This window comes from Enterococcus sp. AZ126, from assembly GCF_051714545.1.
Taxonomy (GTDB): Bacteria; Bacillota; Bacilli; order Lactobacillales; family Enterococcaceae; genus Enterococcus_L.
Map to the genome: position 1 here is coordinate 230,685 of NZ_JBIOSB010000001.1, position 230,686 is coordinate 461,370.

220 protein-coding genes, 1 other RNA gene, 1 pseudogene and 1 riboswitch (2 of these 223 only partly in view) are annotated in these 230,686 nt (G+C 35.7%); of the genes and pseudogenes, 59 read left to right on the forward strand and 163 right to left on the reverse strand.

Annotated features, from left to right (window positions below; translation table 11 throughout):
* From IGI43_RS01110 to IGI43_RS01185, 16 genes are all read left to right on the forward strand, one after another.
* A protein-coding gene (locus IGI43_RS01110) for an SGNH/GDSL hydrolase family protein (RefSeq protein WP_438755972.1) crosses the window boundary here: on the forward strand, window positions 1-283 show its 3' portion. 614 nt of this gene lie to the left of the window's left edge; only the last 283 of its 897 coding nucleotides appear in the window; its start codon lies beyond the left edge, outside the window; its stop codon occupies window positions 281-283.
* Between the two features lie 5 nt (window positions 284-288).
* Window positions 289-975: a YpmS family protein gene (locus tag IGI43_RS01115; RefSeq protein WP_438755973.1), complete on the forward strand. Its 687-nt coding sequence runs from the start codon at window positions 289-291 to the stop codon at window positions 973-975.
* On the forward strand, window positions 972-1,481 hold the full coding sequence (msrA, locus tag IGI43_RS01120; protein WP_438755974.1) for a peptide-methionine (S)-S-oxide reductase MsrA: 510 nt from the start codon (window positions 972-974) through the stop codon (window positions 1,479-1,481). Before IGI43_RS01115 ends, msrA begins: the two co-directional genes overlap by 4 nt.
* Window positions 1,482-1,485: 4 nt before the next feature.
* The gene (locus IGI43_RS01125) at window positions 1,486-1,704 is read left to right on the forward strand and encodes a YozE family protein (protein WP_438755975.1); all 219 of its coding nucleotides are present in this window, start codon (window positions 1,486-1,488) and stop codon (window positions 1,702-1,704) included.
* A gap of 96 nt (window positions 1,705-1,800) precedes the next feature.
* A complete protein-coding gene (locus IGI43_RS01130) occupies window positions 1,801-3,246 on the forward strand; it encodes a S41 family peptidase (protein ID WP_438755976.1) in 1,446 nt (481 codons plus the stop codon).
* 185 nt (window positions 3,247-3,431) lie between these two features.
* Window positions 3,432-3,986 carry a signal peptidase I gene (gene lepB, locus IGI43_RS01135; RefSeq protein WP_438755977.1) on the forward strand — a complete coding sequence of 185 codons (555 nt, stop codon included), beginning with the start codon at window positions 3,432-3,434 and terminating at the stop codon, window positions 3,984-3,986.
* A gap of 8 nt (window positions 3,987-3,994) precedes the next feature.
* The gene (gene ylqF, locus IGI43_RS01140) at window positions 3,995-4,858 is read left to right on the forward strand and encodes a ribosome biogenesis GTPase YlqF (protein ID WP_438755979.1); all 864 of its coding nucleotides are present in this window, start codon (window positions 3,995-3,997) and stop codon (window positions 4,856-4,858) included.
* Window positions 4,848-5,618, forward strand: a complete 771-nt coding sequence (locus IGI43_RS01145) for a ribonuclease HII (RefSeq protein ID WP_438755980.1) — start codon at window positions 4,848-4,850, stop codon at window positions 5,616-5,618. Before ylqF ends, IGI43_RS01145 begins: the two co-directional genes overlap by 11 nt.
* A gap of 65 nt (window positions 5,619-5,683) precedes the next feature.
* Complete coding sequence (gene dprA / locus IGI43_RS01150) at window positions 5,684-6,565, forward strand: DNA-processing protein DprA (protein ID WP_438755981.1); 882 nt, start codon at window positions 5,684-5,686, stop codon at window positions 6,563-6,565.
* A gap of 120 nt (window positions 6,566-6,685) precedes the next feature.
* On the forward strand, window positions 6,686-8,764 hold the full coding sequence (gene topA / locus IGI43_RS01155) for a type I DNA topoisomerase (protein ID WP_438755982.1): 2,079 nt from the start codon (window positions 6,686-6,688) through the stop codon (window positions 8,762-8,764).
* Window positions 8,765-8,820: 56 nt separating this feature from the next.
* The gene (gene trmFO / locus IGI43_RS01160) at window positions 8,821-10,146 is read left to right on the forward strand and encodes an FADH(2)-oxidizing methylenetetrahydrofolate--tRNA-(uracil(54)-C(5))-methyltransferase TrmFO (RefSeq protein WP_438755983.1); all 1,326 of its coding nucleotides are present in this window, start codon (window positions 8,821-8,823) and stop codon (window positions 10,144-10,146) included.
* 232 nt (window positions 10,147-10,378) lie between these two features.
* On the forward strand, window positions 10,379-11,278 hold the full coding sequence (gene xerC / locus IGI43_RS01165; protein ID WP_438755984.1) for a tyrosine recombinase XerC: 900 nt from the start codon (window positions 10,379-10,381) through the stop codon (window positions 11,276-11,278).
* A 391-nt stretch (window positions 11,279-11,669) separates the two neighbouring features.
* Complete coding sequence (hslV, locus tag IGI43_RS01170) at window positions 11,670-12,218, forward strand: HslVU peptidase proteolytic subunit (RefSeq protein WP_438755985.1); 549 nt, start codon at window positions 11,670-11,672, stop codon at window positions 12,216-12,218.
* Between the two features lie 15 nt (window positions 12,219-12,233).
* On the forward strand, window positions 12,234-13,637 hold the full coding sequence (hslU, locus tag IGI43_RS01175; protein WP_438755986.1) for an ATP-dependent protease ATPase subunit HslU: 1,404 nt from the start codon (window positions 12,234-12,236) through the stop codon (window positions 13,635-13,637).
* 182 nt (window positions 13,638-13,819) lie between these two features.
* Window positions 13,820-14,611: a GTP-sensing pleiotropic transcriptional regulator CodY gene (gene codY / locus IGI43_RS01180; protein ID WP_438755987.1), complete on the forward strand. Its 792-nt coding sequence runs from the start codon at window positions 13,820-13,822 to the stop codon at window positions 14,609-14,611.
* A gap of 12 nt (window positions 14,612-14,623) precedes the next feature.
* The gene (locus tag IGI43_RS01185; RefSeq protein ID WP_438755988.1) at window positions 14,624-15,499 is read left to right on the forward strand and encodes an aldose 1-epimerase family protein; all 876 of its coding nucleotides are present in this window, start codon (window positions 14,624-14,626) and stop codon (window positions 15,497-15,499) included.
* A gap of 43 nt (window positions 15,500-15,542) precedes the next feature.
* Here IGI43_RS01185 and plsY read toward each other — a convergent pair whose 3' ends face one another.
* Window positions 15,543-16,169 (reverse strand): glycerol-3-phosphate 1-O-acyltransferase PlsY, encoded by a 627-nt coding sequence (plsY, locus tag IGI43_RS01190; protein ID WP_438755989.1) that lies wholly within the window; start codon window positions 16,167-16,169, stop codon window positions 15,543-15,545.
* Between the two features lie 116 nt (window positions 16,170-16,285).
* Between plsY and IGI43_RS01195 the strand changes: the two genes are divergently transcribed.
* From IGI43_RS01195 to IGI43_RS01225, 7 genes are all read left to right on the forward strand, one after another.
* A complete protein-coding gene (locus tag IGI43_RS01195; protein ID WP_438755990.1) occupies window positions 16,286-16,711 on the forward strand; it encodes a CoA-binding protein in 426 nt (141 codons plus the stop codon).
* Window positions 16,712-16,834: 123 nt separating this feature from the next.
* Entirely contained in the window at window positions 16,835-18,910 is a 2,076-nt protein-coding gene (parE, locus tag IGI43_RS01200; protein ID WP_438755991.1) for a DNA topoisomerase IV subunit B, read from the forward strand.
* Between the two features lie 12 nt (window positions 18,911-18,922).
* Window positions 18,923-21,394, forward strand: a complete 2,472-nt coding sequence (parC, locus tag IGI43_RS01205; RefSeq protein ID WP_438755992.1) for a DNA topoisomerase IV subunit A — start codon at window positions 18,923-18,925, stop codon at window positions 21,392-21,394.
* A 285-nt stretch (window positions 21,395-21,679) separates the two neighbouring features.
* On the forward strand, window positions 21,680-23,926 hold the full coding sequence (pflB, locus tag IGI43_RS01210) for a formate C-acetyltransferase (protein ID WP_438755993.1): 2,247 nt from the start codon (window positions 21,680-21,682) through the stop codon (window positions 23,924-23,926).
* A gap of 63 nt (window positions 23,927-23,989) precedes the next feature.
* A complete protein-coding gene (pflA, locus tag IGI43_RS01215; protein WP_438758791.1) occupies window positions 23,990-24,754 on the forward strand; it encodes a pyruvate formate-lyase-activating protein in 765 nt (254 codons plus the stop codon).
* A gap of 96 nt (window positions 24,755-24,850) precedes the next feature.
* A complete protein-coding gene (locus IGI43_RS01220) occupies window positions 24,851-25,777 on the forward strand; it encodes a manganese-dependent inorganic pyrophosphatase (protein WP_438755994.1) in 927 nt (308 codons plus the stop codon).
* A 102-nt stretch (window positions 25,778-25,879) separates the two neighbouring features.
* Window positions 25,880-26,827, forward strand: coding sequence for a DUF1803 domain-containing protein (locus IGI43_RS01225; protein ID WP_438755995.1), 948 nt, complete (start codon window positions 25,880-25,882; stop codon window positions 26,825-26,827).
* A 75-nt stretch (window positions 26,828-26,902) separates the two neighbouring features.
* Here IGI43_RS01225 and IGI43_RS01230 read toward each other — a convergent pair whose 3' ends face one another.
* Window positions 26,903-27,436, reverse strand: coding sequence for a DUF2179 domain-containing protein (locus IGI43_RS01230; RefSeq protein ID WP_438755996.1), 534 nt, complete (start codon window positions 27,434-27,436; stop codon window positions 26,903-26,905).
* A gap of 202 nt (window positions 27,437-27,638) precedes the next feature.
* Here IGI43_RS01230 and cls point away from each other — a divergent pair, with 202 nt between their 5' ends.
* A complete protein-coding gene (gene cls, locus IGI43_RS01235; RefSeq protein ID WP_438755997.1) occupies window positions 27,639-29,099 on the forward strand; it encodes a cardiolipin synthase in 1,461 nt (486 codons plus the stop codon).
* A 171-nt stretch (window positions 29,100-29,270) separates the two neighbouring features.
* On the opposite strand, the gene IGI43_RS01240 is transcribed toward cls, so the two are convergent.
* From IGI43_RS01240 to cysK, 12 genes are all read right to left on the reverse strand, one after another.
* A complete protein-coding gene (locus tag IGI43_RS01240; RefSeq protein ID WP_438755998.1) occupies window positions 29,271-31,793 on the reverse strand; it encodes a cation-translocating P-type ATPase in 2,523 nt (840 codons plus the stop codon).
* Between the two features lie 580 nt (window positions 31,794-32,373).
* Entirely contained in the window at window positions 32,374-32,820 is a 447-nt protein-coding gene (locus tag IGI43_RS01245; RefSeq protein ID WP_438755999.1) for a deaminase, read from the reverse strand.
* Window positions 32,821-32,859: 39 nt separating this feature from the next.
* On the reverse strand, window positions 32,860-33,333 hold the full coding sequence (locus IGI43_RS01250) for a GNAT family N-acetyltransferase (protein WP_438756000.1): 474 nt from the start codon (window positions 33,331-33,333) through the stop codon (window positions 32,860-32,862).
* 239 nt (window positions 33,334-33,572) lie between these two features.
* Window positions 33,573-34,916, reverse strand: a complete 1,344-nt coding sequence (locus tag IGI43_RS01255) for an FAD-dependent oxidoreductase (protein ID WP_438756001.1) — start codon at window positions 34,914-34,916, stop codon at window positions 33,573-33,575.
* Between the two features lie 258 nt (window positions 34,917-35,174).
* Window positions 35,175-36,398, reverse strand: a complete 1,224-nt coding sequence (locus IGI43_RS01260; RefSeq protein WP_438756002.1) for an amidohydrolase family protein — start codon at window positions 36,396-36,398, stop codon at window positions 35,175-35,177.
* Between the two features lie 23 nt (window positions 36,399-36,421).
* Window positions 36,422-37,777 (reverse strand): citrate transporter, encoded by a 1,356-nt coding sequence (locus tag IGI43_RS01265; RefSeq protein ID WP_438756003.1) that lies wholly within the window; start codon window positions 37,775-37,777, stop codon window positions 36,422-36,424.
* A 361-nt stretch (window positions 37,778-38,138) separates the two neighbouring features.
* Window positions 38,139-39,068 carry a homoserine O-acetyltransferase MetA gene (gene metA, locus IGI43_RS01270; RefSeq protein ID WP_438756004.1) on the reverse strand — a complete coding sequence of 310 codons (930 nt, stop codon included), beginning with the start codon at window positions 39,066-39,068 and terminating at the stop codon, window positions 38,139-38,141.
* 428 nt (window positions 39,069-39,496) lie between these two features.
* Window positions 39,497-40,147 carry a YczE/YyaS/YitT family protein gene (locus tag IGI43_RS01275; RefSeq protein WP_438756005.1) on the reverse strand — a complete coding sequence of 217 codons (651 nt, stop codon included), beginning with the start codon at window positions 40,145-40,147 and terminating at the stop codon, window positions 39,497-39,499.
* A gap of 126 nt (window positions 40,148-40,273) precedes the next feature.
* Window positions 40,274-41,623: an NADH oxidase gene (locus tag IGI43_RS01280; protein ID WP_438756006.1), complete on the reverse strand. Its 1,350-nt coding sequence runs from the start codon at window positions 41,621-41,623 to the stop codon at window positions 40,274-40,276.
* 254 nt (window positions 41,624-41,877) lie between these two features.
* Complete coding sequence (locus tag IGI43_RS01285; protein ID WP_438756007.1) at window positions 41,878-42,258, reverse strand: RidA family protein; 381 nt, start codon at window positions 42,256-42,258, stop codon at window positions 41,878-41,880.
* A gap of 13 nt (window positions 42,259-42,271) precedes the next feature.
* Window positions 42,272-42,709 (reverse strand): peroxide-responsive transcriptional repressor PerR, encoded by a 438-nt coding sequence (perR, locus tag IGI43_RS01290; protein ID WP_438756008.1) that lies wholly within the window; start codon window positions 42,707-42,709, stop codon window positions 42,272-42,274.
* A gap of 196 nt (window positions 42,710-42,905) precedes the next feature.
* Entirely contained in the window at window positions 42,906-43,835 is a 930-nt protein-coding gene (cysK, locus tag IGI43_RS01295; protein WP_438756009.1) for a cysteine synthase A, read from the reverse strand.
* Window positions 43,836-44,021: 186 nt separating this feature from the next.
* Between cysK and IGI43_RS01300 the strand changes: the two genes are divergently transcribed.
* Complete coding sequence (locus IGI43_RS01300; protein ID WP_438756010.1) at window positions 44,022-45,017, forward strand: 4-hydroxy-3-methylbut-2-enyl diphosphate reductase; 996 nt, start codon at window positions 44,022-44,024, stop codon at window positions 45,015-45,017.
* Window positions 45,018-45,073: 56 nt separating this feature from the next.
* Here the strand turns inward: IGI43_RS01300 and IGI43_RS01305 are convergent, their stop codons facing one another.
* The 3 genes from IGI43_RS01305 to IGI43_RS01315 all read right to left on the reverse strand — a co-directional run bounded on the left by IGI43_RS01305 (window position 45,074) and on the right by IGI43_RS01315 (window position 48,668).
* Window positions 45,074-45,928: a glucosaminidase domain-containing protein gene (locus tag IGI43_RS01305; protein ID WP_438756012.1), complete on the reverse strand. Its 855-nt coding sequence runs from the start codon at window positions 45,926-45,928 to the stop codon at window positions 45,074-45,076.
* A gap of 404 nt (window positions 45,929-46,332) precedes the next feature.
* Window positions 46,333-48,327: a transketolase gene (gene tkt, locus IGI43_RS01310; RefSeq protein ID WP_438756013.1), complete on the reverse strand. Its 1,995-nt coding sequence runs from the start codon at window positions 48,325-48,327 to the stop codon at window positions 46,333-46,335.
* A gap of 98 nt (window positions 48,328-48,425) precedes the next feature.
* Window positions 48,426-48,668 carry a DUF896 family protein gene (locus IGI43_RS01315; protein WP_438756014.1) on the reverse strand — a complete coding sequence of 81 codons (243 nt, stop codon included), beginning with the start codon at window positions 48,666-48,668 and terminating at the stop codon, window positions 48,426-48,428.
* Between the two features lie 267 nt (window positions 48,669-48,935).
* Here IGI43_RS01315 and lexA point away from each other — a divergent pair, with 267 nt between their 5' ends.
* Window positions 48,936-49,565 (forward strand): transcriptional repressor LexA, encoded by a 630-nt coding sequence (gene lexA, locus IGI43_RS01320; protein ID WP_438756015.1) that lies wholly within the window; start codon window positions 48,936-48,938, stop codon window positions 49,563-49,565.
* Between the two features lie 69 nt (window positions 49,566-49,634).
* Here lexA and IGI43_RS01325 read toward each other — a convergent pair whose 3' ends face one another.
* The 24 genes from IGI43_RS01325 to IGI43_RS01440 all read right to left on the reverse strand — a co-directional run bounded on the left by IGI43_RS01325 (window position 49,635) and on the right by IGI43_RS01440 (window position 71,978).
* Entirely contained in the window at window positions 49,635-50,138 is a 504-nt protein-coding gene (locus IGI43_RS01325) for a dihydrofolate reductase (RefSeq protein WP_438756016.1), read from the reverse strand.
* An 18-nt stretch (window positions 50,139-50,156) separates the two neighbouring features.
* Window positions 50,157-51,104 carry a thymidylate synthase gene (locus IGI43_RS01330; protein WP_438756017.1) on the reverse strand — a complete coding sequence of 316 codons (948 nt, stop codon included), beginning with the start codon at window positions 51,102-51,104 and terminating at the stop codon, window positions 50,157-50,159.
* 12 nt (window positions 51,105-51,116) lie between these two features.
* Window positions 51,117-53,003, reverse strand: coding sequence for an ABC-F family ATP-binding cassette domain-containing protein (locus tag IGI43_RS01335; RefSeq protein ID WP_438756018.1), 1,887 nt, complete (start codon window positions 53,001-53,003; stop codon window positions 51,117-51,119).
* Window positions 53,004-53,059: 56 nt separating this feature from the next.
* Complete coding sequence (locus IGI43_RS01340; protein WP_438756019.1) at window positions 53,060-55,123, reverse strand: cation:proton antiporter; 2,064 nt, start codon at window positions 55,121-55,123, stop codon at window positions 53,060-53,062.
* A gap of 19 nt (window positions 55,124-55,142) precedes the next feature.
* Entirely contained in the window at window positions 55,143-55,421 is a 279-nt protein-coding gene (locus tag IGI43_RS01345; protein ID WP_438756020.1) for a hypothetical protein, read from the reverse strand.
* Window positions 55,422-55,592: 171 nt separating this feature from the next.
* The gene (locus tag IGI43_RS01350) at window positions 55,593-56,075 is read right to left on the reverse strand and encodes a hypothetical protein (protein WP_438756021.1); all 483 of its coding nucleotides are present in this window, start codon (window positions 56,073-56,075) and stop codon (window positions 55,593-55,595) included.
* A gap of 29 nt (window positions 56,076-56,104) precedes the next feature.
* On the reverse strand, window positions 56,105-56,296 hold the full coding sequence (locus IGI43_RS01355; protein WP_069644689.1) for a hypothetical protein: 192 nt from the start codon (window positions 56,294-56,296) through the stop codon (window positions 56,105-56,107).
* A 263-nt stretch (window positions 56,297-56,559) separates the two neighbouring features.
* Entirely contained in the window at window positions 56,560-57,408 is an 849-nt protein-coding gene (locus IGI43_RS01360) for a DegV family protein (RefSeq protein ID WP_438756022.1), read from the reverse strand.
* A gap of 73 nt (window positions 57,409-57,481) precedes the next feature.
* Window positions 57,482-58,609: an LCP family protein gene (locus IGI43_RS01365; RefSeq protein WP_438756023.1), complete on the reverse strand. Its 1,128-nt coding sequence runs from the start codon at window positions 58,607-58,609 to the stop codon at window positions 57,482-57,484.
* A gap of 110 nt (window positions 58,610-58,719) precedes the next feature.
* Entirely contained in the window at window positions 58,720-59,568 is an 849-nt protein-coding gene (pheA, locus tag IGI43_RS01370) for a prephenate dehydratase (protein ID WP_438756024.1), read from the reverse strand.
* A 12-nt stretch (window positions 59,569-59,580) separates the two neighbouring features.
* Window positions 59,581-60,081, reverse strand: coding sequence for a shikimate kinase (locus IGI43_RS01375; RefSeq protein WP_438756025.1), 501 nt, complete (start codon window positions 60,079-60,081; stop codon window positions 59,581-59,583).
* A gap of 17 nt (window positions 60,082-60,098) precedes the next feature.
* Window positions 60,099-61,370 carry a 3-phosphoshikimate 1-carboxyvinyltransferase gene (gene aroA, locus IGI43_RS01380; RefSeq protein WP_438758792.1) on the reverse strand — a complete coding sequence of 424 codons (1,272 nt, stop codon included), beginning with the start codon at window positions 61,368-61,370 and terminating at the stop codon, window positions 60,099-60,101.
* Window positions 61,371-61,532: 162 nt separating this feature from the next.
* Window positions 61,533-62,630 carry a prephenate dehydrogenase gene (locus IGI43_RS01385; RefSeq protein WP_438756026.1) on the reverse strand — a complete coding sequence of 366 codons (1,098 nt, stop codon included), beginning with the start codon at window positions 62,628-62,630 and terminating at the stop codon, window positions 61,533-61,535.
* Between the two features lie 29 nt (window positions 62,631-62,659).
* Window positions 62,660-63,826: a chorismate synthase gene (aroC, locus tag IGI43_RS01390; protein WP_438756027.1), complete on the reverse strand. Its 1,167-nt coding sequence runs from the start codon at window positions 63,824-63,826 to the stop codon at window positions 62,660-62,662.
* A gap of 49 nt (window positions 63,827-63,875) precedes the next feature.
* Complete coding sequence (gene aroB / locus IGI43_RS01395) at window positions 63,876-64,937, reverse strand: 3-dehydroquinate synthase (RefSeq protein WP_438756028.1); 1,062 nt, start codon at window positions 64,935-64,937, stop codon at window positions 63,876-63,878.
* Between the two features lie 60 nt (window positions 64,938-64,997).
* Window positions 64,998-66,020 (reverse strand): 3-deoxy-7-phosphoheptulonate synthase, encoded by a 1,023-nt coding sequence (gene aroF / locus IGI43_RS01400; RefSeq protein WP_438756030.1) that lies wholly within the window; start codon window positions 66,018-66,020, stop codon window positions 64,998-65,000.
* A 29-nt stretch (window positions 66,021-66,049) separates the two neighbouring features.
* The gene (gene aroE / locus IGI43_RS01405) at window positions 66,050-66,919 is read right to left on the reverse strand and encodes a shikimate dehydrogenase (protein ID WP_438756032.1); all 870 of its coding nucleotides are present in this window, start codon (window positions 66,917-66,919) and stop codon (window positions 66,050-66,052) included.
* A gap of 414 nt (window positions 66,920-67,333) precedes the next feature.
* On the reverse strand, window positions 67,334-67,660 hold the full coding sequence (locus IGI43_RS01410; protein WP_438756033.1) for a nitrous oxide-stimulated promoter family protein: 327 nt from the start codon (window positions 67,658-67,660) through the stop codon (window positions 67,334-67,336).
* A 16-nt stretch (window positions 67,661-67,676) separates the two neighbouring features.
* The gene (locus IGI43_RS01415; protein ID WP_438756035.1) at window positions 67,677-68,657 is read right to left on the reverse strand and encodes an NAD(P)H-quinone oxidoreductase; all 981 of its coding nucleotides are present in this window, start codon (window positions 68,655-68,657) and stop codon (window positions 67,677-67,679) included.
* Between the two features lie 73 nt (window positions 68,658-68,730).
* Entirely contained in the window at window positions 68,731-69,183 is a 453-nt protein-coding gene (locus IGI43_RS01420; RefSeq protein ID WP_438756036.1) for a hypothetical protein, read from the reverse strand.
* Window positions 69,184-69,264: 81 nt separating this feature from the next.
* Window positions 69,265-69,636: a thioesterase family protein gene (locus tag IGI43_RS01425; RefSeq protein WP_438756037.1), complete on the reverse strand. Its 372-nt coding sequence runs from the start codon at window positions 69,634-69,636 to the stop codon at window positions 69,265-69,267.
* A gap of 5 nt (window positions 69,637-69,641) precedes the next feature.
* Window positions 69,642-70,853, reverse strand: a complete 1,212-nt coding sequence (locus IGI43_RS01430) for a CCA tRNA nucleotidyltransferase (RefSeq protein WP_438756038.1) — start codon at window positions 70,851-70,853, stop codon at window positions 69,642-69,644.
* Window positions 70,850-71,638 (reverse strand): 4-hydroxy-tetrahydrodipicolinate reductase, encoded by a 789-nt coding sequence (gene dapB, locus IGI43_RS01435; RefSeq protein ID WP_438756039.1) that lies wholly within the window; start codon window positions 71,636-71,638, stop codon window positions 70,850-70,852. The genes IGI43_RS01430 and dapB overlap by 4 nt, the downstream gene beginning before the upstream one ends.
* Window positions 71,631-71,978 (reverse strand): nucleotide pyrophosphohydrolase, encoded by a 348-nt coding sequence (locus tag IGI43_RS01440; protein WP_438756040.1) that lies wholly within the window; start codon window positions 71,976-71,978, stop codon window positions 71,631-71,633. The genes dapB and IGI43_RS01440 overlap by 8 nt, the downstream gene beginning before the upstream one ends.
* Before the next feature lie 165 nt (window positions 71,979-72,143).
* On the opposite strand from IGI43_RS01440, the gene IGI43_RS01445 reads away from it, so the two are divergent.
* The gene (locus IGI43_RS01445; RefSeq protein ID WP_438758793.1) at window positions 72,144-73,034 is read left to right on the forward strand and encodes a YitT family protein; all 891 of its coding nucleotides are present in this window, start codon (window positions 72,144-72,146) and stop codon (window positions 73,032-73,034) included.
* 55 nt (window positions 73,035-73,089) lie between these two features.
* Here the strand turns inward: IGI43_RS01445 and IGI43_RS01450 are convergent, their stop codons facing one another.
* The 10 genes from IGI43_RS01450 to IGI43_RS01495 all read right to left on the reverse strand — a co-directional run bounded on the left by IGI43_RS01450 (window position 73,090) and on the right by IGI43_RS01495 (window position 83,821).
* Window positions 73,090-73,626 carry a ReoY family proteolytic degradation factor gene (locus tag IGI43_RS01450; RefSeq protein ID WP_438756041.1) on the reverse strand — a complete coding sequence of 179 codons (537 nt, stop codon included), beginning with the start codon at window positions 73,624-73,626 and terminating at the stop codon, window positions 73,090-73,092.
* A gap of 8 nt (window positions 73,627-73,634) precedes the next feature.
* On the reverse strand, window positions 73,635-74,894 hold the full coding sequence (locus tag IGI43_RS01455) for a tetratricopeptide repeat protein (RefSeq protein WP_438756042.1): 1,260 nt from the start codon (window positions 74,892-74,894) through the stop codon (window positions 73,635-73,637).
* A 3-nt stretch (window positions 74,895-74,897) separates the two neighbouring features.
* Entirely contained in the window at window positions 74,898-75,944 is a 1,047-nt protein-coding gene (locus IGI43_RS01460; protein WP_438756044.1) for a hypothetical protein, read from the reverse strand.
* A gap of 460 nt (window positions 75,945-76,404) precedes the next feature.
* Window positions 76,405-76,680 carry an HU family DNA-binding protein gene (locus IGI43_RS01465; protein ID WP_010761417.1) on the reverse strand — a complete coding sequence of 92 codons (276 nt, stop codon included), beginning with the start codon at window positions 76,678-76,680 and terminating at the stop codon, window positions 76,405-76,407.
* Window positions 76,681-76,927: 247 nt separating this feature from the next.
* Window positions 76,928-78,238 carry a ribosome biogenesis GTPase Der gene (gene der, locus IGI43_RS01470; protein WP_438756045.1) on the reverse strand — a complete coding sequence of 437 codons (1,311 nt, stop codon included), beginning with the start codon at window positions 78,236-78,238 and terminating at the stop codon, window positions 76,928-76,930.
* Window positions 78,239-78,548: 310 nt separating this feature from the next.
* Window positions 78,549-79,760 carry a 30S ribosomal protein S1 gene (gene rpsA, locus IGI43_RS01475; protein WP_438756046.1) on the reverse strand — a complete coding sequence of 404 codons (1,212 nt, stop codon included), beginning with the start codon at window positions 79,758-79,760 and terminating at the stop codon, window positions 78,549-78,551.
* 202 nt (window positions 79,761-79,962) lie between these two features.
* Entirely contained in the window at window positions 79,963-80,631 is a 669-nt protein-coding gene (gene cmk, locus IGI43_RS01480) for a (d)CMP kinase (protein WP_438756047.1), read from the reverse strand.
* A 112-nt stretch (window positions 80,632-80,743) separates the two neighbouring features.
* The gene (locus IGI43_RS01485; RefSeq protein WP_438756048.1) at window positions 80,744-81,271 is read right to left on the reverse strand and encodes an SAG1386/EF1546 family surface-associated protein; all 528 of its coding nucleotides are present in this window, start codon (window positions 81,269-81,271) and stop codon (window positions 80,744-80,746) included.
* A 73-nt stretch (window positions 81,272-81,344) separates the two neighbouring features.
* Complete coding sequence (locus tag IGI43_RS01490; protein WP_438756049.1) at window positions 81,345-82,793, reverse strand: RecQ family ATP-dependent DNA helicase; 1,449 nt, start codon at window positions 82,791-82,793, stop codon at window positions 81,345-81,347.
* A complete protein-coding gene (locus IGI43_RS01495; protein WP_438756050.1) occupies window positions 82,790-83,821 on the reverse strand; it encodes a helix-turn-helix domain-containing protein in 1,032 nt (343 codons plus the stop codon). The genes IGI43_RS01490 and IGI43_RS01495 overlap by 4 nt, the downstream gene beginning before the upstream one ends.
* 39 nt (window positions 83,822-83,860) lie before the next feature.
* Between IGI43_RS01495 and IGI43_RS01500 the strand changes: the two genes are divergently transcribed.
* Window positions 83,861-84,073 (forward strand): ferredoxin, encoded by a 213-nt coding sequence (locus tag IGI43_RS01500; RefSeq protein ID WP_438756051.1) that lies wholly within the window; start codon window positions 83,861-83,863, stop codon window positions 84,071-84,073.
* A gap of 221 nt (window positions 84,074-84,294) precedes the next feature.
* Here the strand turns inward: IGI43_RS01500 and IGI43_RS01505 are convergent, their stop codons facing one another.
* The 10 genes from IGI43_RS01505 to IGI43_RS01550 all read right to left on the reverse strand — a co-directional run bounded on the left by IGI43_RS01505 (window position 84,295) and on the right by IGI43_RS01550 (window position 92,915).
* Complete coding sequence (locus IGI43_RS01505) at window positions 84,295-85,020, reverse strand: alpha/beta hydrolase (protein WP_438756053.1); 726 nt, start codon at window positions 85,018-85,020, stop codon at window positions 84,295-84,297.
* 149 nt (window positions 85,021-85,169) lie between these two features.
* Complete coding sequence (locus IGI43_RS01510) at window positions 85,170-85,778, reverse strand: ECF transporter S component (RefSeq protein WP_438756055.1); 609 nt, start codon at window positions 85,776-85,778, stop codon at window positions 85,170-85,172.
* 367 nt (window positions 85,779-86,145) lie between these two features.
* Window positions 86,146-86,270: riboswitch (FMN riboswitch) on the reverse strand.
* 151 nt (window positions 86,271-86,421) lie between these two features.
* Window positions 86,422-87,138, reverse strand: a complete 717-nt coding sequence (locus IGI43_RS01515; RefSeq protein ID WP_438756056.1) for a pseudouridine synthase — start codon at window positions 87,136-87,138, stop codon at window positions 86,422-86,424.
* Window positions 87,139-87,753 carry an SMC-Scp complex subunit ScpB gene (scpB, locus tag IGI43_RS01520; protein WP_438756057.1) on the reverse strand — a complete coding sequence of 205 codons (615 nt, stop codon included), beginning with the start codon at window positions 87,751-87,753 and terminating at the stop codon, window positions 87,139-87,141.
* Window positions 87,750-88,529, reverse strand: a complete 780-nt coding sequence (locus IGI43_RS01525; RefSeq protein WP_438758794.1) for a segregation/condensation protein A — start codon at window positions 88,527-88,529, stop codon at window positions 87,750-87,752. Before IGI43_RS01525 ends, scpB begins: the two co-directional genes overlap by 4 nt.
* A 44-nt stretch (window positions 88,530-88,573) precedes the next feature.
* Complete coding sequence (locus tag IGI43_RS01530; protein ID WP_438756058.1) at window positions 88,574-88,936, reverse strand: GNAT family N-acetyltransferase; 363 nt, start codon at window positions 88,934-88,936, stop codon at window positions 88,574-88,576.
* 27 nt (window positions 88,937-88,963) lie between these two features.
* Complete coding sequence (xerD, locus tag IGI43_RS01535; RefSeq protein WP_438756059.1) at window positions 88,964-89,854, reverse strand: site-specific tyrosine recombinase XerD; 891 nt, start codon at window positions 89,852-89,854, stop codon at window positions 88,964-88,966.
* Window positions 89,855-90,017: 163 nt separating this feature from the next.
* The gene (locus tag IGI43_RS01540) at window positions 90,018-90,950 is read right to left on the reverse strand and encodes an alpha/beta hydrolase (RefSeq protein ID WP_438756060.1); all 933 of its coding nucleotides are present in this window, start codon (window positions 90,948-90,950) and stop codon (window positions 90,018-90,020) included.
* Window positions 90,951-91,061: 111 nt separating this feature from the next.
* The gene (locus IGI43_RS01545; RefSeq protein ID WP_438756061.1) at window positions 91,062-91,691 is read right to left on the reverse strand and encodes an NUDIX hydrolase N-terminal domain-containing protein; all 630 of its coding nucleotides are present in this window, start codon (window positions 91,689-91,691) and stop codon (window positions 91,062-91,064) included.
* A 129-nt stretch (window positions 91,692-91,820) separates the two neighbouring features.
* Window positions 91,821-92,915 (reverse strand): DUF871 domain-containing protein, encoded by a 1,095-nt coding sequence (locus IGI43_RS01550; RefSeq protein WP_438756062.1) that lies wholly within the window; start codon window positions 92,913-92,915, stop codon window positions 91,821-91,823.
* A 176-nt stretch (window positions 92,916-93,091) separates the two neighbouring features.
* Here IGI43_RS01550 and IGI43_RS01555 point away from each other — a divergent pair, with 176 nt between their 5' ends.
* The 3 genes from IGI43_RS01555 to IGI43_RS01565 all read left to right on the forward strand — a co-directional run bounded on the left by IGI43_RS01555 (window position 93,092) and on the right by IGI43_RS01565 (window position 94,731).
* Window positions 93,092-93,847, forward strand: coding sequence for a peptidylprolyl isomerase (locus tag IGI43_RS01555; RefSeq protein ID WP_438756063.1), 756 nt, complete (start codon window positions 93,092-93,094; stop codon window positions 93,845-93,847).
* 60 nt (window positions 93,848-93,907) lie between these two features.
* Window positions 93,908-94,414 (forward strand): hypothetical protein, encoded by a 507-nt coding sequence (locus tag IGI43_RS01560; protein ID WP_438756064.1) that lies wholly within the window; start codon window positions 93,908-93,910, stop codon window positions 94,412-94,414.
* Between the two features lie 101 nt (window positions 94,415-94,515).
* A complete protein-coding gene (locus IGI43_RS01565) occupies window positions 94,516-94,731 on the forward strand; it encodes a hypothetical protein (protein ID WP_438756065.1) in 216 nt (71 codons plus the stop codon).
* 126 nt (window positions 94,732-94,857) lie between these two features.
* On the opposite strand, the gene IGI43_RS01570 is transcribed toward IGI43_RS01565, so the two are convergent.
* Together IGI43_RS01570 and IGI43_RS01575 are read right to left on the reverse strand one after the other, a co-directional pair.
* On the reverse strand, window positions 94,858-95,232 hold the full coding sequence (locus tag IGI43_RS01570; RefSeq protein ID WP_438756066.1) for a YxeA family protein: 375 nt from the start codon (window positions 95,230-95,232) through the stop codon (window positions 94,858-94,860).
* Window positions 95,233-95,446: 214 nt separating this feature from the next.
* Window positions 95,447-95,995, reverse strand: a complete 549-nt coding sequence (locus IGI43_RS01575; protein WP_438756067.1) for a TetR/AcrR family transcriptional regulator — start codon at window positions 95,993-95,995, stop codon at window positions 95,447-95,449.
* A 369-nt stretch (window positions 95,996-96,364) separates the two neighbouring features.
* Between IGI43_RS01575 and IGI43_RS01580 the strand changes: the two genes are divergently transcribed.
* Window positions 96,365-97,687 (forward strand): DUF1576 domain-containing protein, encoded by a 1,323-nt coding sequence (locus tag IGI43_RS01580; RefSeq protein ID WP_438756068.1) that lies wholly within the window; start codon window positions 96,365-96,367, stop codon window positions 97,685-97,687.
* The gene (locus IGI43_RS01585) at window positions 97,671-98,009 is read left to right on the forward strand and encodes a hypothetical protein (RefSeq protein ID WP_438756069.1); all 339 of its coding nucleotides are present in this window, start codon (window positions 97,671-97,673) and stop codon (window positions 98,007-98,009) included. The genes IGI43_RS01580 and IGI43_RS01585 overlap by 17 nt, the downstream gene beginning before the upstream one ends.
* Window positions 98,010-98,158: 149 nt before the next feature.
* Here the strand turns inward: IGI43_RS01585 and IGI43_RS01590 are convergent, their stop codons facing one another.
* From IGI43_RS01590 to IGI43_RS01625, 8 genes are all read right to left on the reverse strand, one after another.
* Complete coding sequence (locus tag IGI43_RS01590; RefSeq protein WP_010761444.1) at window positions 98,159-98,404, reverse strand: KH domain-containing protein; 246 nt, start codon at window positions 98,402-98,404, stop codon at window positions 98,159-98,161.
* Window positions 98,405-98,415: 11 nt separating this feature from the next.
* A complete protein-coding gene (rpsP, locus tag IGI43_RS01595) occupies window positions 98,416-98,691 on the reverse strand; it encodes a 30S ribosomal protein S16 (RefSeq protein WP_010761445.1) in 276 nt (91 codons plus the stop codon).
* A 239-nt stretch (window positions 98,692-98,930) separates the two neighbouring features.
* On the reverse strand, window positions 98,931-99,359 hold the full coding sequence (locus IGI43_RS01600; protein WP_438756070.1) for a GNAT family N-acetyltransferase: 429 nt from the start codon (window positions 99,357-99,359) through the stop codon (window positions 98,931-98,933).
* The gene (locus IGI43_RS01605) at window positions 99,356-99,760 is read right to left on the reverse strand and encodes a hypothetical protein (RefSeq protein WP_438756071.1); all 405 of its coding nucleotides are present in this window, start codon (window positions 99,758-99,760) and stop codon (window positions 99,356-99,358) included. Before IGI43_RS01605 ends, IGI43_RS01600 begins: the two co-directional genes overlap by 4 nt.
* 182 nt (window positions 99,761-99,942) lie before the next feature.
* On the reverse strand, window positions 99,943-100,506 hold the full coding sequence (locus IGI43_RS01610) for a DNA-3-methyladenine glycosylase I (RefSeq protein ID WP_438756072.1): 564 nt from the start codon (window positions 100,504-100,506) through the stop codon (window positions 99,943-99,945).
* A gap of 175 nt (window positions 100,507-100,681) precedes the next feature.
* The gene (gene ffh, locus IGI43_RS01615; RefSeq protein WP_438756073.1) at window positions 100,682-102,100 is read right to left on the reverse strand and encodes a signal recognition particle protein; all 1,419 of its coding nucleotides are present in this window, start codon (window positions 102,098-102,100) and stop codon (window positions 100,682-100,684) included.
* Window positions 102,101-102,104: 4 nt separating this feature from the next.
* Window positions 102,105-102,443, reverse strand: a complete 339-nt coding sequence (locus tag IGI43_RS01620; RefSeq protein WP_438756074.1) for a putative DNA-binding protein — start codon at window positions 102,441-102,443, stop codon at window positions 102,105-102,107.
* A gap of 366 nt (window positions 102,444-102,809) precedes the next feature.
* Window positions 102,810-103,277 carry a DUF523 domain-containing protein gene (locus IGI43_RS01625; RefSeq protein ID WP_438756075.1) on the reverse strand — a complete coding sequence of 156 codons (468 nt, stop codon included), beginning with the start codon at window positions 103,275-103,277 and terminating at the stop codon, window positions 102,810-102,812.
* Window positions 103,278-103,422: 145 nt separating this feature from the next.
* On the opposite strand from IGI43_RS01625, the gene IGI43_RS01630 reads away from it, so the two are divergent.
* Together IGI43_RS01630 and IGI43_RS01635 are read left to right on the forward strand one after the other, a co-directional pair.
* A complete protein-coding gene (locus tag IGI43_RS01630; protein ID WP_438756076.1) occupies window positions 103,423-104,136 on the forward strand; it encodes a response regulator transcription factor in 714 nt (237 codons plus the stop codon).
* Window positions 104,133-105,890 (forward strand): ATP-binding protein, encoded by a 1,758-nt coding sequence (locus IGI43_RS01635; protein ID WP_438756077.1) that lies wholly within the window; start codon window positions 104,133-104,135, stop codon window positions 105,888-105,890. Before IGI43_RS01630 ends, IGI43_RS01635 begins: the two co-directional genes overlap by 4 nt.
* A 66-nt stretch (window positions 105,891-105,956) precedes the next feature.
* On the opposite strand, the gene IGI43_RS01640 is transcribed toward IGI43_RS01635, so the two are convergent.
* Together IGI43_RS01640 and IGI43_RS01645 are read right to left on the reverse strand one after the other, a co-directional pair.
* Window positions 105,957-106,865, reverse strand: coding sequence for a phosphate ABC transporter substrate-binding protein PstS family protein (locus IGI43_RS01640; protein ID WP_438756078.1), 909 nt, complete (start codon window positions 106,863-106,865; stop codon window positions 105,957-105,959).
* Window positions 106,866-107,002: 137 nt separating this feature from the next.
* Complete coding sequence (locus IGI43_RS01645; RefSeq protein ID WP_438756079.1) at window positions 107,003-108,172, reverse strand: pyridoxal phosphate-dependent aminotransferase; 1,170 nt, start codon at window positions 108,170-108,172, stop codon at window positions 107,003-107,005.
* A gap of 248 nt (window positions 108,173-108,420) precedes the next feature.
* Between IGI43_RS01645 and hisC the strand changes: the two genes are divergently transcribed.
* Window positions 108,421-109,479 (forward strand): histidinol-phosphate transaminase, encoded by a 1,059-nt coding sequence (gene hisC, locus IGI43_RS01650; RefSeq protein WP_438756080.1) that lies wholly within the window; start codon window positions 108,421-108,423, stop codon window positions 109,477-109,479.
* A gap of 98 nt (window positions 109,480-109,577) precedes the next feature.
* Here the strand turns inward: hisC and IGI43_RS01655 are convergent, their stop codons facing one another.
* From IGI43_RS01655 to IGI43_RS01730, 16 genes are all read right to left on the reverse strand, one after another.
* A complete protein-coding gene (locus IGI43_RS01655; RefSeq protein WP_438756081.1) occupies window positions 109,578-110,468 on the reverse strand; it encodes a LysR family transcriptional regulator in 891 nt (296 codons plus the stop codon).
* Between the two features lie 14 nt (window positions 110,469-110,482).
* Entirely contained in the window at window positions 110,483-111,184 is a 702-nt protein-coding gene (locus tag IGI43_RS01660; protein WP_438756082.1) for a carbonic anhydrase, read from the reverse strand.
* Window positions 111,185-111,371: 187 nt separating this feature from the next.
* Window positions 111,372-112,007, reverse strand: coding sequence for an orotate phosphoribosyltransferase (gene pyrE, locus IGI43_RS01665; RefSeq protein WP_438756083.1), 636 nt, complete (start codon window positions 112,005-112,007; stop codon window positions 111,372-111,374).
* Window positions 112,007-112,723, reverse strand: coding sequence for an orotidine-5'-phosphate decarboxylase (pyrF, locus tag IGI43_RS01670; protein ID WP_438756084.1), 717 nt, complete (start codon window positions 112,721-112,723; stop codon window positions 112,007-112,009). The genes pyrE and pyrF overlap by 1 nt, the downstream gene beginning before the upstream one ends.
* Complete coding sequence (locus IGI43_RS01675; RefSeq protein WP_438756085.1) at window positions 112,720-113,649, reverse strand: dihydroorotate dehydrogenase; 930 nt, start codon at window positions 113,647-113,649, stop codon at window positions 112,720-112,722. The genes pyrF and IGI43_RS01675 overlap by 4 nt, the downstream gene beginning before the upstream one ends.
* The gene (locus IGI43_RS01680; RefSeq protein WP_438756086.1) at window positions 113,646-114,428 is read right to left on the reverse strand and encodes a dihydroorotate dehydrogenase electron transfer subunit; all 783 of its coding nucleotides are present in this window, start codon (window positions 114,426-114,428) and stop codon (window positions 113,646-113,648) included. Before IGI43_RS01680 ends, IGI43_RS01675 begins: the two co-directional genes overlap by 4 nt.
* Before the next feature lie 82 nt (window positions 114,429-114,510).
* Window positions 114,511-117,690 (reverse strand): carbamoyl-phosphate synthase large subunit, encoded by a 3,180-nt coding sequence (gene carB / locus IGI43_RS01685; RefSeq protein ID WP_438756087.1) that lies wholly within the window; start codon window positions 117,688-117,690, stop codon window positions 114,511-114,513.
* Window positions 117,690-118,769: a carbamoyl phosphate synthase small subunit gene (locus IGI43_RS01690; RefSeq protein WP_438756088.1), complete on the reverse strand. Its 1,080-nt coding sequence runs from the start codon at window positions 118,767-118,769 to the stop codon at window positions 117,690-117,692. The genes carB and IGI43_RS01690 overlap by 1 nt, the downstream gene beginning before the upstream one ends.
* A 2-nt stretch (window positions 118,770-118,771) precedes the next feature.
* A complete protein-coding gene (locus tag IGI43_RS01695) occupies window positions 118,772-120,055 on the reverse strand; it encodes a dihydroorotase (protein WP_438756089.1) in 1,284 nt (427 codons plus the stop codon).
* Window positions 120,056-120,064: 9 nt separating this feature from the next.
* A complete protein-coding gene (locus tag IGI43_RS01700) occupies window positions 120,065-120,991 on the reverse strand; it encodes an aspartate carbamoyltransferase catalytic subunit (RefSeq protein ID WP_438756090.1) in 927 nt (308 codons plus the stop codon).
* 93 nt (window positions 120,992-121,084) lie between these two features.
* A complete protein-coding gene (locus tag IGI43_RS01705) occupies window positions 121,085-122,362 on the reverse strand; it encodes a solute carrier family 23 protein (protein ID WP_438756091.1) in 1,278 nt (425 codons plus the stop codon).
* Between the two features lie 33 nt (window positions 122,363-122,395).
* Complete coding sequence (gene pyrR / locus IGI43_RS01710) at window positions 122,396-122,953, reverse strand: bifunctional pyr operon transcriptional regulator/uracil phosphoribosyltransferase PyrR (protein WP_438756092.1); 558 nt, start codon at window positions 122,951-122,953, stop codon at window positions 122,396-122,398.
* A gap of 317 nt (window positions 122,954-123,270) precedes the next feature.
* Window positions 123,271-124,176, reverse strand: coding sequence for an RluA family pseudouridine synthase (locus IGI43_RS01715; RefSeq protein WP_438756093.1), 906 nt, complete (start codon window positions 124,174-124,176; stop codon window positions 123,271-123,273).
* Window positions 124,163-124,639 carry a signal peptidase II gene (gene lspA, locus IGI43_RS01720; protein ID WP_438756094.1) on the reverse strand — a complete coding sequence of 159 codons (477 nt, stop codon included), beginning with the start codon at window positions 124,637-124,639 and terminating at the stop codon, window positions 124,163-124,165. Before lspA ends, IGI43_RS01715 begins: the two co-directional genes overlap by 14 nt.
* A 6-nt stretch (window positions 124,640-124,645) precedes the next feature.
* Complete coding sequence (locus IGI43_RS01725; protein ID WP_438756095.1) at window positions 124,646-125,347, reverse strand: CBS domain-containing protein; 702 nt, start codon at window positions 125,345-125,347, stop codon at window positions 124,646-124,648.
* Complete coding sequence (locus IGI43_RS01730) at window positions 125,347-125,730, reverse strand: hypothetical protein (protein ID WP_438756096.1); 384 nt, start codon at window positions 125,728-125,730, stop codon at window positions 125,347-125,349. The genes IGI43_RS01725 and IGI43_RS01730 overlap by 1 nt, the downstream gene beginning before the upstream one ends.
* A 455-nt stretch (window positions 125,731-126,185) precedes the next feature.
* On the opposite strand from IGI43_RS01730, the gene IGI43_RS01735 reads away from it, so the two are divergent.
* Complete coding sequence (locus IGI43_RS01735) at window positions 126,186-126,386, forward strand: cold-shock protein (RefSeq protein ID WP_025869040.1); 201 nt, start codon at window positions 126,186-126,188, stop codon at window positions 126,384-126,386.
* 127 nt (window positions 126,387-126,513) lie between these two features.
* On the opposite strand, the gene IGI43_RS01740 is transcribed toward IGI43_RS01735, so the two are convergent.
* Together IGI43_RS01740 and IGI43_RS01745 are read right to left on the reverse strand one after the other, a co-directional pair.
* Window positions 126,514-127,791, reverse strand: a complete 1,278-nt coding sequence (locus tag IGI43_RS01740) for an ISL3 family transposase (RefSeq protein WP_438756097.1) — start codon at window positions 127,789-127,791, stop codon at window positions 126,514-126,516.
* Window positions 127,792-127,936: 145 nt separating this feature from the next.
* A complete protein-coding gene (locus tag IGI43_RS01745) occupies window positions 127,937-128,380 on the reverse strand; it encodes an EbsA family protein (RefSeq protein WP_438756098.1) in 444 nt (147 codons plus the stop codon).
* An 83-nt stretch (window positions 128,381-128,463) separates the two neighbouring features.
* Here IGI43_RS01745 and IGI43_RS01750 point away from each other — a divergent pair, with 83 nt between their 5' ends.
* The gene (locus tag IGI43_RS01750; protein WP_438756099.1) at window positions 128,464-128,859 is read left to right on the forward strand and encodes a ribonuclease HI family protein; all 396 of its coding nucleotides are present in this window, start codon (window positions 128,464-128,466) and stop codon (window positions 128,857-128,859) included.
* A 4-nt stretch (window positions 128,860-128,863) separates the two neighbouring features.
* On the opposite strand, the gene ybaK is transcribed toward IGI43_RS01750, so the two are convergent.
* From ybaK to IGI43_RS01775, 5 genes are all read right to left on the reverse strand, one after another.
* Window positions 128,864-129,334, reverse strand: a complete 471-nt coding sequence (gene ybaK / locus IGI43_RS01755) for a Cys-tRNA(Pro) deacylase (protein ID WP_438758795.1) — start codon at window positions 129,332-129,334, stop codon at window positions 128,864-128,866.
* Window positions 129,335-129,503: 169 nt separating this feature from the next.
* Window positions 129,504-130,259 carry a type I 3-dehydroquinate dehydratase gene (gene aroD / locus IGI43_RS01760; protein WP_438756100.1) on the reverse strand — a complete coding sequence of 252 codons (756 nt, stop codon included), beginning with the start codon at window positions 130,257-130,259 and terminating at the stop codon, window positions 129,504-129,506.
* 14 nt (window positions 130,260-130,273) lie between these two features.
* On the reverse strand, window positions 130,274-131,476 hold the full coding sequence (locus IGI43_RS01765) for an MFS transporter (RefSeq protein ID WP_438756102.1): 1,203 nt from the start codon (window positions 131,474-131,476) through the stop codon (window positions 130,274-130,276).
* A gap of 16 nt (window positions 131,477-131,492) precedes the next feature.
* Window positions 131,493-132,371, reverse strand: a complete 879-nt coding sequence (locus tag IGI43_RS01770) for a shikimate dehydrogenase (protein ID WP_438756103.1) — start codon at window positions 132,369-132,371, stop codon at window positions 131,493-131,495.
* A 16-nt stretch (window positions 132,372-132,387) separates the two neighbouring features.
* Complete coding sequence (locus IGI43_RS01775) at window positions 132,388-134,445, reverse strand: FAD-dependent oxidoreductase (protein WP_438756104.1); 2,058 nt, start codon at window positions 134,443-134,445, stop codon at window positions 132,388-132,390.
* A gap of 334 nt (window positions 134,446-134,779) precedes the next feature.
* Between IGI43_RS01775 and IGI43_RS01780 the strand changes: the two genes are divergently transcribed.
* The gene (locus IGI43_RS01780) at window positions 134,780-135,676 is read left to right on the forward strand and encodes a LysR family transcriptional regulator (RefSeq protein WP_438756105.1); all 897 of its coding nucleotides are present in this window, start codon (window positions 134,780-134,782) and stop codon (window positions 135,674-135,676) included.
* A 48-nt stretch (window positions 135,677-135,724) separates the two neighbouring features.
* Here IGI43_RS01780 and IGI43_RS01785 read toward each other — a convergent pair whose 3' ends face one another.
* Both IGI43_RS01785 and IGI43_RS01790 read right to left on the reverse strand, forming a co-directional pair.
* Window positions 135,725-136,036 carry a hypothetical protein gene (locus IGI43_RS01785; protein WP_438756106.1) on the reverse strand — a complete coding sequence of 104 codons (312 nt, stop codon included), beginning with the start codon at window positions 136,034-136,036 and terminating at the stop codon, window positions 135,725-135,727.
* Between the two features lie 88 nt (window positions 136,037-136,124).
* Window positions 136,125-137,297, reverse strand: coding sequence for a class I SAM-dependent rRNA methyltransferase (locus IGI43_RS01790; protein WP_438756107.1), 1,173 nt, complete (start codon window positions 137,295-137,297; stop codon window positions 136,125-136,127).
* Between the two features lie 314 nt (window positions 137,298-137,611).
* On the opposite strand from IGI43_RS01790, the gene IGI43_RS01795 reads away from it, so the two are divergent.
* The 3 genes from IGI43_RS01795 (at window position 137,612) to IGI43_RS01805 (ending at window position 141,085) form a co-directional block, all read left to right on the forward strand.
* A complete protein-coding gene (locus IGI43_RS01795) occupies window positions 137,612-139,711 on the forward strand; it encodes an LTA synthase family protein (protein ID WP_438758796.1) in 2,100 nt (699 codons plus the stop codon).
* A gap of 107 nt (window positions 139,712-139,818) precedes the next feature.
* Entirely contained in the window at window positions 139,819-140,529 is a 711-nt protein-coding gene (locus IGI43_RS01800) for a hypothetical protein (protein ID WP_438756108.1), read from the forward strand.
* 4 nt (window positions 140,530-140,533) lie between these two features.
* The gene (locus tag IGI43_RS01805; protein WP_438756109.1) at window positions 140,534-141,085 is read left to right on the forward strand and encodes a hypothetical protein; all 552 of its coding nucleotides are present in this window, start codon (window positions 140,534-140,536) and stop codon (window positions 141,083-141,085) included.
* Window positions 141,086-141,122: 37 nt separating this feature from the next.
* On the opposite strand, the gene IGI43_RS01810 is transcribed toward IGI43_RS01805, so the two are convergent.
* Window positions 141,123-142,589, reverse strand: coding sequence for an ATP-binding protein (locus tag IGI43_RS01810; RefSeq protein WP_438756110.1), 1,467 nt, complete (start codon window positions 142,587-142,589; stop codon window positions 141,123-141,125).
* On the reverse strand, window positions 142,590-143,309 hold the full coding sequence (locus tag IGI43_RS01815) for a winged helix-turn-helix domain-containing protein (protein ID WP_438758797.1): 720 nt from the start codon (window positions 143,307-143,309) through the stop codon (window positions 142,590-142,592).
* 150 nt (window positions 143,310-143,459) lie between these two features.
* On the opposite strand from IGI43_RS01815, the gene IGI43_RS01820 reads away from it, so the two are divergent.
* On the forward strand, window positions 143,460-144,233 hold the full coding sequence (locus IGI43_RS01820; protein WP_438756111.1) for a Cof-type HAD-IIB family hydrolase: 774 nt from the start codon (window positions 143,460-143,462) through the stop codon (window positions 144,231-144,233).
* An 88-nt stretch (window positions 144,234-144,321) separates the two neighbouring features.
* Here the strand turns inward: IGI43_RS01820 and IGI43_RS01825 are convergent, their stop codons facing one another.
* Window positions 144,322-144,528, reverse strand: coding sequence for a hypothetical protein (locus IGI43_RS01825; RefSeq protein ID WP_438756112.1), 207 nt, complete (start codon window positions 144,526-144,528; stop codon window positions 144,322-144,324).
* Between the two features lie 250 nt (window positions 144,529-144,778).
* Here IGI43_RS01825 and IGI43_RS01830 point away from each other — a divergent pair, with 250 nt between their 5' ends.
* Both IGI43_RS01830 and IGI43_RS01835 read left to right on the forward strand, forming a co-directional pair.
* A complete protein-coding gene (locus IGI43_RS01830; RefSeq protein ID WP_438756113.1) occupies window positions 144,779-145,540 on the forward strand; it encodes a threonine/serine exporter family protein in 762 nt (253 codons plus the stop codon).
* Between the two features lie 12 nt (window positions 145,541-145,552).
* The gene (locus tag IGI43_RS01835) at window positions 145,553-146,023 is read left to right on the forward strand and encodes a threonine/serine exporter family protein (protein ID WP_438756114.1); all 471 of its coding nucleotides are present in this window, start codon (window positions 145,553-145,555) and stop codon (window positions 146,021-146,023) included.
* Window positions 146,024-146,048: 25 nt separating this feature from the next.
* Here IGI43_RS01835 and IGI43_RS01840 read toward each other — a convergent pair whose 3' ends face one another.
* The 5 genes from IGI43_RS01840 to IGI43_RS01860 all read right to left on the reverse strand — a co-directional run bounded on the left by IGI43_RS01840 (window position 146,049) and on the right by IGI43_RS01860 (window position 150,444).
* A complete protein-coding gene (locus tag IGI43_RS01840) occupies window positions 146,049-146,834 on the reverse strand; it encodes an ABC transporter ATP-binding protein (protein ID WP_438756115.1) in 786 nt (261 codons plus the stop codon).
* The gene (locus IGI43_RS01845) at window positions 146,831-147,718 is read right to left on the reverse strand and encodes an ABC transporter permease (RefSeq protein ID WP_438756116.1); all 888 of its coding nucleotides are present in this window, start codon (window positions 147,716-147,718) and stop codon (window positions 146,831-146,833) included. The genes IGI43_RS01840 and IGI43_RS01845 overlap by 4 nt, the downstream gene beginning before the upstream one ends.
* A gap of 18 nt (window positions 147,719-147,736) precedes the next feature.
* The gene (gene trpX, locus IGI43_RS01850; RefSeq protein WP_438756117.1) at window positions 147,737-148,726 is read right to left on the reverse strand and encodes a tryptophan ABC transporter substrate-binding protein; all 990 of its coding nucleotides are present in this window, start codon (window positions 148,724-148,726) and stop codon (window positions 147,737-147,739) included.
* Window positions 148,727-149,097: 371 nt separating this feature from the next.
* Window positions 149,098-149,667: a GNAT family N-acetyltransferase gene (locus IGI43_RS01855; protein ID WP_438756118.1), complete on the reverse strand. Its 570-nt coding sequence runs from the start codon at window positions 149,665-149,667 to the stop codon at window positions 149,098-149,100.
* A gap of 114 nt (window positions 149,668-149,781) precedes the next feature.
* Window positions 149,782-150,444, reverse strand: a complete 663-nt coding sequence (locus tag IGI43_RS01860; protein WP_438756119.1) for a hypothetical protein — start codon at window positions 150,442-150,444, stop codon at window positions 149,782-149,784.
* A 562-nt stretch (window positions 150,445-151,006) separates the two neighbouring features.
* Here IGI43_RS01860 and IGI43_RS01865 point away from each other — a divergent pair.
* Together IGI43_RS01865 and IGI43_RS01870 are read left to right on the forward strand one after the other, a co-directional pair.
* Window positions 151,007-152,662: pseudogene (locus tag IGI43_RS01865) on the forward strand (IS1182 family transposase); the annotation flags it as partial.
* 216 nt (window positions 152,663-152,878) lie between these two features.
* A complete protein-coding gene (locus IGI43_RS01870; protein WP_438756120.1) occupies window positions 152,879-154,000 on the forward strand; it encodes a 5-methyltetrahydropteroyltriglutamate--homocysteine S-methyltransferase in 1,122 nt (373 codons plus the stop codon).
* 44 nt (window positions 154,001-154,044) lie between these two features.
* On the opposite strand, the gene IGI43_RS01875 is transcribed toward IGI43_RS01870, so the two are convergent.
* The gene (locus tag IGI43_RS01875; protein ID WP_438756121.1) at window positions 154,045-154,989 is read right to left on the reverse strand and encodes a DUF7916 family protein; all 945 of its coding nucleotides are present in this window, start codon (window positions 154,987-154,989) and stop codon (window positions 154,045-154,047) included.
* A gap of 180 nt (window positions 154,990-155,169) precedes the next feature.
* Here IGI43_RS01875 and efbA point away from each other — a divergent pair, with 180 nt between their 5' ends.
* Entirely contained in the window at window positions 155,170-156,876 is a 1,707-nt protein-coding gene (efbA, locus tag IGI43_RS01880; protein WP_438756122.1) for a fibronectin-binding protein EfbA, read from the forward strand.
* A gap of 17 nt (window positions 156,877-156,893) precedes the next feature.
* On the opposite strand, the gene IGI43_RS01885 is transcribed toward efbA, so the two are convergent.
* The 25 genes from IGI43_RS01885 to IGI43_RS02005 all read right to left on the reverse strand — a co-directional run bounded on the left by IGI43_RS01885 (window position 156,894) and on the right by IGI43_RS02005 (window position 184,423).
* Window positions 156,894-158,705, reverse strand: coding sequence for a penicillin-binding transpeptidase domain-containing protein (locus IGI43_RS01885; RefSeq protein ID WP_438756123.1), 1,812 nt, complete (start codon window positions 158,703-158,705; stop codon window positions 156,894-156,896).
* Between the two features lie 257 nt (window positions 158,706-158,962).
* Window positions 158,963-160,411 (reverse strand): DEAD/DEAH box helicase, encoded by a 1,449-nt coding sequence (locus IGI43_RS01890; protein ID WP_438756124.1) that lies wholly within the window; start codon window positions 160,409-160,411, stop codon window positions 158,963-158,965.
* A gap of 515 nt (window positions 160,412-160,926) precedes the next feature.
* Window positions 160,927-161,832: a magnesium transporter CorA family protein gene (locus IGI43_RS01895; RefSeq protein WP_438756125.1), complete on the reverse strand. Its 906-nt coding sequence runs from the start codon at window positions 161,830-161,832 to the stop codon at window positions 160,927-160,929.
* 33 nt (window positions 161,833-161,865) lie between these two features.
* Window positions 161,866-162,294, reverse strand: a complete 429-nt coding sequence (locus IGI43_RS01900; RefSeq protein ID WP_438756126.1) for a MarR family winged helix-turn-helix transcriptional regulator — start codon at window positions 162,292-162,294, stop codon at window positions 161,866-161,868.
* Between the two features lie 151 nt (window positions 162,295-162,445).
* On the reverse strand, window positions 162,446-163,417 hold the full coding sequence (locus tag IGI43_RS01905; RefSeq protein ID WP_438756127.1) for a LacI family DNA-binding transcriptional regulator: 972 nt from the start codon (window positions 163,415-163,417) through the stop codon (window positions 162,446-162,448).
* Window positions 163,418-163,430: 13 nt separating this feature from the next.
* Complete coding sequence (locus IGI43_RS01910; RefSeq protein WP_438756128.1) at window positions 163,431-166,736, reverse strand: GH36-type glycosyl hydrolase domain-containing protein; 3,306 nt, start codon at window positions 166,734-166,736, stop codon at window positions 163,431-163,433.
* A gap of 14 nt (window positions 166,737-166,750) precedes the next feature.
* Entirely contained in the window at window positions 166,751-168,898 is a 2,148-nt protein-coding gene (gene bglX / locus IGI43_RS01915) for a beta-glucosidase BglX (RefSeq protein ID WP_438756130.1), read from the reverse strand.
* 52 nt (window positions 168,899-168,950) lie between these two features.
* Complete coding sequence (locus IGI43_RS01920) at window positions 168,951-169,781, reverse strand: carbohydrate ABC transporter permease (RefSeq protein WP_438756131.1); 831 nt, start codon at window positions 169,779-169,781, stop codon at window positions 168,951-168,953.
* A gap of 14 nt (window positions 169,782-169,795) precedes the next feature.
* Complete coding sequence (locus tag IGI43_RS01925; protein WP_438756132.1) at window positions 169,796-170,680, reverse strand: carbohydrate ABC transporter permease; 885 nt, start codon at window positions 170,678-170,680, stop codon at window positions 169,796-169,798.
* Window positions 170,681-170,797: 117 nt separating this feature from the next.
* Window positions 170,798-172,039, reverse strand: a complete 1,242-nt coding sequence (locus IGI43_RS01930) for a sugar ABC transporter substrate-binding protein (RefSeq protein ID WP_438756133.1) — start codon at window positions 172,037-172,039, stop codon at window positions 170,798-170,800.
* Window positions 172,040-172,320: 281 nt separating this feature from the next.
* On the reverse strand, window positions 172,321-173,007 hold the full coding sequence (locus tag IGI43_RS01935; protein ID WP_438756134.1) for an alpha/beta hydrolase: 687 nt from the start codon (window positions 173,005-173,007) through the stop codon (window positions 172,321-172,323).
* A gap of 296 nt (window positions 173,008-173,303) precedes the next feature.
* Window positions 173,304-174,038: an SDR family oxidoreductase gene (locus tag IGI43_RS01940; RefSeq protein WP_438756135.1), complete on the reverse strand. Its 735-nt coding sequence runs from the start codon at window positions 174,036-174,038 to the stop codon at window positions 173,304-173,306.
* Window positions 174,031-174,774 (reverse strand): dihydrofolate reductase family protein, encoded by a 744-nt coding sequence (locus IGI43_RS01945; protein ID WP_438756136.1) that lies wholly within the window; start codon window positions 174,772-174,774, stop codon window positions 174,031-174,033. Before IGI43_RS01945 ends, IGI43_RS01940 begins: the two co-directional genes overlap by 8 nt.
* A gap of 16 nt (window positions 174,775-174,790) precedes the next feature.
* Window positions 174,791-175,945: an MFS transporter gene (locus tag IGI43_RS01950; RefSeq protein WP_438756137.1), complete on the reverse strand. Its 1,155-nt coding sequence runs from the start codon at window positions 175,943-175,945 to the stop codon at window positions 174,791-174,793.
* A 38-nt stretch (window positions 175,946-175,983) separates the two neighbouring features.
* Window positions 175,984-176,298, reverse strand: coding sequence for a carboxymuconolactone decarboxylase family protein (locus IGI43_RS01955; protein WP_438756138.1), 315 nt, complete (start codon window positions 176,296-176,298; stop codon window positions 175,984-175,986).
* Window positions 176,299-176,327: 29 nt separating this feature from the next.
* On the reverse strand, window positions 176,328-176,735 hold the full coding sequence (locus tag IGI43_RS01960) for a cupin domain-containing protein (RefSeq protein ID WP_438756139.1): 408 nt from the start codon (window positions 176,733-176,735) through the stop codon (window positions 176,328-176,330).
* A gap of 16 nt (window positions 176,736-176,751) precedes the next feature.
* The gene (locus IGI43_RS01965; protein ID WP_438756140.1) at window positions 176,752-177,273 is read right to left on the reverse strand and encodes a flavodoxin; all 522 of its coding nucleotides are present in this window, start codon (window positions 177,271-177,273) and stop codon (window positions 176,752-176,754) included.
* 112 nt (window positions 177,274-177,385) lie between these two features.
* Entirely contained in the window at window positions 177,386-178,270 is an 885-nt protein-coding gene (locus IGI43_RS01970) for a LysR family transcriptional regulator (RefSeq protein WP_438756141.1), read from the reverse strand.
* Between the two features lie 77 nt (window positions 178,271-178,347).
* Complete coding sequence (locus IGI43_RS01975; RefSeq protein WP_438756142.1) at window positions 178,348-179,400, reverse strand: NAD(P)-dependent alcohol dehydrogenase; 1,053 nt, start codon at window positions 179,398-179,400, stop codon at window positions 178,348-178,350.
* 27 nt (window positions 179,401-179,427) lie between these two features.
* Window positions 179,428-179,763 carry a MerR family transcriptional regulator gene (locus IGI43_RS01980; RefSeq protein WP_438756143.1) on the reverse strand — a complete coding sequence of 112 codons (336 nt, stop codon included), beginning with the start codon at window positions 179,761-179,763 and terminating at the stop codon, window positions 179,428-179,430.
* A 14-nt stretch (window positions 179,764-179,777) separates the two neighbouring features.
* A complete protein-coding gene (locus IGI43_RS01985; RefSeq protein WP_438756144.1) occupies window positions 179,778-180,416 on the reverse strand; it encodes an NAD(P)H-binding protein in 639 nt (212 codons plus the stop codon).
* A gap of 33 nt (window positions 180,417-180,449) precedes the next feature.
* The gene (locus tag IGI43_RS01990; protein WP_438756146.1) at window positions 180,450-181,433 is read right to left on the reverse strand and encodes an aldo/keto reductase; all 984 of its coding nucleotides are present in this window, start codon (window positions 181,431-181,433) and stop codon (window positions 180,450-180,452) included.
* 18 nt (window positions 181,434-181,451) lie between these two features.
* Window positions 181,452-182,216, reverse strand: coding sequence for a carboxymuconolactone decarboxylase family protein (locus IGI43_RS01995; protein WP_438756148.1), 765 nt, complete (start codon window positions 182,214-182,216; stop codon window positions 181,452-181,454).
* Between the two features lie 203 nt (window positions 182,217-182,419).
* Complete coding sequence (locus IGI43_RS02000; protein ID WP_438756149.1) at window positions 182,420-182,812, reverse strand: MerR family transcriptional regulator; 393 nt, start codon at window positions 182,810-182,812, stop codon at window positions 182,420-182,422.
* Window positions 182,813-183,271: 459 nt separating this feature from the next.
* Window positions 183,272-184,423: a hydroxymethylglutaryl-CoA synthase gene (locus tag IGI43_RS02005; protein ID WP_438756150.1), complete on the reverse strand. Its 1,152-nt coding sequence runs from the start codon at window positions 184,421-184,423 to the stop codon at window positions 183,272-183,274.
* Between the two features lie 183 nt (window positions 184,424-184,606).
* On the opposite strand from IGI43_RS02005, the gene IGI43_RS02010 reads away from it, so the two are divergent.
* From IGI43_RS02010 to IGI43_RS02025, 4 genes are all read left to right on the forward strand, one after another.
* Complete coding sequence (locus tag IGI43_RS02010; RefSeq protein WP_438756151.1) at window positions 184,607-187,024, forward strand: hydroxymethylglutaryl-CoA reductase, degradative; 2,418 nt, start codon at window positions 184,607-184,609, stop codon at window positions 187,022-187,024.
* A gap of 545 nt (window positions 187,025-187,569) precedes the next feature.
* Window positions 187,570-189,333: a CocE/NonD family hydrolase gene (locus IGI43_RS02015; protein WP_438756152.1), complete on the forward strand. Its 1,764-nt coding sequence runs from the start codon at window positions 187,570-187,572 to the stop codon at window positions 189,331-189,333.
* Between the two features lie 74 nt (window positions 189,334-189,407).
* Window positions 189,408-190,037 carry a LysR family transcriptional regulator gene (locus tag IGI43_RS02020; protein WP_438756153.1) on the forward strand — a complete coding sequence of 210 codons (630 nt, stop codon included), beginning with the start codon at window positions 189,408-189,410 and terminating at the stop codon, window positions 190,035-190,037.
* A 47-nt stretch (window positions 190,038-190,084) separates the two neighbouring features.
* The gene (locus IGI43_RS02025; protein WP_438756155.1) at window positions 190,085-190,315 is read left to right on the forward strand and encodes a hypothetical protein; all 231 of its coding nucleotides are present in this window, start codon (window positions 190,085-190,087) and stop codon (window positions 190,313-190,315) included.
* A gap of 216 nt (window positions 190,316-190,531) precedes the next feature.
* Here IGI43_RS02025 and rplS read toward each other — a convergent pair whose 3' ends face one another.
* The 4 genes from rplS to IGI43_RS02045 form a co-directional block, all read right to left on the reverse strand.
* The gene (gene rplS, locus IGI43_RS02030; RefSeq protein ID WP_069644564.1) at window positions 190,532-190,879 is read right to left on the reverse strand and encodes a 50S ribosomal protein L19; all 348 of its coding nucleotides are present in this window, start codon (window positions 190,877-190,879) and stop codon (window positions 190,532-190,534) included.
* A gap of 143 nt (window positions 190,880-191,022) precedes the next feature.
* The gene (gene trmD, locus IGI43_RS02035; RefSeq protein WP_438756156.1) at window positions 191,023-191,772 is read right to left on the reverse strand and encodes a tRNA (guanosine(37)-N1)-methyltransferase TrmD; all 750 of its coding nucleotides are present in this window, start codon (window positions 191,770-191,772) and stop codon (window positions 191,023-191,025) included.
* Entirely contained in the window at window positions 191,762-192,286 is a 525-nt protein-coding gene (gene rimM, locus IGI43_RS02040; RefSeq protein ID WP_438756157.1) for a ribosome maturation factor RimM, read from the reverse strand. Before rimM ends, trmD begins: the two co-directional genes overlap by 11 nt.
* Window positions 192,287-192,404: 118 nt before the next feature.
* Window positions 192,405-193,772: an Nramp family divalent metal transporter gene (locus tag IGI43_RS02045; RefSeq protein ID WP_438756158.1), complete on the reverse strand. Its 1,368-nt coding sequence runs from the start codon at window positions 193,770-193,772 to the stop codon at window positions 192,405-192,407.
* A gap of 290 nt (window positions 193,773-194,062) precedes the next feature.
* Between IGI43_RS02045 and IGI43_RS02050 the strand changes: the two genes are divergently transcribed.
* Window positions 194,063-194,662, forward strand: coding sequence for a TVP38/TMEM64 family protein (locus IGI43_RS02050; RefSeq protein ID WP_438756159.1), 600 nt, complete (start codon window positions 194,063-194,065; stop codon window positions 194,660-194,662).
* A 92-nt stretch (window positions 194,663-194,754) separates the two neighbouring features.
* Window positions 194,755-196,557: a glycerophosphoryl diester phosphodiesterase membrane domain-containing protein gene (locus tag IGI43_RS02055; RefSeq protein WP_438756160.1), complete on the forward strand. Its 1,803-nt coding sequence runs from the start codon at window positions 194,755-194,757 to the stop codon at window positions 196,555-196,557.
* A 54-nt stretch (window positions 196,558-196,611) separates the two neighbouring features.
* Here IGI43_RS02055 and nth read toward each other — a convergent pair whose 3' ends face one another.
* The 7 genes from nth to IGI43_RS02090 form a co-directional block, all read right to left on the reverse strand.
* Window positions 196,612-197,259, reverse strand: coding sequence for an endonuclease III (gene nth, locus IGI43_RS02060; protein WP_438756161.1), 648 nt, complete (start codon window positions 197,257-197,259; stop codon window positions 196,612-196,614).
* 11 nt (window positions 197,260-197,270) lie between these two features.
* Window positions 197,271-197,987: a DnaD domain protein gene (locus tag IGI43_RS02065; RefSeq protein ID WP_438756163.1), complete on the reverse strand. Its 717-nt coding sequence runs from the start codon at window positions 197,985-197,987 to the stop codon at window positions 197,271-197,273.
* A 32-nt stretch (window positions 197,988-198,019) separates the two neighbouring features.
* Window positions 198,020-199,519 (reverse strand): carboxypeptidase M32, encoded by a 1,500-nt coding sequence (locus IGI43_RS02070; RefSeq protein ID WP_438756164.1) that lies wholly within the window; start codon window positions 199,517-199,519, stop codon window positions 198,020-198,022.
* Between the two features lie 10 nt (window positions 199,520-199,529).
* Complete coding sequence (locus IGI43_RS02075; RefSeq protein ID WP_438756165.1) at window positions 199,530-200,693, reverse strand: THUMP domain-containing class I SAM-dependent RNA methyltransferase; 1,164 nt, start codon at window positions 200,691-200,693, stop codon at window positions 199,530-199,532.
* 129 nt (window positions 200,694-200,822) lie between these two features.
* Window positions 200,823-201,237, reverse strand: an RNA gene (rnpB, locus tag IGI43_RS02080) — RNase P RNA component class B.
* A gap of 36 nt (window positions 201,238-201,273) precedes the next feature.
* Window positions 201,274-201,705, reverse strand: a complete 432-nt coding sequence (gene gpsB, locus IGI43_RS02085) for a cell division regulator GpsB (protein WP_438756166.1) — start codon at window positions 201,703-201,705, stop codon at window positions 201,274-201,276.
* A gap of 96 nt (window positions 201,706-201,801) precedes the next feature.
* A complete protein-coding gene (locus IGI43_RS02090) occupies window positions 201,802-202,341 on the reverse strand; it encodes a DUF1273 domain-containing protein (RefSeq protein WP_438756167.1) in 540 nt (179 codons plus the stop codon).
* A 61-nt stretch (window positions 202,342-202,402) separates the two neighbouring features.
* Between IGI43_RS02090 and recU the strand changes: the two genes are divergently transcribed.
* Window positions 202,403-203,044: a Holliday junction resolvase RecU gene (recU, locus tag IGI43_RS02095; protein ID WP_438756168.1), complete on the forward strand. Its 642-nt coding sequence runs from the start codon at window positions 202,403-202,405 to the stop codon at window positions 203,042-203,044.
* The gene (locus tag IGI43_RS02100; RefSeq protein ID WP_438756169.1) at window positions 203,034-205,358 is read left to right on the forward strand and encodes a PBP1A family penicillin-binding protein; all 2,325 of its coding nucleotides are present in this window, start codon (window positions 203,034-203,036) and stop codon (window positions 205,356-205,358) included. Before recU ends, IGI43_RS02100 begins: the two co-directional genes overlap by 11 nt.
* Window positions 205,359-205,418: 60 nt before the next feature.
* On the opposite strand, the gene IGI43_RS02105 is transcribed toward IGI43_RS02100, so the two are convergent.
* The 4 genes from IGI43_RS02105 to IGI43_RS02120 all read right to left on the reverse strand — a co-directional run bounded on the left by IGI43_RS02105 (window position 205,419) and on the right by IGI43_RS02120 (window position 211,409).
* A complete protein-coding gene (locus IGI43_RS02105) occupies window positions 205,419-207,020 on the reverse strand; it encodes a CTP synthase (RefSeq protein ID WP_438756170.1) in 1,602 nt (533 codons plus the stop codon).
* A gap of 236 nt (window positions 207,021-207,256) precedes the next feature.
* Complete coding sequence (locus tag IGI43_RS02110) at window positions 207,257-208,927, reverse strand: peptide ABC transporter substrate-binding protein (protein ID WP_438756171.1); 1,671 nt, start codon at window positions 208,925-208,927, stop codon at window positions 207,257-207,259.
* 32 nt (window positions 208,928-208,959) lie between these two features.
* Entirely contained in the window at window positions 208,960-210,330 is a 1,371-nt protein-coding gene (locus IGI43_RS02115) for a transglutaminase domain-containing protein (protein ID WP_438756172.1), read from the reverse strand.
* 14 nt (window positions 210,331-210,344) lie between these two features.
* Window positions 210,345-211,409: a dipeptide epimerase gene (locus IGI43_RS02120; RefSeq protein WP_438756173.1), complete on the reverse strand. Its 1,065-nt coding sequence runs from the start codon at window positions 211,407-211,409 to the stop codon at window positions 210,345-210,347.
* Window positions 211,410-211,691: 282 nt separating this feature from the next.
* On the opposite strand from IGI43_RS02120, the gene IGI43_RS02125 reads away from it, so the two are divergent.
* Entirely contained in the window at window positions 211,692-212,258 is a 567-nt protein-coding gene (locus IGI43_RS02125) for a helix-turn-helix domain-containing protein (protein WP_438756175.1), read from the forward strand.
* 188 nt (window positions 212,259-212,446) lie between these two features.
* Window positions 212,447-212,788: a metal-sulfur cluster assembly factor gene (locus tag IGI43_RS02130; RefSeq protein WP_438756176.1), complete on the forward strand. Its 342-nt coding sequence runs from the start codon at window positions 212,447-212,449 to the stop codon at window positions 212,786-212,788.
* A gap of 684 nt (window positions 212,789-213,472) precedes the next feature.
* On the opposite strand, the gene IGI43_RS02135 is transcribed toward IGI43_RS02130, so the two are convergent.
* From IGI43_RS02135 to IGI43_RS02165, 7 genes are all read right to left on the reverse strand, one after another.
* The gene (locus IGI43_RS02135) at window positions 213,473-213,820 is read right to left on the reverse strand and encodes an EamA family transporter (protein WP_438756177.1); all 348 of its coding nucleotides are present in this window, start codon (window positions 213,818-213,820) and stop codon (window positions 213,473-213,475) included.
* A complete protein-coding gene (locus IGI43_RS02140; RefSeq protein WP_438756178.1) occupies window positions 213,817-214,185 on the reverse strand; it encodes an EamA family transporter in 369 nt (122 codons plus the stop codon). The genes IGI43_RS02135 and IGI43_RS02140 overlap by 4 nt, the downstream gene beginning before the upstream one ends.
* A gap of 16 nt (window positions 214,186-214,201) precedes the next feature.
* Window positions 214,202-215,170, reverse strand: coding sequence for an alpha/beta hydrolase (locus tag IGI43_RS02145; protein WP_438756179.1), 969 nt, complete (start codon window positions 215,168-215,170; stop codon window positions 214,202-214,204).
* Window positions 215,171-215,362: 192 nt separating this feature from the next.
* On the reverse strand, window positions 215,363-216,664 hold the full coding sequence (gene lysA, locus IGI43_RS02150) for a diaminopimelate decarboxylase (protein WP_438756180.1): 1,302 nt from the start codon (window positions 216,662-216,664) through the stop codon (window positions 215,363-215,365).
* A gap of 90 nt (window positions 216,665-216,754) precedes the next feature.
* Window positions 216,755-217,861, reverse strand: a complete 1,107-nt coding sequence (locus IGI43_RS02155; protein ID WP_438756181.1) for a serine hydrolase domain-containing protein — start codon at window positions 217,859-217,861, stop codon at window positions 216,755-216,757.
* A 567-nt stretch (window positions 217,862-218,428) separates the two neighbouring features.
* On the reverse strand, window positions 218,429-219,088 hold the full coding sequence (locus tag IGI43_RS02160; RefSeq protein WP_438756182.1) for an ABC transporter ATP-binding protein: 660 nt from the start codon (window positions 219,086-219,088) through the stop codon (window positions 218,429-218,431).
* A gap of 15 nt (window positions 219,089-219,103) precedes the next feature.
* On the reverse strand, window positions 219,104-220,633 hold the full coding sequence (locus IGI43_RS02165) for an ABC transporter permease (protein WP_438756183.1): 1,530 nt from the start codon (window positions 220,631-220,633) through the stop codon (window positions 219,104-219,106).
* Between the two features lie 461 nt (window positions 220,634-221,094).
* Between IGI43_RS02165 and IGI43_RS02170 the strand changes: the two genes are divergently transcribed.
* Window positions 221,095-222,048 (forward strand): serine hydrolase, encoded by a 954-nt coding sequence (locus IGI43_RS02170; RefSeq protein ID WP_438756184.1) that lies wholly within the window; start codon window positions 221,095-221,097, stop codon window positions 222,046-222,048.
* A gap of 47 nt (window positions 222,049-222,095) precedes the next feature.
* On the opposite strand, the gene IGI43_RS02175 is transcribed toward IGI43_RS02170, so the two are convergent.
* The 9 genes from IGI43_RS02175 to IGI43_RS02215 all read right to left on the reverse strand — a co-directional run.
* A complete protein-coding gene (locus IGI43_RS02175) occupies window positions 222,096-222,731 on the reverse strand; it encodes a V-type ATP synthase subunit D (protein ID WP_438756185.1) in 636 nt (211 codons plus the stop codon).
* Window positions 222,732-222,737: 6 nt separating this feature from the next.
* A complete protein-coding gene (locus IGI43_RS02180) occupies window positions 222,738-224,114 on the reverse strand; it encodes a V-type ATP synthase subunit B (protein WP_438756186.1) in 1,377 nt (458 codons plus the stop codon).
* On the reverse strand, window positions 224,107-225,888 hold the full coding sequence (locus IGI43_RS02185) for a V-type ATP synthase subunit A (protein ID WP_438756187.1): 1,782 nt from the start codon (window positions 225,886-225,888) through the stop codon (window positions 224,107-224,109). The genes IGI43_RS02180 and IGI43_RS02185 overlap by 8 nt, the downstream gene beginning before the upstream one ends.
* 203 nt (window positions 225,889-226,091) lie before the next feature.
* Window positions 226,092-226,403, reverse strand: a complete 312-nt coding sequence (locus IGI43_RS02190; protein WP_438756188.1) for a V-type ATP synthase subunit F — start codon at window positions 226,401-226,403, stop codon at window positions 226,092-226,094.
* Window positions 226,393-227,394, reverse strand: a complete 1,002-nt coding sequence (locus IGI43_RS02195; protein WP_438756189.1) for a V-type ATPase subunit — start codon at window positions 227,392-227,394, stop codon at window positions 226,393-226,395. The genes IGI43_RS02190 and IGI43_RS02195 overlap by 11 nt, the downstream gene beginning before the upstream one ends.
* Before the next feature lie 86 nt (window positions 227,395-227,480).
* A complete protein-coding gene (locus tag IGI43_RS02200; RefSeq protein ID WP_438756190.1) occupies window positions 227,481-228,062 on the reverse strand; it encodes a hypothetical protein in 582 nt (193 codons plus the stop codon).
* Window positions 228,063-228,075: 13 nt separating this feature from the next.
* A complete protein-coding gene (locus IGI43_RS02205) occupies window positions 228,076-228,549 on the reverse strand; it encodes a V-type ATP synthase subunit K (protein WP_438756191.1) in 474 nt (157 codons plus the stop codon).
* A 15-nt stretch (window positions 228,550-228,564) separates the two neighbouring features.
* Window positions 228,565-230,568 (reverse strand): V-type ATP synthase subunit I, encoded by a 2,004-nt coding sequence (locus IGI43_RS02210; RefSeq protein ID WP_438756192.1) that lies wholly within the window; start codon window positions 230,566-230,568, stop codon window positions 228,565-228,567.
* Window positions 230,555-230,686, reverse strand: partial view of a hypothetical protein gene (locus IGI43_RS02215; protein WP_438756193.1) — the 3' portion only. It continues 195 nt past the right edge of the window; the window shows 132 of its 327 coding nt (coding positions 196-327); its start codon lies off the right edge, out of view; the stop codon is at window positions 230,555-230,557. The genes IGI43_RS02210 and IGI43_RS02215 overlap by 14 nt, the downstream gene beginning before the upstream one ends.

Sequence of the window (230,686 nt, forward strand, 5' to 3'; positions counted from 1 at the left end):
GAATAATGGTACACAAGAAATTGTCAACACAGAAAAAAATGCCTATTTTATTCCAATCAATGACTTACTTTACAAAGGAAAAGGGGACGAGGTAGGAATCGTTAGCAGTGAAGATATAGCTTCTGGGACTACTTCTAGTGAAGAAAAAGATATCAAAAATAATGCATTATACGAAGAAGATCACTTTCACCCCAATAATTTAGGCTATCAAATCATGGCAAGTGCAGTACGTAACGAAATGGTAAAAACACAAGATAAATGGCTTGAAAAAGGAAGTGAGTGAGATAAATGAAAAATGAATCAGAAAAAAAAGAAGAAGTTAAAAAAGTGACCAAACGAAAAAAAAATGTGCCAGAAGTGAAAAAATCGATTAATCATTGGAAAGTTGCTTTTATTGTTTTGATTGCGCTGATCATCGGAAGTCTAGCGTTTGTCTTTGTAAGAGTTACTCAAATCCGTGAACCAAACTATAAACCTGTTCCAGAACTAGTTGAAAAAGACGGAACGCCTGTGATTGCAATTCAATCTAAGAAAAAACAAATAAATGCACTAATTGATTTTTATCTCAGTGATTTCCAAAAAGGATCAGACATTACCTATGAATTCTATTTAGAAAATGAAGCGATGTTGAATGGTACCTTTAAAGTTCTGGGTCATCCAATTCAGTTCTATCTTTATTTTGATCCATACGTAATGGATGATGGGAATGTGCAACTAAAAGCCAAAAGTTTATCTATTGGTACCTTAGGATTACCGATGAAAGAGATTTTGAAATTTGTCAAAAGAGATTATAAATTACCAAATTGGGTAGAAGTAAATCCAGATGACAGCACTATTTTACTTCGTTTAGATCAATTTAGAATGCAAAACGGCTTGTTTATTCGTGCTGAAAAAATAAATTTAGTTGACGATGACATCCGCATGAATATTTACTTGCCAAAAGATAGCAATGACAAGAAGGAGGAGTCAAATTGAGCGAAAAAGCGATTTTTGCCGGCGGCTGTTTTTGGTGCATGATCCAACCATTTGACACACAGCCAGGTATCCACTCAGTAACGTCCGGTTACACAGGCGGACATGTTGTTGACCCAACGTACGAACAAGTGCTGAGTCATACGACAGGTCACACTGAAGCCGTTGAGATCGAATTTGATCCAGCAATCATGTCTTATGAGAAATTAGTTGAGATTTATTGGCATCAGACAGATCCAACTGATGCTTTAGGTCAGTTTGAAGATCGAGGGGATAACTATCGTCCAGTGATCTTTTATACAAGTGAGGAACAGAAAAAAATTGCAGAAAAAAGTCGACAAGCTTTACAAGAAAGTGGACGTTTCAGTGAGCCTATCGTTACAAAAATCGAACCTGCAGCTGTTTTTTATCCTGCAGAAGATTATCACCAAGATTTTTATCAAAAAGAACCTAAGCGCTATGAAGAGGCACATTCAACTCGGTCAAATTTTATAGAAAAGAATTGGTGAACGTATGAGAAGAAGTTTTTATCATTATTTAATGACATTGAGAGCACCTAAGAAAACTGAGGAAAGCCAATTTGCAAATGATGCTGCTAAAGATATCCAGTTTCCTAAACAGTCTGAAGATTACCATGAATTATCATCTTATCTAGAAATGAATGCTGATTACTTAACAAATATGCACATTTTTGATGACTTATGGGAAAAATACCTAGAAAACAATAAATAAAAGAAACAGGAAAGGCAAAGAAAGCTTTTCCTTCTTTTTTTTTCATGGTAAACTGAAAAATATGCAATGATAATTTTACAGAAAGAGATGACAAGTATGAAAAACAAAAAACAAGTACCTTTTCATCAATATATTATTTCGATTCTTTGTGTTGCTTTTCTAGCAGGAGGTAGCGGTTATATTTATTTCGACTATCAATACAAAAAACAACTAGCTAATAGCCCAGCTCAAACTAGTGAGCTAAAAGAGATCGATAATTTATATAATGAAATCGTTAATAATTACGTAGGTAAAGTAGATGAACAAAAATTAGTTGACGGGGCACTAAAAGGGATGACAGAAGCTTTAGACGATCCGTATTCAAGTTACCTCAATGAACCAGAAGCAGATGAATTAGATCAGAGTCTTACAGGTAGTTTCGAAGGAATCGGTGCAACAATGACCATGATAGACGACCTTCCAACTGTCGCTCAAGCGCCAATTGAAGGCTCTCCAGCAGCGAAAGCAGGGATCAAGGCCAATGATGTCTTTTTAAAAGTAGATGATGAAGAAACGAAAGGCAAGACCCTTTCTGAAGTTGTCAGCAAAATACGTGGAAAAAAAGGGACAGAAGTCCGTTTAACAATCAAACGAGGCGAAGAAACCTTTGAATTAAAACTTATCCGAGATACGATTCCAATTGAGACTGTAAAAGGTGAGTTAGACAAAAAAGACCCTTCAATCGGTTCTATCAAGATCACTTCTTTTAGCGGAAACACATACGAAGAATTGCAAGAAACAATCAAAAAATTAAGAAAAGAAGGGGCGAAATCTTTTGTGATCGATTTGCGCCAAAATCCTGGTGGATTACTTGATCAAGTTGAGAAGATGGCTAGTATGTTCCTAGAAGATGGAAAAACAATCGTCAAATTTGAGGACAAAAATGGTAATACAAGTGAAGATATCGCCTCTAGTGATTTAGATGGAGGTTTTAAAGTAACTGAGCCGACAGTTGTTCTAGTCGACGAGGGCAGTGCCAGCGCCTCTGAAATATTTGCGGCAGCTCTAAAAGAATCTGGCAATAAAAAAATCATTGGAACAAAAACATTTGGTAAAGGAACCGTTCAAACTGTCAAAAACTTGAATGATAAAAGTGAAATAAAATTAACCGTGCTTAAATGGCTAACACCCGATGGCAAATGGATCCATGAAAAAGGATTAGAACCAACAATCAAAGCTGACTATCCAGACTTTGCGTATTTATCACCAATTTCAAGGGACAAAACGCTAAAAATAGGAGATTCTTCGCCTGTTGTAAAAAATGTCAATGCCTTATTAAAAGCGCTAGGCTATGAAGTCAACGCTGACAGTAGTGATTTTACAGAACAAACGCAAGCAGCAGTCAGTACCATACAAACAGAAAATGATCTTCCAGCCACAGGAGAAGTAGACAATGAAACAGCTACTCAGATCGAAGTAGAGATCGGCAAAAAAATAAAAGATAATGATCATGCCTATGAAACAGGTATAAAAGAACTTCAGACAGAAAAAAATAAGAAATAAAAGTAATAGGCTAGAATAAACGTTGGGAGCAGAAGCAATTTCCTCTTATTTATCAGAGTCAAATGCTTCTGTCTCAACCTCTTTTATGTTTTGCTGACAAGATATTCATTTTTCCTTTAAATTAGTCGCTTTTTCTAGTGTCTTTCCTTTATAATAGAATCAGCATGAAAAAGGGAGCGAAAATAGTGGAAAAACGAAAATCTTATATTGGCTATTTTATTTTTTTCATAAAAATACTCGTTCCTTCCTTAGTGTTGTTATTTATACTAAGAGGTTTTATTTTAATTCCAGTTCCTGTCGATGGGAATTCAATGGAAAAAACACTTAGTCAAGGTGACATGATTGTGATGGAAAAATTTTCATCAGTCAAGCGCTTTGACGTAGTCGTTTTCAAATTACCAAATGGAGAAATTTATATTAAACGAGTGATCGGACTACCCGGAGAAGCTATTCGGTATGAAGATGATCAGCTGTATATAAATGAAAAACCAATAGAAGAACCTTTTTTAGAAAAAAATATAAAAAAAGATCACGAGACAGCTCCTTACACAACTAATTTTAATTTAAGTGATCTGACTACGAAAGATATCTTACCCAAAGACAGTTATTTTGTGTTGGGTGATAATCGACGAATGTCAAAAGATAGCCGTTCGTTTGGGGCTGTTGAAAGTAAGTATATTTTAGGAAAAGCACAATTTGTTTACTACCCAATAACGCACATGAAATTCATACCAAGATAGGTGATAAAATGACAATACAATGGTTTCCTGGACACATGGCCAAAGCTAGAAGAGAAGTATCTGAAAAAATCAAATATGTCGACATTGTTTTTGAATTGGTCGATGCAAGACTGCCCCTTTCATCTAGAAATCCAATGATGGATCAAATAGTTCAGCAAAAGCCTCGCTTGATCCTACTCAATAAAGGGGATTTAGCTGATAAAGAACAAAATCAGAAATGGCAGCATTATTTTCAGGAAAAAGGCTATCATACATTAATCATTAATGCACAGCAGAATAAAGGCATTAATAAAATCGTTCCTGAAGCGAAAAAAGCATTAAAAGAAAAACTTGATCGTGAACGCTCAAAAGGAGTGAAACCACGGGCTATCCGAGCGATGTGCATTGGTATTCCAAACGTTGGGAAATCTACATTGATGAATCGTTTAGTCGGAAAAAAAATCGCGCAAACAGGTAATAAACCTGGGGTGACAAAAGGCCAACAGTGGCTGCGTTCTGGATCTGATTTAGAGCTGTTGGATACACCTGGAATCTTATGGCCGAAATTTGAAGATCAAGAAATCGGGAAAAAATTAGCTTTGACTGGTGCAATAAAAGATCAACTTCTGCATTTAGATGACTTAGCGATTTATGGGTTAACATTTTTCTCTCGTTTTTATCCAGAACGTTTGGTTGAACGCTATAAATTAACGCAGGAAGAGACATTTTTGCCAGGTGCTGAACTATTAATGCTAATTAGTCAAAAACGTGGATTCCGTGATGATTATGATCGGGCAAGCGAAATGATCATCCAGGAAATCCGCAGCAGTAGATTGGGACCATATACTTTAGATCGTTGGGAAGAATTAGGAGTACCAAAAGATGAAAAGTGAATCAATTCAACAAATTAAAGCAGCTTTAAATACTATTGATAAAAGAGACGATAAAAGAATCCAGTTATGGAAAACAGACGAACGTAGCGGTGTTCAGCAAGCGTTGGCACAATGGGATAGAAGAATTCTGCGTCATGAAAAAGAGTTAGCGTTATTTGAAGAAATGCAGCAATTTGAAAATAATGCACGTCACAATGGGCATCGTTTCATCGTAGGCATCGATGAAGTCGGACGTGGTCCGCTGGCTGGTCCAGTTGTTGCTGCAGCAGTCATTCTCCCTGATGATTTTCAACTTCTCGGGGTGAATGATTCGAAAAAACTATCAGCAAAAAAAAGAAATGAACTTTACAACGAAATCCAAAATCAAGCCATCTCAATTGGGATTGGTATGGTAGATCACAACAAAATAGATGAAATTAATATTTATCAAGCATCAAAACTGGCGATGAGTATAGCGCTGGAAGATCTTTGCATTATGCCCGATTATTTATTAATTGATGCGATGAAGCTAGATGTTGAGATTCCTCAAGAGAGCATTATCAAAGGCGATGCACGTTCTATATCAATTGCGGCAGCAAGTATCATTGCCAAAGTTATTCGTGATCGTCTGATGGAAGACTACGCTAAAATGTATCCAGGATATGGATTTGAAAACAACGCCGGTTACGGTACAAAAGAACATTTACAAGGATTGAAACAACAAGGAATCTGTACAATTCATAGAAAAACGTTTGCTCCAATCAAAGATATGTGTTACTAAAAATAAAAAACACCTTTTTTTGCGAATACTTACTATAACAAGTATTAGTGAAAGAAGGTTTTTTTATGGCAAATAAACAACGAGATCTACTCTTTAAATTGACAGTTTGTAATGGGATCGGTAATTTAGGTATATTGAAAATCTTAGATTTTTCAATGAGATACAATGACAGTACCGACTTTTCAAAAGAAGAAATAATCCAAATTGCTGGAATTACAACATACCAAAAATTATTTTCTCAGTCATGGGATCACTGGACATGCGAATCAGAAAAATTAAAAGAATACCAAGAGCAACATACGTTTATCACAATTTTGGATCCTACTTATCCTTACTACTTAAAACAAATCTATAATTGTCCTACATTGTTGTTCTACAAAGGAAATATCAAACTTTTAGAAAAAAATTGCTTGTCTTTCATCGGAGCAAGAGCTGCTTCTGTTTATGGCATAAATATTGTTCGACAATTGATTCCAGAAATGATTCGTAATAATATTACTATTGTTAGTGGATTAGCTAAAGGGATCGATAGTGTTAGTCACCAAGTTACTATGCAAAATAACGGGAATACCATTGGTGTCATTGGAACCGGGCTTGATATTTGTTACCCTAAGGAGACTGCTCATATCCAACGAATGATGATGGAAGAACAACTCGTCATCAGTGAATATCCTAACGGTGTTGGCCCCAGAAAATACCATTTTCCAATGAGAAATCGAATTATTGCCGGAATAAGTTTAGGAACGTGCGTAATTGAAGCACGAAAAAGGAGTGGCTCATTGATCACAGCTCAAGCTGCATTAGAATATGGACGTGACGTTTTTGCAGTACCTGGCAATGTATTCGATGCCCAGTCTGATGGTTGTCATGGCCTTATTCAAGAGGGGGCAAAATGCACAATTTGCCCCCAAGATATCCTAGAAGAAATTCAACTTTTTTCGATTTAACTGTATCAATCCTTGACAAACTTGTGATGAATAGATATGATGAAGTACGATTTGTGCGTTCTCTACATTTTGATACATATAATAGAAGAAACACAAAAACCGAAAGGAGCCTCACGTTGAATGGCGTATAAATATCTAGTTATTGTAGAATCACCTGCTAAAGCCAAAACGATTGAAAAATATTTAGGAAAAAATTATAAGGTTGTTGCCAGCGTTGGGCATATTCGAGATTTACCCAAAAGTAAAATGGGTGTTGATACTGAAAATAATTATGAACCACACTATATCTCAATTCGAGGTAAAGGTGATGTAATCAAAAGTTTAAAAGCTGCAGCTAAAAAAGCTGAAAAAGTTTATCTAGCAGCCGATCCGGACCGAGAGGGAGAGGCCATTGCTTGGCATTTGTCTTTCCTTCTTGGCTTAGATTTGAAAGATAAGAATCGCGTTGTGTTTAATGAAATCACCAAAGAAGCCGTAAAATCAGCTTTTAAAGAACCGCGTACGATCAATTTAGACTTAGTTGATGCACAACAAGCACGTCGTATTTTAGACCGTTTAGTAGGCTATTCATTGAGCCCTATTCTATGGCGTAAAGTAAAAAAAGGATTGAGTGCTGGTCGCGTTCAATCTGTTGCGCTAAAAATCATCATCGATCGTGAAAATGATATTCGCAAATTTATTCCTGAAGAATATTGGAGTATAGATGGTAACTTCCAAAAAGCAAAGAAAAAATTTAAAGCCAACTTCTGGGGGCTAGACGGCAAAAAGAAAAAATTACCAAATGCTGAAGCCGTAAAAGAAGTCACGACACGGATCAAAGGGAAAGAATACGATGTAACAAAAGTTGAGAAGAAAGAACGCAAGAGAAATCCAGCATTGCCTTTTACAACAAGTAGCCTGCAACAAGAAGCCGCTAGAAAATTAAATTTTAGAACGAGAAAAACCATGATGGTTGCACAACAACTTTATGAAGGTATTGCATTGGGGAAACAAGGAACTGTGGGCTTGATTACCTACATGCGTACTGACTCTACCAGAATAGCTGATTCAGCAAAAGCTGAAGTAGCTGAATATATTGAAAAAACGTATGGTAGTGAGTTCTCAGCACATGGCGGACGTAAAGTTAAAAATGCTCAAGGAGCCCAAGATGCTCACGAAGCGATCCGTCCTTCTAGTGTGATGCGTGCTCCAAACGAAATCAAACAGTATTTAGATAAAGACCAATTAAAACTTTATACCCTGATTTGGTCCCGTCTAGTTGCAAGTCAAATGACACCTGCTGTCTTGGATACAATGAAAGTAACTTTGGAACAAAATGGCGTGATTTTCATTGCGAATGGCGCGAAAGTGAAATTCAAAGGCTTTATGCAAGTATATGTCGAAGGTCGAGATGATGGAAAAGAAGATAAAGAAAATATCTTACCAGATTTAGCTGAAGGTGATAAAGTTAATGCGTTGGATATCGAACCAAAACAGCACTTCACTCAGCCACCAGCAAGATTTAGTGAAGCAACCTTGATTCGGGCTCTAGAAGAAAATGGCGTAGGACGTCCATCAACCTATGCGCCAACGTTAGAAACTATCCAAAGACGATATTATGTTAAACTAACCAATAAACGATTTGAACCAACTGAGTTGGGTGAAATTGTCAACTCATTGATCGTTGAATTCTTCCCACAAATTGTGGATGTTCATTTCACTGCTTCAATGGAAGGCGATTTGGATAAGATCGGTCTCGGTCAGGAAAAATGGGTAGAAGTTGTCGACCGTTTCTATCAACCATTTGAAAAAGAGCTGACAAATGCTGAAGAAAAAATCGAAAAAATCCAAATCAAAGATGAACCTGCGGGATTCGATTGTGATTTATGTGGTCATCCAATGGTAATCAAGCTAGGCCGTTACGGTAAGTTTTATGCTTGTAGTAATTTCCCCGAATGTCGCAATACCAAGGCAATCGTAAAAGAGATCGGTGTTACTTGTCCAGTCTGTAATGAAGGTCAAGTCATAGAGCGTAAATCTAAAAAGAATCGATTATTCTATGGTTGTAGCCGCTATCCAGATTGTGACTTTACATCTTGGGACAAACCAATCGGACGCCCATGTCCAAAATGTGGTCAATATCTTGTTGAGAAAAAAGTTAAAGGTGGAAAACAAGTCGTTTGTATTAATGGCGACTATGAAGAAAACGTTCAAAAATAAGAAATTTAAAGACCAGCGGGAAATCTCGTTGGTTTTTTGAAGAAAAGAGGAAATATATGACTACTTCTGTAACAGTTATAGGGGCAGGTTTAGCAGGTAGCGAGGCAGCTTGGCAAGTTGCACAAGCTGGCGTTCCAGTGACACTCTATGAAATGCGCCCTGTAAAAAATACACCAGCACATCAAACAGAAAATTTTGCTGAGTTAGTTTGTTCAAATTCATTAAGAGGAAACAATTTAACAAATGCTGTTGGTGTGTTAAAAGAAGAAATGCGTCGTTTAGATTCAATGATTATCCACAGCGCAGATAAAACTGCTGTACCAGCGGGAGGTGCTTTAGCTGTTGATCGTGATACATTTTCACAAGAAATCACAGATAAAATAAAAAATCATCCACTTATCACTGTAAAAAATGAAGAAATTACAGCAATCCCTGAAGGAATCGTGATTATCGCAACAGGACCACTAACTTCAGAATCATTGGCTGAACAAATCAAAGAGTTTAATGGCTCAGATGGTTTTTATTTCTATGATGCAGCAGCTCCCATCGTTGACAAAGCTACGATAGATATGGATAAAGTTTACTTGAAATCTCGCTACAACAAAGGCGAGGCGGCCTACTTAAATTGTCCAATGACTGAAGAAGAGTTCAACGCATTTTACGAAGCATTGATTTCAGCTGAAGTTGTTCCTTTAAAGACGTTTGAAAAAGAGAAATTCTTTGAAGGATGTATGCCAATCGAGGTAATGGCTAAACGCGGTATCAAAACGATGTTATTTGGTCCTTTAAAACCGGTTGGATTGGAAGATCCTAAGACGGGTAAACGTCCTTATGCGGTAATCCAATTACGTCAAGATAACGCGGCAGCTTCGTTGTACAACTTGGTCGGTTTCCAAACACATCTAAAATGGGGAGAACAAAAGCGTGTCTTCCAGATGATCCCAGGATTAGAAAATGCTGAATTTGTCCGTTATGGTGTGATGCATCGCAATAGTTTTATGAACTCCCCAGAATTATTGAAACCAACATACCAATCACAAAAAAGAGAGAATCTTTTTTTTGCAGGTCAAATGACCGGCGTTGAAGGCTATGTAGAAAGCGCTGCTAGTGGTTTGCTCGCTGGAATGAATGCTGCACGTTTGGCAAAAGGGGAAGAAATTATTGTTTTCCCAAGGGAAACTGCTTTAGGAAGTATGGCTTACTACATTACGCATGCAGAAGGCAAACATTTTCAACCAATGAATGCTAATTTTGGTTTATTCCCTGAGCTACCAGAGAGAATTAGAGACAAAAAAGAACGCTATGAAGCAATCGCTGACAGAGCGCTTACGACATTAGCAGAAGTAACACAAGAGTTTGATCTTGTAGAACAAAATAATTAAAGTAGCTCGATTTAAAGGATGAGAAAAACTATTTTTTTAGTTTTTCTCATTCTCTTTTGTTTTTTTAGGTTGGAATAATAGATTAAATTACGCTTATAATTTATGCGTATTTAAAGCTAAATATGAATAAATTGTTACCTAATTTGAAAATATTGATTAAATTCTGACAATTCATTTGTCTTTTCAAAATGGGTATGCTAAAGTTACTTTGTAATTTATTGGAGGAAGATCTATGCATGAGAAAAATTGGTCAGAGCTATTTTTAAACTATTTGATTGTTGAACGTGGCTATTCTATAAAAACCAAAATTGCTTATGAAGAAGATATGCATAATTTTTTTGATTTTTTAAAGGATTCAGGTGAAGCTAATTATTTAAGTGTTGACCATTTAGATATTCGTACCTACCTAAGTTTTCTCTATGATAAAGAATACAGTCGAAATTCTATTAGTAGAAAAATTGCTAGTTTACGATCGTTCTATCAATTCTTACTTAAAAATGAAGTAATCAAAGAAAATCCTTTTTCTTATGTCCACATGAAGAAAAAGCAGTTGAGACTTCCTCGTTTCTTTTATGAAAAGGAAATGGACGCTTTATTTGAAAGTGCTACAGGAACAAAACCTTTAGATTTCAGAAATCAAGCATTACTAGAAATCCTTTATGGCACCGGTATTCGGGTAAGTGAATGTACAAACCTAACAGTAGAGTCAATTGATTTTTCTACAAATGTATTATTGATTCATGGAAAAGGAAATAAAGATCGATATGTGCCTTTTGGTTCTTTTGCTTCAGATGCACTCAAAGAATATTTGGATAAAGGACGAGCTGTTTTAATGGAAAAATATCATCAAGAGCATACATTTGTTTTTGTTAATCATCATGGTGAACAGCTTACTCCAACAGGTGTTGAGTATATTTTGAATCAGCTTATCAAAAAAAGCACATTGAGTAGTGACATCCATCCTCACATGTTACGGCATACATTTGCAACACATTTACTAAATAACGGTGCAGATATGCGTACGGTTCAGGAATTATTGGGGCACTCTGACTTGTCTACCACACAGATTTACGCTCATGTAACAAAAGAAAGCTTGCAAAAAAATTATCGAACATTTCATCCTCGTGCATAACGTAGGAAATATTATCTAGCTTCACGGGCTAACTCTTTAGAAAAAAGATAAAATAGGATTGTGACAAAAAGCGCCACCCTCATATTTTCCTATTTTTCTAGCAGAGCTGAACGAGCCCGCTGTACTTTTAACATTATCTAGCTTCACGGGCTAACTCTTTAGAAAAAAGATAAAATAGGATTGTGACAAAAAGCGCCACCCTCATATTTTCCTATTTTTCTAGCAGAGCTGAACGAGCCCGCTGTACTTTTAACATTATCTAGCTTCACGGGCTAACTCTTTAGAAAAAAGATAAAATAGGATTGTGGCAAAAAGCGCCACCCTCATATTTTCCTATTTTTCTGGCAGAGCTGAACGAGCCCGCTACGCTTTTAAATCAGGAGGAATAACAATGGTTGAATCACAATTTCATTCAACAACAATCTGTGCTGTTGAAAAAGATGGGAAATTTGCAATGGCTGGTGACGGTCAAGTAACAATGGGAGAATCTGTTGTTATGAAAGGAACGGCTAAAAAAGTCCGTAGAATTTATAATGACGAAGTTGTTGTTGGGTTTGCGGGAAGTGTCGCAGATGCTTTTACATTGGAAGAAAAATTTGAAGGTAAACTAAATGAATACAATGGCAATCTAACAAGAGCAGCAGTTGAATTAGCACAAGAATGGCGAACGCAGCAATCTATGCAAAAACTAGAAGCTATGCTGATCGTGATGAATGACAAAGAAATGTTGCTAGTTTCTGGAACGGGTGAAGTAATCACTCCAGATGATGGCATTTTAGCAATTGGTTCAGGTGGTAACTTTGCCCTGTCTGCAGCTCGTGCGATGAAGCATTACGGAGACAAAGAAATGTCTGCTAAAGAAATCGCTAAAAATGCGTTGAGTATTGCTGCCGATATTTGTGTCTTTACAAATCACAATATTATTGTAGAAGAATTATAGATGGGGGATATGACCATGAACGAACTAAACAAAACACCAAGAGAAATCGTTAAAGAACTAGATGAATATATTATTGGACAAGAAACCGCAAAAAAATCTGTCGCAGTTGCCTTGAGAAATAGATACCGTCGTTTACAGCTTGAAGAAAAAATGCAGCAAGATGTCACACCCAAAAATATGTTAATGATTGGTCCTACCGGAGTAGGGAAGACAGAAATTGCTAGACGTTTGGCAAAAATCGTCAATGCTCCTTTTATTAAAGTAGAAGCGACTAAATTTACAGAAGTAGGATATGTTGGTCGCGATGTAGAATCAATGGTTCGTGATTTAGTAGAACAATCGATTCAAATCGTTGAAAAAAAACAATATAGTCGCGTTTACTCTCAAGCCCTGAAAAAAGCCAATAACCGTTTAGTAAAAGTGCTTGTACCAGGCATCAAAAAAGAACAAAAACAAACATCGAATAATCAGTTTGAGCAAATGATGCAAATGTTCAATAATGCCCAGCAGCCGCAAGAAACACAAGAAGATGTCACCGAAGAAATCAAAATTAATCGTAAAACGATTCTGGAGCAGCTAGAGAAAGGTCTTCTGGACAATCGTGAAGTAACGATCGAAATAGAAGAACCTAAAAAAACAATGCCTGCTATGAATAATGGCATGGAACAAATGGGTATCGATTTAAATGAAACATTAGGTGCATTATCACCTAAGAAAAAGGTTGAACGCACCGTTACAGTTAAAGAAGCTCAGGAACTATTAGTAAAAGAAGAATCTGCCAAAATCGTTAAAGAGGCAGATATTCATAGCGAAGCTATTCGTTTAGCTGAAAGCAGTGGAATCATTTTTATCGATGAATTTGATAAAATTACCTCAAAGAGTCAGCAAAATTCAGGTGAAGTTTCACGTGAAGGTGTACAACGTGATATTTTACCTATCGTTGAAGGCTCACAAGTCAATACAAAATACGGTTCGATTCAAACGGATCACATTTTATTTATCGCATCAGGTGCCTTTCATTTGTCTAAACCAAGTGACTTGATTCCTGAATTACAAGGTCGTTTCCCAATTCGCGTTGAGCTAGATGATTTAACTGCAGATGACTTCATAAGAATCTTAACTGAGCCAAATAATGCTTTGATCAAACAATACATTGCTTTGATTGGTACGGAAAATGTTACGGTGATTTTTACAAAAGAAGCCATCGAAAGAATTGCGAATATCGCCTTTAACGTGAACAGAGATACGGATAATATCGGAGCCCGTCGCCTGCATACTATTTTAGAGCGTTTACTGGAAGATTTATTATTTGAAGCGCCTGATATGCAGATGGGTGAAATTACGATCACAGAAGCGTATGTGAATGAAAAACTAAATAGTATTGTACAAAATGAAGATTTAAGTCGCTATATTCTCTAGGATCATCTAGAGCAAGATCGATGTAAAGCGGACTGTTCTTACCACGTATATCCAGCTTTAAGAGCTAGCCTTTTGGGAAAAAGATAAAAAATAAATGAGATAAACGACATCTCAGTTATTTTTCCTATTTTCCTCTCAAGGCTGAATGCGCTCTTTCAGCTTTTAAATTAGGAGGAGTAAAAATGACTACTTTATTAGAAAAAACACGTCAAATCAATAAGCTTTTGCAACAAAAAAACACATTTGATCAAAAAGCCGAATTGCCTTACGACAAGATGGCAGTGATTTTAGGTGATGTCTTAGATAGTAATGCTTATATTATCAGTAACGAAGGGGTTTTGTTAGGGTATAATGAAAAACTTGACGTTAATAATGCACGTGTAAAACATATGTTTGAAGAAAAGCGCTTTCCTCAAAGTTATACTGATGCTGCAGACAACTTGAATAAAACAGAAGCGAACATTTCAATCACTAGTGATTTGACTGCATTTCCTGTCGAACTACGTGAAAAATATCCCTTTGGTCTAACAACGATCGTGCCAATGTTCGGTGCTGGTGAACGTTTAGGAACGATTATTTTAGCAAGAGTTGAGCAATCATTTGATGATGAAGATTTGGTATTAGCGGAATACAGCGCCACTGTTGTTGGGATGCAGATTCTTTATCAACAATCAAGAAATATCGAAGCTAATGTTCGTAGTGCAACTGCCGTACAAATGGCAATCAATACTTTGTCCTACAGCGAATTGAAAGCGGTCCAGGCAATTTTTAAAGCATTAGATGGTGAAGAAGGTAGATTAACGGCTTCAAGTATTGCCGATGAAATCGGGATTACCCGCTCAGTAATCGTAAATGCATTAAGAAAATTAGAATCTGCCGGTATCATTGAATCTAGATCATTGGGAATGAAAGGGACGTATTTGAAAGTTTTGAACAAACAGTTTATTAAAGAATTAGAAAAAGATAACAAGTAGGGGGGAATAACGATGACTGTACAAATCGAAAATGAATTTCTGATTGCGACAATTGCTGAAGATGGCGCTGAACTTGTGAGCTTGAAATCAAAGGAAAATAATATTGAGTACATTTGGCAAGGAGACCCAGCATTTTGGGGACGACATGCTCCAGTGTTATTTCCGATTGTTGGTCGTTTAAAAGACGATCAATACACCTATGAAAATCAGACCTATCCAATGAGTCAACACGGATTTGCTAGAGATAGCCTTTTTGAAGTGATCGAACATGCTTCTGAACTAGTTTCGTTGTCACTAAAAAGTAATAAAGAGACGAAAAAAGTATATCCATTTGATTTTGAATTGATTCTCTCTTATGCATTAGAAGAAAATAATTTAGTCGTTCACTATCAAATTGAAAATACAGGTACGAGTGATATGTACTTTTCAATCGGTGGTCATCCTGCCTTTAATGTTCCATTAGAACCAGAATTGACATTTGATGATTACTATTTAAGTTTTTCACCAAAAAAATCGCGCACTCAGATCCCGTTAGTAGGGCCTTTAGCAGATTTTGAGCATAAAACACTAGGTCAAACGAATACTAGTCTTGCTATTCGCAGAGAATTATTCAAAGACGACGCAATTATTTTTGAAACGAAAGGTGTAAACGCCTTTACGATTGAAACGGATGAAGGACCTCACAGTATTAGTTTAAGTTATACGGATATGCCCTACGTTGGTATATGGTCTCCTTATCCACAAGAAGCACCATTCGTTTGCATCGAACCGTGGTGCGGCATTGCTGACGAAGTACATGCAACAGGAAATCTCGTTGACAAAAAAGGGATCAACAAATTAACAGCAGCAGATATTTTTAAAACACACTATACACTTACTACTAAATAAAAAAACTAGGATCCAAAGCTTATGCTGCTTCGGATCCTAGTTTTTATTTTTTAGCACCTAAACCAAATGGTACACGACTTTCAGTGCCATCTTTGATTCTTTTTATATTATCTTTGTGACGAATAAAAATAAAAACAGTCAAAGCTAAAGCAATTGTTGTTAATAACCAATCAAATTTAGGAAGAATAGCAGGGATAGAAAACGGTAAAATAACCGTTGAAAGCGTAATAAGTACAGCACTGATCATACTGGTCAAACTAACCATACTGGTAATGTATAATATAATAATAAAAATCAAGGCAGAATAAACAAAAAATTCTGGATTGTATGCCAATATCATCCCTGCACTTGTGGCAACAGCTTTTCCTCCTTTAAATTTGGCAAAGATCGGAAATGTATGACCCAAAACTGCGGCAACACCAAAAACTAAAGGATTAACATTCAAAGAAAACAACAGAGGTAAACAAGTTGCTAATGTTCCTTTTAAAATATCCATTAATAAAACAACTATACCCGCTCTTTTTCCTAAAACTCTAAACGTATTCGTTGTTCCTGTATTACCGCTACCAAATTGCCGAAGGTCTTTTTTAAAAAATAATTTTCCAACCCAAACGCCAGAAGGGATGGAACCAAGTAGATAAGCTATAATTAATAGCACCAAGAATTTCATTAAGTAACCTCTTTCTGTTCAAACTAGCATTTATTCTATCATGAATAGAAACAGCTAACAATAATTATCTATTCGTTGTATAATGAAATTAAGAGAAATAAGGAAGGATGAATAAAATGCCGATAGAAAACCCATCACAAGAACAAATAATTGATTACTTAAAACAAGCAAAACGAATCGCGGTCGTTGGACTAAGTGCCAAAGAAGACCGGACAAGCTATAAAATAGCTGAATTACTGCAAGAATATGGTTATGAAATCATTCCTGTAAATCCAACTTTAGTCGGGCAAGAAATTCTTGGTGAAAAAGTCTACGAAAAATTACAAGACATACCAGGACAAATCGACATCGTTGATATTTTCCGTAGAAGTGAATTTTTACCAGAAGTGGCAGATGAATTCTTAAAAACAAATGCAAAAGTTTTCTGGGCTCAACTAGGGTTAGAAAATCAAGAAGCTTACGATAAGTTGAAAAAGGCAGGAAGAAATGCTATTATAATGAATCGTTGCATTAAAATTGAATTAGCTAAAATGCCTAAATAGACGTAAAGTATCATAAGAAAAGAGTGGCCGTTTTGGAAAGCTCTTTTTTTTTGAGAGCTTTTAGAGTATTATTGTAATGATGTGGCCTTTGGCCCTATAATTCAAGTATAAGGAGTTTTTTCTTTGGCGAAAAAAGTAAACAATGAATACAATGACGCCTCCATCCAGGTTTTAGAAGGATTGGAAGCTGTACGAAAAAGACCAGGAATGTATATCGGCTCCACAGATAGCCGTGGATTACATCATTTAGTCTATGAAATCGTTGATAACGCAGTAGATGAAGCATTATCCGGTTACGGAAATGAAATCAGCGTAACGATTCAAAAAGACAATAGTATCAAAATCACCGACTCCGGTCGTGGAATGCCAGTTGGTATGCACGCATCTGGAATCCCAACTGTAGAAGTGATCTTCACTGTTCTTCATGCCGGCGGTAAATTTGGACAAGGCGGTTATAAAACTTCGGGTGGACTTCATGGTGTGGGCGCCAGTGTAGTAAATGCTTTATCCAGTTGGTTAGAAGTACGTATTGTCCGTGATGGCGTTGAATATATGGAACGTTTTGAAAATGGTGGAAAACCTGTCGGAACCTTAAAAAAAGTTGGTAAAACGAATAAAAAAAATGGAACTTCAGTTATTTTCCTTCCAGATGATACTATCTTTTCAACAATACATTTTTCATACGATACACTAGCAGAACGTTTAAGAGAATCAGCATTTCTGTTAAAAGGCGTAAAAATCTCCCTAACTGATCTTAGAGGTGACGAACTAAAAGAAGAAGTTTTTCATTATGATGAAGGGATCAAAGAATTCGTAGCCTATCTTAATGAAGAAAAAGACACCTTGACGCCCGTCGTCTATTTTTCAGGCGAAAAAGATGGTATCGAAGTTGAGCTTTCGTACCAATATAATGATGGCTATTCAGAAAATGTCCTTTCTTTCGTAAACAACGTGCGGACAAAAGATGGTGGTACTCATGAAGTGGGTATGAAATCATCTATGACGAAAGCTTACAATGAATATGCAAGAAAAGTCGGTTTGCTAAAAGAAAAAGATAAAAACCTCGAAGGTAGTGACTTCCGTGAAGGGTTAGCGGCAGTATTATCAATCCGTGTTCCAGAAAACCTATTGCAATTTGAAGGTCAAACTAAAGAAAAATTAGGGACACCAATGGCACGTAATGCTGTGGACAATGTTGTCGGAGAGCAAATGGGCTTTTATTTACAAGAAAATAGTGAAATGAGCCAACAATTGATTCGTAAGGCAATCAAAGCGCGAGAAGCCAGAGAAGCTGCACGCAAAGCGCGAGAAGAAAGCCGAAATGGTAAAAAACGGAAAAAAGGCGAATCTCTCTTATCTGGTAAATTAACACCAGCGCAATCACGAAATCCTAAAAGAAATGAATTATACTTAGTCGAAGGAGATTCTGCTGGCGGTTCAGCTAAACAGGGTCGAGACAGAAAATTCCAAGCGATTTTACCTTTGCGGGGAAAAGTGTTAAATACGGAAAAAGCTAAAATGCAGGATATTTTGAAAAATGAAGAGATCAATACAATGATCTATACAATTGGCGCAGGCGTTGGGCCAGAATTTTCAATTGAAGACTGTAATTACGATAAAGTCATTATCATGACCGATGCGGATACCGATGGTGCCCATATTCAAGTCTTACTTTTAACATTCTTTTACCGCTATATGAAACCATTGATCGAAGCAGGCAAAATCTATATCGCGTTACCGCCTCTTTATAAAGTATCAAAAGGAATTGGCAAAAAAGCTGTAACAGAATATGCCTGGACAGATGAAGAATTATCCAGCGTGACTGAACAAGTCGGCAAAGGATATATGCTTCAACGATACAAAGGTTTAGGTGAAATGAATGCAGATCAGCTGTGGGAGACTACAATGGACCCTGAGACACGTACATTGATTAGGGTTAGAATAGATGATGCGGCTCAAGCAGAACGCCGTGTAACGACGCTTATGGGCGATAAAGTAGAGCCTAGAAGAAAATGGATCGAACGACATGTGCAATTTACCTTGGAAGAAGATGGCAGCATCTTAGATAGAAAAGATGGCGAAATAGAAATTTCCCCATCTATTTCAAATGAAGTATTAGATGAAGAAAAAAAAGAAGAAACTGAACGTAAAAATGCTGAAGCAGAAGCTGCCGAGATCAGTTTATTCGATTTAGAGTAGGGAGTGACAAATTTGGAAAAACGCCAGGATATTCAAGAATTAACGCTTGAAGAAGTAATGGGCGATCGTTTTGGAAGATATTCCAAATATATCATTCAAGAACGGGCCCTACCTGATATTCGTGATGGATTAAAACCTGTACAACGTAGAATTTTATTTTCCATGAATAAAGATGGAAATACCTTTGAAAAAAGTTTTAGAAAGTCTGCAAAATCTGTCGGAAATATCATGGGTAATTATCATCCTCATGGTGACAGTAGTATTTATGAAGCAATGGTTCGGTTGAGTCAAGACTGGAAACTTCGAGAAGTCTTGATTGAAATGCACGGGAATAACGGAAGTATGGACGGTGACCCGCCTGCTGCAATGCGTTATACAGAAGCTCGTTTATCTGAACTAAGTGGTGAATTATTAAAAGATATCGAAAAAGAAACAGTTGATTTTGTTTGGAACTTTGATGATACCGAAAAAGAACCTACTGTTTTACCAGCGAAATATCCTAATCTACTTGTGAACGGTTCTACAGGAATCTCAGCAGGTTATGCAACTGAAATTCCTACCCATAACTTAGCTGAAATCATTGATGGTACGATTTATTTGATTGATCATCCTAATGCGACATTAGACAAACTAATGGAATTTATTCCAGGACCAGATTTCCCGACAGGTGGTATTTTACAAGGAAAAGAAGAAATCAAGAAAGCCTACGAAACGGGTCGTGGAAAAGTGATTCTGCGCTCAAAAACCAGAATCGAACCTCTAAAAGGTGGAAAACAACAAATTGTAGTTACTGAAATTCCTTATGAAGTCAACAAAGCGACATTAGTGAAAAAAATGGATGAGGTCCGTTTGAATAAAAAAATCGACGGTATCGCTGAAGTTCGTGATGAAAGTGATCGTACTGGTTTACAGATTGCGATTGAATTGAAAAAAGATACAAATGCTGAAGGTATTTTGAACTATCTTTTCAAAAATACGGAATTACAAATCAATTACAACTTTAATATGGTAGCAATCGACAATATGACACCGCAGCAGGTTGGACTAAAACGGATTTTAGATAGCTATATTGCTCACCGTAAACAAGTCATCACCAACCGAAGTCAATTTGAATTGAATAAAGCCAAAAGACGTCAACATATCGTTGCTGGTTTGATCAAAGCTTTATCGATCTTAGATAAAGTGATCGAAACGATCCGCGGAAGTAAAGATAAAAAAGATGCTAAGATGAATTTAGTAAAAGCCTACGCATTTACTGAAGAACAAGCAGAAGCAATCGTTACATTACAATTATACCGATTAACAAATACGGATATCACACAACTTGAAAAAGAAGCAGAGGAGTTGAATCAACTTGTAACAGAGTTGACGAAAATTCTAAGTGACGAAAAAGAATTATTCAATGTGATGAAAAAAGAATTACGTGAAGTAAAAAAACAATATGGAAATCCACGCTTAACCCAGATCGAAGACGAAATCCAAGAAATCAAGATCGATACGAAGGTTTTAGTTGCCCAAGAAGACGTTATTGTAACGGTTACGCATGAAGGCTATATCAAACGAAGCAGCCTACGCTCATACAGCGCATCTAAACCAGAAGAGGTAGGAATGAAAGAAGGGGACTTCTTGCTTTATACAGGGGAAGTTAATACCTTAGATCATATTTTACTGATTACAAATAAAGCAAATGTGATCTATCGTCCAATTCATGAACTTCCCGATTTAAGATGGAAAGAAATAGGAGAACATATTTCGCAAGCTATTTTAAATCTGTCAGTCGATGAATCGATCATTGCCGTTTATACTTACAAAGAACTTTCTCCAACGAAAACATTTGTTTTCATGACAAAAGAAGGTATGATCAAACAAAGTAAAATGACCGATTTTGAACCATGGAGAACGTATAAGAGTCGTCCGACAAATTGTATGAAATTAAAATCAGAAACTGATGAAATCGTTAATGTTTATTTAACAAATGAACAAAAGATCTTAGATGTATTTTTAGTTAGTCATAGAGGATTTGGTTTGCGCTATCCGTTAGAAGAAGTACCAGTCGTTGGTGCTAAAGCTGCTGGTGTTAAAGCAATGAACTTGAAAGATCAAGACTATGTAGTAAATGGTTTATTGGTCCAAGAAGATGGTGACACACCAATTGTACTGTTGACACAACGAGGAAGCATCAAACGAATGTTGGCTCAAGAATTGCCACAACTCGGACGTGCAAAACGTGGATTGATGGTTCTAAGAGAATTGAAAAAGAATCCTCATCGCGTAACATTTATGTCAGAAAGTAGTCCATTAGAATTATTAGTTACAACACAAAATGGACAACAATATACAATCGATTCTGAAAAATACCCAATCAATGATCGAACATCAAATGGCTCATTTATGCTTGATGAAAAACAAGATGGTGAGATTTTGGAAGTGCACGAAATGCATTCGGCAGAATTAGAAGCAAAAACGAATGAAGAGTCTAAATAACAGACTAACTGTTCTATAGAATTAGAAAAAACGAGCAACTGTACTAGTACAGTTGCTCGTTTTTTTATAACAGATTTCTTACTTCATAATAATGTAGCAAATAACTTAGTTACATGAATCACAAATATAAAACGCTTATATAAAGGCATTTGCTTAAATTTTTATTTAAAATATGAAGAATTAGCTCAGAATATAGTAAGTAAAGGCTTGCATAAAATTGATGATGTGTTATACTAATCACATAAAGCTGTTACAATAGATTTCAGCATACTAAGGAGGCCCACAATGGAGCAATGGACAGGCTTTAAAGGCGACAAATGGAAAACATCAGTAGACACACGTGACTTTATTCAAAGAAACTACACTGAATACACAGGTGACGATTCTTTCCTAGAGCCAATCGCGCCAAGCACAGACAAATTATGGACAAAATTACAGGAATTATTTGAAGTACAGCATGAAAAAAATGGTGTTTACGATATGGATACAAACATTCCTGCAACCGTAACTTCTCACGAACCAGGCTATTTGATCAAAGAAGAAGAAACAATCGTTGGTTTACAAACAGACGTACCATTAAAGCAAGCATTCATGCCATTTGGTGGTATCAACATGGCCAACAATTCTTTAACTTCAAATGGATACGAAGTTGACGCTGAAATGTCTAAAATATTCACAGAGTGGAGAAAAACACATAACCAAGGTGTTTTTGATGCATACACGCCAGAGATGAGATCAGCACGTAAAAATAAAATTATCACAGGTCTTCCAGATGCATATGGTCGTGGTCGTATTATCGGTGATTACCGTCGTATTGCTTTATATGGCATGGACTTCTTAATTGCTGAAAAGAAAAAAGATTTAAGCAACACTGGTAACAAAGTAATGACAGATGATGTTATTCGTTTAAGAGAAGAAATTTCAGAACAAATCAGAGCGATGGCTGACTTAAAAGAAATGGCTTCAACTTACGGATTCGATATCTCTAAACCAGCTGAAAATGCCAAAGAAGCAATTCAATGGTTATACTTTGGTTACTTAGGTGCTATCAAATCTCAAAACGGTGCAGCAATGTCTATTGGACGTATCTCTGCGTTCTTAGATATCTATATCCAACGTGATTTAGAAGCTGGACTTATCACTGAATTTGAAGCACAAGAAATGATCGATCATTTGATCATGAAATTACGTATGGTTAAATTTGCTCGTACGCCAGAATACAATCAATTATTCTCTGGTTACCCAATTTGGGCTACTTTATCAATCGCTGGTATGGGATTAGATGGACGTTCATTAGTGACTAAGAGTGATTTCCGTATCTTACACACATTAACAAATATGGGCCCATCTCCTGAGCCAAACTTAACTGTGTTATATTCTTCACATTTACCTGTTGGATTTAGAACATTTGCTTCTAAAATTGCAAAACAAAGTTCATCTATCCAATTTGAAAATGATGATTTATTACGCGCTAACTGGGGATCAGATGACTGTGCGATCGCATGTTGTGTTTCTGCGACAGTTATGGGTAAAGATATGCAATTCTTCGGTGCTCGTGCTAACTTGGCAAAAGCTGTTCTTTATGCAATCAACGGCGGAGTAGACGAAAAAACAAAAATGCAAGTAGCACCTAAATTCCGTCCAATGACAGGCGATACTTTAGACTACAATGAATTTATCGATCGTTACAAAGACATCATGGACTGGTTAGCTGAATTGTATGTAAATACATTAAACGTTATCCACTACATGCATGATAAATATTCTTACGAAGCTGCACAATTAGCCTTCATGGAAAGCAACTTACAACGTACGTTTGCAACTGGTATTGCAGGGATTTCACATGCTGCTGACTCAGTAATGGCAATCAAGCATGGTAATGTACAAGTGATCCGTGACGAAGATGGTCTAGCAATTGACTATGTTCCTCAAAATGAATTCCCAACTTATGGTAACGACAATGAAGAAGCAGATGCAACAGCAAACTGGATTCTTGAGTACTTCATGACTCAAATCAGACGTCAACATACGTACCGTAATGCCAAACCAACAACTTCATTATTAACAATCACTTCAAATGTTGTTTACGGTAAAGCAACGGGGAATACACCAGATGGACGTCGTGCTGGTAAACCATTAGCACCAGGTGCTAACCCAAGTTATCAAGACGGCAAATTCTTAGGTGAGAAAAATGGTCTTTTAGCATCACTTAACTCAACAGCTAGATTAGAATATACAAGTGCGTTAGATGGGATCTCTAATACACAAACAATCAATCCTAACGGTTTAGGTAAAGATGATGATACAAGAATCGACAACCTACGTAACGTAATGGATGGCTACTTTGACAAAGGCGGGTACCACTTGAACGTTAACGTGTTCACAAATGAATTATTATTAGATGCACAAGCGCATCCAGAAAAATACCCTAACTTAACAATTCGTGTATCTGGATATGCTGTGAAATTCCGTGACTTAACGCCTGAACAACAAGCAGACGTTATCTCTAGAACTTCTCACGATAGACTATAATAAACAAACAATTGAAGGGTTGACCTCGTGTCAGCCCTTTTTTTAAGAAATGAGGAACAAGGAATGACAACTCCTGTTATGGGTAGAATTCACTCTACAGAAAATTTTGGGACCGTTGACGGACCCGGTGTTCGATTCATCGTTTTCACACAAGGCTGTCGTATGCGTTGTCAGTTTTGTCATAACCCAGATACTTGGAAAATCGGTTCTGGTGGACGTGAAGTGACTACAGACGAAGTTTTAGATGAGGCAATCAAATATCGCTCTTATTGGGGTGAAAAGGGTGGCATCACGGTAAGTGGTGGTGAACCATTACTTCAATTAGAATTCTTAACTGACTTATTTAAAAAAGCCAAAGAAAAAGGAATACATACGACCATTGATACTTGTGGCAAACCTTTCACAAGAGAAGAACCATTTTTTAGCCAGTTTCAAGAATTAATGAACTATACTGATTTATTGTTGTTTGATATCAAGCACATTGACAATGAACAACATAAATTACTTACTTCACTAGGAAATGAGAATATTTTAGAAATGGCTCAATATCTTTCTAAAATTGGGAAACCAGTTTGGATTCGTCACGTTTTAGTACCTGAACGCAGTGACTACGATGAATACTTAATTCGCTTAGATACATTTATTAAAACGCTGAAAAATGTCGATAAAGTGGAAGTATTACCGTATCATACAATGGGAAAATACAAATGGGATGAATTAGGATTAGAGTATCCGCTAAACGGGATTGAACCACCTGAAGAGGATCGTGTAACGAATGCTAAAAAGTTGCTTCATGTCAATGATTATCAAGGTTATGCCTCAAGATAGTTTATAAAAATAGAAAAGAGCAGCAATTATTGTTGTTTCTTTTCTATTTTTTGTTATTATTAATAATGAAGAAAAAAGAAGGAGTGAACTATTTTTATGTCAAAAATTCTTGTTTTTGGACACCAAAATCCTGATACGGATGCAATTGGAGCGGCAATCAGCTTCGCATACTTACAAAAAGAACTAGGGAAAGATACAGAACCAGTTGCCTTAGGAACACCCAGTGAAGAAACACAATACGCTTTAGATTATTTTAATGTAGATGCACCTAGAGTAGTAGAGAGTGCCGCAGGGGAAACAAATCAAGTCATGTTAGTCGATCACAATGAATTCCAACAAAGTATTTCTGATATTGCGGAGTTGACGATTCTTGCAGTCGTTGACCACCATCGTATCGCTAACTTTGAGACAGCTGATCCGTTATACTATCGTGCTGAACCAGTTGGTTGTACAAGTACGATAGTCTTCAAGATGTTTAAAGAGAATAACATCACTATTCCTAAGCAAATTGCTGGAATGATGGCCTCAGCAATCATTTCTGATACGTTGTTATTCAAATCACCAACATCCACACAAGAAGATATCGATGCTGCAAATGAATTAGCAACTATCGCAGAAATCGATTTGAATGGTTATGGTTTAGACATGTTAAAAGCGGGTACCAATTTAAGTGACAAATCTGCTGAAACGTTATTAGGTTTAGATGCCAAAAGTTTCCCAATGGGCGATAAAAATGTTCGAATCGCTCAGGTCAATACAGTCGATCTAAATGAGGTTCTTGACCGTCAAGCTGAACTTAAAACAGCAATGAATGACGCGAACGCTACAAACAATTATGATTTATTTGTGTTGATCATCACAAATATTCTAGATAGCGATTCTGAGTTATTAGTAATCGGAGATTCCTTGGATAAAGTAGAATCAGCCTTTAATGTGAAGCTAGATAATAACCGAGCTTTCTTAAATGGCGTAGTTTCTCGAAAAAAACAAGTAGTTCCTCAATTAACTGAAGTATTTAGTTAATCAATTTTACAGTTGATTTAACAACTTAATAAACTACAGGTGGCGGTTAGCTTACTCCAGCTGTAGTTTTTATTTTTATTAAAGGGAAAGAGTGATTCTAGCATGGAAATGGGAGAAGTAACCTATTATTTTGCATCAAATGAAAATGAAGAAGAATTAAATAAAATCATCATAGATCCTTTGTTCAATAAAATAGTAGCTTACCTTTCAAATCGTAACGGACAAGAAGTGATCCTACGCCAAATAAAGGCAGCTATTCCAACAGATAGTAACCTAGAGTTATACTTAGATAAATTAATCAAACACAAGCTTCTTAAGCGGGAAAATCGACGATATACTTTAATTTTTCCTATCTATACCAATGAAAACTTGTTGAAACTGCCGGATTCAATAGAAAAAAGCTTTCGAAAAATAATGGAAGAACAAACAATGGCCAATGATTATTTCTTATTTGGAGAGTGGCTTTGGTCCTTATTTTTTGAAAAAGAACAAGGAACCTATTTCTTTGGTGTTAGCAATTCTATAGAAAACTTGTCATTTTTCTTAAAAAAAGAAGCAGGCAACGATTCGTTGCGTTTCGTCTCAATTTATCCTGACAACTTAATTCCACTAGACCTAGCAAATTATTTCAATTTACTTTCAAGAGGACAGGAATTGCCTCCAAAATTTGACTCGCTGCAGAATTTAATCGGGGATGTAGACATTCATTATTTTATTTCCCAAATTCAAAAAGTGATGCGATCTGTCAAACGAAATAATTACAGGGAGAGAAGGCAAACTATTTTTCAAGAAGCGCTGCTAGTTACAGGTGATTTGAAAAAGAACGAAGAAAATCAATTATACTTAGCGACTCCAACTATAGCAGGTAATGATTATTCTGATGAAATTCAGAATCGCTTAGATGAACTTAAAAAGGATTTGATTTCTCTATGGGAAACGATCGAAAATGAGAATCAACGTATGTTCTATAAACAACAATTATACAGTTTTCTATTCCAAAATTATTTACCTAATAAATATCATTCTATCAGCTATTTCAAGTTACTATAATTATATTATGTAAACTTTAATCTTCAAATTTAACACCGCCTCATTATTAATGAAAATAACGAAGCGGTGTTGATCTTACTTATTTCTTTTCCGAACTTTTTTCGTCCAAAAGCCTCCTGAAATAAATTTAGGTTCATATGAAATGATAAAGGCTCGAGGTTCTTTTTCGTTGATCAGTTTGTACAGACTCCGTTCATTTTTGCGTGGAGAAAGAATTTCTAAAATCATTCGTTCACCTTCGCGGCCAACACCAAAACTTTGAGTCACACCATATCCATGCTCTCTTAATATTTCTGGTAAATTTAATTGTTCTGTAGAGGAGGGGAGAATGACCGTTACCATAATATAGCCAAGTGCTAAATAATCTTCAATTTTGATTCCTACGCTGATCCCAACTGCATAACCAAGAGCATAAACAACTAAGTTTATCGGGTTATCTAATCGATTCAGCACCATACTAAGACCTAGTACATAAATCGTTATCTCGGCCATGCTAACTAAAGGAGCAATCAAGCGATAGCCTTTCATTGTCAGCATAAATCGAATCGTATTCAATGTGATATAAGAAAAATTGACCACAAAGATCGTCGCAAGCATTTTAATATCCATTATTAATAACTCCTTTTTTTTAATTAGATGCATCTGCACATTATAGTACAACATTATGAGAATTAAAATAGTGAAAAACAAATTATCTGCTTATAAGAATAATCAATCAAATATAACTATTCTACGACGTTATTCGTTGGATGAATCAATAGTTTTTGCTATAATCAATATACTACGTATTTTTAAGGGGAAATGAAATCAGATGAGAATTTTTATCATCATACTTTTTGGGTTGGTGTTATTAAATACAACAGCAGCAGTCATTACAGTTTTTAGAAAGCCACGAGGCATTTCAAGTGTTCTAGCTTGGATCATGACTTTAGTATTTTTACCGGGAATTGGTTTTATTATTTATCTTTTTTGTGGAAGAGGTATTGATGGGCAAAAGGTGTTTAATCTCACAGCTTATGATCAAGTAAAAATTACTGAAATTAAAAAAAAGGTTGACGAGGACAATCTAAAATCAGAAGGGAAATTAGATATCAATTTGCTAACTGATGCACGAGTATTGAATAAATATTTTAGAAATATGGATTCTTCGCCTTTAAGTAAACGAAACAGTTTGGAAATATATACAGATGGAATAGAGAAGTTTGAGGCTTTATTTGAAGATATTCGTCAGGCCAAGGAAACTGTTCATGTTGAGTATTATTCTTTTTTCAATGATCGTATTGGAAATAAGTTTTTAGATTTACTAGGAGAGAAAGTTAAAGAAGGGGTAGCCGTTCACTTGATTTATGATCCGTGGGGCTCTCCAGGAGCAAACAAAAAGTTCTTTGCGCATTTTGTGGCGCTAGGAGGAAAAGTCGCTCCTTTTATTACGTCAAAAAACATGATCAGTAAGACACGTTTGAATTATCATTTACATCGCAAAATAGTTGTGATTGACGGAAAAATAGGGTGGACAGGTGGATTTAACGTTGGAGATCAATATTTAGGAGAAAGTAAAAAATTCGGCTATTGGCGAGATACACATATCCGTTTAGTTGGAACATCTGTTTTCTCGTTGCAAGAAATTTTCATTATGGATTGGAATGCTTCTGTAGCACATGATTCCTATAAAATGGATTATCTAGAAAATTATTTCCAAATAGCTGAAGACAATGAGCTAGGAGATTTGGCTTTGCAGGTTGTTTCTGACGGGCCTGATTCTGAAGAAGAAATCTTAAAAAGTGGCTTTATCAAAATGATTCTATCCGCTGAAAAATCGGTTTGGATTCAAACACCCTATTTAATTCCTGATGATAGCATGATCAATGCGTTATTGATTGCTGTACGATCTGGTATTGATGTGCGTATTATGATTCCATGTATGCCGGATCATCCATTTATTTATCGTGCAACGCAATACTATGCAAATTATCTGCATATCAGAGGTGTCAAAATTTACATGTATCAAAATGGTTTCATCCACGCTAAAACAATGATCATTGATAATGAGATTTGTATGGTTGGAACAACCAATCAGGATATTAGAAGTTACGCGTTAAATTTTGAAGTAAGCACGTTTATCTACGATACGGGAATCGCATGGAAACTAACACAAATATTTGAGAACGATATGAATAACAGTATTTTATTAACAGACGAAATTATTCAGGATCAATCACATTGGTTACGATTCAAGCAAAATTTTTCTCGATTATTATCACCAATATTATAACGAAAAAAATAGACTAATTTAAATGAAAATCGAGCGAGGCGAGAGATTGCTACGTTCGATTTTTTTATTTTCTATTCTAGTTTACATAATATACATTATACAAAGTAGATAAAGAAGCTACATTAAGTACTAAGCTGTTATCAATGTAGCTTCTTTATCTAACGTTGCTTGTTACGATTTCTTGTAGGCTTTAAAAAGTTTTACAATGTCATACCAACATACAGATACCATACCTAATAAGAGACAAATCACTAATTGATACGCTGACAATGGTGCTAAATCTAAAAATGCATTTATTGGAGAATAAATTAAAGCAAGTAAACTTATACTAGTCCCACCTAAAATTATCCAAGTTACTTTATCATGTCGTAATTTTAGAAATGTTTGGATACCTAATAGCTGATTTGAACTATTTACTTGAACAAGAAAAAGATTTGCTATGATGAGGACTGTCATCCCCATTGTTCTGGCAAGTTCATCGTTTGCTGGATTTTGCTGAAGTGTGAAATAATACGCTGAAAACGACGCAAAAAAGATAGCAACTCCTTGTAGAATGATTCGAATTAATAGTCTCCTTGATAATATAGTTGCAAATGGATCTCTCGGTGGACGTTTCATTATATCCGGTTCACTGGGCTGACGCTCTAAAACAACTGAACAAGTTGGATCGATCACGAGTTCAAGCAAAACGACATGTATAGGTAATAAGAATAATGCTTCTTGAGGAATTCCTAAAACAGGCCCTAAAAATGCTGTCAGTGCAATCGGAATGTGAATGACAAAAATATACCCAATCGCTTTTTTAATATTATCATATATTCTTCTTCCATCTCTTACTGTATTCACAATTGTTGAAAAATTATCATCTAATAAAATGATATCTGCAGCTTCTCTAGAAACTTCCGAACCACGTTTGCCCATGGCGATACCAATATCAGCATACTTAAGTGCTGGTGCATCATTTACACCGTCACCTGTCATAGCAACGACTTCCCCATTGTCTTTGAAAGCCTTGATGATTCGCATTTTATGCTCTGGTGTCACTCTTGAAAAAACATTTACAGACGCTACTTTTTTTGCTAGCATCTTATCGTCCATTTGGTCTAATTCAAAACCCGTTAAAAAGTTTTCGGCATTACGAATTCCAACTTTTTTTGCAATAGAAGTTGCTGTAATGCCGTTGTCTCCAGTAATCATAACCACGTTGATCCCCGCTTCTATACAGTCTTCTATATCTTGTTCAATCCCCCTTCTTGGTGGATCAGCTAGTCCAACCAGCCCAAGAAATTTTAGTGAACACTGTTCAATAGTTTCAGGAATTTCATTTGCTGTATTAACGATTTCTTCACCCACAGCAATGACTCTCAATCCTTCATTTGCAAAAATATCGATTTTAGTCTGAATAATTTTTTTCATTTCTGTCGATAAATCTGAGATACGCAAGACACTTTCTGGAGAACCTTTTACAGTAACTTCTATCTGATTATTTCGTTGCCAAACATGCCCCATCATCTTAAGTTCATCCGTAAATGGATACTCTGTAATAAGTGGGCTGTTGAATAGCGTATCTTTATTCCAACCTTGTTGTTCGTTGTATTCCAAAATAGCTATTTCCATAGGATCATATGGATCGATTTCACTTGCTAGGCCCATTACTTCATTTAAGCGATTTTCCTTATTAGAATCGTAAGCCCAAACGTTTGTTACCGTCATTTTATTTTCAGTAATCGTCCCAGTCTTATCAACGGCTAAAATAGATATCGCACCCATCGTTTCAACTGCTGGAAGTTTACGAACCAAAGATTGTTTCTTCGCCAATCGCCATGCACCCATAGATAAAAATACAGTCAAAACAACAGGGAATTCTTCTGGAATCATAGCCATAGCAATCGTTATACCTGATAGGATACTTTGTATAATGCGATTGCTCAATTCTAAGTTTGTACTACTGAAAAATGTACTCATAGCGACTATACAAAGTAAAAAAAAGGCAATAATCGCACATACTTTGACTAAAGTACCAATTTGCTTATCTAGTGGAGAATGTTCATTTTCCGCTGTAACAAGATGCTTTCCAATTTTACCATATTCAGTATTCGTTCCAGTAGTATTCACTAAAATAGTAGCACTCCCTGTAGTGACTAAAGTGCCTGTATAGACATAATCGTTGCGCCAATAATCTTCTGTTCGAGACTTTTTAGATTCAGCAATCGTTTTCCATACAGCTTCATTTTCACCAGTTAAAGAAGATTCATTCACTCTAAGATCATTTGCTTTGATCACAAATCCATCTGCAGGTACTTTGTTTCCTTCTTCTATTAACATAAGATCCCCAGGGACAACTTCCTCACTCAAAATCTCAATCGTTTCATTGTTTCTAATCACTTTGATTTTTGGTGCGGAAAGATCTTTTAACGCATTTAGTGTTTGATCAGTTTTCCATTCTTGAATGACTTCGATAGCAATGATAACAACGACAAAAGTAAGCATCACTGCACCATCTATAGGATCACCTAGAAAAAAATAAATAAGGGCAGCCACGATAAGTAGCAAAAACATAGGTTCCAAAATAATCTTAAAGACTTTTGAGTAAAATGGTTCTTGTTTTTTTTGCTCTAATTGATTTACTCCAAACTCATTTTGACGTTCCTCTACTTCCTGTTGTGTCAATCCTTGCCAATTAATAAAATCCATCGCAATAATCTCCTTTGCATTCTCATAAAAGAGAAGATTTACTCATAATACAGCGTAAAAACGGTTATTACGAGCAAAAAGAGAGATTATTAGCGAATTTTTAGTGTTTAGCGACCGCTCGAAAATAGTGTCATATTCTCCTAAAAAACTAAATAAGGGTATCCCTAAAATACAGATAAGTATCGTTTAAAAGTAATTTAGTTTACCCGTTTTTTTATATTTCAGAATGTCTGTAGCGCCCATGGCATCGTCAAATTCAGCTGGAGTAATCAAACTACCCCAAGCAACCGTTTCCTCGAAAAGACTCTTTTAAAAATCTGATGAATAGCCCGTGTTTTGAAAAGTCTTTTGAAAAACGTGATCGCCAACGAAAAGTCTCGAATGGATTTCTTTAAAACTTTTTTCATGCTCTTTTTTTGTACCATTAACTGCTGCTTTTTTGTACGTTTCAAAAAGAGTCTTTTTTTTAATCTTAAAAAAGATCGAATTTTTGTGTCTTTTCGGTAATTTTCTTTGTTCAGGAATAGCTTTAACAACTTGTGCACATTAGGTAAATATAGTTTGAATAGTTTTTTTATCTCTAGTGTCTAATGAAGTAGTCTTTGATCTCTTCCAACATGAAATTCTCAATCAATTCTACTGTATGAATAGAAGCGCCTTGTTTCAAAATATCTTTACATTTAATGAAAGACCAGTCAGGTAATGAGCCTCTATATCTAGAATCATTTGCATAGACTACCCCATCGAGACCGCTCCAGATAACAGCTGATGAACATAGTGAACAAGGTTCAAAAGTTGAATATAGCCAATAACCTGCTGGTAAAATATCTTTCTTTAAAAGTGTGCAAGCTACTTTGATTGCATTGATCTCAGCATGAGCTGTTGGATCATTTGTTTCTTTAACGGTCGTTTTACCTATAGCGATAATATCCATTTTTTCATTCACTACGGCAGCATAAATAGAGTGCTCGGTCCATTGTTTTTGAATTAGTTCCGTCATGATTTTTCTACTGGGATGATGATTCATTTTGATCCTCATTTCAGGTGTAGATTTTTAAAAGACGTTTCATTTTATCTGTTTTGACATACTAATATCTGTTGCTACAAAACCAGTTTGCTCATATAAATGAATCGCACCTTTATTATGAGCAAACACATGCAAGTCAATCTGTGATACATGCATTTCCTTCGCTTTTTCATCTAAACAAGTCAAAGTTTGTTTACCGTATCCTAGATTTCTAAATGCCTCAAATATGATAAAATCATAAATAAATAATTTTGAAGCATAAGGTGTTCTATTCAAATGAACCCATAAAAAGCCGATTTTCGTGTCCAGTGAATTTTCAATTGAATAAAGATAATCATTTTTAGTATCTTTACCTTCTGGAAGAAGCTCGTTAAAACTTTTCGTTGCTAAGCAGATTGCTTCTTCTTCATTCCAAGTTCCTGCCGTGACTTTATCTTTAGCATAATCTTCAATTGCAAAAGAGAGATATTTTTCATAATCAGAAACATCCATTTCTTTTAATACTATTTTCATCTATTTTCCCACCAATTCTTATTATTTACTCGAATCATATCATTTTTACTGCATAAAAAAAAGAGGCTAGGGTATAACTCGTAGAGTTATACCCTAGCCTTAATAAATCCGAATAAACGGTGGGAGCAGAAGCAACTCCTTCAGAAATAAGTTGAAATTCATAAAAATTTGAAGAGCAATTTTCGTGAGTTTCCTCTTATTTCTCGGAGCTAAACACTTCTGTCCCAACCTCCATAGGATTATTGTTCGTTTTTCATTGCTGCTAAAGCCGCAGTATTAATAATATTCCAAGGTTTGTCAAATGACGGTTGGAAGAAGAAGTCTGCATACGCTAAATCTTCGATTGTCATTTTAGCTTTGATTGCTAATGAAATCGCATTGATATTAGCTGTTAAATCAGCTTTTGACATTAATTGTGCACCCAAAATTTGAGTTGTTTCAGGATCATATACTAATTTAAACCAAGCTTTTTGCTTGTCAGGATTGAAATCCATTAAATAGTCTTCAACTACTAGGGCCGATTTTGTTTTCTTATTGAGTTTTTTAGCCATTTCTTCATTGATTCCTGTAGAAGCAAATTTATAGTCGAAAACAGCTAAACCTGAAGAACCTTGGATTCCTGGAAATGGTTTTACAGGTCCATTTAAGTTTTTTACAGCAAATCGTCCTTGTTTTCTAGCATTTGTTGCTAAGGCAATATTAACGTCTGTTTCACCTGGATTGTATTTGATTAATGTTGCATCACCTACCGCAAAAACATCAGGCGCACTTGTTTGCATGTATTCATCTGTTTTGATTAAACCATTAGGATGAAGAGCTAATGTCTCTTTCAACCAAGCAGTATTAGGACGAACACCCACTGCTACAACTACAAGGTCAGCATCATATTCAGCTTTGTCTGTGACAACTTTTTGAACATGGCCTTCTCCTTTATAACTTTGAACGGTTTCATTCGTTACGACATTTATATTGTTTGCTTCCATTTCTTCTGTCAAAACGTCCGTAAATTCTTTATCTAAATAGACACCTAAAGGTCGATCTAAAATATCGATAACAGTTACTTTTTTACCCGCTTTAGCAAAAGATTCAGCTGCTTCAATTCCAATATATCCGCTGCCAATCACAACAACATTATTTACATTGGGATCAACTGTTTTTGCTTTTAATTTGATAGCCCATTTTCTACCGCGCATCAAATAGACATTTTCTAATTCTTTACCAGGTACATTTAGCTCAAAGGGAACTGCTCCCGGGCTGATAATTAGTTTGTCATATGCTTCAACACGTTCTTCTCCTGATACTAAATCTTTCACTACAACTTGGTGATCTTCAGGTTTGATTTCAGTAATCTCTGTATTTGAAAAAACATTGACTCCTCTGCTTTCCATTTTTTCACCAGTCATATAGCGAACGGAATTAACGTCTTTTACTTTTCCTTCCAAATATAGTTGCATACCGCAAGATAGAAAAGAAATAAAATCACCTTTTTCGTACCATTGAATTTCTGCATCTGGATGTAAATTTAATAATTCCTCTACTGCTTCGTAGCCTCCATGCGATGAACCTAAAACAATAACTTTCATTCCTTATACCTCCAATATTCTTTATTATATAATAAAGAGTATCATATAAATGAATGGAATAACAAGCGTTTCGACTTTTAATTCTCAATTGCTTATTTTAATTGAGAATTAAAACATTTTATAGTTACTTTATTTCCAACATAATGTATTTCATCATTTATTAGTTTACATAATATATTTATGTTAAACTAATAAAGTATCCATTTAAAAAAAGCCAGTTATAGACTTTATACTGGTCCTTCACTGGCTTTTGTGGATTTATTTAAAAATAGTTACTTCTTTTTTTACTTCAACTGTAATCTTTCCATTTTTAATAACATAATTTCTCTCTGGAATATCAATTATTGCGTCTGCTTTTACTTTGGTATCAAGCAAGATCAAATCAGCTTTATTGCCAACCTGAATTCCATAATTTTCTATGTTCAACGCTTTAGCAGGATTATCTGTGATCATGGGTAAGACAGTTGGCAGATCATCCGCTCCACCTAAATGACCTACAGGGATTGCTAACATAGCGATTTGCATTAAGTCACCATTTCCATATGGTGTAAATGCATTACGAATGTTATTTGTTGCTAGACATACATTCACACCTGCATCACGAAGTTTTCTAATTGGCGTCACAGCTCTTCTTACATTATGATCGTCGTTTCTAGCTCCCAAATGTAGATCAGTTGCGGGTAATGCCATTACACTAATTTGAGCTTCAGACATTAATGTTAAAATTTCACCTAATCGATCTGGTTCTAGTGCATGAAGAGCTGTTAAATGTCCCACAGAAACTCTCCCATGATAGTTTTCTGCAATCGTTTTTTTACATAAATATTCGATTGAAATATCTGTCGCTTCATCGCTAAAATCTTGATGTAAATCAATGTCTTTGTCATATTTTTTTGCGATTTCAAAAACTAAGTCGATATGTTTATCTGCTGGAGCATCATTATAAGGAATACCGCCAACAACATCAGCGCCCATTTCCATGGCTTCGTACATCATTTTTTCTGTGCCGGGCGCTTTAAAAATCCCTTCTTGAGGAAATGCGACAATTTGCATATCAATCAAATCTTTATATTCTTCTTTTAATTTCATGATTGTTTTGAACCCTGAAAAACCTTGTGCTGGATCAAATTCTGCATGGGTCCTAACGGCCGTTACGCCATGAGAAATAATCATTTCCAACGCTCTTTTTGCTCGTTTATAAATATCCTCTTCTGTGAATGTTGGTTTCAATTCAGCAGTAACACTGATTGCTTCTTGTAAAGTTCCTGATTTATTTGGTTTTCTGTCAGCGATCAACGCCTTGTCTAGATGAATATGACTTTCGACTAAACCAGGGATTAACACACGACCATTTGCTTCAATTACAGTTACCGCATTATCAGTTAAATTTTCTGAAATAGCTACAATTTTTCCATCTTTAATTCCTACATCCTGCAACGCTTCTCCATCACTTACTCTTGCTTGCTTAATTAAAATATCCATTTTATACACCCTTTCTATCTAATTTAAATAAAGAATCCAATCCCGATCAACAGGACAGAAGCAATACTGATCCATTTAACATTTCCTTTTACAACTTCTAATATTGGAATTTGGAATCCTGAAGATAAAGCTTGCATCGTGATATTCACGAAACTCATTTGACTACCTAAGCCGACCCCGACCGCAACTAAACCAAGTTCTATAGAAGAAAAGCCTAAAGACACAGCCACAGGTAAAACAAGAGTCAAAACTGAACCGACATACGCGCCTGCTGGCACCCCAATTAGAATGCCTGTCAAAATCGCAACGGGAACCATGATCAGAGTCGGTGCAGCGCTTGCAATACCTGCAATAACCGCAAACGTTCCTGTTTGAGCAATGATATTAATAAATGCCAGAAAGATTCCCACTTGGAATAATCGAGTCAAAATGTATGTTGAGCCATCGACCATTGCTTCCACTGATTGATTTAACGTGAAATCTGAACAAATAAAAATCAACGCAAGTGTTAGAATCATATAAACTAACGGTGTTAATATTGGAAATCCAACAAGGTCATTCACCACAGGACCAAAAATTACAGCAAACAGCAAAAAGATTGCTGGTAAAGTCAACTTAAATAACGCTTTATTACTCATGTTCGCATATTCATCATCACTATTTTCTTTAAAACCGATATTTCGACGTTTAGTTCCCCAAAAAGCTAAAATTATTGCTAAAGCACAAAAAAATAACCAAATTGGACGCATATCCGAAACATATTCAGCAACACTAAAGTCCCCCAATTTAGAAACAATACTAGATTCTAACGATGCTGGCGATGTTGTAAATGAAACTGCTGCAGCAAGCGACATCGCTGCAATTAATTCAGGAACTACACCAACTGCTACAAATGCCAATGGTGCAATCACCATTGCGCTGCCGCCGCCGATGCCGGACATATAGGTAGCTGCCGCAAGCAAAATAACGATAAATGCTGAAACATACTCGACTTTGCCTTTTGTGCCACGTTTTGCAAGAGTCAATGCTGCTGAGTAGCCACCAGACTTAAAAACAGCCATTGCAATCGCTGAATTGATGATCGGTACAGTAATACCAAGCATCATTGGGATCGTTTCCAATAATTGTTGGTTTGCTTGTTCTAATACTATTCCTCCAATAATCATTGCTAGAACACCACCAACAAAACCTGCGATGATCATATCCACTTTCATAAATAATAAGACCAATACTACAATTAATGGAATGATCACAATCACTGCTTTTATTCCCGTAGGCGCAGTAATTGCATCAATCTCTTGTGCAAAAGCTGGTATAAACGAAAAAAGAAAGAGTATTGAAAGGAGCAACCCACTCAAAAATTTTTTAGGTATTTTCATCATTTTTCCTCCAAATATAGTTAATTAAAGCATTTTCATTTTATACATACGCGCTAGGTGATGCCAAATAACTGCTTACTTTTATCGTAACTACAAAAATGGCATCTAAAAAAGAATTAAATAACTTTATTGTTTGTGAATACTATAAATTTTTAGTCATTCCCCTTTTTATTCCATTATCGTTTCAATTCGAAGTATCCTCCTTCCTTCTTTTTATAATACGTTTAATTTTAAAAAAAAGGAATAAGAATGCTTGAGTGAGTTGGCTGAGCAAACAAAATGTTGGCGTTCTCATTTCAACGTACTCATAAAAAGTTAAAATAAAAAGAGATCTCTTTTTATTTTAACTAGACTATCATTACTATTTTTCTTCATCAAGTAATGTAGATAAATCATAAGGAGTATTCTGATAAACTGCATAATTTAACCAATTAGAAAATAACAAAGACGCTGCCATATGCCATCGTAATTGGGGCATACTATCAATGTTATCATTTGGGAAATAGTTTGTAGGTAGCTCCGTTAAAATCCCTTTTAGCTTGTCGCGTTCAAATTCTTGCTGCAAAGTTTCACGATCATACTCTAAATGCCCCATTGCATAAAATGCTCGATTATTTTTATTACCAACCAAAAAAATTCCTGCTTCTTTTGATTCTGCTAAAATCTCCAACTCATTTGTTTTGTCTATGTCACTTTTTTTGACTTCCGTATAGCGGGAATGAGGGGCTAAGAATACATCATCAAATCCTTTTAAGATACTCCAAGTCGGTTTCAATACGTTATGAGTATAAATTCCTGCTAATTTTTGATCTAAGAGATGTTTATTGATTTTATAGTGCTGATAGAGTCCTGCCTGTGCCCCCCAGCAAATATGAAACGTCGAAAAAACATGTGAGGTACTCCATTTAAAAATTTTCTGCAGTTCTTTCCAATAATCAACTTCTTCAAAAGGAATTTGCTCAATTGGTGCGCCTGTGATGATCAATCCATCATAAAATTTTTCTTTGACATCTTTAAATTGATAATAAAAACGTTTTAAGTGCTCGCTAGAAGTATTTTTTGCTTCGTGACTACTCATATGCAAGAATTCTACATTTATTTGTAAAGGGGTATTGCTTAGAAGTCTCAAAAGTTGAACTTCAGTCTCGTCTTTTTTTGGCATTAAATTTAAAATCAGAATTTCCAAAGGGCGAATGTCTTGATGCATGGCACGATCTTCGTCCATTACAAAAATTTTCTCTTTTTCAAGTACTTTGATAGCTGGTAACTCTTTTGGAACACGAATCGGCATGTGTATATCCTCCCTTTCATTTTGTCTAATTTCATTTTACGATAAAATGCTATAGAAAGCTATTTTCCATGGCAACATCAGGTTTCAGAAAAAATATTATCTTCTAATATTCATGAGACAGGACACTCATATCATGTTGATTTTATCCCCTATTCATCTTCTTTTCTATTTTGTGTTTTAAGGTGAAAAAAGACAAAGTTTCTATTGATAAACCTCCCACTGCTCCCTAATTAAGAACTATTTCATGAAACACTTAGATTTTTTAGACCAGTTGGGTCACATTGATTCACTTCAATTTAAAGATACATTTTTGGCTAATCCATTAGACAGAATTGAATAAAATAAATAAGTTAATATTCTTAATTTTTAAGAATATTAACTTATTTATTGGCGCAAGGCACACTCTCTATTTGTTCAAATTTAATTTTTTAATTACTCATTTTCCTCTTTACACTTTTCTCAATTATCGGTTCACTGACTTTTCTATTCCAGAAATCAATTAAAGGTCCAGTAAAAAATGCATTGATCACAGTACCAATACCAACTGGTCCTCCAAATATAACTGCCAAAATAACAAAAGAAATATCTTGTATAACTCTCACTACACGATATTTTGCTTTAGTGCGTTCAACAATGATTGGCGCAATTGCATCATATGGTGCATTCCCTAGTTTGGCTGACATATAAAATGACGCTCCGAAAGTAAAAATTACGACACCTGAAATAAGTAATACTGTTTGAGATAATAGATTAATTTTAATTGTGAAAAAAGTAGTATAGATCCACGTATAAAAATCAATGAAAAAACCTGTAAGAACCATATTTATTACAGTTCCAATACCGATATAATTTCTTCCAAAAATAAAAACTAACCCTAAAATCAAAATGTTGATGATCAACTGGTATACACCTAACGAAAGACCTAATACACCACCAATACCAATATTTGCTGCCGTATATGGATCTAATCCTACTTGGCCTACACGTAATGTTGCCGCACCAAAAGCTAAAATTGCTACACCTATCAAAGCATATAAAGAACGGATTGCAATTTCTTTTATATTCCTATTTCCTGCCATTGTCTAACCCCTCAATCTTATCTACCACTTAAGTATCTCAAATAAATAGTGAAAAGGGCAAATATTAAGCTTTAATTAGAAAAAAAACTAGAGTAGAGTTTTCACTCAGCTCTAGTTTTTTGATTATTAATGTTTAGCAATATCTTTTAGTGCGGCTTGTGCTAACAAATTCAAATAGTTCCAAGGACGATCAAAATGTGGTTGGAAGAAGAAATCTGATAACGCAAGGTCTTCCACTGTCATTTCATTTTGAACCGCTAAAGACAACGTATTCGCTGATTGAGTAATATCATATTTAGACATCAATTGTCCACCAACGATGCGGTTTGTTCCTTTTTCGTAAACTAACTCCATCATAACATTTTCAGTAGTTGGCATAAATTCTGGGCGGTAGTTATCCTCAAATTGTGTTGCTTCAACGTCCAATCCGTTCAATTTTGCACTTTCTAAAGTGACACCCGTTGAACCAATTTTCCAGCCAAATAAATACAAACCAGAAGTTCCTTGTGTTCCACGATAAGCTAGTTTTTCATCCGATAAATTGTAACCCACTAACATCCCTTGACGAACCGCATTCGTTGCTAATGGAATATAATTCGTCGTATTACTTGGGTTATAGTGTACAACTGCACTATCTCCAGCTGCAAAAATATCGGCGTTACTTGATCTCATATACTTATCGACCACAATAGCACCATTAGGTAACATATCTACCTTGTCTTTAAGAAGTGTGGTATTTGGCGTAAATCCAACACACATGATGACCATATCCGCTTCAAATTCTTGGCTAGGCGTAATTACTTTATTCACATGTCCACTTGCATCAGCTTTGAATTCTTGAACATTCTCACCTAGAGCCAATGTTACACCACGCTCAACAAGTTCTTTTTCTAAAACATCTGTAAATGGTTTATCCAAATATTTATTCAAAATGCGGTCTAAGCCATCGATTAAAGTCACTTCCTTACCAGACTCCACAAATGCTTCAACTAATTCAATACCAATATATCCGCCACCGACAACAACAACTTTTTTCGCATCTTTTGCACGGTCAATAATCACATTGGCTTGATTAAAGTTTTTACATAATAAAATATTTTCAGCCTCTATCCCTTTGATCGGCGGAATAATCGGCCATGAACCAGTTGTCATAACTAATTTATCATATGAAACTGTCTCTTCAACTCCAGTAATTAAATTTTTTGCAGTGACTGTTTTATGATCAACATCGATTGTTTCGACTTCATGTTCCATTTTAACGGTAGCACCTAGTGACGCTAGTTCTTCAGGACTTGAATAAAATAAGCTAGCCGCCTCTTTTACTACGCCCCCAACATATAATGCGATACCACAAGATAAAAATGATACATTATCATTTCTTTCATAGACAGTTACCTCCGCATTTGGGTGATTTGTTAAAATACTTTTGACTGCAGCTGTTCCTGCATGCGTACATCCTACGACTACGACTTTCATTTTGTAAATCCCTTCTTTCAAGTTAAATTTTTCACCAATAAACTCATTAAAAACCTATTGGTCTATTAAAAATATAACAAAGTAGAAAGTCATTTTCGAGTTCTTTGCTTGTGAATCATAAAGTTATTTTTTCACAAACTTCTGAGTTTTCAATTCAATTCCCATAAAACTAATAAATCTATTCGTTTTAAATGTTGTTTTTAAAGCAAAAAAAGCTGAGAAAATAAAATTTCTCAGCTTGTGAAATCTATAAACTATTCAATTACTGCCGCAATAATTTCTATCTCTACAAGAACATCTTTAGGCAAGCGAGCCACTTCTACGGCTGAGCGAGCAGGTAATTGATTTGTAAACGCTCTCGCATAAACGTCATTAAAAGCAATAAAATCGTCCATGTTCTTTAAAAAGCATGTCGTTTTGACAACATGATCAAAGTCACTTCCTACTTCTTCTAAAATAGCTGCAATATTTTTAAGAACTTGTTCTGTTTGTTCTTGAATCGTAGTACCAACGACTTCGCCTGTATCTGGACTTAATGGAACTTGTCCTGAAGCAAATAATAAGCCGTTCACAATATTCCCTTGCACGTATGGTCCAATTGCTTTAGGAGCTTTATCTGTGTGAATTGATTTCATTGTATACCTCTTTTCAGTCTTCTTTTGTATTTTGACAATCGGGACATAGACCATACAATTCCAATCTATGTTCATTGATTTCAAAACCAGTCAATTTACTTGCTGCCATCTCTACATCTTCCAAACCAGGATAATGAAAATCGACAATCTTACCGCAATTTTGACAAATGGCGTGATAGTGTTTTTTCGAACTAAAATCAAAACGACTAGATGCATCGCCGTAATTCATTTCCTGAACAAAACCAATATCAGTAAACAAACGTAAATTATTATAAACCGTCGCAACACTCATATTGGGAAAACGAGCTTCTAAAGAACGATAAATTTCGTCTGCTGTTGGATGGCTATGGTTCTCAATTAGATATTCTAAAATTGCATATCTTTGAGGAGTAATACGAATATTGGCTTCTTTTAATTCTTCAAGCGCATTCTTTACCAATATATTGTCCATTTGGTTCCCCTCCCAGTCTTCTTTCTTAAATGATACTATTTCTAATCTAACTTGACAAGAATAATCACATAAATCGTGCAGGAAATAGGACAATTATCATGATTTTCTATGAATCAAAAAATATTACATACTTTTTGCCTAGTTAAATGTAATAAAAAAGGAAAGTCGTAAATTTACGCTCTCCTTTTATGATCAGTTATACAGAAAAACTATACAATGCTGTTGAAAGATACCGTTCACCATTATCTGGAATAACAGTCAAGACTTTCTTCCCAACACCCAATTCTTTTGCTACTTGAATGGCAGCTTCAACTGCAGCTCCAGCAGATATTCCGACTAATAGCCCTTCTTTAATAGCTAATTGTCGAGCTGTTTCCATAGCATCTTCACTAGATACAGCGATGATTTTTTCATAGATTTCTGTGTTTAAAACCTTAGGAATAAAACCAGCTCCGATTCCTTGAATCTTATGAGGACTTGGTGATCCTCCTTCTAAAACTGGTGACTCTGTTGGTTCAACAGCAATAATTGAAATGTTTGGATAAACTCGTTTTAATTCTTTTCCGACACCAGTTATAGTCCCACCAGTACCGACTCCAGAAACAAAAGCATCTAATCCGCCAGCGCCAAAAACATCCTGGATTTCTTTTCCTGTTGTTTTTTCATGTGCTTCTGGATTTGCTGGATTATCAAACTGCATAGGCATGAAATACCCATCTTTTTCCGATAGTTCAGAGGCTTTAGCAATTGCCCCTTTCATTCCCTCAGCACCAGGTGTTAATAGAAGTTCAGCTCCGTATGCCTGCATTAATTTTCTACGTTCGATACTCATTGTATCTGGCATGACAATAACAACTTTGTACCCTTTAGCCGCACCAACCATCGCTAAACCAATCCCAGTATTTCCACTAGTAGGTTCAACAATTGTATCTCCAGCTTTGAGTAGCCCATTTTTTTCAGCTTTTTCAACCATACTTAAGGCAATTCGATCTTTAACGCTTCCACCTGGATTAAAAAATTCAAGTTTCACAAAAACATCAGCAGCTCCATCTGGTACAATATGTCCTAGCCTAACAATAGGTGTTTTACCTATTAATTCGGTAACTGAATTAAAAATTTGAGTCATGATCCATTCCTCCATTCAATATTCGTATAAGCAATAAAGGTTCTTGTGTTTATAATAGCTTATATCTGTTTATCTGGCTATCATTTTGCTATTGTTGATCCATAGATAAATACTCTTTAAACAAATTTAACAAAAATATAGTATAGTAAATAGGAGCATAAAAATTAGTCAATAGGAGTTACTTTGATGAAAATTAAAAATATTAGTCCGCGGGGTTATTGTTATGGTGTTGTTGACGCAATGGTCATCGCAAGAAATGCATCGCTTGATGAAAATTTGCCACGTCCAATCTATATTTTAGGAATGATCGTTCATAATAAACATGTAACAGATGCTTTTGAAAGTATTGGAATCCATACATTGGACGGTGATACTCGTGAAGACATATTATCCAAAATCGATCACGGAACTGTTATTTTCACAGCGCACGGAACTTCACCTAAAGTAAAAGAACTAGCGGTCGAAAAAGGATTGACTGTTATCGATGCTACTTGTCCTGATGTGATGATTACGCATGAATTGATTGATGAAAAAGTTGCTGAAGGTTACGAAATCATTTATATTGGAAAAAAAAATCATCCTGAACCTGAAAGCGCACTGGGTGTTTCTCCTGAGCACGTTCATTTAGTTGCTAATCTTACTGATATCGATAAGTTGCATCTGATCACTGAAAATATTTTCGTAACCAATCAAACAACGATGAGTCAATGGGATGTTCGTGATTTAATGGATTCAATCAAGGAAAAATATCCTCAAGTACTTATTCATAAAGACATTTGCAAAGCAACTCAAGTACGACAAGAGGCAGTTGTTGAACAAGCTCAAGGATGCGATTTGATGATTGTAGTTGGTGATCCTAAAAGCAATAATACTAATCGCTTAGCACAAGTGTCTATCGAACAAGCTGGAGTTTTAGCTCATAGAATTTCAGATGTTTCACAAATTGACGTAAAATGGCTAGCCGGTGTCGAACAAGTAGGCGTAACGGCTGGTGCTTCGACTCCAACCCCAATTGTGCGAGAAGTAATCGACTATTTAGAACAGTTTGATATTAAAGACCCTGCAACCTATAAAAAAAGGTCATCCACAACCTCCGAAGCGATTCTACCTAGACCGAGAATGAAGGATTTGAGTAAAAATCGTATGCGACGTTTAGAAGAGCTGCGAGCTGGAAAACGATAAAATTAAAGCTGCCAATGAACGGTCATTTTACGTGACAGTTGATTGGCAGCTTTTCTTTATGCAATTTGTAATACTTGACCTACAGTTATCAACTCAGCAGTTATACCATTTGAAGCCATTAGTTGATCAACAGTGAGTCCGAATTTTTCAGAAATACCCCAAAGCGTATCTCCAGAAGCTACCGTATATGTTTGCCCAGCAATTGTGGCGCTACTTTGTCCGATAGCAGATTGATCCGTTACTGAACTTTCAGTGACTACAGTTGGCGCAGTATTTCCACTATCATAAGCAGTCAAGCCGTATGCTGAAATCAACCAGTTCAACTTGCTAGCATAATTGGGATCTGTTGCATAGCGTCCAGCTAAAGCCGCTGTTGCATCCGCATAGCTAGTCGTGTTACTTTTCCAAACGCCTGAGTAGTGGTAATCTCCGCTAGCCATTGTTGTTTTAAGTACGTTAGCATGATCTTGAAACGATTCTGCATACGATGGATAGCTTCTAAATGGTTCATTCAATGTTACCCATTCGCCATTTAAATATTCTGATGTAGGCATATAAACTGTTTGTCCGCCATAGCTTCCCTTTACACCAAATAAATTATAATTAGGAGCTGCTGCTAAACCTGAAGTACCATAACTACTTTCTAACAATGCTTGAGCGATCATAACTGATGCATAGAGATCATTAGCGTCAGCGACTGATGATGCAGAATAACCAATCGAATCAATAAATGCTTGTTGTGAGACTTCCCCTTGTGCTTCAACTTCTGTAGCTTTTACACTTAGAGGTAATAAATTCCCTGCGATTGGAAGAAATACTAATGAAGTTCCTATCACAGACGCAACTTTTCTTCGGTTCATTTTATATTCTTTTTTCTGGTGTCTACTACTTCTTGTTTTGATTTCGTTCATTCATTTGTTCCTCCTCAATAGAACATCTTATTACCATTCTACTTGGTGATATTTTTATAAACAATTATTTACTCTTGAAATTTGAAGTTTTAAAGCGAGCGTAATCCGAGTGAAATTTTTGTTTTATTATTCACTTCTTTTTTTGTTTCATTCGGTTTACAAAGTGTCTATTATTCGAACACGTTTATTACTATAAATACCTTTGTTCTCTGTTTATTGTTTTTTTTGATAAATGAAAATTAAATTACATTTATTACACCTATATTACAAAAAAGTAGGTTTGAAAATTATGGAAAAACTTTCGTATAACTTAGCGCGAAGTAAAATTTAAGTAAAATAAAAAAATAGTAGGAAACTCACATGGTATGAGTTTCCTACTATTTTTTAACTAAATCATTTCTATGCTATAAACCATTATATTTTGAAACAACGTTATCCACCGTAAAACCAAATTCTTTTAAGACTAAATCGCCAGGTGCAGATGCACCAAAGTGATTGATGGTTACAGTCGTGCCAGCAGTTCCGACATAACGCTCCCAGCCAAATGGCGAAGCAGCTTCGATTGCTACTCTTTTTGTTACATCCCTAGGTAAAACAGACTCTTTATACGCTGCTGCTTGTTTTTCGAATAAGTCAAAACTAGGCATTGAAACAACAGAGACATCTTTACCTTGTTCGAATAGAGCTTTTTGAGTTTCAATCGCTAGATTCACTTCTGAACCAGTCGCAATTAATATTCCTTCGGGTTTTTCACCTTTTTGTTTCGAAATCACATACGCACCTTTTTGAACAAGTTCATCTGCGTTTTCTTTTGTTCCTTCAATTACTGGCAAGTTTTGACGGCTTAAGACTAAAACAGTCGGAGCATCTTTTGTTGTCATCGCAATTTTCCATGCGGCAACTGTTTCGTTACCATCAGCAGGACGGATCACTTGTACACCTGGCATACAACGGATGCTTGCTAATTGTTCAACAGGTTCATGTGTAGGTCCATCTTCGCCAACTGCTACAGAGTCATGTGTCAGCACATAGGTTACAGGAGTATTTTGGATTGCTGCCAGACGTAATGCAGGGCGCAAATAATCTGTAAATACAAAGAATGTTCCGCCATAAACACGGCTTCCTCCATGTAATTGAATCCCATTCATGGCTGCAGCCATAGCGAATTCACGAACGCCAAACCAAATATTACGACCTTCATATTGACCAGGTTCAAAATCTTTTTCTACTGCAACCATAGTGTTATTAGAAGCTGATAAATCAGCAGAACCGCCCCAGAAACCTGGTACAGTTTTAGAGATTGCTTGAATCGTTTCTTTACTTGTAACACGACTAGCTGCACTTGAGCCTACTTCGTATGTTGGTAGTTCACTATCCCAATTTTCAGATAGTTCATCCGCGAATGCTTGTTTAAACTGTTCAGCTAATTCAGGATGTTCTCTTGTATAATTTTTAAACATGTTATTCCATTTATCTTCGGCTTTTAGACCTTCATCTATCATTGTTTCTTTAAAGCGGGCAGCGACTTCTTCTGGTACTGTGAAATCTGGATATTCCCAACCATAGACAGCTTTAGCAGCAGTAATGCCATCTGCTCCGATTGGCGCACCATGTACAGAAGAAGTTCCTTCTTTGGGAGCGCCATAACCGATGACCGTTTTAACTTCGATCAATGTTGGTTTATCTGATTCAGCTTTAGCCGCTTCGATTGCCTTAGAAATGGCTTCTAAATCATTGCCATCTTTTACTAAGATATGCTGCCAACCATATGCTTCATAACGAGCACCAACATTTTCTGTGAACGCTTTTGAAGTTGGGCCATCCAAAGAGATGTCATTTGAATCATATAACACGATCAGTTTGCCTAATTTCATATGTCCAGCCATGGAACTTGCTTCTTGAGAAACGCCTTCCATCAAGTCACCATCACCGCATAATGCATAGGTATAATGATCAATCACTGGAAAACTATCTCGATTATAGGTTGCGGCAGTATGAGCCTCGGCCATCGCCATACCAACAGCCATCGCAATTCCTTGACCTAAAGGCCCTGTCGTTGCTTCAACACCATCTGTGTGATGCACTTCTGGATGCCCAGGCGTTTTACTATCCCATTGACGGAAACTTTTTAGATCATCCATTGTTACACCGTAACCTGCTAAGTGAAGCAAGCTATAAAGCATTGCTGAACCGTGACCAGCAGAAAGAATGAAACGATCTCTATCTACCCAATTTGTTGACGTTTTTGGGTTTACTTTCAAATGCTTTGTCCAAAGTGCGTATGCCATGGGCGCTGCACCCATTGGCAATCCAGGATGTCCTGAGTTTGCTTTTTGAACTGCTTCGATACTTAAGGTACGAATTGTATTGACGCCTAACTGATCAGTGTTATCGAACAAAAAAATCATCTCCTATTTAGGTTTTTTTTACCTTTATTAACTACATTTTATCGTATTTCGTTTATGAAAGCAATTACTTTTAGTAAAAAAAACTAAAATTATTTTCTATCGTGTAATCCTTTTTCTTTTTGAATCTCTTTCAGTTTCTCTGGTGTCACATCATTTCCTTCAGGATCAACCACTTTCATTCCTTCGATATGGTGACGCATTCCACCGCGAAAAGCAGCTAGATACTCTTGACGAAGTACTTTTTGCTCTTCTTTTTCTTTCTCAGTCAATTCATTTTCTTTCGCTTTCTTAGCAAGTTCATTAATCCGACTCATTTTTTCTGATGATAACATCTATCTTTACCTCCTTATTTTAAGTGATAACACCTATAATTAAACAAGTTTGCTTTACATATCTATCTTATAAGATGAATACCAAAAATACAACTATATTCGCACTTAAAATACGAAACGAAGTCAGTTAATGTTAGAAAAATCAATTTCTGATCATGCTTCTTTTTGATCAAATTTTTTTAGATACTTGATCCTCTCAAAAAACACGAACGCTTGTTTGATTCCTACCTAAAACTATGGTACACTAAAAATATAAATCGAAAGAAGGTGCGGGTTGTGGTGAAACGTACAGACACAAGACAAATCGAAGTATTAAAATATATATATGAACAAGTTGAGCTAAAAGGCTATCCCCCTACTGTTAGAGAAATCGGAAAAGCAGTTGACCTCTCTTCAACATCGACTGTTCATGGACATCTAGCTCGTTTAGAAAAAAAAGGACTGATTTTACGTGATCCGACTAAGCCAAGAGCGATTGAATTGACTGCTGATGGCTTAGAAAGAATTGGTGTGAGGCCTACAGTCATTCCCATGCTTGGTGTCGTTACAGCGGGTGAACCTATCTTAGCTGTAGAAGAAGCATCTGATTTTTTCCCTCTGCCACCAGATCTAGTAGCAGAAGAAAATGCTTTGTTCATGCTGACTATCAGAGGTGAAAGTATGATCAATGCTGGTATTCTAGACGGTGATCAAGTTATTGTCCGTAAACAAAGCGCTGCATCAAATGGCGATATCGTTATTGCGATGACAGACGAAGATGAAGCGACATGTAAACGATTCTTTAAAGAGGCAGAACATATTCGTTTACAACCTGAAAATGATGCATTAGACCCAATTATCTTGAAAAACGTTAGTATTTTAGGTAAAGTTGTCGGATTATACCGCAATCATATTTAGATAAATAAAAAAACATACTGATGAGAGTATGTTTTTTTGTTCGTTCTTCGTTTAAATCAAACACGTTTATTAATCATCCACAACAACTTTGCGTTGGTATGTCTCAAACTGATAGGCATAGCTATTTTTTTCGTCTTGTTCTCCTGTGCTTAAATTGATCAGTGTCCAATCATCCCAATTCACAGAAGTAAATTTCGTATCACCTTCAAATGAATGATGGATAACTGTCCGATACAATACATCGCAAAAAGGTAAAAAATCTTCGTATACCGCTGAGCCACCTGCAATAAAGGTAATGCCTGAAAAAGTTTTGGCATAATCAAGAACCTCATCTACCGTATGGAATATAAGGACTCCCTCTGCATGAAATGCTTTGTCTCTAGTTAAGACAATCGTTTGACGATTTGGTAACGGTCGCCCCCCCATCCCCTCAAAGGTTTTTCGTCCCATAACGATGGTGTTGTCTTCAGTCATTTGTTTAAAAAATTTCAAATCATTTGGCAAATGCCAAGGTAATCGATTTTCTTTCCCGATCGTCCCTTGCTCATCTTGTGCCCATATGGCTGCTAACATTAAAGAGCTCCTTTCAAATTAAACGGCTATTGGCGCCTTGATTGCAGGATGCGGATCGTATCCCTCGATTACAATATCATCCATTTCAAAATCAAAAACTGATTTTTTATCTTGGTTCAATTTTAATGTAGGAAATGATCGACTCTCTCTTTCAAGTTGTTGATTCATTTGATCGATGTGATTTGTATATAAGTGAGCATCACCTAAAGTATGGACAAAATCTCCTACTTCTAAACCTGTTTCATGAGCAATCAAGTGAGTCAATAATGCATAGCTGGCAATATTGAATGGAACACCAAGGAAAACATCTCCACTACGCTGATACAACTGGCAACTTAATTTCCCATCATTTACATAAAATTGAAACATTGTGTGACAGGGCGGTAAAGCCATTGATGGAACATCTTCTGGATTCCAAGCAGATACGATCAGACGTCTGGAGTCTGGTGTTTTTTTGATCATTTCAATAACATTTTTAAGTTGATCGATAAACCCACCATCTTTTGTCTCCCAATGACGCCACTGAGCGCCATAAATATTTCCTAATTCGCCATACTTAGCTGCAAAACCATCATCCGATAAAATAGCATCGCAGAATTTTTGGTGCTCTTTTTCATAACTTTCTTTAAATGATTCATCACTAAGAACGCGACGTCCAAAATCCGTCATATCAGGCCCGTTGTAATCTTCGCTTTTGATGTAACGCTCAAAAGCCCATTCATCCCAGATATGATTATTGTGTTGAAGCAGATAGCGAATATTCGTATCACCATTTAAAAACCATAAAAGTTCGCTTTTAATCAAACCGAACGGTACTCGCTTCGTCGTTAATAAAGGGAAACCTTGTGACAAATCAAAACGCATTTGATGACCAAAAATACTTTTGGTACCTGTACCAGTACGATCTTCTTTGAAGTGACCTTCCTCTAAAATTTTACGACCCAATGATAAATATGCTTCTTCCATAGTTTCTGCCTCCTAATTTTCTGCAAATTCACTCAAATATTCCCAGCGTTCCATTTTTTCTTCAAGCTTTTGTTCTATTGTTAAAAGCTCAGTTTGAAGTTCTTGTAGCTTTGTAAAATCATCTACTTGATGATTCATTTCTTCACTCAATTGTGCTGTCTGTTCTTCAAGTTGTGCTATATCCGTCTCGATCGTTTCCCACTCTTTTTGTTCCATGTAGGTCAATTTGGTTTTTTCTTTCTTTTCTATTTCTTTTAGTGATGTTATTTCAGCCTTGATTACTTTTTTGGACTGTACTTTATTCACTGCTAAATATTCACTCATTGAACCGAAATAAGTGGTGATTTGACCTGCACCTTGAAAAACAAGTAATTTATCCATTGTTTTATCAAGAAAATATCGGTCATGCGAAACAGCGATCACAGCCCCCTTAAATGTTTGGATATAATCTTCTAAAATCGTTAGCGTATCGATATCCAGATCATTTGTTGGCTCGTCCAATAATAACACATTTGGCTGACCAATCAATAATTTCAATAAATACAGGCGCCGTTTTTCGCCACCAGAAAGTTTGCCGATCACGGTCCCATGCATAAAGCGAGGAAATAAAAATCGTTCCAACAATTCAGCAACACCAATGCTTGTTCCATCTGTCCGCTTCACTTGTTCGGCTGCTTCTTGCAAATAAGAAATCATGCGTTGGTTTTGATCCATCGCTTCATTTTGTTGTGTGTAGTATGCTAAGTTGACTGTTTCACCAATTGAGTATATTCCGCTTTCCAAATCTAAACGGCCAGCAAGAATATTCAGCAATGTTGATTTTCCTGCACCATTTTTTCCGGTAATCCCAATACGGTCTTTTGCCTGAATAAGCAAATCAAAATCTTTTAGAATTGTTTTATGCTCGATTTGATAGTTTCCATCTTTGATTTCTAAAACTTTTTTCCCTAATCTTTGTGTGGCTACATCAATTTCCAATTGACCTTTTTGATTGACTTGATGAAGATTTTCTTTAAGATCATGGAAGCGATCCTGTCTAGCTTGTTGTTTTGTTCCCCGTGCTTTTACGCCAGCTCGCATCCACTCTAGTTCTTGCTTGTAGAGTTGTTTCCTTTTTTCTTCTTGCTCTACACCGACGCGTTCACGTTCCGCTTTAGCGATGATGTATGCTTCATAGTTCCCTTTATATTCATACAATTTTCCAAAAGATAGTTCAAAAATTCGATTCGTTACTCGATCTAAAAAATAACGATCGTGGGTCACCATTAAAATAGCGCCGCGATAGCCGTTTAAAAAGCTTTCCAGCCAGCTGATTGCTTCGTAATCTAAATGGTTTGTTGGTTCATCCAGCAACAATAAATCTGGTGATTCAATCAATACTTGAGCTAAGCTAACACGTTTCTTTTGCCCTCCAGATAATTCACCAATTTTTTTATGCAAGGTTTCAATACCTAATTTTTGTAAAATGATTTTAGCATCAGTATCTGCCGTCCAGGCATCTTCTTTATTCATCCGCTCTTCTGCCTTGGCATATTGTTTTTGAGCGACTTCACTAAGTCCATCCTCTGCTAATGCAAGTAAGGCTAACTCATAATTTTTCACGGCTTGAATGATAGGCGTTTCTCCTTGAAAAACAGCTTCTACAACCGTTAATTCAGGATCAAACTCTTGATCTTGTGACAAATAGCCTATCTGATAGTCATTTGGTTGTTGGATCGCTGTAACATCTCCATCACCACTATCTTTTCCAGCTAAAATATTCAATAAACTCGTTTTTCCTGTTCCGTTTGTACCAATTAGTCCGATTCTGTCTTTATCGTGAATATGGAAAGAAATGTTATCAAATAACGTTTTCTCGCCATATGTTTTGGTCAACTCGTTTACTTTTAACTCATTCATATGCTCACGCCCTTTTCATCCTGCTTATTGTAACAAAAAAAAGTAAAAAAAAGAAGCTAGTTTGACCTGTCCGCTTCTTTTTTTAATTCTCTTGTTAATTTCTTTAATGGAATCATATCAGAAACATCATTAATCGAATAGGATTCTAAAAGATTAACATTTTTTCGATATTCATTTGCTTCATAAGAAGTAATTATTTCAGACAGTTCATATTCATCAATGACTTTCCGCTCTTCTTGGTAGCCAATCAAAAGTTCCTTAACATAAACGGATTGAGAACGAATGATAAATGAATCAATGAATGTGCCATCTTCCAACCTATGGGCGAGTTGCAAACGTCCTTCGATAAAGAACTGAATGATCTCATCATCATAAACCCCTTTTAGGTTATCCAAACTTTTCAAAATAACTTCAGTATTTTGTAAAAAAACTTGTCGAACGTTTTCTAATTCTTCTTTTTTAAATTCTCGCCGATTTTCTTCCCCTTTTTTCCCAATCAACAGGTTCGGGTGAACAAAAAACGCAATAATTTGGCGAACGAAAAGCAACCAAAAACCAATAATAGATAATAATTGTCTAGCGATAGAGCGTTCCATTCTAGAAATTAGACGTTCATATAGTCGGTAACCTTCGATCCCAATTTCCTTTTGACGAAAACTTTCTTCTAAACCATCACGCTCAATTGAAACAATCAATGCTCTTAATTCTTGAACTTCTTGTCGTTGATCAGACGGTAATTGTTCAGTATATAATTCTTTAACACGATCTTGATAGTTTTCAATCACCACGTTCATTTCAACTTGAGGATCGTTCTGATTGATCACTTTAAGCCGCTCAATAACATCCTGTAGCAAGATAATTCCTTGCACATTATTACTTTCTACGTCGTCAGATTCTGTTAAAAATGGCAGTACAACGATTCCACCTACTAATGTGACCAAAATCACACAGGCTGTAATAAACAACAGTAACGACCGTTCTGGAAATTCTTGACCATTTAACGTTATAGGTAAGATAAAAATTGTCGCCAAACTGACGGTTCCTTTGACTCCCCCGAACGTCAGAATCAGCATTTCATTCATAGACTCCCAAACATGTTTGAAGCTATTTTTCACACTGTAAATCAACAAAATGGCGAAAAAACGAGCTACAAATAATGTCACACTTAAAATTAAAATAACAAGCATCAAGAAGCTATTAGAGTATGTCTCGCTATTCCAAATCGGAGAAAAAACTTGTGATAATTCTATTCCTAAGAACAGAAAGACTAACGCGTTCAATGTGAATGTAATGGTTCCCCAAGTACTTTCTGAAACACTTGATAACTCTGCTTCAAATAATGAAATCTTTTTAAAGCTTGCTGCTTGCATTACTCCTGCGATAACGGCCGCGATAATTCCTGAAACATTAAAAAGTTCAGCAACCATATATGCCAAGAAAGGCAGTAGTAATTCTAATAAGAGATAACCAGTTACATCTCTTGCTGAAGCTTTTTCCAAAATCATTACGACTTGACGTTTGATCATGACTAAAACAGCACCTACAATAGCGCCACCTATACTAGAGACGATTAAAGTGATTCCAGCATCCGTAGCTGAAAAACTACCTGTTAATAAGGCTGCAAGTGCAAATTGAAAAGCAGTAACACCAGAAGCATCATTGATCAAGCCTTCACCTTCTAAAATATGCATCGCTTTAGGAGGTATTTGGATTTTTCCAGATAAAGAACCTACAGCTACTGCATCTGTAGGCCCAAGAGCTGCACCTAACGCAAAGCAAGCGGCGATCGGCAAAGCAGGAATAACCATATGTAAAGCCCAGCCCACACTAACAAGTGTGATCAGCACGCCGATAAACGCTAAAAACAAAATAACACTAAAATTTTTCATAGTTGCTGAAATATCGTTTCGTTCTCCTTCACGAAACAATAAAGGAGCAATGATCATCACTAAAAACATTTCCGGCTCAAAGGTAATTTCACGACCCATTTCCGTTAATCCAATGATAATCCCTACGATTATTTGAACAATTGGTAAAGGAATGATCGGAACGATGCGATTGAAGACATTGGAAAAGGTTATAGCAATAGCAAATACAATAATTAAATAAGCAAACTCCATCTCGTATCCCCCTTAATAATTATTGATTGAGTTGTTTTCCTAAACATCGTAATAACTTTTCTTTTTTATAGCTAATTTTTTTCTCTATCAATCCAAGCTCTTTTTCTTTGTCACATAGCTCTAATTGTGCTCGACGTGCTTCCAAACGAAGTAACTCAGACTTGATCAATTCAATTTTTTTATAATTTAAAAAATTTCTCTTTTTTATATGATGCTCCCACTCCGCTTTTTTTTCTGGTGGTAACTCCTTATATTTTTCGCGCAATTCAGCAATTCGTTGCTCTATCTCTTTGTTCACAACAATACTTCCTTTCAGAATTTCTCTGCACATTATAGCAAACTGTTAACGAAATACCTACTAAAATTTACTATTTTTCTAAAAAAACTTTTTGAATAGAATTTATAACCTTTAAATTGTAATAAAAAGAGAAAATAATGGTCATTTTCCCTTTTCGATCGTATTCGCTATCTAGTTGTCCTCATCTACTAAAATACTGATTTCAGCTTCTTCATTCAATCGTTCAGAAAGAAATGCGAGTAACTCTTCTAATGGTATAGTGAATTTCATCATCGGGCCTCGTCGACCATTTTTAAAATAATTTAATCGAATTTCTTTTTTCTTAAGTAATAGAGCCATTTTTTCTATATCCTGATACATGACCCCGTTCTTGTCAAATGGGCTTAAAATAAGCCGATCCTCTGAAAGTCCTTTTGAATCTAGTAAAAAACTTAAGACTAAAAAGATTGAGAGTACGCCACGAATTCTTTGATCGATCGTTTGTTCACTCACAAGGGTAAGTAACAAGATAAGCAAACTAATGCCAATCACTAAAATATAAATAAATTTTCTTTTAACACTTTTAATCAGAACACTTTTTCTTACTAAACTCAAATAAATATACATGATCACAACAAAAAATGCGAGTAGCACTGTAAACAAATCTATACTCAAAATAAGCTCCTTTTATAACTGAAAGATAGTTACTCTTTTTTATTTAATTCTGTCAATTGCTGATTGATTTTTTTTATCTTATCTTTACAAGCTAATATATCACGAATCATCTGATCTCTCTTATCACCAAGTGGTAAACGATTCACTACTTGATAATATGCAGCGAGTAGTTGAACTTGTTTCATTTTTTCTTTTTGTAATCGTTCTTCAGTTAAATTCATCCACTCGCCCTCCTTTTTTCTTTAAGTATACCCTACTTTTAAAGGAAAATGACTATTGAATCGTTATTTTTTATTGATTATCAATTAAAAAAGTATGATTTGATTGTTATTGTAACATACTATTTTTTTAAATTGAACTATACGAGTGTCTAGCCGACAGTAGTTCTCTACTTGTTCAAGATAAACAACAGTACTTAAAAGAATAGCCTGCTAAAAAACAAAGATGAAACTAAACTGAAAACAGCTTCGCTTCATCTCTAAATTTATTGAGCTGAAATACAAATTCCAATGGCTTTTTCACCTAAATGTGTCCCAATAACAGGACCAAAATGACCTATTTCAATAATTGCATCTGGATATTGTTCTTGAAGTTTTGCTTTTTCTTCTTTTGCAACGATTAAATTGTTTGCATGGATCACATACAACTTAACGGGGCGGTTGATTTCTTTGTCACGTTTGCCTATTATTTTTTCTGCACGCGCAAATGCTTTTTTCGTCGAACGAATTTTTTCGAATAAAATTATTTTACCTTCTTCAAATGTTAAAATCGGCTTGATTTTTAATAATCCAGCAATCAAAGCGGCACCGTTGGTTAAGCGTCCGCCACGCACAAGATTGTTTAAATCCTCTACGATCAAATACGCATATGTATTGTCGCGAATGATATCTAGTTTGGTAAATATCTCTTCTAAACTGGCATTTTCTTTAATTAAATCTAATGCAGCTTCTACCATATGTCCCATTGGTACACTTGTAATTTTAGAGTCATAAGGGTAAAGCGTAATATTTTCAATTGAATCTGTTAATGAAAATAATGTATTAACAAAGCCAGAAATACCAGATGAGAGATGAATACTAATGATCGTATCATATCCTTTAGCCGCAATTTCTTTATATAGTTCGATAACTTCACCTAACGCAGGTTGGGAAGTAGTCGGAAATTCATTACTATTATTTAACAAGCTATAATATTCATCCGCTTCAATATCGATTCCTTCGTTATATATTTTACCATCTAAAATAACAGGGATGGAAATAACAAATAAATTAGGTGCGTTTTTGATGCGCTCAGGTAAATAAGCTGTACTATCTGTCACAATAGCAATTTTCATTTTGTAACCTCGTTTCACTAATTTTACAGTATTATAAATATAGCATAAATCAGTCCATAATTAAATAAAATACTTATTGATCAAGAAAACTTTGAACAGCTGATTTATTCGTATCCAAATCAATTTGAAGAACACTTCCGGCGTAATCAACATCTAAGTTACTCCAAGATCCTTCAACAGGAATCGTTAAGCGCTCGATACCACTACCACCTTTTAAAAGTAGCGACGGGCCATTTTTTAGCATAAACGATGTGGGAACATCTGTGGACATATAGCCAACCAAACGACCTAAAGATTCTGGTGTACGAAGTAAGGCTAAAGGATTTTTTAATTGTCCCATAACAGCTGTCATCACTTGTTGTTGACGTCGAACGCGACCAAAATCACCCTCATCGTCTTTTCTAAAACGAGAATACTGCAATAGCGTATGACCGTCCATTTTCTGCTTTCCTTTGGCAATGTCAACGCCATCTAAATTCAAATCTTTTTCAGCATCGATTTTAACTCCGTTAGGGAACATCGAGTCGATGATTTTTTCAAAAGATTGAAAATCTACTTTGGCATAGTATCTAGTCTGTATATTGAAATTTTCAGCTAATGTCTGGCGAACTAAATCCGCTCCGCCTAATGCATAGGCTGCATTGATCTTGTTCTCATCATAACCTGGAATATCAACAAATGTATCACGCATAAATGAGATCAGTTTAGGTTTTTTAGAAGGACCATCTAATTGCAAAACCATAATGGTATCCGCTCGACCAGAATCTTCTCCTCTAGTATCACTACCTAAAATTAAAATGTTATTAGCACCATTCGCACTTTTTACGCCATTAAATGTTTCTATTGCCTCTTTTGGCAAAGAATTATCATGTTCAGCGTATGATTTTCCTTTGAAAAAGAATCCCACTGCCAAAACAATCAGCACAACAAAAAACAAGGCGATTCTTTTAGGCCAACTAAACCGTCTTTTTCTTCTTGGCTTTTTCGGTTTCTTTTCTTTTTTTGAAAAACCTTTTGGCTTTTCTGACGAACCTGCTTGTTCAGAGTTTTGTTGTGGTTCATTTAGGGGTTCTTGTTCTTGATAATAGCTATTTCTAGGTTCTTCAGTATAATTTTTTTCTTTTCTTGGATTAAAACCATTTTTTTCTTCTACTGGTTTTGATTTATCATGTATATGTTTATAACGATCTACACGGCTCATCATTTCCACCTCACTTCAATTAACAACAGCTATAATCATACCCTATTTTACTATAAATTCCTATTAGATAGACAAAATTTAACAAAAAAGAAAAAGACCTTTTCAGATCTTTATACTCCGTTGATTGGATGAATCGCATAATTTCCAAATATTTTTACCGATCCACCCATTAACCGTATTTCTTCTATGGCGTTATCTAATAATTGTTGTGGCTTTTGAACATTGATATCGATTAAAAAGAAATATTCACCCAATGTTGTTTTTAATGGTCTTGATTCGATTTTACTCAAATCGATTTCTCGCCAACTGAATGCTGATAATGCTTTATGTAAAGCTCCAGGCATGTTATTTGGCATAGTCAATGCGATCGTTAATTTTGTTTCAGTAGCATCAATTGGTAACTCGACTTTTTCAGAACCGATCACCCAAAAACGAGTCTGATTGATTGCTACGTCTTGGATATCTTTACCAACAATTTCAAGCTCATACTTCTCAGCAGAAAGTCTAGGTGCAATGGCTGCAATTTTTTGATCAGGATGGAGAGCGACAAAGTTTGCGGCATATGCCGTAGAAGGTGTTGCTTCAAGATCTGCCATTGGGAAAAAGGTACGTATAAATTCTTGCGATTGTGCTAAAGCTTGAGGATGAGATAATATTTTTGTTGTATCTTGCCATGATGCTTTGTTCTCTTTTGCTACCATCAATTGTTGATAGATCGGTAAAACGATTTCCGCTCCTACAGGAATCGTTGTTTGGTGAAATAGATAGTCTACGGTCGTGTTGACAGACCCTTCGATCGTATTTTCGATTGGGACAATCCCTAATTCAACTTCACCAAACTCAACGCCTTTAATACAAGCTGGAATCGAATGATATGAAATCAACTCTTCCTTAGGAAAAGCCGTTTTCGCTGCATTATGAGTAAAAGAAGCTTCTGGACCTAAAAATCCGACTTTCATTGGCTCACCTACTTATATATTCTCTAAAATTTCATGAACGATTTCTTCTGGTGTTCGTTCATCCGTATCAACGACTAAGCTGGCACTTTCCTCATAAAAAGGAATTCTTGGTTCAAAAACTTGTCTGATTTCTTCTGGAGATTTCGATACAACTAAAGGTCTGATCGTTGTATAATCGTGTTTCAAACGTGGGATAAAAACTTCTGGTTTGGTTTGTAGATATACAACAGGTGCCATTTGTTTTAATAGTTCTCGATTCTCCGGTCTCATGACGATCCCACCGCCAGTTGATACTACTTGATTATGATCTAGATAGCGTTTTAAGACATTCGTTTCTCTTTCTCTGAAGGCTTCTTCACCGTATAAATCGAAATATTCTTGAATGGTCATACCAATTTCTTCAACGATTTTATCATCAAAATCGATGTGCTCCATATCCGTCTTTTCTGAAAGAAGTTTTCCAACAGTCGTTTTTCCAGCTCCCATAAAACCAATTAAAATAATCCCCTTCATCTTTGTTCCTCCGTTTATCAATATAATTTAGTTAAATCCTCAAAAAATTTTGGATAAGAAACAGAAATTGCTTCTGCTTTATCTAATTCTACTGTGCCTTTTTTTACTAATAAAGCAGCTATTTGCAGCATCATGCCAATGCGATGATCACCATAACTAGTCACTTGTGCAGCATGTAGCGGTGTTTTTCCATGAATGATCAGACCGTCGTCAGTAGGTTCAATATTGGCGCCCATTTTAGTTAATTCAGTTGCAACGGCATCGATTCGATTCGTTTCTTTCACTTTTAGCTCTTCAGCGTCACGAATGATCGTCATCCCCTCAGCTTGAGTTGCCAGCAATGCGATGATCGGTAGTTCATCAATCAATCTTGGAATGATTTCCCCACTGATTTCGATTCCTTTCAAGTCACTTGTTTCAACTGTTAAAGTTCCAGCTTTATTTGCGGTACTTCCAGTTTCTTGAATCGTTAAGTTTCCACCCATTTGTTGAATCACGTCGATGATCCCTGTGCGTGTCGGATTTAATCCAACGTTATTCAGTGTAATCTTGCTATCGGAAATGATCAATCCTGCTGTAAGGAAAAATGCAGCTGAAGAAATATCTCCTGGTACGATGACTTCTTGCCCTAGTAACTTTTGAGGACCGCTGATACTGATTTCTTTTCCTGAAACGGTAATCTCTCCACCAAATTGACGAATCATATCTTCTGTATGATCACGTGTTCTTTCTTTTTCCAAAATAACTGATGTTCCGTGTGCTTGCAAAGCAGCAAAAAGAATCGCTGATTTTACTTGAGCACTCGCAACGGGCATTTGATAATGAATGGGCTGTAGATTTTCTGTTCCTTTCACCGTTAGGGGTGGAAATTCTGTTCCATCATGACCTGTACATTCAGCCCCCATTTGATTGATCGGCAACATTACTCGGTTCATTGGCCGTTTAGCAATCGAATGATCCCCAAATAATTCAGTGGTAAACGATGTTCCAGCTAAAATTCCCATGATCAGTCGAATCGTTGTTCCTGAATTTCCAACATCAATTGCGTTTTTTGCTTTTTTTAACCCTGAAAAACCAGTTCCATGAACCGTTATGACTTCACCATCGTCTTCGATTTCAACGCCTAAATCCTGAAATGCTTTTAAAGTACTTAAGCAATCGTCACCTCTTAAAAAGTTTTTAATCGTTGTTTTTCCATCTGCGATTGCACCGAACATAATACTTCTATGAGAAATCGATTTATCACTGGGAATATCAATTATTCCGTTTAAACCAATTTTATTGATCATTAAATCCAAAATATCCCTCCTAAAATTTAAAAGCCGAACGAATCACATGATCCTGTAGAAAATTAGGCAATTAGCTTTGAAACGTTCTATGTTTCAAAGTAAAAACCAGGCATAGACCTGCTATCCCGATCATCCAAAACACAATATCGAACTCAACAAAAATCATTTTTCATAACACAAATAATCCGTTTCTTTTTCAATAATCTCTTTCGCTTTTTCTGAATCTTCCTGCCGTTTAAAGCTTAATTGTAAAATACCATAGATATCTTCTCGCGTTTCAAGAATTTTCAAATTAATTAAAGATAACTGAGCTTTCGAAAGTAACGCTGTGACCTCGGCAATCACACCTGGAACATCTGGCACGTCCACGAATAAATCATGAAATGCCGGAATTGCTCCTTCTTTATGAACGGGCATTTGATTTCTCGTTTCTTTTGCTTCATAGAAAAATTGAAAAATAGCTTCTTTATTTCCATTTTCGATCCAAGTTGATACTTGCGCCATTTCAGATTGCCATGAACTCATCAGCTCTAATAACGCCTCTTTATTACTTAATAAAATATCTGTCCACATTTGTGGATCTGACGAAGCAATTCGCGTGATATCTCGAAAGCCGCCAGCAGCCAATTGTCTAGAACGCGGATGTTTTCCATTAAAGATTTTACTTTGATTGACCAAGCCTGCGGCAATAATATGTGGCAAATGACTGAGCATGCCTGTAATTTGATCATGCTCTTGCGCTGTAAGCACTACAAATTTTGCTCGAGTCCCTTGTAACAGTTTTTGCAGTGCTTCGATTTGAGGTTGTTTTTCTATTTCTGAGGAAGCTAAAATATAATAAGCATTTTCGAATAAATTTTCATCAGCTGCCGTCACACCAGATTTGTGTGATCCTGCCATTGGGTGTCCGCCAACAAATGTGTTTAAGCCGGCTTTTTTAGCTGCTTCAATAATTTCTACTTTTGTGCTGCCAACATCAGAAATGATAACTTCTTTTTTTAGAGGTAACTTTCCTAATACATTTAATTGATTCAGCATACTTTTAACTGGCGTACATAGAAAAATGACATCCGCTAATACCGCCGCATCTTCCATGGAAGTACCTCTTTGATCGATGATGTTTCGTTTTAAAGCAAATTCTTCCGAAGTTTTCTGATTATCTATCCCAATAATTGTTACAAGTGGATGTTCTTTTTTTATACATAATGCTAATGAGCTGCCAATCAATCCTAGACCGACAATCAAAACCTTTTGATTCATTCCGTGTCACTCTCCATTTTTAGTTTTCGTTAAAACGTTTGAGTATAACGGCGATAAGATTCAACTTCTTCTTTCATCTGTTCAAAAGCATCACTGCCAAATTTTTCCAGCATCGCTTTAGCAACTTCTGTTGCAACAACCGCTTCACAAACTACACTCGCAGCTGGAACCGCTGTACTGTCAGAGCGTTCTACACTTGCTTTATACGGTTCTTTTGTATCGATATTGACACTTTGCAATGGTTTATACAATGTTGGAATTGGCTTCATAACACCTCTAACAACGATTGGCATTCCATTTGTCATACCGCCTTCAAAACCACCTAGATTGTTGGAGGTTCTGGTATAACCAGTTGCTTTATCCCAAACAATTTCGTCCATGACTTGACTGCCTGGTTTAAAGCCCATTTCAAAGCCAATCCCAAATTCAACCCCTTTAAATGCATTGATACTTGTAACGGCTTGGGCAATTTTTGCATCTAGTTTACGATCCCATTGAACATAACTTCCTAGACCAATTGGTACACCACCAACAACGACTTCTACAACGCCGCCGATCGTGTCCCCGTTTTTCTTAGTTTTATCAATTAAATCACGAATTTCTTGCTCGACTGAAGGATCAAGTACACGTACATCTGAATTTTCTGAGCGTTCTTGAATTTCTTTAACCGTTAAGTTATCTGGAATTTCAGCTTTGATACCGCCTAATATTGCCACGTGTCCTGCAACTTCAATAGCTAATTCCTTTAATAACTTTTTAGCAACGGCTCCAATTGCAACGCGCATTGTTGTTTCACGCGCTGATGAACGTTCTAATACATTTCTGAGATCATCATGCTGATATTTGATCCCTCCGACAAGGTCTGCATGACCCGGACGTGGTTTATTTACGCGTCTGATTTTTTTCTCTTTCTCAGAAACTTCTTCGATCGACATGACAGAAGTCCAATTTTTCCAATCTTTATTTTCAACGACAAGCGTCACTGGTGATCCTAATGTTTTGCCATGACGAATGCCAGACGTGATCCTTACTTGATCCTTTTCAATCAACATTCTGCCGCCGCGTCCATATCCGCCTTGTCTTCTAGCTAACTCTAAATTAATATCTTCTGGAGATAATGGCATCCCCGCTGGTAAACCTTCTATAATTGCTGTTAATTCTGGTCCATGTGATTCTCCCGCTGTAATAAAACGCATATGATTTCCTCCTAATTTAAAAGCGTAGCCAGCTAGCCCGTGCAGCTCGCTAATCTAAATAACTCTTCATTTCTTCAATCGGAATCCGAACGATTTTGGCTTCACCTATCGATTCCAATAAAATAATATTGATTGTTCCGCCCCGTGCTTTCTTATCATGTGTCAATGCCGCATATAGTTTCTCTTGATCCCAATAATTTGAGCAAGTAGGTAAGTGAAACTTTTGAATCATTTGATTCAATTGTTCTGTTGTACCAAGTGGAGTCAACTTTTTACTTTCGGCAACTCTTGTGATTTGGCTCATCCCGATTGCAACGCCCTCACCATGAGTTAAATTACCGTAGCCGGCTGTATTTTCTAATGCATGACCGATTGTATGCCCAAAGTTGAGCAGTAAACGAACTCCGTTATCCAGTTCGTCTTCTTCTACAACTTTCCGTTTGATTTTACAACAAGCTGCGATAATTTCTGTCGCATGTGCTTTTAAATCAAACTCATCAGTTAATGTATCTAATTTTAGCCATAAGTTTTCGTCTGCAATAGCAGCAGATTTGATGATTTCAGCGATCCCTTCTTGAATTCGTCTTACTTCTAAAGTATCCAACGTATCAGGATCGATCAAAACACCATCAGGTTGAGCAAATGTCCCCACTAAATTTTTAGCTTTTTTTGTATTAACGGCCGTTTTTCCACCAATACTACTATCTACTTGAGCCAATAATGTCGTTGGAACTTGTAAGAAATGAAGACCACGCATGTACGTCGAAGCGACAAATCCTGCTAAATCACCAACAACTCCGCCACCCAAAGCGATAATACCATCGCTTCTAGTCATTCCTTCATCCGCCAAAAAATCATAAATTTCAGCGGCTACAGTCAAACTTTTACTTTGTTCTCCTGCATTGATCACAAAAGTTGCGGGCTCAAAGCCTGCTGCTTTCAATCTTTTTTCGACTTGCTCACCGTACAAAGGTTGAACATTTGTATCTGTTATGATGACAATTTTTTGTGGCGACCATAATTCTTGAACCCAAGAACCGATATCTTTCAGCAAACCGTTTTCAATGGTCAAATCATATGAATGATTTGGTAAAGTTACAGTGAGTTTCACTTAATTCAACTCCTATTTTTTAGTAAAGAGAAAATAATAACCTTCTATTTGACACCCTTTTTAATCTAAATCATTAATTTCTTTCATCGCTTTTTCCATAATGTGGACTTCTTTCATCATGCGCATGTATGTTTTTTCATTTAAAGATTGAGGTCCATCAGACCAAGCGTTGATTGGATCCGGGTGAATCTCAACGATCAGACCATCCGCACCTGCTGCAACACCTGCACGTGCCATTGAAGGAACAAGATCCCAAATCCCCACGCCATGACTTGGGTCAACGATGATTGGAAAATGGCTTAATTTTTTAATTAATGGAACAGCACTTAAATCAAGTGTATTACGCGTTGCTGTTTCGTAGGTACGAATACCACGTTCAATGAACAACACATTGAAATTTCCTTGGGCAGCAATATACTCAGCTGCATTTAGCCACTCATCAATTGTACCAGAAATTCCTCGTTTTAAGCCAATTGGTTTACCTGTTTTTCCAACAGCTTGTAACAATTTAAAGTTCTGCATATTTCGAGCACCAATTTGTAAAATATCACTGTACTCTGCAATCATATCGATGTGCGCTTCATCCATGACTTCTGTGATAACTTTCATGTCAAATTCATCTGCTGCTTGGCGAATATATTTTAGACCTTCTTCTTCTAATCCTTGAAAAGCGTATGGTGATGTTCTTGGTTTAAAGGCTCCACCACGTAAAATAGTTGCGCCACCTGCTTTGGCAATTCTGGCACATTCTCGAATTTGGTCTAAACTTTCGATTGAACATGGTCCTGCCATCATCGTCATACTACCATCACCAATTTTTACACCATCAACATCAACAATCGTGTTTTCTGGATGAAACTCACGACTGGTTAGTTTGTAAGTCAAAGATATTCTGACTGCATTTTCAACCCCATCGTAACTATTGAATGCTACATCTTGCATTTTTCTTGTGTCACCGACCAAGCCAATGATTGTTTGTTCTTTGCCTTCACTTAGATGAACTTCTAGTCCCTCTTTCTTTACTCGTTCGATCACTGTTTTGATTTGTGCTTTCGTTGCTTCTGTTTTCATAATGACGATCATTGTTATTCTCTCCTTCAATCAATTCAAATTTAGTTGTTTTCAATAATTGGTTTTACGATTTCTATCGGCATTTCTTTTCCTGTCCATTTTTCAAACGCTGCAGCACCTTGATAAAGCAGCATTCCTAAACCATTATTGGTTTTAGCCCCACGTAAACGAGCTTGTTTTAGAAATTCTGTTTCTCTAGGTGTATAGATAACATCACAGACTGCAAGATCTGGGCGAATGATGGAAAAGTCTTGAATCGGTGTTTTCTCTTCCAGTGGCTTCATTCCAACACCTGTTGCGTTTAATAGCAGTGCACTTTCTGCTACATCTTTCGCTAAACTATTTTCATCAGATAAATCATGTAAGCTAATCGTACAATCTGTATTCTCTGAAATGTAAGCTAGCTTTTCTTTGATTTTGTCATAGAAATCATCTTTTCGATTGTAAACCGTGATTTCTTTAACGCCATCTAGTGCTGCTTGAACAATAATGGCTGTAGCTGCCCCACCAGCTCCAATAATAGTGATTTTTTTACCAATAATGTCGACGTCGATATCTCGCAAGCTTCTCATAAAACCCGTACCGTCAGTGTTGTGTCCTGTTAATTTACCATGATCATTGGTGATGGTATTCACCGCACCAATCAAGCGTGCTGCTTTGCTTAATTCATCCATATAGTTGAACGCCAAAATTTTATTTGGCATCGATAAGTTTGCCCCCATCATTTCCAAAGTCTTGATTGAATCAATCGCTTGCTCTAGCCCATCTGTCCCCACTTCAAAAGCAAGATATACTGCATCGATCCCTAATGCTTGAAAAGCTGTATTGTGAATCATTGGTGAAACACTATGACGAATCGGTGTAGCGAATAATGCAGCTAATCTCGTATGTCCTGTGATCTTATTTTCCATCTTATTTCCTCCTCAAAAACGATTTTTCTCAAATAAAAAAGGTATTCACGTAAATTTTTAGAAAAATCTACAGTGAACACCTCACAAAAAATGGGTAATATAAAAGCCACTATAGATTTTCTCATCTACGCGGCTGAAAGTCATTTCAAAATCCCCTAGCCATCATAGATACAAACTTGCTAGTCTGCATCCACAATGTTCATGAATACAAACTCATCTAAAATAGCTAAAGTAATAATTATTCAGTTGTAATTGGTTATGCTTCATGATTGTCATATGAATCACTCCGTAACTGATTTATTTAAGAATTGTTCTTAGTATATACCTAGGCAAACCAAGTGTCAACCTATTTTATTTTCTATTCATTCATTTTTTGGGTTAATTCAAATAAAAACTAGTGATTACATATGTTCATCACGTTTTTATTTTTTTACTTTTATGTTCTTTCAACAGATGCCTTACTGCCAAAATTGGATGATAAACTAACATTCTTGGTCCTGAATATCTCATTATTTGTTTCATTTGCTCTTTGTAATCCGGACGATAACAATGTACAGGACACTGCTTACAAGTAGGTTTTTCTTCCCCAAAACGGCAAACATCCAACCGAAGTTGTGAATAAGATAGCATTTTTTGTTTATCGATCTGAGGTTCGTCATGTGTTTTGTAATAGAGTTCGATCATTGCACGAACAGTTCGTTTTTCTTCTTGTATTTTTGGTCCATTATTTTTTTTCACCATTTTTATCGCTCACTATTCACTCATTGATTTTTAAAATGATTTTTCCTTTGTTTTGGTTGCTTCTCATATATTGATGGGCTTTTGCCACTTCTTCAAGCGGAAAAACTCTATCTACAACTGGCTTTAGCTCCTGTTTTTCAAATAGTATCTTCGTTTTATCTGAAAATTCCTTAGTCAGCTTTGCCTTATAAGCGTCACTTCTTGGTGTAAGCAACGTTCCTTTGATGGTTATTCTTTTTTCTAGTAGATCCATTAAATTAACTTCTCTTATCAATGCGCCCCCTAAAATACCGATAAGAATCAGTCGACCATCGTAGGCAATACTCGCAATATTTTTCTCCCAATAGGATGCGCCGATAAAATCCAAAATAACATCCACGCCCTGGCCATTGCTTTCTTGTTGAATCTTCTCACTAAAATCTTCATCATGATAGTTAATCAAAACATCTGCTCCTAACGAGCGACATAATTCCAATTTTTCAGGAGAGCCTGCTGTGACAAAGATTTTGGCCGATGTTAAGTGTTTCGCCAACTGAATTGCAGCAGTTCCCACACCACTAGCACCAGCATGAATCAAAACAGATTGATGAGAACGCAGTTCGCCTAGCCAAAATAGTGTTTGATAAGCTGTTAAAAAGACTTCTGGAATTGCCGCTCCTTCTTCAAATGTTAATTGATCAGATAAAAGCATTGCATTCCCAACATTCATCACGGTGTATTCAGCGTATCCACCGCCATTCACAAGCCCCATCACGCGACTGCCACAAGGGAATAAATTTGATTCACTTTCGATTACTATACCTGAAACTTCTACACCTAAAATAGTGTTTCCTCTTGGTAATTTTCCAGTCTCTATTGCCATTAAATCGGTACGGTTGATCGCTGCTGCTTCGACTTTGATCAATAACTGATCAGCATTTCTTTTTGGCCGTCGTGCTTCTTTTGTCAATTCTAAAATTGATTGATTGTTCTTGGATCGTAACTCGATAGCTTTCATTTTTACACCTCACAATTTTAACAAAAAACCGCAGAATCTCCAAAAAGATATCTACGGTCAAATCAATTAGTTATTAAAGTTCTTTACCATATACATCATCAACCGTTTGTTTTGGATCGATTACGATATATAAGCTTTTTGTTTTTTCACTGACTTTAGTAGATTGATAGACATTGTCTAAACCTTCGTCAGTTTTATCTTTGTATGGGAAATAAACTAAATCTGGTGTTCCAGTTTTGTATAAAATTTCCATACGTTCAATATCTTCATATTTTAAAGCACGAGCAAACATTCCAAGTTCAAGTCCGCCAAGGTTGATATCATGTGTTTGAACGTGATCACCTTCTTGGAAGATTTCGATTTTAAAGCCTTCACATGGGTGGATTTCCATAAATTCGCTTCCATGAATACGACCAAAGCTAGTTGTAATTTGTTTGATCCATAAATCTCCGATAAAACGACGACCGATCGTCCAAGTTTCATCGTTTCTAAAATAAAATTTTAATCCTGTCATTTCTCTACTCATAATATAAGTCTCCTTATCTAAATAATTTCTACAAAGTTAAGTTTAGCATAACTTTCAGGTTAGGTCACACCATTCGCTTTCTCACTTAGAAAGAGCTAATTTGTCTAAAAAAACATCTGTTAAGATAACAGCTCTCTGATGGATACCTGTGGCAATGATTTGGCCATTGTCAAAAGCTTCAAAAGAAAAATTGATTTTTGTTTTTTCCTGTGCTTCGACACTGACCTTCACAATAATTTCTGCTCCAACCATTGAAGGTTTTAAATGTCTCGCTTCAATCAATGTTCCTACACTCGTTTCTTCTGACGCTAGTGCTTTGTGCAAATATTCTTTTGCAGCGTTCTCAACCATTGCAAGGACTGCTGGTGTGGCTAATACATCTAAATCCCCCGACCCGATTTCTTTTGCAGTGTCTTTTGACCCAACAACAAACTTTTTTGAGAATTCTTTCACGGCTATCACTCCTCATCGATCTTATTTTTCGCATATCCAATCAATCGTTCTTTGTTATTTACTATTTGACCTTTTACAACAGCGACCTCAAGTATCTCGATCATATCACCTAACCATTTTCCAGGTTTCTTGTCGAAATAATCCAACAAATCATTCCCTGTAACAGCAAGCTGCTTTCTGTCATGGATCGGCAAAGATAAATATCGTTCTTTTACTTCTTCAAGTTTACTCTTTTGCCCATAATAAAACAACAGTTTTTCAACGGACAATGCTGTATCTAAGCCTAAATCAAACAAATCCTTGTCGTGTAGCTCTTCTGAGAGACGTTTATTCAAGCCATAAATAAGGTTTTGCACCTCTTGAATCATATGGTTCGACTGTTTCCACGATTTCAAAAAAACGCGAATCTCGGTTTCTTTTAATCCTAGTGTGTTAATTAGTAAAGCCCAAGCTTGACTTTCTGATTCGATTTGTCTATTTGGAAGATCTGAAAAATTAAATAGAGCTTCACCGAATTTGTTTAAACCAGGACAATACAGGTAACACTCAGTCTCGATGAACGGCAATAACGCAGCTCGCCTATTTTTTCCTAATAAAAGTTTCATAAATTCCACAGCAATTCGCTCGACGGATATTTTATCTAATAACCGATGAAACGCTTCAATGGCAGATAAGGTATTTGCTTCAATCTTAAAATCTAATTGACTAGCAAAACGTAATCCTCTCATCATCCTCAAAGCATCTTCATGAAACCGTTCTTTAGGATTTCCAACAGCACGAATGATTTTTTGCTTCAAATCAGCCATACCATCAAATAAATCTATGATTTCTCCATCAACATCCATTGCCAAAGCGTTGATCGTAAAATCGCGTCGCTTCAAATCTTCTTTTAAGGAACGAACAAAAGTCACCGTATCTGGACGTCTAAAATCTTGGTATGTTGATTCTGTTCTAAACGTCGTAATTTCATACTGCTCATCCCCAACTAAAACAAGAACTGTTCCATGATCAATTCCCACATCGATCGTTCGGTGGAAAATTTGTTTAATCTCCTCTGGGTATGCACTAGTTGCAATGTCAACGTCATGAATGGATTGATTCAATAACGCATCACGAACACTTCCGCCAACAAAATAAGCTTCAAATCCATGAGCTTGAATTTCTTTCAGTACGCTAGTAGCTCGCGTGAACTCATCAGGTATGATCTCTAATTTCATAATAGATTTTCCAACCCATAGACTAATTTGTTTAAGTGAACAACTTTTTCACAGCCTAAAGCAACACCCGTCATAAATGAACTACGATCGTAAGAATCATGTCTGATCGTTAGGCCCTCGCCAATACCACCGAATTGAACTTGCTGATGGGCAATCATCCCAGGTAAACGAACACTATGGATTTTCATCCCATCAAAATCTGCTCCGCGAGCTCCTTCGATCAATTCTTTTTCTTCAGGATGACCTTGTTTTTTCTTTGCGCGAACGTCACTCATCATTTCTGCCGTTTTGATTGCCGTTCCACTTGGGGCATCTAATTTATTATCGTGATGTAGCTCAATAATTTCAACGTCTGGGAAATATTCTGCCGCTTTTTGAGCAAACTGCATCATTAAAACAGCACCTACAGCAAAATTAGGTGCAATCAACCCGCCGACTTCCAATGTCTTTGAACGGTCAGTCAACTCAGCTAATTGTTCTTCTGTTAAACCAGTTGTCCCTACAACCGGTGATATTTTATGTTCAATGGCAAAATGAGTGTTTTCATAAGCTACAGCTGGAATCGTAAAATCAATCCAAACATCTGGCTGAACAGAAAGAACGTCTTCTTTTGTTTTAAAAATCGGTACATTGATTGCCGGATATTCTGCTAATTCATTAAGATTGTTTTTCTCTTCAAATGGATCCAGCACCCCTACAAGTTCAAAACCGACATGATCTAAGACCATTTTTGTTGCTGTTGCCCCCATTTTCCCTTTAAAACCTGCGACTAAAATTTTAATCATTTATTTGCCCATCCTTTCGTTGAAAACGATATTTATCCCGTTGATTGAATTTTTCCATATTTTTTTGAAATGCCTCCGTTAAATCTATATCTAATGAATTCGCCATGATCATCGTGACAAATAATACGTCCCCTAGTTCTTCAGAAACCGTTTTTGGTTTTTCATCTGACTTTTTAGGTTTTTCACCATAATAATGATTGATTTCTCTAGCGAGTTCTCCCACTTCTTCTGTTAATCGTGCCATTTGGCTTAATGGAGAAAAATAACCTGTTTTAAATTGCTGGATGTAAGTATCCACTTCTTCTTGCATAGAATGCAGAGATTGATTTTCATCTTTCATTTTTACCCCAACCTTTCTACTACACATCTTATCAAAAACTGCGCCATCTGAAAAGGTTCTACTTGTTGTTTTATAATGAGAATGATAAAGTGAGTACTGGATAAAAGTTCTTGGATATGAAGAAAAACAGTATCAGTCCAATACGTTTTAGGAGTGAAGAGGATGATTGAAGAAAAAAAATTTTATGTTAAAGACGTATTATTAATTTTAGCCGGCACCTGTCTTTATGCATTTGGATTAGTAACATTTAATATTGCAAATGACTTAGCAGAAGGTGGCGTAACTGGGATTACATTGATTTTACGTGCGCTTTTTGACATCAATCCAGCTTATTCAACCTTGATCATCAATATTCCACTGATTTTGATCGGTGGCAAAGTTTTAGGCAAGCATTCATTTTATTATACAATTTTAGGAACAGTTTCTTTATCAGTCTTCTTATGGTTATGGCAACGATTCCCCATAGAGGTCAATCTGGACCACGACTTATTGATTGCCTCCTTGTTGGCCGGACTTGCTGCTGGTATTGGCAGTGGCTTGGTTTATCGTGTAGGCGGTACGACAGGTGGTACAGATGTGGTAGCTCGAATCTTAGAAAAAAATTACGGCATTAGTATGGGACGTTCACTTTTACTCTTTGATATTTTTGTTTTGATTCTTTCATTAAGTTATATTGATGTCAAAAGAATGATGTATACCTTGATTGTTTCATTTGTGTTCAGTAAAGTCGTTGATTCTGTCTTAGACGGTGCATACGCTGCTAAAGGAATTTTAGTTATTTCTGATCACTCTGAGGACATCGGAGAAGTAATTATGGCGCTACTAGAGCGAGGCGTCACCTATTTAGACGGACAAGGTGGCTATTCTCAAGTAGAGAAAAAAGTCCTTTATGTTGTTGTCAGTCCTAGTGAAATCATGGAAATCAAGCGAATCGTTCATGAATTAGATGAAAAAGCATTCATTTCTGTTATTAATGTCCATGAAGCGATCGGCGAAGGATTTACCTACTTAAAACCAGCAAAAATGCGTTTTAAAAGAAAAAAACAACTTAATTAATACACGTGAAAAAGGTAAAATAGACCGTCTTCTACCTAATCTATTTTACCTTTTTTTATTTGTTTAAGCGATTCAATTCATCTGTTAATTCTAAAAATGCTCCATAATCATTATCTTCTAGTGCTAAATCAATTTGACTACGTAACAGAGCTGCTTTTGCTTGCTTTTCTTCATGAGCAAAGAATGCGTTGATACTGTCGATGACATCTTCACTTACCTGCTCATTCCAACGGGCATACGGATTATCTTCTAAAATTGATAAGTATTGGCTATTTTGCCAAGAACCCTCAAATACACATTCCACATAAAGAGCTTCTTTCCAGTTCATACGAATTTCATGAAAAATCTGATCTGTATCTGTAAATTCTTTCCCTGATAAAAACAAACGGATTGGTTCATCGTCCATTTCTCTTGCCGTAACTTTTATCCCGCGAACTGTTTTATCCGCCTGCTCGATAAAATGCACATTATTCAAAATAGCTTCATGATTGATTAAATAATTCAAAATCCATAACACCTCTCTTTGACTAAACGAGATATTATTAACCAGCCAAATTAAAAATTCCTTTTTTTCTGCGACATTGACAAACATCGAATCACCTATCTTTCTTCAATATCATCTAATAGGGATTGTGCTTCAGTATCCCCTGGCTCGTGTTGAAGATAATGCTGTAATAATTCTTTTGCTTTTTCCATTTGTCCTTCTTCACGAAGAAAAACAGCATATTCTTTTAAAAATTCTGGTTCATGAGAAAGTTCTTGATACGCTTGTTCGAAATGCACTTTCGCTAAATCAAACTCTTCCAATTCATTATACGCATGAGCTAAATTCCATTCACCATAAGGATGTCCTTGCTCTTCCATTTGCTGTACAACTTCAATCACTTCATCAAAGCGATTTTCATTTAAATACAAATTGCTTAATGTAAGTCTTGTTTCATCTGTTTTTTCACCAAGCTCTAAGGCTTGTTTTAACAGAGATTCCGCTTTTTCAGTATCGTGTAATCGATAAGCATTCTCAGAAGCTAACTGATAAAGATCAACTTGGAAAGGATTTTCTTTGATTCCCTCTGCTAAAACTGTTTGCGCCTCATCCAATTGTTCTTCCTCTTGTAACGCTTCCCCTAATGATAAATACAACGATTGATAATGAGGATTCAACACTCTTAATTGCTGTAAAAGGGCAATTGCTTTTTGATTTTCATGGAGCTGCAAGTACGTAAAGGCTAATTGGAATAAACGGTCATCTGTTTGCCCTTCTTCTAAGGCTTTTTCTAAAAATGGGATCGCATCTTCAAAGTCGCCTGACATGCTGTGACTGCTTCCTAATCGCTCGTTGAGTGAGATACTAGAGATTTCTGTCACTTGTGCTTCAAGAAGTTCTTGATACGCAGCTGCTGCTTCCTGAAATTGACCATTTGAGAAGTACAATTCCCCTAATGCAAACAAAATCAACGGTTCATCAGGCATCAATCGTTGGGCTTCTTTCAATTTTGACTCGCTCACTTCTGGAATACCGATGACTTGATATAAGTCCGCTGTTACAAGCAAACTTTGAACGTAGCTCTCACTATCTTTCCCTACTTTTTCTAAATAAATAAACGCATCATCAATCAAATTATTTTCAATAGCAATTTCTGCTAGTGGGATATTAAGTCCATCTGCATCTGGAAAAATTGTCAATAAATGTTCAAAAACTAATTTTGCTTCTTCTAAAAATCCAAGTGACAATAATTCTTCGCCCAAATCAGCAAGTGTATCATCGTCATCTTTTCTAATTGCTTCAGCTAACATCAATTGTGCTTGAGCTAAATCTTCATTGTGTAATGCTTGGAGCATTTTTTCACTATACGTTGTCATTTTTTATCCTCTAATTTCTTTTAAAATAATTTTATATTGTTCTATTGTTGCCAGTAGGTCTTCTGTTGTAGGTTTTTGCAATTGATCAAGCACTCCAACTTCTTTTAATAAAGCAGCCTGCTCACCTCGTTCAACACATTTCAAAATACCTTCCACATACTCACTCACTAAAATTTGTTCAGGAAATTCAACAGGAAAACCTAATCGAATCAACCATATTATAAAATTTTTATAATGAAATGAAAACTGATTGACTTCTTGAGACCAAAGCAATTGCAATATACAGCCCAAAAAGCGTTTCATATAACCTGAGAGCAAATGGCCATTCTGTGTTTCTAAAAAACCCTGTTCAAACAATCGTCCGAATTGATCGATAGTTTCACCGTTGTTCTCATAATAGCGGATCATCTCATCTAGCATGCCATTAAATGACTGTTGATTCAACCGATTTGCATCACTGTAGTTTCTAAAAAGCATTCGCAAAAAATCATGGCTACAAACCAATCCACATCGAATAAATACAAGAAAATCGATTAATTTTCGATCCCCATGGTCTGTTGTTAGTGTACGATCATAGATGACTCTTCCTGCAAGAACTGGTCTTTGTAACACAGGATAGTTCTTTAATTCTATTTGGACTTCTGGAATTAGACTTTTACTTAATGATTGAATGGATAATGGCAAAAGCCAACAATCAGAATTCAGTACAGATGTTTCGTGTAAAAAGTTAGTTAATTGCACAACGCCTTCATTTCCTACACCCAAAAAAAGAAAGTCCTGCTGCTGATCAAAATCCGCTAAAAAGGCTAATACACTTTCCAATTCACTCATATTATTACAATGAGCATCATTCTTACAAATATACCAATCTAATTCCTGTTTGTCATCAAAAAACTGAATCAGTTTCTCCGAAAACAAATCATAATAGCGCTGATTGGTAATTAAAAAAAGATGTTTCGATTCAAATGAAGCTGATTTGATCTGGGAGGCAAAGGTCTCACCGTAAATAATGGTTGTCTGTAGCTGATTTTTCTTATAAACTAATTCCATCGACAACACTCCTCTTCTACATTTTACCATTAGTTGTGGTAAAACAGAAAGAGGGAGGATTTTTATTTTTGAAAAGCAAAGAACTTCAATCAATAATGCTTGTTCTTTTAATTCTCTTAAAGAACAGGCATTATTAATTCACTATTTTGTTCTAGATAGTCTAATTTACCTATGTAAAAAATTCTTAATTAGAGTTTATACTTAACTTGTTTCAAAGAATGACTAAGGTTTAGTGAAAAATAGCGCAGTTCATTAAACTTCAGTATGTTTGAGAAACAGAGTGATTCAGTCTGATTTGAATAATTAGCATTTTCCATTGTTCATAGTTAAACGATTTTTTTCAAACATAGCTAATTATTCTCTATCCTTTAAGCCAATCTGATCAGATTGGTTTTTATTCTGTCTTTTATTAGAATAAAAAGAAAGAACCCTTGAATAATCAAGGGTTCTAAGAACTGTCTTATTTAACAGCATCTTTCAACGCTTTACCTGGTTTGAACGCAGGTACTTTACTTGCAGCGATTTGAATTTCTTTACCAGTTTGTGGGTTACGTCCTTTGCGAGCCGCACGTTCACGTACTTCAAAGTTACCAAAACCGATTAATTGAACTTTTTCACCTTTAGCAAGAGATTCTTGGATTGTTGAAAATACAGCATCCACTGCTGCAGTTGCGTCTTTTTTAGTTAAACCAGTTGAAGATGCAACGTTTTCGATTAATTCTGCTTTATTTGCCATGGATTATTTCACCTCCTCCACAAGGGATAGGATATCTAAAAGATATCTAATTTACGTTTATTTTTGAGTGGTCCAAAAATGACGTATAAATATTGAATTGGATCAATATTCTGTTATCACGATATCATAGGAAGCTTGTAATAGCAAGGTTTTTGATATGTTTTAACCAGTTTTTTTCAAAAATATCATTTTTTTTGATAACTCAACGAATTTATTTGTACATTTGAAAAAAGTGTGGTAAAATGCGCTACTTCCGCCTTCTTGGGATGATTTTGATCGGTGTTCCTTCAAAAGTAAAAGCTTTGCGAATTTGATTTTCTAAGAATCTTGCATAAGAAAAATGCATTAATTCCTCTTCATTTACAAAAATAACAAAGGTCGGTGGTTTAATAGCTACTTGCGTTCCATAGAATACCTTCAAACGTTTGCCTTTATCCGTCGGTGTTGGATTAATGGCGATGGCATCCATCACTACATCATTTAACAACGCAGAAGGAATACGAAGATTTTGATTCATGCTGACAAGTTCAATTAATTCCGGTAATTTATTTAAGCGTTGTTTTGTTAATGCCGAAACAAAGATAATCGGTGCATAATCAAGATAGCGAAACTCTTCTCTGATTTCTTCTTCAAAGTCACGCATCGTATTTGTTTCTTTTTCGACAGTATCCCATTTGTTGACAACAATGATGATACCGCGTCCTGCTTCATGGGCATATCCGGCAACCTTCTTATCTTGTTCACGAATACCCTCTTCAGCGTTTAAGACCATCAAAACAATGTCTGAGCGCTCAATCGCACGCATTGCACGCATAACACTGTATTTTTCTGTCGATTCATATACTTTTCCTCGTTTACGCATACCCGCTGTGTCAATCATCAAGAACTTTTGACCATTTTCTGATTCAAAATGTGTATCGATTGCATCACGAGTCGTGCCTTCAATTTCTGAGACGATCACACGATCTTCACCTAATATCGCATTGATCAATGATGATTTGCCCACATTAGGACGTCCAATCAAACTAAATTTGATCGTATCTTCATCTTCTTCTTCGATTTCAGTTGAGAAATGCTTAACAGCTTCATCGAGTACATCTCCAATACCTAAACCGTGACTTCCAGAAATAGGGAATGGATCGCCTAAACCTAGCGAATAAAATTCATAAATATCATTTCTCATTTCAGGATTATCAACTTTATTTACAGCTAAAATCACTGGTTTATTACTACAGTATAAAATTCTTGCTACTAATTCATCTGCATCTGTAACACCCTCTCTGCCGCTTGCGACAAAAATGATGACATCTGCTTCTTCAATAGCGATTTCAGCTTGATGCTTGATTTGATCCATAAACGGTTCATCACTTAAATCGATACCACCTGTATCAATAATGCTGAACTCACGTCCTAGCCACTCTCCTGTGGCATAAATACGGTCTCTTGTTACACCTGGTGTATCTTCTACAATAGAAATTCTCTCACCAGCTATACGGTTAAAAATCGTCGATTTCCCTACATTGGGGCGCCCGACAATTGCAATTGTTGGATTTGCCATTCAAATTACCTCCTTGACAAGTTTTCAATCTTTACTAGTTTACCTAAAGCTTGTCTAAGATGCAAGAAAAACTGATAAAATAAGCAAATTAAACCAATATCCTATCATTGATCTCTACATATTTAAGTAAATTATTCAAAAAAGCAGGTCAATCTCTTCATCAGTTCCGCAAATAATATCAAGCACAATACTCATCTGCAAATTTAAACATCGTTTATATCTACTGAAAATCAAATTAAATGATTTTTATCACTATTTTACTTACAAAAAAAGAACGAAGGTTTCCCTCCGTTCCGATTTTTTACTAAAACTATTCTGAATCAGAATCTTGTGCTTTTAAAGCATCACCTAAGATATCACCCATTGTGAAACCAGTGTTTTCTTCTGGCAACTCATATTCTTGGACATCTTTAGGTTCTTCTTGAGATTCGGGTTTGGCTTCTAAAGCTTTGATACTTAATGCAATACGGTGTTCTTCTGAATTAATTTCTAATACTTTCACTTTAATTGCTTCACCTTCTTGTAAAACTTCGTGAGGTGTTGCAATATGTTTGTGTGAAATTTGAGAAATGTGAACTAAGCCTTCAACACCTGGAAATACTTCAACAAATGCACCAAAGCTTGTTAAACGTTTGACCGTTCCATCAAGAACTGAACCAACTGCTGCTTTGTTTTCAATATCTTCCCAAGGTCCAGCTAATGTTTCTTTGATTGATAGAGAAACACGTTCTTCGTCTGGATTTATTGAAAGGATCTTCACTTTCACATCGTCACCGACTGTCAACACATCACTTGGTTTAGCAACATGTTGGTGGGCGATTTCAGAAACGTGAACTAATCCATCAATACCGCCTAAATCAATAAACGCACCAAAATCAGTTAAACGAGCAACTTTACCTTCAACGATATCGCCATCATGAAGAGTTGCTAAAATATCTTTTTTCTTAGAATTTTTCTCAGCAGCCACTACCGCTTTATGAGATAAAATCAAGCGATTTTCTGAAGGTTCGATCTCAATGATTTTGAAAGTCAATGTTTGCCCTTTATATGCCGAAAAATCATCAACAAAATGGTCTTCTACCATTGATGCTGGTACAAATCCACGAACGCCAACATCAACCACTAAACCACCTTTAACCACATTGGTAACAGGTGCTTCGATGATTTTTCCTGCTTGGAAATCTTGCTCGATTTCTTCCCAAACTTTTTTAGCATCCAAACGACGTTTAGAAAGTAAATAGCTACCGTTTTCTTTATCCTTGCCGATTGACGTGATAACGACTAAATCTAGAGTGTCACCAACGTTCACTAATTCATTGATATCTTCTACTTGAGTTGTTGATAATTCTTTTGCTGGTACCACACCTTCAACGCCAGCGCCTTCAATACCAACAATTACTTGTTTGTCTTCAATAGCAAGAACTTCACCTTTAACGATGTCGCCAACACTCACTTCTTGAAAACTATTCATTGCATCTTCCATTGTTTCGTTGCTTATTTCCACTTTTTTCTCTTCTGTCATGAATACTTATCCTCCTATGCCACCAAAAAATTCGTAAAAACTGACCTACTCCTTTAATAGTACGGGATTTTGCTAAAAAAATAAAGCGATTTCTCTCATTTTCTTGTTTTTCTTGGTTATTAGAAGAAATTTTCTTTCTTTAAGACAAAGAAAGTATAACTTTTCTCAGTCATACTTCTTTACAATTATTATGATAGGTTTCTTAACTTTTCGTTAGGATGATCTCTTCTATCGCTTTAACGACTGCTTCTATGTTCATGCCAGTCGTATCAATTTTCACTGCATCTTCTGCTTGTTTTAATGGAGACACTTCTCTCGTTGTATCAAGATAATCTCGGTGTTCGATTTCTTTTTTTAAGGTATCGAAGTCGGTTTCTATGCCTTTTTGTTGATTTTCTTTAAAACGTCTTTCAGCACGTTCTTCTACACTAGCAACTAAAAATATCTTGACTTGTGCATCAGGCAAGACCGCAGTCCCAATATCTCGTCCATCCATCACAACACCACCAGCACGACCGATTTTTTGCTGAAGCTCTACCATTTTTTCCCGAACAGCTCTATGTTTTGCAACAATCGAAACAGCATTTGTTACATCTGGCTGCCTGATTTCCTCTGTAACTTCTATTCCATCAACGAAAACAAGTTGTTCTTTCTCTGTTTGCTTGAATGAAATCGTATGGTCCAAAGATAATTTGACCAATTCTTTTTCGTTCTCAAAATCGATCTTCTTTTTGATTGCTAAATAAGTCAGTGCGCGATACATTGCACCTGTATCACAATAAATATAATTTAATTTTTTTGCTAAAATTTTAGCTACTGTGCTTTTTCCAGAAGATGCTGGTCCATCGATAGCAATACTTATCTTTTTCATAATGAACTCCTTTGTTTATCGCATAGTAAAAGAGTCTGGTACAAAACAAGATTGTTTTGTTTCAGACCCTCAAAAGTAAAGGTTGGTTTATCTCTTTTGTTTACTCATTCAATTATTTAACGCGTAAAGACTGACCTGGTTGTAAAACAGAATCCAAACTTAAGCCGTTTAACTGCAATAGTTCTTCTGTTGTTATTCCATTTCTTGAAGCAACTTGATTTGGTCCTTCTCCATTCAACACTTCTGTATAAACAGCTGCTCCTTCTGCTTCACTTGTCGGTGTCGTTTCTTGCGGCACACTGCTTTCACCCGTTACGGCTTCTGAGGATGATGACGACTCTTGTGAAACGCTTGACGAAGTTGAACTGTCTTTTGTCGATGACTGAACAACTACAGATGATGACGGTTGACTCGCTTCTTTATTGTTAGGCTTATCTCTCATCACATAAAGATAGGTTCCAACAGGTAACGTAATGATCAATAATAATAGAATAACTAAAATTGTTAGAAAGACCGTATTGCCCTTTTTTTGTTGACGTTTTTCTGAGCGGGAGCCCCCAGCATTTTTATCTGTATCATAGATTGACTGCTCCCAAGGTTCACGTGCACCTGATGGTTTTTTATTATCTTTTTTACTCACGTATCGTTCCTCCTAAAATTCTCTCGTTTGCTATTATACCACAGCTTTTAAACAACTGCAGTTTAAAAAAAGATTATTTTGATTCTTTAAATAATCTTATTAAAATGTCCTCCCATTGTTCAGAGGTTTCGTTTTCTTCTGGTGATTGTACTATTTGACCTTTGTAATTGTCAAAGGATAAGCCACATCGATCACAACAATTTTCTTGTGTTATATCAGTCTTTTTTTCTGAAAAATACTGCTGAATGAATAGGCGGCGACAATTTTCTTCATTGATATAGCTTAACATAGTGTTCAACTGTTGTTGACGTTCTTTCTCTTTTCTTAATAATCTTTCTTCTAATTCTTCGATTGTATATTCATTTTCTAAATATCCTTGGAACCATTTTTGTTGAATTTCGTTTAACATCGTTAAAATCTGTTCTTGATTTTTTGATTGATATGAAACCAATTCATTTAAAAGACCTCGATCGAGTCTACTTTCAGACTGAAAATAATAATGAATGGATTCATCTCCTTTTCTATAAAGTAAAATTGCTACGCTAGCCTCACCATCACGACCAGCTCGTCCAATTTCTTGAACATAATTTTCTAAACTATCGGGACAATCATAATGAATGACGAAACGTACATCTGATTTATCGATCCCCATTCCAAAAGCATTTGTCGCACATAAAACATCTAATTGATTTGATACAAATTGCTGTTGTAGTAAGCTGCGTTCATTGGCTGTCAAACCACCGTGATAAAATGCTGACTTCAAATGGGTCTGTTCCGTAATTAGTTGGTTGACTTTTTCAGCTGTTTTTCTGGTTGCACAATAAATGATTCCCCTATTTTTTAATTGTATCAGGTAAGAAATCAAGGTGTCATTTTTTTCAGTAGTTTGATTGACAATCAATCCTATATTTGGTCGATTCACAGAAAAAATTACTTCGGAGATCACTTTGCGCTGGGAAAATACTTGCTTAATGATCTCTTTTTTTACGGCTGGAGTAGCTGTGGCAGTCAATGCTAAGGTCAATGGATAGCCACATTCTGCTTGGATCTTAGCTAATTTGGTATATTCGGGTCTAAAATCAACGCCCCATTGGGAAACACAATGGGCTTCGTCTACTACAAATAATCCAATAGTTAAACTTGCTATTTTTTTTCGTACTTCTTTTTGGGTCAAGGTTTCAGGACTGATCAAAATGAATTTATAGTCAATCAGATGATTTAGGACATATTGCTTTTCTGAAAAAGACAAGCTGCTGTTTAATGCGATAACACTCGTCTCTCCTTTTTTTTGAAGCTGAATCACTTGATCTTCCATTAATGACAATAATGGCGAAACGATAATTACTGTCCCATTAACTAACTGTCCAAATAGTTGGTAACACAAGGATTTTCCAGTTCCTGTAGGTAAAACAGCCAATGTGTCCTGCTTATTTAGCAACTGTTCGATGACTTCTTTTTGTCCTGGTTTGAATGTGCTAAACCCAAATTTATTTTGTAATACATGTTCTAAATTGATTGTCATTCGCTGGTTTCTCTTTCTGCTCTAATTTTTTGAATTTGATACAAACGAAATTCAAAATAGTCAAGTTCTGGATTGCTTTGTTTTGCTACACGATATTCCCAATCCTGATAGGGTTTTTTATAGTCTTTTAAATACTCACTAGTTTCGTTTGATATAAACTGTTCAAAGGGGAACTCTTCTGTTAAAGCGAATTCCATGAGATGATCTTTAATCGTACTTATTTTGACTCTTCTTTTCAGAGCCAATTCTTCAATTGAGAGTTGCATTTTTAGATAAAGGACCGTTTCATTCATGCTTTTATTTTCATTTTGTTTAAATAAAGGAAGAATCAGTTGTCTCAAAAAACTACTCTCTGGCATTAGATAAATTGTAGCTAATAAATGATGGAGTTTTTCTTTTTTGAGAAGATATCCCTTCAATGTTTTTTTTTGATCTCCGATTAATTGAAAAGAAGTTTTCCCGATTTTTTGGTATCCAGAGAATTGTTGCGCAAAATGACAAGCCTCTTCATTCGTTAATTGAGAAAAAATTTGAGTCCATTCTTTTTTTACGGTTTCGATCAACTGAGCTTTTGGCATCGATTTTATATACATTTTTACTTGTTTTTGAAACAATGGCGATTGCTCAAGTGGAACATACTGTTTGTTCGCGTAGGATAAATTTGAGACGACCTGCACCGTAAATTGTAATAACCGCCAAATTATTTCATCCGTTTTTCCAAAACGATAATTATTGATCCAAAAAAAATGATCCATCTCATGTTCTATTGTTTGTTTGCCTGATTCTGTTATCTGTACCTCACCATCTAAAGTTTGAAGTAACAATTTTTCTTTAACTAAACTAGCAAGTAGATCATTAAATTGTTTTTCGGTTATTTCTGGAAATAAGTGAAAAAAAGGTAAATTGTCATACAAAAAACCATACAACAAAACTGAACTTGTACGTTTGCCTTTTAAAAGATGATACAAAGTTGAAGTCCGCACCTTGTATCCATGCTGAAATAAAGCTAAAATAAAGGAAGGTTCCATATTTCCACCTCTTTCAATGATAGAATAGGATGTGCTCATATGTTATGTAAAATAATTCCTGAAAAATGTATTGCTTGCGGTTTATGTCAAGTCTATGCACCAGAAATTTTCGATTATAATGATGACGGGATCGTCATTTTGAAAAATGATCACCAAGCCCTTCATGAATTTGTTCCTGAAGCTGAACGAAATAATGCTTTAACAGCGTACCGCAAATGTCCTGTTCGTGCAATAGAGATCACAGAAAAATAATACAAACTGAATTTTTTTCTCAATAATAAAAAGAGAAGAGGCTAGGACATAACTCTACGAGTTATACCCTAGCCTTAATAAATCCGAATAAACGGTGTGAGCAGAAGCAACTCCTTCGGAAATAAGTTGAAATTCACAAAAATTTGAAGAGCAATTTTCGTGAGTTTCCTCTTATTTCTCGGAGCTAAACACTTCTGTCCCAACCTCCTCTCCTTTTATTTTTATTTGATTGTTTTTAGCCAATCAATTAGTTGATCAGCAATCTCTTCTTGTTGTTTATCATTATTAATCTGAGCCGGCTTATCTCCTTTTTGTTCACCGTAGCTTCCGAACCCGGCATGATTTCCGCCTTTGATTTCATGAAAAACTGTTTGTTTAGGCAAGTATTTTTTTGATTGATCATAAGCTTGCCAATTTAAAACCCCATCTTCAGAACCCGTCAAAGATAGAACTGGACCTTTGAAATTCGCTAGACTGCCTTTTTCATCAGGATAACTTGCTAAAAAAAACACGCCTTTCAATCCATCATGGCTCTTATTTTCAACAGCAAATCGACTAGCCATAACGCCTCCTAATGAATGCCCACCAATGACATAATTAGTTAAATGATTCGATTGAATGATTTTCTCTGCTTTATTTTGCCCTAAAACGGCTAAATTCAAAGGTTGTTTTACCAAATACACTGAAAATCCAGCATCTGCTACTTTTTCAGCCCAAATACTATAACTAGTATTTTCAACCAATGCCCCTTGATAAAAAATAAGTGCTGGTTTTTCTTGATCTCCTTTAAAGAATAGTATGCCATTTTCGTCAGTTGCTTCTTGTGATGCCTCCAATGCAGCTGTCGTTGGCGTATAGGTTATTGTTTTTATGTAGAATAAACCTACTAAAATCAATGTTACAAGTACTCCGACAAACCAAAGCAGTCGTTTTTGCCACTTTTTCATTATTATCTCTCCATTCTTAACTTTCTTATTTTACCAGAAATTAAATAGTAATTAGACAATTTTGTCTTGATGATCAAAAAAATAAAAAGAGTGGGTCAGAAAAAACTCCTTCTGACCCAACTTCTTTGTGTTTTTCACTATATATTTATTTACTTGATTGTTGTTTTTTTGTTCCCTAATTGATATTGTTTTCTAGAAAGCCATGGCAAAAGTTTTGCGTGTAGGACTAAGAAAACAGCACTCACAATCGCGCCTTTGATCAAATTGAATGGAATAATACCGATGGTAACATACTTTGCTAAAGACATTCCTAAAAATTGTCCTGCTGATACGCCGAATAATTTTAAATAAAGCGGCGTGATCACGAAGTAGTTTGCTACGCCCATAAAAACAGTTAAGGCAATTATTCCTGTAGAAATACCTAAAATCTTATTGGAAAGCTTGTCGCTTCCTCGTTTGAAAAAATAATACATCGGCAAGGTGAAGACTGTTGTTGCAAAGAAACTAGCCGCATCTCCTACTAAATTTTGTGGGGATGCCCCCGTCGTAAACAGATGCAATACAGATCGTATAAACGCTGTACTAATACCAGCTAACGGTCCGAATAAAAACATACTGATCATGACTGGTATATCGCTAAAATCGATTTTCAAAAAACTGAAAGCAGGCATGATTGGAAATGCCACAAATTGTAAAACGACACCTATTGCTGCTAACATTGCTACACTTACCATTTTTTGTACCTTGTTGTTTCGCATATGAAATCCTCCTGTTAAGGACCCATCTTCAAACGAACTTTTCTAAATTGAATTTCCCAGCGATTACTCTTGTGTTACTGCAAGTTCTTTCTTAATCGAATGATAAAATTTTTTTTAGCTATATAATGCTGATTTAATAGCCATTTTACTATTAATCATTGTTCAGTCATTAGGTGAATTATATTGTTTCGTCGTGAAAGTGATTCACTTATCGTTAGTTTTAGTACGAAAGTAATTACTATCACTTTGTTCGCCAATAACTGTCTTATTCTTCGATCAACTAAACTATTTCACAGCAAAAACTCTATTTTCCTGCAGGGAAAATAGAGTAGAGTTATCTTATCTGAAAAATGCCAATTCAAATAAGCCCTATCTTCTTTATCCAGACTTTACTGTCGGTATTGGAATTTCACCAATTCAGCCACCTCAAATGAAGTAGGTCGTGGACTATAACCACCGGTCGGGAATTTCACCCTGCCCCTGAAGACGAACCTTTATTTAATTTTTGTACACTTTCAGTATACAACTTTTATAGAAAAAAGCAATATTTTTGTTCAGTAAGTCACATATTAGATCTTCGTACGCGACTTTAAAAAAATGAACCAAAACTAAATATAGTCTTGACTCATCTACTTAAAAATACTTATTTAGATTGGTTCATTAAAACACTGATCTCTTTTTTATTTAAATTACGATATTCCCCTGGGCGTAACCCTTTCAACGTTAAATCACCATATTTTTCTCTTTTAAGTTTTTGCACTGGATAACCTACGGCCTGAAGCATTTTTTTCACTTGGTGATTACGACCTTCGTGTATGGTTAATTCTACTATACTCGTATTTGTTTTTAAATCGACAGAGATAATCTCAAAAGCGGCTGGCGCTGTCTTGTAGCCTTCGATTTTCATTCCTTTAGTCAGTGGAAGCAAATCATGTTTTTTTGCTAATCCTTTGACTTTTGCTACATAAACTTTATCAATTTCATGACTTGGGTGAGTCAATTTTTGAGAAAATTCCCCATCATTCGTCAGTAGTAATAAGCCTGATGTATCATAATCTAATCTACCAACAGGATAAATACGTTCTTTGATGTGGGAGAAAAAATCCGTTACGACTTTTCTTCCTTTATCATCTGAAACAGCTGAAATTACACCTTTAGGTTTATAGAAAAGATAGTATCCATATTCTTCCTTATAAATTGGGACGTCATCTACTTCAACTTTGTCATTTTTTCCTACTTGTGTTCCTAATTCTCTAATGATTTTTCCATTTACTTTGGCACGTCCATTGACGATATATTCTTCTGCTTTTCTGCGTGATGCAATTCCAGCGTGTGCGATTACTTTTTGAAGTCTTTCCATCTAGTTTTCTTCCTCCGATTCGTTTATGTCCGTTGTTGCTTCTTTATTCAATTCTTTGTAACGGTCGAAAAAGAGGTCTAATGGTAACTCTTCTGCGATTTCTTCTTCCATTTGATGGATATCCGGTAATTCTTCTAGAGATCTTAAACCAAAATAATCCATAAAATAAGCGGTCGTACCGTATAAAATAGCTCGACCAGGTCCGTCTACCCGTCCTTTTTCTTCGATCAATTGACGCGCAACTAATTTTTGCATTGAGCCTGCCGACTGGACTCCTCTGATTTCATCTACTTCTACTCTTGAAATTGGTTGCTTGTACGCAACGATCGATAGAGTCTCAAGGGCAGCTTGAGACAGAGAATTTGAGATAGGTGATTGTGCATATTTTTTTAGTAACGGCGCAAAGGCTTTCTTAGTGGACAATATAAAATGATTGCCTACTTCTAAAATATTTAAAGCTGCTTGTTTATCTGCTTCATAGCGTTCTTTTAAAGCGGTCAACGCTTCGTATGTTTTGGCGGTGGATAACTCTAGTAAATAAGATAATTCTTCTAATCCAATTCCTTCTTCACCGACTACAAATAGAATCGCTTCAATCTGACTAACTGTGGTCACGCTGTTTCCTCCGTACTTGATTTCATCTCTTCAGACGTATTATACAATAAAATCGTACTATAATTGTCCTCTTGTTCTACATGAACGACTCCTTTTTTCATTAATTCTAACAAAGCCATAAAAGTAGTCACAACTTCTTGTTTAGAATATGACGTGAAAAAAGATTCGAAATTTATCGGTGTATTCCGATCGATTTGACACATTTTTTGAGTGATCATCGTAATTTTTTCTTCAATCGATACATCGTCGCCCGTAACAGTCGTTTCGACTGGCTGACGGCTTTTCTTTTTCTCTAACATTGCATGAAAAGCAAGGAACAAATCAATCGTGTTCAATTGATTTGGTTGTAGTAAGGGATTATCTTCTTTATACTCATCAATATCCATTGGTTCTTTGGTATAATAAAGACTTCTTTCCGATTCTTTTTCATGCAAAAGACCTGCTGCATATTTAAATTTTCGATATTCTACTAATTGAGCAACCAAAGCATCTCGTGGATCTTCACCATCGAGAGTCTCATCATCTTCAGTCATTTCTAATTCTTGTTTTGGTAAAAGCATCTTACTTTTGATTGCCATCAAGGTTGCCGCCATCACTAAATATTCCCCAGCAATTTCTAACTCTAATGTTTTCATTGTATGAATATAATTCATGTACTGCTCTGTTACTGCAGCGATTGGAATATCATAAATATCAATTTCCAATTTTTGAATCAAATGTAAGAGAAGATCGAGAGGTCCTTCGAATACATCCAATTTCACATTAATTTCCTGCAAAATCATCCAACTTTCTTTTTCAACTCTTTAGTTTACCATAAAACTCACGCATTGTGTTCTTTCCACTTAGATAAATATGTCGATGTTGCTAATGTCCCATAAATTTTTGTCTCAGGATACAATTGTGCCACTTCGTTTAACAAATCAAATCCTAATTTTTCGCCTCTGAAAGAAGGATTGATCGATATATCATGTAAAATCATTGCCTCAGATGTTTCGATCTCAATTCCCACTATTCCTTGAATATTTTGTTCACCTTCTGGCGTCCAAAAAAGCAAATGTAAATCAGCATCCGTTTCATACATGTCTATTTCTTTTAGCAGTGAGTGATACTTCGTTAATTTTTGATGGAAACTTAATAAACCCATCGCAATTTTTCGTTGCTCTTTTCGATAATAGTTTAACATGATCTCACCTTCTTTCTTTTATTACAATTAGGCTCTAGGAAAATGCTGTTTATAGACATCTGCCATTCTTTGTTTGGTAATATGGGTATAAATCTGTGTCGTAGAAATATCCGCATGCCCTAAAAGTTCTTGAACAATTCTCAAATCAGCACCATTTTCCAATAAATGGGTGGCAAAACTATGCCGTAACGTATGAGGGGTAATATTTTTGTTGATACCAGCCTCTTGAACGATTTTGTTTAAATTTTTCCAAACCCCTTGACGTGATAGAGGCTTACCATGATGGTTGACAAATAATCGTGTTTCATTTTGATTTTTTTTGATCAATGTAGGACGCGCTTCTTCTAGATACTTTTCGATCCATTGAATCGCATAATCACCTAAAGGAATAATCCGTTCTTTATCTCCTTTACCGATTGTTTGTAATAACCCCATCGACAAATGTAAATCACCTATCTTCAAATCAACTAGTTCACTTACCCGTAAGCCAGTCGCATACATGACCTCTAAAATTGTTCGATTTCTTATGCCTAAAGGTTTTGTCGTATCAGGTGTTTCGATTAATTTAGTCACTTCTTCTACTGAAAGTGTATTTGGAAGTTTTTGTGCTTTTTTGGGCGAATCTATATGTTGCATAGGATCATGATCTGTGAATCCTTCTTGCCTTAAAAATTGATGAAAACCTCTTAAACTTGAAATCATTCGAATGATCGTTGCAGACGAATTGTGCTCATTATGCAAGGTTTGTAAATATTCCATAATTATGTAACGATCGATCAATTGCCATTGGTCTATTTTTTGTTCTTTTAAAAATAATAAATATTTATGTAGGTCTCTTTCATAGCTTTTCCTCGTATTAAGAGAAAGTCCTCGTTCTATTTGTAAGTAATACAGATAGTCAATGATTTGTTCTTCCATCTATTTTACCTCATTTCTTTTTATTATCATATCAAAGAATTCTAGCCTATGTATAGTAAAATCAGCAAGAATAGATTTTAAATGGCGTTTTATTCTAAACTAATAGAATTTTTCTATTTTAAAAAATCGTCATCAGCCTATCAAAGCTGGATGACGATAGTCGTTAGTTTACATATTTTGTTAAAAAGCCTTCAACTTTTTCTTTATATGCTTTAGGATCGATTGAATAAGATTTGGCGTGTTCGGCACCTTTTACCACAAATTTTTCTTTTGGTGCATTCGTTGCATCGTAGACTTCATCTAACATTTCAAATGGTACAAATTTGTCTGCATCACCGTGAATAAACAACATTGGTACGTCGTTTTTCTTCAACTGGGCAATTGAACTTGCTTCCCCAAAGAAATAACCTGCACGAATTTTAGTGATCAAACTGGTTACTGGAATTAATGGAAATGCAGGTAAATTGAACATATCTTTTAATTGGTATGCAAGCTCATCATTCACCGTCGAATAGCCACAATCTTCGACGATCGCCTTGACATTTTCTGGCAGCTTTTCACCACTAGTCATCATAACTGTAGCGCCACCCATACTAATACCAAATAAAGTGATTTGAGCATTTTTACCATTTTCAGCAATCACTTTATCAATCCATTGCAAATAATCTTTTCGCTCTGGCCATCCAAAACCAATATAATCTCCTTCACTTTCCCCATGTCCTCTGGCATCAGGTACTAAAACATTATATCCCCAGTCATGATACATTTTAGCAAAATCAGCCATTGTTTCAGCACTGCCCATATATCCATGAGCCATAATAACATTTTTATCTGTTTTTTCCTTCGCAGGTAAATAGATTGCCTTTAGCTCCAATCCATCTTTTGAAGTCAAATCCCAATAAGTACGATTATTTTTGTCTTTAAACCATTTTTCTTCGGGTGTCTTTTCTTTTACATCTGTTCCTGGTGTATCGCCAGCTAGAAAATCTTTTTGTGAAGGAACAACTGCATAATTATAGAAGTACATTCCAGCTCCAGTTAATACAATAACGACCAACACTACTATAGCGATCAAAATTTTTACCACACGATTCATTCCATTACTCCCCATTTTAAAAGTATCACTCACGCTTAACTTCTGAAAAAAATGATACTAATTTTTTCAAATCCTTAGATAGTATAATGTTTTATTGGAATTTTCGCAATATTAATCACATATAATGTTAGTATTTTCGGTTTGATAATCAGAAAAAATCATTTGAAAATTGTCAATGATGTTACGTTCTTCCGAAAGTGAAAGTGCTTGTATTTCTTGCAGTGAAAAGTAACCTACATCATTTGTTTCAATACCTGTCTCTATCTTTTCACTTTGCGCCTCACATCGTATAAAGAACTTATAGACATATGTTAATGCTGGCGGAAAATCATGTTTTGACTTATCCAAGATAGCTATCACTCGCTGGGCTTTAACCACTAGACCCGCTTCTTCCAACGTTTCTTTTTCGGCCACTTCTTTTGGTGAGTACCCAATATCAGCCCACCCGCCAGGTAAAGCCCAGCGATTATCACTTTTTTCTTTTACCAACAATAATTTTCCTTCTTGATTAAAAACAACTGCTCGGATGTCTACTTTTGGTGTAGCGTATCCTTCATCTTTTTCAACAAGAATAGTCAATGTTTGGTCTACTAAATCGGGATAAAGAATGCTCATTAACTCTTTTGTTAGTTTAGAAAGCTCTTCATATCGCTCTTGATCAAAAATATCTTTCCCATATTTTTTCCCTGTTTGTGCAATCCCTTGAAGTTTGGTTAATAAAATGCTTAATTCTTTTTCCATTGCGTTTCACTCCTTACCTCTATATTTTATCAAAATGAGCAATCAGTTCACCTTATTTTGGAAGAATCATAACAAAAAAAGAGCTCATACGAAAGTTTTCTGTTCCTTTCATTTGAACTCAATTGTATTTTATTTACTATTTTCAATTAATTTAAAACTAGACCAAGGTTTCAAGAAATCTAATAAGAACAATTCGTCGTCAGCTATACGACCAACAACATTTACCCGTCCATCATTTTTCATTTCTTTTAATGCGATTTGCGTCTCACCTTTATATTGACCATAGCCAACATTGTCGATCACAACATCTCCTTTTGTCATGTCTTTAGTGTTATGTGCTTCAAAGGCTCTGTCTTTAAAGTGAATACGAGTCATCGTTGAGCGCAGCATATATTCTGATCGGTCTCCACGATAGCTGTGAAGACTTGTAAACAAGACTTCTCTTTCATCTTCTGTAATATCATCTGCAACATCCACTTTTACAGATGGATATTCCGCATTGAATGCTTCAGCCATTGCTTTTAATTCGGTTTCAGATGCATAAGCATTACCAACTAAGATATCATCAACCAAACCAGTTAAAAGGAGGTGTTTTACTTGAGTGGCGATTTCTAAATCACGATGGTCTTCTAATGAGCATAAGCCATCTTGAGTCGGCCATGGCCCAAATGTCGCATCATGGGAATTTACAAATGCCATTGTATTTAAATTATATTTTATGAATTTTTCAGAACAAAAAACAAAATGATCATAACCTAAACCAGAATAACGATGTGGATAAAAATTGTGCGAACCTAATAAGTTATCTGTATTTGGTGAATAACTCATGATATTATCTACATAACTTGTCCCGGTACTCATATTGATTTCGATTTTGATACCATATGGATTGCGAGTCATTTTTGCTTCTTCAGCACCTGTAAATCCAATATCTAAACGCACACCATATGCGCCCATCTCGTCAAAAAACGATAAGTCATCATAAGAAATTTCTAATTGTTCAAACAAGGCTGGATTAATGTCAACCATAACTTCCATTCCAAGACTATTGGCATAATCAACGACTTTTTTAAATGCGGCTAATACTTTTTCTTTCTCTTCTGTAATTTGAAGTAAACTTGTAAAAACACGTTTAAATCCGTATTTATGTGCTAAGTCTAGATAGGCTTTGTCCTTTTCAAAGGTTGAACGTTCTGGATAAATAGAAATACCTAATTTTCCCATTATTAATGCCTCCTATGATTTGTATTGATTATAATGTATCCATTTTCATTATAGCAGATTAAAAAAAAGTGGTCTACACCTTTTATAAATCTTAAAAATTTCTATTTTGACTAGCAGTTCTAGAAAGGATTTGTTATTATAAAGTATAACGATTTTTGAAAGGAAGACTTAACTTTATGAAAACAAAAAAATTCATTGCTGCAATAGCTCTTTTAACTTCAGTATCATTATTTGTAGCATGTGGGCCTAAAAATGAGAAAAAATCAGCAGATTCTTCTGCAACATCTTCAACTGAGACGAAAACATCTGAATCTGTTGATGTAAATTCGGTTGAGTTACCTCAATTATCAGATGAAGTCAGCGAAGACGAAGATCTTGTTGAAATGGTCACGACAGAAGGAAATATTGAAATTAAATTGTTTCCTAAACAAGCACCAAAAACGGTAGAAAACTTTATGAAACACGCAAAAGATGGTTATTATGATAATGTTACTTTCCATCGTGTTATCAAGGATTTCATGATTCAAGGTGGCGATCCTAAAGGTGACGGCACTGGTGGTGAAAGTATTTGGGACAAACCTTTCGATGATGAAATTTCTAACCAATTATACAATCTTCGAGGCGCATTATCGATGGCAAATGCCGGGACAGATGAAAAAGGAAATGGCACTAACGGTAGTCAATTCTTTATTGTTCAAAACGATCAAGATGTTTCTGACGGCCTTTTAAAAGATGATTATCCAGAAAAAATCATCGAAGCTTATAAAAAAGGTGGAACACCTTTCTTAGACGGTAAGCATACTGTTTTTGGTCAAGTGACTAAAGGAATGGACGTTGTCGATAAAATCGCAGCAGCTGAAGTTGATGCGCAAGACAAACCGAAAAAAGAGATTAAAATCGAAAAAATCAATATATTGCAAGAAGCAAAATAATAAATAAAAAAGAATGGTGATCTACTGCCATTCTTTTTTTAATCGAATTGGAGATTAAATATGAATAAAATATTGATTACAGGTCCCGTTGGCAGTGGGAAAACAACATTTGCCAAACAACTATCTGCTCAAAAAAAAATTCCTTATTATGAATTAGATGACCTTATTTGGGACCGTCATCCTACAGGAGATAAACAACATCCTGTAGAAGAATCTGCTAAACAGTTACAGGCAATCTTAGCTAAAGAAACGTGGATCATTGAAGGAACCACGACAAGAGATTGGATCAAACCATCTATAGAGAGTGCAGAGATTATTCTTTTATTATTACCTCCCTATTATATCCGAGTATATCGTATTTTTAGTCGTTACATCAAACAAGTCACCAATCGAGAAAGCGCTCATTATAAACCTAGCATTCAGTTACTAAAAAAGATGTTTATCTGGAATCATCATTATGAAAACAAGAATATTTTTGAACTACAAAAGTTACTTTCCTTATCAAACAAAAAACTAATTATCTTGAAAAAAAGTAACGCTTATTCTGATTATGAAAACATTTGCTGAAAAATAAAGTGCGAAAAATTCTTTCCATATCCTCATATATCGACGCTTTACTATTCAATTTAGCAATAAAGTGTTACTGTTAATAAAAGAGGTGAAGACGAATGACGTTCAATCCACAAATCGAAACGCTTATACTTGAGGCTTCCAATCGGAAATCTCCTCATTTTGTAGCAAATGTAATCAATTTTCAGGAATTTGACCAAGAAGACGTAAAAGACACTGCACAAAAATTGATTGAAGATGGACAAATTCAAGCAACTATCCATTTTCATCACAATGATTTATGTACAATTGACTTTATACCTCAGGCTATTTGAACAAATTGATCACAAAAAGACTGCTCGAAAAGAATCTAAACTATTATTGAACAAAGGAAGACGTTTTTTAATATCTTCTCTTTTGTCCAACTTGCTTGTTTAGATTTTTTTACGATTGCAGTCTTTTTATTTATTCAGTTCCTCTAGTGCTTTTTCAGGAACATCCTCTTTAGAAACTTCTTCATAGGTTTCTACGTGAGCACCTTTGTTATAGATTTTTAAATAGCGATCCGTTATTAATTCGTGATCTGCTGTAAACGTTAGATTTTTTTTCTTACCGTCTTTGTCAAACGTTGGTTGCTTATAAGTCGTAATCCCGTAGCCATTAACGCTATCGGCCTTTTTTGTTTTAACATAGACTTCCCCTTTATCAACTAAAGGGTTTAATTGATCAATTGTGCCAGAAAGCTCATCTGATTGGTTTTGCGTATAAAGTTTAGCCCCAAAAAGAGCAGCTCCTGAAAGCACAGCTAGTACAACGATTGTTTTGATTATTTTCACGATTATTCCTCCAAATTTCATTTGATAAACTTATTTTATCAAGAAAACTACGAAAGAAAATCAGTCAAATATACGAAATCTATTTAGGTCTTTTGACATAGGAAGTTATCGGTCTATTTATATAGAAACTAGCTAAATCAGGACTTTTAACCTATACAATTATTATAAAAGCTGTATCAAAAACATCTCAAATCAATTTTATGCAATTCTATCCTTATGTTATTTCACTATTTTTTTCAATAGTTGTAAATACTTTGATTAATTGCTCTTCTGTTTGGTTTACTATTCCAGAGATACTCAACGATGCCATTCCAGTCGCAACAATCCATGCTTTCATATGAAGATTTTCAAGTTGTTCTTTTGAGGCATCTAGATACATTTCATCCGCTTGGATGGATTTTTGAAAAAAATCAAATGATAGTTGCTTCAATTCTTGACCATATGAATGCTGATCTACATACAATGATATGTACATCTTGCTGTTGGATTTAGCTAAATTGATAAAATTTAAACCGAAATTTGAAAGACTATGTGAGATTTGCTTTTTAGAAAAGAATTCATTTTCTAACCGTTCATGTGTTGTTTTTAACAAGGTCAATTTCAACTCTTCCATGTTTTTAAATTCAAGGTAAATAGGCTGCGTTGAAATACCCATGTGCTCTGCAACATTTCGTGCTGTTATAAAAGAAAAGCCTTCTTCTGTTAATAAATCTCTCGCTGCTGCCAAAATATGTTGTTTTTTGTAAACCTTTTTTCTAACCAAAATAACCCCTCCTTAATTTAAAAGCGTAACGGGCTCTTTCAGTCTCGACAAGAAAATAGGAAAAATCGACTGAGGGGCCCTTTCCCTCTTTCTATTTTTATCTTTTTCTCGAGAGACTAGCCCGTGAAGCTTGATAATGTATCACGTAATGATAGCTCGTAAAAACTATTTCATAATTTCCAATTTATAATTATTTACATTTTTATTATTTATTCTTTCATTTTACACTTTTTTATCCAATTGTTTTCTCAATAATTATCAATATATCTAAAAAATATGATAATTTGCTAGACTTTACCAAAATGTTATTGACCAATGAATGTTCTACAGGCTATAGTTAAATTATTGATAGATAACGGGGGTATTTTTATGGCTAAAAATAACAGCCAAACACTTTTTTTACATACTGACAAAAAAAATCAAAAAATAATTGATAAAAATAAAAATTATTATCTTCTCATTTTTTATTGCTTTATTTTGATTCTTATTGGTTTGCTTAGTGAACCTCTTACAGCACTTTGGGCGGGAATGTTTCGCATTTTAACCTCACCTAGCAACTTATTAACTGATTATATTGAACTTGGAACATTCGGTAGTGCTTTTGTAAATAGTGGATTACTCACATTGATCAGTGTTTTACTTGCTAAAAAAGAAAAAATTCCGATCAATGGTCCTATTATCGCAGCATTATTTACCGTATCAGGTTGTTCTTTTTTTGGAAAAAATTTGTATAATTCGATTCCAATCATTATTGGTGGACTTTGTTATGCAAGAATTGTAAAAAAACCTTTTTCTCAATTTATCGTTGTCAGCTTATTCGGTAGTGCTTTATCTCCAATTATTAGTTACCTCACTTTTGGTCTTTCGCTACCTTTGATGTTTTCGATTCCGTTAGGATGTTTAGTGGGTATTTTTATCGGCCTGATTTTACCGCCGTTAGCGTCTCATGTTCTTACTTTTCATCAAGGTTTTTCCTTGTATAACGTCGGTTTTACTTCTGGTTTGATTGCGATGCTATTTACAGGTATTTTAAGAATGTTTGGTTGGAAAATCGAAGGAAAAAATTTAGTTTCAACAGCTTATCATAGTAAACTGCTATTTTTTCTATTATTTTTATTTTTGGTCATGTTTTTTGTTGGATTTATAATCAATCATTTTTCGCTAAAAGGGTTAAAAGATATCAGTAAAACTTCTGGTAAATTGATCACTGATTTTATTTCTATCGCTGGTGTTGGTGCTACGATGATGAATATGGCGCTCATGGGATTATTACTTGTCGGCTATACTCAAGTTAGTCACTCCACTCTTAATGGTCCGATCATTGGAGCGATTTTATCTGCTGTTGGTTTTAGTGCATTTGGTAATCATCTCTTTAATAGTTTACCTTTATTAGTCAGCGTCTTTTTGACTGCGCAGTTATCTTCGGTTTTTGAAGTGAATCAAACAACTGTCGTTCTTGCGGGAATTTTTGGTACAGGTTTAGCACCTATTGCAGGATATTATGGTATTACCTTTGGTTTAATTGCCGGATTTTTGCATATGTCGTTAGTCACAAATGTCAGCTATCTTCATGGCGGACTAAATCTTTATAATAATGGATTTTCTACTGGTTTTGTAGCGGCCGTCATGGTACCATTACTTGATAATATTTTACAGATCAGAAAGGTGAATCAACATGCTAGAAAGAGATAAGGCAAAGAGAATTGTAGATGAATTATTAACTTACTTTTTTTCAAATGATATTGTAGAAATCCAAATTGATGTTGACTTTACTCCGAAAGGTTTTTCTATCAAAATTCGAGGAAAAACAGCAAAAGAGCCAGAAAATGTCTTGCATTTATTAGAGTTGTTAAATACACCTAGAGATCTAAGCATTGAAAGTTACTATGATGAATTACTTGGGATCACCCACCATGAAGAGGAAGATTATCATCTTCTGGGTCTGATGATCGATGAAGCAGAAATTAGTTTTGATTCACCTATTTTTGAAATCAAAGTATTCAGAAAAAAATAATCATTCAATAAAAAGGATGAAGAGATACCTGTGAATTGACTGGCTACTCTTCATCTTTTTATTGTATTTCTTTTCAGCATTACTAAATGTGTACCATGTATAGGTTGTGCATAAAAAAAGCACCCCAAAATGGGATGCTTTACTTTGTGCTATTTACCATCTACGATATTCAAACGAACTTTTTTTGGTCCATCTACTCGTACACTGTAAACAATTGTACGAATTGCTTTCGCAACACGTCCTTGCTTACCAATGATACGACCAATATCTTCCGGTGATACGGTCAAATTATACTCTAGAAAAACATCTGATTCTTCTATTTCTAACTTAACCAGCTCAGGCTGACTGACTAATGGGCGAACGATAGTTAAGACTAACTCTTTCACATCTGTCATCATCGGTCACCTTATTTCTTTTCAAGTTTAGCTTCGTGGTGTTTTTTCATAACGCCTTCTTTTGAAAGGATGTTACGAACAGTATCTGAAGGCTGAGCACCTTTAGACAACCAGTCTAAAACTAAATCTTCTTTTAAAACTACTTCTGCAGGATCTTTTAAAGGATTGTAAGTTCCAACAGTTTCGATGAAACGTCCATCACGAGGAGAACGAGAATCTGCGACTACAATACGGTAAAAAGGACTCTTTTTAGAACCCATGCGTTTTAAACGAATTTTTACTGACATTTTATATATTACACCTCCATTAACTTAATCACAAATGTTAGTTTACCAGATTTAAAGCACGCTGTAAAGAGTTTTTTCTTGACACCTTAAAAAAACCTTTAAACCGCTGATCTCTGGCACTTTTAGTTCGAGATATGTTATAATTATTTCACCTTGGCAGGGGCAAATCAACAATTGCTTAACAAAGATAAGCTGTGAATAGAAAAGAATTTTTCTTTTTTTCATAGCTTATTTTTTTATTATTCAAGTATTGGTTCACAAATATAATAGTCAAATAGTGTTTTTTCCTCAAATCCTATTGCTCTATATAAATGACAAGCCACTTCGTTTGTTGATTCAACCTCTAAATAAATTTCTTTTGCTTGTTTTTCCAACAATTGTTGAATGAGTTGACTGAGTATTTTTCTACCTAAGCCTTGGTTTCTTAAATCTGCTCTTATGACAAATCCATAGATCCCATATGAATCTTGTTCATTTTCTACCCTAATGCTTGCAATTACTTGCTCATTTTTTCTTAAGACAAGTGTTTTTTTCAAATCGTCCGTGTCTAGCGGTATGATTTCTTCTTCTTCTTCTAATCCAGCAATTATGTTAGCTTCTTCTATATTTGCAGGTTCTAAAGTAATATCGTAAGACTTAGAAATAAATTTGTCTACTGCTAAAATCATTGCGTATTCTGAAAACTGTATTTATATTTATTCATCCCTTTAAGATATTCATTTACAAAAGTATCGTTATGATCTGTAATCAAAAGCTTCTCTTTTATGTTTCGCTGTTGAGAAAATTCTAGTACTGCTTCATTCATTTTGGTAAAGATTTCACTGTCGGGTTTTGCAATCATCGTTATTTCTAGCTGTTTCGGATCAAAATTACTTAACGCTGCATAGCCGACTAATTCATCTCCATGCCAACAAAGTAAGTGATTAACTTTATTAGTAGTCATGTTGAAAAAGCTTAGATCTAGTTTGTATTCAATAGAATACAGCATTCGATTTTTTTCTTTCAAGTGTTTAATAGCAATGATTTCTTCAGGTTCAAGATGCATTTTAACTGTCTTTTTCAAAGTCATTGGTTCTCCTTTTTGTCGTAAATTACGTTGATTATATAGAATATATATCGGAAATACAGTATGGAATTGACTGCTTTTTCTCCAAAACAATCGTTGGTTCTTATCTTGCTTTTAAAAAAAGTGGTTAATTAAATTCAAATAGCCTAAGCAACAATCGAAAATTATTTCGGTTTAGACTATTTTTAATTTAGTTCTTCATATCGAAAACATACCGTTATGTGATCATTGATCATCCCAATAGACTCTAAAAAGGCGTAGATGATCGTACTGCCCACAAACTTAAACCCTCTTTTCTTCAAATCTTTCGCTATATTGTCAGATAATTCATTTGTTGCAGGAATCTCTACTTGATTTTGATAAGCGTTTTTCAAAACACTTTGAGCATTAAATCCCCATAAATAATTGGAAAAAGAGACAAATTCATTCTGAATCTCAATAATTTTTTGAGCATTATGGATAGTTGCCTCGATTTTTCTACGATTACGGATGATCCCTGGATCATTCAAAAGTTCTTGAATCTTATTTTCATCGTAAAGAGCGACTTTTTTTATATCGAAATCGTCGAAAGCAGCATCAAAATCGTTTTCTTTGTTCAAAATAGTTTGCCAACTTAAGCCAGCTTGGTTGATATCCAATATCAATTTTCTAAACAGGCGCTGATCATCATAGACTGGAACTCCCCAAATCGTATCATGATAGTGTTTCATTTTTTCATTACCTTCTGCCCAAGAACATCGTTTTTTCATCGTTGCCCCTCCAAGGATTTCATTTTTTGAACCATTCATTCTTTTAATGTTTACCCCTAAATATATTGGAAGCATAAAAATTATCGACACGGTCAAAAATAAATCTGCCTTGAATTATCGTTCATCAAAAAAAGCAGCCCAAATCTAATGACTATGGCCTGCTTTTTTTTCAACTCTATTTTTTCTTCTTTTTCTTTTTCTTGTTTTTCTTCACCATACGATTCATGGCCATTTTTCCGAGTTTACCTTTGATACCTCCACCAAGCATTTGATCCATACCTGGAATATCCATGTTGCCTTTAGACATTTGTTGCATCATTTTTTTAGATTCTTTGAATTGTTTGATCATTCGATTGACTTCAACGACATTATTTCCTGAACCGGCTGCAATTCTACGGCGGCGGCTTGGATTCAGCAAATCTGGATTTTCTCTTTCAGCTGGTGTCATTGAAAGCACCATTGCTTTTTTACGTGCTACATCTTTTGGATCCACTTTGACATTTTCTAGACCAGGCATATTATTCATTCCTGGAATCATTTTTAACAAGTCTTCGATTGGTCCCATACCCATTACTTGGTCTAATTGCTCAATAAAATCATTAAAGTCAAAGCTGTTTTCCTTCATTTTTACTGCAAGTTCTTCAGCTTTTTTCTCATCATAATCTTGTTGTGCTTTTTCAATCAGTGTCAGCATATCTCCCATACCTAAAATACGGCTGGACATACGATCCGGATGGAAAATTTCTAAATCAGTTAATTTTTCACCAGAACCGATAAATTTGATTGGTGCGCCAGTGACAGAGCGAATAGAAAGTGCGGCACCACCACGAGTATCACCATCAAGTTTTGTAATGACAACCCCCGTTATTCCTAATTGCTGATTGAAGCTTTCAGCAACATTTACTGCATCTTGACCTGTCATTGCATCTACTACAAGTAAAATATCGTCTGGTTGTGCTACTTCTTTGATTTGTTTTAACTCGTCCATCAATGTCTCATCAATATGCAGACGACCTGCCGTATCAATTAAGACGTAATCATTTTTCTTCTCTTTAGCCAATGCCATCCCTTGACGCACGATTTCGACTGGACTAGTCTCTGTTCCCATATCAAAAACCGGTACATCTAATTGTTGGCCTAAAACTTTCAATTGATCAATCGCTGCTGGACGATACACATCGGCTGCAATCATCAAAGGACGTGCGTTTTCAGTCTTGATCAAATGATTGGCTAATTTACCACCAAAGGTTGTTTTACCTGCACCTTGTAACCCGACCATCATAATCACAGTCGGAATGCGTTCTGATTTGTTTAAGCCAACTGTCTCGGTACCTAATGTTGCTGTTAATTCTTCATCAACGATTTTAACGATTTGTTGCGCTGGCGATAAGCTTTCAAGAACTTCTACACCAACTGCACGGTCACGAACCCGTTTTGTAAAATCTTTGACAACTTGTAAATTTACGTCGGCTTCCAATAAAGCCAAACGAATCTCTCTCATCATTTCTTTTACGTCAGCTTCAGATACTTTTCCTTTACGACGTAATTTGCTCATTGCCTGTTGTAGGCGATCTGTTAAACTTTCAAAAGCCATAATCTCATTCCTCTACTTCTTGTATTTGTTCTATATACTTTAGAATTGTTGTATCTTTCGGATATGTTTCGCTCACGTAGCTTTTAAGTGTCTCTAGCAACTCTCCACGGACGACATAATCAGAAAATAGATGAAGTTTTTTTTCATATTCTTCTAGGATTTTCTCTGTCCGTTTGATATTATCATAAACTGCTTGGCGGCTGATTTCATATTCTTCCGCAATTTCACCTAATGAAAAATCATCGGCATAGTACATCTCCATATAATTCATTTGTTTTTCTGTCAACAAAGTGGAGTAAAATTCAAATAACGCATTCATTCGATTGGTTTTTTCAATTTCCATAGTTGTTACCCCTATCTTCAATCCCTTTTAGGTTACCGATTTCAGAGTGATTAGTCAATAGTTCTTAGTTGATTTTCAAGAATTTTTTCAAAAGATTTTATCAATTGATTAGAATAACTTTGTATATTAGCGTAAAATTCCTTTTTAGAAAAACACTCTTCCATCATTATTTGGTGATTATAGCTAGTAAAAAACTTTGCACTTAGATCATTTTGATTCGGAAAAACTTTTTTGCGGATGAGTACTTTAAAAAGAAACAAACAGTTTATTTCTTTTATTGTATAAAAGCTGCAATGGAACGTCTCATGCCAAGACCTTTGAGAATATATTTACTGACGAGTTAAGTTTTCTACTTTCTGACATCTTTTACTCCTTGGGATCAGTCACCGTTTGCCACTCATTTTCTGAAATCACATTAAGTCCTTTAGAGATAAAATATGCTGTCGCAACCCCTGGACCAGTGCGATGATTACCGGAAAATGTACCATCATAAATTCCTTTACTTCCGCAAGATGGACTATTTTCTTTTAGAATAATCGATGTGATATTTTGTTCAACTAATTTTTGATACGCTGTGATTGCGCCTTGTTTGAACATATCTGTCATATCTTCTCCTCTTTTAGTGAGGACTTTCGCATCATCGTTCCAAACATCAAATCCATCACCGCCCCTAATTTCAGCAGGTTCACGAGGGATCGGTAAGCCCCCTAAAACTTCTGGACAAACAAGCATTGCTTGCCCGTTTTCAACTAATTTTTTTAAAGCGGTGATTTCCTTTGCTTGACCATCATAGCGACAGCAAACACCACCCAGACATGCGCTGATTCCAATCATTTGCTTCCCTCATTTCAATCTTTATTATTATACCATTTCTTTTCCTTTGAAAGTAGTTTTAGAAACATTCCATAAAGTTTTTGATACCAAGAGATTTGTGATAAAATGACGTTGTGTTTATTTCGTATTTAAAGGAGCCGAATAGATGAAGAAAGTATTGGTTGTTGATGACGAACCGTCGATTGTTACGTTGTTGACATTTAACTTAGAAAAAGACGGCTATGAAGTAATATCTGCAGAGGATGGCGCTGTTGGGTATGAATTAGCCCTATCCAATCAATTTGATTTTATCATTTTAGATGTGATGCTACCAAATATGGATGGTCTAGAAATCACAAAGTCATTGCGCAGAGAAAAAATTGACACTCCTATTTTGATTTTAACTGCTAAAGACGATCAAGTTGATAAGATCATTGGGTTGGAAATTGGTGCAGATGATTACCTGACAAAGCCTTTCAGTCCTAGAGAAGTTCTAGCGAGAATGAAAGCTATATTCCGACGTCTAAAACCTGTTTCTTCTAAATCAGAAGAAATTAGGGAAGAGGCTAAAGCGCCTTTAGTATTAGGAGAAATCAGCGTAGATGAACAAAATTATGAAGTAAATGTTCGTGGCGGAAAAATCGAGCTTACGCCAAAAGAATTTGAATTACTCGTCTACTTTATCAAGCGTAAAGACCGAGTGATTGATCGCGATACTTTACTTGATCGAATTTGGAACTATGATTTTGCAGGTCAAAGTCGTATCGTCGATGTTCATGTCAGCCATTTAAGAGACAAAATTGAAATTGATCCAAAGCGACCTGCCTATTTGGTTACAGTCAGAGGATTTGGTTACCGATTTCAGGAGCCTAAAAAATGAAAAAACGCCAACGTATTGAATATTGGTTAGTTGGAATCGTGATGATTGCTTTATTTTTGGGTAGTATTCTTTTGACAAACTATTTTTTTAAAAAAGAAATAGTCGCACAGCAAGAAGACTATTTACAGAAAAAAGGAACCTTGATTCTTGACCAACTCTCTCCTAATTTATTTTTAACACAACATTTTTCAAATCAAGAAAAAAAACTTATCGAGCACTATTCAACAGATAAAAATGAACGATTGACATTAATGGATGCCGACGGAGCTATTTTTTATGACAGTGTGGATTCAGATTTGCAGGAGTCTAGGAAAAATCGGCCTGAGGTCAAGGCAATTCTTTCAGGTGCTGATTTTGGCGCTGCATTAAGAAAAAGTGCGACTTTAAAGGAAGAATTACTCTATTTAGCATTGCCCGTTGATAAAGATGGAGAACTGATTGGAATCATTCGCATCTCAGAACAAACCGAACTTTTTTCTAATAGTATACAATCGTTCAAACGCTATATTCTGCTTACTTTGGGCCTTTTATTTTTGATCATTACCGCATTCATCTTTTTATTGCTTCATCAAAAAAATGAGCCTTTAGTGACTGTTTTACCTGTGCTGAAAAAAATAGTGAAATATCCAGATGAAGCGCGTTCGATCATTCAAGATTCACCTGAATGGAACGAATTGTATCAAACGGTCAATCTTTTAAGCCAACAAATGAGTCAAACGTATTTAGCTTATACGTCCACTGATGAACAATTTCACGCCTTACTGGACGAGTTGATGATCGGTGTCTTTATTATTGATGTTGAGGGGAAATTACAATTGACCAATCCTAAAATGATTGAGATTTTGAGAATTGAAGAAAATGATACAGCAAAAGATTATTTTGAAGTCATTAAAGAGCCTGCTCTGATTCATTTGATTCATCAAGTGATCACAGAGAAAAGCTCGGTACACCAAGAAATAAAGCTGACTGACTCGTTGTATGAAACAATTTTGGATATGTCTTTACGTTTTATAGAAGAAGATGGCAATAACTACCAAGTTTTGGGGATTGCTTATGATTTAACACGGGTTAGACAATTAGAGAAGATTCAAAAAGATTTTGTGAGTAATGTATCTCACGAATTAAAAACACCCGTCACTTCTTTATTGGGTTTTACTGAAACCTTATTGGATGGGGCAAAAGATGATCCTGAAACCTTATCACAATTTTTAGAAATCATGCAAAAAGATGCTTTACGTCTGCAGCAATTGATTCAGGAAATTTTACAGCTATCCCGTGATGGAAAAAATATATCCTACGATGATCAAGACATTGCTATACTTCCTTTTACAAAAGAAATTTTGCGCTCATATCGTAAAACAATCAAAGAAAAGCATCTAACGATTGACATTCTTGGAGATGAGGCAGTTACTTATACTACCAAGTATGAACTATTTTATCCAATCGTTAAAAATTTGATTGAAAATGCGATTCAGTACTCCCAAACTGACGGAACGATCAGAATTGATTTTGGTTTCGCTGAGACGTTCTTTTTCGTTGTGAAAGATTCAGGTATTGGTATTAGTTTAAAAGATCAAGAACGAGTATTTGAACGCTTTTATCGAGTAGATAAAGCAAGAAGCCGACATTCAGGTGGAACAGGTTTAGGTTTATCAATTGTGCATAATTATACTGAATTATTAGGTGGAGTGGTTACAATTGACAGTCACTTAGGCCTGGGTTCTACTTTTACAGTCGAGCTTCCGAAAAATTGAGTACATCAAAAAGAGGTGAACGCATTTCACGTTCAACCTCTTTTTGGTATTTTAGGGGAGAAAAATTTATTTTTTAGTGATTGTTCCTGAAACATCTCGTTCAACTTTCATGCCAGTCATTGGTAAGTAGCCTAACTCTTTAACAACACCTTCTTGAACATCATCTGTCAACATGAAATCTAAAAATGCTTTTACATCTTTATCAGGTTCACCATTGGTATACATGTGTTCATAAGACCAAATTTTCCAAGAATTATCTGCTACATTTTCTTCTGTTGGTTTTACATCATCAATACTTAAGGCAGCTGTCGATTCATCCATGTAAGAAAAAGCAAGGTAACTGATTGCACCTGGTGTTTGCGAAACAATTTGACGAACGGTCCCTGAGGAGTCTTGTTCTTGAGATTGAACAGCTTTTTCTCCATCCAGCCCCCATTTTTCAAAAGTTGCTCGCGTTCCACTCCCGCTTGGACGATTGATTACTGCAATTTCTTGATCTTTTCCGCCTAACTCTTTCCAATTTTTAGTTTTTCCAGTAAAAATATCGATCAATTCTTGTTTGCTAATATTTTTAACGCCAACTTCTTTATTGACCACAGGACCCATTCCGACAACAGCGACACGGTGATCAACTAGTTTTGAGGCATCTACACCAGATTTTTCTTCAGCAAATACATCAGAATTCCCAATTGTCACAGCGCCATCAGCGACTTGAGAAAGTCCTGTTCCGCTACCTCCGCCCTGAACTGAAATCGTATAATTAGCATGTTCAGAAACGAATTGATCTTTTGCTGCATCTACTAATGGTTGTAAAGCGGTTGAACCAACTGCTACGATTTTAACAGGTTGATTACTATTGCTTCCGCTATCTTTGGATTTATTACTACTCTCACTAGTCGCAGCTCCTTGATTGCCGCACCCTGCGATTAAAAGTCCTACACTTAAAACAATTGCTGATACTAAACGTTTTTTCATTTTTACACGTCCTTTTCAATTAGTTACAAGCTTAGTTTAACAGCGATGTGTTAATTCTGTTTCAACGTTGTGTAAATAATCGGTAAAGGAATGTAAAGGTTGTGTTGAGCTAAGAAAACAGCTAAACGATTGCTCGCTTAACTGTTCGTTTTGATATAATTTCCTATTCGTTTCATGGCTTCTTTTAATGTAGCTAAATCGGCTGCATAACTGATCCGAACATAGCCTTCCGCCTCTTTACCAAAAGCCACTCCTGGAATGATCGCGATTGCTTGTTGTTTTGCTAGATCCACACAAAATTTCATTGAATCTTGTTCATATCCAGCAGGAATTTTAGCAAAGATATAGAAAGCTCCATTAGGTCTAGCTACTTCAAAACCCAAAGAAGTCATTTGTTCGTAAACAAAATCTCGGCGCTCACGATATTCCTCTTTCATCACTGCAGCATCGTTCATACCCTCAACTAAAGCTCTAACTGCGGCTTTTTGAGAAATTGTAGAAGCTGCTGTGACTAAATACTGATGTACTTTTATAATTTCAGCTATCAAGTTCTCAGGACCAAAGATAAATCCGATCCGCCATCCAGTCATTGCATGCGACTTTGATAAACCATTGATCAAAATGGTTTGGTCTGGAATAAATTCCGCAATTGATACATGCTGATCTTCATAGGTCAATTCGCTGTAGATTTCATCACTAATGACGAAAATCGAATAATTTTTCAGCACTTCTGCAATAGCTTTTACTTCCTCACGATTGTATGTTACACCAGTTGGATTACTTGGATAATTTAGAATAATCGCTTTGACTTGATCCCCATGTTCTAACATTGCTGCTTCGATCATTTCTGGAGTCAATACAAAATCATTCGATGTAGTGTCAATATAGATCGGTTCTGCTTGAGCCAACGTGATCACCGGTTCATATCCTGGATAAATGGGCGCTGGCATCAAAACTTTATCACCTGGTTCTAAAATGGATAACAAACTTGCTGAAATCGCTTCGGTCGCTCCTACTGTTACCAAAACTTCAGATGCAGGTTGATAACTAACACCATATTTTTCTTTCATAAAAAAAGTGGCTGCTTCACGAACATCTGTCAACCCAGCCATGCCGGAGTAATGTGAAAAATTATTGTCAATTGCATCATGCGCCGCAGTTTTTACATGCTCTGGGGTATTAAAGTCTGGCTCTCCCAATGTTAACTTTATGATTCCTTTAATGTTTGTTACTTGTTCGTCAAATTGGCGAATTGTTGAAACAGCAATTTTATATACTTGCTTGTTAAATTTTTTTGTTAAATCCATGAAACCATCCCCTCATACCTCAGTGATTCGACCATTAAATCAAAATTCTCTACCATTTAGAGTTTACATCAATCGAAACACTTGATTACTATTCATATTTTTATTAATGGAATTATCATAGCATAATTTAACGTAAAATGAAATTTGAATTTCAAAAATCTTTTTTTTCTTTTCAAATTCACAGATTAAACTTGCGAAACACTTGTTGTTTCTTTATAGTTAAAAGAAACGAAGGGAGAGAAACGATAATGAAAGGGATCAGAAACATTACACCATACATTCCAGGAGAACAGCCAAATTATCCTGCGATGATTAAATTGAATACCAATGAGAACCCTTATCCGCCGTCGCCAAATGTTGCTAAGGTACTGAAACAATTCGAGACGGAACAATTAAAACGATACAGTTCCATTGATAATCTCTCTTTAAAAAAAGCATTGGGTATTAAACATGGCTTATCTCCTGACCATTTTTTAATTGGAAACGGCTCTGATGAAGTATTAGCCTTTTGTTTTCTCGCTTTTTTTAATAGTCAGGACCCAATTTTATTTCCAGACATCACTTATGGTTTTTATAAAGTTTGGGCGAATCTATTTAAAGTGCCATTTAAGGAATTACCACTAAACAATGATTTTGAAATAGCTTTAGACGATTATAAACAGATAAACGGTGGCATAATCATTGCCAATCCGAATGCACCTACTGGTTTATTCAAACCTCTAGCAGAAATTGAAGCATTATTGGAGGAAAATAAGGACGTAATCGTAATCATCGACGAAGCTTACATAGATTTTGCAGATCAGTCTGCTGTCGTACTACTGGAAACGTATCCTAATTTAGTTGTTATTCGAACTTTGTCAAAATCAAGTTCTTTAGCTGGTTTACGAGTGGGTTATGCTATCGGCAATCCAAAGTATATTCAAGTTGTGGAAAGTATAAAATCATCTTTTAATCCTTATTCAGTTGATATAATAGCTGAAAATCTGGCTATTGCTGCAGTCGAGGATGAAAAATATTATGCACAAATAACTAGAAACATTTGCAAAACGAGAGATTGGTTTGCAAAAAATATTGAGACCTTTGGCTTTTCTTCTCTGATTTCACAAACAAATTTCGTGTTGCTCACCCATCCTAATTTGACCATTGAGACGCTTTATCATTATTTAGAAGCCAAAGATGTTTTTGTTCGTTATTTTCCTAAAATTGAACGATTAACCAATTATTTAAGGGTTTCAATAGGAACACAAGAAGAAATGGAAAAAGTTTTACGATTAATGAGTGATTTTGTTGAAATCAATGAACAATAATTAAAAACAACTCCAAGAAATCAGAGTTAGTTCATCTGGTTTCTTGGAGTTGTTGCGTTATCATTTAATACGTTTAAACGATTGTTCTTTGAGTTAGTTCAAAAAAGCAGTTTCAATTCTTTTATAAAAAATTGACCAATCGTGCTGATTGTTTTGTTTTTTTGATAGAGGACACAAATTTTATTATCTGTACTTTCAGCTAAGGGAACTAAACAAATTTCTTTTTTAGTAAAACCCGTTACCACACCAGATCCAGATGCATAAGCATCTGTCTCTACCAATAAATTCATCAAAGTCCCTCGATCATTTGTATAAACTACTGTTTCTTGTTCCTGATTTTCAATCAAATCTTCTGAAAAGTATGCAAAGTTACTTCCTTCTTGGGTAAAACGCACTTGAGGAAAGCAACTTAATTGTTCTAACTCAATTTCTTTTTGTTGTGCTAAGGGATGATCTTTTCCTAGAAAGATATGCGTTTTAAAGCTCCCGACAATCTCGTATGTTAAATTTGCTTGTTCTAAATAACGCTTGATTCCGGATTGATTTTGACTATTTAAATATATAATACCAAGTTCACTATGATAACTTTTTACATCTTCGATGACTTTAAACGTCGTTGTTTCGAACACACGAAAATTTTTATACTGATCTTTAAATTGCTGAATGACTTTTCCCATCACTTCACCTAGAAAATCATAATGTTGAGACGAAATCGAGAAGCGTTCACTTTTCGTCACTTCTTGATAGCGATTTTCAATCATGTCCATTTGGGTTAAAATTTTTTCTGCGTGTTCTAAAAAGGTCAATCCTTCTTCAGTCAATGATGCACCTTTATTAGTACGAATAAATAATGTTACGCCAATCTCTTCTTCTAAGTCACGAATGCCATTAGACAGGCTTGGTTGCGTGATAAAAAGCTTTTTCGCAGCTTCACGAAAACTACCATTATTTGCAACAGCTACGACATATTTCATCTGTTGAATATTCATAAATATCCTCCATTTTATTCAGAAAAATAAATTTTACGTCCATTCAACCCTTGAACTGGGCGATTGTTAAACGGCAACATGCCTTCGTCAATTCGCTCAAAAAAATCTTGATCCATTTTTTGAATAGAATCAAACACAAACCAATGTACGGGTCCTTTTGTTGGAGGTGTCGTTAATGATCCTAAATAATGAAAATGTGATTTTTTTTCTGGTAAAAAAATCGACGGATCAAACCATTGTTGATGTGTCTCTGAGTTCCATTCAAGCGTTGTTTGCTTTTTTGAAAATTTATTATTATCTTTGGTAATCGTAAATAGACAGCCAACAACCAAGTTATCACCAGAATTATTCATGTGGACCAAATGAAATTCTAGTGGTGCATGTTCTCCATCAAAAGTATGCTCACTTGGTGTGTGGAAGTGAATATCGGTTAAATAATACTTTTCATCCTCAAAAATCACGTAACTTTCAGTATTTGGTGGAACAAAATGAAACGTATTCTTAAATTCTTTTTCAGTAAATTCTTCTGTTTTATAACAAAAATCAATCGCTCTACTAGTAGATATACCATTGATTAAGTTTTTTGATAAATTAACCGGCGATTGATAGGGATACTTAGCTCCAGTTGAAAACCAATCACATAGCGTATGCCAATGTTCTGGTCCAAGTTCACCTTCATAACCCCATTCCACGTCCATATTTCGAATATTTTTCATCAAACCCCACCTTCTAATTTTATCGTCTGAATAACTGTATACCATTTAGTAACAACAGTCAATTTTCAAAAACTATTTTTCTCTTCTTTTTGTATTCATGTTTGTAGTAAACTAAAAAATCAAATAATCAAGAAAAAAGTATAACCTTTGAACGTACGATCAAAAATTATACTTTTTATGAAACAAATTATTTATTTAACCAATTTTCTGGATCTTTTTTCCAATTTTTTAATAAAGCAACATCATTTTCTTCAATATAATTTGATTCCAATGCCGCATCGATCAAGGTTGAATAATTGGTTAATGTAATTAAATCCATCTTGTGTTCTGCAAATTTTTCTGTACCTTTAGGTAATTCATAGGTAAAGATTGCAGCAACACCTAACACATTTGCACCTTCACGCTTTGCTGCCTCAGCTGCTTCTAATACACTTCCGCCAGTAGAAATCAAATCTTCAATGACGACCATTTTTTGTCCTTTGAAAATTCTACCTTCAATTTGATTGCCTTTTCCATGTTCTTTGGCTTTACTACGGATATAAACCATCGGTAAATCTAAAATATCTGCTACCCAAGCTGCATGAGGAATTCCTGCTGTTGCAGTTCCAGCAATCACTTGTACATCAGGATATGTTTCCTTAATTTTTTTTGCAAGTCCTTTTGCAATTTCTTTACGAACAACTGGATAACTCATCGTGATTCGGTTATCACAATAAATCGGGCTCTTAATTCCACTCGCCCACGTAAAAGGCTCATTTGGACTTAAAAAAACAGCTTCGATTTCTAATAAATCTTTGGCAATCGTTTTGGCTAATTCTGTCATTATCTTTCTCCATTCCACTCATTTTTTATTGATTTATAGGCTTCATAAGGTATTTTCGCCTGTGTTATCGGTCGGCCAACTACAATATAGGTCGAACCAATCTTTCTTGCATCAGCTGGTGTCACCACACGTTGTTGATCTCCAACGTCACTACCTCTTGGACGAATCCCAGGAGTCAAACAGATAAAGCTTTCATTAGTCGCTTGGTGAATATCATTTGCTTCCAATGCCGAACAAACAACACCATCTAATCCGGCTTGTTTTGCACATTTTGCATAATGAATCACACTTTCTTTTAAAGAGACTTCAATCAATTGATCTTGCTGCATTTCCTCTTCACTTGTTGATGTAAGTTGTGTTACAGCGATCAAAATCGGCTCTTTCGCTCCAGTTTTCGTTCCCTTTTTTAATCCAGCTTTAGCGGCTTTCATCATCTTAATACCACCAGCTGCATGAACATTCGTAATATCGACACCCAGTTTAGCTAAACCTGTCATTGATTGTTCTACTGTATTTGGAATATCATGTAATTTTAGGTCTAGAAAAACTGAATGTCCTAACATTTTTAACCAACGGATAATCTCAGGTCCTTCTTGGTAAAACAGTTCCATTCCAACTTTAACAAATAATGATTCTGCTTCAGGAAAATTGGCTAAAAAAGACGCAACTTCTTTTTTTGAAGGGAAATCTAATGCGATGATCGGTCGTTGACTCATAGATTTTTTTCCTCTCTCACTTCTTTGATTAATTGCTCTAATGATTCGATGCCAAGCTCTGCCATTCTTATCGGTAAAGCATCGATTAGTTTCGGACAAATATAAGGATCAGTAAAATTAGCAGTTCCAACACCGACAGCACTTGCTCCAGCCATAAACATTTCTAAAACATCGTCTACAGTTTGAACACCACCCATACCAATAATTGGAAGACTAGAAATTTGTGAGACTTGATTGATCAGGCGAATAGCAACGGGTTTGATTGCAGGACCTGATAATCCTCCTGTTTGATTAGCTAAAATTGGACGACGAGTTTTCAAATCAATTCGCATTCCTAAAAGTGTATTGATCATTGAAAATCCATCTGCTCCACCAGCTTCAATCGCTTGTGCAACTGGCACAATATCTGTCACATTCGGAGAAAGTTTTACATAAATTGGTACTTTAGCCACTTTTTTTACAGCCTGTGTTAATTGAAACGCAACATCTGGATCTGTTCCAAAAGCTATACCTCCATGTTTTACATTCGGACATGAGATATTTAGCTCGATTGCGCTAACATTTGGTGCATCACCGATTTTGCTACAAACTTCAACATAATCTTCTTCACAAGCGCCAGCCACATTTGCAATAATTGGTAAATCATAGGATTCCAAAGCTGGCAATTTGGTATTCATCACAACATCTAAACCAGGATTTTGCAAACCGATCGCATTTAGCATTCCACTAGGCGTTTCTGCCACCCTCGGGGTTGCATTTCCAAAACGTGCTTGCGGTGTTGTTGCTTTGACCATAATCGATCCTAATTTGCCAAGATCGTAGTATTTAGCATATTCTTCTCCGAATCCAAAACAACCGCTCGCTGGAATGATAGGATTTTTTAATGTTAAACCTGGAATAGTTATAGCTAACGAATTTTTCGTCATAAAACCACCTCACTGGCCCTAAAAATCGGCCCTTCATCGCAAACTTTAACACTTTTTGTCCCAGTTTCATCATCTGGCACATGACATACGCAGGCATAGCAAGCCCCCATACCGCAAGCCATTCGTTGTTCTAATGAAAGAAAGACATTTGAATTATCAGAAAAAACTTGTGCAACCATTTTTAGCATTCCATTTGCACCACAGGCATAAACAGCATCCGGTTGCTCTTTTGTCAATGCATCCAGCAAAAGATTCCCGACATTTCCTTCAACTCCAAAAGATCCGTCATCTGTTGCGAATCTTGTATCCCCTAGTGCGATAAATTCGTTTTCGAAATAAACGACTTCTTTAGAGGCATAGCCTAAGAAGTGAAAGACTTCTATCTGTCTTTCAATCAATTGTTTTGATAATTCGTACATAGGCGGAATACCAATTCCACCGCCTATCACGAAAGCTTTTTGCCCAGCACTCAAACAATCGACATCAAAGCCATTTCCTAAAGGACCCATAACGTCTAATGTGTCTCCTTCAGTAAGTTCAGCGAACACTTTGGTGCCATCACCTTCTGTTCGATAGATGATCGTACACGTTTTTGCTTGTTTATCGATTTGATTGATACTGATAGGTCTTCTTAAGAGCATATCTTCTCGCGGTACTTTTATATGGAGAAACTGTCCGGGCTTTTCCATTTCATTAACTAGTTCACCTGTTAATGTCATTTGGAAAATTCTGGGAGCTAGTTGTTGCTGAGAGGTGATGGTCATTATTTCCTGCTTCATTTATTCTACTCCTTTACAACGCTATTCGATTTTAGAAGACGACGCACGATACTTTTTTCACTTTGTCTCATCCTCTTCAAACTTAAATTGGTTCAGTTGAAAATGCTCGAGATTCTAAAACTTTCAGGATTGCTTCCGCCGTATCTAGCGAAGTAAATAGCGGAACACCATGCTCAACTGCTTCTCTTCGGATCAAAAATCCGTCTTGTTTTAAATCGGAACGATTTTTATCCATCGTATTGACAACGACTTGTGCTTCACCGCTTCGAATCATATCAAGAACAGTTTCACTTCCTTGGTTTATTTTAAGAACTGATTTAACTAACAAGCCGTTATCTGATAAGAATTTTGCGGTTCCTTGAGTGGCGATCAAACTATAACCGATGTCATTAAAACGTTTCGCTAACGCTAATGCTTCTTCTTTCGTTTCATCCGCTATAGTAAACAACACCGCTCCAAAACTCGGCAAGTGCAATCCCGATGCTTCAAAAGCTTTATATAATGCTTTTTCTAAACTATAATCAGAACCCATTACTTCACCAGTGGATTTCATTTCAGGACCGAGATACGTATCTACTTTTTGAAGTTTAGTAAATGAGAAAACGGGTGCCTTGACATGTACTTGTTTGCCTTCTGGATATAATCCATCTTGATAGCCTAAGTCTGTTAGTTTTTCACCTAGAATTACTCTTGTCGCTACCTGAGCCATTGAAATTCCTGTAATTTTACTTAAAAATGGAACTGTTCGACTCGCTCTTGGATTGACTTCGATCACATATACTTTCTCGTCATGGAGAACAAATTGGATGTTCATCATACCGACACAATTTAATCCGATTGCCAGCTTTCTTGTGTAATCAGTGATCGTTTCCTGAATTTCTTTTGATAAGGTTTGTGGTGGATAAACAGCCATCGAATCTCCCGAATGAACACCAGCACGTTCAATATGTTCCATAATACCTGGGATCAAAACCGTCTGTCCATCGCAAATTGCGTCAACTTCACATTCTTTACCTAAGAGATAGCTATCCACTAATACTGGGTGTTCTGGAGAAGCTTTTACAGCATTTTGCATGTAATCCTCAAGATCTTTTTTATTTTCAACAATCTCCATCGCGCGACCGCCAAGTACATAACTAGGACGAACTAAAACTGGATAACCGATTTTATTTGCTATGACTACAGCTTCTTCAGCACTTGTTGCAGTATCGCCTGGAGGTTGAGGGATATCTAGTTCTCGTAACGCTTGTTCAAATAAGTCACGGTTTTCAGCTCTGTCCAAATCTTCGATTGAAGTTCCCAGAATCTTAACACCTTGTTTTACTAATGGCTCCGCTAAATTGATTGCTGTTTGACCACCAAACTGAACGATAACGCCCATTGGCTGCTCTAATTCGATCACATTCATCACATCTTCTAGCGTTAGTGGTTCAAAATAAAGTTTATCTGAAATCGAAAAGTCTGTTGAGACTGTTTCTGGATTACTATTCATAATGATTGCTTCAAATCCTGCTTCTTGAATTGCTTTTACAGAGTGAACTGTTGCATAATCAAACTCTACCCCTTGCCCGATTCTGATTGGGCCTGAACCCAGCACTAATACAGAAGGTTTATCGGAGCGAAGACTTTCGTTTTCAATTTCATATGTGCTGTAAAAATAAGGTGTTTGAGATTCAAATTCTGCCGCACAAGTATCGACCATTTTGTACACTGGTAGAATTTGTTGTGCATGACGATAGTCAGTAACATCTTGTTCTTTTAGCTGCCACAATTCGGCAATTTTCCGATCTGTAAAACCATTTTGCTTTGCCTCTTTTAACGTTTCAACATCCTTAACATTTTTTTTCAATCTATCTTCTATCTCAACGATATGAAGTAGCTTGTCAAGAAAGAATAAATCTATTTTGGTAAGCATAGCCAAATCTTCGATCGTAAACCCTCGACGAATTGCTTCAGATAGATAAAACAAACGATCATCTTGTGCTTTTACAATTTTTTCAGTCAATCGTTCGTCACTGACTTCATGGATTTCTTTTAGTTCGTTATGATAAGCACCGATTTCAAGTGAACGAACAGCTTTTAACAATGACTCTTCAATGTTACGGCCAATCGCCATGACCTCACCTGTCGCTTTCATTTGCGTGCCTAAACGACGTTCCCCTTTTTCAAATTTATCAAATGGCCAACGAGGAATTTTTGCTACGACATAATCTAAAGCTGGCTCAAACTCTGCATAAGTTGTTTCTGTGACAGGATTTTTCATTTCATCTAACGTGAGACCTACAGCAATTTTTGCAGCTAACTTAGCGATTGGGTATCCAGTAGCTTTACTGGCTAATGCCGATGAACGGGAAACACGTGGATTCACTTCGATCACATAATAATTAAAACTATGCGGATCTAGAGCTAACTGAACGTTACAGCCACCTTCTATTTTTAATGCTCTGATAATTTTAAGAGATGCGTCACGAAGCATTTGATATTCATGATCTGACAATGTTTGGCTTGGTGCAAAAACGATTGAGTCACCAGTGTGAATCCCAACTGGATCGAAATTTTCCATGTTACAGACAACAATCGCATTATCAGCAGAATCACGCATTACTTCGTACTCGATTTCTTTAAATCCTGCAATACTTTTTTCAATCAAACACTGAGTTGCTGGGGACAATTTCAAACCATTTTCAGCGGTGATTCGTAATTCCTCTTCGTTATCACACATCCCTCCGCCTGTACCGCCTAAGGTAAATGCAGGGCGTACGATGATTGGATAACCGATTAGATTGGCAAATTCGACCGCCTGTTCAACCGTATTGACGATTTCACTTTCTGGAATTGGTTGATCTAACTCTTCCATTAATTGTTTAAATAAATCACGATCTTCGGCTTGGTCAATGGCATTTAGTTTGGTGCCTAATAGTTCTACGTTTAATTCATCCAAAATACCTGAAGCTGCCAGTTCCATCGCCATGTTCAATCCTGTTTGACCGCCCAGTGTTGGCAATAATGCATCTGGACGTTCTTTTCTCAAAATCCGTGAAACGAATTCTAACGTGATTGGTTCAATATATACGTGATCTGCAATCTCTTTATCGGTCATAATCGTTGCTGGATTTGAATTGACCAAAACGACTTCGTAGCCTTCTTCTCTCAAAGCAAGACAAGCCTGAGTACCGGCATAATCAAATTCTGCCGCCTGACCAATAATAATTGGTCCTGAACCGATAACCATGATTTTTTTGATATCTGATCTTTTGGGCATTAGTCTTGCTCCTTCCAAGCATCCATTAGTTCCATAAATTCGTCGAATAAGTGAAGCCCATCATGAGGTCCTGGCGCTGCATCTGGATGATATTGAACTGTAAATGCTGGATACCGACGATGTCTAACGCCTTCAACAGAACCATCATTTACCTCCACATGGGTGACCAGCAATCGCTCAGAATCAACCGTTGCCTCATCTACTGCATATCCATGATTTTGTGAAGTAAAATCGATTCTTCCAGTCGCGATTTCTCTGACAGGATGATTTAATCCCCGATGACCAAATTTCATTTTGTAGGTATCCGCTCCATTTGCCAAAGCAAATAACTGATGGCCTAGACAAATCCCAAAAATCGGTACTTTGCCTTGAATCGTTTGAATCATTTCAATCGCTTCCGGTACATCTTTGGGATCTCCTGGTCCATTTGTCAGCATCACACCATCAGGTGAAAGTTCTAAAATTGTTTCAGCCGTCGTGTTATAAGGCAAAACAGTCAAGTTACAATGACGTTTTGATAGTTCACGTAATATGCTATGCTTTAAACCAAAATCAACTACTATTACATTTCGACCGATACCTGGACTTGGGTATGGCTTAGTTGTTGATACTTGAGCTACTTGATTCTTAGGTAAAACCGTTGCTTTCAACTGATCGAATTCATGAGTCAAATCATCATCTGCATCAATAAAGGCAGCTTTCAATGTTCCAACTGAGCGAAGTTTTCTCGTCAGCGCACGTGTATCGATTCCTGAAATGCCTGGAATCCCTTTTCTTTTTAAAAATTCGTCTAACGTCATTTGTGCACGCCAATTCGAGGCAAGTCGAGCCTGTTCTTTAACTACTACTCCTTTACAAGTTGGAGTAATTGATTCATAATCATCGCGATTGACACCATAGTTGCCGACCATTGGGTAGGTAAATGTAATGATTTGACCATTGAAACTTTGATCAGTGATCGTTTCTTGATAGCCTGTCATACTTGTTGTAAATACGATTTCTCCAACAACATTGACATCTGCACCAAACGCTTTTCCTTCAAAAATGGTTCCGTCTTCTAGTATCAATAGTCGCTTCAAATTTATGCATCTCCCTTTAACCAAACTAATTGTCCATCAACAAAAGTCATTAAGGTTGTTCCTTTGACTTTCCAACCAACGAAAGGTGTATTGACTCCCAGTGATTCAAAATCTTTGTCATCAATCATTTCTTCCAACTCTAAATCGAAAACAGCTATATCTGCTGGTGCTCCAATGGTCAGTGTTCCAGCGGTCAGACCAAAAATTTCTGCCGGTTTCGTTGCCATCCAATCAATTACTTGTTCAAGTGTAAATTTGCCTGTTTCAACAAAATGTGTGTAGATCAATTGGAAGGCTGTCTCGCTGCCTACTATTCCAAATGGCGCTTTTAGGAAAGTTTGGTTTTTCTCTTCTAATCCATGAGGTGCATGATCAGTTGCAATACAGTCAATTGTGCCATCAAGCAGGCCTTCAATCAGCGCATCGCGATCAGTTGTTGCTCTAAGGGGCGGATTCATTTTCCAAAAACCGTTGTCTTCCGGAATATCTTCGTCAATTAAAATCAAATGATGGGGAGCCACTTCTGCCGTTACATGAATTCCAGCTTTTTTTGCATCACGAATCACACGGACACTTTCTTTTGTTGACACGTGACAGACATGATAATGGACTCCAGTCTCACCAGCCAAAACAACATCTCGAGCAATTTGTGATGCCTCTGTGGAGTTTAAAATCCCCGGTAATCCTAGTTTCTTAGAAATTTTCCCTTCATGCATGACTCCACCAAAAAGGAGTGATTCGTCTTCGGTATGGGCTACGATCGCCATGCCAATTGCTGCGGCTTCTTTCATTGCAAGATACATTGTTCCAGCAGTTTGTACTCCTACACCATCGTTTGTAAATGCGAAAGCACCAACTTCTTTTAGTGCTTTTTGATCCGTTAATGTTTCACTTCGCAGCTCTTCTGTGATTGGTGCGTATTGTAACACTTTTACCACAGCATTTTTTTCAATGATCTCATAAACTTCTTTTAATTTCTCTGCAGTATCAGGTACTGGATTTAAATTTGGCATCGCACAAACAGTTGTATATCCACCTCTAGCAGCTGATTTACTTCCGGTCTCGATTGTTTCTTTGTAGGTAAATCCAGGTTCTCTTAGATGAACATGGACGTCGACTAATCCAGGTATGATCAATTGTCCTTTTGCATCGTAAACTTTTTCAAATGTGCTTGCTTCAAAACATTCACCAATTGCTCTGATTTTTCCATTTTCGATCCAAATTTCTGCTGGAATCAATTGATTGTCTTTTTTTATGATTTTTCCATTTTTGATAAGTGTTTTCATTTAGTTCACCTATGCCTTTCCTTGTAATACTGCTTCTAAAATTGACATTCTCATATAAACCCCATTGCTCATTTGTTGAATTATACGTGATTGGATTCCTTCTACAAGTGAATCCGCTAATTCCACATCTCGGTTAATAGGTGCTGGATGCATGATGATTGCTTGATTTGACAGTCGTTTAGCGCGCTCAACTGTTAAACCATAATCTCTATGATAATCCTCTTTTGAAAAAATTTCTGAACCGTCGTGGCGCTCATGTTGTACTCTCAACATCATCATCACATCCACTGTTTCAACCACTTCATCAAGGGGCATATAATGACCATATGCCTCAAATTGCTTGTCATACCATTCTTCTGGTCCAGAGAAATAAATTGTTGCTCCAAGTCGTTTTAGCATTTGCATATTGGATTTTGCTACTCGAGAATGAGTAATATCTCCAACGATTGCAACTTTTAATCCGCCAAAGTGACCAAATTCTTCATAAATCGTCATCAAATCTAGTAAGCACTGGCTAGGATGTTGCCCACTACCATCTCCACCATTGATAATAGCACACTGGATCGTTTTACTTTGGATCAATTCATCATAATAATTTTCTTCTCCGTGGCGAATAACTGCTACATCGACTCCGATTGCTGACATCGTCAACACTGTATCATAAAGGGTCTCACCTTTTTTGACCGAACTCATACTTTCTTCAAATTCAATCACTTCAATTCCAAGTTTTTTCTCTGCAACATCAAAGCTTTTATGGGTACGAGTACTATTTTCAAAAAATAAGTTTGTCGCAAAGTATTGTTTTTTTTCAGGCTGCCAAACGGCCCCTTGTTTAAACTCTTGTGCACGACGGATCAACCCCATAACTTCTTGATCACTTAAGGCTTCAACAGTCAAAAGATGTTTTAAACTGATACGTTCAGATGTGATGATCATGCATTCATTCCTCCTAAATTTAAAAGCGTAATAGGCTTCATCTCTGGCAAAAAAATGTGGAATTATAACTGAGATGTTTTTTTCCTAGATAAACTATTCTTCACTACGAGCCGTTTCAGGTAAAATTAGATTTAGAATAATTCCTAAAACTGTTGCTAATGCCATTGACGATAATTCAAAAGTATCTAGTTTAAAGACCAAGCCACCGATTCCAATGACTAAAATCACTGAGGCAATCAGCAAATTCTTTTTCTTGTCAAAGTTGATTTGATTATCGATCAAGATTTTTAATCCGCTAGCGGCAATTACACCGAATAAAACAAAGCTGATTCCAGAAATAACTGGATTTGGAACACTTAAAATAATTGCACTTAATTTTCCTACAAACCCAAGACCGACTGCAAAGACTGCAGCACCTACGATGACAAACACACTGTGTACTCGAGTAATGGCTAAAACACCAATATTTTCTCCGTAACTTGTGACAGGAGGTCCTCCGACTAAACCAGCTACAATCTGTGCTGCACCGTCACCCATCAATGTTTTTGATAAGCCTGGCTCTTGGAAGAAGTTTCGCTTAGTTAATTTATTTAAAACCATTAGATGTCCGATATGCTCGGTCATTGTAACAAAGGCGATTGGTGCCATTGTTGTGATTGCATTTAAATATAGCTTTGGCTGATACTGAACAAAAGGAATTTCAAAGTTCGGCATAGCAAACCAAGCTGCTTGTCTAATTGGCTCTACGTCTACAATACCGAATACTAATGCAACAAGATAGCCACTTACGATTCCAAGTAAAATTGGAATCAAACCTAAAAATCCTTTGAAAAACATATTGTAGAAGATTGTTAATCCTAATGTAATCAGAGCAACTGCAATGAATTTAAAATCATAGTTTCCACCATTGAACATCGCGTTATTTGCAGCATTTGAAGCTAGACCTAGTCCGATAACCATTACCACTGGTCCGACCACGATCGGCGGCAAAATTTTATCTAGCCAAGCCGAACCGATTTTACTAATAATAATTGAAACGATTAAGTAAACCAGTCCTGTTGTGATTGCTCCTTGAGCGATTGCTGGGTAGCCATTGCTTTTCATCAACATTTGCATGGCAGCTATAAAGGCGAAACTGCTTCCCAGATATGCTGGAATTTTTCCCTTTGTCACAAATAAATAGACGATCGTTCCAAGACCTGAACTGACCAATGCAATTCCTGGATCAATTCCAACTAATATTGGGACTAAAACTGTCGCGCCAAACATTGTGAATAGATGCTGTAAACTCAATCCGATCCAATGTATTGTCTTGGGTCTGTCGTGAATATCTAAAACTGCTTCATCATTACGAAATTCTTTTTCTGTCATGTCAACCTATCCTATCTTTACTAGTATATTTGTCTATTCCTCTGTGCTTGCGATCAAAATCCGATCGACGCCGTCTTTTTCTTCTACTTCAACGATGATTTCTTCTGTCATTGAAGTCGGAATGTTTTTGCCAACATAATCTGCTCGAATTGGAAGTTCTCTATGTCCTCTATCGACTAAAACGGCTAATGAAATTTTTCGTGGTCGTCCCAAATCCATCACGGCATCCATTGCAGCTCTGATCGTCCGCCCTGTAAACAGAACGTCATCAATTAAAATGACTTCTTTTCCTTCTAATGAAACTGGAATATCAGAAGAATGAAGTTCTGGTTCTCCTAATGAACGTTCTTTCATTGATTGACCATCCATATCGTCACGATATAATGTGATATCCAACTCACCAACAGGAACTTCGATGGTTTCTAATTGTTTTAATCGTTCTGCGATTCTTTGAGCGATGTAAATTCCGCGGGTTTTGATTCCTACTAATACGATATCTTGAACTCCTTTATTTCTTTCAATAATTTCATACGTAATTCTTGTCAGTGCTCGTTTCATTGTTACAGTATCAACGACTTCTTTTTCTTGCATTTTTTGCTCCTCCTAAAAATACGGATTTTTCAGTAACTAAGATGCCTTTGGAGCTTCCTGTTTCAGCATATCAGGCAGATATGCTTGCTCTTTTTCATGATTCACAGCAATTAACATCAAAAAAATCCTCCCACCCGTATTCGGATAGGAGGATTGAATTTATCTATGCAAAGATACTATTCATCTCACGCAGAGTTTTTCTAAGCGCACCTAGATAGTATTCTGCATGTTTCCTTCTTAGCCTCACGGGACTACTCTTAAAGGATTGCTTATTTAATTTTCTTTCTAAAACAGTTTACCTTTTCTTTAAAAATAAATCAATCATTATTTCTTAATTGGTCTAAAGTTTTTTCAAAAAGTTCTGGTAAAGGCGCTTCGAATACCATCATCTGGCCTGTTGTCGGATGTTTAAAACCTAACACTTCGGCGTGTAAAAATTGACCATTGCCTTTTAACGTTTTTCTTGGTCCGTATAAAGGATCACCAGCTACTGGATACCCGATATATTTCATGTGAACTCTAATTTGATGAGTACGTCCTGTTTCTAATTGTAGTTGCACTAAAGTAAATCCTTCAAATCGTTCTAAAACTTCAAAATGTGTTACTGCGGGTTTTCCGCCTTCGATCACGGCTTGCATTTTGCGATCATTTTTTGAACGACCGATAGGTGCATTGATTTCACCTTTATCATGGGCTATTTCACCATGAACTAAAGCAATATACTTTCTAATTGACGTTTTATCTTTTAATTGTTCTGCTAATGCAATATGGGCTTTATCGTTTTTTGCGACCATCAACAAACCAGAAGTATCTTTGTCAATACGATGAACGATTCCTGGACGGATGATACCATTGATTGATGATAAGTCTTTTATATGATATAACAACGCATTTACAAGTGTTCCATCTTGATGTCCTGCTGATGGATGAACGACCATGCCTTGAGGCTTATTGATGACTAATACATCGTCATCCTCATAAACAATTTCGATCGGAATATCTTCTGCCAAGACATCAAGTTCTACTGGTTCAGGTATATTGATACTAATCTCGTCATTTTCTTTTACTTTATAATTTGAACGAGTAATTTCACCATTGACCGTAATATTTTGGTCCTTTAGCCATTGCTGAATTTGTGAACGGGAATGATCTTTCAATAAGTCGCTTAAAACTTTATCAATTCGTCCTTTTTCTTGTTTTATTTTTACATTAATTTGGTCCATTTTTTCCATCCTTTGCTGCTTTTTCGTCTAAAATCAAATAAATAAAAATACATATCACGCCAATAACAAGCGCTGAGTCAGCAACATTGAATATAGGAAAGCGAATAAATTCTGTTTGAAACATATCAACAACAAAACCAAGACGTAAGCGATCAATAAAATTTCCGATAGCACCAGCTAGCACTAAACTCAAACCGACTGCAAACCATTTGCTTCCATTAACGTTTTTAACTAAGATATATAATACTACGGCTACCACGATCACCGTAATAATATAAAAGAACCACATTTTCCCTTCCAAAAGGCTCCATGCGGCACCTGTATTACGAAGGTACGTAAAAGACAAGAAGCCAGGAATAAATTCTTTTGTTTCACCTAATTGAATATTGGCAACGGTTAAATATTTGACCCACTGATCTAAACCGATCAACACTGCACTGATAATTAAATATATTGCTAACAACGGCTTTCATTCCTTCTCTAAATTATTATATAAATCCCTTGGACGAATGATACCAAGTAAACTGCCATTGGGATTACCATCTTTTGTAATCAGGATCGCTTCTAATTTGACTTGCGTCACAAACATTTTTTCAACTTGAAAGACTGTTGTCTCCTTGTCGACGAATTGATAGTTATTGCCTTTAAAATTACTAACTAAAAGTTCAGAAGCATTTCTTCCTTCTAATTGAATGTCCCCTTTAGAACTTTCTACTGCTAACCAAATCCCCAGACCACGTACCGTGATCAAACCTTTAAACACTCCATCATCATAAATTGGAAATTGTGAATAGCGCTTTCGAGCAACGATCGATAAAATTTCTTTGATTGAAATGTTTACATCGAATCCAGTGACCTTTTTTGAAAAACGAGGTAAAACTTTTTCAGGACTAATCAACGCTTTTTCAATTTCCAACATACGACGAACAGCCCACTCATTGGGTTCAGCTATCACAAAATCAGATGAAATCTGTTCGTGGACAATCGCATTCCTTAATTGAGCCATTTGCAATAAATCATCTTGAAACAGTGCTATTTGACTATCTTTTTTCCTGGATAAACGACGAACCATTTCACTAAAACCCATATTGGTTGGACTATTTAATTGTTCACGAAACCATTTTTCAACACGATTAAAACTACTTAAAAAAGCCTCAGCTCTCTCACCCATTACACTTTCTCCTTGATTATATATGCTTTATTTAACATTGAAAATACAAAAATAAAATAAATGACAAGTAAGAGTGAAATTCCTACTATATTTAAATGCAATACAGGAATCATGAGCATTCCAACGAATAGTATAACATAAACCAAAATGAGTGTAGGATTCATCATTATCTCTAAATCAATCAATTGTCCTTGATCCCTCACAAAAAAAGGAACACTTTTCAAAAAGAAAAACTTAGCTTGTATTGTGCAGACTGAGTCCTCTATTTCCATGTTCTTCGTTTGATTTTGGGTTAAATAAATCCATTTTTCACCATTTTTTCTGACCTCGATCGGACTACCCATTCCATAAAATCCGGTATTTCTAGTACAACGAATATTCATGCTGATTCCTCCTCGAGCTTTCGTTTAAAGTATATAACAAAAACTTGCAGACTGGAAGAAAGAAGTTGATTTGAGTAAAAATAAATTTTTCTTTGAAAAAACATAACGAAAACTCTTGAAGAAAAGAATATTGTTTTTAGTTCGTTCTAAACTTGAATTTTCTTTCTATTTTCTAAAAAATCTGTGTTCTGCTAATTGAAACCAGTGAATTCTTTTACTTTTTTGGCAGACAATCAATTTACCGACCTGAAAACTTTCGATATATGATCAGATAAAACAATGTTTTCCCGAACGATAACAGACGTTGTATGCATTTTTGTTAGGTTATTATTGATTAAAATGGCTATCATAAGACTTTCTTATCCCATAAATATCTTTTTTGTAAAAGTTTGACGGGTTCATTTTTTCACCTTATAATGATGCTAGACTTTAGAAAATAAAGGAGCGTGATTTGAATGGAAAAAGGGTTCGTCAAGTGGTTCGATAATAGAAAAGGTTACGGTTTTATTGGGTACAATGAAGATGAAGAAATCTTTGTTCATTTCACAGCGATTGAAGAAGATGGTTTTAAGTCATTGGAAGAAAATCAAGCCGTTGAATTTGAAGTAATGGAAGGTACACGCGGATTACAAGCCGCTCATGTGAAGAAAATATAAAAAAAACAGCATCCTGCCTGGCAGAATGCTGTTTTTTAATGGTTCTACGTCAAATTGTGTTGGTAAGCCAAATAACTGAATAGAAATCTAGGTCTGGTAAGGATAGAACATTCTTATCAGGCTTTTTTTATTGTTGTGAAAAAATAAGACCTTGAATAATATAAATACGTGAACGAAAATGATAAAAGTTTCGATAGCCATAGGCTACCCGTTTGATTACCTTAAGTTTATTGTTTAACCCTTCAGTGACACCATTAGAATAAGGGAAGCGAAAAGAATTTTTAATGCCTTCTTTATATTTGTTAAAGAAGAGTAATTTCTTTTTGAACCAGTGTGGTAGCTGATTATCTAGCTGTTGAAGATACTCAAAAAAGAGTGTATGTTCCCGATGAGAAAAAGCATATTTTAAGTATTGAACCGTATCATAGCCTGTCCGTAGGACAGCATCATAGTGCAACAGTTCATCGACAATATCCTGTTGACTTAATGGTCGTTTAAATAAGGGCTGGTATGCTCGACAGTTTATATCTAATTTATCGGAATCTTTCAATAGTAACTTCCAATAGCGTTTTAAGCGACGGTATTGTTTTGGTTTAGAACTTTTTAAGCGGTTCATCGTTTGAATTCGCAATTGGTTCAACGTACGATTCATTTGTTGGACGATATGAAAGCGATCCGTCACTAATTGAGCATTAGGAAAGACCGTTCGAAGAAGTTGATGGTAACTAGCGTTCATATCTGTTACGAGATACGCTACATGTAGCCGAGCTTCACGTGTAAAGCGCATGAAATGAGCGGTCAATTTGTGTAGTCGTCTATCTTCCAACACTTCTAACAACTGATTCCGTTGTCCATCCACACAAATAAAGCTCATACTTCCTTGGCAAGATTTCATGGATTTAAATTCATCAATACATAAAATTTTAGGGAGGAAGTTCCAGTTTGTTCGATAATTTTGTGATAGTCTATCCATCATTCTAAGGACTGTTATGTCTGAAACAAAGTGCTTTTGAGCAATCATTTTTCTTGAAACATTCTTTTTCAAGTCAAGCATAATTTGGTATTGAAGCTGTTTAGATAAGTGATGATGTTCTTCAATCAGCTCTGTATGAGCGTGAAAAGTAGTACCACATTCATGACAAAGAAAGCGTGTCCGTTTTAGCTCTAATAGAGTGAAACGTTCATTAAAAACAGGCAATTGAGCTGTTGTTGTATGACTGCCATTTTTGATGATTTGTCCATGATCGAGGCTTCCACATTTCTCGCAATGGGTAGGTGAATAGGTCAGCTTGGCTTTAATCACTTGAGCTTGCACTCCTTTTACTGTTCTTTGTTCCAACCAATTTTTTTCAAACCAGAGGTTTTTGTCTGTAAGTCCGAGCAATAATCTGGTATTCTTATCCATAGGGAACAACCTTTCTGATGATTTGTGGTTTTTGTCGATTTCATTTTATCAGTTAGTTGTTCCTTTTTTGTGTTTAAATGCTTAAAAAAGTGCTGGTAGAAAATCTTTTTTGATTTCCACCAACACAATATATTATAGAACCTTTTTAATAATGTTTACTAATAGTCAACCCAGGATCATCCATAATTTTTGCTTTAAATAACGGATGTTGCTTTAGGGACACTATAAATGCGTTTTTATTTTTTTTGGTCATAATAAACATTTGTGTCCCTTCTTTGAATTCAGATGTTTTTATTTCAATACACTTAGGACCAACACGAATTACTTCTATTTTTGATAATATTATTTTTTTGCGTCTCACTGGTAATAGTGCATGAACAATCAAATACTTATCGTCAATCATAAAATAACGATTAAACCCTAATAATGCAAAGAAAAAGAAAATTCCTAACACAATATTACTAATCAAATATGGACGCGTATGTTCCAACGTCAAAATCAAACTTAAAAATAAAATGCCAAATGTACAGGACCAATAAATTATCGCTGTTGATAATTCTGGTTGCCAATGATAGACTTTTTTCTTCATGTAGCGACCCCTTAATAAAAATTCAGTATGTTATAATAATAACATACTTCAACTTTTAACAAAAAGAAAATAAGGAGATTTTTATGTTACGAATATATGTCGATGCTGCAACAAAAGGAAATCCTGGACCAAGTGCTGGCGGTATCGTTATTGTAGGGGATGCACTTCACGATCAAATTCATGTCCCGCTTGGGGAATGCTCCAATCACGAAGCTGAGTTTAAAGTTTTTATTTACGCTCTACAATTAATCATTGAAAAAAAACTAAACGATCAAACTGTCCTGATTCATTCTGACAGTAAAATAGTTATCCAAACAATCGAAAAAAAACATGCCAAAAACCCTTTATTTCAACCTTATTTACAAAGCTTTTTACAACTAGAAAATCGTTTTCCTTTACTATTAGTAAAATGGCTGCCCGAAAGTAAAAATAAAGGCGCAGATACGTTAGCCAGACAAGCGTTACAAAAATTCCAGTAAGTCTTCATTCTTTGTTTTGTTCCTTCATGGTTAGATCAGCTATTTTTCCTTTTGTCACTTGAAGAATAGATAATGGTGATACTTCTATTTGCATCCCTCTTTTTCCAGCTGAGACAATGATCGTGTCAAATTGATCAGCTTCTTCGGCAATGAAAGTTGGAAATAATTTTTTCATTCCTATCGGGGAACATCCTCCTCTAATATAACCTGTCGTTTCTTCCAAGTCCTTCAAATGAAGCATATCAACTTTTTTATTGTCACTTGCTATCGCTAATTTTTTTAAATCCAATACTTTATTTCCTGGAATAACTGCAACGACAGGTCCGGTTTTATTTCCTACTGTCACTAAAGTTTTAAAAATCTTTCCTTCTTCGATCCCTATTTTTTCAGCAACATTATCTGCACTTAAATGATCTTCACTCCATTCAAATTCGTATTCTACATAAGTAATCTTGTGTTGTTCAATAATTCGCATTGCATTTGTTTTTTGTATCTTTTTTTTCTTAACCAAGTCTATTCACCTCACAATTAAGTTTATCAGAGAAATCGATGGATGCAAGCAAAATAAGGCTAAGACATGACTCTACGAGTTATATCCTAACCTTAAGAAATCCGAATAAACGCTTCTGTTCCAATCTAATTTTTTAAAGTGTTAATGTTTTGAGAATTTCACGCAATTCACTTACTGGTACTTGACCTGGTGCAGATGCCTTTTTAGCGGCACCAAATGTCATTGCTGAACCAAAGACTTCGCCACACATCCGGCTCACCATGCCTAATTGTCCCATTGACATGGTGACGATTGGTCGATCGGCATAAGTTGTTTTCATGTCATTTGTTGCTTCCAAAAGTGTTAATACATCATTTGAAGATTGCGGCATTACAGCAATTTTACAAATATCTGCGTTTTTTTCTTGCATGCTACATAATCTTGAAACAATTTCTTCTTTATTAGGTGTTTTATCGAAATCGTGATTGCACATCACAATTTTAACCCCTTTTTCATGTGCTGTTTTGATCGTTTGTTGGACAAGATCATCATCCATAAACAACTCAATATCTAGTAAATCAATTGCACCATTCTCAATAACTGCTTTATATAAGCCAAAATATTGTTCATCTGAAAATGCAATCTCTCCGCCTTCTTTTTTGGTGCGGAAGGTGAATAATAGAGGTTTATCTGACAAGATTTCTGCTATTTTTTTTGACATTTCTGCAGTCACCTGAAAATTTGCAACTTGTTCAAAAAAATCAACACGCCATTCAACCAAGTCACAATCGATCGTTAATAAATAGTTCGCTTCTTCTATTAATTCTACTTCATTTTTTCCTACTAGAGGAACAATAATTTTAGGACTCCCACTTCCGAGAGTCACATCTTTTACTGTCACTGTATTCATTTTTTGCCTCCTACTTATTTAGCAGTATCAATTGTTTGACGATAGCGAATGAAAATAATAACGGCCAAGATAAAACCGATTCCTGCAATAATCGTATCGAATAACATGATACCACGTACATTAGTTTTTGCGATTTGTGCTGCTGCAACTGGAATAACAAACGAAGCTATACTCCCAAATGTATAATAAATTCCTGTAATTGTTCCCTTACCTGCTGGGAACATTTCGCCCATAACAGTTAGTCCTAATTGTAACACGCCTCCTGCTGCAAAGAAACCGACTAAAGCTGCGCCAATCATACAAACAAGTGGTGTCGGGAACAACCACATTACAGCGATTGTCAAAAATGAAACAAAGGTATAGATAACAACTAGATAAACTGAACGAACTTTAGATGCCATAATTGCTGTAAATGCTACACATAATAATGACCCAATTGAATAATAAGAAACTAACACGCCTGCATCTGTTTGAGCCATACCAGCAACTTGTTCACCATATGTTCCAATAAATTGACTGATCAGATAAAACGTTGCTTGTGCGATAAAACCGTAAATGACAAATGCAACACCTTCGATTGCCATTTTGGGTTTTGATTTAAATTTAACTGCCGGTGCCTGCTCCACGATGTCTTCTGTTTCCTCAGCAAGTTTGGCATCCGCATCTGGAAATGGTTGTTTCCACAAGTAAATTGCATTGATACCAAGTAAAATTGCTGCGATCATAAATGACCAACCAAACCATAAGTGATTAGAAACTAAAAATTTAATGATCAAAGGTAAAGCAAATTGACCTGCTTGGATAAATGCTTTCAATAAAACGGTTGCTGTTCCAGCTGTTTTCGGAAATGACTCCATTAAAGCAGGATACGTACCTGAATCAAGGAATGAATTTGAAATTCCTGCAACTACTGCAAAAAACATTGCCAACTCAACACTTGGGCTATATAAAATTCCGAAGAAGTAAGCTGCATAAGTCACCATTCCCAGATAAATAAATGGCTTACGTCCAAATTTATCAGATAAACGACCTGATATCATGATCGCAATCAAACGACCTATCCCTAACATCGAAATAACTTTAGCAATCCCCATCAAATCCGTATCCCATTGAGTCATCAAAGAATTTTGGTTTTGTGAAATAATGATAACGCCCATCCCATGGACAATATAGTTGATATATAGACCTATGGCGGTCGGTGTGTATTTGTTTTTCATCGTTTTCTCCTAACTGTTAGTCCTTAAATAGTAATTCTTTAATGTAATCTACAGGCATATCTTCCCCAGTGAAATGCTTGAATGCTTCAGCTCCTTGATAAAGCATCATGCCTAGACCATTAATGGTTTTCTTTGCACCGTGTTCACGAGCAAATTTTAATAATTTTGTTTCTTTTGGACTGTAGACAACATCAAAAACAACCAAATCTGGACGAATGACTTCTGGGTCATTGATCAAGCTTTCTTCCTGTAATGGTTTCATGCCGACACCAGTCGCGTCGATATAAATGCTGCTTTGGCTAATGGACTTTTTGAATGCCACTTGATTGGATAATTCAGTCAATGTCGCTGTACACTCTGTATTATCATTGATTTTTTTCACTGTTTCTTCAGCATTTTTATAGTGTTGATCGTTGATATTAAAAATACGTAATTCTCTGACACCATCTAAAGCAGCTTGAATTGCGATTGCTGTTCCCGCACCTCCTGCACCTGTCATTGTAACGATTTGATCTTTGACATTAACGCCTTCTTCCATAAGTGCACGCATCGCACCAGTGCCGTCTGTCACGTGACCAACTAAATGACCTTTTCCACCTTTATTGGTTACGGTGTTCACTGCACCAACTAATTTTGCAGCCGGTGAAAGCTCGTCTAAATAAGGAATGATTGCCTGTTTGTTTGGCATAGAGACATTCGACCCACGAATCCCTAAAGCACGAATTCCTTGAACCGCATCTTTCAATTCTTCATTTCCTACTTCAAAAGCCATATAGGCATAATCTAATCCTAATTTAGCAAATGCTTCGTTATGCATCGTTGGTGATAAACTGTGACGGATCGGTGTTGCAATCAAACTAATCAATAATGTGTGTCCATCAATTCTTTCTGTCATAATAAATTCCCTCACTTTATTTAATTTGTGCTGCATGAAGACTTTTAGTTTGTTCAAACAACATTTTTTGTGTTCGAGTATTTTCTAAGACTTCGATTGTTTTTAAAATATCTCTTGCTTCTCTTGTCCCTTCCATGATTCGTCTAGCTACTTTACTATCTCCCATATTTAAAAGAACAGCGCCGTTACTTCTAGCGTAATTATCCAATTCACGAATCATCGGTGCTTCTGCACGCATTCCTAAACACACAAAACCTAAATCAAATGGTAATTCCATCATTTCTCCATTTTTTTCAACCAAGAAACTACTTTCTCTAACTTCAATCAACTTGGTTTCTACATGAACTTCCACACCGAATTTTTCGACAATTTCCTTCATCGCCAGCTTTGTGACCAAGTCTAAATCTTTCCCGATCTCACCTTGCATTTCCACGATGCTGACTTTTTTCGCTCCACGTTCAGCGTAATATTCTACAACATCAAGTCCAACTGCACCGCCGCCAATCACAACGATCTCTTTCCCTTCAAATTCTTGGAATTTCGTCATATCATCTAAAATATCAAAAATGGAAAAGATTTTTCTATTTGGATTGTCTAATTGTTCTTTTAAACCATTGATTGGTGGTAATAAAGGTTTGGCTCCAGTTGCATTAACTATGATATCTGGTCCAATTGCTTCAATGTCTGTCAAAGTTGCTGCATGATTCAAATGAATTGCTAAATTATCCAACTCTTTACAGCGATTGATTTCGTAAGTAATAAAATCATCGATTCTTTTTTTGTCTGGAAAACGAGCGATTTCATGTCCCAAGCCGCCAAGATACTCCTTTTGTTCAAAAAGTTCTACACTGACGCCAACTTCAGCTGCTGTGGCTGCCGCTTCAAGTCCTGTTGTTCCACCACCGATTACAACCATTTTTGTCGGATGTAAAACAGGCTTCATTTTATATTCGTCTTCATAATGAAGATCTGGATTGACTGTACAGCGCATCGGGCGAGCTTTGGCGATTCGATGATCCGCGCAACCAATATTACAAGAAATACATTTTCTTAATAGCTCTTCTTGTCCATTGGCAACTTTATTGACCCAATTAGGTTCGGCAATCAAGCCTCGACCCATCGCTAACAAATCAGCATCCCCTGATTCTAGAATTTCTGTTGCACGCTTAGGACTGCGAATATTCCCTGAAGTAACCGTTATTTTATCTGGAAAACGATCTTTGACCGCTTTTGACATATACGCACGCCAACCATCTGCTAAGTTCATCTTATCGATCTGATATTGCAAACTATCATTCAGGGCAGCAGATACATTCAAAATATCTACTTCCTCTGCGAAATAACTTAAGATGTCAATTGTATCTTCTAACGTATTACCACCTTCTAATAATTCATCCGCACTAAATCTAAGAGAAATCGGGAAAAACGGTCCAACTGCTTTTCTAACTGCTTCAACTACTAATTTAGTAAAACGAGCACGATTTTCAGGACTTCCTCCAAATTTATCTGTTCGTTTATTGTATAACGGAGACAAAAATTGACTTAAAAGGTAAGAATGACCTGCGTGAATTTCTACACAATCAAATCCAGCTCTTTGCGCTCTTAATGCACCATCAGCATATCGATCAACAATGCCGTAAATTTCTTCTTCAGTCAGAGGACGAGGAATCGGGTTTCCTTTTTTTGATGGAATGGTAGAAGCTGAAACTGGTTGTTCACCATCTAAACGTAACCCGTATGCCGAAGCACCTGCATGATTGATTTGCACAGAAGTACAAGCACCGTATGCATGCATTTTTTCGTTAAAGTGCCATAATCCTGAAATATACTGATCATTATCCATTCTTAATTGACGAGCACCATTGGTTCCCATCGGATAATCGATACAAACATTTTCTAACGTGATCAAACCTGTTCCACCCTTAGCTCGTTGTTCATAATATGAAACATGTTGCATGCTGAATGTACCATCCATATTGGCGAAATTGGTTCCCATCGGTGGCATAACAACACGATTTTTTAGCGTCATACGTTTTACTGTTAATGGTTCAAATATTGCTTGATAATTATTCATAATTACCTCCTGTTTTTAAAAGTGAACTAAATCGGTCAATTTTGTGAAAAATTTAGGAAAATCGATTTGCATCGCTTTATACCGCATTTAATTTTTCTATGATTTTCTGAAAAACGGATCAATATACTTGAAAAACTATATTGTTACTTTTTTCACAATTTTTATGATTTTATTTTAATTCAGAAAACTGATAAATTCAAATGAATGTTTTTCATCGTTTTCATAAATATAATTTATATATCGAAACAGACTATTTCCACTTTTTTGATGCATGTTTCCTCATTTATTGATAAACTGTGCTTATGAATCAATGACTGATAAGGAGTTTTCACCTATGAATTTGCGACAACTAGAATTTTTTAGAATGCTTGCTGATACCCAACATATGACCCATGCTGCAAAATTATTAAATACAACGCAACCAAATTTAAGTCATTCTATGTCTGAATTAGAAAAAGAATTGGATGCGCAATTATTCGAAAAAAAAGGGCGAAATATTCAACTGACTAAATACGGAAAATTCTTCTATACTTATGTTTCCACCGCCTTAGAAGAATTAGCTAAAGGAGAACGTGCGTTAAAAGAGTTAGTTAGTCCAGAAAAAGGATTGATTGATTTTGGCTTTATTTATACTGCTGGTTCTTTTTTAGCACCAATGTTGATGAAAGAATTTTCAACTTATCCTGGCAACGAACAAATTCGTTTCAATTTATTTCAAGGGAATTCTTCTGATATGACCGATTTACTTTTGAAAGAGGAAGTTGATATTGCCATAACATCTAAGCTCAAGGAAGACGAACAGCTAAACTATGAAATTTTAACAGAACAAGAAATTGTTTTAGTGGTCCCCATTGACCATCCTTTAGCTGTGTATGATCGCGTTTCGCTGAAAGAAACGAGTAAATATCCTTTTGTTTACTTTAATGAACGAAGTGGCTTACGTCCTTATCTTGATAAGCTGATGGCTGCCGCTTCAATCACACCAACTATTGTTTGTGAGGTAGAAGAAGATCACACGATGTTGGGATTTGTTGCACATGATTACGGGATTGCTTTGATGCCAAAAATTCCATCAATTTCGGCTTATAAGGTTAAAACGATCGCCCTTGAAGATAACTTTTTACCTCGTTATATCTATTTAGCAACAAAAAAAGAGCATTTTCTTTCACCAGCTGCGTTGCGTTTTAAAGAATTTATTGTTCCATTTGCGCAAAACCTATTTTATCAATAGAAAAATACAGAGAAAATTCATCTATAGATGCGTTTCCTCTGTATTTCTCTATTTCATTATTATATATAGTTTTTTATCTTTTTCGTATATATCATAGTAGTAATCTGTTAATTTCAATTCACTAGGGTCCTTATCGAATTTAGAAACATCAAATTGCTGGATCATGATCTCCATTCCAGTGTAAGTTCTAAATAAAATTTGATTAGGAAAGAATATGGCAGAGTTCGGTGGTACCATTTCCTGCAGAATAGGATAATTTTTCTTTGTATTATTGAAAATAGACGAATCTTTAAAAAGCGTTGTTGCATAAACTTCTTTTGTGCCGGTGGTGACAAGATCTTTTAATGTCATTGCCAGCATTACACTTTGCCGTTCAAACGCTTCTTGCTGGTGGTAAAGAGATGAAGCATAAATAAACGGAAATGTGTATTATACTTGAAGGAACCAATTATTTTTGTATCTCAATAAAAAATACTTTTAAGTAGTTGCCTTCTTCAAAATGTTTATTTGTTTTAAAATCGCTAGGTAGTTGAAAGGTTTCTTTAATTTGATAACGTACTTTTTTTTCTTCCAACGCTTGAACGATCATTTTTTTATATTTTTCTATAGAAATATTAGCCGCATTTGTCGAAGCAATCAACAAACCTTCTTTTTTTAGAATGTCAACGGAATCCTTTACTAGATCTCCATAATTTTTAGCAACCGAAAAAACTTTTTTCTTATTTCGAGCAAAACTTGGCGGATCAAGAATGATCACATCATAATTCAATTGCTTTCGTACAGCATATTTGAAGTAATCAAAGACATCCATCACTACGATTTTTTGATCTTCCACAGCTAAATGATTCACTTCAAATTGCTCTGTTGTCTTCGGTAAACTGCGTTTCGCCAAATCAACACTGGTGGTCATGTCTGAACCGCCCATCGCACTTGCAACTGAAAATGCCCCAGTATAACTAAACATGTTCAATACTGTTTTCCCTGCAACAATTCCTTCGATCAAGCGGCCACGAACTTCTTTTTGATCCAAAAATATTCCAGTCATTAGCCCATCATTTAAATAGGTAGCATAAGTTACGCCATTTTCAGACACTAAAAGAGGTTCAGCTGCATCTTCTCCAAATAATTTTTGAGATTCAGGTAACGAATGGTTAGAAAAACGAATTTTTTCATATGCCCCTTTGATTTCTGGCATGCTCGTTCTAAACGCTTGTAGGATTTCTTTCTTTTTTTTATACAACGTTTCGTTATACCAAGAAAATACGGCAAAATCATCATAACGATCAATAATCAAGCCCCCGAGTCCATCACCTTCTCCGTTAAATAGACGATATGCTGTTGTGAATTCATCTTGCTCGTATCTTACTCTATGATTTTTAGCCTTCAAAAATAAATTTTCTAAAAATAGCGAATCTACTTTTCCTTGCCAATTTACCAGCCATCCGATTCCTTTATTTTGTTCACCAAGATAACCTGTTGCGATAAAAGAGCCCTTATTATCAACAAAATTGACCCATTCAGCTAAAAATGATTTAGGGATATCGAGTAAATCTTCCTTTTGAATAAGCGGATATCTAGCTTTAAATTTTTTTTCTGATTTTTTTGTTACTATTATATTCATGAACTGTTACATCCTTTACCTCAATTTAATTTTATGACAAACAACCATACAGCTGTCTACTCCCTCATCATTTGTTAGTATATCAAAAAATAACTCTTCTGTCGTTAGCTATTCCTAATAGCTAACACGCTCATATCTTAAGAAAAGTAAAATTTTATTAACTTTTATACCGTTCGTTCCTAATTTAAATTGACATAAAATTGTAGAGAGAGTAAAATTGACAGAGTACATGAAAGTATTTGATACTTTTTCATTTGTTTTCTTTTAGATCTGACTTTAGAAAGGATACGTTTATTTTGAATATTATAAAAAAAATGCATATGCCTAAATTTTTAAACACTCGCTTAGGACTTTTCGGAGTTGTTGCAGTGCTGATATGGCTTAAAAACATTTTTGCTTACACCACTGATTTTAATTTAAGAATTGAGAATGCTTTTGAATATTTCATTCTCTTTATCAATCCAATTGCTTCCACTTTTTTCTTATTGGCGATTGCATTGTATGTTAGAAGAACGAAAGCTTCTTACATTACAATGATGGTGATTTATTTCTTAATGTCTTTACTGTTATTCTCTAATGTTGTTTATTACAGAGAATTCACTGATTTCATCACGGTCAATACCATGCTGGCGACTGGAAAAGTTGCAAGCGGTCTGGGTGAAAGTGCCCTAAGATTATTTAGACCTTATGACGTTTTGTATTGGCTTGACTTTATTATTGTGGCTATTTTATTGCTTACTAAAAAAATCAAAATGGATGAACGCCCAGTTCGAGCACGGGTTGCAGTTTCCATCAGCATGTTATCGGCTTTATTTTTTGTAGCAAACTTGACTTTAGCTGAGACAGCTCGTCCCCAATTATTAGGACGTCAATTTTCTCGTGATTATATCATTAAATTTTTAGGTTTGAATGCCTTCACCGTTTACGATGGTATTACGACTTATCAAACAAATCAAGTCCGAGCAGAAGCTAGTGAAAATGACATGGATACTGTTTCTGATTATGTTAAAGATCATTATGCTGCACCAAATCCTGATACATTTGGCATGGCTAAAGGGAAAAATGTCATTTATATTCACTTGGAAAGTTTCCAGCAATTTTTAATTGATTACAAATTAAAAGACGAAAACGGCACTGAACATGTTGTTACGCCTTTTATCAATAGTTTATATCATAGCAACAGTACCTATAGTTTTGACAACTTTTTCCATCAAGTAGGACAAGGAAAAACAAGTGATGCTGAGACGATGTTTGAAAATTCATTGTTTGGTTTAGATCAAGGATCACTTTTCACCCACGTTGGTGGTAAAAATACCTTTGAAGCAGCGCCTGCTATTTTAGGCCAAGAAGAGGGCTATACAAGTGCTGTCTTCCACGGAAATGCTGGAAACTTCTGGAATCGTAATGAGACATACAAACATTTAGGTTATAACTACTTCTTCGATGCTAATTATTACGATGTCAATGAAGATAATTCATTCCAGTATGGCTTGCATGATAAACCATTTTTCCAACAATCTGCACAATACTTGGAACACTTACAACAACCATTTTATTCTAAATTTATTGCTGTTTCTAATCACTATCCATATTCTCAATTTACAAATGATGAAGCTGGATTTCCAATAGCTCAAACTTCTGACGAGACAATCAATGGTTATTTTGCAACTGCTAACTACCTTGATAAATCTGTTGAAGAGTTCTTTAATTATTTAAAAGCTACTGGATTGTATGATAACTCAGTGATCGTGCTTTATGGTGACCATTATGGTATTTCAACTTCTAGAAATCAAAACTTAGCTGAATTACTTGGAAAAACAAAATCGACATGGAATGACTTTGATAACTCAACAATGCAAAGAGTACCTTATATGATCCACATTCCAGGCCAAACAAATGGCGGAATCAATCATACTTATGGTGGTCAAATTGATGCTTTACCTACCCTTTTACACTTAATGGGCGTTGATACGAAGAACTACATTCAAATGGGACAAGATTTATTTTCTAAAGAAAATTCGCAGTTGGTTGCTTTTAGAAATGGAAATTATGTTTCACCAAAATACACTATGCTTGGCTCAAGTATCTATGAAACTGCAACAGGTCGTTTAATCGAAACACCAACTGAACAAGAGCTGCAAGAGGCTAAGGCATTAAAAGAAAAAGCCAACTTGCAATTGCAAATGTCGGATCAAACTACAAATGGTGACTTACTTCGTTTCTATACCAATAGTGGTTTAACTCCAGTAAACCCAGATGACTATAATTACAAAGATCAGTTAAAACAATTGGAGAAGATCGAAGAGGACAAAGGCAATAAATCTACAAGTGTTTATAGTAAAAATAATGATACGTCAACTGTTGATAAATACCACACTGAAACTTACCAAGATTATTTAAAATCTGGAAAATAACACATAATAATCATAAAAGCTTGAGCAAATTGCTCAAGCTTTTTTATATCTTATTCATAGTTTATTCATATTCTTCTTTTATACTAATACTAGTGAGGTGATCCTAATTGAATAATATTCGTTACGCTTTTGCTAGTGTTTCTTACCATAAAAAATTTTCCTTTGCCGTTGGTATCAGTTCTGCTTTTTTTCTATTTTTATTAACGAGCATTTTAAATCTTAGAGATATAGAAAATTCTTTCTATAATCAAGTGAATACTATTATCAATAATAATGAGTATCATATGAACTATCAAAAAATCATGCAACTATACTCCTCTTTATATATCGTTACCTTTTTTATTTGGATCGTTTTAATTAGCACATTAATCTATCTTTCATTAAAAATGAAAAAACAAGATATGATGAAATGGCGTATTATGGGATTTTCAAATCGTTATGTCATCCAACAATCTATATTGGAAAGTATTATTCCACTTTTAATAGGAGTACTTATCACGGCAGTGTTTCTATTAATCTGTCAGCATACATATGAATATATTTTAATACAAATGAGACCGTTGCTTACAAATGCAATGGGTATTAAACGAGTAGCATTCTTCTCTCCCAACGTATTTGTAGAGAACACTCCAAATCAACTGATCAGTACACCTAGTGACACACATTTTTTAACTACAAGCATAAACAATCTACCTTTTGATACCATTTTAAAAGCTTTTATAAAAAATTGTCTTTTATTAGTAACTATTACAACCAGTATAACAATATTTTCAACTTATTTTCTTTCAAAAAAATCAAAAAAAGAATTTAGGATGTGAGTAAATGAATTTTTCTTTAGCAAAAAATTGGACAGAACAAAGCTTTAATGAATTGTTCCAGCAACAACACATGACAGTCATTTTAGAAGATCAGAGTAGTGTTCAAGCAGATTTCTACTTTCTTATTGATAAAACATTTGATATGAAGCAATCAATGGCCGTGGGCTTTATTTTATCTGAGAATATTTTTTTACCTTACCTGTCTATCAGAGATAACTTATTTGTAGGTTCTTCTATTAAAGAAAGAGAGAAAAAGAAATTTTTGAATAATTTATTCGACTATGTTGGTCTTACTACGAGTGTTTTAAATAAATCTGAAGAACAATTAAATACTTTTGAACAAATCAAACTTCAATTAGTCCAATTACTTCTCGTAGAAAAAGATATCATTATTATTGATGACATCTTCCAAGCACTTTCTATTGGTCAAAGACAAGAACTATTACCCCTTCTTCAAAAAATAGCAAAAGAAAAACAAAAAGCCATTCTCGTTTTGACCAACGATATCCAAATAGCTGAGAGTCCTTATATGGATAAGATCATCAAAACAGCTTAAAAAACCAGTTAAACATTTTTTGTTTAACTGGTTTTTTTTATAATTCATCTTGTATTTCGATATCAGGAAATGAAATGGTAAAGCTTGTTCCCTTACCTTCTTCACTTGTAACACTAATTTTTCCTTTGTGAAGTCTGACTAGCTGTTCAACAATGGATAAACCTAAGCCTGATTCACCATATTTTGTATTTTTTCTGGATGGGTCAACTTTGTAATAACGATCCCAAATATTTTGAACCTGCTCATCTGACATGCCGATACCGGTATCAGAAATGGTTATGATTGTTTCTAAATATCCTTTTTGCAGATAGATACGAATCTCACCATCTTGAGTAAATTGAATCGCATTTTGAATAATGTTCACCATTATCTGAACAAAACGATCATAATCAGCATAGACTTCGATTGCTTCTTCTGTTTCCAATATAAGCTTATCATTCGCAGAATCAGCTTTTCCTTCCAATTGAGTCAGAATGTTTTTTAAGGTTTCAGTTGCGTTGAATTTTTTTACAACGATACTGATTTGGTTGGTTCGAATTTTTTCGTAGTCCAAATTTTCATTCACTAATCGAATGAGACGAGAGGTCTCATTTTGCATCAATTTAATGGCATTCTCTCTTTGATCATCTGGGATCGCATTATATTGCAGTCCTTCTAGTAAGCCATTGATTGTAGTCAAAGGTGTTCTCATCTCATGAGAAGCATCGGCCATAAATTGACGTCTTCGATCCTCTTGCCGATCGATTTCTTCTCTGGATTCTTTCAGTGATTCGGCCATTTTATTAAAATCTTCTGCCAAATCATCGAATTCATCTTTATCATGACTCACAAGTTTGATATCAAAATTACCACTAGTGATCTCCTTTGTTGCTTTTCGCATACGATTGATTCGCTTCACTTGGAAACTGGCAAAGAAATAACTTAAAATCAACCCTACAATACTTGAGATAATAAACCCTTTGATCAAATTAGCAGTTATCGCATCCACACTATCAGAAACATTTTTAGCTGGCTGGGTAATGATCAATGCACCTATGATGATATTTTCATTTTGGTCATTTGTTGTACTGACTGGCATCATCACATATGATGACATGCGTTTGTTTCCGTATATATCTTTGTTGATTGTTGTATATTCTTGCTGCCCTTGCATCAGAGCGCTCCAATTTTCTTTGATCACAGAATCATCTATCTTTTTTTCAGTCTTCAAAGGATATTGTACATGCATAGTTTCATCATAAAAAACAAATTGAACATCTTGATTGCTTAAAAAACCTTCAAATAAACTAAACGATGTATTCCATAAATCCTGATCAGTCATTCCAGGAAATCTACTGATTGAATCTTTTGCTTTCCACGCTGATATAGCATATCCTCTAAGTTGCTCATAATTGTTATCTTGCATCGTTTTTTTCGTCAATTGCGTAAAAGAAGTCCCGACAATCAAAATAATAAGAATGATCACACCCCAAAAAGCCAGCAGTTGTTGATATAAATATTTCATCTAAGCTACTCCAGAATCGTCAAATTTATATCCTACGCCCCAAACTGTTTGAATGACTTGTGGTCCCACTTTTTCAATTTTTTGACGTAATTTTTTAATATGCGCATCTACCGTCCGTTCATCACCAAAATATTGATAATCCCAAACCATTTCAAGTAACTGTTCCCGAGAAAACACTTGTCTTGGTTTTTTGGCTAATGTATAAAGTAAATCGAATTCTTTTGGTGTTAAGCCATCGATCAATTTATTATCCAGATACGCTTCTCTTGTCTTTGTATTCATCTTAAAGTGATCTGTTTCCACATCAAATGTATCACTTAAACGATCCGTAGAGTCAGGCGCATGTTCACCGATCTCTGACCGACGATGTAATGCTTTGATCCGCGCGATCAACGTTAGAGGACTAAAGGGTTTTGTCACATAATCATCTGCTCCCATCTCTAAACCGATCACTTGATCGCTTTCGGAATCTCTTGCCGTCAGCATTATTATCGGAACGGTATTTGAAATTTTGCGAATTTCGCGACAGACTGACATTCCGTCCATCGTCGGCAAATTCAAATCTAATGTGATCATATCCCACTTTTCTGGATTTGCTAAAAATGTATCTAATCCTTCTTTACCATCATATTCAAACGTCGCTTCCCAGCCCTCATTTAAAAAAAACATTTGCATCATTTCTGATACAGATACACTATCTTCAATCATCAATACATTCATTTTCATTCGCCTCTTTCTCTTTAAATTTAACGTCATTTATATTATACTCTAAAAATAACCAAGCTCCAATAACTTCTCTCTTTCTTCAAAAAAGCTTTGTCTTTTGTTCAATTTTTGATAAGATTAGGTATGAAAGGACGTTGAAAATTCATGGAAAATATACAAGCAGTTGCTTTTTTTGATTTAGATGGAACCTTATTGAATCACAAGTCACAAATCACACCTGAGATAACAGAGGCTATTAGCCGCTTGAAAGCAAACAATGTCTTACCCCTAATCGCAACTGGACGAACCGTTGTAGAAATCGATCATTTCATGAAGGACAGTGGCATCGATTCAGCTATTGTTATGAATGGTCAGTTTATCCAAGTTGATGGAAAAAAAGTTTATTCAGATGAATTCACTTATGAAGAGTGCTTAAATATGTTTGAACACGTGAAAAGTTTGGGTCATGAGCTTTCCTTTTACAATGATCGTCAAATTTGGTGTTCTGGGCATAATGAGATAGTAACTAAAGCATATGATTTTATTCATTCTGATGCTCCTGTGATCGATCGATCTACCTTGAAAGATAAAACAGTCAATATGATGTTGATTTTGTCAGAAGACGGTGACGAGCATTATTTGAAACATTTCCCAGAAATGACCTTTTATCGTAATGGGCCCTTTTCTATTGACACTGTCAGAAAAGGTGTTTCTAAAGGATCAGGTGTAAAAAAACTATTTCAAAAACTAGAGTTGCCATCTGTTCCCACATTTGCCTTTGGCGACGGAATGAATGACATTGCTTTATTTGAAGCATGCGACAACAAAATTGCTATGGGCAATGCACGAAATGAGTTAAAAGAACGATCCAGTTTTATTACTAAGAAAAATACTGAAGGCGGAATCGTCCATGCCTTAAAGCATTTTGATTTGATTTAAGAATACGATTAAAAAAAGGCTAGGATATACTCTATGAGTCATACCCTAGCCTTAAAGAATCTGAATAAACGGTTGGAGCAGAAGCAACTTATTTCTCGGAGTTAAACGCTTCTGTCCCAACCTCTTCTTTTTTATGTCTTTTTTGATGAACACAGATAACGGTTCCTGTCACTTGAATTAGTAAGAGAAAGAGTAAAAATACGCTTAGTCCTATATGTCCTTGATCGAAGGTTATTTTTAACAATACAAGTAAAATCAGACTGCTTACTGAATAAAGTGACCATTGTTTACCCATAATATCTAGACCCCTTTGGTTTGTTACCTATAAGGATAGGACTTTTGATTAGAAAATGCAAGGATCTTTTGGGTATCTGTGAAGTTTCCTATGTTTTTTTAGTGTTTCTTTATAATTTTAAGGATAATCTAAACAAATAGGTTTTAAATTTATCTATTTCGACTGTTAAAATGGTCTATCCATTTAAAATGGTTAAGAAAAGTGATACACTAATTTTAGTGTAACGTTTACAGTAAGGAGTTTTGGATCTATGAAAGAAAAGAAACCATCAACGATACAGCTTATTTTAGATACATGTTTAATGGCTGGTAAAATAATGACTGAAAGTGGGTCTGAGGTTTATCGCGTTGAAGATACAATGAACCGAATTGCTGAAAATGCTGGTCAAAAAGAAAGTGTTAGCTATGTCACAGCAACAGGTCTTTTCATGGGCTTTCGTTCCAGTAATTATACCCAATTAGAAAACGTAACAGAGCGAAGTATCAACTTAGAAAAAGTAGCGATCGTGAACAACCTCTCACGAAAATTTGCGAATAAAGAAATCACTTTAGAAGAATTGAATCTAAAACTTTCAAATATCGATCATGAAGCGCCAACTTATTCTGTTTCATTACAAATTTTTGCAGCAGGACTGGTCAGTTGTACACTTATGTATATATTTGGTGGAACTTGGCAAGATTTTTTAGCGACTTTTGTCATTGGCATGGTCGGCTTTGGCGTTTCTTTTTTTGCCAAGAATTTACTGAATATTAAGTTTTTGGATGATTTTCTAGCTGCTTTTACAATTGGTTTATTCGCTTATTTAGCTGTCAGATTTCACTTAGCTGTAAATATTGATAACATTATTATCGGTGCTGTTATGCCCCTTGTACCTGGGGTTGCGATCACAAATTCATTCAGAGATATTCTAGCAGGTCATTTATTAAGTGGAACGGCGCGTGCAACCGAAGCAATATTTGTTGCTGGTTCGATTGGCATTGGCATTGCGATCGTATTTAAATTATTTATGTAAGGGGAAATGATAGTGGAAGTGGTTATTCATTGTTTATTCAGCTATTTAAGCACAGTTACTTTTGGAATTGTTACAAATGTTCCTAGAAAAGTGTTAAACGCTTGCGGTATAACTGGAGCTGTTGGGTGGATGATTTATTGGTCTACTAAAAATATGGACTCAGGAGACATTTTTGCTAATTTTCTTGGTGCGATGGGTATTGGTTTGTTAAGTATCTATTTTTCGCGCAGAAAAAAAATGCCAATGACGATTTTTAATATTCCTAGTCTTGTACCTTTAGTCCCAGGTGGACCTGCCTATCAAGCAGTTAGAAATATTGTTTTAGGTGATTATATTGGAGGAGCACATTCAATTATTAAAGTAATCATGACCGCAGGAGCAATTGCAGCTGGTTTTATGGTAACTGGAATTGTTGAACGTCTGTTAAAAAAAATAGTAGACAAAAATAAATCAGTACTAAAAAAAGGTGTGAAACAAAAGTAACTTTCACTTTTGTTTCACACCTTTTTTAGTCAAGAGCGATTTCTTCTGCTTCTTCTTCAAAGAACAATAGTAAATCTTGCAAGGTCAATTTTTCTTTTTCTACTTGATTCAAATCTTTGATGATTTGACCTTTTTGTAACACGATCAGTCTATTCCCATAACGTAAAGCATCTTCCATGCGATGAGTGATCATCAAACATGTTAATTGCCCTTCTTTGATTCGTTGGTCTGTCAACTGCATCAATTGTTTAGACGTTTTAGGATCTAATGCTGCTGTATGTTCATCTAAAAGCAGTAACTCAGGTTTCGTCAAAGTTGCCATCAATAGACTTAATGCTTGTCTCTGTCCTCCGGAAAGATTGCCTGTCGGAGTATCTAGATGATTTTCTAGTCCATTACCAACTTCACTGCAGATTTTAGTAAATAAAGTACGTTCTTCATTTATTTTACGCAAACGAAATCCACGTCTTTTTCCTCGATACTTAGCTAAGAGTAAATTCTCAGCAACAGTCATTCTTGGCGCAGTTCCCATTTTTGGATCCTGGAAGACACGAGCTAAGTATTTGGCTCTTTTTTCTTCTGAGTAGGTTGTAATATTCTGATCATTGATGAACAACTCACCTTCACTTAAAGCTAAGGTTCCAGCAATGCTATTAAATAGCGTACTCTTACCTGCACCATTTCCGCCAAGTACCGTGACGAATTCACCTTGAGCAATTTTTAAATTCACGTGATTTAAAATCGTTTTTGTTTCGTTCAGTCCATTATCAATACGCTTTGTTGCATTTCTAAGTTCTAAAACTGTACTCATTTTTCACCCTCCTTTTGCGGTAAAAAGTGTAAATTCAATGCTTTTTTCAATTGTGGAATCATTAAACATAGGGCTAAAATCACAGCTGAAAAGATTTTTAAGTAGGTTGTGTCAAATCCTAATTTGATGACGAGTAAAATAAGTAGTTGGTATATAATACTTCCAACAACAATTGCGACCAAGCGCTCTGCAAAGGTCAATTCCCCGAACAACACTTCACCTATGATGATCGATGCCAAACCGATAACGATCACACCTGTTCCTTTGTTGACATCCGCATAACCATCGTTTTGGGCTATCAACGCACCAGATAATGCAATCACACCATTAGATAACGTCAATCCTAATATTTTCATAGAATCTGTTTTAATTCCGATCGAACGTGCCATATGTTCATTATCACCTGTTGCGATATAGGCTTGTCCTAAATTCGTATTAAAGAAAAATAGCAATAAACTAATAATGATTGTTAAAAAGATGACCCCTAAAAAAATAATATCGTAATAATTAGGTAAATTTAGTTGTAAAAAGAAATCTTGGATTTTTGGTTTGTTTAATAAAGATAAATTTGGTGTCTGCATCACATAAAGAATAACAGAATTTAAACCTGACATAACCAAAATTCCTGCCAATATTACTGGAATTTTTCCCTTAGTAAATAGTAAACCCGTCACAAGACCGGCACACATCCCTGCTAAAACACCAAGCAAGGTAGCAAAAATCGGATGAATCCCCGATGTAATAGCTGTTACACAAACTGCTCCACCAAGTGGAAATGATCCTTCCGTTGTCATATCCGGAAAATTTAAAATACGATATGTCATGAAGATCCCTAATCCTAATATTGCCCATAACATTCCTTGTCCAATTGCTGAAACTATCATTTGATCCTCTCCTTGTGGTTATTCTATAATGGTTGCGTTTGATTTGATATTTTCAGGAATTGAAATTCCTAATTTTTCTGCTTGCTTTTGATTAATGATGATATCCCCTGTTTTAAATGTATAAATCGGTGTCGTTTCAGGTTTTGCTTTTCCAGATAAAACATCTGCTGCCATCTTTCCTGTTTGAACCCCTAACTCGAATTGATTGATTCCGACTGTAGCCAGTCCGCCTTGTTCAACCATTGTATCTACTGAAGGAATAATCGGGGTTTTTGTTTTATTGGCTTCGCTTACGACTGTTTGCATTGCATTAGCTATTGTATTATCAGTGGGAATATAAATGAAATCCACTTCACTCGTCATCACTTGAACTGTTTGCGCTATTTCATTACTGGAAGGAACAGCAAATGTTTTTACTGCTAACCCTTTCTCTTCAGCAACTTTTTTTGCTTCTTCAACTTGATATTTAGAATTTTCCTCAGATGAGGCATAAAGAATTCCAACTTTTTTACTTTTCGGCAAAATTTCCATCGCTAAATCAAACTGAGCATCAACTGGTGACTTATCACTTACACCAGTAATATTGCCTCCTGGTTTTTGATCATCGGCTACCAGGCCTGCACTGACCGGATCAGTGATTGCCCCAAGAATGATTGGTATTTCAGAAGTTGTATTAGCAAGCGCTTGAGCTGCCGGCGTTGCGATCCCAATCAAAACATCTGACTTTTTTTCTTGTATCAATTGTTGGCTCATCGTGGCTAGTTTGCTTTGATCCGCCTGTCCGTTTTGAAAAACAATTTGCATATTTTCGCCATCTTTATAGCCGTTTTCTTTCAAACCAGTTTGAATTCCTTTATAAATTTGATCTAAGGCTGGATGACTGACAAACTGTAAGACCCCAACTGTGGGAAGTTTTTGTTTTGCTGTTTCTTTTTTTTCTATAAAAAATGATCCAATCAAAAAAACAACAATCATTACTACCACAGCGAATAAACGATTTTTTCTCATATTTTTTCCTCTCTCTCTTATAATTTAACGATTTCAAACAAAAAACAACGACAAATCCTAAAAAGGAGCGGTCGTTGTTTTATAAACAAAAACCACATAGAACGATCCTCTATGCGGTCAAAAAATCATCTTTAATAAGCCGACATAGATACAAAATTTAGAATTTGTCTTCTAAAGTTGTATCTACGAGAGTATCATACATACAACTATCTACGCCAGTTTTGCCATGAATTATTCAATTCTTTGATTGGTTTTGATAGTCCGTTCATGTACTCACTCCTATAGTTTTTCTGTTAAAATCAGTTTACACTAAAAAGAATTTGTTCGTCAAGTCTAAAATTGATCTAAATAAAGATTATTTTGAACTTTATTTAGTTCTCACGATTTTTTAAGCGTCTACGATAACTCCAGCTATCTTTATTTTCTCTAAATGGATAAAAATCTAAATTTGTGAACATTTTTTGTGAGGCTTTATTCCAATTAAATATTTCACTGACTGTAATAAAATCTCTGCCTAATTTTTTTGACTTATAGATGAAATATTTTGTAACGATTCTCCCAATATGACGATTACGAAATGCTTGATCGATCACAATAGCGTAATCATCTTCTGCTAACCAGACATCACCGATTATTTGAGGTCGATCCCCTCCATTATATTCAATATAATAAAGTAGCCCATGCTCATTTTGCCATTCGTACATTTGTTGAATTTGCTCTTTGGTATAGATAATTTTTATTCCAACTATATTACGCATACTTTCTGGATCTTGATACCATTTTAAGGACTCTTTGCGAATTTTGTCAAAAGGAATCAAACGAACTTTTTCAGTTATCCGGACTTTTTTTGACGTATTACGATTGAAAGAGGACTCAGTTTTAGGCCAAGTCCTCTTTCTTACTAAATCTGTCGCCAAAGTCCGCCACTTAATTCTTGCCACATCGTTCACTTCTCACGTATACACGCTTTACTCTAGGTCTTATCATAAAAAGTCCCAATAAACTGAATAGAATAAATTCTCTCATATCAAGCCCTTCTTTCTACTAAATTGATTTTATTGTGCAGCTGAATCCGCTTCTGCAGAATTTTCTATCGATTGTTCTTCACTGCTTGCATTTTCAGCTGATGGTTGAGTTGACTCTGTTGTATTAGTCGTTTGCGCTGGTGGCTGCTGAATACTCTCTCCTAAACTAGACAATGGCAACTGATTCAAAGATGGAATAAGCATCGTTTTTGCATCAAAACTTTCATCCACGATAACTCGATTTTTTTCTTTTCCATTTTCAAAGAAAATAATTGTTACGTCGTTCTGTTTGATTTCGTAATTTTTTTCAATTTCTCCCACATTATAAACCATTGGGTAGATATAAATACTATGATTGAAATCGTTCATTTGTTCAGAACTTTTTAATACATCAATGACATTTTCATATGTTTTTCCACTAGGTACTGAGAATAAAACCGTCATTGCTGTTTTTTCTTTGATTTCTTCATCAGCAGTTTTAGTATTTAAATAATTGGCTTTTTTTGCCAGTTTTTCTTGGCTTACTAAAGACTTAATTTCAGAAGCACGAATATTCGCTTGCACTTTCGGTACTACTATGAATAAGCTTATAAAAAATAGCACGATCACGGCCAGCATGATTGCCGTAAGTTTTTTTTGTCTATTTAAATAAGCGACAAAATCATCTTTAACATCTACAAAATTCTTCTTCATTTCTTCTCTCCTCTACTACTTGTAACTCTATTATACTAGTACTTGATTCCTTTGCCTAGTATAACAAATAATACCAGCGTTATTTTTAATAAAAAAGGAGGTTTTTCACTTAAAATTATATAATTATAAAAAAAACAATGATAATAGAATCTGTCTTCATTGGTTGACAAACAGATCTCTCTAGCCTATACTTTTCAATATGATGAATACATTAAAATACGATGAAAAGAAGAGTACTGTTTTTAGAAAATTAATGAGAGCGTCTCGGTAGCTGAAAAGAGATAATTTGAGAAAACAGGAAGATGGCCTTTAAGTTTTTATTGGGAACGCCCATTACAGCGTTAAGGTATTGATTGCATCTGTGCCTAATTGAGAAAAATCTTGTGAGAGATTTTTGAATTAAAGGTGGTAACGCGTTCAATCGAGCTTGGGACGTAAGTACTAACGAAAAATCCAGATACCAGTCAAATTGATTGGCATCTGGATTGTTTTTTTGTACAAAAATAAGAACACCTTTGCTAAAATAAAAGTGACTAAACAAATAAGTCAGCGAGGTGTTCTTATGTTTAAAAATTATACCACAAATCAAGTCGTTCTTCCTCTAGATTTTAGTTTTCAGTTAGAAAAAAACGATATTGCGTTTGTCATTGATCAATTAGTTGAAAGTATTCCGGAGGAACGCTTTCTTCCTTTTCATCATCAAATGGGGCCTTCTTCTTATCATCCGAAAATGATGATGAAGATGATTTTATGTGCCTACACACAATCTGTATTTTCTGGTCGCAAGATTGAAGCCTTGACGAAAGACAGTATTCGCATGATGTGGCTTACTCAAAGTTATCAACCTAGTTATCGAACCATCAATCGTTTTCGAGTGAATCCTTTAGTGAATGCACTCCTTCGGGAGTGCTTCGTCCAGTTCCGTAGCCAATTAGTCAAGGAACAATTAATCGATGAAGAAGCCATTTTTATCGATGGTACAAAGATTGAAGCCAACGCCAATAAATACACCTTTGTTTGGAGAAAATCCATTGATAACTTTAATAAAAAGCTTACTGAAAAATCAAATTTTCTCTACGATGAATTGTTAAAGAATCAAATTATTCCTGAAATTGAGCGAGAGTCCTCAAAAGAATTATCTGTCACTGAATTAGGTAAGATTGAAGAAAATCTCGCGCATGTTGTCGAAAAGTTTACAGAAAAAATCGAACAAGCAGAGGATGGAATTACGCGCAAATCAATCCGTTCTAAACGAAAAATTCCTAAAAAATTAAGGACACTTTTCAAGGACTTTAAAGAGCGAAAACTCGCTTATCAAAAACATAGACAGATTTTAGGGCAACGAAACAGTTACTCTAGAACTGATCTAGATGCCACTTTTATGCGCATGAAAGACGATCATATGAAAAATGGTCAGTTGAAAGCAGGTTATAATCTTCAAATCGCCACGAACAGTCAGTATATTTTAGGCTATGATCTTTTCTCAAATCCAACAGATACACGAACATTGCGCCCTTTTTTAACCACTTTAAAAGAGCGTTTCTTTGATCTGCCAAACTATATTGTCGCAGATGCCGGCTATGGAGGAGAAGAAAACTATCAAGCGGTTTTAGAGGATCACGAGCGAACACCACTCATCACTTATGCCATGTACCATAAAGAACAGAAGAAAAAGTTTAAACAAAATCCGTTCCTTCCAGCAAACTGGTCGTATCAGGAATTAGATGATACGTTTCTTTGTCCAAACGGACGAAAAATGAATTTTCGAAACTATTCTATTCGTACAGATAAATATGGCTTTAAACGTTATTTAAAACGGTATGAATGTGAAGACTGCTCGAATTGTCCTCTTCGAAGCCAGTGTACAAAAGCGAAGAGTGACAAGAATCGTGAGATTCAAAAGAACATGAATTGGGAATACTTTAAAGCAAGAATTCAACAGCTGCTTTCAGAAGAAGAAACAGGTAAACTCTATCGTCAACGAAAAATTGACGTCGAACCAGCTTTCGGACATTTGAAGGCTTGTTTAGGGTTCACTCGGTTCTCTGTTCGAGGGAAACAACAGGCACACAATGAAATTGGATTCGCGTTAATCGCAGTAAATTTAAGGAAATATAGGCTAAGTAAGCTAGAAAACATGAAGGATTCTCCCAATAATCTAAAAAATAAAAGACTGAAAATCATTTTTTACGATTTTCGGTCTTTTATTTTAAGGTTTTTGGGACTTACGTCCCAAGCTCTTTTTTTATTTTCCAACAAAGCCTGTCAATTTGTACCTCTAAGTCAGGTTTGCTTATCTCCTCAATATGGTTTTGCATCGACACATGAAAGAAATCACTTGACGGAAAAAGATCAATGGAAGAAAATTAATTTTGTAAAAACAATTATAGAAAAGATTTGGCAAGACGCATACAACTAAAAAGGAGGCAACAACATGACAATTATTAAAGAGATTCCATTTCGATACGATCAAGTAGGTAGCTTTTTACGACCTACGACATTAAAAACTGCAAGAGAAAATTTTTTAAATCAAACAATTTCTGCTCAAGAACTAAAAACAATTGAAGATCAAGCCATCATTGAATTAATCAACCTACAAGTTAAAAACGGCTTAAAAGCCGTTACAGATGGTGAGTTCCGCCGAAGTTGGTGGCATCTAGACTTTCTTTGGGGATTAAACGGGGTAACACAAACAACACCTGAACATGGCTATCAATTTAATGAAGTTGAAACAAGAGCAGCTTCTTATGAAATTTCAGATAAAGTCTCCTTCAATCCGAATCATCCTTTTTTTGAGGCATTTACTTTTTTAAAGCAGCATACACCTGAAGGAATTAGTGCGAAAGCTACCATTCCCTCTCCAACGTTACTTTTCAATCGTAAGAGTGATACATTTACTTATGAAAGTTACAAAGATGAAAATGCCTTTATCGATGATTTGGCAAAAGCGTATCATCAAACGATTCTGAAATTTTATGATTTAGGCTGTCGTTATCTTCAACTCGATGATACTTCTTGGGGGATGTATACTGGGTTTATTGAAAATGCTAAGACGGAAGACGAAATCAAGCATTGGCAACAGCAATGTGAGGCTGGTGTTTCCGTTGTGAACAAATTACTGAAGGATTTACCCGATGACTTGACAATTACAATGCATGTTTGCCGCGGCAATTATAAATCTGATTGGGCAATTGCAGGAGCTTATGACCATGTTGCGACGTACTTAGCACAATTGGCTATTGATGGCTACTTCTTAGAATATGATGATGACCGCTCAGGTGGATTTGAACCATTAGCACAAATTTACAAAAATGATCCCACAAAAAAAGTGGTCCTTGGTTTAGTCACTTCTAAGTTTCCAGAATTAGAATCAAAAGAAAATTTAACTAAGCGAATTAAGGAAGCGACAACGTATATTCCCTTAGAAAATCTTTGTCTTTCTCCTCAGTGCGGCTTTGCTTCTACAGAAGAAGGAAATTATTTAACTGAGGACGAACAATGGGCAAAAGTAAGATTAGTTGTCGATACAGCAAAACAAATTTGGCCAGACGCCTAACAAAAAACAAGAAGCTTTGGATAAAACCAGCTTCTTGTTTTTTGTTATCGATTTACTGAACGAGCCATTCGATTGATCGTATGACGCATTCCGCGAATGGCAACAGACATCTCATAAATATTTTCAACTGGGGCAAGTCCACCATATCCGGCATCACCAATATGCTGAATATCGACCCCACAAATTTTATTGGTCAATGCAATTTGCCGAATTGTTTCTTTATTCGCGCTTTCTTGACTGGTTCCAATCGCAGACATTGTTAATAAATTATATTTTTTTGCAATAGCTACTGCCTCTTTCATATTTTCCTCTGCAAAACCTTGTACAGTTCCAACAGCTGGTAATAATAAGATATCCGCGCCAGCTTCTGCATATGCTTTTACGGCTTCCATAGAAACAACTGGCTCATCTGAGCCTGCGCTATGCATTTTTCCAGCAATGATCAATCCAGAGAAATTTTCTTTTGCTATTTTAACTGCTTTGGCAATTTCCAAATTAGTCACACCAGTCCCGGGATTTCCTGTCAAACAAATAAAATCAATGCCCATTTCTTCTGCTTTTTGAATCGTTTCTTTTGAGCTTGTGCGGCCAGAACTGATGGTTAATTTATCACTAAACATAGCCGATGACTCATCAACTGGTTCTAAATTTACTCCGATTGGACGTCCAACTAACTCTTTTAAAATAGGAATTGGATTGATTTTGTTTGACTCTGGGTTCTGCCAATAGCTCATGACCTCATCAAAAGACATACCTGGAATTCCTTGTACGATTGGATTGAAGCAATCAAAAACATTTAATAAAATTAAATCTGCTCCAAATGCAGCAGCGACTTCTGCATTACTGATATCTCCAGCTTGAGGAGATGTTATGACGACATTTTCTGACAAGATCGTCCGACCTTCGCTCGCTTTGATTGACTGCTTAAGCTCCTCCGCCGTCATTTTTGCGACTTCACTGTAACTAGCACTGATTAATCTTTTTACCATGATCTTTCCTCCCTGTACTAAATCTAGTTATATTATACTAAATATTACAGGAAAGCGCAGTCATTTGTTAAATCGATTCATCAAATTCACATTCTTGAGCTTTTATTTCTCACTTCCTTTCTAAATAAAAAGAACTCCGTTATAATAGTATTATTATGTATATAGAATTGAGGGATGTTTATGTCATTTGATGGCGTATTTACTCATGCAATGGTCTCAGAATTATCCGAGACCCTCGCCACAGGCCGAATTTCAAAAATTCACCAGCCTTATGAAAATGAAATTATTTTAATTATTCGTACTAAGGGAAAAAATCATAAATTACTTCTATCAGCTCACCCAAGTTATGCAAGGATCCAACTGACCGAAATCGCTTATGCCAATCCTGGTACACCACCAAACTTTGTCATGATGCTGCGTAAGTTTCTTGAAGGAGCTATTTTGGAAAGAATCCATCAAATTGATAACGATCGAGTGATTCATTTTACTTTCTCAAAAAGAGATGAACTAGGTGATTTACAAAATATCGTTTTAATCGTTGAATTGATGGGTAGACATAGTACAATTGTTTTGATAAATAAGGAAAACGACAAGATATTAGATGCCATCAAACATATTGGAAGCTCTCAAAATAGTTATCGTTCACTACTTCCTGGTGTTGAATACATTGATCCTCCCAAACAAAATTTAGAAAATCCTTTCTTATCGACTAAAGAAAAAGTTTTTGACATTCTTTCAAAAACAAGTGAAATTAATGGAAAATACCTACAAAGTCAATTTCAAGGATTAGGGAAAGACACAGCAGATGAGCTAGCGTTTCGTTTAAATGGGCAACCAAACGAGAAAATGCCTGTTTGGCAAACCTTTTGGTCGATGATTGAACATGAAATTGCACCAACATTAACAATTAGGGAAAATAAAGAATTCTTTACGCCGCTTCCTTTTGCATCTTTGGAAGGAAAACAAGAAAATTTTGTAAATCTTAGTAAACTGCTAGATGCATTTTATGGCGGTAAAGCTGAAAAAGACCGTGTAAAACAACAAGGCGGCGAATTGATTCATAAAATTGAAAATGAACTAAAACGAAATCAAAGTAAAGTTATAAAGCTTCAACAGACTTTGGCCGATACAGAACATGCTGAAAATTATCGACGTGACGGTGAACTTTTGACGACATTTATGACTCAAGTTCCAAAGGGCGCTGAATTCGTTGAATTACCTAATTATTACGAAGAAGATCATTTATTAAAAATAAAATTAAATCCAGCACTTACGCCAAATCAAAATGCTCAAAAATATTTTCAAAAATATCAAAAACTAAAAAATGCAGTCAAAGTAGTGCATGGACAAATTGAACAAACTACTCAAGAAATCAGCTATTTGGAGTCTGTTTTATCTCAATTAGAAATCGCTGGTCCAATGGATATCGAGATGATTCGGGAAGAATTGATTGAACAAGGCTATGTAAAAAAACGTGGCACAAAGAAACAGAAACAACCGAAGAAAAGCAAACCAGAAGAATTTTATTCAAGTGATGGTACGCTAATTCTTGTTGGTCGTAATAATCTGCAAAATGATCAGCTTACTCTTAGAACAGCGAGAAAAACAGATATTTGGCTCCACGCAAAAGACATTCCTGGATCTCATGTAATTATCAAGGATACAGATCCATCTGATGAAACACTATCAGAAGCTGCAAATCTTGCCGCTTATTATTCTAAATATCGCTTGTCTGCTCAAGTACCCGTTGATTATGTCCAAGTAAAACATGTGCATAAACCAAATGGCGCCAAACCGGGATATGTTATTTATGAAAATCAAAAAACAATCTTTGTTACACCAGATGAACAAGTTGTAGAAACATTAAAAACGAACACACCTCTTTAAGAGACGTGTTCGTTTTTTTAATTACGCGAAACGATAGCTCGTTTTACCAATTTATTCGATACTTCAGAGATAATGTCATTTGCTGAGATACCTTGCAGTACTGGTTTTTTAAGGGTCATATAAAAAATATACTCAGGGTTTTCAGTGGGTGTGATCGTAACGACAGAATGTAGATACTCTTGTTTTTGATAACTACCATTTTCAAAAAATTCTGCTGTACCTGTTTTTGCAGAAACATTTAGTCCGTCGATTGCATATTCTTTTCCCATTCCGTATTTAGGATCTACTGTAACATCCTGCATGTACGCCAACACTTTTCCAGCCGTCTCACTAGAAATTGGCGTTCCAACGTTTTCTGGCTGGATAGTTGTTTCTTCTCCAGTTGGGGAAACAACTTTGCTGATAATATTCGGTTTCATCATTTTTCCGCCATTGGCAATAGCAGTATAGGCTTGAAGCATTTGTAAATGGGTAACAGAAATACCTTGTCCATAAGAGGTCATTGCGCGATCGACTGTTGTCTTATTTTGGATTTCTCCAGCTGCTTCACCAGATAATCCAAAATTTGTACTTTGACCAAAACCAAATTTTTTAAGGTATTCTTGCCATAAATCTGGCATACGTTCCTGAAGTGTCACCATACCAACATTACTTGACCACGCTAACCCTTGTCTAAACGTCATATTCCCTTCGCCGACTCCATTATTCCAATCATTGATCGTTGCATCATCAACCTTAATACTGCCTGAGGTGAATTGCTCACTTTCATTGAATTTATTTTCTTCGATTGCACTTGCGACCATCATACTTTTCATTGTTGAACCCGGTTCGTAAACATCTTCTAAAAGAATATTTCTCCAACTATTCTCAGCCTCCCCCAATCCGTTTTTGGTATCCAGTTCAAACGAAGGTCTTTGAGAAGTAGCTAATATGTTGCCGGTTTTTGCTTCCATCAATGTGGCTGTAATATGCTCTGGCTGATACTTTTGCATTGTATTGTCCAATAACTCTTCTAGGTAAGATTGCAGATTACTATCTAATGTCGTATAAATATCACTTCCATCAACCTGCTTTGTTTCTTTTACACTACCTGGTTTTACATCACCTAAAGGAGAGTTCTTTTCAAAACTTCTAGAGCCATTTTTACCTGATAATTTATTGTTATAGGCTTCTTCAATCCCCATTACACCTTTTTCATTTCCCTTATCATCTTCTTGGGTGTAGCCAATAAAGTAAGACGCAAAATTTCCAGATTGATAGCTACGTTTTTTTTCTTCTCTAAAATAGATACCCGATATATTTTGCTGTTTTAATGCTTCTTCAATATTTCTTTTTGTTTCAAAATTTAGATTTCTGCCATTTGTTCCAAACTCAACTGTTGTAATAGGTTCTCCGTCTTCATTTACGTTAGGTTTTAATTGCTTTAGTGTCGTTGCTTTATCGATTTTCACATATTTTTCAAAAATTTCTGCGATCGCTGGCCAATCTTTTTCTTGAACGTATAATTTTTTGCCTTCTAAATCAGTATAGTTTTCATCTAAAATCGCATATAACGAAAATGCACTAGAATCTTCCACTAAGACATTACCATCTTTGTCAAAAATTGAGCCGCGTTTTGCTTCAAGTGTCTCGTGAACTTGGTAAAGCTCTTTGGTTTTTTCATCTAAAGAAACACCTGCAACTTTACCTGTTACTACAATATATGAAAGTCGTATCACAAATAATAAAAATAGAGCAATCGTTAAAAATAATACGATCACGCCAACTCGCTTACGATTTTTTAAGGTTGAAAGATTACGATTTTTAATTAATTCTTTTATTTTTTTCATTTTTTTCTCCAAATCATTCATCAACTTTTTTCTATCCGTGAAATAAATAGGTACTTATTAACTATAATTTATAAGTAGAATAATTGTCATTTACGATGGCTTTCTTAATGAAAAATTAGGGTTTATTCTTTTTTAAAATTTAGGTAGCTATTTAGATAAATAGTCGAGATAGTGAATCTTTATAGACAATTTACTCACTAATTATATACATAAAAAATAGACATAACTCAGTAAAATGGCGTTATGTCTATTTTTTATTATTTTTTTCTTGCTACGTGTACTTTCAATTGCTTGCCTTTGATTGTTCGATCTTTCATTGCTTGAATGACCAGTTGCCCTTTTCCATTTAAAATATCAACATAGGTCACATTTTCTTGAATAGTAATGATTCCAATATCTTCTGCAGTAATTCCTTCAATATTTGAGAGAGTTCCTACAAAATCTAATGCTCGTAATTTCTTTTTTTTGCCGCCATTAAAATAAACTTTGGTAATTTCTTCATTTACGCGTTTCGCTTTTTGATGCTTTGGTTTTTGCTTTGTGGTTATTTTTTTTTCGAAAGCAGCTTTACTTCTTGCTACAAGTTTAGCATTGGGTAAAGTGATTTTGGTCATTGTAAATGCGCCAAATGATTCGATTTCTTTTTTCAAAGCCATTTCTTTTGGTGTGACAAACGTTAATGCAAAGCCCTCTTTACCAGCACGACCAGTACGGCCAACACGATGGATATAACTTTCTTTTTCAAAAGGTACATCTAAGTTGATGACATGAGTGATATTTTCAATATCGATGCCTCGAGCCGCTACATCTGTTGCTATGAGGTAACGAAACTTGCCTTTTCTAAACGCATCCATTACTTCAAAACGGTCTTCCTGCATCATACCACCATGTAATTTTCCGACTGGATATCCTGCTTTGACCAAGAAATCATACGTGTCATTGACTTTCTCTTGTGTATTTCCAAAAATGATACATGTATCTGGATTTTCGACGATGGTCACGGCTTCTAATGCAGCTAATTTATTCTCATCTGTTGTCTCTAAAAAAGCATGTTGAATTTTTGGAATCGTTTTTTCTGTAGCTTCGATTTTCACAACGATTGGTTCATTCAGATACGAACGACTCATTTGTTCGATCGTTTGTGGCATTGTTGCAGAAAATAGCATTGTATTTTTTGCTTCTGGCAAGGCTTGGATGATCTCTTTTACTTGATCTATAAACCCCATATTCAACATTTCATCTGCCTCATCAATCACTAAGCAATTGATTTTCTCAAGAGGTAAGGAGCCTTTTTTTATATGATCAAGCACACGACCAGGCGTTCCTACAACGATATGGCTCTTTTGCTTTAATTCCGATTTTTGTTTAACATAGGATGCTTTTCCATAAACTGCTGTAGCTTTTATTCGTTTATAGCGACCGATATTGATCAAATCTTCTTGCACTTGCTGAGCTAATTCTCTAGTTGGTTCCAAAACAAGAACTTGAGGTTTGTTTTCGGTCCATTCTACTTTTTCACAAAGCGGGATACCAAAACTAGCTGTTTTACCGCTACCGGTCTGTGATTGGACTAAAACATCTTTTCCATTCAAGACTGCCGGGATCACAGCTTGTTGAACTGGCGTTGGTGTTTCATACCCCAAATCTGAAATTGCTCTTAGGAGTACCTCACTTATTGCATAGGTACTGAAATTTGTTTTGTCCATTGTTTCCCCATTCTTCTATGTTATTGATCAAATCATCCTACACATCATCTAATTTATTTCAGTGCGAACGTATTTTTAGGATTAATTATCTAAATCGTTTTAGCTTTTTAGACTCAGTTCCTTATTATCCCTGAAAAGTCATTGAACTGCAAGAGGCTAGATTATGTTTATAAAAAATGATTGATAGTTCCTAATGGATTATTATGCCCTTTACGATTAAAATGTATTATAGGTTGGGGAAACGATCCAACATCAGTCATTAAATAAGAACGGGGGAATACACATGGTAGATGCAGAATTAGCGTTCATGATTCCATGGGTCATAGGTTCACTCTTAGCGATCTTAGCAATCATAATTTTTATTAAACACTTAAGAAAAAAATAATCCAAGCATTTGTAAACTTCAAAAAAGCGTTGAACAAAAAAGTATTACTTCTTCCTAAGCCACCTATTCATATGTAGTGTGAGTAACTTATAGTGATCTCACTTTTGTTGCTCACCACATACTTGTTTCCTTATTTTAATATAAGACGTAAGACAAATGATAAACCGAACCAGCCAATCAAACTAATCCCGATAGCAATCATCCAACCTAGAATATTATGTTCCAAAGGCAATGGCATATTCATCCCGAAAAAACCGGTCACAATGGTTGGTATTGTTAATAAAATAGACAATACAGTCAAAATTTTCATTGTATCATTTAAATTATTATTTAAAATATTATTGTAAGTTCCTGATAATTGCTGAAGCACTTGTGACGTCAATTGTGCCATCTCTACTAATTGTCTTGCTTCAATCAACGTATCTTCCCATTGTTCTTTTTCTACATCATTCAATGATTGAAAAATGACGTTGGTTTTTATTTGTTCTAACAGCACAGTATTTTGTTTTGTAGCAGAAATAAAATAAGCAACACCTGTTTCTACATCTGAGAGTGATAATAAATTCTTTTTAGTTGTTTTTTCTTTTAGCATATCATTGATTTGATTTCGTTCGCTATTCATCTCTTCGATGACAGGAAAAAATTTATCTGTAATCAAGAATAAACTCGAAAATAAAAATTTATAAACAGAACTATCCGCATTGTTTTGTAAATATTTTTCCATATAATCGATAATATAGTCATTTCCACTATTTGTTATTGTCAATAATTGCTTATTTTTAATCAAAAATGTCATTGGGATTGCTTCATAATGGTGGTTATCCTTTTTCTTTTGCGGAACATTATAAATTAGGATAAATGTTTTTAATTCATTGTTGTATTCGATACGGGCCCGTTCATTTTTATCCAAAGCATAAGATATAATCTCATTGTCGATACCATATTGTTTATATAATTCTGAGTCACTTGCAATTTGATCGGAATCAATATTGATCCAAACATTGTCTCCATTACCAAATTTCTTTTCTGTGATCATACAACCATCTCCTTTTTATTGTAAAAAATCGAACTATTTTTCCTTAAAATTTTTTTCAGCTTTGGCTAGGATCGTTTTTAGCTGTTTTTGTTCTTCATTCGTTAAACCCTTTCGAAATTTTTCATCTAGCTTTTCAAAAAGTAGATGTACTTGGTCAACTACTTGTTTTCCTTCATTCGTAAGAAAGATATTTTTTTGTCTTTCATTGTCTTTTGGGATTTCACGATAAACAAGTTGCCGCTCCTCTAACCCTTTTAAAATATTTGTAATCGTAGCTTGTTTTTTACCTAAATAATCTGCTACATCACGTTGTATCGTTCCTGGGTGAATAGAAATATAACTTAGGCTACGCGCTTGTATGCTATTTAGTTGTAATGTCTTTAATTTTGATACTACATAATTTTGTTGCAAAATACTTAGAATATAAACAGTTTCAGCTAAACTATCTCGATCAGAAATCATGATTATCACCTCTTGATAAATAGTTTAAATCAAAATAGTTCATTTTACAACTGTTTAATATATAGTTAAGAGGGTACACCGAAATCAAGCATCTATTTCGGTGTACCCTCTTAAACTATTCTATTTAGTTCTCTCTAACCAAATAATATCTTTATTCATTCCTCGCAGGAAATGAAGCTCCTTCTATAAAACTCGTGTAAATATGATCATCTTCAGTTTCTTCTCCAGCAATCAATTGGATGATTTTTTCAGCTGCTAGCATTCCCCAACGGTGTTTAGAATATGAAATTGTTGCTAATCGTGGTTGAACAAACGCACTTATATCAATATTATCAAAGCCGAGCAAGCGAATTTCGTGGCCAATTTCGTAAGGTGTTTCCTTGAAATATTTGTAAATACCAATGGCCATCTCATCATTTAACGCAAAAATATCAACAGGAAATGTTGGATTTTTCTCCATGATTTCCTTAGCTGCCCGATATCCAGAAGATTCTGTAAAATCACCTGAGATAATCTCATAATCAATACCAAACCGCTCTAATTCTTTGATACTAGCACTTAATCGTTCTTGACCATCATAGCTTTTTTTAGGTCCAGAGACTAAAAACATTTTTTCTGTTTGGCTGGCAACAGCTTTTTCAATTGCTAATGTTGCACCGCCTTTATTATCTAGTAACACTTTACGTACATTTTCATGCGTGATCATACGATCTAAAATGACTAAGTAATGCCCTCGTCCTGCGTATTGTTCGATTTCTTTATTCTTAAACGTCCAGTCAAGAATGATTGCACCATCAATCATTCGCTCGGGAATAAACAAATGTGATTTATTCCCACTGCAAACGATCATTTCAAAGTTCTGTGCTTCCAGTCCTATTTTAATACCATCCAATAATTCACCATAAAAGCTTCCTCCATAATCAGCTAGATAAACACCGATTATATTGGTTTGCTGCCTTTTTAGAGTTCGAGCAGCCATGTTAGGAACATAGTCCAATTCCTCTGCAATCGCTTGGATTTTTGCTCGAGTTGCTTCAGTGACTTTTGGACTACCATTTAACGCATAAGAAACAGTTGAGATCGATACACCTGCTTTTTTTGCAATTTCTTTGATTCCTACCATGTACGCTCATCTCCTAACAATAAATATCTAGTTGATTTTCACTCTTGTCCAAGCAAGCATTGAGTTTTTCTAAAGAGACAATCAGTCCGCCTTGACGATACGGATTTTTTTCTCGTTTTACAGGTAGTTCTGTTCCATTTGCTACAACGGTTGCCTTTTGACTTTGTAAATGAAACACAACATTTACTTCTTTATTCGCTATTTGATAAATCATTGCCAATCCGTTTAACTCTTTTGGCAATACTGGATCAAAAATCACATTTTCACTATCTTCTCGTATCCCTAAGACGTTGCTTAATAGTTGATTCAGATAAATACCAGGTCCGCTAGAATAAATCCGCCAGCCGCCTTTGACACCAACACTACCTTCTTTTAGTTTACCAAAGTTTTCTTGCGCATCGTATCTAGTTTTAAAGTCTCCATCAGAACTACTGAAGTACACATTCGCTTGTCGTATTTCGGCATTTTTGACATGTTCTTTTAGTTGAATTGGATTAATTACATTCAAAGCCCGCCACGTTTCATCTGCTTCACCGAGCTTTGCCATCGCTTCTGTGAAACGAATATGCGCATGAACATACTGTAATCCAATTTCACGGCCAAAATTAGCTGATTGTTCTGCACGCTTAAAGTTGGTGCTTACGCCACCTTTATAAGTAGCTGGCCGATTCATCAAGCGGACACCATCAGGAAATTGCAAATGCTCCTTGATAATCGCATAATGATGTTTGGCTTGTTCAGCGGTTAATAATTCAGCGATCATACTCCGGGTCATTGGTAACAAACGGTATTGAATGCCAGTTTTCTTATCGATTGGATGAATCATAAATTCAACATGATTTGTATCTTCCATATAAACAAAACCTGGAATTGTTTGATCAGATAAAATATACGTTTCAAAGTCTTTTTTTATATTGACAGACAATTTCTCTAAATGTTCACCGTATACAGCATCAACTTCTGATAATAAGCTAGCCAATTTTTTTATAACTTGATACGTCAAGGCAACGGTCCAGCTACTTGCCATATATTTTTTCAACTTGTTATCATACGGTTGTAAGGTATCGTCCCAATCACCATCGCTATAACAAGATAAATACGTTCCTTGTAAAAAGTTGTCTTCAATGAATTGAATTTCTTTTTTTACATGATCAAACAAGGTATAGGTCTCTTTGGTTTTCAAGAACGTTTTACGATCTGTGTAAGGAATCATTTCATCTAAAATTCCGAAATCTTTTGTTTTAGCTAAATAATCAGCGACTATTTTCATTGGCCAAACGATCACATCTCCGTGACTTTCATCCGCTTTTTGTTTTTCATATCGATCAAACATAAACCACTGGGGCCAATTTCCATCATCTTCAAATTGATTGGCATAAACGTTTTTTATGATTGAACGCACGACTTCTGGACGATTGACTGCAAAGAAAAATTCTGTTGGTCCTTGTGAAACGTCCCGTGTTCCCCATGCTGCTCCTCCATACTGTTCTAATCCATGAGGAGAAAGATAATGCACCAGCATGTTATGTGTATACCAACGCGACAAGACATTCATCGACTCAACATCTTCTGTTTCGTGTGTTAATTGGAAGTTATTTAATAAGCCATTAATAAAGTTCAGGAATTGATCATTTTCCTTCTTATATGTGGTCTCTATTTTTTTGAATGCTTCTCCAGTTAAGCTACCTTGAATATGCATCGAAAATTCTTGTTGTTCTTCAATCACAAAAGTCGTTAAAATTTCTGCGGATCCATCAGATAAAAACAACCCTTCATCGGTCAATTCAAACGATTTATCTAAGGAAAAATAATACGTTAAATCAGGATACTCTTCATGGATCACTGAATTAGTCGAAGCTTTTACAGTCACCAATTCATTTACTTTGGTCACGTTGTATGCAGGTTCATCTTCATCAGCGTTCATTATCAATTGATTGGTCACAGCAAACGTATAGCTCAACCCTTGTTGACTTGTAACTTTTGTACGAACTTCTTTGGTATCACATAGCGTATAGGTTCTCACTTTAATTATATCATTCTCTAATTTATAATACCATGTGGCCGAGTTTAATCCCATTACAAACGCAGATGGCATTGTCAATATTCGCCAATTTTCGCCTTCTTTGATATAAATTCTTTGTCCAGACTGTTTTAGGAGGTTTAATGAATTTCGACTATTGCTCATTAATTTATTCATTGAAGTGTTTCCTAAAACGACTTGAGAATTAAATAGACCATACATATAAACGGTTGTGCTGAGTATTGGTCGCTCTACACTTAGTTCAGTCCCACTTAATAGAATATGTCCGTGTGCTCTTTCCATAGCGACTTCTTTTTCTTTCAAAACCACATGATGGTAACTTTCTGTAAAGAAAGAAGCCACGTTTCCATCTATTATTTCAACTAAGTTTTGATGTGGAAATAATTCATTACGCTCTTTATCCGTTAGTGTTTTACCTGTAATTGGTTTACCTAGTTTCTTTGAACTGGTTGTTCCTTGTTCCTCGATTACGCCAAATTTTAGTGTTTCATAGCTTTTTTTGATATCTGCTAAAGAAATCAGTGGTTTTTCAATTACTTGTGCTTGATTCTTTATTGGAGCGCCATAAAATACCAGCTTTGTTTGTTGTTCGGTTAGTTCATAGATTTCGGTTTGTAATGCAATATAAGCAAATTCATACTGATATACTTCATTTGATAAATACTCTTGCTTGAATGCTTTTGCTTGATTGGTTTCTTTATACTCACGACCGAAAAATTGATAACCATCCGTCGAAAAGCTCACCAACGGATTTAAACTTCCTTGCTCGATCACTGGAAAATGACCATCTTGCGGTTGGTTTTGTCTTGAAGAAATAGTAATTGTTCCATTCTCTTTTGTGACATGATGGTCTAAATATTGGGACATATAAGCCTCATTCGAGCGGACAGCACCTTTTGTTGCATTTCCAAGATCTTGTCCGTAAATGACCTCAACTTTTTGACCAGAACCTGACAAAGTTACTTGCCAAAACCAAATACCAGTTTCCGCTAGACGAAAATCTACTTGATAAGACACACCTAAAAACTGACCGATCCAAGTTGCTTGTTCGTTTCCAAATTGAAATTTACTCGCTGAATTCGAACCAACCATTGATGCTGTTTGAATACCGCTTTTTTCGTGAACTCGTAAATAAAGCTGATTACAACTACCATCTAATGCATTTCCATGTAGTTGATTGATCATGATATTTTCATGTAGTATTTCGTAAAGGTCACCAGTTTCTAAAAACGAAACTATTGTCTCACCATTTTTAATTGTTCGTTTGTGATACGTCATCTCACTCTTCCTATCTATTTCAATAATTTAAACGTTTTTGTTAAAGTATCTCTGCTGTTTGACCCAATCATGACATCAAACATGCCAGCATCACTAGCATAAGTTTGATCACCATGAACATAACGTAACAGTTCTTCACTAATTGTAAATTGAACGTTCTTTTTTTCATAAGGTTGCAACGTTACTTTTTCGAAGCCCTTTAATTCTTTCACTGGACGAACAACCTCCCCAACTTGATCCCGAATGTACAATTGAACCGTTTCTTGGCCTGTGATAGACGATTGATTTTCAACAGTAATAGAAACCGTAATTGTTTCTGTCGGAGTCATTTCATCTGAGCTTAATGTAAAATCAGTGTAGGCAAATTCACTATAACTTAAACCAAAACCAAAGGGATATTTAGCGAAATTCGACACATCCAAATATTTTGTTACGTATTTTTCGTCACCCGATTTGTAGGGTCTGCCCGTATTATCATAATTATAGTACACAGGCACTTGTCCAACTGTTTCTGGAAATGACATACTTAAACGGGCAGTTGGATTGTATTCTCCATATAAAATATCTGCTAAAGCTGAACCTCCCTCTGTTCCAGGAAACCAAGCTTCAACGATTGCTTTTGCTGAATCAATTCCTTGTAGATCTAACGGACGACCATTGTACAGGGTCACAATGATATTAGGATTTACTTCTTGGACTGCTTTAAATAAATCTAGTTGTGCTTGCGGTAAACGAATATCACTACGACTCGAAGCTTCCCCACTCATCCAATCTTGTTCTCCAAGTGCTAAGACAACTTTATCCGCTTCTTTGGCTAAAGTAACCGCCTCATTGATTGCCGCTTGACTTGGCTCGAAATAATCAAACACTTCTTTTCCAATCACATACTCTGCATCAAGTTGAGAAACTCCTTGCGCTAACGAAATCGCTTCTTCCTTTTTACCTTGCCAAGACCAAACCCCGATGACATCATCCGAGCTAGCTGCAGGACCTACAATAGCCACTTTTTCTTGTTTTGATAGTGGTAAAATAGTCTCATTTTTCAATAAGACAATTGATTTTCTTGCCACCTCTCTTGCAATGGCACGATGTTCTTTTGATAAAATAACTTCTTTTTCTAAGGTCACATCAGCTCCTCTATGAGGATTTTCGAATAAACCTAAATCGTTTTTCAATGTGAGGATTCGTAAAACAGCTTCATCTATCACTGCTTCATCTACTATTTTTTCTTCGACCAATTCTTGTAGACTTTCGATATAACAAGTCGTCATCATTTCAATATCAACACCGGCTTTAATGGCAAGTTCCGCTGCTTGTTTTTTATCTTGTGCTACACCATGAGGAATCAACTCAATCACTGCGCCCCAATCAGAAATCACAACACCGTCAAAGCCAAACTCTTTTCTCAAGACTTCTCTAAATAACCATTTATTCCCTGTCGCTGGAACCCCATCTACCGTGTTAAAAGACGTCATTACTAGCTTTGCACCTGCATCAAGTGCCGCTTTATAACCAGGTAAATAACTATCTCTCAACTGTCTTTCAGACATGTTCACTGTGTTATAATCGCGTCCACCGATTGCTGCACCATAGGCTGCAAAATGTTTGACACAAGCAGCCACTGTGAAAAAGTCATTTTTTAAATCATCGCCTTGGTACCCTTTAACAAACGCTTCCGCAAAACGACTGTTTAAAAAAGGATCCTCTCCTGTTGACTCCATCACACGCCCCCAACGCGGATCACGAACTAAATCGACCATTGGTGAAAATGTCACATGTAAACCTGATACAGCAGCTTCTTTCGCGGAAACTTCTGCAACTTTTTTAGCTGCTTCAATATCCCATGAACTGCCTAAACCAAGAGGAATTGGGAATATCGTACGGAAGCCATGAATGATATCAGCCATTAGAATCGTTGGGATTCCTAAGCGATTGTTTTCCATATACGCTTTTTGCACACGAATTGCTTCTTTTGCACCTGAAATTCCAAGTGTTGTTCCTGCATTATTGATATCTTCATGCGTCAAACCAAGATCCGTCATCGGTCCTGTTTTTTCCTCCGCTTTTTCAGAATAAAATTCTGCTGCTAATTGAAGTAATTGTCCTATTTTTTCTTCTAATGTCATTTGTTTCAGTAAATCGATCAATTGTTTTTGCTCCAAATTAGTTCACCTTTTCTTATATTATTTTGGGGAAGATTTTTATTTTTATTGTTTATTTTATTCCAGAGACATTAAACCCTTGTAAAATGTATTTTTGAAAAATGGAAAATACAATCAAAATCGGAATGACCATAAACGTCGCACCTGCCATTTGTAAGGCATAATTTGTCCCATGTTGTCCTTGTAATAATTGTAAACCAACGGATAATGTATAGTATTTTTCATCATTGGCAATGATCAACGGCCATAAGAAAGAATTCCAGCCTCCGATGAAAGTCAATATTCCTTGAACAGCTAAGATGGGACGACTTAAAGGTAAGATGATTTTGAAAAAGATGAACCATTCACTGGCTCCATCTAATCTTGCCGCTTCTAGCATTTCATTTGAAATAGTGTTCATAAACTGCCTGAACAGAAAGATTCCAAATGCACCAGCAAGTCCAGGTAATACAATTCCAATCAAAGTATTTGTCAAACCAACTGAGTTCAACAACAAATAAACGGGAATCATCGTGACTTGACCTGGAATCATCATTGTCGCTAACACCATTAGAAAAAGGCCATTTTTTCCTTTAAAATCAAATTTGGCAAAACCATAGCCTGCCATAGCATTCAATAATAAACCAATAAATGAACAGGCCGTTATAATCAACGTATTTTTAAGATAAGTCCCAAAGTTAAGTTTGATAAAAAGTTCCTTAAAATTATCAAGTGTTGCATTTTTTGGAAATAAACTAGGAACAATTTGATTGATTTCCGCATTAGTTTTAAATGAAGAAAAAATCATCCAAAGAAATGGGAAAAAGGTCATAATACCCAGAACGCCTAAGAGGATACCGATAAAAAGCTTAAAACTCATTTGCGCATTTTTATGTGAATTCATATCGTTCTCTCCTTTTACCCTTCATTTTCTTTTTGTTTTGTTTGAATTTTCATTTGGATACTGGTCACAATGATGATCGCGATAAATAAAATTACAGATCCTGCCGCTGCATATCCAAATTTATTGTATTGGAAGCCTCTTTGGTAAATAAACAGAGCAACGGATAACGTACTGTCTAGTGGTCCACCCTTAGTCATAACAAAGGGTTCATCAAAGAATTGGAACCAACCAATTAAAGTTGTCACCGTTACAAAGAAAATCGAAAATTTCAGCAATGGAACTGTGATTTTTAAAATTTGCTGCCATTTATTGGCACCATCGATTTCTGCTGCTTCATAATATTCTTTAGGTATCCCTTGAATCGCAGCTAAAAAGATTAACATATTCAATCCAATTGCTTTCCAAACAGCTATGATAATCAGTGAGATTTTCGATGTACTTGGATCTGTCAGCCACATTATTGGGCCAACATGTAAATACGATAAGAGATGATTTAATAATCCGATCGTTGGATTATATAAATACATCCAAACAACAGAAACTGCAACTGTATTCGTGATCGAAGGGCTGTAAAAAACTAAACGCATAAAAGAGAAAAATTTATTCTCACCAAAATTGATCATAATAGCTAAAGCTAATGATGAAATAATCACCAGCGGCACGCCGATAATCACATAATAGGCGGTATTGAACATTGCTTGAGCAAACACTTTGTCGTTAAAGATCGTTAAATAATTATCAAAGCCAACAAAATTGATTCTTGAAAAATCCGCTAAACCAGCCAAACTCATATCTGTAAAACTGATTGTTACCGCAATAAAAATTGGAATGATCGAAAAAACAAGTAATAATGCAACAGCTGGAGCAATAAAAAAATAAGGCGATTTTGATTTTTTCATGGTGCTTTTCCTCCTTGCTAAATCAATAAAAGGAACAAAAGATCTGTTTACATATATGATTCACTCGCCAAATGAATAATCATCTATTCAATCTCTTGTTCCAATTACTCCTTGAGACTATTTAATCAAGTTTTCTGTTTGTTCGTTTAATTCGTCCATTGCCTCTTGAAGATTTTTACCACTCACAACTACTTGTTCCCATTGCTTCATAAAGTTTTGAGAGATTTCATCCCATTGTTTCAATAATGGCATTGGTTGTGATTCATTTAGTTGCTTTCCAAAAACAGAAATCAATGGGTCGTTTTTAAATACATCTGAATTCCATGATTCTTTATTTGTTGGAAGTGAATTAGTACTTTCAAAGAATTTAGTTTGATTTTCAGGTTTTGAAAGATATTCGATCAATTTCATCGCATCCTCTTTTTTCTTAGAACTATCAAACACTGCTAAATTGGCTCCCCCTGTCACGGATAAATTATTCACAGGACCTTTCGGCAATTCAGCGACGCCCCATTTTCCATCAATATCAGGAGCAGAATCTTTAATACTATTAATCATCCACGGACCACTAATAAACATTGGTACAACACCTTCACCACCAAAACTTTGGCCGATTTCTAACCCTAAATCTGTTTTAGGAGAAGAACCATCTTGGACTAACTTGTCTAAAAATTTTAAGGCATCGACCATTTCAGGTTGATTAAATAGAGGTTCATCCTCTTTTCCAAATAGTTTCGATCCATTTTGACGTGCAAACATAAAACCAAAAGTAGGTTCTTTTAGTTCAACTCCAAAACCATATTTATTATCACCACGAGCTGCTAATTTTTTCGCTGCATCTGCTAACTCATCCCATGTTTTAGGCGCATTTTTAAAGCCTACACTTTCTAATAAATCTTTTCTATAATACAATCCACGAGTTTCTGTATACCAAGGTACAGCATATGTTTGACCGCTAAACTGAGTTGTCGCTACAGAGCCATCGAAGAAATTATCTGACTGCATAACATCACTTTTTTTCACATCTTCTGTTATATCCATCAAGGCCCCAGCATCAACAAATTCACTCATATAAGTAGTTCCCATTTGAACAACATCCGGTCCTTCTTTAGAGGCGACTGCCGTTAGTAATTTATCTCTTGAAGTAGACCACGGAATACTTTGGATTTTGACTTTGATTCCTGATCCCTTCGTAAATTCATTTATAATTGGTTTGATTCCTTCATCACCATCACCCATGTACCAAAATGTCAGCTCATCTGAAGCGCTTTCTTTATTTCCTGAAGAACATGCTGCCATAACACCTACAGTTGCAAATAAAGTTGTTCCTAATAAGCAAAGCTTTTTCCATGATTTCATACTTCCACTCCTCAATAATATTTGGTGAAACGTTTCTACAAAATTGATTATATTCTTTATTTATAAGAAAAGCAAGCGTTTTCTTATAAATAAAACTAGCATTCCAACCATAAATAACAGCTCTATTCAAAAACAAAATAAAAACGTTTCACTAACTCCTCTAAGTCAATACATTTTAATAAGATGAGAGCCATACTTATTAAATAAAAAAACAGAAAAAACCTCATTTTCGTCTTTGTCACTTCGTCGATGAGGTCTTTGATTATTCCACCATTAAACAATTATTGAAGGATAAATTCTTTAATATCCTTTACTGCCATTCTTCTATTTTCTCCTAAAAACAACTGATGTCTTCCTTTTTCATACATTCTCAAAGAAACGTTCGCATTACTGACTTTCGCCAAGTAATACGCACTCTTATAGTAAGTCGTTTCATCCTGTCTATTTTGTACAATAAGCATTTTTTTATTAGTTGTTCCAGAAGCTTCTTTTTTCAATTTACGCTTTGTTTTTTTAAGTAAAGATAAAAATTGAAGACACGAACGAATCGGTGTTGCTTGCGTTGAGCTAAAGTAATAATCTAATGTTTCTTGATTTTTATCAATAATTGACAGCACAATATCTTGCATAATGATGTTCGCATTATAAAGATAGATCGGTGTACTGCATAAAATAAGTTGATCCACTGACTCTCTATCTGATACTTGAATTGTTAATAAGCCACCCATTGAAAACCCAATACAGGTAATCTGCGTGTAATTTTGTTCAAGTTCATTTAATTTATTTTCAACATCGTTTATCCATTGGCTAGCTGTGGCTTTTGAAAGGTTTTTTTTATTTCCATCGTGTCCAGTTAATCGAATCCAAAATGAATCAAGATTGTTTTGCTCCAAGTATTCGTGTAAATACATGATTTCTTCCTCATTACCACCAAATCCATGTATGATCAATATCGCTCGTTTTCCCATTATGACCTACTTTCTTATAAATAATTTTGCTTATTAAAGAAATAATCGTTTTATAAAAAACCAGACGATCAAAATTTTTCATTTATTACATTATTTTACCTTGATTGACGCTAAATAATCTTCACTTCTTTACTAATATTAATAAAAATTTAGCATCCATTCATCACAAATGAAACAAAAAAAAGTGAAATGCTGGAAATTACCCACATTTCACTTTTCGTAAATTGAATTCATTCTATTTCACGATCTATTTTGATTCACTCTATTGATAGATTTGTGTTCTTCTCTTAATTTTTCTATGCTTGCCGTGTCGGTAAAATGGTCATTTCAGTAATTCCAACAGTATCAGGTTGAGAAATTGCAAACAAAACAGTTTCGGCCACAGCATCTGGTGTGATTGCAATTTGATAAAACTGTTCCATTCCGCTCTTGACTTCTGGAGTAGAAATAGTATCTAGTAATTCTGTCGCAATTGCTCCTGGATAAAGCGTTGTTGTACGGATATTGGTTCCTTCCATTGCAGATTCCATCCTAAAACCGTCCATAATAGCGCGCACTGCATGTTTAGTTCCAGTATAGACACTATTACCAGGGAAAACTTTCAATCCAGCAATTGAGCTTGTTGTAATCACATGACCTGATTTTTGCGTTGTGAATTCCGGTAAAACAGCTGCTAGTGAATTAAGCACTCCTTTTATATTACTATCCACCATGTCATTCCACTCTTCTATTTTCAATTCACTCATATTGGAAGCTGGCATGATTCCAGCATTTGCAAATAGAACATCAACCTTACCAAATTTTTCTTTAGCAACTTGAACAAGTGCTTTTACTTCTTTGAGATTACGAACATCTGTCACAGCATACGTACTATCGTCACCAAATTTTTTCACAAGTTCTTTCAAGCGCTCTTCTCTTCTCGCACCTAGAACGACTTTTGCGCCGTTTTCAATCAATAGCTGAGCAGTTGCTTCCCCTATTCCTGATGAGGCACCTGTAATAACTACGACTTTATCTTTTATATTATTCATACGTTTGACTCCTTTTTATATCTTTATTAACCACGTTATATCTCAACCACAAGGTATCTTCTTCAAAAATATCTACTGATTTCAATTTAAACCCAACTGATACAATTTCAGGTAAATGATTTGCTTTTTCAAAGATCGTATTTGTATCAGTTCGTCCATCTGTCGCGGGTGTCATGATAATACTCACTTCATCGACCAACCCTTCTTGTAAAAATGACCAATTGATGTAGCCACCTCCTGAAACCATTAATGTTTCGATTCCAAATAAAGCCAATAATTTTTCTGAAGCAAGTGTACAATCGATCAATTCTTTTCCTGCAAAAATATAAGAGATTTGTCGCTCTCTAAGATAAGTAACATACTCGTCACTGGCTTTATCAGTTAAAATTTCAATAATATGGGCTTCTGGACGATTTTCGTATTTCACAGTGTTTTCAGTCCAACCAACTTTACCAGAAGGATCCGCTGAGACAATATACATTTCGGCTTTTGCTTGTGCAACGTAATCTGTTCTAGGATAAGGTGTTTCTATTTCTTTTAACTCAGGTTTATGAAAATCAGTAAAATTCTGTTCCATCGTGACTCTACCACATAACCATGCTTGACTATGGTAGCTGTCGTTGGTTGTTTCATAGACTTCACTACCCGTAATGGCGTATTTTGAACTCATATAATCACCACTGATTTTTCCGTTGATAGACGTCAGCATATGGCAAATGATTTTTGGTCTATTCATTACTTTAGTCCCCCTCTTAGCTTTTAGCTGTTGCTTTTTTTCTTACAATACTGAATAGAGTACCCAAAGATAGTAGAATCATAATGCTCCCTTCTGCAATAAAAATATCAGTATTTTCATTCAAAGAGAGGATATTTCCTAATATAGAAATTGAGATGGGCGCAAAAGCTGCGCCAATATTAAAACCGATCAACAATAAAGAGGTACTTTTTTCTGAATTTCCTTTCGTATCTTGATTCACCTCATTAAATAAATAAGGGATAAATGTGCGGAAGGAAAAACCACATATTAGCACAGCAAATGAGATTGACACTAAATTTTGAGAAAAGGCAATCATAAACATCGATATCCCTAGGGTCAAAAAAGAAATCGGTAACGTCCATTGCTTAGTTATTGTAACGATCGTTCCAAATAACATCCCTGCAGTCATGGCACCTAATCCTACTAAAGCCATTAAATTACTACCATCTGTTGCATTTCCGAACCCTTTTTCAAGCAATAAAGACGTGATTTTGACTGTAACTGACATATAAATGGTTACAACTAGAATCAATAAAGCGATATAGCCATATGTTGAAGAGTTGACTTTTTGATTCTCTGGCTCGTTTCTATTTTCCTGCTTTTCAATTGAAACATCTGGAACAAACCATGTAAACAAAAGAAAAATCGGTAACGCAAATAGATACGCTAAAAAAGAACTTCGCCAATTCATTACCAATAATTGACCTACTGTAAATGTAATGATCATACCGCCAATTCCTTCAAATGCACTTTGAAAACCAATTACGGATGACAGTTCTTTTCCCTGATACAGCTTTCCTGCTAAAGAAAAAAGTAACGGGTTAAATAATCCAATTCCTATACCAAATACTATTCTACTGAAAAAAAGAAGCCAAAATGAAGGAATAAATGCAGGCATAATTCCCGCAATCAAAACAATTCCTATGCCGATCTGAACAGAATGTTTGTAGCCAAATTTTTTAGTAACCTTATAGCTAAAAGGAACAGTTAAAATAATAAATAAAGAAGGAATTGTAGTAATCAATTCAATCAAAGTAGGATCGATCGTAGGATAAGCCATCATGATCGCTGGAATGTTCGCAGCAATTGCTCCACCTGAAACGACAAGTAATGAAACAGATAATAATGAAAGTTTGGTTACTTTATTCACTGGGCTATCTCCTTTTAAGATACACAAAAGATATTTTTTTATTCACCAAAGATTTCTTTCGCTAGAGCAAAAGCTGACCATGCTTTTGGCCATCCTGTATAAAAAGCTAAATGAGTGATCAATTCCACCATTTCTTCTTTTGTTACACCATTTTGTTTTGCTATTTTCATATGTGCTTCTAATTGTGGTGCACCTTGAGTTAGTAAGCTTGAACATGTGATCATGCTACGATCACGTGGTGAAAGTTGTTCTTCTCTTGACCATACTTCACCAAATAACACATCATCATTTAGTTGTGCAAACTTTGGTGCAAATGCACCTAATTGATCTCTGCCAGCTGTTTGTTTTTTCATTAGGTAAGACTCCCATCTTTTATTCATTTTTATAATTGATTGTATAAGTCATCTGAAACAGGCTCTAACCATTCTGGCGTGCCCGCTGTAATTGCTAAATGTTCAAACCAGCTATCTTTTGCTGCACCATGCCAATGTTTCACACCGTCATGGGTAACGATCACATCTCCAGCAGTTAAAAATTGCGCAGCTTTTCCTTCTTCTTGATACCAACCTTCACCGCCAGTTACTAATAACAGTTGAAACCCATCATGATGAATATGCCAATTATTGCGGCAACCAGGTTCAAAGGTGACATTGCCTACCCCTACATTGATCTTGGGATCTGCAATTAAGTTTTTTAAGTAGCTTTGACCGATAAAATATTGCGCATAGGCCTCATTTTTTTCACCCACAGGGAAAATCACACCATTTTTTACTTCTTCAAATTTTGCCATTCGTTATTCCTCCAATTTATTTAATTTTTGACTGTTCATGTTGTAACCAGTTTTTGATTGCGATAGTTGATTTCTCAACTCTGGATCCACGGATAGGTAAGCCGATACGGATCATCGAATCAGGACATAATTTCTTTAGATCGTTGATGCTACTGCCCATTCCACTACCTTCATGTGTGCAGAAGGGATAAATAGTTTTTCCTGATAAATCATTTTCCTCTAGAAAAGTTGCAACAATCATTGGAAAAGTTCCCCACCAATTGGGATACCCTAGATAAATTGTCTGATGGTTTGCTAAGTCAAGCGAGAATGGTCGATATTTTGGTCGCTTGTTTGTTCCTTTTTCCTGTTCTGCTTGAGTAACCACTTCTTCGTAAGCTTCTGGATAAGCTATTTGTGGAAGAATTTCAAACATTTCAGTATTGAGTATTTTAGCAATTTTTTGTGCAACGATTTTCGTATTTCCTACCTGTAAATACTTTTTCTTTCCATCAATCAAATTTTCAAAAGGACGAGAAAAATAGACGATTGCCGTCATTAGATCACCTTCTTTTATCTTTTACTTATACAAAAACAGGCTGCATCATCTACTTACAAGTAAATGATACAACCTGTTTCTCTATACGTCTAATGCCTAAATCATCCAACAACTATGCCTTAAAAGCATCGTTAAATCGTTGGATAAATTCTTTTACTGCAGGTGTTTGAATTCGATTTTTCTTCCAAACAAGAACACAATTTGTTTTAACTTCAGGAGCTAACGGGACAAATGTCAATCCGTCATGTTTACCATTGGTTGTTGCTCCTTCGATCGTTAAAGCCGAACCAACACGATTTTCTACTAACGAAAAAACATTGAAAATCAAATTAAAAGTGCCGACTACATTTAAATCATTCAACGGTTTCTCCAACCAACTTTCAAGCATTGACTGAACCTCTGAACGATTTGAGCTTAGTAGTGGAATCCCTTTTAAATCTTCCGGCTGAATAACTGTTTTTTGTGCAAGAAAAGAATCATTGGATACTAATAATCCCCATTTTTCTTCCCTAGGTAAAATAATTTTTTCAAAGTTCATTGTAGCAATAGGTTCTAATAAAATGGCTAGATCCAAAATCCCCTTTTCCAATTTATCGCTAATATCATCGCTAGTCCCAGAGACAATATTGAAAGTAACTTGAGGATAATCACTCACCAATTCTTCTAACATCATCGCCATCGTGTCTGAATTATCCGCTTCAACACAGCCGATTGAAAAATGTCCACTTAAAAAGCCTTTGCTTTGCTCTTTAAATTCTCGCTCTGTTTGTTCAGTTAAAGTCAGAATTTCAGCTGCTCGTTCTTTTAGAAAATAGCCCTCTTCGGTTAAGGTCAATTGCTTATTTTCTCGGATAAAAAGCGGTGTCCCTAATTTCTCTTCAAATTCTTTGATTTGTCGGCTTAAAGTCGGTTGGGTAATGTGTAAAACTTTTGCAGCTTTTGAAAAATTTCTTTCTTCTGCAACGGTCCAAAAATAACGTAATTCTCTTAATTCCATAAGGGTTCTCCTTTTTAAGTTCACATACTTATTTTACAATAAAATAGAACGAATTTCTAAAAGAACCGTTTTATACTCTACAAGGTTTCCATATCGATCACAAAGCGATATTTGACATCGCTATTTAACACTCGTTCATAAGCTTCGAACACTTGATCCACCGTGATCATTTCGATTTTAGGCAATACATTGTTTTCAGCTGCAAAGTTGATCATTTCTTGGGTCATTGGGATCCCACCAACATTAGAAGCTGTGATTGTTGCTTGATTTCCGAATAAACTTCCTACATGAAATGTTTGGGCTTCTGTAGCTAAACCAACATAGACCATCGCTCCATTGACCGTTAATAAACTTAAATACAAATCAACATCTAAACTTACTGCAACTGTATTTAGAATAAAATCAAACTGTCCTTTTAATTTTTTGAACGTTTCTGGATCACTAGTTAGATAATAATTGTCAGCCCCAAATTGTTGTGCTTCGTTCTTTTTACTTGCAGAATGGCCTAAAACAGTTACCTCAGCCCCTAATGCATGGGCAAATTGAACAGCAATATGTCCTAAACCACCCATTCCGATGATGGCAACTTTTTTACCAGGTCCAACATTCCAACGTTTCATTGGTGCATAAGTCGTGATTCCAGCGCACAAAAGCGGACTTGCTTCTGCTAAATCAAGATTTTCAGGTACATGAATCACAAAGCGGTCTTTCACAACAATACTCTGACTATACCCGCCATACGTTAGGTTTCCATCATAATCTTTTGAGTTAAAAACAATGACCACACCTTGGGTACAAAATTGTTCTTCTCCTCTTAAGCAATAAGCACATTCGCCACAAGAATCGACAAAACAACCTACACCTACACGATCACCCACTTTAAATCCTGTCACCTGATCACCAATTGCTGAAACGATCCCTGTAATCTCATGACCTGGAACCATTGGATAAATACCAGAACCAAAATCATTGTCTACTTGATGAATATCTGAATGGCAAATACCACAATATTTAATATCGATTGCCACATCATCGGGTTTTAATACTCTTCTTTCAATAACTGCTCGTTCGAAAGAGGCATAGTTGCTATCTGTTGCTTGTAAGACTTTCGTTTGACATTTTTCACACATAATAAAACTCCTTTTATTTTTATAGATTTAGCTTGTTATCCGTCTTTGAAGCTCGTCTTTTGCTGTTTCTAAAAGATTGATTTGTTGTTGTAAGTCATTTGTTTGTTCAGTTAGCAGTTCTGTTCTAGCTGCAACTGATTTTTCTGGCTGATCAGATAATGCTACGTACTCAATCAAACTTTCGATAGAAAGATTGACCGCTCTCATTTGCTTGATAAAACGAATCCAATCAGCATCTACATCAGAAAACTCTCGCAGTCCATAATGATTTCTCTTTACCTGAGGAATCAAACCGATTCGTTCAAAGTAACGAATGGTATTGGTCGGCGTATTCGTTTGCTTACTCATTTCTTTAATATTCATATGCTGAACCTCCCTTAGTAAAAAGAGGGCTTTGCCCAATCAGTATCAGGCTCACTTACACCTAGACTAGTTTTAGCGTATTTAGCTGGATCATGAATAATCGTCATGATCAGTCTAGCAACCGCTTCTCTTGTTACTTGAGCACCGATAAATGATTCTCCTTTTTGAGTCAATACATAATTTTCATTGCCTTTTTGATTATATAACCAAGTCAATCTTAAAATAACATAATCTAACGAAGATTGTTCTAGCAGTTTCGCTGCTTTCAAATGTTTCTGTATAGCTGTCGAACCAACCATACTCGTGTTCCATTCACCAAAGAGGCCTGTAACTTCATTATAAATACCTAAGACATTTGCACCAATTAGATAGTGAACATCAGATTCTTCCATTGCTTCAACGATTGATTGCGTCGCAACTGGAGAGCTCATATCATTTAAATACACAATATCCACCCCAATCAAAGCTTGTCTCAATTTAACTTTATCATTAAAGTCCCCTTCAATGATGACTTCCCTTGCTGGATCATTCACAAAAATCCGACTAGAAAGATTGCGACCATACAAAACAAGGTCATTTTCTGTTTCAGCTAAAATCAAATCCGTGACCATTCTTGAAATTTGACCGGCTGCACCTAAAATTAGTATTTTCATGTTAAATCCTTCTTTCTCGTTTCGAATGAGCTCTTATTGATGACCAACAATGACATGAGGAATATAAGGTTCTTCTAAAAATTGCACTTCTTCATCCGTCAAAATCAAATCCAAAGCAGGAATGGCATTCGTCAAATGACTTTCTTTTGTAGCGCCTATGATCGGTGCCACAACGGGTCCTTTTTGAAGCAACCACGCTAGGGCAATTTGTACACGTTCCACCCCACGTTTTTCAGCAATTTCAGCTACTCTTTCAACGATGATACGGTCTTGATCAGCTGTTTTATCATATTTCGACATCGCTGTTTTATCTGTTTCAAAGCGCTTGGTTTGTGCGCTCCAATCACGTGTCAAACGACCTGAAGCTAATGGACTATAAGGTGTCACCGCAATTTTTTGATCTTCACATAAAGGAAGCATTTCTCTTTCTTCTTCACGGTATAACAAATTCAAATGATCTTGCATCGAAACGAATTTTGTCCAACCGTTTTTCTCAGCTACTGCTTGCGCTTTAGCAAACTGCCAAGCAAACATCGCAGAAGCACCGATATAACGGACTTTTCCAGATTTCGCAACATCATGTAAAGCTTCCATCGTCTCTTCGATTGGCGTATTGTAATCCCAACGATGAATAATATATAAATCAACATAATCCATCCCTAAACGCTCTAAACTAGCATCAATTTGATGAAAAATTTCTTTTCTTGAAAGCCCACCACTATTTGGAACATCTTTTTTCATGGTAGTAAACAATTTAGTTGCAACCACGATTTCATCACGATTCGCATATTCATTCAGCGCTTTTCCAAGAATCCGTTCACTGGCTCCATAGGAATAGACATTGGCTGTATCAAAAAAATTAATCCCTAAATCTAACGCCTTCTTGATCACTTTTTTGCTTTCCTCTTCTTCTAAGACCCACTCGTGAAACCCACTGTTGGGATCACCAAAACCCATTGCGCCCAAACAAATTCTTGAAACTTCCATTCCTGTATTGCCAAATTTTACATAGTTCATTGTAATTCCTCCTCAATTTTATTTTTCGTTTTCTTCTGGTAATACTTCATTGATACAATTTAATGCGGTTAATGTTCTTGGATAGCCAATAAATGGCAGTAAAACAGTGATTGTCTCGATCAATTGTTGCTTATCATTGCCAACACGCTGATTATTGTGAATATGCCCTTTCAACTGAGCATCCGCACCGCCCATTGAAGCCAACATCGTGAAAATCAGTAATTCGCGTTCTTTCGATGTTAATCCGTTTCTCGTAAAATAATCACCGAAACAATTATCTGCTAAAAATGTAGCAAAATGTTTTTGATTTTCTGGCATCGTTTTAAGCATCTGATCTACAGCATCTCCAGCAACTTCTCGTACAATTTCCAAGCCTTTTTCATAACGATTTTCACTTGTAGTTGTTCCTTGTTTGGCCAAAGGAATTGAAATACCTCTTTCAGCTAAAATCTCATTAGTAGCGTGCAAGAAATCGAATACTTTCCCTAAACCGACATAAGGCACAGCTTGATAGACAACTTCTTTTATCTCAATTGGTGAAACACCCACATTTAACGCAGCATTCATCATCGCTTTGTATTCATTGACACATTGCATTGCAATTAAAGAAGCTAGCGTTACTTTCATGCGTAACTTTACATCTAGGTTTGAATATTGAAGGACTTCATCAAAAGTAAAGTTGTCAAAAATCTCAATAAATTCTGGATCTGTATTGGCTAGGACTGACTCATGGTTTGGAAATAATTCATCATGGTTCTTCTGTGCAGTTTGACTGATTGACATGTTATTCCTCCTTAATTTAAACGTAGTATCATTATGTTACTAAATAAATGACCATTTTTTCTTACTAACAATAATAGTCTAGCTCTTGAAGTCCACTCCAAGTCAAGCGTTTTTTCAAAAAAAATAAAAAAAACCTCCAAATCAGACTTCCTCTAAAAAAATATTTAGAAGAAAGACAAGATTTAGAAGCAATTCATTTTCTATTATCTATTCATATTAAAATCTCGTAAGGCCTTTTCAGCAGGTATCATATGCTCGTCGTAATTGGCTAGCTTAAACTCTAACCGTTCAATAGCTGTATTTAATTCCGCTGCTTTTTCTTTTAGTTCCGAAATTTGGTCAGCAATAATTTCTTTACGAGCGGGAACTGTCTCATTCCCCACTTGAAATAAGGTTAAATATTCCACTAGCGATTCAATCGATAGACCCGCATTTCTCATTTGTCTACTAAAGACAATCCAACGCAAATCTTCCTCGTCAAAATTACGAATCCCATTATCACTGCGTTTCACAGGTGGAATCAAACCAATCCGTTCATAATATCTAATAGTATCTGAAGAAACACCGCTTAATTCACTTACTTTTTTTATATTCATGCCTTACTCCTCCTTTACGCATTCCCTAACAAGTTACTTTCTTTTTCATTATAAAACAATTTTATCCTCTTTTACAAATTTTCTTATTGGCATTTTAACACCATTTGATAAAGTAACAGTTTCCATGATCTTATTCCTCCTAGTAAAATAATAGTGTAAATCTAATTCCATATCTCACGTTGCATATTTCTATATGATTTTAAGTTATCACTTAGAGTTCACTTAGAGGTCACTTCAAGTCAAGCATTTTAAGCCACTATATATTGAAAAATAACCCTCAAAGAAATAAAACTATTCATCTGTTACAATCTATAACAAAAAGAGGCTAGGATATAACTCTACGAGTTATATCCTAGCCATAAAAAATCCGAATAAACGCTTCTGTCTAAACCTCTTGATTTAACAAAAATATATTGCTTTATAAATAATCTTTAAATAACTTCAAATTATTCTTACAGACTAGTTTTCCTTATATGCTCTAACTGTATTTGAAATAGAAGCGATACTATACGGAAGTTCATCTTCGTAGTCACTATTTACATCTGTATCCAAAATATCGTTAAATAGCTCTTCATACTCAGCAATTGATAATACTGTTCGATTGTCTAGTTGCGCTCGATGAAGATTTGTGAGCAATTGATTTTGGTAACCGTCAACAAGTCTGCCACTAAAGAATTCTGCTACAGTACCGGATCCATAGCTAAATAACCCGATCTGCTCTCCTGCATTCAATTGACCATTTTCTAGCAATGAAATCAGCCCTAAATATAGAGATCCAGTATATAAATTACCAACTTGTCTACTATACATAATACTTGCTTCATATTTAGTTAAAATGCGTTCCTGTTCTTCTGGAGATTCCTCTTCCAAAGCAGCTAACAATGCCTTTTTCCCCATTTTTGTATAAGGAATATGGAAAGCTAAAGCCTGGAAATCACTGATTGATTTTTTGTATCTACTCCGGTATTCTTCCCATACTTTTTGAAATGCTTGGATGTAAGTTTCATTAGATAGTTGCCCGTCCACCATTGGATAGTCATGTCCCACTGGTCGCCAAAAATCATAGATATCTTGGGTTAATGCCACACTATCATCATTCAATTGTAAAATTCTTGGATCAGCCGAAACTAGCATCGCAACAGCCCCGGCACCTTGAGTTGGTTCACCACCAGAAGCGAGTCCATATTTAGCAATATCAGACGCTACGACTAATACTTTACTTTCAGGATGATTTTTAATATGAGCTACCGCGTACTGCAACGCAGCAGTACCAGCATAGCACGCTTCCTTCACTTCAAAAGCACGAGCAAATGATTGAATCCCCATTAATCGATGCAAAACTACCGCTGACGCTTTTGACTCATCGATTCCAGACTCAGTTCCCACGATCACCATATTGATTAGAGCTTTATCTTCATCTGTTAAAATATTTTTTGTAGCATTGGCAGCAAACGTCACTATATCCTGTGTTTTTTTATTCACAGCCATTTTATCTTGACCAATACCAATATGAAATTTATTTGGATCTACCCCTCTTGCTAGCGCTAAATCCGTCATATCCACATAGTAAGGCGGAACAAAAAAACTAATTTTATCTATCCCAACATTCATCTTATGTCTCCTTTATCATTATTCTTCTCTGTACATAGTATAATTTATCATAACTTAAGTCAAAGTAGGTAGAAAAAAGAATCAATTAAAAATTGTTAAAGAATTTCAGAAGTTTTTCTATTATAGATTATAGAGTATTCTTTTTTCACAAACCATGGTATATTTCATATTGGAGGTGACGTCGTGGAAATCGTAATTATCGACGCTTTAAGAACGCCTATCGGCAAGTATAAAGGACAATTAAAGTCATTATCTGCAGTTGAATTAGGAACAGCTGTCACAAAAGAGTTACTTACAAGGAACGAAAAAGCCGCTGAACACATACAACAAGTCATTTTTGGAAATGTATTACAAGCGGGAAATGGACAAAATCCAGCAAGACAAATTGCAATCAACAGTGGACTAAGCTTTGAAGTACCCGCTTTTACTGTAAATGAAGTTTGTGGATCCGGCATGAAAGCAATACGTTTAGCCAAACAATCTATTCAATTGGGTGAAGCGGATGTTATTTTGGCCGGTGGAACAGAAAGTATGACAAAGGCTCCAGCTATCACATACAAACAAGAAGAAACCTATTCAAAACCTGCGCCAACTATGATGGTAGACGGTTTGACAGATGCATTCAGTGGCAAAGCGATGGGCTTAACTGCTGAAAATGTCGCTGAACAATTTAACGTGACAAGAGAAATGCAAGATACCTTTGCAGTCCAATCACAAATGAAAGCAGCCAAAGCACAAGCTAAAGGAAAATTTGTGAAAGAAATAGTTCCCCTAACGATCAATAGTGCTATTTTTGCTCAAGATGAAGGCGTTCGTAAAGATACAACTTTAGAGAAACTAAGTACATTAAAAACGGTTTTCAAAGAAAATGGTACTGTCACAGCAGGCAATGCATCAACAATCAACGATGCTGCTTCAGCCATGATACTCACATCTAAATCGTTCGCTGAAAGACATGATATTCCTTATATTGCGATTGTGAAAGATATAACTGAAATTGGGATTGATCCAAGCATAATGGGAATTTCACCTATCAAGGCGATTCACTCCTTATTAAAACGCAACAATCTGAGTGTTGAAGACATTGATCTGTTTGAAATTAATGAAGCATTTGCGGCATCTTCCATCGTCGTTCAAAATGAATTGAAGATTCCTGATGAAAAACTCAATATTTGGGGTGGCGGCATTAGCTTAGGGCATCCAATTGGTGCTTCTGGGACTCGCATCGTAGCGACTTTAGCCCATCAATTAGAAGACACAAACAGTCGATACGGAGTCGCTTCCCTTTGCGTCGGTGGAGGTCTTGGACTTGCCTTACTTATTGAACGCCCACAAAAAAAAACAACAGATAAAAAGTTTTATCAACTATCAAAAGAGGAACGCTTGACATTTTTACAAGAAAAAGAGAACCTTTCTATAGAGAACAGACAAGCGTTAGAAAATATGTCTTTAGATGAAGATATAGCGAATCATTTAATTGAAAATCAAATTAGTGAAATGGCTTTACCTATGGGTATTGTTCCTGATATTTTTGTAAATAATAAACAGTACTATGTGCCGATGGCAACCGAGGAACCTTCTGTCATTGCAGCATGTAGTAATGGAGCTAAGATGATACGAAATTCTGGCAGCATTCAAAGTGTGTTATCAGAAGGACTTTTACGAGGTCAGATTGTTTTTATGAATGTTACAGATCCCGCGCTAATCGAAGAAAAAATCAATCGATTTTCAGAAAAGATTTTTGTTCAAGCAGAAAAAAGTTATCCCTCTATCGTAAAACGTGGCGGTGGATTGAGAAGAATCCAAGTTCGTCATTTTCCAGAGTACGATAGCTACTTATCTGTAGATTTACTTGTTGATACAAAAGATGCGATGGGGGCCAATATTCTCAATTCTATCTTAGAAGGGGTTGCTGATTTATTCCGTCAATGGTTTGATGATGAAATTCTATTTAGTATCTTAAGTAATTACGCAACAGAATCTTTAGTGACGGCAACCTGTGAGGTTTCATTTACTAGCTTAAGTAAAACAGGTGATTTAGAGTCTGGAAGATTAGTTGCAGAAAAAATTGCTGCCGCCTCACAATTTGCTCAAATAGATCCTTATCGTGCTACTACACATAATAAAGGGATCATGAACGGAATTGAAGCTGTAGTTTTAGCGACTGGAAATGATACCCGTGCAGTCGCAGCAGCGGCTCATGCGTTTGCTGTCAAAGGATCTTATCGTGGATTAAGTCAGTGGTCACTTGTTGAAAATGGTCTGAAAGGCTCACTTGAAATCCCTTTAGCTCTTGGAACTGTTGGAGGCGCCATCAGTGTCTTACCTAAAGCGCAAGCAGCATTGGCAATCTTAAACGTAGCCAATGCAAAAGAGTTGGCAGAAGTCATTGCTGCTGTTGGTTTAGCGCAAAATTTAGCTGCATTACGCGCTTTAGTTACAGAAGGAATTCAGCAAGGTCATATGTCCATGCAAGCTCGCTCTTTAGCCCTGTCAATAGGTGCAAAAGGATCAGAAATCGAAATCATCGCAGATAAACTAAAGAATGGTATTATGAATCAAGAACAGGCCGCAACATTTTTACTGGAGTTAAGACAATAATACATGTTAGTCAAATAATCTAATCGAATCACAGAGAGTATAGAAAAAACAAATAAGTTGCCTATTAAAATTAATCAGCTGCTTATAGGATTTATTTCTATGCTCTCTTTACAATTTTTAAAATAGTATTCCGATTTATTGTTCTTCAAGTTTCGCTTAGTACTTTAATTTTTTCCATTTTTATTTTAACCTGTTAAAATTATTTTAGAGGTGAGGATCATGATTTTATCTATAATCTTCTTTGTTTTGGGTATTTTTTCATTATTTAAATACAGAGCAACTAGAGAAAAAACGTATTTGTATATCACTTTTTCTTACTTTGTTTTTTCACTTTTCATAGGCTTTATCTTACGTTCCCTATTTGGTTATTCATTTTAAAGCTGTAAAATACGACTTCTCTTGATTCCCCCGCTATTCATTTTATGCATAGCACAAATATTTTTGAGTCAAGTATCCAAAAATACAATTTTACTTCCAAAATATTGCCTTGTATAATTTGAATTGCTTAGTAAATCAATCTTATTATACAATTGGAGGGAATCTATATGACTACAAAAATTACAGAAAAAATGTGCTTTAGTCCATCTTTTGACTATATTGATAACGGTATCGAACATGGCGTGCTTAGCCCATTTGAAACAAAAGAAATCATCTTAGAAAAAGGACAACAACTTGCTGAAGGTTTTAAACCATTGACGAATGATATTAAACTATTAAAAGATGTTCCAGTAAAATTACGCGACGGCGTCACGATTTACACGGATATCTATTTACCCGTGACGGAAGCCAAAGTTCCTGTTCTCATTGCTTGGAGTCCTTATGGAAAAAGCGCTGGAACAGCCCCTCGTTATAAAAATCTTTTCAATATGCTTGGTATGGGCAATCACTGGAACTCAGGCTTAACCAAATTTGAGGCTCCTGATCCCGATTATTGGTGTGCGCATGGCTATGCTGTTTGTAATCCTGATATGCGAGGTATCGCTCATAGTGAAGGCAACACAACGATGATTGGTTCTCAAGAAGCGCAGGATGGTTATGATTTAATCGAATGGTTAGCTTCTCAAGCTTGGTCCAATGGTAAAACAGCACTTACAGGAACCTCTTATTTAGCCTTTTCACAGTGGTATATTGCAGCTGAAACACCTCCTCACTTAACGTGTATCAATCCTACTGAAGGACTTGCCGATGCTTACCGTGATCTTGCCTTTATTGGTGGCATCCCTGATGAAAATTTTATTGAACGCTTGCAAGTAAATCATGTCAGTGCAAAAAGTGTCAAACGGGAAGACTTACTAAAAGAAATGAGCGCATATCCTTTGGCTGATACAGCAATTTGGCAAGACAAAGTTGCTGATCCAAGCAAAATTACAGTACCCGCCTTTGTTATCGCAAGCTACTCGAATACGCTACACACGATGGGGACCTTCCGTTCTTGGCGCACATTAGGTTCATCAGAAAAATGGCTTCGTATCCACGATCGCCAAGAATGGCCTTATTATTATGATGAAAAGAATACGGAAGAGTTACGCAGATTCTTTGATTACTATTTACTTGAAAAAGACAACGGTTGGACAAATACGCCAGTTGTTCGCTATTCTCTGATTGATTTTCAAGGAGGCAATCAAACAGACATAGCCTCTGAATCTTTCCCACCTTTAGCTAGTGAAAACAAACGTTATTACATGAATGGGCTATTCCGTACTTTACAAGAAAATCCTGAATCAAACGATTTCCCAGTAAAATATTCTTCAGAAAGTTTACCAGGGCGCACCTCCTTTCAAATGACCTTCGATAAGGACACAGATTTTGTTGGTTATCCAAAAGCGAAGCTCTTCATGGAAGTTGATGGTTATGAGGATATGGATGTTTTTGTTTGGATTCAAAAATTAGACAAATTCGGGAATGTTTTAAGTGAATTTGTCATTCCAAATCACGGCGCTGCACTCCAAGATTTTACCCAAGAAGGTGCCTCAGCTTTACGGTATAAAGGCACTTGGGGACGTCTTCGAGCATTAATGCGTCATCTTGATAATAAGCTTACAACAGACGAAATCCCTGCGTATAGCTTTGACCGTGTTGAAAAACTATCACAAGGTGAAATTGTGGACCTTGATATCGTATTAAGTCCGCTCGGTCTATCATATAAAGCTGGTGAAACATTAAGAATAGTTGTAAGTAGCAAAGATGAACTCGGATCAGTGATGCCTGGCACACCAAGATGTACACCTGTTAACAAAGGAACCCATATTCTCCATACTGGTGGCGAGTATGCTTCCTATCTGCAATTACCAAAGATCAATAAACTATAGAAAAACTTGTTAAATGAATGCGTGAACTTTATACTAAAGCTACTATTAACTATATTTAATTGAATGGAGCTACAATGAAATTAACGACCTTACATTATTTTGTTGCAGTTGCTACTGAGGGTAGTTTTACAAAAGCGTCTGAAAAATTGTATATTTCCCAACCAACTCTGAGTAGACGAATACAAGAATTAGAAACTGAATTAGGCGTAGAATTATTTATTCGCCATAATCATGGACTTACACTATCAAGCGCTGGTGAACAGTTCTTGACAGAAGTTAGTGACGTTTTAAAACGTGTTGATCATTTAGCTCATCTGTTCGACCCGCAAATAAATTCTGATAAAACAACACAAATTTTAAAAATTGGATATTTACAGAATATCAATATGAGCAGAATGTATGAGCTATTTGAGCGTTTTAAAAGCAATCATCCTAATGTTCAATTTTTAATGAAGCAAGATACACCCATGAATTTAGCTGATGGGCTTTCTACTGATCAATATGATTTAGTCTTTAATTTATCAACTTATTTTCAAGCGAATCAAACTATTGAAAAAGCTGTATTCATGAAAAATCATTTACAAATTGCGGTCCCTTTTGATCATGTATTAAGTCATAAGCATGAGTTGGATTTTGCTGATTTAAGTCAAGAAACGTTCATCTTGCTTGAAAGACAACACTCCCTGTTATTGTCGATTACGTGATTAGTCAAGGGATCAAAAATGGCTTTAATTTGAAAGTGGATTTTTATGTGAAAGATCTTGATGAAGGGCTTTCTATGGTTTCTCTTGGTAAAGGATTGGCCTTTTTATATTCGGGGATGGATGATGGAACATTAGAAGATCGATATCGTATTAAAATTATCGATTTAAAAGATGAGAGTAAAAAGCAAAATATTGTCGTTGCTTTTGATACAAAAAACGAAAATTATCTCCTTCAAAAGTTATTTATGTTTGTACAGAATGATTTAATGGATTTTTAACTTAAACGATAAGAAAAATACTTTTTGATAAACTTAAACAAAGGACGTGAGTTATTTTTTGTGTATTGTTCCTTGTTTAAGTTATTTTTTTCAAAAAAGTTTTGAATTCTGTTTTAAACTATGAATATTCAAACCTCATACATTTATCATTTGTAAATAGACAAAAATAAAACCCCTTGACAATCAAGGGGTTCATTGTTAATTAATAACAAGTTTTTAACGACGGATTTCTTTAATACGAGCTGCTTTACCGTGTAATGCACGTAGGTAATAAAGTTTCGCACGACGAACTTTACCATAACGAACTACTTCGATTTGCGCAACACGTGGTGTGTGTAATGGGAATGTACGTTCCACACCAACACCGTTAGAAATTTTACGTACTGTATAAGTTTCGCTGATACCAGCACCGCGGCGTCCGATAACAACTCCTTCAAATAATTGGATACGTTCGCGTGTTCCTTCGACTACTTTCGCATGAACGCGAACAGTGTCTCCTGGACGAAATGCAGGGATATCCGTACGTAATTGATCTTGTGTTAATTCTTGAATTAATGGATTCATTCTTTTTTCTCCTCATTCCAAACATTCTTATGGACACTGCCACAGCGGAATATCGTAATAGTTGAGCGCTTTGCACTCACTGAAATAGTTTAACATAGGTATTCAATGCTGTAAAGGAATTTTCTTTAAAGATCCCTTATTTTCTATTCATTGACAGACTTTTCCTCTTCAATGATTTCAGCAAGGAATTTTTTCATTTCATCATCAAGTTCAAGTGTCTCCAACATATCTGGACGTCTTAAATAGGTTCTACGTAAGGATTCTTTCAATTGCCATTCAGCAATCAATTTATGATTGCCATTCGTTAAGACTTCTGGGACATTCATTCCATTAAATTCGGCTGGACGTGTATATTGCGGATGTTCCAATAATCCTGTTGAATGAGAATCTGCTTGAGCAGACAATTTATTTCCTAAAACATCAGGAAGCAGACGGACCGTTGCATCAATCATGACCATTGCTCCTAATTCTCCGCCAGTCAAGACATAATCGCCTAGAGAAACTTCATCTGTCACAAAAGAACGAATACGCTCATCATAGCCCTCATAATGACCGCAAATAAAGACTAGATGCTCTTCTTCGGAAAATTCTTCCGCCATACTTTGGTCAAATCGCTTCCCTGCCGGATCCAACAAAATCACACGTTTTTTAGTTTTCGGCGATGCTTCTTCAATCCTTCTTAAGTTATCATAAATCGGCTGAACTTTTAAGAGCATTCCTGCTCCACCACCATAAGGATAATCATCAACCGACTGGTGCTTATTATTCGAATGATCACGGAAATTAGAAACATTGATTTCTAGCAAATTTTTCTCTACAGCTTTTCCAATGATCGATTCTCCCATCGGGCCTTCAAACATTCTTGGAAAAAGCGTCAATACATCAATTCTCATCGTCGATCAAACCTTCTGGAATCTCTACACGAACGATCCCTTTTTCTAAATCAATCGACTGAACAACCGATTCGATATAAGGAATCAAGACATCTTTTTTCTTTGGTCTTTGAACAACCCAGACATCATTTGCACCTGGTGAAAGAATTTCTTTGATTTTACCAAGTTCTTTGTCATTTTCGTCGATGACAGTCAACCCGATGATTTCGTGATAATAAAATTCATCACCTGGTAAATCCTTTAACTCGTCTTTTGACACTCTTAAAATCCCATCTCGATATTTTTCAACATCATTGATTGAAAAATGATCTTCAAATGTGACAATATCAAAATTTTTATGTTTTCGATGTGTTTTGATCGTTAATTCGATTGGCGCTTTTTTTTCTTGAAATAATGTCAAAACTGATCCTTTTTTATAGCGTAGTTCTGGAAAATCCGTTTGAGAAATTATTCGTACTTCCCCTTTTAAGCCTTGAGTATTGACGATTTTTCCAACATTTAAATATTCAGTCACTTAAAACCCTCATTTCAAAATTTTAGTCTTTATCATTCTACCATTTCTGTAGACCGAATTCTATTATATATACGTAAAAAGAAAGCCATTCAACGAAGAATCGCTTTCCTTTTCTGTTTTAACTATTTACTCCTGTCAACGTTCCATAAATCAAGAATAGATTCAATGCTGTCAATACGATCGCAATGATCCAAGCCAAAACTTTCACCCACATTGGATTAGCAAATCGACCCATAATTTTTTTATTGCTTGTGTACATGGTCAAAGGAATGATTGAAATTGGTAACGCAATACTTAGAAATACTTGTGTATATAACAATAGATCTTCTACCGCTGATTCTCTACCACCATAAAGGATCACACAAATAATTACTGGTACAATGGCAATCAAACGTGTCACAACCCTACGCATCCACAGCGGCATTTTCAGGTGAATAAACCCTTCCATAACAATTTGACCTGAAAGTGTTCCGGTTATTGTAGAATTCTGCCCCGATGCAAGCAATGCTATTGCAAATAGAATACTTAAAACTGGACTTGCAATATTCCCGACGATATCAGGGTTTTTCAAAGCGTCAAACAAATCGACAAATTTACCCAGATCACTGTTCGTTCCATAAAACAAAGCGCCACCTAAAATCAGCAACAGACAATTAACGATAAAAGCAACAGTCAATTGAATATTCGAATCCCAAATCGTAAAACGAATGGCTTTCGCTTTTTCTTCATCATCATTACGATCAAATTTTCTTGCTTGAGCAATTGATGAATGCAAGTATAAATTATGAGGCATGACCGTTGCTCCAACGATTCCTAATGCCAAAAACAACATTGATTTGTCAGTTGCAATTTTCGTATCTGGAATAAATCCGCGCAACACTTCACCGATCGCTGGATCTGCAAGGGCGACTTCATATGCAAAAACAAAAAAGATCACAGCGATCAAACAACCAACGATCGCTTCTATTTTTCTAAAACCAAGTTTCATTAATAGTAATAACAATAAAACATCGAATGTTGTAATCAATACACCAATCAGTAACGGGAAGCCAAATAATAATTGTAATGCTACTGCACCACCAATCACCTCTGCAATATCCGTGGCCATGATGGCAAGTTCAGTTATGATCCATAAAACAAATCCTGTCTTTTTACTGGTATGTTCTCGCGTCGCTTGAGCCAAATCTCTTCCAGTCACAATTCCTAACTTAGCCGCCATACTTTGAAGCAGCATAGCAATCAAGCTGGATAATAAAATGACACTCAACAATGCATATTTGTATTCTGCACCACCAGCAATCGATGTAATCCAATTCCCAGGGTCCATATAACCAACTGCTACTAATGCACCAGGGCCGCTATATGCCATCAATGTTCGCAAAAAACTTCCATTTTTCGGCACATCAACCGTATTATTTATTTCTTCTAAGCTAGGGCCATTGGCATAGTTTAATAATTTTTCTGCTTCATTCTTCTTTTCTTTCATGTTACTCCTTCTTCCAACTATAAATCATCAGGTTTATATTATTATATTTTTAGGTGCGCCATAATCTTTAAGACAATTATAATCCTCTCATTCTACCTTGTAAATAGAAAATGCTCAGTTATTTATTTATTTTAGGGCTAAAGTATGATGTTTTATACGATAAATCTTTGTATAATGATCTTAACAAGTTCCTTCTTACAACTTTGTTCGTGAACTTACGTAAATAATAATGGTAAAATAATGATAAGACTTTTATACTAGAGATAGTTACTAACAAGGAGATGATAGATATGAGCATCGCACTTTCAAGGAAAATTATTAACGTTATTTCAATCGTAGGCATTATCGCAACAATTGCTGTGACGATTTATTTTGTACGATTAGGTGTTTTTAAAGATATTAATGCTTTGAGAGGATTAGTCGGTGACTCAGTGATCTTAGGACCCATTCTGTTTATGTTGATCCAGATCATTCAAGTCGTAATTCCAATCATTCCAGGTGGTATCAGTTGTGCTGCAGGCGTGCTAATATTTGGTCCTTTCGCAGGATTTATTTATAATTATGTTGGGATTGCGCTTGGTTCTGTAATTATTTTCGTTTTGGGACGTCAATATGGAAAACCGTTTATCTTAAGTTTAGTCAGTGATAAGACCTACAACAAATATATCGGTTGGCTTGACAATGAGAAACGCTTTGAACGTCTCTTTGCATTAGCGATTTTTTTTCCAGTCGCACCAGATGACGCTCTTTGCTTAATGGCTGGCTTGACAAAAATGTCTCTAAAGAAATTTACATTGATCATTATTTTAGCTAAACCTGTTTCAATCTTCTTATATAGTTTAGCCTTGATCTATGGTGGTACATTTTTAAACGGTTTACTAGGCTTTTAGTGTCTAAAAATATATAATAGAACTTATAGTGGGATAGGATGCAACAGTATCCTGTCTTCTTTTATTTTAGTTTTATAGGAGTGGAGTAATAAATGCGCTATTTAAAGAGTAGTTTTAAAAATATGATTGATTTTTTTGCGGGTACATCGGCATATTTCCGCGATGTTTTATTGATGCATGGCTTTATGCTTTTTGTACTTCTCCCGCTTTTAGCAAATTCAACGCGTTTCATTTTAAGACAAGGGAAAATTGATTATTTATCTTATGATACCATTCCGATCATCTTCTCAAAACATCCTGGTGTTTTGATTGCGCTGATCCTTGTCCTCTTAGCGATCGTAGTTGCTGTCTTTTTTGAATTTACCTTTTTACTTTTGAGTATTTTTTTTATAAAGAAAAAGGAAGTAATTTCTTTAACAAATTTACTTAAAGGAACATTTCTTCAACTTAAAAAAATTCGGTTTAGTACGATTCTTTTTTTCCTGTTCTATTTTTTCTTTGTTTTGCCACTTAGTGGTTTAGGTTTTAATTCAGATCTATTGGCAAAAATAAAAGTTCCAGCTTTTATTATGGACTTTATTTTCGCTAATCGTGTGACAATCATTGCCTTAGTGATTTTAGTCTATTTAGTATTCTTCTATTTATCTATTCGTTTGATTTTTGCATTACCTGAAATGATTTTAAGAGATGTTCCTTTCCGCCAAGCTGTTAAAGAAAGCTGGCGTTCAACTAAAAATCATTTTTTTAGAATTCTAGGGCAGTTTATTGTCATTGGTGGGAGTATCCTCTTAGTTTTCGTTATCAGTTATACAGTGATCCTAAGTGCCCAAGCAATTATTGAAACAGCTATTCCTAGTTATGCTTTGGTCAGTGCTGTAATTGCCATGACACTTTTACAATTTATTTTACTTCTTAATATTGTTTTTTCTACAGTAGGCGTTTTTTATATCACGATCGATTATATGGATGATGAAGGCTTTTTACCCGGATTGCCACAATGGTTTTTTGATCAGCCCAAAAAACCAAGAAAAGAATGGACGGCCTTTAAAATTGGATTATTTGCTTTTATCGCAGTAATCTTCGGCATTGGTGTTGGTACTTATAATACAAATTATTTAAGTAATCCATCTGTCACAGAACCTCTAACGATTTCTCACCGAGGTGTTGATGCATCAAATGGCGTTCAAAATACGTTGCCCGCTTTAGAAAAAACTAGTTTAGAACATCCTACTTATGTAGAAATGGATATACAAGAGACCAAAGACAAGCAGTTTGTTGTGATGCATGATTTTAATTTAAAAAAATTGACTGGTGTAAATAAAAGACCCAATCAGCTTAAATTGGATGAATTGACCCAATTGACAGCAAAAGAAAATGGTATGGAAGCTAAAGTATGCTCTTTTGATGAATACCTTGCAAAAGCACGCGAATTAAATCAAAAATTATTGATTGAAATCAAAACAACACCGCAAGATAGTCCCGATTTAGTTAAGCGATTTACGGAAAAATATCGAAAGGTTATTTTAACTGAAAAACATATTCTTCATACTTTGACTTTTGATACAGCGACTCAGTTAAAAGAACAAGAACCGGAATTTTATGTTGGGTATATTCTCCCGTTTAATATTGTTGGACCGCCTGTTATGAATGTAGATTTTTTTACCATGGAATATACAACCTTGAATCGGAATTTTATCAATGCTGCACACAATGACGGAAAGAAAGTTTATGCTTGGACTGTGAATGATGAAGATACTATGACACGCATGATGTTTTATGGTGTAGATGGTATTGTTACAGATGAATTAAAATTACTCAATGAGACGATCCGAACAGATTTAGATGAGCTCACCTATTCAGATAAACTCTTTCATTTCGTTATTGGGATTGGTTAAAATAACAAAAAAGAGTGTCATAAACAGTAAAACGTTTATACACTCTTTTTTTAATTATTTTGTGTTCATTCTTGTTTTACCTTCTTGGCACATATACAAAAGCGGACAAATATCGCATTTGGGATTTCGTGCTAAACAGTGATAACGACCAAAGAAGATCATCGTATGATGGGTTTTCACCCATAATTCTTTCGGAATTTTTCTCATTAACGTTTGTTCAACTTCCATAACACTTGCATCAAGTTTACAGATTCTTAATCGTTTTGACACTCGTTCAACATGGGTATCAACAGCAATCGCCGGTTCACCAAATGCATCACCCATCACAACATTAGCTGTTTTACGTCCCACACCGGGTAAAGAAACTAGTTCTTCACGAGTTTCAGGAACTTCCCCAGCAAACTGCTCCAGCAATTGAGCTGCACAAGCTTTAATATTTTTTGCTTTATTTCGATACAACCCAATCGTTTTGATTTTTTGAATGATCTCTTCAATAGGAGCTACTGCAAGAGCCTCAGGCGTTGGATAAGCTGCAAATAGCGCTGGTGTTGCTTTATTCACAGAAACATCCGTTGCTTGCGCACTTAAAATAACAGCGATCAATAATTGAAATGGACTTTTATGTGTCAGCTCACATGCTGCTTCTGGAAACATATCATACATTGTTTCGATTGCTTCCATCGTTTTTTCTTTAGAAAGCATCTATCTACCTCCTACTCACTATCTTCTGGGTTAAGCCAATTGTGTAAGGTAACTTTGGGAATTGGCTCATTTTGGACACTTTGTTGTTCGATTTCTTTTTGGATCAATGCTTGTTTTCGACGTTTTTGATCTTCTGCAACTTGCTCTTTAGTGGTAATGTTTTTGCGCTCCCAAGCTAGTAAAATTCGATCAATATACTTCAAACTATACGCCTGATTTAACACAGCTTCTCTTAATGCTAGCCGAATAAGCTCAGGTTGATAATGATCCGTCTCTAACCATTGTCCAATCATTTCCAGTTCGATCGGAGACAGTTGACGTCCAAACTCTTTTTCAAATCCTTGATATAGCTGTTTGATTGTTTCTTCCGATGTCACTTCTTTTTGTTTTTCTGTCTGTACTTGTTGTAAACGGTCAATTTTTTCAAAGATTGCGAGTAAATCATACGTATCCATCATTTGACCTTGCTCATTTTGTTTTGTTTCAATAATTAAAAACCCTCGTGAAACGAGTTGATTTAATAATTTATAAATAACATCGATTGGTTTTCCCATGATTTGACTGATCTCAGCTAAATCTGGAAACAAATCACCTTTTGCTTGGGAACGGAACAACTGTAGCCAAAATAGAAATTCTTCGTCTGTTAAACCAATTTTCTGGTAATTCTCGATAACCAAATTGGACACAGTCGTTTCACCGGCTTTTAGGTATTCATTGATTGATAACATAACTGTTCCCTCATTTCCGCTAAATAAAAAAATTACGCATTGATTTTGTATACATCATAATAAATCGATTTCATATAATCGATTAAATATTGCGGATTCACAGCTTCTCCTGTGGCATCTAAAATCAATTGATTTGGTTTTCTTGATGCCCCGTATTGATGGATGTGATCAGTCAGCCAATTTTTGATTACAGAATAATCATCACTAGCTAAAACAGTATCCACATCTATCTCTTTGCCCATAGCATGACGTAATTGAGCGGCATACATGTATCCCAGCGCATATGATGGGAAATAACCAAAGCTACCACCAGACCAGTGAACATCCTGTACGATTCCTTCTAAATCATTTTCTGGGCGTATGCCTAAATATTCTTCGTATTTATCATTCCAGATTTGTGGTAGATCCTCCACCGAAATATCCTCATTAAAAATCATTTTTTCAATTTCATAACGAATAATGATATGAAGTGGATAAGTTAAACTATCAGCTTCAATTCGCACCAAACTCGCTTTTGTTTCTTTTAATGAATCATAAAAAGTATCAAACTCAATATCGTCAAAGGTCCCTTCTGTGCATTCTTTAAAAAAGGGGAATTGTTTTTTCCAAAACTGTTTATTACTACCAATAATAATTTCATTAAATAACGATTGAGACTCATGGATTCCCATAGAAGCACCTGTTGAAAGCGGCGTATAATCATATTTTGGATCGATACTTTGTTCATAGATCCCATGACCTGCTTCATGAATAACACCAAAAGTTGCCATCGAAAAATTCGTTTCATCCCAACGTGTTGTGATCCGCGCATCATTGCGATTTAAATCCAACATAAACGGATGAACCGTATCATCTAAACGACCACGAGAAAAGTCATAGCCTAGTTGCTCTGCAACGCCTTTTACAAAGGTTTGTTGTTGCTCTTTCGTTACGTGCCTAGATAAAAAATCAGTACGTGGAACTGTACCTTTTTCAGCAATTTCCGCTCTGATTTCCATGATTCCTTTCTTTACTTGATCGAAAATCTGATCTAGTCTTTCAACAGTCAAGCCAGGTTCATATTGGTTTAATAAAACATCGTAATTTGTTGCTTCCTCTTTTTTCCAATAAGGGATAAACTCTTTTAAAAAATTGATGATTATTTGGATTTCATCTTTCATTTCAGAAAAATCTTTTGCTTTTCTAGCTTGTAACCAAGCAGTGTGAGCATTAGTTAAAGCTGTATTGTATGCTTGCATCCGTTCAACAGGAATACTATGATTTAGGTCATATTCTTCTTTGACTTTCTTATAGACAGCCATCCCCACTTCAGATAATTCGTCAGAATGAGTGTCATAATAAGCTAACGCTTCTTGGACTTTAGGTCCTACACTACGTTCAAAAGCCATTCCCGATAAATAACCGACCGCTTCACCGCGAAAAGCACTACTGGCTTCAGGCATTCCAGTTTGACTGTCCCATTCTAATAGTCCCAAAGCTGCATTCAACAACTCGATTTCTTTGATTTCTTGTAAAAATTCTGGTTCTTTCATATTGCTCCCCCTACTTTTCTCTTGGTTTTCTTGGTGGTCTTTCTCCCCAATATTGGAACAAATCTGTGCGTAAGGCACCATTATATAATTTTCTCTTCTTCGTAGCTCTTGCCCCATAATATTGCTCAAAGGTTAAATCGCTCGTTAAAATATACTTGCTCCAGGTTTTAAGTGGACGGAACACTTCGCCCATTTCTTTGTATAATTTGCGGACTGACTCTTCTTCACCCAAACGTTCACCATAAGGCGGATTCGCAACCATTACACCGTATTCTTTTTCTGTCGTAAAATCTTGTAACGCTAATTGTTTGAAGGTAATTGAATCACCCAAACCAATTTCTTCCGCATTTGCTTTAGCGATTTCAATCATTTTTCCATTGATATCTGAACCCATAATATCCAGTTTGATATCATAATCTGCCTTCTCATCTGCTTCTTTACGAACTTTTTCAAAAATAGCTGAATCAACCCAATCCCATGTTTCACAAACAAATTCACGATTAAATCCTGGTGCAATATTATGCCCGATCAACGCTGCTTCAATACAAATCGTCCCAGAACCACAAACTGGATCATAAAATGGACGGTCCTTGCGCCAATTCGTTAATGTCACTAAAGCTGCCGCCATATTTTCTTTTAAAGGCGCACCACCTTTTTCAATACGATAACCTCGTTTAAATAAGCTTGGACCTGTCGTATCAATCGTTACAGTCACATGATCTTTTAAAAGAGCAACTTCTAATTGGAAAAACGCTCCTGTCTCAGCTAAAGGTACGGTCGCAGGACGATGATAAACTTCTCTTAAACGATTGACGATCGCTTTTTTGGTGATCGATTGACAATCTGGTGTGCTATATAATTTGGATTTAATTGATTTTCCAGCAACAGGAAATTCTGCATCCATCGGCAAATAATCTTCCCAAGGTAATGCTTTAACTTTTTCAAATAGTTCATCAAAGCTAAATGCATCGAATTCACCAACAATAATCTTGACACGATCGGCTGTTCTCAACCATAAGTTAGCGGTAGCAATCGTCTCCATTGTCCCTTCAAACAAAGCCTTGCCATTTTCTACTTCACAAGGAATACCCAAATCTCGTAATTCTTTTCCTACTAATGCTTCTAAACCACTCGCTGCTGTTGCAACAAGTTTAAATGTTTTTTCTTTTGTCATAATATCTCCTCTTGCTCGTGATAGTCTTAGATCTGATTTGTTTGACTATATTAAATACTCTAATGTATCTCTTACTTTAAAAAAAGCCTTCACAACAAAGTTGGAAGGTCATCCTGAATACTTGTAATTTTCTGTAAGCCATGTTCTGTATCGACTGCCTCTCAGGGAAAGACACTCGACGGTCATCATCTATCTGCAGAAATCAATCTGCCTCTTCTACTCGTTCATTTCCTTTAGAAGAGCGCCCCTACCATTGTTTGGGTTGCTCGCTCGAGGGGTTTACCGCGTTCCACCAATTCCGTTTCCAAAATTGCTTCGTCACTGTGGCACTTTCAAGGGTACTTTGACATAGCCGAAGCCTTAGTCATTTTTCCTGCCGTTACTCTACACAGTAAAATCAGCTCGTTTAAAAACTAACAGATTTTACTAGCACAAGTACCTTAGCTTATGATTTCGCTAAGCACGAACACTACAGACATCTCAGTCTGTGCGAGCATGGACTTTCCTCAGCTTGAATAAATTCAAACCGCGATCACCCGAAAATTACAAAATCTTTCTTTAAATGAATTAAAAAAATGAATTAAAATTGACGTGTTTCTGAGTTGTCTATTTCTCGGTCGTATGAATTGTGTAGATTGCTTTCGTATGGATTAGAGTGACTCATACCAGAAATAGGATTCGAAGCTGGTGTATCATCTAATTTTTTCCCGAATACTTCACGCTCTAGATTAGACAAACGTTTTAGAATATCAAAGTTTGTGACCGCCGCACTCTTAGGCATTTCTTGTGCACTACGAGTAGGCATAGCTTGTTGTACTTTAGAAGCTTGATCAAGTTTAGCTAATAGACGATTATTTTCTTCTTGTAAGGTTAAAAGTTCTTTGTTGTACGCTTCATAATCTTTGATCACGTTATCTAAAAATTCATCAACTTCAACTGGATCATAGCCACGCATTTTTGTTTTAAATTCTTTTTGTAAAATATCTTTTGGACTGTATACTAAATTTGCCATACTTACACCTCATTATTTTCTTTGATTAGGATAAAAGTTCATAGTTCAACAGCATTATTGTATAGGAAAATCGTCAGAAAATCAAACAGATTCTCACTATTCCATTGAGTTTTGTAAATCATCCATTGTGATTAAGCGTATTTCATACGGAAATTTCTCAGAAAAAAGTTCAGCATCCTTAAGGAAATACTCAGTTTTACCAGGGTATTCTTTATCATAAACCAACAAACTGGCACCGGAATGCTCTAATAAAAATCGCGTATGCATTTTTAATTGCGCTGGTGATTTATATGGCTGGTGACTCACTGAATCGACATAATCAGCTAATAGTTCAATTTTTTCTAAATTCCCTCGATTTTTTTCATTCCAATTACTACCAAATTCTTTAAACGGGTAAATCAGACCTAATTTTAATTCCGGGTAATCATTTTTTAATTCAGCCACGACTTCTGCTGCCCAAATCTCCGTTCCAAGATTGCCAGAAACCAAAATCCACTCTAATCCAGTGTCTAAATACCCTATAATTTCCTTTTTTAATACTTTTTTAATAACTGTAATTTTAGGATCATTGTCTTGAAAAGCCCCGATTTCAAAGCTTTTATAACCAGTCACATAAAGAGTTTTTACGTTTTCCATAGACATTCCTTTTCTTTCATAAAGATTTTTTGTTATAATGTTGGCTAGGAGTGTGATAGAAATGGCTTTTCATTATCCTAATGGTACTCCCTATAATAATCATGAAGCACCCAAATCAAAAAAACAAGTAAAAAACCAAAAATCAATTCAATTTGGTAAACGAGGAATGGATTTTGAAGAAGAAATCAATAAAACCAATGCTTTTTATTTAGCTCGTACTATCGCAGTTATTCATAAAAAGCCTACTCCCGTTCAAATTGTCAAAGTAGATTACCCCAGTCGTAGTGCTGCCGTGATCAAAGAAGCTTACTTTAGACAAGCCTCTACCACTGATTATAATGGTGTCTACGAAGGATACTATCTGGACTTTGAAGCAAAGGAAACAAAAAACAAAACTTCGTTTCCCTTAAAAAACTTTCATCAACACCAGATCGATCATATCCAACAATGTATGGCACAAAAAGGAATTTGCTTTGTTCTATTGTGGTTCTCTTCATTGAATAAATGTTTCTTTTTTAGCGGAGAAGAATTAGTAGCGTGCTGGTTAGAACAAGAAAGCAGCGGAAAAAAATCGTTGCCTTTAACGCTTATTGAAAAAAAGGGAATAGAAATTCACGTTGGCATTGCACCTAGAATACCGTACTTAGATGCGGTCAAACAACATATTCAATCAAACAAAGGAGTTGCGATTAATGACAACTGATGGAATAGGATCACGTGCTGCGAGACACGGACAATCTCCTTCTTCTAACAGCACCGCAAACACATCGTCCAGCGGCGGCAAAAAGCCAAAGAAAAAGCGAATCCTTCTAAAAATATTTTTAGGATTGGTTCTGCTTGGAATAATAGGTCTTCTAGCTGGTTTAGGTCTGTTCTGGTCCTATGCCAAAGATGCGCCTAAATTAGAAGACGAAAAACTTAGTGCCACTGTTTCTTCAAAATTATATGACGCGAATAATGAGGTCTTTGAAGAATTAGGAGCTGAAAAACGTGAAATGATCAAACCAACCGATGTACCGCAGTCACTAAAAGATGCGGTCGTATCCGTTGAAGATAAACGTTTTTACAAACATAGCGGTGTTGATCCAATTCGAATATTGGGTTCCGCTTTTTCAAACTTTAAGACTGGTGGCTTGCAAGGTGGTAGTACACTGACACAACAATTGATCAAGCTATCTTACTTTTCGACTAAAGAAAAAGATCAAAATCTCAAGCGAAAAGCCCAAGAAGCTTGGCTTGCAATGCAACTAGAAAAAGAAAAATCAAAAGAAGAGATTTTAACGTATTACATTAATAAAGTGTATATGGCAAATGGTCTATACGGCATGGAGACCGCTGCTCAATCTTATTTTGGAAAACCCTTAGCTGAGCTATCGCTTCCACAAACAGCTCTACTAGCTGGAATGCCTCAAGCACCAAATGACTACGATCCGTATGTAAAACCTGATGTTGCTAAAGAACGTCGCGATGTCGTTTTATATACCATGAAAGAAAATAAAAAAATCACAGAAAAAGAGTACGAAGAGGCTAAAGCGACTCCGATCGATGATGGTTTACAACCTTTAAAACAATCAAATGAAAATCGTAAAATTGTTGACAACTACATCAGAGAAGTTATCGCTGAAGTAGAAAAGATGGGGAAAAATCCTTATACAGATGGCTTGGACATCCATACCAATCTTGACATGGATGCGCAAAAACGTTTGTATGATATTATCAACAGCGATACTTATGTAGAATATCCTGATCCAGATTTTCAGGTTGCTTCAACTGTGATCGATGTCAAAACGGGACAGGTCAAAGCGCAAATCGGAGGACGAAACATTCCAGACGATGTCCAATTGGGTTCAAATTTAGCTATTGAAACAGATCGGGATGTCGGATCAACGATGAAACCGATCGCAGACTACGGTCCTGCCATCGAGAACTTGAATTATTCAACAGGCCGCATCATGATGGATCAACCCACGACCTATGAAGGAACCAATATTCCTGTTACAAATGCAGATATGCAATATTACGGGGCTCTAACTATGCGTAAAGCGATCATGTATTCTCGTAATACAACAGCTATAAGAACATTCGATGCTGTTGGAAGTGACAAATCTGCTGACTTCCTTAAAGATTTAGGGATTGAATTTAAAGATATTGTCGCTGCAAATGCAATATCTAGTAATACGAGTGAATTAGACGGCAATAAATATGGCGTGTCTTCTCTAAAATTAGCAGCTGCCTATGCCTCGTTTGCGAATATGGGTGTTTATAACAAGCCTTATTACGTAAACAAAGTCGTCTATCAAGATGGCTCTGAAGATGTGACCGAAACAGAAAGTAAACGCGCAATGAAAGATTCAACTGCTTATATGATGACAGATATGCTTAAAGATGTTATTTCTGGCGGTACAGCCTTCAACGCAGGCGTTCCTGGTCTGATCCAAGCTGGAAAAACTGGAACAGCCAACTATACTGATGAGGATCTTGCTAAAATAGGGGCCTCTGAGTCGTCTAGTATTGCTCCTGACAGCACGTTTGTTGGTTATACACCTCATTATGCTGTTTCTGTTTGGACGGGCTATAAACAGCGATTAACCCCTATTCCTTATGAATATTGGGGAACTGCTTCTGATGTCTACAGAGAAATGATGACATATCTGTCTGAAGGCGTCTCAAATGACGACTGGGTCATGCCGGATACTGTTATACGCTCAGGGAATGAATTGTATGTAAAAGGTGCTTATGAAGAACAATTATTACCGTCGAATTCAGGCAATGAAAGTTCTTCATCATGGGAAAACCCAGTGAGTTCTGAAACAGGAACAACAAGCAGCTCTACTACTACCGTTCCTTCACAAACAGAGTCTTCCTCTACTCAATCGGTTGAACCACCAGCTACCTCTACTCAACAGACGGAGCCGCCAGAACCGACTGCTCCGACCGAGAGTAGTGAAGTCCCTAGCCAACCTTCAACACCACCGGTTCCAAATAGTGCAGCCAGAAGAAGAACATCTTCTGGCTGATATATAAAGAAAAAATAAGCGTAGAGACAACTTTTGAAGTTGTTCCTACGCTTTTATTTTTTACTGATTATTTAAAGCAGCCTCAACAAATCCTTTGAATAAATGCTGCGGTCTATTTGGTCTAGAAATCAATTCTGGATGAAATTGAGCAGCCACAAAGAATTTATTCTCTGGTATCTCAACAATTTCAACTAAACGATTATCTGGGGAAACACCTGAAAAGACCAAGCCATTTTCTTCAAATAATTGACGGTATTTATTATTGAATTCATAACGATGACGATGGCGTTCTTGAACGACTTCTTGGCCTTCATAGGCAGCAGCTGTTACACTGCCTTTTTTAAGTTTACATGGATATAAGCCTAAACGTAGCGTTCCACCAAGGTTTTCTACATTTTCTTGATCTGCCATCAAATCAATAATATTGTTAAGAATACCTGGGTTGTTTTCAGCAGAGCCTGCATCTTCTAGTTTTACAACGTTGCGAGCAAATTCAACACAAGCCATTTGCATCCCTAAACAAATTCCTAAAAACGGTACGTCATTTTCACGAGCAAAACGGATTGCTTCGATCTTTCCTTCCACTCCGCGATCACCAAAGCCACCTGGTACCAAGATACCGTCAGCATCATTTAAGATAGCTGCAACATTATTCTCATTCAATGCCTGCGAGTCGACCCAATCAATTGTAATATCAGAATCAAACGCAAAACCAGCATGTTTCAAAGCTTCAACGACTGAAAGATATGCATCGGGAAGTTCTACATATTTCCCTACTAAAGCAATTTTAGTTGTTTTCTTCAAGCCTAATACTTTTTCTTCTAGCGCACGCCACTCAGTCATATCAGCAATTGGTGCATCTATTTTTAAATGATCACAGACAATTTGGTCCATGTTCTGCGCCTGCAAGGCTAATGGAATCGAATATAATGTTTCTACATCTCGTGATTCGATAACAGCTTCTGGAGCCACATCACAAAATTGAGCCAATTTATTTTTTGTTCCTTGAGAAACTGGTAATTCTGTACGGACAACTAAGATATTCGGTTGAATTCCTAAACTGCGTAGTTCTTTTACGCTATGTTGGGTTGGTTTAGTTTTCATTTCGCCAGCAGCTTTTAAGTAAGGAATCAAGGTTGTGTGGATATACATTACATTGTCGCTACCTACTTCAGCTTTCATTTGACGTAATGCTTCTAAAAATGGCAAAGATTCGATATCTCCAACGGTTCCGCCAACTTCAGTAATAATAATATCTGCATCTGTCATACTGGCTGCACGCATGATTTTATCTTTGATTTCATTCGTAATATGAGGAATAACTTGTACTGTAGCACCTAAATACTCGCCTTTGCGCTCTTTTCTCAACACTTCTGAATAAATTTTCCCTGTTGTGACGTTTGAATATTTATTTAAGTTGATATCAATAAAACGTTCATAGTGACCCAAATCCAAATCGGTTTCAGCACCATCATCTGTGACAAAAACTTCTCCATGTTGGTAAGGACTCATTGTGCCTGGATCCACATTGATGTATGGATCAAATTTTTGAATCGTTACTTTCAAGCCGCGATTTTTTAATAAACGTCCTAAAGATGCTGCAACAATTCCCTTCCCAATCGAAGAAACTACGCCGCCTGTAACAAAGATATATTTTGTCATAATATAAAAAACCCTTTCTCAAAATAGATTTTTAGAGATGAGTGAACAACAACTTGTTTTTTAATGATAAAAAACAAAAGCTCCCTATCCAAAAAGAATAGGGAGCTGGAATTCGTTGTAAACTTCTGACCTTCTCAAAGGTGCCCAAGTAGTATAATACAAGCAAATCTAATTGAGGTCAAGTTTTTCTGTTAGAAGATTTTTGATTTTTTAGTAACATTTTAGATCTTACTCATTTAATCTTTGATATACGCATTTTTATAAGTGCTCGTTGCACCAAAGTTGTGATATTCAATCCCTTCAACACCTGGACGGACTAATTGTCCTCTCGCTTGTTGATATAATGGAATTAACGCAACATCTTCTTCTATTAAAACTTTTTCAGCAGCGATCAACGTTTCCCAACGCTTTTCAGGATCATTGGCATACTTATTAGAAGCATCATCGATCAACTGATCATATTTTTCACTACGGTAACTTGTTTTGTTTTTTGTGCTAACTGAGCTTTCTAAAAATGTCATCGGGTCTTGGTAATCTGGTCCCCACATACTGACAGAAAGTTCATAGTCCCCTTTTTTCATTAGTTCGATCGAATTATTTAAAGGAACAGTTTTGACATTGACTTTTAAGCCTGGCAATGTTTTTTCTAATTGTCCTTGAATAAACTCAGCTACTTTTTTATCACCGTCACCATCTTTAGACAATAATTCAATCGTCACATCACCGTTTAATTCTTTTTTGGCTTTGTCTAAATATTCATTTGCTAATTTTTCATCTGTTTTTACCAAATCGCCAGCTTCTTTTCTAAAATCTTCTCCTGTTTCAGGATTCGCTACGAAATCCTTAGGAATATAGCCGTAAATGTCTTTGGAACCATCTGCTAAAATATTTTCCACTAAACTTTTCTTATCTAGTGCGTATGCAACTGCTTTACGAACATTTTCGTTTGCAAAAATCGACGGCTTATCATTTCTCTTTTGGTTCATTCGTAATGAGTAGACTTTTGAACGTTGTATGGCTTCATAATCTGGATTGTCCTTATTTTGTTTCGCAAAATCACCTGTAAGAATGGCTACATCCAGTTCACCCGATTCATAAAGATTAAAGACTGTATTTGTTTCTTTCAATACTTCAAAGTGGATTTTTTCAGATTTTACTTTCTCCGCATCATAATAATCTGGATTTTGGACTAGATCCCATGACATTGAGGATTGATCCCAATTTTCCATCAAAAATGGACCGTTAGAAACAATATTTTCGCTTGACGTTCCATAGTCTTTGCCTTTTTCTGTCACAAATTTTTCATTTTGTGGGAAAAATGGTGAAAATGCTAGTAACGACGTGAAATACGTTACTGGTTTTGCCATTTGGATTTCAAGTGTATAGTCATCTAAAGCTTTGACACCTAATTCATCAGCTGATTTTTCTTCATTCACGATTTCTGTCCCGTTTAGAATCGTGCCATCCATTAAGAAAAAGTAATTCGCTTGATTTTTAGGATCCGCCATTTTTTTCCAAGCAAAAACGAAATCATTTGCTGTTACTTTGTCTCCATTTGACCACTTTGCATCATCTCTTAATTTAATCGTATACGTTTTACCATCTTCTGAAATTTCTGGCATTTCTTTTGCAACAGCTGGAATAACATTGTCTTTTTCATCTAATTGATACAATCCTTCAAACACGTTAGATTGTGCATTTACACTCGGCTCATCTTGAGTGAAAATCGTGTCCATTGACCCCACTTCTGATGCTTCCATTAAATTCAGTACTTTTGATGATTTTTGATCTGCTGCATTCTTTTTTTCTGAGCTATCTGCTGACTTACCACTTGTACTTCCCCCGCAAGCTGCAAGTAACAGCATTGTCGTGATCAATGTAATACTTTGTTTTAACCCTTTTTTCATACGTTCCACCTTTTCCTTCTTTTTTTTATTTATTACACAAGTTCCTCCATTGAAACTAACGTTTGTTTCACATCTAAGTATGCATAAGGAAGACCTTGGTTTTCATATTCAAATTCCCCGCGTTGATTGTCTATCGGGTCTGCTCGTAAAAAATGTTTTGGCGGATTAAACTCTCTTTGGATTTCACTATTTGCAGGCATTCTGAAAATATCAAGATTACCAAAGTAGTAATTCCACCGATCCAAATCACCATTTCTACGTGCACCCCCACCAAATGATAGATCAGCGAAAACCCATCCGTAAGGTGCTACATAAAATTGTGCCCAGTCATGGCACCCCGTATAATATTGTGATACATAGAGGCCTGACTGCCATTTTGCGGGAATGTTAGCCATCCGGCATAAAGTAATGAACAAAATAGCTTGAACACCACAATCGCCTTTTAAATTGACGGCAGCATATTCTGAAATGTTCTCAATGGTAAAATATTCTCGCATAAACGAATAATTGACTTGAGTCGTGATAAAATCATAGATTTTTCGCGCTTTCTTGATCGGATTCGTCTCACCTGATAAAATTTCATCAAGTAGCTGTTCTAAATAAGGTGTGAACCGAATGTGTGGCAACTCTTCACTTAATTCAAATTGTGGTTGGATCTCAGAAACTTTTTCTGGATCTAATGTTACATAATCAACTTGATTCGTGTAGCAGTATTCTACTGAGAACACTTGATTTTCTTTCAAAATCGTTTCAAAGTATACGGTTCGCTGTGCTTCTTTTTCTGGTGCAATAAACGTTGCTTCAGGTGAGGTTTTTAAAATTTGAATATCTGATACTTGCTTACAATCTTTAGGTAAGGGTAAGTACACTCTAACGGTTTCTCCTGGACGTTCATATTCTTTTTTTACTTGTATGCTCGTTTTCAAATGAATCTTTACTTTGCGGCTCCCTTGCTCTTTCATCTTTTGAACATTCTGAGTCAACTCTTGTTTTCGTAAACGATCTACCTCGTTATCCTCTTTGACAATCAACCTTGCTTCATAATCTGCTTGTGTCTTGATCAAATTTAGTAAAAATCGACGTTGAAAATGAATCGTGCCGTCAATATAAAGCCAATCAACTTTTCCTGTGTCTTTTAAGTTAGTCAATTCTTGTTCTTCATAATCTTTAAATGTCTCTTTCATCATCTTGTTGGCCTCAATAAAGTCAAAAGGATACTCATTGATTCCGACAATCCGAATGATGTCTTGTTCGATTTCTAAACGTTTTCTCAATGCTTCTGGTATTTTTTTTGATAGTAGGTATTCAATTAACTTTTCGGCTCCTTTAAAATCACCATAATTCTTCAATTTGATGATATCTTCTGGTAATGGCACACTCATAAATTTTAAATCGTAATACATAGCACTCACCTTTCTTATTTATTCAAACCTAAGCCTGCTTTATCGGACAAAGAAATCAAACTAGTAGCTTCCAGTCCTACACCACCAGGAATCGCCACCTCATTAAGTCCAAAGGTTGCATCTAAATCTGCTCGAGTAATATTTTTAGTCGCTGCGGCCAAATGTGCTGCTGCGGTCACACCGATGTTGGTTTCTTCCACCATACAACCGATCATACATTCAACGCCAGCCGCTTCACAAATACTATTGATTTTTAGTGCTTCATGGATACCGCCACATTTCATTAACTTAATATTCACGAAGTCTACTGCCCGAGCTTTGATCAAACGTAAAGCATCTTTGGAATTAAAACAGCTTTCGTCTGACATAATTGGGATCGATACGTTATTTGTGACAAATGCTAATCCTTCAATATCGTGATATGAAACAGGCTGCTCAACTAGTTCAATATCATACTGTGATAAATGATTGATCGTATTGACGGCTTCTTTAGGTTTCCAGCCTTGGTTAGCATCTAAACGCAGATTGATTTTACTGCCGATTGCTTCTCTAATTGTTTGGATACGAGTAATATCCGAATTAAATCCTGTACCTACTTTGATTTTCAGAGTGTCAAATCCTTGTGAAACAGCCAGTTTTGCTTTTTCAGCCATTATTTCAGGACGATCGATACCAATCGTCATATCTGTTTTGACACACGAATCAAAACCACCCAAAAGCTTATAGACTGGTAACCCTGTCTTTTTTCCAAACAAATCATAACAAGCAATATCGATTGCAGTCTTAGCTGACGGTGCATGAGCCGCAACAGAATTCATAATACTATGAATTTTTTCTATATCTAAAGGATCAACACCCAATAATTGCTTTTCAAATAACTGAATACATTCTGTTGTACCTTTTAACGTTTCACCTGTGATCAAAATACCAGGAGATCCTTCTCCATAACCAATTATCCCTTCGTCCGTTTCAATTTCAACAATTGCACTCATGGAATGCTCAATCGTTCCTAATGAAATCGTGATTGGTTCTTTTAATTCAACCGCTTTTGGTGCTACATTGATTTTTGTTATCTTCACAGTATTTCCTCCCGAATAATATTCAATTTAAATCAATAAATATAATCAAAAAAGTAAATCTATCCAAAAGAAATAATAACTAATCTTTTTTTAATTTTGAATTAAATTTTACTAAAAATTTTGAATTATTTGTTACAATTTTAAGTTTACTCTATGTAAATGTCAATATAATAATGAGATTTATATTTGTTTTTTTTAATCAAAAACTAAGTACTTGTAATTTTGTAACGAATCCGAGATAATATGAATGAAAAAAGGACATTATACAAAGGACGGCTATGAATGGAATTTAGAAAAATCAAGATTTTAAGGAAAGAAAAAAGAATCACTTTAACCGAACTAGGTGAAAAAACAGGATACTCCGCTAGTTTCTTGTCGCAAATCGAACGTGGTACGAATCGTCCTTCGCTTGAAGCGTTGAGAAAAATTGCTGACGCATTAGACGTGACGGTTGCCTCACTCTTAGCCAATGAAGCACCCCAAGTGATACAAGATGATGAAACCTCAGAGAATGGGTATAAAGTCATTCGAAATTCTTCTGGTACAATTTATAATCCTTGGCAAACAAACTCTACTTATTATGATACATTGTTCAATTTACCAGTACATACAAACAATATGGTGATCTCAAAAATTTATATTGATGCCCAATCATCATCTAGTGGTAAAAAAATCGCTCATAATCTTTGCGAGATCAATTATGTGATAAAAGGTGAAGCAACAATCGAACTAAAAGATGAGGTCCTCATCCTGCAAGAAGGGGATGCCATATTTTTAGAAGCCTTTACCCAACATAATATTATTAACGCAACTGAACATGAGTTGATGCTTTTTACGCTACAATTTTAAATTGGCCTCACATGCTATTGAGTTGTTCCACTGATCAAACACTTTTCATTGAAAAAGATTCTCATTTACAAAGTATTTAAAAAAAGGTATCATATGGAAAAGAATAAAGTCTGTAAGAGTTCCATTATTGCCCTTACGAAGAGATTCGTAGAAGCTCAGTGGACGACTAAAAATAAGGAGTAGATACAATGACTGAAACAAATCAAGAATGGTCTGCTGAAGAGATTGACGATATTAAAGAACAGATTTTAACAGCGCTGGAAACAGTAATAGACCCTGAACTTGGTATAGATATCGTTAATTTAGGCTTAATTTATGAGGTTGAATTCGCCCAAACTGGGGATACTGTCGTCAAAATGACCTTAACAACCATGGGCTGTCCGTTAGCTGATGTTCTGACCGAACAAATTCACGAGGCCTTAAAAGAAATTCCCGAAGTGAAAAATCCAGAAGTAAAATTAGTTTGGTACCCAGCTTGGACAACTGATAAAATGTCACGATATGCTCGGATTGCTTTGGGTATTCGTTAAGTTCTTTTAAAGAGTGCTCGGTAAGAGTCAGGTTTTTTAATCTGACTCTTATTTATGTTTCAGCAATAATGTGTACGCCTAATAAGCAAATTTTTTTAAAATGCTTTTAGCATTAACATTACCTTCTTATATATATGTATTTCCTCTTCAATTACTATGGATAATAATATATCTTTTTACACATGTTATATAACACCTCATTTAAGATTTTATTATACAACACTCAAAAATACATGTAAATAACTTATTGTAAAGTTGTAAATACTTATGCTGTTTTAAAACGAACATTAAATAGATGTTATTTTTTTTAATTTAATGTAGTCCCTATCATCATTTCTGGCACTATACTGACTGTTGCATTCGATTTTTCAATCGAAAAATAAAAAAGGGATGAGACAAAAGTAAAAATCACTTTAATCTCATCCTTTAATTTTAAATAAACGGTTGAAGCAGAAACAAACCTTTCAGTTCTACACATTTTTGTGCCATTTTTTTACAAATAAGTTTTTTTATTTTTTATTTGCTTTTAATACAGCATTCAACATGAAGATTCCTGTAACAATCGTTGTTACTGCTTGCAATAATTTGATTTTGTCGATTCCTTTTGATTTGCCAGTCATAGTAACCCCTCCTGTTCTTTAGTCTATAATACAATGCGAACAATTACTTTGCCAATCACAAGCCTTACTGACTAATAATAAATACACCCATAATAATCAAAATTACAGCTAGCACTTTACGAATACTTAGCTTTTCTTTAAAAATAAAATAACTGATAATCACGGTCCAAACATACGTCAAAGATGTCATTGGAAACGCAATTGAATAATCTAAGAATTTCAATAATACGATATTGGTTACTGCACTTAAAATATATAGTAAAGAACCTAAATAAATCCATCCACTCTTCAATACTAACTTGAAGGTCAACTGAGGTAAATCATTCATTCCTTTTCTCAAAGCTAATGCACCTGCACTGCCAGAAAAAGTCGTAATGATCAAAATCGTTACAATCGTTGCGTAATTGATCATATCTTTTCCTCGTTTCCTTCAATCCCTAAAAGAATCGATCCTGCAATAATGAAAGCTGTTCCTAATAATTTATACCACGTAACACTTTCGTTTAAAAACAATGCACCTAAAACGATGGACAGTGCAAACCCCAAGCTCATCATCGGTTGTAAAATAGACACTTCACCATAACGGAAGGCTGCCATCATAACAAACATGCCAGCTCCTGCTGCAAAAAAACCAATTGCATAAAGAATAATTGCATAATATCCAGTTCCATCCGCACCAAATTTCCATGCCAATTGTCCTAAGCTACTTAACGCAGCCGCCATCAAAATCAAGATAATTCCTAAATTCAACTTCTGTTGCTTATTTTTGGCATCCATATGATTTCCCCTCTCTTTAACAATAACGATGAACAAATGCAAAAACCGTATCAAAATAGTGTTCTGGTTCATAAATGAACGAGGATAGGTGAGGTGCTTTTTCAATGATCAAACTTTCTTTCACACCATTTGAAGCTTCCATATTTTGATAGAGCATTTGATGTGGAACAAACTTATCGCCTGTACCGTGGATAAACAATGTAGGTAAATGATTTTTAGTCAATTGCGCTACCGAAGACGCATCTTTAAGCGAATAACCGACTTTCTTTTTCGCTAATAGATCAGCGATGGTCAATATAGGAAATGCAGGTAATTTGAATGCAGAACGCAACATTGCCCCAAACTCATCGTAAACAGATGAATACCCACAATCTACAACTAAGCCCTTAATGTTTTGGGGTAATCGTTCACCACTTGTCATCATCACCGTTGCCGCGCCCATCGATCCGCCAAATAAGATAATTTCAGCTGCTTGTTCAATGTCGATCACTTCTTGAATCCATTTTAATAAATCTAGACGATCTAGCCAGCCCATACCAATAATATTGCCTGTACTTTTTCCATGTGCTCTCAAATCCGGTATCAAGATATTATACTGCTGTTCAGAAAACTTAGATGCTACAAAAGCCATATCCCGTTTGCCATAAGAACGATAACCATGAACACAAATGACCCACTTTTTACTTTCGGGATGTGGGATGATCAAGCGACTATAAAGATTCTCTCCATCTGTTTTTAACCAATGATCTTTAGCAAATCCTTCCTGCCAAAATTCATCCCCTTGTTGATTTTGTTCCTCTTCAATAAGATCATATTTAGACTTTCCTTTATTGAAATTATCTGGATTCATCATCTTATGACCAGTTTTATCATACCAATTATTATCTCTAAAAAGTGCTACATTCAAGAAAAAATTCGCTGCATAAAAAGAAACTGCAATAATCAAAATCACTAAAATAATTAAAATCAACACAATCCACTTCAAGTACGTCACCTCAATCCTAAATAATTTGTTCCTTCTTTCATTATACTCTTATTTAAGAAATAAAGTATGAGTGGACCCAAAATAAAGGGTGTGAAACAAAAGTAAACGTACTTTTGTTTCACACCCTAAACGCAAATAAACGGTAGCTTATTCGGGATTAAATGCTTCTATCCCAGTTTTTTAATTCGTTTATCACTCACAGTCTAATGAAATCAAATCTGCATAAGTCTCTCGACGAATGACTAATTTATCTTGCCCATTTTCAACAAAAACGACAGCTGGTTTCAAATTACGATTATAATTATTCGCCATTGAATAGCCATACGCACCTGTACTTGTCATAGCAAATAAATCTTCTGGTTCCATTGGTGGTAACTCGATATTTTTAATCAAAATATCGCCAGATTCACAATATTTGCCGACGATCCTCATTTCTTCTGATGGTTCTGTACTGATTCTATTAGCTAAAAAGCCATCATACACTGCATCATACAGGGCTGGGCGAATATTATCCCCCATTCCACCATCCACTGAGATATAGTGACGTACATTGGGAATATTTTTTTGTGAACCAACACTATAAATCGTTGTTCCCGCTTCGGCGATAATACTGCGGCCAGGTTCGATCCATATTTCTGGAAATGTGTAATTTAACAACTCACATTGGCCTTTGACCCCACTTACGATCGCTTTGACAAAAGCTTCTGGTTCTAACGGATCGTCTGCTTCCGTATACTGCACACCAAAACCGCCGCCCATATTTAAAATATCGACAGTATAATCAAACGCTTTTTTCCATTCGTTTAAAATAAGCAACATCTTCTCAACCGCTGCTAAAAATCCTTCGGCAGAAAAAATCTGTGACCCGATATGACAATGCGCTCCTTTTAAAATCAAACGTTCATCTGCTAAGATTTTTTCTAATGCTTGTGTCGCTTGTCCACTATTTACATCGAATCCAAATTTAGAATCAACTTGTCCTGTTAAAATATACTCATGCGTTTCTGCATCTACGCCCGGTGTAATCCGAAACATAACGTTTTGCTTTTTGTCTTTTTCTTTTAAAACAGCACTTAATAGATCGATTTCATAAAAATTATCGATAATAATCGTCCCTACACCTTGTTCTACAGCATATTCCAATTCTTCTTTGGTCTTATTATTTCCGTGGAATTCTATATTTTCAGGAGACATACCAGCTTTGATTGCCGTATAGATTTCTCCAGCAGAAACCACATCACACCCTAATTCCTCTTCTTCTAAAAGTTTATACATCGCTAGACAACAGAATGCCTTACTTGCGTAAATCACCTTATTTTTTACTCCTAAAGAGTTGAATGTTTGTTTGAATCCTCTTGCACGCTCCCGAATATGTGTAACATCATAAACAAATAGTGGGGTTCCATATTTTTCAGCTAAACGAACCGTATCGCAACCACCGATCGTTAAATGATCTTGTTCGTTAAATTCTGCCGTTCCAAATAATAGTGGCATCTCTTCACCTTCTTCAATTGATTTATTAAAAATAATAGCATAAAAATGAAAAACTTCCTATCTCTTTTTCATTTTTTTCACAAATAACGATTACATGTCTAGTAACTGATTGTATAGTTCTTCGCTTAAAACTTGCATCCCATCGCTTGCAGGTTGATTTGCAAACAGAATAACCAGATTTTGATTCGTTTGATCCCCATAAATAACTGTTTCATACCCGCCTAAGCTACCTTGTGAATATTTCAAATCATCAAAATAGATCATCCCAGCCTGATACCCTTCTTCCTTAACAGACGCTAGTTTCTCATATTCCGCTTGTTCAAAAAGCTGTCCATTCGCTAAACTTTGAATAAATACCCAAAAATCCTCAGTGGACATATACATATTGCCTGCTCCTAATAAACTAGAAAATAATTTTTCACTCGCTGGAAATGGATCTGCTTGGTAATCATTTTTTGTATAAAAATATGGCGTTGGAATAGTTTCGTCTTTAGGTAGATTATCCCAAAAATAAGTATGACGTAATGATAGCTTATCGATCACTCTCTTTTGGACGACATCTTCATAAGGTTGACCTGTGAGTTTGGAGATAATGCCAGCTAATATTGTATAGTTACTATTCGTGTAATTAAATTCTTTATTTCCTACCAGAGACAAGCTATTCAAAACATTATCCATCTGGCTTTCCTGACTTGTCAAAAGTTTTTCTGGTTCCTCTTCTGCCATAACAATACCTGAATTGTGATCAAGCAGTTGTTTAATCGTGATGGTCTGACTTAAATCGATTTCTGGATAAAAAGTATCTAATGTAGTGTCTAATTTAAGTTTACCCTCTTTCACCAATTCTAGAATAATCGAACCTGTAATTATCTTTTGTAATGAAGCAATTGGAAATAATCCGTCTATTTTATTTAGGCGCTTATTTTGTACGTCTGCATACCCATAACTTTGTTGATAAAAAATCTGGTCTTGTCTAACGAGCAGAGCTGTACCTTGAAAATGGGCATCTTTGATTATCTGATCGATATTTTTTTTACCGTCAGACTTCGAAATTATGTCTTTAGGACTACTTTGTTGCTTTTGCGATAAATGTTCTTCAAAAAGCCCATTTTCTTTGTTAAAGTAACAGGTACTTAAAAAGATAAAAAACAAAAGGAGCACTCCTCCTGTAATAGACCATTTCCATCGCTTATTCATCTTGTTCACTTCTTTCTCGATCCACTTCCAATAAATTATAACATTTACTGAAAAAAAAGCAGACTACTAAGAAAAAAGAAATTGAAAATAGACAAAAACAAACTCTTTTAAGCACCGTTTTAGTCCATCTATTCTATTTTCATCACTTTTGTGCGATCGTCAATATAGCTGCAGAAATCCTATAAGATAAACACTAGATATGATCTACACCAATTTTAAAAAAAACGAATCGACTGAGATTCGCCGGCAACTTCACTACAAATTCTGCTATTTTTTTCAGCTGCTAAACACGCTCTAGATATTTCTAACACTATTCCTAGCTTGTAGGAAATGGTTTGCTTATTTTAAGAATTGTTTTCTCTAAATATTTCATTAGTCATGCTTTTTTTCTTTAGAACCAATAAGAGGATACTATCTCTACTCGTCAAATCGCCGATCGACAGATGAAACGTTTAAAAATTAAAAGGAACAAATACGTTAACAAAAAATCGGGAAAATCAACTTCGATTTTCTTCTAGCAAATAATAACCAAGACGAAGTTGCCAAAATCGTCTTGGTTATTATTTGCTATTTAATTAATTGAAATACTTGATCTTTCAATTCATATACTTCATCACAAGCTTTTGCTACTTCTTGTTCATGGGTCACAATGATAATACATTTTTTCTGTTCATGGGCCACTTTTTGGAACAATTCAACAATATCTTTCGACGTTTTTTCATCTAAATTCCCTGTAGGTTCATCAGCTACGATCAGTTCATGATCACAACAAAGTGCTCTAACGATTGCTATGCGTTGTTGTTGACCGCCTGACAGCTGGTTCACATTCTTTTTAGCTAATGTTTCATCGATCCCTACCTTCGCTAAGTTTTCTAACGCATACGCTTGTTTATCCGCTTGCTTTGAGTTTGCTATCGCCATTGCGGTCAAAATATTATCTAAGGCTGACATATAAGGTAATAGATTATATGCTTGAAAAATGATTGACACCTCATTTTTGCGGTAATTTCTAAGACCGATTTTAGAGAGTGTATCACCATTATAAAGAATGTCACCTGTTTTAGGAATATCTAATCCTGCAATCAACGAAAGAAATGTCGTCTTACCAGAACCGCTCGCTCCTAAAATTGCATACATTTTTCCACGCTGAAATTCTAAATTTACATGCTTATAAAGAAATTCCTGTTCATTATTGTACCAATATCCTACTTCTTGTGTTTGCAACATCGTAATTCCTCTTTTCTATGTGGTCAAGATTTTTTTAGGCTGTAGTCTTAAAATTCCAATGGAAGATAGTACAATTGAAAAAAAGCTGATCAAGAGTCCTACTCCAGCTAGTGTAGCAATTTCTTTTGGTTGAACGGAGATATTTAATTCCTCGATGGCTTTAGCTGCTTCTTTTGAACTTGCACCGAGTCTGCTCATTCCTCCTGGTCCACCTTGTCCTTGTTGTCCGCCTATTCCATCTTTTTCTGTCGGTTGACCTTGATTATTTCCAGTTTGCTGAACGGTTTCTGTTTGCTGGTTGATCAACTGCTCACCGACGACATTTCCTACAATATTTCCACTAAAGGTCGCAATCACCAATGCAACAAACATACAAATAATGATTTCACTGAAAAATTGCAGAATAACTTTAAAACGAGATTCTCCAAGGGATAATAATACGCCAATTTCGTAGCGTCTTTCTCTGATTGTCATCATAACAATCAACGTTAATATAATCACTCCAGCTATTGCCACTAAAATCACAATATTTTTAGCAAAACTTGCCACGTTATTTAGAGGCTGTAGCATTTGTTGATATGCTTGATCATTGGTTTGTAAACTGAACTTTTCTGTATCAATCAATTTTTCTGCCGCTTCAACGAATGTGTCCATTTGTTTCGGATCATTTAACGTGTAGGATGCTGAATCGATCGTATCTTTAGCGTCATCGCCTTTTAACGTATTTGCAAAGGTATAAGATGTATATAGCGTATTGGCAGGATTTAGGAAATTAAACATCATTCCCATGCTATCACCGTTTTCAGTCGTTTTATAAATTCCTTTGATGGTTAAATCATACGTTTTTGTATCATCTTCAGGATCAGTCACTTTAAATGTATCACCCACTGCTAATTCGTTTGCCTCAGCCAAGGTCTGCTCGATAACAACGTTATTTGTCTCTTTGTCAGATTCAGTGATTGCTTCTCCACTTATGATTTCAGCAGTCCCGTCAGAAAAATCACTCAACATAGACAAATTCATCACACCGCTTACTTGAAAATCACTTTGTTTCATATTAGACATCGGACCAGCACCCATTTGCCCGCCTTCTTGAGGCTGACCATCTGTTTGTGTACCTCCTTGATCGTCACTTGCGGTTGAAGCTGTTGTACTTTGACTTTCTGATTCATTTGAAATCGGGGTAATTCCGTCACCTGCTCCAGCAGATGATGATGATAGAAACGAATAAGCTTTCACATTATCTAAAGAAGCAATTTTTTGGGCATCCGCTAATGAAACGGGTGTCAAACTGAAACTAGCTGGATCTGGCTTTTCTGCTGTATCCCCTTCTTGATTTTTTTTCATCGCTGCTTCTCGATTCGCTGACAGTGTAACAGTTGCACCTACACTTTTTTTTGCATTCTCTGTTGCCGTAAGCGCGGCACTTTGAATTGTTAAACCTGCTAAAACAAAAATTAGAATCGCTGAAAAGACAGCACATAATAAAAATGTTCGTCCTTTTTTGTTCTTCATACTTAATAATGCGCGTTTGATAAAATTCATCTAATTCCTCCTTGTATAAAGTAAAAATAGTTGTTTCAGTCACCATATACTTTCAACATTCAGTCTCATCTTCATTGCATTTCAACGTAAAGTGCAGCCGGTTCCTCTAGTTTCGAATAAAAAAAATCAACTATGCCATTTTAGGTCCATTTCATTTTGATTTTTTCTAACCAAATTAGATCTTGCAACTTGATACTATAAAACAAATGCTTGATCCTTGCCGTGTAGTTGTATAATATTTCCTGTGAACAATTATTACTTTATTCTACTTACCTTAAACTAAGCTTAAATCATAGTTTTCACTGCTTGATACCCATTAACCAGCATAATGCACCTTGCAAATCTATAGAAAAAGTGATTAAATGGTTGTGGTCATAGATTTAAATTAATTCATTTACATGCTATAATTATGCTTTGATATGATCATGATATTTTTGATTTTTGAAAGGAACGAACGTTATTTGGAAAAAAAGAAAATGACTCTATATGGGATGATTTTCTCTATTTGTTTCTTTTTGATCGTTTCCTTCTTTTTTTCTACTCATACTGTAGATTACGCAAACGAAACTGAAACGAGTGAAGAAATGAATGTTCCAACAAAAAAATCCACAAATTCAGCTAAAGATCTTGAGCCAAAAAAACAAGAAAGTCCCGAACAGAAGGTCTTTTACGATAAAATCGAACAAACAATGACTGAGACAGCAAAGTCTTTTAAAGGTGACGTTGGGATGACCTATGTGGATTTAAACACTGGAAAACAAATTTCGGTGAATGGGACAAAAGAATTCTATAGCGCCAGCACAATCAAGGTTCCTTTAGCTATGATGATTGCAGACAAAGTTCAAGCTGGTAGTTTAAAATGGGATGATCAACTTACATTTAACGAAAAAGAAGATTATGAAGAAGGCACTGGAATCATCATCAATAATATTGAGCCAACATACTCAGTCAGAACCTTGCAGGAATATAGCATCACTTATTCAGATAATATCGCAAAAAATATGTTGTATGGTACGTTTGGCGGAGATGTTGCGGCAAAGAAAGCTCTTTATGCCCATTTCTTACAGAAAGAAACAGAATGGGACGATGCAAAATTTACTTCTGAGGATGCTGCAAAAATTCTCACTATTTTATACGAAGAAAAAGCATCAAACCAAGAATATCAAACGATTTATGATTATATGAAACGGACCGTTTTCCATGAACGAATGGATACACCAACAACATCTGGAAAAGTTGCACATAAAATTGGCTCCTATGCTGGTTTCTTGCATGACATTGGCATCTTAGAAACTGAGCATCCTTTTATTTTGACCGTTTTTACAAATGGACAAACGGATGCAGGAATTTCATTTATTTCAATGATTACAGATCAATTATGGGCTATACAAAGTAGTGAATATCCAAAAAAATAGAGAAGAGTTGCCGTATTAACGGTACCTCTTCTCTATTTTTATCTTTATCAGGTATGACTGCCTCTATTTTTAATCTTAATCAAACGAGTGATGTCACTGCGTTCATTTTCTTCTAATTTCATCTGGATATAATAAATCGTTTCTTCTAATTGCGGAATCGTCATATATTCTAACGCATTCACACGACGACGTGTCTTCTCAATTTCTGCAGCCATTAATTGACAGGTTTTTTCAACTTCTGCTAATTCCAATAATGTTGGCAAAATTGTTGAGATTTTATCAAAAGCACTGTCAAGTTCTGCATTTGAATTTAGATACCCATAATTTAGTGGTGCTTCGACTATTGTTTCATCATAATGGAAATTCATGATGGGCACAGTCACATTCATCCTATTTTTTTCAATCACATCAAGGGTGACCTCATCTGCTGGAATAGCCACTAATTCTTCAATAAAGACTTCATTTAGGGTTGCATTTGCCAATACAAAATCAGCTAAAGCTATTGTTAATTCTTGTTCTACCTCGATCCGAAGTTGATTATTCTTTTTGATCAGTCTGATAAATCGACGCATTAATTCATCCTGCTTGTCCTTTAATAATTTATGTCCCCGGGTTGCGGTTCCAAGCTGTTTTTTTAACCGAGAAAGTTCCATTCGAGTAGGATTGACGTTTAACCGTGCCATATTCGATCACGCTCCTTCGGTCAAATATTGATCCAGCAACTCATCTTTGATTCGTTTTAATTCAGTTCTTGGTAGCATCGATAACAGTTCCCAGCCTAAATCTACTGTTTCATTGATAGTACGATTCGTGTAAAACCCTTGATTGACATACTCTTTTTCAAAACGCTCCGCAAATTCCGCATAGATTTTATCTACTTCTGATAATGCGGATTCACCAAGTACCACAGCTAATTCTTTCGCTTGTTTTCCTTGGGCATATGCTGCGAATAATTGATTCATTGTTGGAGCATGGTCATTTCTTGTTTTTCCTTCACCGGTACCTTTATCTTTCAAACGAGACAATGAAGGTAATACATCGATTGGCGGCTGAATCCCGCTTTTATAAAGTTCTCTAGATAAAATGATTTGTCCTTCGGTAATATAACCTGTGAGATCAGGAATTGGATGGGTTTTGTCGTCTTCTGGCATTGTTAATATTGGAATCTGAGTTACAGAGCCTTTCAATCCACGAATCCGTCCAGCACGCTCATATAACGTCGCCAAATTAGTATACAAATAGCCGGGATAGCCGCGACGACCAGGTACTTCACGACGTGCTGCTGAGATTTCGCGTAAGGCTTCGCAGTAATTGGTCATATCTGTCATGATCACTAGGACATGCATGCCTTTTTCATAGGCTAAATATTCTGCTGCTGTCAGTGCCATTTTTGGTGTAGCAATTCGTTCGATCGCTGGATCATTGGCTAAATTCATAAACATCACAGAACGATCGATGGCTCCAGTTTGGCGGAAATCTTCCATGAAAAATTCAGCCTCTTCAAAAGTGATCCCAATTGCCGCAAACACGACCGCAAATTCGTCATCGCTATTTAAAACATTCGCCTGACGCGCGATTTGGGCGGCTAATTCTTTATGTGGCAAACCAGAGCCTGAAAATACTGGTAATTTTTGTCCACGAACCAACGTATTTAAATGATCGATTGTTGAAATACCAGTTTGAATAAACTCATCTGGATAATCTCTAGCAACAGGATTGATAACTTCTCCATTGATGTCGATCATTTTTTCTGACAAAATTTCAGGACCATTGTCTTTTGGTCGACCCAATCCATCAAAAATTCGTCCAACCATATCCTCTGACACACCTAATTCCAGCGGATGACCTAAAAAACGAACTTTTGAATCACGAAGATTGATACCGCTCGTTCCTTCAAAAATCTGAACCATCGCTTTGTCACCATCGATTTCAAGGACCTGACCACGACGAATTTCACCATTTTGCATACGAATTTCAATTAATTCTTCGTATTTCACACCTTCTACTTTTTCAACGATCATCAAAGGACCGACAACTTCATTAATCGTACGATACTCTTTAATCATAAGTCATCCCTCCATCTGCGATCACTTGCTTTAGCGTTTGTTTTATTTCATCAACTAATGCATCTAATTGTTCAATCTGATTTTCGGGTAAATATTTACTTCTAGCAATCAACTCTCTTACCTTTATGGTTCCAGCCATAATTTCAGATAAATAGGCCCCTAAATTTAGTGCAGCATGTCCTTCATTATAGAAAGTTAAAATCAATCGAAGCATCTTGTATTGTTTTTCTCTTGAAGTAAATGTATCAACATCATCAAACGCATTTTGCTGTAAATAATCTTCACGAATCGATTTAGCAACTTCTAAAGTCAAACGGTCTTTGTCAGATAACGAATCGATTCCAACTAAGCGAACAATTTCATCTAGTTGTGATTCTTCTTGTAAAATACGCATGCTTTCTTTTATCATTTCAGACCATTCAACTTGAAGGTATTGATCTAAATACTTTCCAACTTCTGAATCGTAAAGTGAATAACTGTGTAGCCAATTAATTGATGGAAAGTGACGTTTTTGCGCCAAAGTTGCTTCTAAGCCCCAGAATACTTTTACGACGCGTAATGTATTTTGAGTGACTGGTTCAGAAACATCCCCACCAGATGGTGAAACGGCACTAATCGCTGTAATACTTCCTTCACGCTGGTCTTTACCTAATGCCACAACTTGTCCAGCCCGTTCATAATATTCCGCTAAACGGCTTCCCAAGTAGGCTGGATATCCTTCATCTCCTGGCATTTCTTCCAAACGTCCGCTCATTTCACGCAATGCTTCAGCCCAACGAGAAGTCGAGTCTGCCATAATTGCAATAGAATAGCCCATATCTCGAAAATATTCAGCAATCGTAATTCCTGTATAAATAGAAGCCTCACGAGCTGCCACAGGCATATTAGATGTATTTGCGATCAAAACAGTACGCTCCATCACAGATTCTCCCGTACTTGGATCGATCAACTCCGGAAATTCATTTAATACATCGGTCATTTCGTTCCCACGCTCACCACATCCTACATAAACCACCAAATCTACATCTGCCCATTTTGCGATTTGATGTTGCACGACTGTTTTACCTGCACCAAATGGACCTGGAACAGCAGCTGCTCCTCCTTTTGTTACTGGAAAAAAAGTATCAATAACGCGTTGTCCGGTAAGCAAAGGAACACTTGGATTCAATTTTTCTATAATTGGACGACTACGTCGCACTGGCCATTTTTGCATCATTGTAAATTCTTTTTCCCCTGTCGTTGTTTCGATCATATAAATCGTTTCTTCAATCGTGAACTCACCAGATTTGACTTCTTTTACAACACCGCTGACTCCAAAAGGGACCATGATTTTATGCGCAATCATTTTTGTCTCTTGAACAAATCCAATGATATCTCCCGCTGAAACTTCTTCTCCTAAAGAGATGGATGGTTCAAATAACCATTTTTTTCTTCTATCTAAGGCAGGAATCTGAACACCTCTGCTTAAAAAGTTGCTTTTCGTTACTTCAGCAAATGTGTCTAAAGGGCGCTGGATCCCATCAAACATCTCTGAGATCAATCCTGGTGCCAATTCAACTGACAAAGCCTCTCCTGTTGTAACGACAGGCTCTAAAGGGCCGATCCCTGTTGTCTCTTCATATACTTGAATCGATGCGACATCTCCTCGCATCTCAATAATTTCTCCTATAACACCCAATTCCCCTACACGACAAATATCCTGAATACTTGCATCAGACATATTCTCCGCCATAACTAAAGGACCGGATACTTTAACAATTCTACCAGTTTGCAAAATCATTCCTCCTATTCAGAAAAGCTGAGCAGGCTTGTTCAGCTCCGACTGAAAAATAGGAAAATAGGACTGAGGCGCTTTTTGCCTTATTCATATTTTATCTTTTTTCAGTCGGAGCTAGCCTGCAAAGCTAGATCAATATAAAGCTGAGCAACCTCACCCAGTACTGTCAAACATAGAGCCGAACAAAACTATCCAACCTTCTACAATATATTCTGTCCAACCGCTCTTTCAACATTATCTTGAATTTCCTTCAAACCAATCCCTTTTGTTCCATTATGACTTGGTATCAGAATAATCGCTGGTGTAACGTCGCTTTTGTAACGATCAATCGTTTCTATAGACAATTCAGAGGCCTCTTCAGTAATAAAAATAACCCCAAAATTATGTTTTGCCATTGATTCAATCGTTTTTCTCACTTGATTCGACTCAACTGCATACACAACTTCAAAACCAAAAAGTTTAAATGGCATCACGGAATCTTTAGCGCCGATTACACCAATTTTATGCGCCATTTGTCATTCGCATCCTTTCTCTTACAACTTCAACTGGAAAATTGCTTCGTTTGCCAACTAAAATCAAACGTAAATTCTTCCATTCCACTTCTTTTGCATGTAAAAAAGCAAGCAATGGTAACGGTCCAAAAGCCATGATTTTTGCTTTATCATATAAGCTTGTCAAATAGTCATCTTTTACTTTTTCAAATGCGACTAAATCTAATTCTTTCGTTTCAGATGATACAATAGGCACTAAAAGTTTAGCGTACGCTGTACTAAGAATAAAATCCGTAAATTGCACAAGTGATTGTTCGGCATATGCTAAAAATCTTGCTTTAGAAATGCTCCCTGCGCTGGACAGTACAGTTGATAAAAAATTTTCCTGCTGCCCTTGTCTGATCCCTCTAGCCATTATAGAAATATTCGTTAGATCGATAAATGCCACGACTTCAGCCAAGATGTCTTTGTCACCTAGTGTCTCAGCTAATTGGCGTTGAAATCTCAAGAAATTCCGATCATAAATAATATCTATTGCTTGAAGTGTGGAGGCTTCTTGAAAATAATTCAATACTTCTAAAATCGCATTCATCAGTTCTTCTGGTAATTCTGTGGAAACACGGGTACGGATTGCACTTTTTACTGTTTCGATCGAATAACGTCCATCCTCGATAAATAAATAATCCAAATCTTTTCCTATCAATTCAGCTTTTGTTAGAACTTTTAAGTTATGAAAAGTCGCTCTAGAAGTATAGATTGTAATCACTTCTGGCTCTGGTGCCATTTCGTATAGCCATCCATATAACTTTCCGTTTTCTTTTGAATAAATAAAGTCAAATCTTTCAGCAAAATCTGATGTCAGGTATGTTCCATAAACCGTACTTTTTAAACTATCTTTTACTTCTTCCATGCTGTTTGCGTTTAATAATCGTTCATAATGCGCATTAGTCAAAAGCTCTGTTTCTTTAAGGCGAACCAAAGGATTGATTTGATTATAAACAGTCTCTTTCATTATGATCCTCCTACTCTAATAACTATGAATGAAATCAATACATAGCTAGATAATATATAGCCTTAAAAACTTCTTAGACATACGTGTTATTGAAACAGCAATTCTGCTATTTTGAAACTTTCCTTTTTTCTTATTTCTTGAACCAGACTTATAAATAAGAAATTATATTCGATACCATCTTTTGCAACAATAAATCCACCAGTATTTGGAATAACAGTCGTTTCAACGTTCAATGTCAATTTGCCATTAGATTGTTCTACTAACCATTGTTCAGATAATTTTCCCTTTGAAAACGCACCTAATTTTAAATACGCTTCTCCTTCAACTGGTAAGTGCGAAATAATTTGTTCAGCAAATGTTTGAAACTCTGCTTCTGTCCAGTGATTCATTCGCTCAACTGATTCTAAAAAGAGTTTTTCTAAATAGTCTTGTTTTTTATTCAAGGTCGCTTGTTTGATTTCTAATTGTTGGCGATTTTCTTTTTGCTTGTACGATTTATTTAATTGGTCTTCATTTTTTTCAATACACTTACTTTCTTGCAAATACAGCAACTCTTCTCTCTCTTGATACTCACGGTCAATTCGATCCGTTTCAATTTTTTTGAACGTTGAAATTTCTATTCGACCTTTTTCTAGAATCTGTTCGACAATTTTTTCGATCGCATCCATCGTTTTCCTCCTATTACTTCACATTTAGTACAAGTAAGAATGAGATAACAAATCCAAGAATGGCATATGTTTCAACCATGGCAGCGTAAATGATCCCTTTCGTTGCATGCTCAGGCTTTTTTGCTAAAATTTGGATCCCAGCTGCAGCCACACGCCCTTGAGCGATTCCAGAAAATAATCCAGCAAACGCAATCGGTAATGATGCAACAAAATAATCCAGTCCTTGAACCATCGTCATATCATTAGCCAAATTGATAAAAATCAAAAAGGCGATAACAAATCCATATAATCCTTGCGTTCCTGGCAACAATTGTAAAATCAGTGCTTGACCAAATTTTTCAGGTTGCTCCGTTGTTAAGGCTGCTGCCGCTTCCCCTGTAAATCCAACTCCTTTGGCCGAACCAATTCCAGCTAAAATCGTTGCTATCGCCATTCCTAAAACTGCGAATAAAATTCCACCATTGTTATGAATCAAGTAATCTATCATACTTTTATTCCTCCATTATTCTTTTGCTTTTGAATTTTTTTCAATATTCATATACTTCTCTTCTGTTTTTAACGGCTTGAAGGCACGACCACCACCTGTATAAAATTTTCCAAAAAACTCTACATACTGTAGACGCGCTCCATGAACATAAGCACTTAACAAGCTTAAAAAAAGATTCAACGCATGCAACGCGATGATTAATATTATTCCAACTGTGAAACGAGCCATTGGAGGCATAAATTCTACCAACATATTAAACGCAGCCGCAATACTTCCACCTGAAATCCCAAGCGCCATCAGTCGCGTATAACTGACTAAATCACCAATATAGCCTGTTAAACCGTATAAGCCATAAAGTCCTTTAGCCAATCCTTTGACTTTTGATTTTGACTGGATAATCGGTACAGTAATGATTGATAATGCTGAAATGCTAGCGACAACCAGTCCAAGTATCACTAACTCATTACTAACGAAAATCAACATCCCTAAAACCACAATCAAAATACCTACAAGTAATCCTTGCCAAGCAAAACTTTCGCCTATACTATCCAAATAACGTTTTTGTTTCGTTAATACAATCCCATTGACCATCAATCCAGTCAGCAATTGAATAAAACCGAAAAGAACAGATAGAATCAAAATCGTATTCACATCTTCACTCGTTGATAAAATGGGAAACGGTAATGTTAAACCAAATAATACTTTTGGCAAAGCAGCACCAAAAAATGACCCATAAATAAATCCCCAAACAATCGTTGGAAATGATACTACTAGGAAAAAATCTGCAAAACGTTTCATTCCTCGTGGTAAAACTATGAACTTCAGTGAAAAAAAAGCACCCAACAACATCAATAGACCATACCCGATATCTGCCACCATCATACCGAAAAATACCATATAAAATGGCGTCATGATTGGTGTTGGATCGATCTCATCATAATTTGGCAGACTATACATTTCAGTCAACATTTCAAACGGTGCGACCAAAGAATTATTTTTCAATTTAACTGGAATATCCGCTTGGATCTCATCATCGGTTGGTTCATCAAAAGATATATATACCTCATCCTGGGGTAGTACATCCAATAAAATTGATGATAACTCCTCTTTCTCATCAATGGGGATCCAGCCTTGTAAAATAAAAAAATACGAAGTATTCAATAAATGTTTTTTGGCTTCTTCTCTATGAAGATAAGCATAGGTCATCTCTTCTGCCAGATATAATTCTTCCAAACAATCACGATAAGAAGCTAATTTTTTTTTAACTTGTTTTTCTTCCTCAATAAGTGAAAGTCGTTCCTCTTTATTTTTTTGATAGGCCTCTTTCGGTAAATTATCGTATGGATAATCAAATAGATTAAAACTATATTTAGCCATAATACGATCCAACTCTTTTGATTGACTCTTCAAATAAATCAAGCTGTAATAGAGATGATTTTGACTTTGATAAATTTCTTCTACATAAATAGATAAAGCTTTATCTATTTCCGAAAGAAAGTCTGTTTGATTAACTGAACTGATTGATCCCAATAGTATATCGGTATATTCTAGATCATGCTTTTTTGGAATAATATCTAAATACTGCCAACGAGCCAACCATTTTTCTTTTAACAACAACTCTTTTCTTGTTGTCTCAATAATCCTTAATTTACTTTTCAGTGACATTATTTCCTTGAGATACTCACTTATCTTTTGCTCATCAAACGTCTTTTCCAAAGAATATAATGTACGAATTTGCCTTTTAATTGGTTTCTTTTTCGATGATTTTTCTGAAAAACGTTCAATAAATGTCAATCCGTCCTGTATCTCTGTCAGCATTGACTGATAATGTTTTTTCTTTAGTTCGTCTCCTACTAATAATGTTGCGGCAAAATGGTTTTCTATATAAGAACTGTCTACATTTGAAAGAGAAAAATCTTTGACTTCGATCGCTTGCATTCCTTGAATTGCCTGAAGGATATCTTCTTCTTTTTCGGCTGCAGCAATAATCGTCATCTTGTCCATTTTATTGACCGCCATAGATTTTTTTCACCCTTTCTATTACGTAATCAATCAGAGATTCGTGGTTTTTTTCATATTTTTCTTTGAACTCTTGATCTTGTTCTTTCGCTTCGCTTAGTAGAACATCTTTTTCTCT

Excerpts from the sequence above, each read along its gene's own strand:
- IGI43_RS01830 (WP_438756113.1), top strand. The coding sequence starts at position 144,779 with ATGAAAGAAAAGAAACCATCAACGATACAGCTTATTTTAGATACATGT.
- IGI43_RS01240 (WP_438755998.1), bottom strand. The coding sequence starts at position 31,793 with ATGGATTTTATTAATTGGCAAGGATTGACACAACAGGAAGTAGAGGAA.
- IGI43_RS01790 (WP_438756107.1), bottom strand. The coding sequence starts at position 137,297 with ATGAATATAATAGTAACAAAAAAATCAGAAAAAAAATTTAAAGCTAGA.
- IGI43_RS01945 (WP_438756136.1), bottom strand. The coding sequence starts at position 174,774 with ATGAATAGACCAAAAATCATTTGCCATATGCTGACGTCTATCAACGGA.
- IGI43_RS01330 (WP_438756017.1), bottom strand. The coding sequence starts at position 51,104 with ATGGAAGAAGCATATTTATCATTGGGTCGTAAAATTTTAGAGGAAGGT.
- IGI43_RS02200 (WP_438756190.1), bottom strand. The coding sequence starts at position 228,062 with ATGGATGCGATCGAAAAAATTGTCGAACAGATTCTAGAAAAAGGTCGA.
- IGI43_RS01375 (WP_438756025.1), bottom strand. The coding sequence starts at position 60,081 with ATGAAGGGGATTATTTTAATTGGTTTTATGGGAGCTGGAAAAACGACT.
- IGI43_RS01515 (WP_438756056.1), bottom strand. The coding sequence starts at position 87,138 with ATGGAAAGACTTCAAAAAGTAATCGCACACGCTGGAATTGCATCACGC.
- IGI43_RS02005 (WP_438756150.1), bottom strand. The coding sequence starts at position 184,423 with ATGAATGTTGGGATAGATAAAATTAGTTTTTTTGTTCCGCCTTACTAT.
- IGI43_RS01355 (WP_069644689.1), bottom strand. The coding sequence starts at position 56,296 with ATGAATTTAACTGAAGAACGATTACAAAAAGAAAAAATGAAACAAGTT.
- rpsP (WP_010761445.1), bottom strand. The coding sequence starts at position 98,691 with ATGTCAGTAAAAATTCGTTTAAAACGCATGGGTTCTAAAAAGAGTCCT.
- IGI43_RS01365 (WP_438756023.1), bottom strand. The coding sequence starts at position 58,609 with ATGAGCCGTGTAGATCGTTATAAACATATACATGATAAATCAAAACCA.
- IGI43_RS01265 (WP_438756003.1), bottom strand. The coding sequence starts at position 37,777 with ATGAAAATACCTAAAAAATTTTTGAGTGGGTTGCTCCTTTCAATACTC.
- nth (WP_438756161.1), bottom strand. The coding sequence starts at position 197,259 with ATGCTTTCTAAAGAAAAAACGATGGAAGCAATCGAAACAATGTATGAT.
- topA (WP_438755982.1), top strand. The coding sequence starts at position 6,686 with ATGGCGTATAAATATCTAGTTATTGTAGAATCACCTGCTAAAGCCAAA.
- IGI43_RS01300 (WP_438756010.1), top strand. The coding sequence starts at position 44,022 with ATGAAAATTAAAAATATTAGTCCGCGGGGTTATTGTTATGGTGTTGTT.
- carB (WP_438756087.1), bottom strand. The coding sequence starts at position 117,690 with ATGCCCAAAAGATCAGATATCAAAAAAATCATGGTTATCGGTTCAGGA.
- IGI43_RS01965 (WP_438756140.1), bottom strand. The coding sequence starts at position 177,273 with ATGACGGCAATCGTCTATTTTTCTCGTCCTTTTGAAAATTTGATTGAT.
- aroF (WP_438756030.1), bottom strand. The coding sequence starts at position 66,020 with ATGATCGTCATTATGAAAACAGAAGCAACGAAAGCACAAATCAAAACA.
- IGI43_RS01285 (WP_438756007.1), bottom strand. The coding sequence starts at position 42,258 with ATGAAATCAATTCACACAGATAAAGCTCCTAAAGCAATTGGACCATAC.
- IGI43_RS01125 (WP_438755975.1), top strand. The coding sequence starts at position 1,486 with ATGAGAAGAAGTTTTTATCATTATTTAATGACATTGAGAGCACCTAAG.
- IGI43_RS02000 (WP_438756149.1), bottom strand. The coding sequence starts at position 182,812 with ATGAATATAAAAAAAGTAAGTGAATTAAGCGGTGTTTCTTCAGATACT.
- IGI43_RS01735 (WP_025869040.1), top strand. The coding sequence starts at position 126,186 with ATGGAAAAAGGGTTCGTCAAGTGGTTCGATAATAGAAAAGGTTACGGT.
- IGI43_RS01250 (WP_438756000.1), bottom strand. The coding sequence starts at position 33,333 with ATGAAAATAGTATTAAAAGAAATGGATGTTTCTGATTATGAAAAATAT.
- pyrF (WP_438756084.1), bottom strand. The coding sequence starts at position 112,723 with ATGAGTCAACGACCGATCATCGCATTAGATTTCCCTTCAAAAAAAGAA.
- IGI43_RS01325 (WP_438756016.1), bottom strand. The coding sequence starts at position 50,138 with ATGTTAGCAGCCATATGGGCACAAGATGAGCAAGGGACGATCGGGAAA.
- IGI43_RS01115 (WP_438755973.1), top strand. The coding sequence starts at position 289 with ATGAAAAATGAATCAGAAAAAAAAGAAGAAGTTAAAAAAGTGACCAAA.
- IGI43_RS02050 (WP_438756159.1), top strand. The coding sequence starts at position 194,063 with ATGAGCATCGCACTTTCAAGGAAAATTATTAACGTTATTTCAATCGTA.
- IGI43_RS01805 (WP_438756109.1), top strand. The coding sequence starts at position 140,534 with ATGAATTTTTCTTTAGCAAAAAATTGGACAGAACAAAGCTTTAATGAA.
- IGI43_RS01890 (WP_438756124.1), bottom strand. The coding sequence starts at position 160,411 with ATGGACAAAACAAATTTCAGTACCTATGCAATAAGTGAGGTACTCCTA.
- trpX (WP_438756117.1), bottom strand. The coding sequence starts at position 148,726 with ATGAGAAAAAATCGTTTATTCGCTGTGGTAGTAATGATTGTTGTTTTT.
- IGI43_RS01625 (WP_438756075.1), bottom strand. The coding sequence starts at position 103,277 with ATGATTGGAATCAGCGCATGTCTGGGTGGTGTTTGCTGTCGCTATGAT.
- rplS (WP_069644564.1), bottom strand. The coding sequence starts at position 190,879 with ATGAATCCATTAATTCAAGAATTAACACAAGATCAATTACGTACGGAT.
- IGI43_RS01785 (WP_438756106.1), bottom strand. The coding sequence starts at position 136,036 with ATGCTGGCAATGACATTAAAAGATCTTGTCACCACCGGCACAAAAGAA.
- IGI43_RS01385 (WP_438756026.1), bottom strand. The coding sequence starts at position 62,630 with ATGAATCAAAAGGTTTTGATTGTCGGTCTAGGATTGATTGGCAGCTCA.
- IGI43_RS01725 (WP_438756095.1), bottom strand. The coding sequence starts at position 125,347 with ATGGGTGAGAGAGCTGAGGCTTTTTTAAGTAGTTTTAATCGTGTTGAA.
- pflA (WP_438758791.1), top strand. The coding sequence starts at position 23,990 with ATGACAACTCCTGTTATGGGTAGAATTCACTCTACAGAAAATTTTGGG.
- IGI43_RS01660 (WP_438756082.1), bottom strand. The coding sequence starts at position 111,184 with ATGAAAAATATTCGAAATATGGACGTGGAATGGGGTTATGAAGGTGAA.
- IGI43_RS01730 (WP_438756096.1), bottom strand. The coding sequence starts at position 125,730 with ATGAATATTCGTTGTACTAGAAATACCGGATTTTATGGAATGGGTAGT.
- IGI43_RS01585 (WP_438756069.1), top strand. The coding sequence starts at position 97,671 with ATGCTAGAAAGAGATAAGGCAAAGAGAATTGTAGATGAATTATTAACT.
- aroE (WP_438756032.1), bottom strand. The coding sequence starts at position 66,919 with ATGGAAAATAAGATCACAGGACATACGAGATTAGCTGCATTATTCGCT.
- IGI43_RS01970 (WP_438756141.1), bottom strand. The coding sequence starts at position 178,270 with ATGGAATTAAGAGAATTACGTTATTTTTGGACCGTTGCAGAAGAAAGA.
- IGI43_RS01505 (WP_438756053.1), bottom strand. The coding sequence starts at position 85,020 with ATGAAAAAGTGGCAAAAACGACTGCTTTGGTTTGTCGGAGTACTTGTA.
- ylqF (WP_438755979.1), top strand. The coding sequence starts at position 3,995 with ATGACAATACAATGGTTTCCTGGACACATGGCCAAAGCTAGAAGAGAA.
- IGI43_RS01605 (WP_438756071.1), bottom strand. The coding sequence starts at position 99,760 with ATGACTTTGAAAAAGACAGTTAAAATGCATCTTGAACCTGAAGAAATC.
- IGI43_RS02020 (WP_438756153.1), top strand. The coding sequence starts at position 189,408 with ATGAAATTAACGACCTTACATTATTTTGTTGCAGTTGCTACTGAGGGT.
- IGI43_RS01560 (WP_438756064.1), top strand. The coding sequence starts at position 93,908 with ATGAATAAAATATTGATTACAGGTCCCGTTGGCAGTGGGAAAACAACA.
- IGI43_RS01635 (WP_438756077.1), top strand. The coding sequence starts at position 104,133 with ATGAAAAAACGCCAACGTATTGAATATTGGTTAGTTGGAATCGTGATG.
- codY (WP_438755987.1), top strand. The coding sequence starts at position 13,820 with ATGACTACTTTATTAGAAAAAACACGTCAAATCAATAAGCTTTTGCAA.
- IGI43_RS01260 (WP_438756002.1), bottom strand. The coding sequence starts at position 36,398 with ATGGATATTTTAATTAAGCAAGCAAGAGTAAGTGATGGAGAAGCGTTG.
- IGI43_RS01225 (WP_438755995.1), top strand. The coding sequence starts at position 25,880 with ATGGAAATGGGAGAAGTAACCTATTATTTTGCATCAAATGAAAATGAA.
- IGI43_RS01230 (WP_438755996.1), bottom strand. The coding sequence starts at position 27,436 with ATGGATATTAAAATGCTTGCGACGATCTTTGTGGTCAATTTTTCTTAT.
- IGI43_RS01825 (WP_438756112.1), bottom strand. The coding sequence starts at position 144,528 with ATGGGTAAACAATGGTCACTTTATTCAGTAAGCAGTCTGATTTTACTT.
- IGI43_RS02130 (WP_438756176.1), top strand. The coding sequence starts at position 212,447 with ATGACTGAAACAAATCAAGAATGGTCTGCTGAAGAGATTGACGATATT.
- IGI43_RS02190 (WP_438756188.1), bottom strand. The coding sequence starts at position 226,403 with ATGGCGCATAAAATTGGTGTAATCGGCGCTAAAGATTCCGTGATGCCA.
- IGI43_RS01185 (WP_438755988.1), top strand. The coding sequence starts at position 14,624 with ATGACTGTACAAATCGAAAATGAATTTCTGATTGCGACAATTGCTGAA.
- IGI43_RS01455 (WP_438756042.1), bottom strand. The coding sequence starts at position 74,894 with ATGACAACGTATAGTGAAAAAATGCTCCAAGCATTACACAATGAAGAT.
- IGI43_RS01280 (WP_438756006.1), bottom strand. The coding sequence starts at position 41,623 with ATGAAAGTCGTAGTCGTAGGATGTACGCATGCAGGAACAGCTGCAGTC.
- IGI43_RS01770 (WP_438756103.1), bottom strand. The coding sequence starts at position 132,371 with ATGACAGAAAGAATTGATGGACACACATTATTGATTAGTTTGATTGCA.
- IGI43_RS01705 (WP_438756091.1), bottom strand. The coding sequence starts at position 122,362 with ATGACAGAAAAAGAATTTCGTAATGATGAAGCAGTTTTAGATATTCAC.
- IGI43_RS01985 (WP_438756144.1), bottom strand. The coding sequence starts at position 180,416 with ATGAAAATACTAATTTTAGGTGCAGCCGGTCAAATTTCAAGAATGGTC.
- IGI43_RS02195 (WP_438756189.1), bottom strand. The coding sequence starts at position 227,394 with ATGAAAGAGACTGTTTATAATCAAATCAATCCTTTGGTTCGCCTTAAA.
- IGI43_RS01930 (WP_438756133.1), bottom strand. The coding sequence starts at position 172,039 with ATGAAATCATGGAAAAAGCTTTGCTTATTAGGAACAACTTTATTTGCA.
- IGI43_RS01895 (WP_438756125.1), bottom strand. The coding sequence starts at position 161,832 with ATGATCACAGAAAAGAAATTTGGTAATGGAGACAATGTTTGGATCAAT.
- cysK (WP_438756009.1), bottom strand. The coding sequence starts at position 43,835 with ATGACTCAAATTTTTAATTCAGTTACCGAATTAATAGGTAAAACACCT.
- IGI43_RS02210 (WP_438756192.1), bottom strand. The coding sequence starts at position 230,568 with ATGGCGGTCAATAAAATGGACAAGATGACGATTATTGCTGCAGCCGAA.
- IGI43_RS02065 (WP_438756163.1), bottom strand. The coding sequence starts at position 197,987 with ATGTTATCAATCAATGAATACCTAAAAGCCGGTGAAACGACTGTGTCC.
- cmk (WP_438756047.1), bottom strand. The coding sequence starts at position 80,631 with ATGAAAAAGATAAGTATTGCTATCGATGGACCAGCATCTTCTGGAAAA.
- IGI43_RS01630 (WP_438756076.1), top strand. The coding sequence starts at position 103,423 with ATGAAGAAAGTATTGGTTGTTGATGACGAACCGTCGATTGTTACGTTG.
- IGI43_RS02055 (WP_438756160.1), top strand. The coding sequence starts at position 194,755 with ATGCGCTATTTAAAGAGTAGTTTTAAAAATATGATTGATTTTTTTGCG.
- IGI43_RS01815 (WP_438758797.1), bottom strand. The coding sequence starts at position 143,309 with ATGAATGTATTGATGATTGAAGATAGTGTATCTGTATCAGAAATGATG.
- aroC (WP_438756027.1), bottom strand. The coding sequence starts at position 63,826 with ATGCGTTTTATTACAGCGGGAGAATCACATGGACCAGAATTAACAGCA.
- IGI43_RS01220 (WP_438755994.1), top strand. The coding sequence starts at position 24,851 with ATGTCAAAAATTCTTGTTTTTGGACACCAAAATCCTGATACGGATGCA.
- IGI43_RS01565 (WP_438756065.1), top strand. The coding sequence starts at position 94,516 with ATGACGTTCAATCCACAAATCGAAACGCTTATACTTGAGGCTTCCAAT.
- xerD (WP_438756059.1), bottom strand. The coding sequence starts at position 89,854 with ATGGAAGAACAAATCATTGACTATCTGTATTACTTACAAATAGAACGA.
- IGI43_RS01490 (WP_438756049.1), bottom strand. The coding sequence starts at position 82,793 with ATGACAATCAATTTAGAACATGTATTACAAAATAAATTTGGGTTTAGC.
- IGI43_RS01900 (WP_438756126.1), bottom strand. The coding sequence starts at position 162,294 with ATGATTTCTGATCGAGATAGTTTAGCTGAAACTGTTTATATTCTAAGT.
- IGI43_RS01130 (WP_438755976.1), top strand. The coding sequence starts at position 1,801 with ATGAAAAACAAAAAACAAGTACCTTTTCATCAATATATTATTTCGATT.
- cls (WP_438755997.1), top strand. The coding sequence starts at position 27,639 with ATGAGAATTTTTATCATCATACTTTTTGGGTTGGTGTTATTAAATACA.
- IGI43_RS01255 (WP_438756001.1), bottom strand. The coding sequence starts at position 34,916 with ATGAAAGTTATTGTTTTAGGTTCATCGCATGGAGGCTACGAAGCAGTA.
- ffh (WP_438756073.1), bottom strand. The coding sequence starts at position 102,100 with ATGGCTTTTGAAAGTTTAACAGATCGCCTACAACAGGCAATGAGCAAA.
- IGI43_RS01315 (WP_438756014.1), bottom strand. The coding sequence starts at position 48,668 with ATGTTATCATCAGAAAAAATGAGTCGGATTAATGAACTTGCTAAGAAA.
- IGI43_RS01305 (WP_438756012.1), bottom strand. The coding sequence starts at position 45,928 with ATGAACGAAATCAAAACAAGAAGTAGTAGACACCAGAAAAAAGAATAT.
- IGI43_RS02175 (WP_438756185.1), bottom strand. The coding sequence starts at position 222,731 with ATGGCACGGTTAAACGTCAATCCTACTCGAATGGAACTTTCTCGGTTA.
- IGI43_RS01820 (WP_438756111.1), top strand. The coding sequence starts at position 143,460 with ATGGAAAATATACAAGCAGTTGCTTTTTTTGATTTAGATGGAACCTTA.
- pflB (WP_438755993.1), top strand. The coding sequence starts at position 21,680 with ATGGAGCAATGGACAGGCTTTAAAGGCGACAAATGGAAAACATCAGTA.
- IGI43_RS01745 (WP_438756098.1), bottom strand. The coding sequence starts at position 128,380 with ATGAAGAAAAAAGTCTATCATTGGCAACCAGAATTATCAACAGCGATA.
- IGI43_RS01740 (WP_438756097.1), bottom strand. The coding sequence starts at position 127,791 with ATGGATAAGAATACCAGATTATTGCTCGGACTTACAGACAAAAACCTC.
- IGI43_RS01975 (WP_438756142.1), bottom strand. The coding sequence starts at position 179,400 with ATGTGTGAAAAATGTCAAACGAAAGTCTTACAAGCAACAGATAGCAAC.
- IGI43_RS01995 (WP_438756148.1), bottom strand. The coding sequence starts at position 182,216 with ATGTCAATCAGTCAAACTGCACAGAAGAACCATGATGAATTATTTCCA.
- IGI43_RS02105 (WP_438756170.1), bottom strand. The coding sequence starts at position 207,020 with ATGACAAAATATATCTTTGTTACAGGCGGCGTAGTTTCTTCGATTGGG.
- IGI43_RS01580 (WP_438756068.1), top strand. The coding sequence starts at position 96,365 with ATGGCTAAAAATAACAGCCAAACACTTTTTTTACATACTGACAAAAAA.
- IGI43_RS01860 (WP_438756119.1), bottom strand. The coding sequence starts at position 150,444 with ATGAAGAAGAATTTTGTAGATGTTAAAGATGATTTTGTCGCTTATTTA.
- IGI43_RS02180 (WP_438756186.1), bottom strand. The coding sequence starts at position 224,114 with ATGATTAAAGAGTATCGTACGATTAATGAAGTTGTCGGTCCTTTGATG.
- IGI43_RS01510 (WP_438756055.1), bottom strand. The coding sequence starts at position 85,778 with ATGCGAAACAACAAGGTACAAAAAATGGTAAGTGTAGCAATGTTAGCA.
- gpsB (WP_438756166.1), bottom strand. The coding sequence starts at position 201,705 with ATGGCAAATTTAGTATACAGTCCAAAAGATATTTTACAAAAAGAATTT.
- IGI43_RS02075 (WP_438756165.1), bottom strand. The coding sequence starts at position 200,693 with ATGACAAAAGAAAAAACATTTAAACTTGTTGCAACAGCAGCGAGTGGT.
- IGI43_RS01875 (WP_438756121.1), bottom strand. The coding sequence starts at position 154,989 with ATGGTAAAAAGATTAATCAGTGCTAGTTACAGTGAAGTCGCAAAAATG.
- plsY (WP_438755989.1), bottom strand. The coding sequence starts at position 16,169 with ATGAAATTCTTGGTGCTATTAATTATAGCTTATCTACTTGGTTCCATC.
- IGI43_RS01645 (WP_438756079.1), bottom strand. The coding sequence starts at position 108,172 with ATGGATTTAACAAAAAAATTTAACAAGCAAGTATATAAAATTGCTGTT.
- IGI43_RS01145 (WP_438755980.1), top strand. The coding sequence starts at position 4,848 with ATGAAAAGTGAATCAATTCAACAAATTAAAGCAGCTTTAAATACTATT.
- IGI43_RS01600 (WP_438756070.1), bottom strand. The coding sequence starts at position 99,359 with ATGATTTTAGCAGTAGACAAATTTATTTCTAAGTCTTACGATATTACT.
- IGI43_RS01360 (WP_438756022.1), bottom strand. The coding sequence starts at position 57,408 with ATGAAAATTGCTATTGTGACAGATAGTACAGCTTATTTACCTGAGCGC.
- IGI43_RS02070 (WP_438756164.1), bottom strand. The coding sequence starts at position 199,519 with ATGAAAGAACCAGAATTTTTACAAGAAATCAAAGAAATCGAGTTGTTG.
- IGI43_RS01700 (WP_438756090.1), bottom strand. The coding sequence starts at position 120,991 with ATGATCATCACATCTGAACGTATCAGTTTAAAACATCTTTTGACTGTT.
- IGI43_RS01440 (WP_438756040.1), bottom strand. The coding sequence starts at position 71,978 with ATGAAAGATGAAAATCAATCTCTGCATTCTATGCAAGAAGAAGTGGAT.
- IGI43_RS02115 (WP_438756172.1), bottom strand. The coding sequence starts at position 210,330 with ATGTATTACGATTTAAAATTTATGAGTGTGCCATTACCAGAAGATATC.
- IGI43_RS01680 (WP_438756086.1), bottom strand. The coding sequence starts at position 114,428 with ATGAAGCAGGAAATAATGACCATCACCTCTCAGCAACAACTAGCTCCC.
- IGI43_RS02125 (WP_438756175.1), top strand. The coding sequence starts at position 211,692 with ATGGAATTTAGAAAAATCAAGATTTTAAGGAAAGAAAAAAGAATCACT.
- IGI43_RS01245 (WP_438755999.1), bottom strand. The coding sequence starts at position 32,820 with ATGAATCATCATCCCAGTAGAAAAATCATGACGGAACTAATTCAAAAA.
- IGI43_RS01765 (WP_438756102.1), bottom strand. The coding sequence starts at position 131,476 with ATGAAAAACAAATACACACCGACCGCCATAGGTCTATATATCAACTAT.
- IGI43_RS01450 (WP_438756041.1), bottom strand. The coding sequence starts at position 73,626 with ATGTTTGTCAATGTCGCAGAAAAAAAGGAATTTTTAATTTGGCTGGTT.
- pheA (WP_438756024.1), bottom strand. The coding sequence starts at position 59,568 with ATGAAAGTCGGATTTTTAGGTCCAGAAGCTTCTTTTACTCATAATGCA.
- IGI43_RS01840 (WP_438756115.1), bottom strand. The coding sequence starts at position 146,834 with ATGAGTACAGTTTTAGAACTTAGAAATGCAACAAAGCGTATTGATAAT.
- hslU (WP_438755986.1), top strand. The coding sequence starts at position 12,234 with ATGAACGAACTAAACAAAACACCAAGAGAAATCGTTAAAGAACTAGAT.
- xerC (WP_438755984.1), top strand. The coding sequence starts at position 10,379 with ATGCATGAGAAAAATTGGTCAGAGCTATTTTTAAACTATTTGATTGTT.
- IGI43_RS01340 (WP_438756019.1), bottom strand. The coding sequence starts at position 55,123 with ATGGAGTTTGCTTATTTAATTATTGTATTTGCTATTGCTATAACCTTT.
- efbA (WP_438756122.1), top strand. The coding sequence starts at position 155,170 with ATGTCATTTGATGGCGTATTTACTCATGCAATGGTCTCAGAATTATCC.
- IGI43_RS01335 (WP_438756018.1), bottom strand. The coding sequence starts at position 53,003 with ATGAATGAGTTAAAAGTAAACGAGTTGACCAAAACATATGGCGAGAAA.
- IGI43_RS02155 (WP_438756181.1), bottom strand. The coding sequence starts at position 217,861 with ATGAATAAGCGATGGAAATGGTCTATTACAGGAGGAGTGCTCCTTTTG.
- ybaK (WP_438758795.1), bottom strand. The coding sequence starts at position 129,334 with ATGCGAATTATTGAACAACACAAGATTACTTATGTAGAATACGAATTT.
- IGI43_RS02140 (WP_438756178.1), bottom strand. The coding sequence starts at position 214,185 with ATGGATGCCAAAAATAAGCAACAGAAGTTGAATTTAGGAATTATCTTG.
- IGI43_RS01655 (WP_438756081.1), bottom strand. The coding sequence starts at position 110,468 with ATGAATATTCAACAGATGAAATATGTCGTAGCTGTTGCAAATAATGGT.
- IGI43_RS01925 (WP_438756132.1), bottom strand. The coding sequence starts at position 170,680 with ATGAAAAAATCAAAATCGCCTTATTTTTTTATTGCTCCAGCTGTTGCA.
- IGI43_RS01420 (WP_438756036.1), bottom strand. The coding sequence starts at position 69,183 with ATGAGTAGAGAAATGACAGGATTAAAATTTTATTTTAGAAACGATGAA.
- perR (WP_438756008.1), bottom strand. The coding sequence starts at position 42,709 with ATGGACAATATATTGGTAAAGAATGCGCTTGAAGAATTAAAAGAAGCC.
- IGI43_RS01550 (WP_438756062.1), bottom strand. The coding sequence starts at position 92,915 with ATGGGAAAATTAGGTATTTCTATTTATCCAGAACGTTCAACCTTTGAA.
- IGI43_RS01940 (WP_438756135.1), bottom strand. The coding sequence starts at position 174,038 with ATGAATAATATAAAAGATAAAGTCGTAGTTATTACAGGTGCCTCATCA.
- IGI43_RS01640 (WP_438756078.1), bottom strand. The coding sequence starts at position 106,865 with ATGAAAAAACGTTTAGTATCAGCAATTGTTTTAAGTGTAGGACTTTTA.
- IGI43_RS01775 (WP_438756104.1), bottom strand. The coding sequence starts at position 134,445 with ATGAATAATTATCAAGCAATATTTGAACCATTAACAGTAAAACGTATG.
- lysA (WP_438756180.1), bottom strand. The coding sequence starts at position 216,664 with ATGCCACTATTATTTGGAACGGCAGAATTTAACGAACAAGATCATTTA.
- IGI43_RS01275 (WP_438756005.1), bottom strand. The coding sequence starts at position 40,147 with ATGGCAGGAAATAGGAATATAAAAGAAATTGCAATCCGTTCTTTATAT.
- IGI43_RS01530 (WP_438756058.1), bottom strand. The coding sequence starts at position 88,936 with ATGTTAAACTATTATCGAAAAGAGCAACGAAAAATTGCGATGGGTTTA.
- pyrR (WP_438756092.1), bottom strand. The coding sequence starts at position 122,953 with ATGCAAGAAAAAGAAGTCGTTGATACTGTAACAATGAAACGAGCACTG.
- IGI43_RS01675 (WP_438756085.1), bottom strand. The coding sequence starts at position 113,649 with ATGACGAAAAATTCGTTAGCTATAACTATTCCAGGTTTAACATTAAAA.
- trmD (WP_438756156.1), bottom strand. The coding sequence starts at position 191,772 with ATGAGAATTGATGTATTGACGCTTTTTCCAAGAATGTTTGAAGGCCCG.
- IGI43_RS01910 (WP_438756128.1), bottom strand. The coding sequence starts at position 166,736 with ATGACGTATCACAAACGAACAATTAAAAATGGTGAGACAATAGTTTCG.
- IGI43_RS02015 (WP_438756152.1), top strand. The coding sequence starts at position 187,570 with ATGACTACAAAAATTACAGAAAAAATGTGCTTTAGTCCATCTTTTGAC.
- aroD (WP_438756100.1), bottom strand. The coding sequence starts at position 130,259 with ATGAATACAGTGACAGTAAAAGATGTGACTCTCGGAAGTGGGAGTCCT.
- hslV (WP_438755985.1), top strand. The coding sequence starts at position 11,670 with ATGGTTGAATCACAATTTCATTCAACAACAATCTGTGCTGTTGAAAAA.
- IGI43_RS01465 (WP_010761417.1), bottom strand. The coding sequence starts at position 76,680 with ATGGCAAATAAAGCAGAATTAATCGAAAACGTTGCATCTTCAACTGGT.
- IGI43_RS01590 (WP_010761444.1), bottom strand. The coding sequence starts at position 98,404 with ATGACAGATGTGAAAGAGTTAGTCTTAACTATCGTTCGCCCATTAGTC.
- IGI43_RS01960 (WP_438756139.1), bottom strand. The coding sequence starts at position 176,735 with ATGGCAAAATTTGAAGAAGTAAAAAATGGTGTGATTTTCCCTGTGGGT.
- IGI43_RS01810 (WP_438756110.1), bottom strand. The coding sequence starts at position 142,589 with ATGAAATATTTATATCAACAACTGCTGGCTTTTTGGGGTGTGATCATT.
- metA (WP_438756004.1), bottom strand. The coding sequence starts at position 39,068 with ATGCCGATTCGTGTTCCAAAAGAGTTACCAGCTATCAAAGTACTTGAA.
- IGI43_RS01430 (WP_438756038.1), bottom strand. The coding sequence starts at position 70,853 with ATGAAATTAGAGATCATACCTGATGAGTTCACGCGAGCTACTAGCGTA.
- dapB (WP_438756039.1), bottom strand. The coding sequence starts at position 71,638 with ATGATTAAAATTTTAGTCGCAGGTTTTAAAGGGAAAATGGGGGCAACA.
- hisC (WP_438756080.1), top strand. The coding sequence starts at position 108,421 with ATGAAAGGGATCAGAAACATTACACCATACATTCCAGGAGAACAGCCA.
- IGI43_RS01870 (WP_438756120.1), top strand. The coding sequence starts at position 152,879 with ATGACAATTATTAAAGAGATTCCATTTCGATACGATCAAGTAGGTAGC.
- IGI43_RS01695 (WP_438756089.1), bottom strand. The coding sequence starts at position 120,055 with ATGAAAACACTTATCAAAAATGGAAAAATCATAAAAAAAGACAATCAA.
- IGI43_RS01610 (WP_438756072.1), bottom strand. The coding sequence starts at position 100,506 with ATGAAAAAACGATGTTCTTGGGCAGAAGGTAATGAAAAAATGAAACAC.
- pyrE (WP_438756083.1), bottom strand. The coding sequence starts at position 112,007 with ATGACAGAATTAGCCAAAACGATTGCCAAAGATTTATTAGAAATCGAA.
- IGI43_RS01500 (WP_438756051.1), top strand. The coding sequence starts at position 83,861 with ATGTTATGTAAAATAATTCCTGAAAAATGTATTGCTTGCGGTTTATGT.
- dprA (WP_438755981.1), top strand. The coding sequence starts at position 5,684 with ATGGCAAATAAACAACGAGATCTACTCTTTAAATTGACAGTTTGTAAT.
- IGI43_RS01935 (WP_438756134.1), bottom strand. The coding sequence starts at position 173,007 with ATGGGAAAACGAGCGATATTGATCATACATGGATTTGGTGGTAATGAG.
- IGI43_RS01750 (WP_438756099.1), top strand. The coding sequence starts at position 128,464 with ATGTTACGAATATATGTCGATGCTGCAACAAAAGGAAATCCTGGACCA.
- trmFO (WP_438755983.1), top strand. The coding sequence starts at position 8,821 with ATGACTACTTCTGTAACAGTTATAGGGGCAGGTTTAGCAGGTAGCGAG.
- IGI43_RS01715 (WP_438756093.1), bottom strand. The coding sequence starts at position 124,176 with ATGGACCAAATTAATGTAAAAATAAAACAAGAAAAAGGACGAATTGAT.
- IGI43_RS01795 (WP_438758796.1), top strand. The coding sequence starts at position 137,612 with ATGCATATGCCTAAATTTTTAAACACTCGCTTAGGACTTTTCGGAGTT.
- IGI43_RS02205 (WP_438756191.1), bottom strand. The coding sequence starts at position 228,549 with ATGATAGATTACTTGATTCATAACAATGGTGGAATTTTATTCGCAGTT.
- IGI43_RS01495 (WP_438756050.1), bottom strand. The coding sequence starts at position 83,821 with ATGGAACCTTCCTTTATTTTAGCTTTATTTCAGCATGGATACAAGGTG.
- IGI43_RS02045 (WP_438756158.1), bottom strand. The coding sequence starts at position 193,772 with ATGAAAGAAAAGAAGAATGAAGCAGAAAAATTATTAAACTATGCCAAT.
- IGI43_RS01955 (WP_438756138.1), bottom strand. The coding sequence starts at position 176,298 with ATGAAAAAACAAACAGCTGGCAGAGATCAATTAGGTGCATTTGCACCA.
- IGI43_RS01460 (WP_438756044.1), bottom strand. The coding sequence starts at position 75,944 with ATGGAATTAGTTTATAAGAAAAATCAGCTACAGACAACCATTATTTAC.
- IGI43_RS02100 (WP_438756169.1), top strand. The coding sequence starts at position 203,034 with ATGACAACTGATGGAATAGGATCACGTGCTGCGAGACACGGACAATCT.
- recU (WP_438756168.1), top strand. The coding sequence starts at position 202,403 with ATGGCTTTTCATTATCCTAATGGTACTCCCTATAATAATCATGAAGCA.
- IGI43_RS01555 (WP_438756063.1), top strand. The coding sequence starts at position 93,092 with ATGAAAACAAAAAAATTCATTGCTGCAATAGCTCTTTTAACTTCAGTA.
- IGI43_RS01620 (WP_438756074.1), bottom strand. The coding sequence starts at position 102,443 with ATGGAAATTGAAAAAACCAATCGAATGAATGCGTTATTTGAATTTTAC.
- rpsA (WP_438756046.1), bottom strand. The coding sequence starts at position 79,760 with ATGACAGAAGAGAAAAAAGTGGAAATAAGCAACGAAACAATGGAAGAT.
- IGI43_RS01990 (WP_438756146.1), bottom strand. The coding sequence starts at position 181,433 with ATGAACTATGTAAAATTTGGCAATACAGGAATGGAAGTTTCAAGAATT.
- IGI43_RS01415 (WP_438756035.1), bottom strand. The coding sequence starts at position 68,657 with ATGAAAGCTATCGAGTTACGATCCAAGAACAATCAATCAATTTTAGAA.
- IGI43_RS02165 (WP_438756183.1), bottom strand. The coding sequence starts at position 220,633 with ATGAATTTTATCAAACGCGCATTATTAAGTATGAAGAACAAAAAAGGA.
- IGI43_RS02090 (WP_438756167.1), bottom strand. The coding sequence starts at position 202,341 with ATGGAAAACGTAAAAACTCTTTATGTGACTGGTTATAAAAGCTTTGAA.
- IGI43_RS01545 (WP_438756061.1), bottom strand. The coding sequence starts at position 91,691 with ATGGAAAAAGAATTAAGCATTTTATTAACCAAACTTCAAGGGATTGCA.
- IGI43_RS02160 (WP_438756182.1), bottom strand. The coding sequence starts at position 219,088 with ATGTTGCAAACACAAGAAGTAGGATATTGGTACAATAATGAACAGGAA.
- IGI43_RS01905 (WP_438756127.1), bottom strand. The coding sequence starts at position 163,417 with ATGGTAGGAATCAAAGAAATTGCAAAAAAAGCAGGTGTATCGATCTCA.
- IGI43_RS01980 (WP_438756143.1), bottom strand. The coding sequence starts at position 179,763 with ATGAATATTAAAGAAATGAGTAAGCAAACGAATACGCCGACCAATACC.
- aroA (WP_438758792.1), bottom strand. The coding sequence starts at position 61,370 with ATGATCAATAAAATTGGTTTAAACGGAATAATTGATATTCCCAGTGAT.
- IGI43_RS01410 (WP_438756033.1), bottom strand. The coding sequence starts at position 67,660 with ATGGTGAAAAAAAATAATGGACCAAAAATACAAGAAGAAAAACGAACT.
- IGI43_RS02110 (WP_438756171.1), bottom strand. The coding sequence starts at position 208,927 with ATGAAAAAAGGGTTAAAACAAAGTATTACATTGATCACGACAATGCTG.
- IGI43_RS02135 (WP_438756177.1), bottom strand. The coding sequence starts at position 213,820 with ATGATCAATTACGCAACGATTGTAACGATTTTGATCATTACGACTTTT.
- der (WP_438756045.1), bottom strand. The coding sequence starts at position 78,238 with ATGGCAAATCCAACAATTGCAATTGTCGGGCGCCCCAATGTAGGGAAA.
- IGI43_RS01885 (WP_438756123.1), bottom strand. The coding sequence starts at position 158,705 with ATGAAAAAAATAAAAGAATTAATTAAAAATCGTAATCTTTCAACCTTA.
- IGI43_RS01920 (WP_438756131.1), bottom strand. The coding sequence starts at position 169,781 with ATGAATTCACATAAAAATGCGCAAATGAGTTTTAAGCTTTTTATCGGT.
- IGI43_RS01780 (WP_438756105.1), top strand. The coding sequence starts at position 134,780 with ATGAATTTGCGACAACTAGAATTTTTTAGAATGCTTGCTGATACCCAA.
- IGI43_RS01845 (WP_438756116.1), bottom strand. The coding sequence starts at position 147,718 with ATGATAGTTTCAGCAATTGGACAAGGAATGTTATGGGCAATATTAGGA.
- IGI43_RS01540 (WP_438756060.1), bottom strand. The coding sequence starts at position 90,950 with ATGAATCGTGTGGTAAAAATTTTGATCGCTATAGTAGTGTTGGTCGTT.
- IGI43_RS01195 (WP_438755990.1), top strand. The coding sequence starts at position 16,286 with ATGCCGATAGAAAACCCATCACAAGAACAAATAATTGATTACTTAAAA.